Annotated in this window: 242 protein-coding genes, 1 tRNA gene and 1 pseudogene (2 of these 244 only partly in view); 198 read left to right on the top strand and 46 right to left on the bottom strand. The window is 36.5% G+C overall.

The features are described from left to right. The 21 genes from aspS to IGL37_RS08130 form a co-directional block, all read left to right on the top strand. Positions 1-817: the end of an aspartate--tRNA ligase gene (aspS, locus tag IGL37_RS08230; RefSeq protein ID WP_010717649.1), read on the top strand. It extends 953 nt beyond the left edge of the window; 817 of the gene's 1770 nt are visible here — the last part of the coding sequence; its start codon lies off the left edge, out of view; its stop codon occupies positions 815-817. Between the two features lie 149 nt (positions 818-966). After that, entirely contained in the window at positions 967-1803 is an 837-nt protein-coding gene (locus IGL37_RS08225; protein WP_025191152.1) for a bifunctional hydroxymethylpyrimidine kinase/phosphomethylpyrimidine kinase, read from the top strand. After that, on the top strand, positions 1787-2293 hold the full coding sequence (locus tag IGL37_RS08220) for an ECF transporter S component (RefSeq protein ID WP_002357086.1): 507 nt from the start codon (positions 1787-1789) through the stop codon (positions 2291-2293). Before IGL37_RS08225 ends, IGL37_RS08220 begins: the two co-directional genes overlap by 17 nt. Further along, complete coding sequence (locus tag IGL37_RS08215) at positions 2290-2859, top strand: TIGR01440 family protein (protein WP_002365825.1); 570 nt, start codon at positions 2290-2292, stop codon at positions 2857-2859. The genes IGL37_RS08220 and IGL37_RS08215 overlap by 4 nt, the downstream gene beginning before the upstream one ends. A gap of 142 nt (positions 2860-3001) precedes the next feature. Continuing rightward, positions 3002-3880 carry a YitT family protein gene (locus IGL37_RS08210; RefSeq protein WP_002357090.1) on the top strand — a complete coding sequence of 293 codons (879 nt, stop codon included), beginning with the start codon at positions 3002-3004 and terminating at the stop codon, positions 3878-3880. A 419-nt stretch (positions 3881-4299) separates the two neighbouring features. Continuing rightward, the gene (locus tag IGL37_RS08205) at positions 4300-5337 is read left to right on the top strand and encodes a sugar-binding transcriptional regulator (protein ID WP_023894450.1); all 1038 of its coding nucleotides are present in this window, start codon (positions 4300-4302) and stop codon (positions 5335-5337) included. Positions 5338-5376: 39 nt separating this feature from the next. Next, complete coding sequence (gap, locus tag IGL37_RS08200; protein WP_002357093.1) at positions 5377-6378, top strand: type I glyceraldehyde-3-phosphate dehydrogenase; 1002 nt, start codon at positions 5377-5379, stop codon at positions 6376-6378. A gap of 126 nt (positions 6379-6504) precedes the next feature. Further along, positions 6505-7698: a phosphoglycerate kinase gene (locus tag IGL37_RS08195; RefSeq protein WP_002357094.1), complete on the top strand. Its 1194-nt coding sequence runs from the start codon at positions 6505-6507 to the stop codon at positions 7696-7698. A 48-nt stretch (positions 7699-7746) separates the two neighbouring features. Next, on the top strand, positions 7747-8502 hold the full coding sequence (gene tpiA, locus IGL37_RS08190; protein ID WP_002360035.1) for a triose-phosphate isomerase: 756 nt from the start codon (positions 7747-7749) through the stop codon (positions 8500-8502). 131 nt (positions 8503-8633) lie between these two features. Further along, positions 8634-9932 carry a phosphopyruvate hydratase gene (eno, locus tag IGL37_RS08185; RefSeq protein ID WP_002357098.1) on the top strand — a complete coding sequence of 433 codons (1299 nt, stop codon included), beginning with the start codon at positions 8634-8636 and terminating at the stop codon, positions 9930-9932. Between the two features lie 353 nt (positions 9933-10285). Next, positions 10286-11110, top strand: a complete 825-nt coding sequence (locus IGL37_RS08180) for a toll/interleukin-1 receptor domain-containing protein (RefSeq protein WP_002357099.1) — start codon at positions 10286-10288, stop codon at positions 11108-11110. A 16-nt stretch (positions 11111-11126) separates the two neighbouring features. Next, positions 11127-12488 (top strand): deoxyguanosinetriphosphate triphosphohydrolase, encoded by a 1362-nt coding sequence (locus tag IGL37_RS08175; RefSeq protein WP_002381752.1) that lies wholly within the window; start codon positions 11127-11129, stop codon positions 12486-12488. Between the two features lie 211 nt (positions 12489-12699). Beyond that, positions 12700-12933, top strand: coding sequence for a hypothetical protein (locus tag IGL37_RS08170; protein WP_430598838.1), 234 nt, complete (start codon positions 12700-12702; stop codon positions 12931-12933). Positions 12934-13059: 126 nt separating this feature from the next. Then, positions 13060-15831 (top strand): sigma 54-interacting transcriptional regulator, encoded by a 2772-nt coding sequence (locus IGL37_RS08165; RefSeq protein WP_033917898.1) that lies wholly within the window; start codon positions 13060-13062, stop codon positions 15829-15831. 71 nt (positions 15832-15902) lie between these two features. Next, on the top strand, positions 15903-16322 hold the full coding sequence (locus IGL37_RS08160; RefSeq protein WP_002389037.1) for a PTS sugar transporter subunit IIA: 420 nt from the start codon (positions 15903-15905) through the stop codon (positions 16320-16322). Between the two features lie 11 nt (positions 16323-16333). Then, positions 16334-16804, top strand: coding sequence for a PTS sugar transporter subunit IIB (locus IGL37_RS08155; protein ID WP_002357106.1), 471 nt, complete (start codon positions 16334-16336; stop codon positions 16802-16804). A gap of 15 nt (positions 16805-16819) precedes the next feature. Next, entirely contained in the window at positions 16820-17611 is a 792-nt protein-coding gene (locus tag IGL37_RS08150) for a PTS mannose/fructose/sorbose/N-acetylgalactosamine transporter subunit IIC (protein ID WP_002357107.1), read from the top strand. Further along, positions 17592-18425: a PTS system mannose/fructose/sorbose family transporter subunit IID gene (locus IGL37_RS08145; RefSeq protein WP_002384383.1), complete on the top strand. Its 834-nt coding sequence runs from the start codon at positions 17592-17594 to the stop codon at positions 18423-18425. The genes IGL37_RS08150 and IGL37_RS08145 overlap by 20 nt, the downstream gene beginning before the upstream one ends. Before the next feature lie 10 nt (positions 18426-18435). Continuing rightward, a complete protein-coding gene (locus IGL37_RS08140) occupies positions 18436-19512 on the top strand; it encodes an SIS domain-containing protein (protein ID WP_002409763.1) in 1077 nt (358 codons plus the stop codon). Next, on the top strand, positions 19506-20510 hold the full coding sequence (locus tag IGL37_RS08135) for an SIS domain-containing protein (protein WP_033917899.1): 1005 nt from the start codon (positions 19506-19508) through the stop codon (positions 20508-20510). Before IGL37_RS08140 ends, IGL37_RS08135 begins: the two co-directional genes overlap by 7 nt. A gap of 73 nt (positions 20511-20583) precedes the next feature. Continuing rightward, positions 20584-20934, top strand: a complete 351-nt coding sequence (locus IGL37_RS08130; RefSeq protein ID WP_002360043.1) for a DUF2200 domain-containing protein — start codon at positions 20584-20586, stop codon at positions 20932-20934. 146 nt (positions 20935-21080) lie between these two features. Here the strand turns inward: IGL37_RS08130 and IGL37_RS08125 are convergent, their stop codons facing one another. Continuing rightward, positions 21081-21440 carry an iron chaperone gene (locus IGL37_RS08125; protein ID WP_002364154.1) on the bottom strand — a complete coding sequence of 120 codons (360 nt, stop codon included), beginning with the start codon at positions 21438-21440 and terminating at the stop codon, positions 21081-21083. A gap of 150 nt (positions 21441-21590) precedes the next feature. Further along, the gene (locus IGL37_RS08120) at positions 21591-21740 is read right to left on the bottom strand and encodes a hypothetical protein (RefSeq protein WP_002357118.1); all 150 of its coding nucleotides are present in this window, start codon (positions 21738-21740) and stop codon (positions 21591-21593) included. A 208-nt stretch (positions 21741-21948) separates the two neighbouring features. On the opposite strand from IGL37_RS08120, the gene IGL37_RS08115 reads away from it, so the two are divergent. Then, positions 21949-23784, top strand: a complete 1836-nt coding sequence (locus IGL37_RS08115; protein WP_002370980.1) for an LTA synthase family protein — start codon at positions 21949-21951, stop codon at positions 23782-23784. A gap of 36 nt (positions 23785-23820) precedes the next feature. Here the strand turns inward: IGL37_RS08115 and IGL37_RS08110 are convergent, their stop codons facing one another. The 3 genes from IGL37_RS08110 to yeiL form a co-directional block, all read right to left on the bottom strand. Further along, positions 23821-25002 (bottom strand): multidrug effflux MFS transporter, encoded by a 1182-nt coding sequence (locus tag IGL37_RS08110; protein WP_002365813.1) that lies wholly within the window; start codon positions 25000-25002, stop codon positions 23821-23823. 109 nt (positions 25003-25111) lie between these two features. Next, positions 25112-25507, bottom strand: coding sequence for a DUF3224 domain-containing protein (locus IGL37_RS08105; RefSeq protein WP_002362038.1), 396 nt, complete (start codon positions 25505-25507; stop codon positions 25112-25114). Positions 25508-25578: 71 nt separating this feature from the next. Continuing rightward, a complete protein-coding gene (gene yeiL / locus IGL37_RS08100; RefSeq protein WP_002357123.1) occupies positions 25579-26244 on the bottom strand; it encodes a transcriptional regulator YeiL in 666 nt (221 codons plus the stop codon). Between the two features lie 88 nt (positions 26245-26332). On the opposite strand from yeiL, the gene IGL37_RS08095 reads away from it, so the two are divergent. The 4 genes from IGL37_RS08095 to IGL37_RS08080 all read left to right on the top strand — a co-directional run bounded on the left by IGL37_RS08095 (position 26333) and on the right by IGL37_RS08080 (position 31122). Then, positions 26333-26983 (top strand): YczE/YyaS/YitT family protein, encoded by a 651-nt coding sequence (locus IGL37_RS08095; RefSeq protein ID WP_033917900.1) that lies wholly within the window; start codon positions 26333-26335, stop codon positions 26981-26983. 317 nt (positions 26984-27300) lie between these two features. After that, positions 27301-30006, top strand: coding sequence for a cation-translocating P-type ATPase (locus IGL37_RS08090; RefSeq protein WP_002377094.1), 2706 nt, complete (start codon positions 27301-27303; stop codon positions 30004-30006). Positions 30007-30075: 69 nt separating this feature from the next. Next, entirely contained in the window at positions 30076-30612 is a 537-nt protein-coding gene (locus IGL37_RS08085; protein WP_010819461.1) for a GNAT family N-acetyltransferase, read from the top strand. 69 nt (positions 30613-30681) lie between these two features. Beyond that, the gene (locus IGL37_RS08080; RefSeq protein ID WP_002385841.1) at positions 30682-31122 is read left to right on the top strand and encodes a hypothetical protein; all 441 of its coding nucleotides are present in this window, start codon (positions 30682-30684) and stop codon (positions 31120-31122) included. Between the two features lie 242 nt (positions 31123-31364). Here IGL37_RS08080 and IGL37_RS08075 read toward each other — a convergent pair whose 3' ends face one another. Beyond that, positions 31365-31526: a hypothetical protein gene (locus tag IGL37_RS08075; RefSeq protein WP_002357133.1), complete on the bottom strand. Its 162-nt coding sequence runs from the start codon at positions 31524-31526 to the stop codon at positions 31365-31367. Between the two features lie 33 nt (positions 31527-31559). Then, the gene (locus IGL37_RS08070) at positions 31560-31916 is read right to left on the bottom strand and encodes a hypothetical protein (protein ID WP_002357135.1); all 357 of its coding nucleotides are present in this window, start codon (positions 31914-31916) and stop codon (positions 31560-31562) included. 179 nt (positions 31917-32095) lie between these two features. Here IGL37_RS08070 and IGL37_RS08065 point away from each other — a divergent pair, with 179 nt between their 5' ends. The 7 genes and pseudogenes from IGL37_RS08065 to IGL37_RS08035 all read left to right on the top strand — a co-directional run bounded on the left by IGL37_RS08065 (position 32096) and on the right by IGL37_RS08035 (position 40779). After that, positions 32096-33430: an FAD-dependent oxidoreductase gene (locus IGL37_RS08065; protein ID WP_010819460.1), complete on the top strand. Its 1335-nt coding sequence runs from the start codon at positions 32096-32098 to the stop codon at positions 33428-33430. Then, positions 33420-34886: a helix-turn-helix domain-containing protein gene (locus IGL37_RS08060; RefSeq protein ID WP_002397428.1), complete on the top strand. Its 1467-nt coding sequence runs from the start codon at positions 33420-33422 to the stop codon at positions 34884-34886. The genes IGL37_RS08065 and IGL37_RS08060 overlap by 11 nt, the downstream gene beginning before the upstream one ends. Before the next feature lie 276 nt (positions 34887-35162). After that, the gene (gene glpK, locus IGL37_RS08055; RefSeq protein ID WP_002357138.1) at positions 35163-36668 is read left to right on the top strand and encodes a glycerol kinase GlpK; all 1506 of its coding nucleotides are present in this window, start codon (positions 35163-35165) and stop codon (positions 36666-36668) included. A gap of 20 nt (positions 36669-36688) precedes the next feature. After that, positions 36689-38518: a type 1 glycerol-3-phosphate oxidase gene (gene glpO, locus IGL37_RS08050; protein ID WP_033917901.1), complete on the top strand. Its 1830-nt coding sequence runs from the start codon at positions 36689-36691 to the stop codon at positions 38516-38518. Positions 38519-38525: 7 nt separating this feature from the next. Then, complete coding sequence (locus tag IGL37_RS08045) at positions 38526-39245, top strand: MIP/aquaporin family protein (protein WP_002357140.1); 720 nt, start codon at positions 38526-38528, stop codon at positions 39243-39245. A 286-nt stretch (positions 39246-39531) separates the two neighbouring features. Continuing rightward, complete coding sequence (locus tag IGL37_RS08040) at positions 39532-40059, top strand: 5-bromo-4-chloroindolyl phosphate hydrolysis family protein (RefSeq protein WP_281517357.1); 528 nt, start codon at positions 39532-39534, stop codon at positions 40057-40059. Further along, positions 40052-40779, top strand: a pseudogene (locus IGL37_RS08035) (hypothetical protein). The gene IGL37_RS08040 and the pseudogene IGL37_RS08035 overlap by 8 nt, the downstream one beginning before the upstream one ends. A gap of 302 nt (positions 40780-41081) precedes the next feature. Here the strand turns inward: IGL37_RS08035 and IGL37_RS08030 are convergent. Beyond that, positions 41082-42590, bottom strand: a complete 1509-nt coding sequence (locus IGL37_RS08030) for a helix-turn-helix domain-containing protein (RefSeq protein ID WP_002364143.1) — start codon at positions 42588-42590, stop codon at positions 41082-41084. A 118-nt stretch (positions 42591-42708) separates the two neighbouring features. Then, positions 42709-44622 carry a PfkB family carbohydrate kinase gene (locus tag IGL37_RS08025; RefSeq protein ID WP_010819456.1) on the bottom strand — a complete coding sequence of 638 codons (1914 nt, stop codon included), beginning with the start codon at positions 44620-44622 and terminating at the stop codon, positions 42709-42711. A gap of 146 nt (positions 44623-44768) precedes the next feature. Between IGL37_RS08025 and rihC the strand changes: the two genes are divergently transcribed. From rihC to IGL37_RS08010, 3 genes are read left to right on the top strand one after another with little or no spacing between them, the layout of a single operon-like run. Beyond that, entirely contained in the window at positions 44769-45722 is a 954-nt protein-coding gene (gene rihC / locus IGL37_RS08020) for a ribonucleoside hydrolase RihC (protein ID WP_002383111.1), read from the top strand. 16 nt (positions 45723-45738) lie between these two features. After that, positions 45739-47112, top strand: coding sequence for a C4-dicarboxylate transporter DcuC (gene dcuC / locus IGL37_RS08015; protein ID WP_002360057.1), 1374 nt, complete (start codon positions 45739-45741; stop codon positions 47110-47112). A gap of 11 nt (positions 47113-47123) precedes the next feature. Beyond that, complete coding sequence (locus IGL37_RS08010; RefSeq protein ID WP_002381769.1) at positions 47124-47612, top strand: GNAT family N-acetyltransferase; 489 nt, start codon at positions 47124-47126, stop codon at positions 47610-47612. 78 nt (positions 47613-47690) lie between these two features. On the opposite strand, the gene IGL37_RS08005 is transcribed toward IGL37_RS08010, so the two are convergent. Next, the gene (locus IGL37_RS08005; RefSeq protein WP_033917902.1) at positions 47691-48719 is read right to left on the bottom strand and encodes a lactonase family protein; all 1029 of its coding nucleotides are present in this window, start codon (positions 48717-48719) and stop codon (positions 47691-47693) included. Between the two features lie 191 nt (positions 48720-48910). Between IGL37_RS08005 and clpX the strand changes: the two genes are divergently transcribed. Beyond that, the gene (gene clpX / locus IGL37_RS08000) at positions 48911-50164 is read left to right on the top strand and encodes an ATP-dependent Clp protease ATP-binding subunit ClpX (RefSeq protein ID WP_002357154.1); all 1254 of its coding nucleotides are present in this window, start codon (positions 48911-48913) and stop codon (positions 50162-50164) included. Between the two features lie 97 nt (positions 50165-50261). Further along, positions 50262-50843 (top strand): ribosome biogenesis GTP-binding protein YihA/YsxC, encoded by a 582-nt coding sequence (gene yihA / locus IGL37_RS07995; protein WP_002357155.1) that lies wholly within the window; start codon positions 50262-50264, stop codon positions 50841-50843. A gap of 16 nt (positions 50844-50859) precedes the next feature. Here yihA and IGL37_RS07990 read toward each other — a convergent pair whose 3' ends face one another. Beyond that, complete coding sequence (locus tag IGL37_RS07990) at positions 50860-51012, bottom strand: SPJ_0845 family protein (RefSeq protein ID WP_002362024.1); 153 nt, start codon at positions 51010-51012, stop codon at positions 50860-50862. Positions 51013-51190: 178 nt separating this feature from the next. Here IGL37_RS07990 and yidD point away from each other — a divergent pair, with 178 nt between their 5' ends. Both yidD and IGL37_RS07980 read left to right on the top strand, forming a co-directional pair. Then, on the top strand, positions 51191-51493 hold the full coding sequence (yidD, locus tag IGL37_RS07985) for a membrane protein insertion efficiency factor YidD (RefSeq protein ID WP_002357157.1): 303 nt from the start codon (positions 51191-51193) through the stop codon (positions 51491-51493). Positions 51494-51495: 2 nt separating this feature from the next. Next, positions 51496-52377 carry an ROK family protein gene (locus tag IGL37_RS07980; protein ID WP_002360061.1) on the top strand — a complete coding sequence of 294 codons (882 nt, stop codon included), beginning with the start codon at positions 51496-51498 and terminating at the stop codon, positions 52375-52377. 40 nt (positions 52378-52417) lie between these two features. Here the strand turns inward: IGL37_RS07980 and IGL37_RS07975 are convergent, their stop codons facing one another. Next, a complete protein-coding gene (locus tag IGL37_RS07975) occupies positions 52418-53029 on the bottom strand; it encodes an FUSC family protein (RefSeq protein WP_002365791.1) in 612 nt (203 codons plus the stop codon). 102 nt (positions 53030-53131) lie between these two features. Between IGL37_RS07975 and IGL37_RS07970 the strand changes: the two genes are divergently transcribed. From IGL37_RS07970 to IGL37_RS07950, 5 genes are all read left to right on the top strand, one after another. Continuing rightward, complete coding sequence (locus IGL37_RS07970) at positions 53132-54091, top strand: aromatic acid exporter family protein (RefSeq protein ID WP_002360063.1); 960 nt, start codon at positions 53132-53134, stop codon at positions 54089-54091. Between the two features lie 117 nt (positions 54092-54208). Next, entirely contained in the window at positions 54209-55162 is a 954-nt protein-coding gene (locus IGL37_RS07965) for a hypothetical protein (protein WP_002371977.1), read from the top strand. A 154-nt stretch (positions 55163-55316) separates the two neighbouring features. Continuing rightward, positions 55317-56654, top strand: a complete 1338-nt coding sequence (gene murC / locus IGL37_RS07960) for a UDP-N-acetylmuramate--L-alanine ligase (protein ID WP_002357163.1) — start codon at positions 55317-55319, stop codon at positions 56652-56654. Positions 56655-56852: 198 nt separating this feature from the next. Beyond that, complete coding sequence (locus IGL37_RS07955; RefSeq protein ID WP_002357164.1) at positions 56853-57338, top strand: MaoC/PaaZ C-terminal domain-containing protein; 486 nt, start codon at positions 56853-56855, stop codon at positions 57336-57338. Further along, on the top strand, positions 57331-58017 hold the full coding sequence (locus IGL37_RS07950; protein WP_002360066.1) for a Bax inhibitor-1/YccA family protein: 687 nt from the start codon (positions 57331-57333) through the stop codon (positions 58015-58017). The genes IGL37_RS07955 and IGL37_RS07950 overlap by 8 nt, the downstream gene beginning before the upstream one ends. 45 nt (positions 58018-58062) lie before the next feature. Here IGL37_RS07950 and IGL37_RS07945 read toward each other — a convergent pair whose 3' ends face one another. From IGL37_RS07945 to IGL37_RS07935, 3 genes are all read right to left on the bottom strand, one after another. Further along, entirely contained in the window at positions 58063-59865 is a 1803-nt protein-coding gene (locus IGL37_RS07945) for a glycerophosphoryl diester phosphodiesterase membrane domain-containing protein (RefSeq protein ID WP_033917903.1), read from the bottom strand. A 100-nt stretch (positions 59866-59965) separates the two neighbouring features. Further along, positions 59966-60574 carry a TVP38/TMEM64 family protein gene (locus IGL37_RS07940; protein ID WP_002383106.1) on the bottom strand — a complete coding sequence of 203 codons (609 nt, stop codon included), beginning with the start codon at positions 60572-60574 and terminating at the stop codon, positions 59966-59968. A gap of 221 nt (positions 60575-60795) precedes the next feature. After that, entirely contained in the window at positions 60796-61170 is a 375-nt protein-coding gene (locus IGL37_RS07935) for a VOC family protein (protein WP_002381774.1), read from the bottom strand. Between the two features lie 196 nt (positions 61171-61366). Here IGL37_RS07935 and IGL37_RS07930 point away from each other — a divergent pair, with 196 nt between their 5' ends. The 13 genes from IGL37_RS07930 to IGL37_RS07870 all read left to right on the top strand — a co-directional run bounded on the left by IGL37_RS07930 (position 61367) and on the right by IGL37_RS07870 (position 72925). Further along, positions 61367-62728, top strand: coding sequence for an Nramp family divalent metal transporter (locus tag IGL37_RS07930; RefSeq protein ID WP_002360069.1), 1362 nt, complete (start codon positions 61367-61369; stop codon positions 62726-62728). 107 nt (positions 62729-62835) lie between these two features. Further along, entirely contained in the window at positions 62836-63360 is a 525-nt protein-coding gene (rimM, locus tag IGL37_RS07925) for a ribosome maturation factor RimM (RefSeq protein WP_002362017.1), read from the top strand. Then, complete coding sequence (gene trmD, locus IGL37_RS07920) at positions 63350-64090, top strand: tRNA (guanosine(37)-N1)-methyltransferase TrmD (protein WP_002381776.1); 741 nt, start codon at positions 63350-63352, stop codon at positions 64088-64090. The genes rimM and trmD overlap by 11 nt, the downstream gene beginning before the upstream one ends. A gap of 143 nt (positions 64091-64233) precedes the next feature. After that, complete coding sequence (gene rplS, locus IGL37_RS07915) at positions 64234-64581, top strand: 50S ribosomal protein L19 (protein ID WP_002357176.1); 348 nt, start codon at positions 64234-64236, stop codon at positions 64579-64581. Between the two features lie 837 nt (positions 64582-65418). Continuing rightward, positions 65419-65637, top strand: a complete 219-nt coding sequence (locus tag IGL37_RS07910; RefSeq protein ID WP_002371972.1) for a hypothetical protein — start codon at positions 65419-65421, stop codon at positions 65635-65637. A gap of 54 nt (positions 65638-65691) precedes the next feature. Continuing rightward, positions 65692-66384 (top strand): hypothetical protein, encoded by a 693-nt coding sequence (locus IGL37_RS07905; RefSeq protein ID WP_002391270.1) that lies wholly within the window; start codon positions 65692-65694, stop codon positions 66382-66384. A 650-nt stretch (positions 66385-67034) separates the two neighbouring features. Next, positions 67035-67673 (top strand): C47 family peptidase, encoded by a 639-nt coding sequence (locus IGL37_RS07900; protein ID WP_002371966.1) that lies wholly within the window; start codon positions 67035-67037, stop codon positions 67671-67673. A 17-nt stretch (positions 67674-67690) separates the two neighbouring features. After that, positions 67691-69187 (top strand): C47 family peptidase, encoded by a 1497-nt coding sequence (locus tag IGL37_RS07895; protein WP_002371964.1) that lies wholly within the window; start codon positions 67691-67693, stop codon positions 69185-69187. Positions 69188-69474: 287 nt separating this feature from the next. Further along, positions 69475-69657 carry a hypothetical protein gene (locus IGL37_RS07890; protein ID WP_002371963.1) on the top strand — a complete coding sequence of 61 codons (183 nt, stop codon included), beginning with the start codon at positions 69475-69477 and terminating at the stop codon, positions 69655-69657. A gap of 356 nt (positions 69658-70013) precedes the next feature. Further along, a complete protein-coding gene (locus IGL37_RS07885; RefSeq protein ID WP_002371962.1) occupies positions 70014-70211 on the top strand; it encodes a hypothetical protein in 198 nt (65 codons plus the stop codon). 250 nt (positions 70212-70461) lie between these two features. Further along, positions 70462-71493 (top strand): M23 family metallopeptidase, encoded by a 1032-nt coding sequence (locus tag IGL37_RS07880; protein WP_002391269.1) that lies wholly within the window; start codon positions 70462-70464, stop codon positions 71491-71493. A 171-nt stretch (positions 71494-71664) separates the two neighbouring features. After that, positions 71665-72195: a C39 family peptidase gene (locus IGL37_RS07875; RefSeq protein WP_002371960.1), complete on the top strand. Its 531-nt coding sequence runs from the start codon at positions 71665-71667 to the stop codon at positions 72193-72195. Positions 72196-72718: 523 nt separating this feature from the next. Then, on the top strand, positions 72719-72925 hold the full coding sequence (locus IGL37_RS07870) for a hypothetical protein (protein ID WP_002371958.1): 207 nt from the start codon (positions 72719-72721) through the stop codon (positions 72923-72925). Between the two features lie 419 nt (positions 72926-73344). Here the strand turns inward: IGL37_RS07870 and IGL37_RS07865 are convergent, their stop codons facing one another. Then, on the bottom strand, positions 73345-74286 hold the full coding sequence (locus IGL37_RS07865; RefSeq protein WP_010709519.1) for a hypothetical protein: 942 nt from the start codon (positions 74284-74286) through the stop codon (positions 73345-73347). Between the two features lie 482 nt (positions 74287-74768). Between IGL37_RS07865 and rpmF the strand changes: the two genes are divergently transcribed. From rpmF to IGL37_RS07850, 3 genes are read left to right on the top strand one after another with little or no spacing between them, the layout of a single operon-like run. Beyond that, complete coding sequence (gene rpmF, locus IGL37_RS07860; protein WP_002371955.1) at positions 74769-74942, top strand: 50S ribosomal protein L32; 174 nt, start codon at positions 74769-74771, stop codon at positions 74940-74942. Positions 74943-74963: 21 nt separating this feature from the next. Further along, a complete protein-coding gene (locus IGL37_RS07855; RefSeq protein WP_002394546.1) occupies positions 74964-75341 on the top strand; it encodes a hypothetical protein in 378 nt (125 codons plus the stop codon). Positions 75342-75398: 57 nt separating this feature from the next. Beyond that, complete coding sequence (locus IGL37_RS07850) at positions 75399-75803, top strand: NusG domain II-containing protein (RefSeq protein WP_002371952.1); 405 nt, start codon at positions 75399-75401, stop codon at positions 75801-75803. Positions 75804-76205: 402 nt separating this feature from the next. Here the strand turns inward: IGL37_RS07850 and IGL37_RS07845 are convergent, their stop codons facing one another. After that, entirely contained in the window at positions 76206-77111 is a 906-nt protein-coding gene (locus IGL37_RS07845; protein WP_002371950.1) for a polysaccharide deacetylase family protein, read from the bottom strand. A gap of 223 nt (positions 77112-77334) precedes the next feature. Between IGL37_RS07845 and yqeK the strand changes: the two genes are divergently transcribed. The 3 genes from yqeK (at position 77335) to IGL37_RS07830 (ending at position 80084) form a co-directional block, all read left to right on the top strand. Next, positions 77335-77913, top strand: a complete 579-nt coding sequence (yqeK, locus tag IGL37_RS07840) for a bis(5'-nucleosyl)-tetraphosphatase (symmetrical) YqeK (RefSeq protein WP_002385850.1) — start codon at positions 77335-77337, stop codon at positions 77911-77913. 90 nt (positions 77914-78003) lie between these two features. Continuing rightward, a complete protein-coding gene (locus tag IGL37_RS07835; protein ID WP_002371949.1) occupies positions 78004-78996 on the top strand; it encodes a DUF4767 domain-containing protein in 993 nt (330 codons plus the stop codon). Positions 78997-79331: 335 nt separating this feature from the next. Continuing rightward, positions 79332-80084: a DeoR/GlpR family DNA-binding transcription regulator gene (locus IGL37_RS07830; protein WP_002362011.1), complete on the top strand. Its 753-nt coding sequence runs from the start codon at positions 79332-79334 to the stop codon at positions 80082-80084. Positions 80085-80124: 40 nt separating this feature from the next. Here IGL37_RS07830 and IGL37_RS07825 read toward each other — a convergent pair whose 3' ends face one another. The 3 genes from IGL37_RS07825 to IGL37_RS07815 form a co-directional block, all read right to left on the bottom strand. After that, on the bottom strand, positions 80125-81528 hold the full coding sequence (locus IGL37_RS07825; protein WP_033917904.1) for a PTS galactitol transporter subunit IIC: 1404 nt from the start codon (positions 81526-81528) through the stop codon (positions 80125-80127). 94 nt (positions 81529-81622) lie between these two features. Further along, a complete protein-coding gene (locus IGL37_RS07820) occupies positions 81623-81925 on the bottom strand; it encodes a PTS fructose transporter subunit IIB (protein WP_002357185.1) in 303 nt (100 codons plus the stop codon). A 1-nt stretch (position 81926) separates the two neighbouring features. Beyond that, a complete protein-coding gene (locus IGL37_RS07815; RefSeq protein WP_002357187.1) occupies positions 81927-82421 on the bottom strand; it encodes a PTS sugar transporter subunit IIA in 495 nt (164 codons plus the stop codon). Between the two features lie 222 nt (positions 82422-82643). On the opposite strand from IGL37_RS07815, the gene lacA reads away from it, so the two are divergent. Both lacA and lacB read left to right on the top strand, forming a co-directional pair. Further along, a complete protein-coding gene (lacA, locus tag IGL37_RS07810) occupies positions 82644-83072 on the top strand; it encodes a galactose-6-phosphate isomerase subunit LacA (protein ID WP_002357188.1) in 429 nt (142 codons plus the stop codon). A gap of 25 nt (positions 83073-83097) precedes the next feature. Next, the gene (lacB, locus tag IGL37_RS07805; protein ID WP_002374591.1) at positions 83098-83613 is read left to right on the top strand and encodes a galactose-6-phosphate isomerase subunit LacB; all 516 of its coding nucleotides are present in this window, start codon (positions 83098-83100) and stop codon (positions 83611-83613) included. A gap of 245 nt (positions 83614-83858) precedes the next feature. Here the strand turns inward: lacB and IGL37_RS07800 are convergent, their stop codons facing one another. Then, on the bottom strand, positions 83859-84146 hold the full coding sequence (locus tag IGL37_RS07800) for a hypothetical protein (RefSeq protein WP_002362004.1): 288 nt from the start codon (positions 84144-84146) through the stop codon (positions 83859-83861). 579 nt (positions 84147-84725) lie between these two features. Between IGL37_RS07800 and IGL37_RS07795 the strand changes: the two genes are divergently transcribed. From IGL37_RS07795 to IGL37_RS07780, 4 genes are read left to right on the top strand one after another with little or no spacing between them, the layout of a single operon-like run. Continuing rightward, entirely contained in the window at positions 84726-85172 is a 447-nt protein-coding gene (locus IGL37_RS07795) for a PTS sugar transporter subunit IIA (RefSeq protein WP_002379545.1), read from the top strand. A 14-nt stretch (positions 85173-85186) separates the two neighbouring features. Then, positions 85187-85684 carry a PTS system mannose/fructose/N-acetylgalactosamine-transporter subunit IIB gene (locus IGL37_RS07790; protein WP_002357192.1) on the top strand — a complete coding sequence of 166 codons (498 nt, stop codon included), beginning with the start codon at positions 85187-85189 and terminating at the stop codon, positions 85682-85684. A 33-nt stretch (positions 85685-85717) separates the two neighbouring features. Beyond that, on the top strand, positions 85718-86569 hold the full coding sequence (locus IGL37_RS07785; protein ID WP_002357194.1) for a PTS mannose/fructose/sorbose/N-acetylgalactosamine transporter subunit IIC: 852 nt from the start codon (positions 85718-85720) through the stop codon (positions 86567-86569). Continuing rightward, positions 86544-87413, top strand: coding sequence for a PTS system mannose/fructose/sorbose family transporter subunit IID (locus IGL37_RS07780; protein ID WP_002394543.1), 870 nt, complete (start codon positions 86544-86546; stop codon positions 87411-87413). Before IGL37_RS07785 ends, IGL37_RS07780 begins: the two co-directional genes overlap by 26 nt. Positions 87414-87616: 203 nt before the next feature. Here the strand turns inward: IGL37_RS07780 and larD are convergent, their stop codons facing one another. The 4 genes from larD to larA are packed head-to-tail and all read right to left on the bottom strand — an operon-like array spanning position 87617 to position 91668. Then, positions 87617-88327 carry a D/L-lactic acid transporter LarD gene (gene larD / locus IGL37_RS07775; RefSeq protein WP_002357197.1) on the bottom strand — a complete coding sequence of 237 codons (711 nt, stop codon included), beginning with the start codon at positions 88325-88327 and terminating at the stop codon, positions 87617-87619. Positions 88328-88341: 14 nt separating this feature from the next. After that, positions 88342-89616 carry a nickel pincer cofactor biosynthesis protein LarC gene (gene larC, locus IGL37_RS07770; protein WP_002407516.1) on the bottom strand — a complete coding sequence of 425 codons (1275 nt, stop codon included), beginning with the start codon at positions 89614-89616 and terminating at the stop codon, positions 88342-88344. Further along, a complete protein-coding gene (gene larB, locus IGL37_RS07765) occupies positions 89613-90356 on the bottom strand; it encodes a nickel pincer cofactor biosynthesis protein LarB (protein ID WP_002379543.1) in 744 nt (247 codons plus the stop codon). The genes larC and larB overlap by 4 nt, the downstream gene beginning before the upstream one ends. A 37-nt stretch (positions 90357-90393) precedes the next feature. Next, entirely contained in the window at positions 90394-91668 is a 1275-nt protein-coding gene (gene larA, locus IGL37_RS07760) for a nickel-dependent lactate racemase (RefSeq protein ID WP_002361999.1), read from the bottom strand. Between the two features lie 159 nt (positions 91669-91827). Between larA and IGL37_RS07755 the strand changes: the two genes are divergently transcribed. From IGL37_RS07755 to larE, 5 genes are all read left to right on the top strand, one after another. After that, the gene (locus IGL37_RS07755; RefSeq protein WP_002361998.1) at positions 91828-92484 is read left to right on the top strand and encodes a Crp/Fnr family transcriptional regulator; all 657 of its coding nucleotides are present in this window, start codon (positions 91828-91830) and stop codon (positions 92482-92484) included. A gap of 18 nt (positions 92485-92502) precedes the next feature. Beyond that, positions 92503-93489 (top strand): cobalt transporter CbiM, encoded by a 987-nt coding sequence (gene cbiM / locus IGL37_RS07750; protein ID WP_002361997.1) that lies wholly within the window; start codon positions 92503-92505, stop codon positions 93487-93489. Then, the gene (locus IGL37_RS07745; protein ID WP_010819448.1) at positions 93489-94274 is read left to right on the top strand and encodes an energy-coupling factor transporter transmembrane component T family protein; all 786 of its coding nucleotides are present in this window, start codon (positions 93489-93491) and stop codon (positions 94272-94274) included. Before cbiM ends, IGL37_RS07745 begins: the two co-directional genes overlap by 1 nt. Before the next feature lies 1 nt (position 94275). Beyond that, positions 94276-94989: an ABC transporter ATP-binding protein gene (locus IGL37_RS07740; RefSeq protein WP_002357209.1), complete on the top strand. Its 714-nt coding sequence runs from the start codon at positions 94276-94278 to the stop codon at positions 94987-94989. Between the two features lie 105 nt (positions 94990-95094). Then, a complete protein-coding gene (gene larE, locus IGL37_RS07735; protein WP_002374609.1) occupies positions 95095-95931 on the top strand; it encodes an ATP-dependent sacrificial sulfur transferase LarE in 837 nt (278 codons plus the stop codon). A gap of 184 nt (positions 95932-96115) precedes the next feature. Here the strand turns inward: larE and IGL37_RS07730 are convergent, their stop codons facing one another. Continuing rightward, positions 96116-98038, bottom strand: coding sequence for an FUSC family protein (locus IGL37_RS07730; protein WP_033917907.1), 1923 nt, complete (start codon positions 98036-98038; stop codon positions 96116-96118). Between the two features lie 108 nt (positions 98039-98146). Continuing rightward, complete coding sequence (locus IGL37_RS07725) at positions 98147-99604, bottom strand: helix-turn-helix domain-containing protein (RefSeq protein WP_010773991.1); 1458 nt, start codon at positions 99602-99604, stop codon at positions 98147-98149. A 227-nt stretch (positions 99605-99831) separates the two neighbouring features. On the opposite strand from IGL37_RS07725, the gene IGL37_RS07720 reads away from it, so the two are divergent. The 13 genes from IGL37_RS07720 to sprE all read left to right on the top strand — a co-directional run bounded on the left by IGL37_RS07720 (position 99832) and on the right by sprE (position 120305). Beyond that, positions 99832-102492, top strand: a complete 2661-nt coding sequence (locus IGL37_RS07720) for a bacterial Ig-like domain-containing protein (protein ID WP_033917908.1) — start codon at positions 99832-99834, stop codon at positions 102490-102492. Further along, the gene (locus IGL37_RS07715) at positions 102468-102827 is read left to right on the top strand and encodes a hypothetical protein (RefSeq protein WP_002361990.1); all 360 of its coding nucleotides are present in this window, start codon (positions 102468-102470) and stop codon (positions 102825-102827) included. The genes IGL37_RS07720 and IGL37_RS07715 overlap by 25 nt, the downstream gene beginning before the upstream one ends. Then, positions 102820-103371: a hypothetical protein gene (locus tag IGL37_RS07710; RefSeq protein WP_002357217.1), complete on the top strand. Its 552-nt coding sequence runs from the start codon at positions 102820-102822 to the stop codon at positions 103369-103371. The genes IGL37_RS07715 and IGL37_RS07710 overlap by 8 nt, the downstream gene beginning before the upstream one ends. 98 nt (positions 103372-103469) lie before the next feature. Then, positions 103470-104450 carry a DUF916 and DUF3324 domain-containing protein gene (locus tag IGL37_RS07705; protein WP_002415521.1) on the top strand — a complete coding sequence of 327 codons (981 nt, stop codon included), beginning with the start codon at positions 103470-103472 and terminating at the stop codon, positions 104448-104450. A gap of 208 nt (positions 104451-104658) precedes the next feature. Beyond that, on the top strand, positions 104659-105675 hold the full coding sequence (adhP, locus tag IGL37_RS07700) for an alcohol dehydrogenase AdhP (protein ID WP_010707468.1): 1017 nt from the start codon (positions 104659-104661) through the stop codon (positions 105673-105675). Positions 105676-105722: 47 nt separating this feature from the next. Beyond that, positions 105723-106118, top strand: coding sequence for a hypothetical protein (locus IGL37_RS07695; protein ID WP_002410573.1), 396 nt, complete (start codon positions 105723-105725; stop codon positions 106116-106118). 503 nt (positions 106119-106621) lie between these two features. Further along, positions 106622-112249, top strand: a complete 5628-nt coding sequence (locus tag IGL37_RS07690) for a TIM-barrel domain-containing protein (protein ID WP_033917909.1) — start codon at positions 106622-106624, stop codon at positions 112247-112249. A gap of 81 nt (positions 112250-112330) precedes the next feature. Then, positions 112331-114328: an amidase domain-containing protein gene (locus tag IGL37_RS07685; protein WP_033917910.1), complete on the top strand. Its 1998-nt coding sequence runs from the start codon at positions 112331-112333 to the stop codon at positions 114326-114328. A 418-nt stretch (positions 114329-114746) separates the two neighbouring features. Continuing rightward, entirely contained in the window at positions 114747-115478 is a 732-nt protein-coding gene (gene fsrA / locus IGL37_RS07680; RefSeq protein ID WP_078126945.1) for a response regulator FsrA, read from the top strand. 88 nt (positions 115479-115566) lie between these two features. Next, positions 115567-116295, top strand: a complete 729-nt coding sequence (locus IGL37_RS07675) for an accessory gene regulator AgrB (RefSeq protein WP_002377181.1) — start codon at positions 115567-115569, stop codon at positions 116293-116295. Next, a complete protein-coding gene (gene fsrC / locus IGL37_RS07670; RefSeq protein WP_002392317.1) occupies positions 116292-117635 on the top strand; it encodes a sensor histidine kinase FsrC in 1344 nt (447 codons plus the stop codon). The genes IGL37_RS07675 and fsrC overlap by 4 nt, the downstream gene beginning before the upstream one ends. A gap of 234 nt (positions 117636-117869) precedes the next feature. After that, positions 117870-119402, top strand: coding sequence for a M4 family metallopeptidase coccolysin (gene gelE / locus IGL37_RS07665; protein WP_080296899.1), 1533 nt, complete (start codon positions 117870-117872; stop codon positions 119400-119402). Positions 119403-119450: 48 nt separating this feature from the next. Beyond that, positions 119451-120305 (top strand): serine proteinase SprE, encoded by an 855-nt coding sequence (sprE, locus tag IGL37_RS07660; RefSeq protein ID WP_080265888.1) that lies wholly within the window; start codon positions 119451-119453, stop codon positions 120303-120305. Between the two features lie 147 nt (positions 120306-120452). On the opposite strand, the gene IGL37_RS07655 is transcribed toward sprE, so the two are convergent. Next, complete coding sequence (locus tag IGL37_RS07655) at positions 120453-121283, bottom strand: MBL fold metallo-hydrolase (protein ID WP_033786297.1); 831 nt, start codon at positions 121281-121283, stop codon at positions 120453-120455. Positions 121284-121674: 391 nt separating this feature from the next. Here IGL37_RS07655 and IGL37_RS07650 point away from each other — a divergent pair, with 391 nt between their 5' ends. The 17 genes from IGL37_RS07650 to IGL37_RS07570 all read left to right on the top strand — a co-directional run bounded on the left by IGL37_RS07650 (position 121675) and on the right by IGL37_RS07570 (position 143658). After that, positions 121675-122529 (top strand): LysR family transcriptional regulator, encoded by an 855-nt coding sequence (locus IGL37_RS07650; RefSeq protein WP_002357233.1) that lies wholly within the window; start codon positions 121675-121677, stop codon positions 122527-122529. A gap of 381 nt (positions 122530-122910) precedes the next feature. After that, positions 122911-124299, top strand: a complete 1389-nt coding sequence (locus IGL37_RS07645) for an MFS transporter (RefSeq protein ID WP_010707478.1) — start codon at positions 122911-122913, stop codon at positions 124297-124299. 41 nt (positions 124300-124340) lie between these two features. After that, positions 124341-126401 (top strand): LTA synthase family protein, encoded by a 2061-nt coding sequence (locus IGL37_RS07640; protein ID WP_002361977.1) that lies wholly within the window; start codon positions 124341-124343, stop codon positions 126399-126401. A 500-nt stretch (positions 126402-126901) separates the two neighbouring features. Next, positions 126902-127747 (top strand): glycosyltransferase family 8 protein, encoded by an 846-nt coding sequence (locus IGL37_RS07635; protein ID WP_033786293.1) that lies wholly within the window; start codon positions 126902-126904, stop codon positions 127745-127747. After that, entirely contained in the window at positions 127737-128639 is a 903-nt protein-coding gene (locus tag IGL37_RS07630; protein WP_002414004.1) for a glycosyltransferase family 8 protein, read from the top strand. The genes IGL37_RS07635 and IGL37_RS07630 overlap by 11 nt, the downstream gene beginning before the upstream one ends. A 385-nt stretch (positions 128640-129024) precedes the next feature. Then, positions 129025-129756 carry a GntR family transcriptional regulator gene (locus IGL37_RS07625; protein ID WP_002360115.1) on the top strand — a complete coding sequence of 244 codons (732 nt, stop codon included), beginning with the start codon at positions 129025-129027 and terminating at the stop codon, positions 129754-129756. 11 nt (positions 129757-129767) lie between these two features. After that, the gene (agaS, locus tag IGL37_RS07620; protein ID WP_002357242.1) at positions 129768-130940 is read left to right on the top strand and encodes an SIS domain-containing protein; all 1173 of its coding nucleotides are present in this window, start codon (positions 129768-129770) and stop codon (positions 130938-130940) included. Between the two features lie 22 nt (positions 130941-130962). Then, positions 130963-131958, top strand: a complete 996-nt coding sequence (lacD, locus tag IGL37_RS07615) for a tagatose-bisphosphate aldolase (RefSeq protein ID WP_033917912.1) — start codon at positions 130963-130965, stop codon at positions 131956-131958. Positions 131959-131973: 15 nt separating this feature from the next. Next, a complete protein-coding gene (locus IGL37_RS07610; RefSeq protein WP_078126751.1) occupies positions 131974-132915 on the top strand; it encodes a hexose kinase in 942 nt (313 codons plus the stop codon). A gap of 32 nt (positions 132916-132947) precedes the next feature. Continuing rightward, positions 132948-134762: a glycoside hydrolase family 35 protein gene (locus tag IGL37_RS07605; protein ID WP_025188927.1), complete on the top strand. Its 1815-nt coding sequence runs from the start codon at positions 132948-132950 to the stop codon at positions 134760-134762. Beyond that, positions 134759-135238, top strand: coding sequence for a PTS system mannose/fructose/N-acetylgalactosamine-transporter subunit IIB (locus IGL37_RS07600; protein WP_002361968.1), 480 nt, complete (start codon positions 134759-134761; stop codon positions 135236-135238). The genes IGL37_RS07605 and IGL37_RS07600 overlap by 4 nt, the downstream gene beginning before the upstream one ends. A 13-nt stretch (positions 135239-135251) precedes the next feature. Then, complete coding sequence (locus tag IGL37_RS07595; RefSeq protein ID WP_002357253.1) at positions 135252-136151, top strand: PTS mannose/fructose/sorbose/N-acetylgalactosamine transporter subunit IIC; 900 nt, start codon at positions 135252-135254, stop codon at positions 136149-136151. Further along, the gene (locus IGL37_RS07590) at positions 136138-136947 is read left to right on the top strand and encodes a PTS system mannose/fructose/sorbose family transporter subunit IID (protein ID WP_002357254.1); all 810 of its coding nucleotides are present in this window, start codon (positions 136138-136140) and stop codon (positions 136945-136947) included. Before IGL37_RS07595 ends, IGL37_RS07590 begins: the two co-directional genes overlap by 14 nt. A gap of 19 nt (positions 136948-136966) precedes the next feature. After that, on the top strand, positions 136967-137374 hold the full coding sequence (locus IGL37_RS07585; RefSeq protein ID WP_002361967.1) for a PTS sugar transporter subunit IIA: 408 nt from the start codon (positions 136967-136969) through the stop codon (positions 137372-137374). Positions 137375-137523: 149 nt separating this feature from the next. Continuing rightward, complete coding sequence (locus IGL37_RS07580) at positions 137524-141498, top strand: endo-alpha-N-acetylgalactosaminidase family protein (RefSeq protein ID WP_029692963.1); 3975 nt, start codon at positions 137524-137526, stop codon at positions 141496-141498. 240 nt (positions 141499-141738) lie between these two features. After that, complete coding sequence (locus tag IGL37_RS07575) at positions 141739-142893, top strand: AI-2E family transporter (protein ID WP_002386882.1); 1155 nt, start codon at positions 141739-141741, stop codon at positions 142891-142893. 120 nt (positions 142894-143013) lie between these two features. Beyond that, positions 143014-143658: a DUF998 domain-containing protein gene (locus IGL37_RS07570; RefSeq protein WP_002377212.1), complete on the top strand. Its 645-nt coding sequence runs from the start codon at positions 143014-143016 to the stop codon at positions 143656-143658. Positions 143659-143704: 46 nt separating this feature from the next. On the opposite strand, the gene IGL37_RS07565 is transcribed toward IGL37_RS07570, so the two are convergent. Then, a complete protein-coding gene (locus IGL37_RS07565; protein ID WP_002382413.1) occupies positions 143705-144316 on the bottom strand; it encodes a lipoprotein in 612 nt (203 codons plus the stop codon). A 178-nt stretch (positions 144317-144494) separates the two neighbouring features. On the opposite strand from IGL37_RS07565, the gene IGL37_RS07560 reads away from it, so the two are divergent. From IGL37_RS07560 to IGL37_RS07545, 4 genes are all read left to right on the top strand, one after another. Further along, positions 144495-144947: a DUF2188 domain-containing protein gene (locus tag IGL37_RS07560; protein ID WP_010709492.1), complete on the top strand. Its 453-nt coding sequence runs from the start codon at positions 144495-144497 to the stop codon at positions 144945-144947. Between the two features lie 191 nt (positions 144948-145138). Next, positions 145139-146158 (top strand): branched-chain amino acid aminotransferase, encoded by a 1020-nt coding sequence (locus tag IGL37_RS07555; RefSeq protein WP_002366823.1) that lies wholly within the window; start codon positions 145139-145141, stop codon positions 146156-146158. Positions 146159-146293: 135 nt separating this feature from the next. Beyond that, the gene (locus IGL37_RS07550; protein ID WP_016626986.1) at positions 146294-146614 is read left to right on the top strand and encodes a cupin domain-containing protein; all 321 of its coding nucleotides are present in this window, start codon (positions 146294-146296) and stop codon (positions 146612-146614) included. A gap of 62 nt (positions 146615-146676) precedes the next feature. Continuing rightward, complete coding sequence (locus tag IGL37_RS07545) at positions 146677-148317, top strand: peptide ABC transporter substrate-binding protein (protein ID WP_033917913.1); 1641 nt, start codon at positions 146677-146679, stop codon at positions 148315-148317. A gap of 97 nt (positions 148318-148414) precedes the next feature. Here IGL37_RS07545 and IGL37_RS07540 read toward each other — a convergent pair whose 3' ends face one another. Then, on the bottom strand, positions 148415-149290 hold the full coding sequence (locus tag IGL37_RS07540; protein WP_010821668.1) for an NAD(P)H-hydrate dehydratase: 876 nt from the start codon (positions 149288-149290) through the stop codon (positions 148415-148417). A gap of 149 nt (positions 149291-149439) precedes the next feature. Here IGL37_RS07540 and IGL37_RS07535 point away from each other — a divergent pair, with 149 nt between their 5' ends. From IGL37_RS07535 to IGL37_RS07470, 14 genes are all read left to right on the top strand, one after another. Then, the gene (locus IGL37_RS07535; RefSeq protein WP_002357267.1) at positions 149440-150306 is read left to right on the top strand and encodes an SPFH domain-containing protein; all 867 of its coding nucleotides are present in this window, start codon (positions 149440-149442) and stop codon (positions 150304-150306) included. A gap of 172 nt (positions 150307-150478) precedes the next feature. Continuing rightward, positions 150479-150967: a 5-(carboxyamino)imidazole ribonucleotide mutase gene (purE, locus tag IGL37_RS07530; protein WP_033625012.1), complete on the top strand. Its 489-nt coding sequence runs from the start codon at positions 150479-150481 to the stop codon at positions 150965-150967. Beyond that, entirely contained in the window at positions 150960-152084 is a 1125-nt protein-coding gene (purK, locus tag IGL37_RS07525; protein ID WP_033917914.1) for a 5-(carboxyamino)imidazole ribonucleotide synthase, read from the top strand. Before purE ends, purK begins: the two co-directional genes overlap by 8 nt. A gap of 152 nt (positions 152085-152236) precedes the next feature. Beyond that, a complete protein-coding gene (gene purC / locus IGL37_RS07520) occupies positions 152237-152950 on the top strand; it encodes a phosphoribosylaminoimidazolesuccinocarboxamide synthase (RefSeq protein ID WP_002357270.1) in 714 nt (237 codons plus the stop codon). 13 nt (positions 152951-152963) lie between these two features. Beyond that, complete coding sequence (purS, locus tag IGL37_RS07515; protein ID WP_002357271.1) at positions 152964-153215, top strand: phosphoribosylformylglycinamidine synthase subunit PurS; 252 nt, start codon at positions 152964-152966, stop codon at positions 153213-153215. Continuing rightward, positions 153216-153890 (top strand): phosphoribosylformylglycinamidine synthase subunit PurQ, encoded by a 675-nt coding sequence (gene purQ / locus IGL37_RS07510; RefSeq protein ID WP_033917915.1) that lies wholly within the window; start codon positions 153216-153218, stop codon positions 153888-153890. It begins immediately after the preceding gene. Next, positions 153887-156106 carry a phosphoribosylformylglycinamidine synthase subunit PurL gene (gene purL, locus IGL37_RS07505; protein ID WP_033917916.1) on the top strand — a complete coding sequence of 740 codons (2220 nt, stop codon included), beginning with the start codon at positions 153887-153889 and terminating at the stop codon, positions 156104-156106. Before purQ ends, purL begins: the two co-directional genes overlap by 4 nt. Then, positions 156082-157521: an amidophosphoribosyltransferase gene (gene purF / locus IGL37_RS07500; protein ID WP_002393350.1), complete on the top strand. Its 1440-nt coding sequence runs from the start codon at positions 156082-156084 to the stop codon at positions 157519-157521. Before purL ends, purF begins: the two co-directional genes overlap by 25 nt. A gap of 1 nt (position 157522) precedes the next feature. Then, the gene (gene purM / locus IGL37_RS07495) at positions 157523-158554 is read left to right on the top strand and encodes a phosphoribosylformylglycinamidine cyclo-ligase (protein WP_002360140.1); all 1032 of its coding nucleotides are present in this window, start codon (positions 157523-157525) and stop codon (positions 158552-158554) included. Beyond that, complete coding sequence (purN, locus tag IGL37_RS07490) at positions 158551-159123, top strand: phosphoribosylglycinamide formyltransferase (RefSeq protein WP_002360141.1); 573 nt, start codon at positions 158551-158553, stop codon at positions 159121-159123. The genes purM and purN overlap by 4 nt, the downstream gene beginning before the upstream one ends. Continuing rightward, complete coding sequence (purH, locus tag IGL37_RS07485) at positions 159075-160661, top strand: bifunctional phosphoribosylaminoimidazolecarboxamide formyltransferase/IMP cyclohydrolase (protein WP_372476975.1); 1587 nt, start codon at positions 159075-159077, stop codon at positions 160659-160661. The genes purN and purH overlap by 49 nt, the downstream gene beginning before the upstream one ends. An 18-nt stretch (positions 160662-160679) precedes the next feature. Next, positions 160680-161927, top strand: a complete 1248-nt coding sequence (gene purD, locus IGL37_RS07480) for a phosphoribosylamine--glycine ligase (protein WP_033917918.1) — start codon at positions 160680-160682, stop codon at positions 161925-161927. A 127-nt stretch (positions 161928-162054) separates the two neighbouring features. Next, entirely contained in the window at positions 162055-162384 is a 330-nt protein-coding gene (locus IGL37_RS07475) for a DUF1648 domain-containing protein (RefSeq protein ID WP_002357280.1), read from the top strand. 20 nt (positions 162385-162404) lie between these two features. Next, the gene (locus IGL37_RS07470) at positions 162405-163139 is read left to right on the top strand and encodes a TIM44-like domain-containing protein (protein ID WP_002380369.1); all 735 of its coding nucleotides are present in this window, start codon (positions 162405-162407) and stop codon (positions 163137-163139) included. 39 nt (positions 163140-163178) lie between these two features. Here the strand turns inward: IGL37_RS07470 and IGL37_RS07465 are convergent, their stop codons facing one another. From IGL37_RS07465 to IGL37_RS07450, 4 genes are all read right to left on the bottom strand, one after another. Then, positions 163179-163700 (bottom strand): QueT transporter family protein, encoded by a 522-nt coding sequence (locus tag IGL37_RS07465; protein ID WP_002364076.1) that lies wholly within the window; start codon positions 163698-163700, stop codon positions 163179-163181. A gap of 145 nt (positions 163701-163845) precedes the next feature. Beyond that, complete coding sequence (locus tag IGL37_RS07460; RefSeq protein WP_002398350.1) at positions 163846-164631, bottom strand: 3-oxoacyl-ACP reductase; 786 nt, start codon at positions 164629-164631, stop codon at positions 163846-163848. Between the two features lie 62 nt (positions 164632-164693). Further along, entirely contained in the window at positions 164694-164927 is a 234-nt protein-coding gene (locus IGL37_RS07455; protein ID WP_002357284.1) for a DUF2829 domain-containing protein, read from the bottom strand. After that, positions 164917-165651, bottom strand: a complete 735-nt coding sequence (locus tag IGL37_RS07450) for a YigZ family protein (RefSeq protein WP_025191816.1) — start codon at positions 165649-165651, stop codon at positions 164917-164919. Before IGL37_RS07450 ends, IGL37_RS07455 begins: the two co-directional genes overlap by 11 nt. Before the next feature lie 69 nt (positions 165652-165720). Here IGL37_RS07450 and IGL37_RS07445 point away from each other — a divergent pair, with 69 nt between their 5' ends. Together IGL37_RS07445 and IGL37_RS07440 are read left to right on the top strand one after the other, a co-directional pair. After that, complete coding sequence (locus IGL37_RS07445; RefSeq protein ID WP_002357286.1) at positions 165721-166008, top strand: DUF7662 domain-containing protein; 288 nt, start codon at positions 165721-165723, stop codon at positions 166006-166008. 120 nt (positions 166009-166128) lie between these two features. Next, the gene (locus IGL37_RS07440) at positions 166129-166464 is read left to right on the top strand and encodes a PTS sugar transporter subunit IIB (RefSeq protein ID WP_002381823.1); all 336 of its coding nucleotides are present in this window, start codon (positions 166129-166131) and stop codon (positions 166462-166464) included. 324 nt (positions 166465-166788) lie between these two features. On the opposite strand, the gene IGL37_RS07435 is transcribed toward IGL37_RS07440, so the two are convergent. Beyond that, positions 166789-167505, bottom strand: a complete 717-nt coding sequence (locus IGL37_RS07435) for an AAA family ATPase (RefSeq protein ID WP_002357289.1) — start codon at positions 167503-167505, stop codon at positions 166789-166791. A gap of 271 nt (positions 167506-167776) precedes the next feature. Between IGL37_RS07435 and IGL37_RS07430 the strand changes: the two genes are divergently transcribed. The 16 genes from IGL37_RS07430 to IGL37_RS07355 all read left to right on the top strand — a co-directional run bounded on the left by IGL37_RS07430 (position 167777) and on the right by IGL37_RS07355 (position 183908). After that, complete coding sequence (locus IGL37_RS07430; protein WP_002388986.1) at positions 167777-169093, top strand: DEAD/DEAH box helicase; 1317 nt, start codon at positions 167777-167779, stop codon at positions 169091-169093. Beyond that, on the top strand, positions 169083-169769 hold the full coding sequence (locus IGL37_RS07425) for a ComF family protein (RefSeq protein ID WP_033917919.1): 687 nt from the start codon (positions 169083-169085) through the stop codon (positions 169767-169769). Before IGL37_RS07430 ends, IGL37_RS07425 begins: the two co-directional genes overlap by 11 nt. A 138-nt stretch (positions 169770-169907) precedes the next feature. Continuing rightward, the gene (gene hpf / locus IGL37_RS07420; RefSeq protein ID WP_002357293.1) at positions 169908-170459 is read left to right on the top strand and encodes a ribosome hibernation-promoting factor, HPF/YfiA family; all 552 of its coding nucleotides are present in this window, start codon (positions 169908-169910) and stop codon (positions 170457-170459) included. A 255-nt stretch (positions 170460-170714) separates the two neighbouring features. Next, the gene (gene secA, locus IGL37_RS07415; RefSeq protein ID WP_002381826.1) at positions 170715-173252 is read left to right on the top strand and encodes a preprotein translocase subunit SecA; all 2538 of its coding nucleotides are present in this window, start codon (positions 170715-170717) and stop codon (positions 173250-173252) included. Between the two features lie 76 nt (positions 173253-173328). After that, a protein-coding gene (gene prfB, locus IGL37_RS07410; RefSeq protein ID WP_111997025.1) for a peptide chain release factor 2 occupies positions 173329-174430 on the top strand; the annotation gives its coding sequence in 2 pieces (ribosomal slippage) (positions 173329-173400 and positions 173402-174430; 1101 coding nt in all). Between the two features lie 105 nt (positions 174431-174535). Beyond that, positions 174536-175222 (top strand): cell division ATP-binding protein FtsE, encoded by a 687-nt coding sequence (gene ftsE / locus IGL37_RS07405; protein WP_002361935.1) that lies wholly within the window; start codon positions 174536-174538, stop codon positions 175220-175222. Then, complete coding sequence (ftsX, locus tag IGL37_RS07400; RefSeq protein ID WP_002360154.1) at positions 175215-176099, top strand: permease-like cell division protein FtsX; 885 nt, start codon at positions 175215-175217, stop codon at positions 176097-176099. The genes ftsE and ftsX overlap by 8 nt, the downstream gene beginning before the upstream one ends. 175 nt (positions 176100-176274) lie before the next feature. Beyond that, on the top strand, positions 176275-177129 hold the full coding sequence (locus tag IGL37_RS07395) for a phosphate ABC transporter substrate-binding protein PstS (RefSeq protein ID WP_002357298.1): 855 nt from the start codon (positions 176275-176277) through the stop codon (positions 177127-177129). Between the two features lie 122 nt (positions 177130-177251). Further along, positions 177252-178172 (top strand): phosphate ABC transporter permease subunit PstC, encoded by a 921-nt coding sequence (gene pstC / locus IGL37_RS07390; protein WP_002357299.1) that lies wholly within the window; start codon positions 177252-177254, stop codon positions 178170-178172. Beyond that, positions 178172-179056: a phosphate ABC transporter permease PstA gene (gene pstA / locus IGL37_RS07385; RefSeq protein WP_002357300.1), complete on the top strand. Its 885-nt coding sequence runs from the start codon at positions 178172-178174 to the stop codon at positions 179054-179056. The genes pstC and pstA overlap by 1 nt, the downstream gene beginning before the upstream one ends. A gap of 16 nt (positions 179057-179072) precedes the next feature. Next, on the top strand, positions 179073-179882 hold the full coding sequence (gene pstB, locus IGL37_RS07380; protein ID WP_002357302.1) for a phosphate ABC transporter ATP-binding protein PstB: 810 nt from the start codon (positions 179073-179075) through the stop codon (positions 179880-179882). A 10-nt stretch (positions 179883-179892) separates the two neighbouring features. Beyond that, on the top strand, positions 179893-180651 hold the full coding sequence (gene pstB, locus IGL37_RS07375) for a phosphate ABC transporter ATP-binding protein PstB (protein ID WP_002357303.1): 759 nt from the start codon (positions 179893-179895) through the stop codon (positions 180649-180651). A gap of 14 nt (positions 180652-180665) precedes the next feature. Then, positions 180666-181343, top strand: a complete 678-nt coding sequence (gene phoU / locus IGL37_RS07370; RefSeq protein WP_002357304.1) for a phosphate signaling complex protein PhoU — start codon at positions 180666-180668, stop codon at positions 181341-181343. Between the two features lie 209 nt (positions 181344-181552). Next, positions 181553-183154 (top strand): daptomycin-sensing surface protein LiaX, encoded by a 1602-nt coding sequence (gene liaX, locus IGL37_RS07365; protein ID WP_002360155.1) that lies wholly within the window; start codon positions 181553-181555, stop codon positions 183152-183154. Positions 183155-183228: 74 nt separating this feature from the next. Continuing rightward, positions 183229-183552: a PspC domain-containing protein gene (locus IGL37_RS07360; protein ID WP_002357306.1), complete on the top strand. Its 324-nt coding sequence runs from the start codon at positions 183229-183231 to the stop codon at positions 183550-183552. After that, positions 183552-183908, top strand: coding sequence for a phage holin family protein (locus tag IGL37_RS07355; protein WP_002357307.1), 357 nt, complete (start codon positions 183552-183554; stop codon positions 183906-183908). Before IGL37_RS07360 ends, IGL37_RS07355 begins: the two co-directional genes overlap by 1 nt. Before the next feature lie 35 nt (positions 183909-183943). On the opposite strand, the gene IGL37_RS07350 is transcribed toward IGL37_RS07355, so the two are convergent. After that, positions 183944-184906 carry a GIY-YIG nuclease family protein gene (locus IGL37_RS07350; RefSeq protein WP_002365747.1) on the bottom strand — a complete coding sequence of 321 codons (963 nt, stop codon included), beginning with the start codon at positions 184904-184906 and terminating at the stop codon, positions 183944-183946. A 209-nt stretch (positions 184907-185115) separates the two neighbouring features. Between IGL37_RS07350 and hprK the strand changes: the two genes are divergently transcribed. The 6 genes from hprK to IGL37_RS07320 all read left to right on the top strand — a co-directional run bounded on the left by hprK (position 185116) and on the right by IGL37_RS07320 (position 190113). Continuing rightward, a complete protein-coding gene (gene hprK / locus IGL37_RS07345; RefSeq protein ID WP_002357309.1) occupies positions 185116-186051 on the top strand; it encodes an HPr(Ser) kinase/phosphatase in 936 nt (311 codons plus the stop codon). Between the two features lie 17 nt (positions 186052-186068). Next, entirely contained in the window at positions 186069-186902 is an 834-nt protein-coding gene (lgt, locus tag IGL37_RS07340; protein WP_002381830.1) for a prolipoprotein diacylglyceryl transferase, read from the top strand. 68 nt (positions 186903-186970) lie between these two features. After that, entirely contained in the window at positions 186971-187993 is a 1023-nt protein-coding gene (locus IGL37_RS07335; RefSeq protein ID WP_002357312.1) for an NAD(P)H-dependent glycerol-3-phosphate dehydrogenase, read from the top strand. 11 nt (positions 187994-188004) lie between these two features. After that, entirely contained in the window at positions 188005-188901 is an 897-nt protein-coding gene (gene galU, locus IGL37_RS07330) for a UTP--glucose-1-phosphate uridylyltransferase GalU (protein ID WP_002357314.1), read from the top strand. 177 nt (positions 188902-189078) lie between these two features. Further along, the gene (locus IGL37_RS07325; RefSeq protein WP_002357316.1) at positions 189079-189510 is read left to right on the top strand and encodes a DUF948 domain-containing protein; all 432 of its coding nucleotides are present in this window, start codon (positions 189079-189081) and stop codon (positions 189508-189510) included. A 15-nt stretch (positions 189511-189525) separates the two neighbouring features. Beyond that, entirely contained in the window at positions 189526-190113 is a 588-nt protein-coding gene (locus IGL37_RS07320; RefSeq protein WP_033917920.1) for a YtxH domain-containing protein, read from the top strand. A gap of 120 nt (positions 190114-190233) precedes the next feature. Here IGL37_RS07320 and IGL37_RS07315 read toward each other — a convergent pair whose 3' ends face one another. Further along, positions 190234-191337, bottom strand: coding sequence for an aminopeptidase P family protein (locus IGL37_RS07315; RefSeq protein WP_002379504.1), 1104 nt, complete (start codon positions 191335-191337; stop codon positions 190234-190236). Positions 191338-191551: 214 nt separating this feature from the next. On the opposite strand from IGL37_RS07315, the gene ccpA reads away from it, so the two are divergent. The 3 genes from ccpA (at position 191552) to IGL37_RS07300 (ending at position 194528) form a co-directional block, all read left to right on the top strand. Then, positions 191552-192553 (top strand): catabolite control protein A, encoded by a 1002-nt coding sequence (gene ccpA / locus IGL37_RS07310; protein ID WP_002357319.1) that lies wholly within the window; start codon positions 191552-191554, stop codon positions 192551-192553. Between the two features lie 189 nt (positions 192554-192742). Continuing rightward, entirely contained in the window at positions 192743-193435 is a 693-nt protein-coding gene (locus IGL37_RS07305) for an ATP-binding cassette domain-containing protein (protein WP_033917921.1), read from the top strand. Next, complete coding sequence (locus tag IGL37_RS07300; RefSeq protein WP_002420132.1) at positions 193428-194528, top strand: ABC transporter permease; 1101 nt, start codon at positions 193428-193430, stop codon at positions 194526-194528. The genes IGL37_RS07305 and IGL37_RS07300 overlap by 8 nt, the downstream gene beginning before the upstream one ends. A gap of 185 nt (positions 194529-194713) precedes the next feature. On the opposite strand, the gene IGL37_RS07295 is transcribed toward IGL37_RS07300, so the two are convergent. Beyond that, positions 194714-197122, bottom strand: a complete 2409-nt coding sequence (locus IGL37_RS07295) for a transglycosylase domain-containing protein (protein WP_033917922.1) — start codon at positions 197120-197122, stop codon at positions 194714-194716. Between the two features lie 184 nt (positions 197123-197306). On the opposite strand from IGL37_RS07295, the gene tyrS reads away from it, so the two are divergent. Next, complete coding sequence (tyrS, locus tag IGL37_RS07290) at positions 197307-198569, top strand: tyrosine--tRNA ligase (RefSeq protein WP_002357324.1); 1263 nt, start codon at positions 197307-197309, stop codon at positions 198567-198569. Between the two features lie 66 nt (positions 198570-198635). Here tyrS and IGL37_RS07285 read toward each other — a convergent pair whose 3' ends face one another. The 4 genes from IGL37_RS07285 to IGL37_RS07270 all read right to left on the bottom strand — a co-directional run bounded on the left by IGL37_RS07285 (position 198636) and on the right by IGL37_RS07270 (position 201463). Continuing rightward, positions 198636-199769 carry a tyrosine-type recombinase/integrase gene (locus IGL37_RS07285; RefSeq protein WP_002357325.1) on the bottom strand — a complete coding sequence of 378 codons (1134 nt, stop codon included), beginning with the start codon at positions 199767-199769 and terminating at the stop codon, positions 198636-198638. Positions 199770-199830: 61 nt separating this feature from the next. Further along, positions 199831-199998, bottom strand: coding sequence for a hypothetical protein (locus IGL37_RS07280; RefSeq protein WP_002357327.1), 168 nt, complete (start codon positions 199996-199998; stop codon positions 199831-199833). Between the two features lie 64 nt (positions 199999-200062). After that, a complete protein-coding gene (locus IGL37_RS07275) occupies positions 200063-200653 on the bottom strand; it encodes a DUF4352 domain-containing protein (protein WP_002357328.1) in 591 nt (196 codons plus the stop codon). Between the two features lie 81 nt (positions 200654-200734). Then, positions 200735-201463 (bottom strand): XRE family transcriptional regulator, encoded by a 729-nt coding sequence (locus IGL37_RS07270; protein WP_010773986.1) that lies wholly within the window; start codon positions 201461-201463, stop codon positions 200735-200737. 154 nt (positions 201464-201617) lie between these two features. Here IGL37_RS07270 and IGL37_RS07265 point away from each other — a divergent pair, with 154 nt between their 5' ends. The 3 genes from IGL37_RS07265 to IGL37_RS07255 are packed head-to-tail and all read left to right on the top strand — an operon-like array spanning position 201618 to position 202354. Further along, complete coding sequence (locus IGL37_RS07265) at positions 201618-201881, top strand: hypothetical protein (protein ID WP_010773985.1); 264 nt, start codon at positions 201618-201620, stop codon at positions 201879-201881. Next, the gene (locus IGL37_RS07260) at positions 201868-202164 is read left to right on the top strand and encodes a hypothetical protein (protein WP_002357332.1); all 297 of its coding nucleotides are present in this window, start codon (positions 201868-201870) and stop codon (positions 202162-202164) included. The genes IGL37_RS07265 and IGL37_RS07260 overlap by 14 nt, the downstream gene beginning before the upstream one ends. A 19-nt stretch (positions 202165-202183) precedes the next feature. Continuing rightward, complete coding sequence (locus IGL37_RS07255; protein WP_002357333.1) at positions 202184-202354, top strand: hypothetical protein; 171 nt, start codon at positions 202184-202186, stop codon at positions 202352-202354. Here IGL37_RS07255 and IGL37_RS07250 read toward each other — a convergent pair. Next, the gene (locus IGL37_RS07250) at positions 202348-202569 is read right to left on the bottom strand and encodes a hypothetical protein (RefSeq protein WP_229018025.1); all 222 of its coding nucleotides are present in this window, start codon (positions 202567-202569) and stop codon (positions 202348-202350) included. The two genes, IGL37_RS07255 and IGL37_RS07250, sit on opposite strands and share 7 nt — an antisense overlap. 67 nt (positions 202570-202636) lie before the next feature. Here IGL37_RS07250 and IGL37_RS07245 point away from each other — a divergent pair, with 67 nt between their 5' ends. From IGL37_RS07245 to IGL37_RS07225, 5 genes are all read left to right on the top strand, one after another. Next, entirely contained in the window at positions 202637-202852 is a 216-nt protein-coding gene (locus IGL37_RS07245) for a hypothetical protein (RefSeq protein WP_002357335.1), read from the top strand. Between the two features lie 268 nt (positions 202853-203120). After that, on the top strand, positions 203121-203831 hold the full coding sequence (locus IGL37_RS07240) for a Rha family transcriptional regulator (RefSeq protein ID WP_002357336.1): 711 nt from the start codon (positions 203121-203123) through the stop codon (positions 203829-203831). A gap of 10 nt (positions 203832-203841) precedes the next feature. Beyond that, positions 203842-204027 (top strand): hypothetical protein, encoded by a 186-nt coding sequence (locus tag IGL37_RS07235; protein WP_002357337.1) that lies wholly within the window; start codon positions 203842-203844, stop codon positions 204025-204027. A gap of 10 nt (positions 204028-204037) precedes the next feature. Further along, a complete protein-coding gene (locus IGL37_RS07230; RefSeq protein ID WP_002357338.1) occupies positions 204038-204244 on the top strand; it encodes a hypothetical protein in 207 nt (68 codons plus the stop codon). After that, positions 204222-204404, top strand: coding sequence for a hypothetical protein (locus IGL37_RS07225; protein ID WP_002357339.1), 183 nt, complete (start codon positions 204222-204224; stop codon positions 204402-204404). The genes IGL37_RS07230 and IGL37_RS07225 overlap by 23 nt, the downstream gene beginning before the upstream one ends. Here the strand turns inward: IGL37_RS07225 and IGL37_RS07220 are convergent. Beyond that, positions 204397-204681 (bottom strand): hypothetical protein, encoded by a 285-nt coding sequence (locus tag IGL37_RS07220; RefSeq protein ID WP_002357340.1) that lies wholly within the window; start codon positions 204679-204681, stop codon positions 204397-204399. The genes IGL37_RS07225 and IGL37_RS07220 overlap by 8 nt on opposite strands. Before the next feature lie 190 nt (positions 204682-204871). Between IGL37_RS07220 and IGL37_RS07215 the strand changes: the two genes are divergently transcribed. Genes IGL37_RS07215 through IGL37_RS07195 form a run of 5 tightly spaced genes read left to right on the top strand, consistent with a single transcriptional unit; the run spans position 204872 to position 207598 of the window. Beyond that, a complete protein-coding gene (locus tag IGL37_RS07215; RefSeq protein WP_002357341.1) occupies positions 204872-205027 on the top strand; it encodes a hypothetical protein in 156 nt (51 codons plus the stop codon). Between the two features lie 56 nt (positions 205028-205083). Beyond that, positions 205084-205320, top strand: a complete 237-nt coding sequence (locus IGL37_RS07210) for a hypothetical protein (RefSeq protein WP_002357343.1) — start codon at positions 205084-205086, stop codon at positions 205318-205320. Continuing rightward, a complete protein-coding gene (locus IGL37_RS07205) occupies positions 205321-205998 on the top strand; it encodes an ERF family protein (protein WP_002357344.1) in 678 nt (225 codons plus the stop codon). It begins immediately after the preceding gene. Then, positions 205983-206921, top strand: a complete 939-nt coding sequence (locus IGL37_RS07200) for a DUF1351 domain-containing protein (protein ID WP_025186128.1) — start codon at positions 205983-205985, stop codon at positions 206919-206921. The genes IGL37_RS07205 and IGL37_RS07200 overlap by 16 nt, the downstream gene beginning before the upstream one ends. After that, positions 206918-207598, top strand: a complete 681-nt coding sequence (locus tag IGL37_RS07195) for a putative HNHc nuclease (RefSeq protein WP_002357346.1) — start codon at positions 206918-206920, stop codon at positions 207596-207598. Before IGL37_RS07200 ends, IGL37_RS07195 begins: the two co-directional genes overlap by 4 nt. Positions 207599-207610: 12 nt before the next feature. Here the strand turns inward: IGL37_RS07195 and IGL37_RS07190 are convergent, their stop codons facing one another. Next, on the bottom strand, positions 207611-207802 hold the full coding sequence (locus IGL37_RS07190) for a hypothetical protein (protein WP_010773982.1): 192 nt from the start codon (positions 207800-207802) through the stop codon (positions 207611-207613). A 73-nt stretch (positions 207803-207875) separates the two neighbouring features. Here IGL37_RS07190 and IGL37_RS07185 point away from each other — a divergent pair, with 73 nt between their 5' ends. From IGL37_RS07185 to IGL37_RS07120, 14 genes are all read left to right on the top strand, one after another. After that, complete coding sequence (locus IGL37_RS07185; RefSeq protein WP_002357348.1) at positions 207876-208808, top strand: phage replisome organizer N-terminal domain-containing protein; 933 nt, start codon at positions 207876-207878, stop codon at positions 208806-208808. Then, the gene (locus IGL37_RS07180; RefSeq protein WP_010773981.1) at positions 208808-209107 is read left to right on the top strand and encodes a MazG-like family protein; all 300 of its coding nucleotides are present in this window, start codon (positions 208808-208810) and stop codon (positions 209105-209107) included. Before IGL37_RS07185 ends, IGL37_RS07180 begins: the two co-directional genes overlap by 1 nt. Positions 209108-209115: 8 nt before the next feature. Then, positions 209116-209547 (top strand): RusA family crossover junction endodeoxyribonuclease, encoded by a 432-nt coding sequence (locus IGL37_RS07175; RefSeq protein WP_002357351.1) that lies wholly within the window; start codon positions 209116-209118, stop codon positions 209545-209547. Further along, positions 209547-210302, top strand: coding sequence for a hypothetical protein (locus IGL37_RS07170; RefSeq protein WP_002357352.1), 756 nt, complete (start codon positions 209547-209549; stop codon positions 210300-210302). Before IGL37_RS07175 ends, IGL37_RS07170 begins: the two co-directional genes overlap by 1 nt. A 24-nt stretch (positions 210303-210326) precedes the next feature. Continuing rightward, entirely contained in the window at positions 210327-210554 is a 228-nt protein-coding gene (locus IGL37_RS07165; protein WP_002357353.1) for a hypothetical protein, read from the top strand. Between the two features lie 56 nt (positions 210555-210610). After that, the gene (locus IGL37_RS07160) at positions 210611-211666 is read left to right on the top strand and encodes a DNA cytosine methyltransferase (RefSeq protein ID WP_002357355.1); all 1056 of its coding nucleotides are present in this window, start codon (positions 210611-210613) and stop codon (positions 211664-211666) included. A gap of 5 nt (positions 211667-211671) precedes the next feature. Then, the gene (locus IGL37_RS07155; protein WP_010773979.1) at positions 211672-212073 is read left to right on the top strand and encodes a YopX family protein; all 402 of its coding nucleotides are present in this window, start codon (positions 211672-211674) and stop codon (positions 212071-212073) included. Further along, the gene (locus IGL37_RS07150; RefSeq protein WP_010773978.1) at positions 212070-212399 is read left to right on the top strand and encodes a hypothetical protein; all 330 of its coding nucleotides are present in this window, start codon (positions 212070-212072) and stop codon (positions 212397-212399) included. Before IGL37_RS07155 ends, IGL37_RS07150 begins: the two co-directional genes overlap by 4 nt. Further along, positions 212399-212623: a hypothetical protein gene (locus tag IGL37_RS07145; protein WP_010773977.1), complete on the top strand. Its 225-nt coding sequence runs from the start codon at positions 212399-212401 to the stop codon at positions 212621-212623. Before IGL37_RS07150 ends, IGL37_RS07145 begins: the two co-directional genes overlap by 1 nt. 22 nt (positions 212624-212645) lie before the next feature. After that, complete coding sequence (locus IGL37_RS07140; RefSeq protein ID WP_002357359.1) at positions 212646-212972, top strand: hypothetical protein; 327 nt, start codon at positions 212646-212648, stop codon at positions 212970-212972. Next, positions 212965-213483 carry a DUF1642 domain-containing protein gene (locus IGL37_RS07135; protein ID WP_002357360.1) on the top strand — a complete coding sequence of 173 codons (519 nt, stop codon included), beginning with the start codon at positions 212965-212967 and terminating at the stop codon, positions 213481-213483. Before IGL37_RS07140 ends, IGL37_RS07135 begins: the two co-directional genes overlap by 8 nt. 182 nt (positions 213484-213665) lie before the next feature. Next, positions 213666-213866: a hypothetical protein gene (locus IGL37_RS07130; protein ID WP_002414920.1), complete on the top strand. Its 201-nt coding sequence runs from the start codon at positions 213666-213668 to the stop codon at positions 213864-213866. 389 nt (positions 213867-214255) lie between these two features. After that, the gene (locus IGL37_RS07125; RefSeq protein WP_002357362.1) at positions 214256-214672 is read left to right on the top strand and encodes an ArpU family phage packaging/lysis transcriptional regulator; all 417 of its coding nucleotides are present in this window, start codon (positions 214256-214258) and stop codon (positions 214670-214672) included. 273 nt (positions 214673-214945) lie between these two features. Next, a complete protein-coding gene (locus IGL37_RS07120) occupies positions 214946-215209 on the top strand; it encodes a hypothetical protein (protein ID WP_002357363.1) in 264 nt (87 codons plus the stop codon). A gap of 35 nt (positions 215210-215244) precedes the next feature. On the opposite strand, the gene IGL37_RS07115 is transcribed toward IGL37_RS07120, so the two are convergent. Next, positions 215245-215382: a zinc ribbon-containing protein gene (locus tag IGL37_RS07115; protein WP_010773976.1), complete on the bottom strand. Its 138-nt coding sequence runs from the start codon at positions 215380-215382 to the stop codon at positions 215245-215247. A gap of 66 nt (positions 215383-215448) precedes the next feature. Between IGL37_RS07115 and IGL37_RS07110 the strand changes: the two genes are divergently transcribed. From IGL37_RS07110 to IGL37_RS07015, 20 genes are all read left to right on the top strand, one after another. Further along, positions 215449-215521: transfer RNA gene (locus tag IGL37_RS07110), tRNA-Asn, on the top strand. Positions 215522-216424: 903 nt separating this feature from the next. Next, on the top strand, positions 216425-216649 hold the full coding sequence (locus tag IGL37_RS07105) for a hypothetical protein (RefSeq protein WP_010830629.1): 225 nt from the start codon (positions 216425-216427) through the stop codon (positions 216647-216649). Between the two features lie 40 nt (positions 216650-216689). Further along, positions 216690-217454 carry a phage terminase small subunit gene (gene terS, locus IGL37_RS07100; RefSeq protein ID WP_002357366.1) on the top strand — a complete coding sequence of 255 codons (765 nt, stop codon included), beginning with the start codon at positions 216690-216692 and terminating at the stop codon, positions 217452-217454. Then, positions 217444-218733, top strand: a complete 1290-nt coding sequence (locus tag IGL37_RS07095; protein ID WP_002357367.1) for a PBSX family phage terminase large subunit — start codon at positions 217444-217446, stop codon at positions 218731-218733. Before terS ends, IGL37_RS07095 begins: the two co-directional genes overlap by 11 nt. 15 nt (positions 218734-218748) lie before the next feature. Next, positions 218749-220248, top strand: coding sequence for a phage portal protein (locus IGL37_RS07090; protein ID WP_002357369.1), 1500 nt, complete (start codon positions 218749-218751; stop codon positions 220246-220248). Further along, on the top strand, positions 220248-221405 hold the full coding sequence (locus tag IGL37_RS07085) for a phage minor capsid protein (RefSeq protein ID WP_002357370.1): 1158 nt from the start codon (positions 220248-220250) through the stop codon (positions 221403-221405). The genes IGL37_RS07090 and IGL37_RS07085 overlap by 1 nt, the downstream gene beginning before the upstream one ends. A gap of 18 nt (positions 221406-221423) precedes the next feature. Further along, positions 221424-221747 carry an ImmA/IrrE family metallo-endopeptidase gene (locus IGL37_RS07080; RefSeq protein ID WP_002357371.1) on the top strand — a complete coding sequence of 108 codons (324 nt, stop codon included), beginning with the start codon at positions 221424-221426 and terminating at the stop codon, positions 221745-221747. Between the two features lie 21 nt (positions 221748-221768). Next, complete coding sequence (locus IGL37_RS07075) at positions 221769-221957, top strand: hypothetical protein (RefSeq protein ID WP_002357372.1); 189 nt, start codon at positions 221769-221771, stop codon at positions 221955-221957. A 95-nt stretch (positions 221958-222052) separates the two neighbouring features. Beyond that, positions 222053-222607 carry a phage scaffolding protein gene (locus IGL37_RS07070; protein ID WP_002357373.1) on the top strand — a complete coding sequence of 185 codons (555 nt, stop codon included), beginning with the start codon at positions 222053-222055 and terminating at the stop codon, positions 222605-222607. 16 nt (positions 222608-222623) lie between these two features. Beyond that, positions 222624-223490, top strand: a complete 867-nt coding sequence (locus IGL37_RS07065) for a hypothetical protein (protein ID WP_002357374.1) — start codon at positions 222624-222626, stop codon at positions 223488-223490. A gap of 97 nt (positions 223491-223587) precedes the next feature. After that, positions 223588-223992: a hypothetical protein gene (locus IGL37_RS07060; RefSeq protein WP_002357375.1), complete on the top strand. Its 405-nt coding sequence runs from the start codon at positions 223588-223590 to the stop codon at positions 223990-223992. Beyond that, the gene (locus tag IGL37_RS07055; RefSeq protein ID WP_010773975.1) at positions 223986-224330 is read left to right on the top strand and encodes a putative minor capsid protein; all 345 of its coding nucleotides are present in this window, start codon (positions 223986-223988) and stop codon (positions 224328-224330) included. The genes IGL37_RS07060 and IGL37_RS07055 overlap by 7 nt, the downstream gene beginning before the upstream one ends. Continuing rightward, a complete protein-coding gene (locus IGL37_RS07050; RefSeq protein WP_002357378.1) occupies positions 224330-224656 on the top strand; it encodes a minor capsid protein in 327 nt (108 codons plus the stop codon). Before IGL37_RS07055 ends, IGL37_RS07050 begins: the two co-directional genes overlap by 1 nt. Beyond that, on the top strand, positions 224656-225054 hold the full coding sequence (locus IGL37_RS07045; protein WP_002357380.1) for a minor capsid protein: 399 nt from the start codon (positions 224656-224658) through the stop codon (positions 225052-225054). The genes IGL37_RS07050 and IGL37_RS07045 overlap by 1 nt, the downstream gene beginning before the upstream one ends. Then, positions 225054-225533 carry a phage tail tube protein gene (locus IGL37_RS07040; protein ID WP_010773974.1) on the top strand — a complete coding sequence of 160 codons (480 nt, stop codon included), beginning with the start codon at positions 225054-225056 and terminating at the stop codon, positions 225531-225533. The genes IGL37_RS07045 and IGL37_RS07040 overlap by 1 nt, the downstream gene beginning before the upstream one ends. A gap of 69 nt (positions 225534-225602) precedes the next feature. After that, entirely contained in the window at positions 225603-226055 is a 453-nt protein-coding gene (locus IGL37_RS07035; protein ID WP_002357383.1) for a hypothetical protein, read from the top strand. A gap of 54 nt (positions 226056-226109) precedes the next feature. Next, positions 226110-226517 (top strand): hypothetical protein, encoded by a 408-nt coding sequence (locus IGL37_RS07030; RefSeq protein ID WP_002357384.1) that lies wholly within the window; start codon positions 226110-226112, stop codon positions 226515-226517. 5 nt (positions 226518-226522) lie between these two features. After that, the gene (locus IGL37_RS07025) at positions 226523-227092 is read left to right on the top strand and encodes a Gp15 family bacteriophage protein (protein WP_002357385.1); all 570 of its coding nucleotides are present in this window, start codon (positions 226523-226525) and stop codon (positions 227090-227092) included. Continuing rightward, the gene (locus IGL37_RS07020; RefSeq protein ID WP_002381842.1) at positions 227085-230354 is read left to right on the top strand and encodes a tape measure protein; all 3270 of its coding nucleotides are present in this window, start codon (positions 227085-227087) and stop codon (positions 230352-230354) included. The genes IGL37_RS07025 and IGL37_RS07020 overlap by 8 nt, the downstream gene beginning before the upstream one ends. Then, positions 230354-230686: the 5' end (the start) of a distal tail protein Dit gene (locus tag IGL37_RS07015; RefSeq protein ID WP_002357387.1), read on the top strand. The gene runs 429 nt beyond the window's last position; the window shows 333 of its 762 coding nt (coding positions 1-333); its start codon is at positions 230354-230356; its stop codon lies off the right edge, out of view. Before IGL37_RS07020 ends, IGL37_RS07015 begins: the two co-directional genes overlap by 1 nt.

The raw sequence follows: 230686 nt of genomic DNA, 5'->3' as shown, positions 1-230686 counted from the left end.
AAATGGTGGACATGTGAAGGCTTTGAATGCAAAAGGCGCCGCAGATAAGTATTCTCGTAAAGATATGGATAACTTAGGTAAGTATGTGAGTCAATTTGGCGCAAAAGGCTTAGCTTGGTTAAAAGTTGAAGAAGATGGCTTAAAAGGACCGATTGCTAAATTCTTAACAGAAGTTAGTGATGAATTAATTGCTGCTACCAATGCAGAAGTCGGTGATATTTTAATGTTTGGTGCCGATAAACCTGAAATCGTAGCCGCTGCTTTAGGTGCGGTACGTACACGTTTAGGTAAAGAATTAGGTTTAATTGATGAATCGAAATTCAATTTCTTGTGGATTGTGGATTGGCCGTTGTTTGAATATGATGAAGAAGCTGGTCGCTATGTTTCTGCTCATCATCCATTTACACAACCAAAAGCAGAGGATGTGGACCGCTTAGCAACAGACCCAGCCTCTGTGTATGCTGAAGCTTACGATGTTGTCTTAAACGGCTACGAATTAGGCGGCGGCTCATTACGGATCCATACACGAGAATTACAAGAAAAAATGTTTGAAACGTTAGGTTTTACAAAAGAAGAAGCACAAGACCAATTTGGTTTCTTGCTAGACGCATTAGATTACGGCTTCCCGCCACATGGAGGGATTGCTTTAGGGCTAGACCGCTTAGCAATGCTATTGGCTGGGGAAGAAAATATTCGTGAAGTGATTGCCTTCCCTAAAAACGGGAAAGCAATTGACCCAATGAACAACGCACCAAGTTTAGTTTCTCCATTACAATTGTTTGAATTAAACATTGATGTAACAGCCATTGACGAATAAGTGTTAAATCCAAAGAAAGAGTGACTTCATTGACGGATGAGGTCACTCTTTCTTTGGGAAGGAAAAGGATAACAAAATAAAAAGTGGCTGAGCTAAAAATCTGCCAATTGGCTGTTTTTTCTTTTTAGAAAACTTTGTATGATAACTGAGTGTATAAAGGAGCGAAACAAATGACAAAAATAATTTTAACAATTGGCGGTTCCGATCCTTTTTCAGGTGGCGGGATTCAAACAGATTTAAAAACGTTTGAAAATCATCAAGTCTTTGGCTTATCAACTTTAACTTGCCTTGCTACAGCCCCCAAGAATCATTTTCAGATTCATGACCTGGAGACTTCTTTGGTGAAAGAGCAACTCGCTTCCATACCTGCCGGGAGTTTAGACGGCATCAAGATTGGCTTGATTCACAGTGAAGAAAGTATGCTACAAATTGCAACCTTTTTGAAAAAGTACGCTGGTCTGCCGGTGGTGTTGGATCCTGTCTTGGCTTTTAAAGAAACGACTTCAGTTTATGAAAAAAGATACATGCAGTTATTGATTGAAAAACTTTTTCCATTCGCAACGATTATAACGCCTAATTTAAAAGAAGCAGAATTACTCATTGGCAGAAAATTAACAACCGTCGAAGAAGTCCAACAAGCGGCGGAAGAGTTAAACTCTTTAGGAGCGGCAACGGTGGTGATTAAAGGTGGTAATCGTTGGCTTGGCCAAGAAGCACGTGACTTTTTTTATGATGGACAACAACATATTCAATTGGTCAAAGAAAAAGTAATGGCCCACACCATTGATGGCGCTGGTTGTTCCTTTGCCTCTGCAATTGGTGCGAATTTAGTTAAAGGATATCCGTTAATTGAAGCAGTTGATTTAGCAAAAACATACGTTCATGAAGCCATTGTTTCTGGGGTTCAGCTAAATGCAGCTTTTGGAAGTGTGTGGCATGAAGGATTACTAGCAGGAGGTGTGGCGGATAATGACAAGAAAAATTAGTCTATATGCAGTAATTACCGCTTTAACAGTGGCTGTGTCAATGGTCTTTATTATCCCCGTCCCAGCAACAAATGGCTTTGTTACATTGGCGGATGCAGGGATTTACATTGCTAGTTTACTTTTTGGTCCGATTGGTGGCTTGACAGTCGGAGCTTTAAGCGGTGGTTTAATTGATTTATTGTCAGGCTATCCACAATGGTTCGTTTTTTCGTTATTGATTCATGGCGGACAAGGGTGGTTAGCAGGGCACTTCTTTAATAAAAATAAAAAGATGCAAACGCTAGGATTACTTTTAGCCAGTCTCCTCATGATTAGCGGGTATGCTTTAGCGACTAGCTGGCTTTACGGCGTGGGTGCGGGGATTGCCTCTTTACCAGGGAATATTATTCAATCCTTATTTGGGGTGATTGTAGCATTGCCTCTTAGTCAAACATTAAAACGTGTGTTACCAAAAAATGGTCGTTTAGAAGAAAGAAGGATGAACAAATGACTATCGATGAAAAAATGTTAAAAGAACAGTTAGTGACAATTACAGAAGAAGTCATTACAGCAGGAAATTTACAAAAAGGGGACCTATTTGTTTTAGGTTGTACCACCAGCGAGGTGGTAGGTGGCGTCATTGGTAAAAATTCCAGTGCCGAAGTAGGACAATGGATTGTCTCAACCTTAATTGAACAATTAGATAAAAAAGGCATCTCTTTGGCTGTCCAAGGATGCGAACATATTAATCGTGCTTTAGCGATGGAACGTCGTGTGGCTGAAGAAAAAGGCTTTGAAATTGTCTCGGTAGTACCGCAATTACATGCTGGCGGTTCTTGTTCAGTGGCTGCCTTTGAAAAATTTGATGAACCTGTGGAAGTTGAACATATTGTTGCTCAAGCAGGGATTGACATTGGCGATACATCTATCGGTATGCATGTAAAACATGTGCAAGTTCCTCTTCGCTTGAGCATTCGAACGTTAGGTGCGGCCCATGTTACAGCATTATATTCTCGTCCTAAATATATTGGTGGACCAAGAGCCCATTATGAAACAACCCAAGAACGAAATCGTTAAGATTTCGTTCTTTTTTCATTTCTATAAACATTTGATGAATCTTCCGTAATTATTATAGGAATCTCTTTTTTTCTCTCGGTAAACCACGTATAATATGAAAAGAAATGTAATTTATTGAAAACCTGAAACGAGGCTATTATTTATGAAAAAAATTTATGACGGACTGCCAGTTCATGACTATACAACAAAATTTTCTGTGTCGATTGTCTATGCTATTCTTGCATCAATTGCCATGAACTTTTTCTATCAACCAGGAAATATTTATTCCAGTGGCTTAACAGGCTTGGCACAAATTTTAACAACCCTCTCAACAAAAATTGTGGGTTTTAATGTGCCTGTCTCCATTACATTGTATCTTTTAAATGTGCCGTTATTCTTTATTGCGTGGAAGAAAATAGGTAAGAAGTTTACAATTTTTACTTTCATTACCGTGACTTTAACTTCATTATTTATGCATATTGTTCCGCAAACGGTGATGACCCAAGATCCAATTATCTGTGCTATTTTTGGTGGGGCGATTTCTGGATCAGGAATTGGTTTTGTCTTAAAAAACGGGGTTTCTTCTGGGGGCTTAGATATTCTAAGCATTACCATTCGGAAAAAAACGGGGCGTTCCGTTGGCTCGATTTCAATTTATTTTAACGCACTAATTGTCTTCGTTGCAGGTTATTTATTTGGCTGGCAATACATGTTCTACAGTGCGTTATCAATTTTTGTAAGTGGGAAGGTCACAGATGCCGTTTATACTAAGCAAAAGAAAATGCAAGTTATGATTGTCACTAAAAACCCAGATCGAGTCGTGGATGAGATTCAAAAGAAAATGCGCCGTGGTATTACAATTATTCATGAAGCGGAAGGGGCATATCGCCACGACCGCCAAACTGTTTTGCTAACTATTGTGACACGCTTTGAGTTGCCAAGTTTAGAAGCAGCCATGAAAGAAAGTGATCCGAATGCCTTTGTCAGCATCTCAGATAATGTTAAAATTTTAGGACGTTTTTACGAAGAAGATTACAAATAAAAGGATATGAAGCAACGAGAGAATGGCTGTGTCTATTCTTTCGTTGCTTTTTTTGAAAAATAAGTAAAAAATGCTTTGTGAGAGGACCTGAAATTCCCATTTAAACAAGAAGTTAATTGAAAGACGTTCGTGAATTCCTTTGCTTTTGGTTTAATTAGATCTGATTATTCGGAAATAAGTCGCTATTGTTTCTCACAAACGAATGCTTTGTTTGGATTTGAAAGAAAACGATGAAAAAAGAATCATTTTTATTGAAAAGACCTAAAAAAACTGGTACACTAAGTGTGTAATTGATAAGTACTTTTAATACTGTTATGAATAAATAGTAGGAAAAACGAACATCAATTCTATTTTTTTAAAGTTCATAGGTCGTTTTCAGTCTTACTTGGACATATTTCGACCCACAAAAGGAGCGCATCATGTTAAAAGAATTTAAAATGATTGAAGCAGTTGCTCCAGATATGCTCGATGTATTACAAGAAAGATTCCAAATTCTTCGCAATATTTATTGGATGCAACCTATTGGACGTAGAAGTTTATCAGAAACGATGGGAATTACAGAGCGAGTCTTGCGTACAGAAACAGATGTTTTAAAGCAACTCAACCTGATTGAACCCTCAAAAAGCGGAATGACATTAACAGAACGCGGTTTGGAAGTCTACCAAGGCTTAGAATTAGTCATGAATCAATTGCTTGGCATGCACCAAATCGAAAAAGAAATGACACAGTACTTTGGCATTCAACGTTGTATCGTTGTTGCAGGAGATAGTGATATCCAAAAGAAAGTTCTTTCGGACTTTGGAGATGTCTTAACCAATACGCTGAATTTACTCTTACCAAATGGTGAGAATACAATTGCGGTTATGGGTGGGACAACAATGGCCATGGTGGCCGAAAATATGGGATCACTAGAAACTGAAAAACGTCATAATTTGTTTGTTCCAGCCAGAGGAGGGATTGGTGAAGCAGTTTCTGTCCAAGCCAATTCAATTAGTGCTGTAATGGCCAACAAAACGGGTGGTAACTACCGGGCGTTATATGTCCCAGAACAATTGAGTCGTGAAACGTATAATAGCTTATTACAAGAACCCTCGATTCAAGAAGTTCTTACGTTAATTAGTCATGCCAACTGTGTGGTGCACAGTATTGGTCGAGCGTTGCACATGGCGGCACGCCGAAAAATGTCTGATGACGAAATGGTTATGCTCAAACAAAAAAATGCCGTGGCAGAATCGTTTGGTTATTTCTTTGATGAAGAAGGAAAAGTGGTCTATAAAATCCCACGAATTGGCCTTCAATTAAAAAACTTACAAGAAATTTCCTATGTCGTCGCAATTGCGGGCGGCAAAACGAAAGCCAAAGCCATTCGCGCATATATGAAAAATGCACCAAAACAAACGTGGCTCATCACAGATGAAGCTGCTGCAAACGAGATTTTAAAAGGGGTAACCCTTTAAAATAAAAAATTTTTGATTTTCATAAGGAGGAAATCTTTAATGACAGTTAAAGTAGGTATTAATGGATTTGGACGTATCGGACGCTTAGCTTTCCGTCGTATCCAAGATGTAGAAGGAATCGAAGTAGTTGCAATCAACGACTTAACAGATGCTAAAATGTTAGCACACTTGTTAAAATATGACACAACTCAAGGCCGTTTCAACGGTACAGTTGAAGTTCACGAAGGTTCATTCAACGTTAACGGCAAAGAAATCAAAGTTTTAGCTAACCGTAACCCTGAAGAATTACCATGGGGCGAATTAGGTGTAGACATCGTTTTAGAATGTACTGGTTTCTTTACTTCTAAAGAAGCTGCTGAAAAACATTTAACTGCTGGTGCAAAACGTGTAGTTATTTCAGCTCCTGGTGGTAACGATGTACCAACAATCGTTTACAACACAAACCATGAAACATTAACTGGAGAAGAAACTGTAATTTCAGGCGCTTCTTGTACTACAAACTGCTTAGCTCCAATGGCTAAAGCTTTACATGACAACTTTGGTGTTGTTGAAGGTTTAATGACAACTATCCACGCTTACACAGGTGACCAAATGACATTAGACGGACCACATCCTAAAGGCGACTTCCGTCGTGCGCGCGCTGCTGCTGCAAACATCGTACCTAACTCAACTGGTGCTGCTAAAGCAATCGGCTTAGTAATCCCAGAATTGAACGGTAAATTAGATGGCGCTGCTCAACGTGTTCCTGTAGCTACTGGTTCATTAACTGAATTAGTTACTGTATTAGACAAAGAAGTTACTGTTGATGAAGTAAATGCAGTAATGGAAAAAGCTGCTAACGAATCTTATGGTTATAACACAGACGAAATCGTTTCTTCTGATATCGTAGGTATGACTTACGGTTCATTATTCGATGCAACTCAAACAAAAGTTATGACAGTTGGCGACAAACAATTAGTTAAAACTGTTGCTTGGTATGACAACGAAATGTCATACACTGCTCAATTAGTTCGTACTTTAGAATACTTCGCTAACTTATAAGATTCATTCTTATCATTAGTGAAATTTGAACAATTGTGAAATAATAAGCGGGGAAGCAACGCGCTTCTCCGCTTTCTTTTTTTAAAAAAGAAAAATCCTAAAATTGACAATACAGGAGGTCTACTCATGGCTAAAAAGACAATTAAAGATGTAGATTTAAAAGACAAAAAAGTCCTTGTCCGTGTTGACTTTAACGTTCCGTTAAAAGATGGCGTGATCACAAACGATAATCGTATCGTAGCGGCTTTACCAACAATCAAATACGTGATTGAAAATGGCGGAAAAGCAATTCTTTTCTCTCATTTAGGTCGTGTAAAAACAGAAGAAGACAAAGCTGGCAAATCATTAAAACCAGTGGCTGAACGTTTAAGCGAATTACTTGGTCAACCAGTTACTTTTGTTCCAGAAACACGTGGTAAAGAATTAGAAGACGCTGTTAACAATATGAAAGACGGCGACGTTTTAGTATTTGAAAACACTCGTTTTGAAGATGTTGACGGCAAAAAAGAAAGCGGCAATGACGCTGAATTGGGTAAATACTGGGCTTCTTTAGGCGATGTATTTGTCAATGATGCTTTTGGTACTGCACACCGTGCACATGCCTCAAACGTTGGAATTGCTTCAACTGGTATCCCAACAGTTGCTGGTTTCTTAATGGAAAAAGAAATTAAATTCATCGGCGAAGCTGTTGAAAATCCAAAACGTCCATTCGTAGCAATCTTGGGTGGCGCTAAAGTTTCTGACAAAATCGCTGTCATTGAAAACCTAATTGAAAAAGCCGATAAAATTTTAATCGGTGGCGGTATGGCTTACACATTCATGAAAGCACAAGGCTATAGTGTTGGTTTATCTTTACTTGAAGAAGATAAAGTGGACTTAGCGAAAAGCTTAATGGAAAAAGCTGGCGACAAATTAGTTTTACCGGTTGATACAGTTGTCTCTAAAGAGTTCAGCAATGACGCTCCTTTCCACACGGTTCCTTCAACTGAAATCCCAGATGATGAAGAAGGCTTGGATATTGGTGAAAAAACAATTGAATTATTTGCTAACGAATTACAAGGTGCGAAAACAGTTGTTTGGAATGGACCAATGGGCGTATTTGAAATGAGTAACTTTGCCAAAGGAACAATTGGTGTTTGTGAAGCGATTGCTAATTTAGAAGACGCAACAACAATCATCGGTGGCGGGGACTCTGCTGCTGCAGCAATTCAATTAGGCTACGAAAACAAATTCTCTCACATCTCAACAGGTGGCGGAGCAAGTTTAGAATTATTAGAAGGCAAAACTTTACCAGGTTTAGCTTCTATTAACGATAAATAATCAGTTTAAAAGACAATATTTTTAAAAAAAGAAAAGGATGTGCTTTTCATGCGCAAACCAATTATCGCTGGTAACTGGAAAATGAACAAAACTTTAAGCGAAGCACAAAGCTTTGCAGAAGCAGTAAAAAATGCTGTTCCATCAAACGACGTTGTTGACGCTGTGATTGGATCTCCAGCATTATTCTTAGCTCCTTTAGCTTGGAACCTAAAAGATTCTGAAGTGAAATTAGCTGCACAAAACTGCTACTGGGAAAACGCTGGTGCCTTCACTGGTGAAAACTCACCAGCTGCAATTGCAGATTTAGGTGTAGACTATGTGATTATCGGACACTCTGAACGTCGCGAATATTTCCACGAAACAGATGAAGATATCAATAAAAAAGCCAAAGCAATCTTTGCAAATGGTATGACACCAATCTTCTGTTGTGGTGAAACTTTAGAAACGTATGAAGCTGGTAAAACAGCGGAATGGATCGAAGGTCAAATCACTAACGGCTTAGTTGGTTTATCAAACGAACAAGTTGCTTCAATGGTTATCGCTTACGAACCAATCTGGGCAATCGGAACTGGTAAATCTGCAGATGCTAATATTGCAGATGAAATCTGTGGTGTTGTTCGTTCAACAGTTGAAAAATTATACGGCAAAGAAGTTTCTGAAGCTGTTCGTATTCAATACGGTGGTTCTGTTAAACCAGAAAACATCGCTGAATATATGGCAAAAGAAAACGTTGACGGTGCTTTAGTCGGCGGCGCAAGCTTAGAAGCAGATTCATTCCTAGCTTTATTAGATGCTGTAAAATAAGAAATCACTAACGGTAACGTTTTCTCAATGACTTTTGCAAAAAAATGTTTGCATAGTTTGCGAGAATTAACTACAATCATACATGAGGGAATCCCCTTAGTATAAATACAAACTCAAAGGAGAGACAAAACATGTCAATTATTACTGATATTTACGCACGCGAAGTCTTAGACTCACGCGGTAACCCAACAATCGAAGTAGAAGTTTACACTGAAAGCGGAGCTTTCGGCCGTGGAATGGTTCCTTCAGGAGCTTCAACTGGTGAATACGAAGCAGTTGAATTACGTGATGGCGACAAAGCTCGTTACTTAGGTAAAGGTGTTACTAAAGCTGTAGATAACGTAAACAACATCATTGCTGAAGCAATCATCGGTTACGATGTACGCGATCAAATGGCTATCGATAAAGCAATGATCGATTTAGATGGAACTCCTAACAAAGGTAAATTAGGTGCTAACGCTATTCTTGGTGTGTCTATCGCCGTAGCTCGTGCTGCTGCTGATTACCTAGAAGTGCCTTTATATCACTACTTAGGCGGATTCAATACAAAAGTATTACCAACTCCAATGATGAACATCATCAACGGTGGATCACATGCTGACAATAGTATTGACTTCCAAGAATTCATGATCATGCCTGTAGGTGCGCCTACATTCAAAGAAGCTTTACGTATGGGTGCAGAAGTATTCCACGCATTAGCTTCAATCTTAAAAGGTCGCGGCTTAGCTACTTCAGTAGGTGACGAAGGTGGTTTCGCTCCTAACTTAGGTTCAAACGAAGAAGGTTTCGAAGTAATCATCGAAGCTATCGAAAAAGCTGGCTATGTTCCTGGTAAAGACGTTGTTCTTGCTATGGATGCTGCTTCTTCAGAATTCTACGACAAAGAAAAAGGCGTTTACGTTTTAGCTGACTCAGGCGAAGGCGAAAAAACAACTGAAGAAATGATCGCGTTCTACGAAGAATTAGTTTCTAAATACCCAATCATTTCAATCGAAGACGGCTTAGACGAAAACGACTGGGACGGATTCAAAAAATTAACTGAAGTATTAGGCGACAAAGTTCAATTAGTTGGTGACGATTTATTCGTAACAAACACAACTAAATTAGCTGAAGGTATCGAAAAAGGTATCGCTAACTCAATCCTAATCAAAGTTAACCAAATCGGTACTTTAACTGAAACATTTGAAGCAATCGAAATGGCTAAAGAAGCTGGCTACACTGCAGTTGTATCTCACCGTTCTGGTGAAACAGAAGATTCAACAATCTCTGATATCGCTGTTGCAACAAACGCTGGCCAAATCAAAACTGGTTCATTAAGCCGTACTGACCGTATTGCTAAATACAACCAATTATTACGTATTGAAGATCAATTAGGCGATGTAGCTGAATACAAAGGCTTAAAATCTTTCTACAACTTAAAAAACAAATAATTCATTTAATGAATAACGCTTAAAGGGACAATTGGTTAATGAACCAATTCTCCTTATACTCGGACGTAAAAACACGCCTTTCTGCAAAGAAAGGCGTGTTTTTTTATATTTATAAAAATATTGAAAAAAATAGATTAGAAATAACTTCAACCGTACATCGCTCTATAATCACTTGTTTAAAAATAACAAAACATTAACAAAACAACATTATATAAAAAATTAATAAAACAAAATAATTGTTATTTTATAATTTTAGTATTGACTGGTTTCAGATAACGCTGTACGCTTAAAGAAATAGTATAGAATTTCACAAAAAAATGAAAACACAAATTTAACTTGGAGGATGTTGAGTATTGAGCAACGGGAAAAAGATTTTTATTAGTCATAGTTCAAAGGATCAAGAATATGTGGATGCGTTTATCCAATTATTGAAAAAGTTTGGGTTTCGAACACAGGATATTTTTTATAGTTCCACTATTGAAACAGGTGTACAGCCAGGAGAATTAATTTTTGACACGATTAAAAGGGAGCTAACCAATCAACCTGTCATGCTGTATTTTTTATCTGATCATTATTATCAGAGTATTCCATGTTTAAACGAAATGGGTGCTTCTTGGATGCTATCAGATAAACACTATCCAATTGCATTAAATAATTTTTCTATGAAAGATATGAAAGGTGTTATCAGTAGTGAGCGTTTGGCGATTGCGTTTAATGACAAGACAAGTACTAATGAAATCAACTGCTTATTAAAAAAGTTATCTCATGACACAGATGTACAAGCTGAGCCAGATTTTGAACTAAACGTTGAGAAAAATATTCAGCCATTCCAAAATAAACTGACACAACTGATTCGGCAAGCAAGTTATTTAAAACCTGATGAAAAGGGATATTTTGAAACGATTCTTAGCACTCATCGTCCTGTGTATGGCACAGCAAAAGGGGTGTATGACTGTTTTAAATTACCTAGCTTAATTGAGCCTAAAAGTTTAGGTTTAGACACGCTATCAGAGGATGAAAGCCATTGGCTATTCTTTTTTCTTACGTGGGGAACTTTTCAAGAAGGCGAAAAAGTGCGGTTTAAATTGAAAAAGGATAAGGCGTATAACAATCGGGAATTCAGTGATATTGGTAAATGTAAAAATATTTACGTCTCTTATTTAGAGAAGGTAGAGTAATTGGAGGAGGTAATAAATGAAAATGAATTGGCGTCAGTTGGTTGGTACATATCGCATTTCTGATAATGGCAAACAATATCAAAATGACTGGTTAAATAAGCAAGTTGATTTAGCCACAGAACTTCGTAAATCTTTTGATAGTGACTATCGTAGAGTAATTAAAAGTGATGCATTTAGACGCTTACAAGATAAAACACAAGTTTTTCCTTTAGAACGTAATGATTTTGTAAGAACACGTTTAACACATAGCTTAGAAGTGGCAATGCATAGCAGGGATATACTTAGATTAGTTATTTCACAGTTGAACGAACGAAACATTGAGGTTATGGAATTATCAGAATGCTATCGGTTGTTAGAAACAGCTGCATTAATCCATGATATCGGCAATCCCCCTTTTGGACATTTTGGGGAAGAAGCCATTCGTATTTGGTTTGAAAAAAATGGTCCTTTGTATGCTTGTTGGTCTGATTTTTCGGAGCAACAACAAAATGATTTTCTTAACTTTGAAGGAAACGCTCAAACCATCCGACTTTTAACAAAACTGCATCATGATAATGGGACTTCTAAAGCAGGAATGAAACTAACCGCCACGACATTAGACACAGTTATCAAATATACGGCATCTTCAGATCAATTAAATAAGCAACAGCTTTTGTCTAAAAAAGTTGGCTATTTTTACTCGGAAAAACAAGTGTTTAACGCCATTAAATTTGCGACAGGAACACAAAATAAGCGACACCCATTAGTCTTTTTGTTAGAAGCTTCAGATGATATCGCCTATACTTTTTCAGATATCGAAGATGCCTATAATTATGGTTTATACAGCTATCAAGATTTAAAGCAGTTTGTTGATGCGCAAACAGGAACAAAAAAATTTTTAATGTTAGAAAAAGATAAAACAGAAGAAGCTACCTTACAAGAATTTTTGAGAAAGACACAAAGAGCTGTTTGTCAAAGCGTAGCGAAAAATTTTGCTAATCATTATGACTTAATTATGAGTGGTATCTATCAAAATGAAATTATCATTGAAGATTGTGATGAAGTGAAATGCTTTCAGGCATTAAAAAACTTTTCTAGAGTCTATGTTTTTCAAACAAAAACAATTTTGGATCAAGAGGTATTGGGCTTCAATATCATCAATCGTTTACTAGATGAATTTGTTCCAGTCGTACTGAAATATGAAAAAGTTTCCATGAATAAGTATGAGGAGCGAATCTTTAATAATATTTCGGAAAGCGCGAAAGCGTTGTATAGAAGAGAAGCAAAGAACGCTACAGAAGCAGAAAAAGACTATTATCGTTTGAAAATGGCGGTGGACTTTGTATGTAATATGACGGATGGATATGCCAAAAAAGTTTATGATACATTATTCACTTAAAATTTGAGAAAAAGCTTCTCAGCGGTTGCCGCCGCTGAAGAAAACTAGTTCATTGCACAGGCTGATCGTTTCAGTAAAAATTTTAAAGATGCTAGTAATTTCACTGAAAATCGGGTACACTAAAATTAGCTAGTGTAACTAGCAAAAAAGGCAACTGGAATAGATAGGTTGTGCTGTCTATGAAGGGCTTTGTTTGTCAGGTGGTGCTGACATGCAAAGTGCCTTTTTTCTTTTTCTCAACATTTTAAGGACAAAAAACGATTGCAACATGTCACAATCGCTAACCTCGGAGAAAAAGGAATTTTTCTCCAATGGCCATTTCGATAACCTGTTGTGTGTTTCGAAACATTCAGAACGGTGGTGCGTTCTTTCAGTGCCTAATTATCCAATTCGTTTCTTGTTCCTCTATTTACAGTATACTGAATGGAAGCCTATTCTGCAATGATAGAATCAGGTTCCTGTGATTAAATAACATAAAAAATGGGCTCCTTATTATAAAGAAAAATAACAAAAGAAATTTTGAATATTGACGTTTTTTTTAGGTACGTTATGATAAACGAGAGGTGATTTTATGTTAAAAACGCAAATTGTTGATTATTTACGCAATCAAACAGCTTTTTTTGAACCATCTTTAGTCAGTGAAATTTTCACAGCAAGCAATATTGCAACGACATTTTCTATCAAACGAAATACAGCTAGTCACTATTTAAATCAGTTAAACGAAGAAGGGATTCTAGTTAAGATCAATACACGACCAGTTTACTTTTTTCATAAAGAAGCGTTTCAACAACAAAACTATCTTTTAAAAAGAACTGTTTATCAAAGTTTCCAAGAAATGATCGATGAACAGCCTGTTTTTGATCGCAAAAGTGATTTTTTTCAGTCGGTCATTGGTTATCGCGGTAGTTTAGCCCAGACCATCGAACAATTAAAAATGGCAGCGCTTTATCCTGGCGGTGGCTTGCCTGTCTTAATTACAGGTGAAAGTGGTACGGGTAAAAGTTTTTTAGCATCCTTATATTATCAGTTTTGTCTTTCAAAAGAACTACTTGACGATTCAGCACCTTTTGTGACAGTTAATTGTGCGCAATATGCCAACAATCCAGAGCTTTTAACTAGTCAATTATTTGGGCATCTTAAAGGCGCTTTTACAGGAGCAGATTCCGATAAAATTGGGGCCTTTCAAAGTGCAGAAGGGGGCGTTTTATTTTTAGATGAAGTTCATCGTTTGAGTCCTGAAGGGCAGGAAAAATTGTTTACATTTTTAGATCAGGGTATCATTTATCGGATGGGTGAAACCAATCGGCCCATTCCTGTTACGTGTCGGTTGTGCTTTGCCACAACTGAAGAAATTTCTAGCACCTTTTTAACGACATTTTTAAGACGAATTCCTATTCAAATTAAAATCCCAAGTCTTGCTGAACGCACTCAAGCGGAAAGAAAACAATTAATTATGCGAGCATTTTATGAGGAACAGCAAGCTATTCAAAAAGCAGTTACTATCACGCCACAAGTTATCCAACTTTTAGAAAATCACCATTATGTAGGCAATGTAGGTGAATTAAGAAATAATATAAAAATTATTACTGCACGCAGCTTTGCCGCCAATCTTGATAAACGTGTTATTCCAATCACTTTACACGATCTACCGAAAGAATTTCTGGATCAATCAATCAAACTAGCTCCTGATGAAAATGAATTGCCTATTCGTTTAGATGAGCAAACAAATCTGGTTAGTTTGTTAGAGGAAACAGAGCTTGCGCAAAGAAGAATTATCCAGAGTTATGAACGAATCCTTCGTCTTTATGTCTCTCACCATCATCATCTTTCCACTGCCAATAACGACATCTCGAAAGAAATTGAACGCTTATTCGATGATTTATTATTTGAAAAGAAGCGAGAGAAAAATCACGAAATGCTATTGTTTATTACGCAAAATATCCGTCAATTATTGGAAACGATTGAATCGTCTTATCAAATTCGGTTTAATGGCAGTTTAGTCTATGCATTAAGCACCTATCTGTTTCAACGAAGATGTATTGATTGGTTTCCAGAAAAAGAACCTACAACAGTCATTGACGAACTTTTAACAGAAGTTCAAACCAAATTAACAACTAGTTATGGCTACGCTGAACAACTGTTAACTTTAGTGAAACGTTCATTAGATATTGAACTATCCCAGATGGATCGAATTATTGTCACCATTTATCTTCACTCTTCGGGTTCAGTAAAGGAAAGTCACTATCCGAAAGCGGTGATTGTTGCCCACGGATATGCCACAGCAAGTAGTATTGCGAATGTTGCAAATCGGCTGTTAAATGTGCCAATTTTTCAATCGTTTGACATGCCGTTAGATGTTACTCCCAAAAAAATTTCCGAACACTTAATTCACTATATGGAACGTCAAGAAACGAGGAATGGTTTAGTAATTCTTTTTGATATGGGTTCATTGAAAGAAATTTATCAGTATTTTCCGGCAGAAGAAGAAGGTCCTTTTTTATTAATGAATAATGTGACAACAAGCTTGGCTCTATCTATAGGAGAAGCCATTAAAGACGAAGTTTCTTTTGAAGAATTGCCCCAAAAAGCGTTAACGGTTCATCCAAATGAATGGGAAATCATATTACCTGAAAATAAAACGGAACGTGTCATTTTAACAACGTGTAGTACCGGAATTGGCACAGCCGTTAAAATTAGAGATTTACTTGAAAAAAGTTTACCTGCGGAAGCACAATTAAAGATTATTCCTTGTGAGTATAATCAATTACGTAATGCAGAGTCGATCAAAGAAAGTTTTCCAGAATATGAGATTGTCGGCATCATCGGTACAAACAACCCGTCTTCAAATGACCTCCCGTATATCTCTTTAGAAGAGTTGATTGCAGGAAAAGGAATTACGACCCTTTTAGAATGGACAAAGAGAGAATTAACTAAAGATATGCTGTCCTATGTAAATCATGAGTTGATTCGTAACTTTTCATTAGACCGGGTCATTCAATCAGTGACGATTTTAGATACAGAAAAAATTATTCGACAAGTAGAAGTCTTTTTAATTCAATTAGAAGAGCGGTGGCAACAAACGATTCAAAATGATCGTAAATTGGCGGTATATGTCCATGTCAGTTGTTTAATTGAACGATTAATCCGGAATGAACCTATTGAAAATTATAATGGCGCCGAACAACTAAAGCAGTGTCAAAGAACGGTCTTGCAAGAGTTGAAAGAGGCGTTTAGTGTCATTGAAAAAGTTTATAGTGTCAATATACCTGAATCGGAGCTTTTTTATGTTTATGATGTGTTGTTTGGAAAAACGGAGTTTAACAACGCAGAAAGCGATTTTTAAAATAAAAAGGAGGGAGTGCCACTTTTTTGGCACTCTTTTTGCTATATAAAGAAGTAAGTGAGGTGAAGAAAATGGAACGTAAAATTATTCTGGCAACACATGGTAATTTCGCTGCAGGGATTCAGACATCATTAGCTTTAATTTGTGGTGAAACAAAGAATGTGGAATGTCTTTGCGCTTATATGGAACAACCTTATGATTTAGCCAAGACGGTCAAAGACATTTTAAAGAACAATCAACAAAATGAATTAATTGTGATTACAGACCTATTTGGCGGAAGCGTGAATAACGAATTCTTTAATTATGTGGGGAAACAAGCAATGCATTTAATTTCAGGATTAAATTTAGCAACGTTAATTGAAATATATACCCAAATAAATACTGTTGATTCATTAGTTGATTTAGTAAAACGTGCCGTTGAAAACGGACAAGAAAGTCTTTGTTATTGTAACGAGTTATCTAGTAAAGAAATTTTAGAAGAAGAATTTTAGGAGGAAATGAAATGATTAAATTGTTAAGAGTCGATCATCGCTTGTTACATGGTCAAGTGGCTTTTTCATGGACCCAAGGCTTAGGCGCCGATTGTATTTTAATCGCAAATGATGACGTACCTAAAAATGATATTCGAAAAACAACCATTAAGCTAGCTAAACCAGCAGGAGTAAAACTGGTCATTAAAACGATTGAAGATGCGATTGCCGCACTAAAAAGTGGTGTTACAGAAAAATACAAACTTTTTATTGTAGTTGAGAGTGTGGAAGATGCTTATCGATTGGCTACTGCTTATCCAGAAATAAAAGAAATTAACTTAGGAGGGATGAAAGTAAGGGAAAATACTCGAAACATTTCTAAAGCAATTAATATTACGCCGGATGAAGAAAAAATGGTTAAAGAATTGGTCGCAAATGGTTGTGAAGTTGAAATTCGACAAGTCCCAAATGACAAAAAAGTAGCAGCATTAAATGTCTTGTAGAAAGGAGAAATACAAATGATAGGACAAGCGATTCTTTTAGGTTGCATCGCTTTTATTGCGCAGTCGGAATATGCTTTAGGAACCTCGTTGCTTTCAAGACCAATTGTAACCGGTTTATTTGTCGGAATTGTATTAGGTGATGTCAAAACGGGCGTAATCATGGGTGCGACCTTAGAGTTAGCTTTCATCGGTTCTTTTTCAGTGGGCGCATCAATCCCACCTGATGTAGTGACTGGTGGGATTCTTGGTACAGCGTTTGCTATTACTGCTGGCGCAGGAACAGAAACAGCCTTAGTCTTAGGCTTGCCAATCGCAACGTTAACGTTGATTCTTAAAAATATTTATTTGGGTTTGCTCATCCCAATCATGAGTCAAAAAGCTGATCAGTATGCTGAAGAAGGAGCATATAAAGGGGTGGAGCGCATGCATTTACTTGCAGGCTTTGGCTTATCGTTCATGCTAGCGCTCATTGTAACTATTTCATTTGCCGTGGGCAGCAACACCATTAAAGGCTTACTTGATCTGATCCCTGAATTTATTCAACATGGGTTGTCTGTTGCAACGGGGATTATTCCAGCGCTAGGATTTGCGATGCTTGCACGCTTACTGATTAACAAACAAGTGGCGCCATATTTCTTTTTAGGCTTCGTCTTAATGGCCTACTTTAAGTTACCTGTAACAGGAGTAGCAATTTTGGGTGCCATTACAGCAGTAATTGTTGTGAATATCATGAATTATGCCAAAGGAAAGAATGAAACAATACAAACAACGAGTGGGGAGGTAATTGATGATGACGAAGACTTCTAAAACTAAGACAGAAAACTTAATTACAAAAAAAGAACTTAATCAAGTCTTTTGGCGTTCATTTCAAATGGAATTTTCATGGAATTATGAACGTCAGATGAATATGGCTTATGTCTATGCCATGATCCCTATTTTAAAGAAATTATATCCTCAAAAAGAAGAGATGGCGGCAGCTTTAAAACGGCATCTTGCTTTCTTTAATACTACGCCGCATATTGTGACGTTTATTTTAGGAATTAATGCTGCAATGGAAGAAGAAAATGTTCTGGACGAAAATTTTGAAGTTGGAACAATCGATAGTATTAAAACCTCGTTAATGGGACCTTTAGCTGGTTTAGGTGATTCCTTTTTCTGGGGAACCTTACGCTTGATTGCAACAGGTGTTGGAACTTCGTTAGCTTTACAAGGGAATGTGTTAGGGCCAATTCTATTTTTACTCATTTTTAACGTCCCCCATGTGATTGTTCGTTATTTACTGAATCGTTGGGGCTACAAATTAGGAACTGGTTTTCTCAAAAAGATTCAAGCAAATGGCATGATGGAAAGTCTCACATTAGGCGCTTCAATAATTGGCTTGATGGTGGTAGGTGCTATGACCGCCTCCATGATTGATTTAACTATCCCGATTACAATCAGCGGAAGTGGCAAAAATGCAGTCACGGTTCAAAGTATCTTTGACGATATCATGCCTAAATTATTACCGCTTGCATCTTTTGGTTTTGTTTTTTATTTATTGAAAAAAGAAGTAAAACCTTTAGCGATTTTAGGTGGCATGGCAATTGTCGGAATTCTTGGCTCATTAATTGGTCTATTTTAGGAGGCAAAATATGAAAACGATGCTGGATTATATAAATGAGGAGCAAGCAGCTCTAACTCAGATTCTTAACCAATTTCAATTAACTGATACAGACGTTTCAAAAGTCACGCACTGTCTAATTTTAGCAACTGGCTCGTCACATAACGCTTGTCAGGCGGCTAAAGTTTACCTTGAAGAAGTGGCGCCTATTTATGTGGAAATCCAAGAGCCGTTCAATTTTGCTCATTATGGCAAAGTGGATGATCGGTTTGATCTGGTCGTAGCGGTTTCGCAAAGTGGTAAAAGTACTTCAACAATTGATGCCATTGCAAAAATTAAAAACCAAACGTCTGTAAAAACAGTGGCCTTGACAAGTGATGTCACCAGCCCGATTACGGAGGTTGTGGATGAAGTCCTGGATTTAAAAATGGGGCTTGAAACAGTTGGTTTTGTCACAAAAGGCTATACGGCAACACTTTTAAATTTATTTCTATTTGGTTTGAAACTGGGCTATCAAAAGCATCAATTAACAAAAGTAGAGGTTGGAGAAGAATTAGCAAAACTTGCCAAAGCAATTCAGGAAATCGATTCGGTGATTTATAAAACCGAACAATTTTGGCAAAAAACGAAAAAAGAATTAATAGAGGGGACACGATTTATCGCAATTGGTTATGGGCCCAATATTGGTACGGCAAAAGAGTTTGAGACGAAGTTTACAGAAACAGTTCGCTTACCTTCACAAGGATTTGAAGTCGAAGCCTATATGCATGGGCCTTATCTTGAAGCGGATACTACACATCTTTTGTTTTTTATTGAAAATCAAAGTCCTATTCAAGCACGTAGCCAAGCCTTGAAAAACTATCTAGCCAATTATGTTGGTCAATGTTACACAATTACAACGCGTTCAACGAGAGCATCAAATACGTTAGAGTTAGCAAGTGATGTCGAAGAAAAAATTAGTCCTTTATTATTAGTTATTCCATTTCAATATTTGGCGTATCAAGTAGCTACAAGTAAAGGAATTGATTTATCTCAACGGATTTTTGATGATTTTGATTGTGTCCTAAAAAGTAAAATAGCAAAGAAAGAGGGAAATCAGCCATGTTAAAATTTAATGAAGAACAACAAATCAAAGACATACGAGGTGCCTTAGCCTTGCGTTCAGATGTTGAAAAAGTTGTTGATCAAGTTTGGACGAAAGGATTTGATGCGGTTTATTATTTAGGAATCGGCGGTACTTATGCTTCAGCCATGCAAGCAGTTACTTATGCGAATGGAAAAAGTAATTTACCAATCTATGTTCAACATGCTGCTGAGTATTACACAACAGGCAATAAACGTTTAACAGAAAAATCATTCGTCATCTTGTCTTCCGTTACTGGGACAACACAAGAAGTGGTGCAAGCCGTTCAAGAAATCAAAAAGGTCGGCGCAACGTTATTTGGTTTTATCGATGCAAAAGACAGTCTTTTAGCAGATTTATGTGATTATGTGGTGACTTATCCAGCTCCAGGAACTGAGCAAATCAAGTTCTTTATGGTAGCTGATCGTTTAATGCAAAAAAACAACGAATTTACAGATTACGAAAATTATTACCAAGAATTGGAAGAATATTTGCCTACAGGTTTAGCTGAAGCCGAAAAAAGTGCCGATGCGTTTGGCTTAGCTTTTGCGGAAAAACATCGTCATGATAGCATTCACTATTTTATTGGCGCAGGGAACCAATGGGGAGCGGTCTATTCTTATGCAATGTGCTATTGGGAAGAGCAAAGTTGGCTTCGCTCAAAATCAATTCATGCAGCAGAGTTCTTACATGGAACGCTAGAAATTGTAGATGAAACTACGCCAGTAACGTTGTTTATTGGAGAAGACGAGCAGCGACCGTTGGCAGAACGAGTAGCAAAATTATTGCCGAAAATCTGTGCCAATTATACAATTATTGATTCGAAAGCGTATGAACTTCCAGGAATTAGTGAAAAATATCGTGGCCGAGTTATTTCATTTCTCCTAATGCATGCGGTAACGCAACGCATTGATGCGCATATAGAAAAATTGAATTGTCACCCATTAGAGATTCGTCGTTATTATCGTCAATTTGATTACTAAGACAAAATAGCCTCTTTTTCCAGCAAGCCTGTGGTAGACTGAAGAGAGAATACTTCAGAAAGTAGGAAAACCAATGACAAAACCGAAAATCTATACAATGACCTTTGCCAGTGTTTACCCGCTATACATCCAAAAAGCAGAACGTAAAAATCGAACGCAAGCGGAGGTTGACGAAATTATTTACTGGTTAACTGGTTATGATGAAAAAGGCTTGCAACAACAATTGGCTCAAAAAGTAACGATGGAAACATTTTTTGAAGAAGCACCCAATTTTAATGAAAACGCCCAATTGATCAAAGGCGTAATTTGTGGCTATCGCGTGGAAGAAATTGAAGATCCTTTAATGCAAAAAATCCGTTACCTAGATAAGTTAATCGACGAGTTGGCCAAGGGAAAAGCGATGGAAAAAATTTTAAGAACATGAAGAGGTCGGGACAGAAGTGTTTAACTCCGAGAAATAAGAAGGAATTTCCGAAAATTGTTCTTTAATTTTTGGAGAATTTCGGCTTATTTCCGAAGGAGTTGCTTCTGTTCCCGCCGTTTATCAGTTTTTGAGCGTGGGACAAAAATTCAAAGTGATTTTTGTCCCACGCTCTTCATGTTCTCTTGTACACGGAATTTAACTATTTCCTGTATTAATGAAAGAGGTAACTCTTGCGTGTAGGGAAATTGAATGGCACCTTTCGAGGTTTTAAAAGGGCGTAATTCTTTGCTGAAACGTTGGATGGCTGATGGCGTAGGATAGAAACCTAAATGTTGCTTGGCCGCCGCAAAATGCACTAAATTGCCATTTAAGTAAAAGGTCGGCATTCCATAAGCGATTTTTTCAGTAGTCTCCTGAGGAACAACCGCTAAAATTGCTTGATAGATTTCTGTTAACTGTGTTTGATGTTGGGGTTGCTGGCGAATATAGTTTGCAATGATGGTCATATAAAAACACCTCCGTTTGTTTCAGTATACTATGTAAAAAATAAAAGGCGAAGAAGATACAAAAAAACCGTCTAGTATTTTTTCTTTACTAAACGGCTTTTAGCTTAAATAACTACCTAAAGGGTCTTGCATGGAAATGTTTGTCACTCCTTAGTTTAATTGTTTTAAGTGTGCAATTGCTTCTTCAATTGTGTGACCAGTTGCTGTTTTACTTTCATTTTTTGCATCAAAAACAATGAAAATATTTTTGTCTGTGTCTAATTGAATACGGTATTGAATGTTTTTTACTTTGTAAGTCATAGTTATTCTCCTTTCATAAAGTACTCTAAAAAGGCGACGATAACTGATAACGAAATTCCATTGTTACTATACCACTGGAAAATTATTTTTGCAACAAATAACATTTTTTCTTTACCATTCCTTAGACTTCTTTGCTAGCTACTTCTTTACATTCTTTTTCAAGAAGCATAAAATAAATACATTACTAGTTTTTGAATAGGAGATCGATGTGAAAAAGAGAGTTGAGAAATTTAGACGATGGCCCTACCGCTATCTTTTGTATGGAATCGGGTTCATCTTATTAATTATTTTTAGTAATTTATATTTGCAATGGTGTCAGAATAACTTGTCTGTTGATTTAGCCTTCAAGTTTGCTTTTTCGTGGCATACGGAAAAGTTTTTCTTAGGTTGTTTTGTGCTAAGCGTTTTTTTACTTTTTTTATGTAGTTTGGCAGGTTCATTAGGAGTTGGCGCTCTTTTATATAGTGTCATAATAGGTGTTTTAGGATTTGCGGACTATCAAAAGATGTTTTATCGTGTCGAACCTATTTATCCAGACGACTTAAAAATGATCACAGAAGTTAGTTTATTAAAAGAAATGGTTGGTTTATGGCCGTTTATTTTTGTGGTTGCGTTAGGTTGTGTAGCACTTTTTTTCTTAGGAAAAGCCTTTTATAAAAGTTTCTTTTTATCGAAGAAAAAACAAACGATTCGTGTGTTAAGTCTTGTTCTTTCGATTGGTCTATTTTCATATATTGGTGATTTTAACAATCCGCAAAATTTGTTACGTAAAGCCTATAATAAAACCGCGTTATGGATTCCTTACAGCCAAAAAATGAATTACTACAATACAGGATTTATTGGTGGTTTTCTATATAATTTAAAAGTAGAGGCTATGGACCAACCAAAGGGTTATTCAAAAGAAGCTATTTCAGAAATTACTCAGAAATATCAAAAGTTGGCCGAGGCAAAACCAGTGCCGAGCAATGAGCAACCAAATATTGTGTTTGTCATGAGTGAAAGTTTTTCAAATCCAGATCATCTGAAAGGCTTGTCCATTATTGGTAATCCTTTAGCTGATTATCAGCAAATCGCTGATAAAACTTACAGTGGCCAGATGCTTTCACAAAACTACGGGGGCGGAACTGCGAATATTGAATTTGAAGCCTTAACAAGTTTTTCGATGGAATTAATGAATGCCCAAATGACTACACCTTATACAATGATGATTCCTAAGATGACGGAATTGCCTTCCATTGTTTCATTACTTAAGGAACAAAAGTACCAAACAACGGCTATTCATCCGTACAATACATCTATGTATAAACGAAAAGATGTATATAAAATTTTAGGTTTTGATCAATTTATCAATGAAAAAACAATGAACTATACAGATAAACTAGAAAATAATCCTTACATTTCAGATCAAGCAGCGTATCAGGAAGTGACGACACTGCTTAAAGAAAAAGAGCAACCGCAATTCATTCATTTAGTTACTATGCAAACACATATGCCTTATGAAAATAAATACACAACGTCCAATTATTTTTCTCAAGGAAACGGCAATCAAGTCGCGCTCAATAATTACTTGCAAGATATTGCCTACAGTAGCGAAGCTTTGAAAAATTTCCTACAAGAAATCGAAAAAATGCCCAAACGCACATTAGTCGTTTTTTGGGGAGATCACTTACCAAGTATTTATGATGAAAACATTCAAGCATTGAATGAAGGGGCAGCCCTTCACCAGACAGAATTTCTAATGTATGATACGGCGAACCAGTTAACAGAAAAAAATCAGCATCAAGCAACTATTAGTCCATTTTATTTTGCTCCCTCACTGTTCCAACAAAGCGGCTTACCGCAATCGGGATTTTACGCTATGCTAAATGAGGTACAAGAACAATTGCCTGCTTTTGAAAAGGGGAATTACTATCTCGGTGGGGAATGGAAAAAAACAGTAGAAATGAATAAAAAGCAAGAACAACTATATGAGGAATACCGACTGATTCAATATGACATTGTTTCAGGGAAGCAATATAGTTTAGAAAATCAATTTTTTAGCTAAAAAAAACACACGAAATATTCGTGTGTTTTTTGATTTTTATTTTAAAGTTTTACGATAAACAATGACATAATAGCTGAAAGCTAACAGGCAAGCAAAACTTAAAAAGTAAAGCGGCAAGACCCAAATGGTACCATTGTGAAAGTAACTAATCAAATAGGTAAAGAAACTAACAAACAAGTAATAGACAAAACTAAAAATCCCACTGGCAGTACCAATCACAGATTCATAGCCTTTTAAGGCCATACTTAAGGCATTGGGCAAAGTAATATTAATCCCTAAGAAAAAGAGAAAAATAAACAAAATAAGACCAATGATTGTTTCAAATTGTGTCATTATTAATAAACAGCAAGCCGCAAAGATACTTAGCAGCAAACCAGCAAAGGCAATTTTTTCCGCTGACCAATATCCTAGCAACCAATTGATAAGAACCGCAGCAAGAATACTAGACACAGCTAAAACTAAACCAAGAAAGCCATATTGGACACTGCTAAAGCCAAAGTGATTGATGAAAATAAACGGGGCTTCTGCATAGTAGCTAAATAATAAACCATTAATGCCACCAATCAATAAGCCGTAGCACCAAACTTTCGAGTCGAAGGAAAGGCGTTTCGCCACGGACCAAAAAGGCGCTTTCGTTAAGGTATTTCCTAAGTGAAAGGTTTCTGGTAAACGATAAAAACTATAGAAAAGTAATAGAACAGCCATGACAATTAAGGTGCTAAAGACATGCTGATAGCCAAAATAGGTTTGAACAAGTCCGCCGACTAAGGGTCCGATGGCAGGAGATAGCGATAGGGCAGCGCTTGTTTGAGCAAAAATTTTCCCTCTTTGAAGATCGTTAAAGCTTTCCCGCATCATCGATTGGGTAATGACAGAACCAACGCTTGCACCAAATGCTTGAATTAAACGGAAAAATAACAGCCAAGGAAATGTTGGACTCAAAAAAAGGCCAATATTTCCAATTAAATAGCATAAAATTCCTAATAACATAGCTGGGCGACGTCCAATCGTATCGGATAAAATTCCCCAGAATAAAACGCCAACGGCAAAGGCAACAAAATAAATACTCATGGTTAATTGTGCCACGCTATCGTGAATGTTAAAAGCAGAACTAAGCGCTGGTAAAATGGGTGTGAAAATCGACTCGCTGATTTGTGGAAATCCCACAAGCAAAATAATAATTAGTAATGATGGGACGGTGTTTCGGGTGTTTTTCATGATTTTTCTCCTTAAAAGTTTAATCTAATCAAAAACACCCATTGTCTTTTACAACCGCCAAATTTAAAATAAGTAAAATAATGTCACCAACTTTCCTTGAAATTTTTTATTATACAAAGTCTAAATGAAGAAGCGCTTCTTCTTGACTAAATTCATAAGTGTAGCGACCGGATAAACCGGCAAGCTCACCTGATGCTTGAAATAGTTCACCTGGGCAGTCTAAAAGACCCTGTGTAAACGTCCCTTTTTCGCAAGCAGTAAAGGTGCCTTTTTTTCCTAAATAAGTTCCTTCGAAATGTAGGAAACCGACCACTTGAGCCACAGCTTCAAGCCCATCTGCCATTGAAGAGCCTTGATAAGTCATTAAGTATTCCACAGAAGCTGTCCCAGATAAGGCGCCTGACAATTGATAAGTAGCGCTCGCTTGATTCACTGGGAAATTTTCATTAAGATTGTCAATCGGTTGTTCTTGCCAACTAGATACAGTAAATGATGCTTGCTCCATTGCTGACCCTTCTTTCTTATTAATAAGAATAGGGTAGCGGGAAGCGCACTATTTGTCAACAATCCACCACTTTAACTCTTCATTTTTTGCACAAAAGAATGTAACGCTAAGCGGTTGATGTGATAAGCAGTTCCTTGTTTTTGAATAAAGCCGCGCTCTCGAAATTGTTTGAAAGTATAAATAAGATGGCGATAACTAACCCCTAAGTATTCGGCAATCTCAGTATGCTTTTCTTTATAAACATCTTCGTGATTAGCGGCAACCAATAGCAATTCCGCTAGCCGATAACTTAGTTCATAGGTCTGATTCGTTGTAAAGTGGTCCACCCGTTGGAGCATTTTTTTCCCTAGATAATGGCTGAGTTGCTGCATAAAAAGTACCTTGTTTTTTAAAACAGTTTCTGCGTAAGCTAAAGGTACAGCCAAACAACAGGTTTCACCTAAGGCGATAACGTCCTTGGTTATCGTTTCCGCTTGAACTAATGTTAAATCGCCAATTAAATCACCTGTCGTTAAAAACTGAACAATGGATTGGCGACCATTGCGTTCTGTTTTTAAAATTTTCGCTTTTCCTTTGATTAAATAAAAAAGATAATTTAATGGCTCTGCTTGATGATGAATGAATTCTTGATTTTCAAAATCGATAATAAAACTGTGTTTTAAATCAGTTTCATTAAAAAAAGGCGTATTTTTAGCTAATTCTTGTTTCGGTGATTGTTGGTAGGCTGTTTTAAGCATTTTTTCTCCTTATAATAGGAGATATCTCCTATTTGTTTCTTCTATTGTAGCACATAATAGACGTATCAAGAGTAGAGGAGTTTTTATAATGTGGAAGAAAAAAATTGTGCTATCGTTTCTTTTTTATTTAATTAGTGCATTGGGCATCAGTTTGACAATTCAAGCAGGCATTGGAGTTAGTAGTTTTAATGCATTTAATGTGACCTTTGCAACACTTACTCATTTAAAAGTCGGAACTGTTACCACAGCTATCAATTTCGCTTTTTTAGGCACGTGTTGGTTGTTAGATCAGCAGCGTAAAATTCAGGACTATTTGATTATTTTGGTGGCGTTAATTGGCTTTGGTTTTGTCATTAATTTTTTCTTATATCAATTATTTGGTTCGCTTGTTTTTCAAAATTATTTGGTTAAAATTGTTCTATTTATTTTAGGGACAATCATAGCAGGAATCGGGACAGGACAGGTAGTTGCGCTAGGTGTTTTGCAATTTCCCATTGAAAAATTTTGTACACTTATTTCTGGAAGAACGCGCTATAGTTTTCAGTTTTATCGTTATTTAGTTGATATTTTTTGTGTCAGTTTAGCACTAGGATTGTCCATTAGTTACCATTTGCCGATTTTTGTTCGTGAGGGAACCGTGATTAGTCTTTTCTTACTTTCTTGGGTTATTAGTTGGTCGCGAAAGCGGGGGCAACAACGTATTTTACGAATACAAATCAAGAAACTGGAATCCGAATGAAAGGATTTCAGTTTTTTTCAAATGAGCAGAACTTTTATTTGAAAAAAAGAGTGGAAAACGGTATACTAATTAAGTAATTATTCATAACATTGGTTCTCCAATCAATGTTAAATAGTTTTTTCATGAGGGAGTAACTGACAGTATTTATGCTGTGACAACATCACCAACTCCGAAAGCAATTTCTGGTGTTGTCTTAAACGGTGAGACTTATGTATGTTCGACGAAGTAGCATACACAAGTCTATTTTTTTTCATTTATTTTTGATGAAATGTAAAATAGTACTTGAAGGATGCTGCAAAAAATAGAGGAGGAAGAACATGTCAGAAGAAAAGAAAACACAATTGTCTGAAGCGTTTTACGCACAAGACGACACAGTTGTTTTGGAGAAAATGAACACAACAACTGATGGATTAAGTGCACAGGAGGCTCAAAAGCGTTTAGAAACGTACGGGGAAAATGTGCTAGATGAAGGGAAGAAAAAATCACTTGCCGTGAAATTCTTTGAGCAATTCAAAGATTTTATGATTATTGTTTTATTAGCGGCAGCGGTCATTTCAGCCGTCTTTTCCCATGATGTGGTAGACTCGATTATCATCTTAGTGGTTGTTATCTTGAACGCCATCTTTGGGGTCATCCAAGAAGCTAAAGCGGAACAAGCCATTGAAGCATTAAAAGAAATGTCTTCACCAAATGCGAATGTTCGCCGTGATGGACACGTCATTACTGTTAAAAGTGATGAATTAGTGCCAGGTGACATTGTTTTATTAGAAGCAGGGGATGTCGTTCCAGCCGATTTACGTTTATTGGAAGCGAATAGCTTAAAAATTGAAGAAGCAGCGTTAACCGGTGAATCTGTTCCAGTTGAAAAAGAAGTAACCATCTTAGAGGGAACCGATATTGGTATCGGTGACCGAATCAATATGGCTTATTCCAATAGTAATGTGACGTATGGACGTGGCCTTGGCGTTGTGGTTGGCACAGGAATGAATACAGAAGTCGGTAAAATTGCTGGCATGCTAGCAAGCGAACAAGAAACGGAAACGCCTTTAAAACAAAACTTAAACCAATTGGGTAAAATGTTAACAATTGCCATTTTAGTCATTGCAGCGGTGATGTTTGTGGTAGGAATGATGAATGGTCGTTCATGGATTGACATGTTATTAACGTCAATTTCGTTAGCTGTAGCGGCAATTCCAGAAGGATTACCAGCGATTGTCACAATTATTTTGGCTTTAGGGACTCAAAAAATGGCCAAGAAAAATGCGATTGTCCGTAAGTTACCAGCCGTTGAAACATTAGGAAGTACAGACATTATCTGTTCAGATAAAACAGGTACGTTAACCTTAAATCAAATGACCGTTGAAGCGTTGTATACAGATGGTCAAGTTTTATCTGCTTCCACAGAAATCCCTGCCGATAATATGGCTTTAAAAATCATGAACTTTACGAATGATACAAAAATCGCTCAAGATGGTTCATTAATTGGTGACCCAACAGAAACTGCCTTAGTACAATTTGGTTTAGATCATGCGTTTAACGTAACCGAAAAAGTAGCAGCTGAACCTCGTGTGGCAGAGATTCCTTTTGACTCTGATCGTAAATTAATGACTACTGTTCATGAATTAAAAACAGGTGGCTTCCTAGTTTCTGTCAAAGGTGCACCAGATGAATTATTGAAACGTTGTACGGAAATCTTATCAAATGGAGAAACAAGTCCATTAGATGAAACAAAACGTCAAGAAATTTTGAAAACAAACACCTCATTAGCGAAACAAGCCTTACGTGTTTTAGGAATGGCTTATAAATATGTTGAGACGATTCCAGCCGAAATGAGTTCTGAACTTGTGGAAAAAGATTTAACATTTGCTGGTTTAGTCGGTATGATTGACCCAGAAAGAAAAGAAGCTGCAGATGCTGTAAAAGTCGCGAAAGAAGCGGGTATTCGTCCAATTATGATTACGGGTGATCACCGTGATACAGCAGAAGCAATTGCGGCACGTTTAGGCATCATCAAAGAAGGCGACGACGATGCAGTCATTACAGGCGCTGAATTAAATGAATTGTCAGATGAAAAATTTGCACAAGTCGTGGGACACTACTCTGTCTATGCTCGTGTTTCACCAGAACACAAGGTTCGGATTGTTAAAGCGTGGCAACAAGAAGGAAAAGTGGTTGCGATGACTGGTGATGGCGTAAATGATGCCCCAGCCTTAAAAGCTGCTGACATCGGGATTGGTATGGGAATTACTGGAACAGAAGTATCAAAAGGTGCTTCAGATATGGTTCTTGCCGATGATAACTTTTCAACAATTATTGTGGCAGTAGAAGAAGGACGTAAAGTTTTCTCAAATATCCAAAAAACGATTCAATATTTACTTTCAGCTAACTTAGGGGAAGTATTAACCTTGTTTATTGCAACAATGCTCAATTGGGATACCTTGTTACCTGTTCACTTATTGTGGATTAACTTAGTAACGGATACTTTCCCAGCGATTGCGTTAGGTGTGGAACCAGCAGAACGTGATGTGATGAGCCATGAACCTCGTGGTAAAAAATCGAACTTCTTCTCTGGCGGCGTTTTAAGCAGTGTTGTTTACCAAGGGATTACGCAAGGGGCATTGACTTTGATTGTGTACAAAATGTCAATTATGTTCCCAGCACATACCGCAGCTAACACAAACTTATCGGCGCAAGCGTTGTATGATTTACAACACGGCGATGCTTTAACCATGGCCTTCGCTACTTTGGGATTAATTCAATTGTTCCATGCCTTTAATGTGAAGTCGATTTATCAATCAATTTTCAAAGTTGGCTTATTCCGCAACAAATCATTTAACTATGGGATTCTTGTTTCGTTCTTGCTATTAGCTGCAACGATTGTTATTCCAGGATTTAATGATTTATTCAGCGTCACACATTTAGATGCATATCAATGGGCAATTGTAGCAGGTACTTCTTTTGCTATCATCCCAATTGTGGAAATTGTGAAGTTCTTCCAACGTAAAGCAGGTAAAGGTGCTTAATAAATAAGAAAAGAAAATTGGCTGGTACTTAAACCAGTCAATTTTTCTTTATGTAAGGAGTGAAAGGGCTTGAAACGGAAAATTATTTTCGAAACACAACGACTTATTGTCAGAGAATGGCAGTCGGAAGATGAAGTGGAATTGAAAAAATTTTTGCAAGATGAAAATGTGATGTATGCTTATGAACACGCTTTTTCTGATGAAGAGGTCGCAAACTGGCTAAAGTGGAACTTACAGTCCTATCAAGAATACGGCTACGGCTTATGGGCGTTAGAGAAGAAACGAACAGGCGAAGTCATCGGCGAGTGTGGTCTCACCAATCAATTAGTAAAAGGTAAGAGCTATCCAGAAATTGGTTATCATTTATGTGTGAAAGAATGGCACAAAGGGTATGCGATTGAAGCTGCCGCAGCGACAAAACAGTACGCATTCGATGTATTAAATTTTCCAGAAGTTATTTCAACGATTCGTGATACGAACTTAGCCTCTATGAATGTCGCTATTCGAAACCAGATGCTTGTTAGGGATCGATACATTAAAACATACCATGGCAAAGCGATGCCTCACTATGTTTTCTCTGTTAAGAATCAAAAGAATAAAGACTGAAAAAGTGCCACTTGTCAGATGGAATAGAAAAAGTGTAAAATGGAGTGAAAGAGAAAAGGGAAAAGAGGGATGGTTATGAGACCAAATTTAGGATTTTACGTTCAAACAATTAATGATATCGTTAAAACAACAGAAGATATTGGCGAAGTCATGAATCCATATTACGAAGAAGTTCGTCAAGCGATTGATAAGAATAAAGTGAATGATTTAACAGCCGAACGAATTGCAGAAATTCAAGCAAAATTTAAAGAAGGTACTGAAAAATATGAATTAATGCTCAAAAAAGTCGGAACATTAAAACCAACGCCACAAGTACTTGGCATTCACAAAAAATTTCAACATGCTTATACAGAATATGTAGCAGGATGCAATGAAATGATTTTAGCAACAGATCCAGAAACAGGTATTGATGCAGATTTATTTAATGCTTCAGAGGAAAAGCAGGATCAAGCAACGGATGAATTAACCTTTGCCATTACGCGGATGAGCAACATTCTTTTGAAAAAATAAAAAACTAATAAAAATAACTAACGAATTTAATATTTTTTTCATGTCTTTTTTATGGACAAAAGAGAAAGTGTATTGTATTATTAATTCATACCAACAACAACCTTTTTATTTTTCATTTTACTCTTATTGAGTAAATACTCCTTTTCCATCGGCAAAACTGCCGGTGGTTTTTTTTGTTATTTTTTTTATTTAATAATAAAACAACCTTTGATTTTATTAAAATCAAAGGTTGTTTTAGCTCGTTAATTTTCAACATTTCGCACATAATCATCAAAGTATTGAATTAACTCTTTCTTGATTTGTTGATAATCTGCTTCAGAATAGTTCTTTTCTTCTAGCGTACCATTAAAAAATGGCAAATTTAGTTCTTCTTTTAAACGTTCAATCACTTCTTCTTGCTTCATAAGGACCCCTTCTCAACGAATTGTTCTCTTCTATTATAGAACATTGTAGTCATCCGTCAATTGTTCAAAGGCAATTTTCATTTCCTCTAGACGTTCATTCAATTGATTGGTTTCATCTTCTTCATTGAAAAAATGTTGTTTTAATTCAAAATAAAAATTTTCGAAGGCTTGGAAAAAAGGCTCAGACTTGTTGTTTTCAAGAGCAGGAACACTTGTGTAGAGAACACGAGCGCTATGGTAGTAAGTGAAAACCTCGTTAATATTTAATAAAATACGCGCTTCTTCTGGGCGTGGTCGACTTGTAACTAAGTCATGTAAAGATAAACTTTTTGTATGGGTTTCAGATAAATAAAATAAAAATAGTTCCAATTGCTCTTTTGTTGCAGACATGAAAACTCCTCCTCAAACAGTAGTAACATTTATTATAAATGAAAATGAAAGTGCTTGAAAAGCAATGCGCTCAGCAAAAATAATTATTTTAAGTGAAAACTATAGTTGTTGCTTTAGCATTCTTTTTAATCATGATAAACTGAGAGAAGTATAGTAGGTCCTGACAGAGGAGGAAACAAATGAAAATTGTGATTATTGGTGCATCATTCGCAGGTATTTCCGCAGCAATTGCTTCAAGGAAAAAATATCCCCAAGCAGAAATTTCTTTAATTGATAAACAAGCAACAGTGGGGTATTTATCTGGTGGCTTAAGTGCGTATTTTAATCATACCATCAATGAATTACACGAAGCACGTTACATAACGGAAGAGGAATTACGTCGTCAAAAGATTCAGTTGCTTTTAAATAGAGAAGTTGTGGCAATGGATGTTGAGAACCAATTGATTGCTTGGACACGAAAGGAAGAGCAACAGTGGTATTCTTATGATAAATTGATTTTAGCGACAGGCGCGAGCCAGTTTTCCACGCAAATTCGTGGTAGTCAAACAGAAAAACTACTCAAATATAAATTTTTATCAGGTGCTTTAGCGGCTGTTCCATTACTGGAAAATAGCCAGACAGTAGCCGTCATTGGTGCAGGACCCATTGGAATGGAAGCTATTGATTTTCTTGTGAAAATGAAGAAAACGGTCCATGTCTTTGAAAGCTTGGAAAATCTATTGCCTAAATATTTTGATAAAGAAATGGTTGCAGAAGTTCAAAAATCTTTGGAAAAACAAGCAGTAATTTTCCATTTTGAAGAAACGGTCCTAGGAATTGAAGAAACAGCAAATGGTATTGTTCTTGAAACAAGCGAGCAGGAAATTTCTTGTGACAGTGGGATTTTTGCTTTAAACTTACATCCTCAATTAGCCTATTTGGATAAAAAAATTCAACGGAATCTGGATCAGACAATCGCGGTGGATTCTTATTTACAAACTTCAGTGCCGAATGTTTTTGCCATCGGAGATTGCATTTCAGTTATGAATGAACCAGTCGCGGAAACTTTTTATGCTCCGTTAGTGAATAATGCGGTACGAACTGGCTTAGTAGTCGCCAACAATTTAGAAGAAAAAACACACCGATTCATTGGCTCTTTGCGAACAATGGGAACAAAAGTGGGGGACTATTACCTTGCTAGTACAGGTCTAACCGAAACGGAAGGTTTATTTTTTCCGCAAACACTTGCTTCCGTAATTGTTAGACAGCCAGCGCCGCCTCTACAACATGGGACAGAAATTTTAGGCAAATTAATCTATGATAAAGTGACACAACGGGTCCTTGGGGCACAGCTTTGTTCAAAAAACAATTGTTTAGAAAAAATAAATACGTTAGCATTAAGTATCCAAACAGGTCAGACACTGACAGACCTATTACAAAAAGATTATTTTTATCAACCTTCCTTAACCAATATTTATGATATTACAAATTTGATGGGTGCTTCGGCTTATTGGAGAGAGAACGATGAAAGTTGAGACGTTATTGGAAAAGAAAGCGATGCGACAATTATTAACGGTGCAACAAACCATATTAGCAGGCGGTACCTGCTCAGTCTCTGATTTAACAGCATTTTTAGCGGTCACAAAAGCCTCCTTTGAAAAAGACTTAGAGGATTTACATTATTTTTTGAAACCTTTTGGACAGGATTGTCAGCTTACTTATGATGGCCAACAGCTATCAATCACCTTATCGGATTTTTTTTCGTTGAATCATTTAATTGAAGCATTTGTAAAAGAGTCTCTTAAATTTCAACTTTTAGATTATTTATATCGTAATAAAGAGTTTTCTATTGTTCAATTAACGACTAAATTTATGATTAGTGAGTCTTCTTTATTTCGAAAGATTAAGGAACTCAATCAATTGTTAGCCGCCTTTGATTTGCAAATAAAAAATGGACAACTACAGGGAGAAGAATTGCAGATTCGTTACTTTTACTTTCAGTTGTATTGGTATATTACTCCCTATGAAATACACCAGAAAAAAACGATGTCGCCGTTAAATAAACGGATAATTGAAGGGATTGAGACTGGCTTAGGTTTTACTTTTAATGAACATAATGCGTTAAAAGTTAGCCTTTGGTTGAGTATTACGAAAAAGCGCCTAGCGGTCACTTCAAAAAAATATCAACAATTGAGAAAGAAAATGATTGATTTTAAAGAAGATCCGTTATTTAAGCAAGTTCGACAATTGTTTTTCCGTTTTTCTAGTCGCTATTCATTAGAATTAGACGAAGGAGAAAGCATGATTCATTTTGTTTTTCTAATCACAATGTCGGTCTTACCAGAATCAGCTTTTGATGAATATTCCTTAATTCGGGGACGTCGTTCCGCTGTTTCTTTAGCTGATACGTTTATCTTGGAAAATGTGGTCTTGTATTATCGGCCCCATAAATTTGAACCTACTCTTGAGAAAACCATGGCTTACTATTTTTCACAAATTCATGGAAAACTGTATTTTTTTAAAGGAGAATTGGAAGTTTTTGATCGGGCCCATATCTGGGAAAAAGAACAGCAATTATCTAGTCGGGAATTAGCTTCTTTTTCAACAACGTTATTAGAAAAAGCTTTAGCTTGTTTTGATGAAACGTATCAACCAGGAGATAGTTTGCATGAACTTTCTCTGGTCAAATATTTAAGCGTGTTGGCATTAATTGAATTTAAAATGATTGGTGAAATAAAAATTGGAATTCATTTAGCAATGGATGCTCTTTATCAAGCGGCGTTAACACAAGTATTAATGCTTAGTCTTAAAAATATGAATGGCACGCTGGTGGAGAGGTATCAGCCTGAACAAACATATGATTTAATTGTGACCAATTATCAGCAAACGAGCTATCAAGGAACACCGGAAGTCTATGTTTTGTCAGAATTAAGTTCGACCTATGATGTGCAACAATTAAAAAAGAAAATACGCACCTTGCGGGAGAAATAAACAAAAGGTTGGTGTGACGGAAATTGTCTGATCCTCGCACCAGCCTTTTTACAATTAAAAGTCGAAAATTAGGCTTTTTTAAACAAAAATGTTTCTTTTTATTGAAAAATTAGAGATAATAAAAGTATTATTGAAAGCGTTGTCTTTGTTGGTTTTAGTAGAAATCCTTTCAATTTTTTTTAAATAAAAAAAGTTTTTGACATGTTTAGTTATTCTTTTATTTGTAAGATAGGGACATAAAGAAAACGATTTCAAAAACGTTTAGGAGGAATTATCATGGCAGAAGAAAAATACATTATGGCGATTGATCAAGGAACGACTAGTTCTCGTGCAATTATTTTTGATAAAAAAGGAAACAAAATTGGTAGTTCACAAAAGGAATTTACTCAATATTTTCCTAATGCAGGCTGGGTGGAACATAATGCCAATGAAATTTGGAATTCTGTTCAATCCGTTATTGCAGGTTCTTTAATTGAGTCAGGAGTGAAACCTACAGATATTGCCGGAATTGGGATTACAAACCAACGGGAAACAACCGTTGTTTGGGACAAAGCAACTGGGTTACCCATTTATAACGCAATTGTTTGGCAATCACGCCAAACGACACCTATTGCTGATCAACTAAAAGAAGATGGCTACAGCGAAATGATTCATGAAAAAACTGGGCTAATCATTGATGCTTATTTCTCAGCAACGAAGGTTCGTTGGATCTTAGATCACGTAGAAGGTGCGCAAGAACGTGCAGAAAATGGAGAATTGATGTTTGGGACAATTGACACTTGGCTCGTTTGGAAATTAACGGGAGATACTCATGTCACTGATTATTCAAATGCAAGTCGGACGATGTTGTTTAATATCCATGATTTAGATTGGGATCAAGAAATTTTGGATCTTTTAAATATCCCACGAGTGATGTTACCGAAAGTCGTTTCGAACTCTGAAGTGTATGGACTAACAAAAAATTACCATTTTTACGGAAGTGAAGTTCCTATCGCTGGGATGGCTGGTGACCAACAAGCCGCTTTATTTGGTCAAATGGCCTTTGAACCTGGGATGGTTAAAAATACCTATGGAACAGGCTCATTTATTGTCATGAACACTGGCGAAGAACCTCAACTTTCTAAAAATAATCTGCTTACCACTATTGGCTATGGCATTAACGGCAAAGTATATTATGCCTTGGAAGGAAGTATCTTCGTGGCTGGTTCAGCGATTCAATGGTTACGAGATGGCTTAAAAATGTTGCAAACGGCTGCGGAATCTGAAGCAGTAGCCAAAGCGTCAACAGGACACAATGAAGTTTATGTGGTTCCGGCATTCACTGGTTTGGGCGCACCATATTGGGATTCACAAGCGCGTGGGGCTGTCTTTGGATTGACACGTGGTACCACGAGAGAAGATTTTGTCAAAGCGACACTTCAAGCAGTTGCGTATCAAGTTCGTGACATTATTGACACGATGAAAGAAGATACAGGCATAGACATTCCTGTCTTAAAAGTAGATGGTGGAGCAGCAAACAATGATTTCTTGATGCAATTCCAAGCAGATATTTTAAACACTGCTGTTCAAAGAGCCCATAACTTAGAAACAACGGCTTTAGGCGCAGCTTTCTTGGCGGGCTTAGCGGTTGGCTTCTGGAAAGACTTAGAAGAAATCAAAGCATTCCAAGAAGAAGGACAACAATTTGAACCAATTATGGCGGAAGAAGAACGAGAAGATTTATATGAAGGTTGGCAACAAGCAGTAGCAGCTACCCAACAATTCAAACGTAAAAATAAGTAAATGGAAAAGGGGAATTTTCTATGACTTTCTCAATAGAAACACGCCGACAATCAATCGACGCTTTAAAAACACAACACTTAGATGTCTTAATTATTGGTGGTGGCATTACTGGCGCAGGCGTTGCCCTGCAAGCCAGTGCCGCTAAAATGAAGACAGGGTTAATTGAAATGCAGGATTTCGCAGAGGGCACCTCTTCACGATCAACCAAATTAGTTCATGGTGGTATCCGCTATTTGAAAACGTTTGACGTGGAGGTGGTGGCAGATACAGTGAAAGAACGAGCCGTCGTTCAATCCATTGCGCCACACATCCCTAAAGCGGATCCCATGTTATTGCCGATTTATGATGAGCCAAATGCAACATTTAATCTATTTTCTGTCAAAATAGCAATGGATTTATATGATCAGTTAGCTGATGTAACAGGTACCAAGTACGCCAACTATCTGTTGACAAAAGACGAGGTTTTGGCACGTGAGCCACAACTAAAAAGTGAAGGTCTACAAGGTGGCGGTGTTTATTTAGATTACCGAAATAATGATGCTCGTTTAGTTATTGAAAATATTAAACAAGCAGTAGCTGACGGGGCACATGCTGTGAGTCGGGTTCAAGCGGTGGGCTTTTTATACAATGATGAAGGGAAAATTACTGGCATTCAAGCAAAGGACCTACTAACTGACGAACAGTTTGAGATTCACGCAGATGTTGTGATTAATACTACTGGTCCTTGGTCAGATAAATTAAGAGGCTTAGACAAAAATGATTCATTTACACCACAAATGCGTCCAACCAAAGGGGTTCATTTAGTTGTCGACAAAAGCCGTTTAAATGTTCCTCAACCAACGTATTTTGATACAGGTAAACAAGATGGCCGCATGGTCTTCGTTGTTCCAAGAGAAGAAAAAACATATTTTGGGACGACGGATACAGATTACCATGGAGACTTTCAAAATCCAACAGTAGAACAAAGTGATGTGGATTACCTATTGGAAGTAGTCAATAATCGTTATCCAGAGGTGCAATTAACAATTGATGATATCGAAGCCAGCTGGGCTGGCTTACGACCTTTAATTTCTGCTAACGGTGGCTCAGATTATAATGGGGGAAACAATGGCAAACTTTCAGATAAAAGTATTGATGAAGTCATTGATGTCGTTGACAGATACCAAAAAAATCAAACAGATAAACGAGAAATTGAAGAAGTCCTAAACCATCTGGAAGACAGTTTGGTGGAAAATAAAGTCAATCCTTCAGCTGTCTCTCGAGGCAGCTCATTGGAAAGATCAGCGGATGGCTTGCTCACTTTGGCTGGTGGGAAATTAACAGATTATCGTAAAATGGCAGAAGGTGCGATGAAAATGATTCAAACCATCTTAGCAGAAGAATACCAGAAAGAATTCACCTTAATTGATTCTAAAAACTATCCAGTTTCAGGCGGGAAATTGAACCCTGCAACGGTAGACGAAGAATTAGAAGCGTTGGCAAAACATGGCGTGTCTAAAGGGTTAAGTGAAAAGGATGCATTATACTTAGCTCATTTATATGGCTCCAACGTATCAACTGTTTTTGAAATGATTGATGATGCCAAAGTAATTCCTGGTTTAACCTTAACAGAAACTGTCTCTTTAAACTATGCGATGGAAGAAGAAATGGCTTTAACACCCGTCGACTTTTTATTGCGACGGACCAACCACTTATTATTTATGCGTGATCGTTTGGACCAAGTGAAAGCGGGAGTCATTGAAGAAATGGCACAGCATTATCAGTGGACAGCGGAAGAAAGAGCACGACACATTGAAACATTAGAAAAAGTAATTGAAGAATCAGATTTAAAAAATTTGAAAGTAGGGTGAAGAAAAAATGGGAACTTCGATGATGACACAATTATTCGGTGAATTTTTCGGAACGATGATTTTAGTTTTACTAGGGGATGGCGTCTGTGCCGCAGTTAACTTGAAGAAAAGCAAAGCCTTTGCTTCTGGTTGGGTCGTTATTGCTTTAGGTTGGGGCGCTGCTGTTACATTAGCTGTTTACATGTCTGGGTATATGAGTCCAGCGCATTTAAATCCTGCTGTAACAGTTGCGATGGCAATTACTGGAAACTTTGAATGGGGCATGGTTTTACCTTATATCGTAGCTCAAGTCCTAGGCGGTTTTATTGGTGGTTTAGTTGTCTGGTTAGCTTATTTACCCCATTGGAACATTACAGAAGACAAAGGTGCTATTTTAGGAACCTTCGCCACTGGTCCAGCTGTCCGTAACTATCCAGCCAATGTTTTAACAGAAATTATCGGCACATTTGTCTTGGTTTTTGGTTTACTAGCCTTTTCTCAAAACGACTTAGCGGCTGGCATTAACCCAATGCTTGTTGGGATTTTGGTCTTAGGACTAGGTCTATCATTAGGCGGACCTACAGGTTATGCAATTAACCCTGCACGTGATTTAGGACCTCGTTTAGCGCACCAAATTATTCCTGTGAAAACAAAAGGTGATTCTGATTGGGCTTATTCTTGGGTGCCAATTGTGGGACCTATCTTAGGTGCTTCATTAGCTGCAGTAATTTATTTATTCACTATTTAATAAAATGAAATGTAAATAGTTGTTTTAGACAATAAAAAACGCTTGTGAGAAGTAATCAATTCTTGCAAGTGTTTTTTGCTACATATTAAACAAAAAAAGATTCCCTTAGACATTTAGACAATTTGTCCAAATGCGGAACAGAACAATTTTCCTATATGATACAATAAAAGTGCACAAGTAATTGGGGGAGTAACATTTCATACTTATTTGTCAATTTTAAGCTGGACAGTGTGTTATTCAGTAATATATACTAATTTAAAAAGGAGTAAATGATTTGAATGGGATAATGGTTTTGTTAGTGGGGACTGGGTACATTGGTTGGGTTATTTATAGAAATGGTCGTACGTATTTCCGTTATAAAAGAAATCTAAAAAAATATCAAACGACGCACCATCTAACGGACAGTGACCTAGAGATGTACCAAAGAATTATGGACGAATTAAAAAAACAAATTATTTATTTAAACGAACTAACGAATAAGTCACGAAATTTAAAAAAAATTGAACAAGTAGAACTGGGTGTTGCTTCCGCTAAGGGCATCTTTAAACACTTAGTGAAGTATCCTGAAGCAATTACTCATTTTAGTGATTTTTTATATCATAAGGTACCAGAGATTTTACGAGCATCAGAACGGTTTTTAAGCATTAAAGAAGATAAATTGTCAACAGAAGAAATAACACTTGCAACCAATGGTATCTTAAGTACCATACGAGCGTTGTCGGAAAGTATCACAGATGATTATGAAAGATTAGTCTCCGAAGCATCTGAGGAAATTGCCTTATCAAAAAAATTAGTGGAGAGAAAAAATGGCTAAACAAAAGAATTTTTATGATACATATGATGCGCTTTTTCAAAAGCCAAAATGGTCGTTTTTTCCTGTCACAAGAACAGACACAGTAAAGCAACTTCCTAACCCCAATAAAAAAGTGGTAAAACCACAGACGAAAAAAAAGAAAAAACAAAAAAAGAACAAAAAAATTATTTGGATAGGCATTGCTGTAGCAATTGGCTTTATAGTATATATTGATCTTGCGGAGAAAGATGATTATTGGGATTACTCCGCTTCATCAGAAGATGTTTATCCTTTAAAAGAAGCTGGACTTACCACAAAAAGAACTTTTTAATTTTACCTTCTACAGAGGAGTATCCAGATACAAAATATCTAGGCAATATCAGTTTTTATGAAAAAAGAGACTATTATACATCGGCAGGTATGTACCTTTCTGGCAATCTTGTCAACAGTCTTTCTGATTATTTGGATACAAGTAAAGAGTTTATCAAAGCATACCCAATTGATAAAATTGCTGATGTACAAACCGGCTATATTTTAAAACGGAATCAAGGATATACAGACATCTCAAAATATTATCTCTTTAAAGATGGGACAGGATTTGAATTAGAAGTCTCTGTTGACCAATTGGAAAAGGTCAAAGATCCCAAAGACTATTCTTCTTTTGTAAAAACATACGCAAAAGAAGTCGCTTTTATAGAAAAAAGTTTTAAATTTGAGTCTACTGATGAGGAATCTCGATAGAGAAAATAGTTTTCAGCTTCAAGTAGCGCCTAGCAATACCTTTGTTGAAAAAATGTAAGAGCCTGAGACAAAAAACACTTTGGATTTTTGTCTCAGGCTTAAAAACTGATCGGCAGTGGAAGCGTAGCACTTTAAGGACTGAAGTACGCTACTAGATTGTCTTTGAAGGTAACATAGAAAAGAACAGCAATATACAAGCGACCTACAAACTATTTTCTGTCAGACTAAAACTGGCAGAAGTGGTTTGTAGGTCGCTTGTTTTCATTATGGCTGGTGAGACAGGTTGGCGCTTGATGTTTGTTTTAATATTGCAAATCAAAAATGGCGATACTTATTTTACTGAAAATTAGTTCCCAATCTTCTCGGGTTAATTCTTCTTCTAAAATGTAAATTCGGTCTATTTCTTTTGGTAAATCAAATAAGGGATAGTCAGTAATCACAATATCACAACTAGAAAAATCGGTTCGTTCAAAAATAATATCCTCACTAAATGCTTGCTTGATTTTCATCATAATAAAGCTAGCAATGTAAAAATCGCGAGAATATGCAACACCAATTTTAATTTTTTTGCGGGGACTATAGTGCTTATAAATTCGTAACAACAATTCACATGTCCAAATTGGGTTCTCCTGATCCTTAAATCTTAACTGATAAGGGGAATGCGCTGAAAAGTTTCGATAAAAAGCATAAATTTTTTTCTGTAAATCTTTTTGATAAGTACTATTTTTATTGACTAAAAAATCTAGAATTGCGGTATTTGGTTGCTGCGAAATAAATAATTGGTTATAGATAATATTTTTAAATAAAATAAGTAAGAAGTAATGACGATCAAATTCACGCATTTTTGGAATTTGAAAAACTTCGCAAAAATTGGTTAATAAAGAATCAACGTAGAAATATTCTGGGCAAGAAATTTCATTTAGAGCAACCAGTAAATCTTTGGCTCGTTTTGCTGAATCAAAATTATCAATGGCAATGGGTGCAATGATATCTACAACCCGCTGTTGATCTTCTGAAAAATTTGATTGGGAACAAAAAATAGTTTGTTTTGAGTCTGAGAAAAGCCTTAAATAAGGATGTTCTTCAAATTCTTTTTGGAGATCATCTTCACAAGTATATGGAAAGCGATATTTTGCGATGTGTAAAAGTAAATTTAATTTTAGTAGAGAAGCGTGTTCCAAGCGTTCAAGAATTTCTGGTTTAATATGTTGCGTCAGTATATCTTCAAAATAAGTAGAGGTATAACGTGGTAAGGCTAAGGTATTTAAAAAGATGGTCCAGTAGACATCAAGAAAAGCATATAGGACTTGAAATTCAGAACCTGTAATCACTTTACTCGCGGAGGGGGAAAAATGGACGGAAATTCCATACAAACCAAATAGTTTATTAATGTTATTTAACCGTTTGTAAATGTAAGATGAGCTAAAATTAGTTTCTTGACTCACTTTCCAGACAGAATTGTTTTCTTTTTTGATAATTGCTTGAAAAAGAATGAAGTCAGTAGAATGGACACAGTAATAATTAAATAATAAAAAATAGTGGGAAAGAAAATCATTGGAAGTCGTATGTAATGAAATTTTTCCGTGATGGATCTGAATCTCTAAGGTATTTTCAGGAAGGGTTGCTAAGTCTTCTTGAATTTCACGAAGATAAATTGATAAATTTTTAGTAGAAAGATCGAATTTTCGGGCAACACTAGATAAATCAAGGTTCGTTTGTTTTGCTAAGTATAAAAAGACAGCCAATTTTTTTTGTGTTTTCTTTGAAAGTAAAAATGTTTTTATGGCATCTTGTGTTTTGATGAGACTCACTCCTTAGTAATAACTTCTCTTTTATTATAATAGTTCGCCTAATAAATTGTAATAAAAAAGAACAATTCTCATTGGTTTATGAGAAAATAACAAGATATTCAGCAGGAAAACACCTGTGTCAGTCGACACAGGTGTTACGATGAGCAAAAAGAGCGGGTTCTTTTTTTATCAAATAATTTTCCAAAGTGACGTGATCAACTAAAGAATCAATCACCCCTTCTTTAGAAACTGAAAATCCTGCAGCCTGAATTGCTATTTGAATGGCTGCTTCAGTCGGATAACCTTTCGAAAGATAGGAGGCGAGCGCGCTGATAAAGCTGTCACTGGCACCAGTACTATCCACAGCTATATTTTCTGTTGCAGGGAAATAGTGGCACACTTGGGGTGTTTTTAATAACACGCCTTTTTTTCCTAAAGTAACAATGACATTTTTTACGCCCATTTCTAAGAAGTACGCCGCTTTCTCTTCTAATGTACCAGTATCTGGTTGAAGTTCCAATAATTCATCTTCATTGGGAATGAAAAAATCAACCTTTTCTAGTATATTCACTGGAATATGATGAATAGCAGCTGGTTTTAAAATAATCGGTACGCCTGAATGTTGGGCAATTTCACAAGCTTTCTCTACAGCAGACAAAGGAATTTCTGTTTGAATGAGACAAAAACTGGCATCCATAAATAGGTGTTTTTGCTGTGCGATTTTTTTAGGTGTAAGCGCTGTGTTTGCACCAGGTAAGATTGAAATCATGGAGTCGCCGCTTGTCTCAACATAAATATAAGCTTGACCAGTCTCAGTATCTTGAATACGTGTGATACCATCTGTCGTAACGTGGTATTTTTCTAATTCTTTATATAAGTAATTCGCATCTGTGTCTGAGCCTAAACAACCAATTAGGGTGGCTTGATGCCCCAGTTTGGTTAAGCCAACAGCTTGATTTAATCCTTTTCCACCGGGGAATTTAGCATAGCTAGACAAAAAATTTGTTTTGCCGTTATGTGGTAAATTTGTTGAATACAGATAATTATCAACGTTTAAACTACCCACTACAATCATTTTGCTATGTGGATTAACACTAGACATGCCTAATGTATTTTTGTGATCTAGCACCAATTTTTCAGCGTCATTAATCAAGGCTGTTTTTTCTTTGCGTTTGTTAAGCAATAATAAGGCTAACTGGCTACCAAACGTCTCTGTATCTAATAAGACGGAAGAAATATGATCAGGTAAAAATGAACGATCAATTTTTCGCTTAATTGCGAGTAAAGAGTAATTATCGGGGGTTCGCAAACCGCTCTGCTTTAAAAGCTGTTCCAAAAAAACAGCCTGGGTATAGTCATCAGTAAGGATACCCGTAATCCCATCTGTGATAAGCTGATTACTGAAATCAGCAGGGATAGTAGTTAAAATATTTTCTTTACTAAAGGGTAAATTGACATCAAACAAGGCTTTTTTATAGCCTGCAATAATTGCTTCTTTATATTTTGGGTTAGTGACGAAATAACTAATTTTTTTATGGTTATTCTGTAATAATTCTTGGGTTAAAACATAACTAGCTTCTTCATAAAGCCCCGCTAGAGAAGGTAATTCGTTAGTTGAGTGATTGACGAAATAGTAAGGAATCGTTAATTCTTCTATAAATTTCGCGTATTGTTTACTGTTTTCATTGATTGGGTCCCAAATAATGCCACTGGCTTGTTTTAAAGTTGGCGAGGTAATATTTTTCAGTTCTTGTTCTAAACTACCGTGACTATTTAAAATCAAGCAGTTATAGCCATTTTCTTGAGCTTTATCAATAAAGCTCGTAACCCAAGCCTCAAAAGTTTCATGGCTATTTAATAATAACACGAAGGTTTTTGTAGTACTATTTGTGACGAGATTTGCTGAGTAAGGTGTGTAGTTGTAATCTCGAACGATTTTTAAGACACGCTCACGGGTTTCTTTACTAATAGTTTGATCTTTATTATTTATAATTTTGGATACAGTTGAAGCGGAAACGCCAGCTAATTTTGCAATATCTTTAATATTCATCATTTTCGTCCTTTCACTGAACTCTTTTTTATAGTAAGCATTCTAAAAGCAGAAAGTCAAGAAAAAGCCTAATTATTTATTATTTAGAAATTCTGCTTGACTTTTAATGAAAGCGCTGTTAATCTCAAGTTAAGAAAACGTTTCCGGAAATGTTTTTCCTAAATGTGAATGGAGGAAGAAAAATGGATACAAAGAAAAGACCAATCATTATTGATACGGACCCAGGAATTGATGATGCTGTAGCTTTAGCGATTGCACTGAATCATCCTAACCTAGAAGTTCGCTTAATAACGACGGTTGCAGGGAATGTAGATGTAGAAAAAACAACAAATAATGCCTTGAAACTTGTCGATTTTTTTGGGAAAAAGGTTCCTGTAGCCAAGGGGTGTAATTGTCCGTTACTTATTCAATTGGAAGATTCTGCTGAGATTCATGGGGAGACTGGCATGGATGGCTTTGAGTTTCCGCAACCTATCTCTACGTGTTTAGATATTCATGCAGTGGAAGCTATGCGAAAAGAAATTCTGTCTAGTGATGTTCCTTTGACCATTGTTCCAATTGCTGCATTAACGAATATTGCTTTGTTACTGACCCTCTATCCAGAAGTCAAAGAAAATATTGCAGAAATCGTCATGATGGGTGGCTCATTAGCAAGGGGAAATACAAATACAAGTGCCGAATTTAATACGTATGTCGATCCACACGCTGCACAAATTGTTTTCCAATCAGGTGTCCCGCTAACAATGGTAGGATTAGATGTTACAAGTCAAGCTGTGTTAACGAATCATGAAGTAACAGCCATCAGAGCGCTTGGCAGAGTGGGGGAAATGTTTTATGGTCTTTTCCGTCATTATAGAGGCGGCAGTTTAACTACAGGTTTGAAAATGCATGATGTCTGTGCGATTGCCTATTTAACTTCACCAGAATTATTTGAGACAACTGAAACGTTCATTGAAGTTGCTTTGGAAGGTCCAGCTGCGGGAGCTACTGTTGCGGATTTAAAAATGAAGTATCATAAAAACACGAATGCCGTTGCCTGTATAGATGTAAACGTTGAAGCTTTTCAAAAATGGGTTGTCGAAAAAATGAAAGCGGTTAATTAACTGAAGGAGGATAAGTATGATTGAAAGTTTATTGGTATTGGTCGTTTTAGTTGTTGTAGCCTATTTGATTGTAAAAAATTATCATCCCGCACTCAGCTTAATTATTGGTGCGCTTGTTCTACTTGCATGTGCATGGATGCTAGGACATCCCATTTATCCTGCAGGGGAAGGAACCGGTTTTGGATTATTTGATATTTTCTTGAAGTTTAAAGATACAATTATTGCACAAGTGAGTTCAGCAGGAATTGTAATTATGATTCTTTTTGGTTATTCAGGCTATATGAATGCAATCGGGGCCAATCAGATGGCTGTCAACTTTTTGGTGAAACCATTAATGAAGATTAAACGTAAATCGTTATTTGTCCCTGTGGTCTTTTTAATTGGAAATTTAATGTCACTAGTAGTTCCTAGTGCATCAAGCTTAGCGATTATTTTAATGTCTATATTATATCCGATGCTAGCCAGCATGGGGATTTCATCATTAACTGCTGCAGGTGTGATTGCAATGACGGCAACTATCATGCCAACACCTTTAGGCGCGGATAACGTAATCGCCGCAAATACCCTTGGTTATGATGTGTTAAATTATGTTGTATGGAATGCCAAAATTTCGCTGCCATCGTTATTAATCATTGCGGTTGCACAGTACTTCTGGCAAAAATACTGCGATAAAAAAGAAGGTGAGGCTGCCTATGTCTCATTAAATGAAGAAGGCTTAAGCAAACAAAAAGAATTTGATGTTCCTAAATTTTATGCAATATTGCCAATATTACCGCTATTATTAATTGTTGGAGTAGGAATCGCAGGAATGTTTATTAAAGGAATAACGATGGATATTTTTGTTCTTACATTTATTTCTTTCTTCATTGCTGTATTGGTTGAGACGCTTCGCTTGAAATCTTTTAAAAAGGTTCAAGATACGGCTGTCGAGATGTTTAAAGGAATGGGGCAAGGGTTTAGTCAAGTTGTGATGCTTGTCGTAGGCGGTTCATTGTTCACGTCTGCGATTCAAACGTTAGGAATTATTGATAGTATTATGGCATCTGTCGAAGCATCAAGTTCAGCAGGAATTGTCACGACCTTAATTTTCAGCGGTGCAACGACCCTTTTTGGAATTTTAAGCGGTGGTGGACTGGCAATGTTTTATGCGGTTATCGAACTAATCCCTGGGATTGCCGAAAAAGCTGGGATTGATGGTATTTTAATTTCCTTGCCAATGCAGATGATTGCGAATTTAACTAGAACGATTTCTCCTGTAGCAGCAGTTGTCATGATTGTCGCATCAACAGTAGGAGTTAGTCCCATCAGAATTTTAAAACGGACGAGTGTACCGACCATCATTGGCATTATTAGTGTGATTGTCTTATCGATTCTATTGTTACCTTATTAAGAGAATAAACAATGAAAATTAGAGTGGCTGATGAGAAAGAGTTACCGATGATTCTTCAATTTTTAACAGAAGTAAAGGCATATATGGATGTTGTGGGCATTACACAGTGGACAAAGGACTATCCTTCTCAAGGAGATATCCAAGAAGACATTACAAAAAAACGATTATATTTGCTAGTGCACGAAGAAATGATTTTTTCAATGGCAACGTTATGTATGGAGCAGGAACAAGACTTTGTTTGGTTAAAGCGCTTTGCAACTTCGCCTAATTATATTGCCAAGGGTTATGGCAGTTTGTTGTTCCATGAATTGGAGAAACGAGCAGTCTGGGAAGGAAGACGTAAAATGTATGCTCAGACTAATCATACAAACCATAGAATGATTCGATTTTTCGAAAGTAAAGGGTTCACAAAAATTCATGAATCTTTACAAATGAATCGCTTAGACTTTGGCTCTTTTTATTTATACGTTAAAGAATTGGAGAACCAATCCATCGTTTAAAATAAGAAAACAGGAGTCAGATGCAAACATTAATTAGCATCTGACTCCTGTTATTTTCCAAGGAAATAGTCAACTTAATTATACAAATAAAACACAAACACATTCGGAAACAGCAACATCTTTTTGAATCATTTCTAATAAGCCTGTTTCTTGGTTCCGACGATAAAGTGTTAAGTTATCAGAGTCTTGATTAGCGACAACAACGAAATCTTCAGAAGGATCTAAATCAAAATCTCTCGGAATATCGCCTTCTGTTGAAATTAATTGAATTCGTTCAATCGCTTCGCCATTTTCTGAAACAGCATAGACAGCAATTGAGTTATGGCCACGGTTTGAAGCATAAAGGAAACGGCCATCAGAAGAAATACGAATCGCAGCGCCACCATTAAACGCATCATAATCAGCAGGTAAAGTAGAAACTTTTTGTAATTCAGTGAAAGAACCATCTGTTTCATCATATGAAAGAACTGAAACAGTGCTATCTAACTCACCAAATAAATAAGCCAATGATTTTGTTGGGTGGAACACTAAATGACGTGGACCAGTCCCTGGCTCAGTCACGAATTGAGCGATTTCAGAAAGCTTTCCATCTAAGCTAACATTATACGTATACACACGATCGGTTCCTAGATCACAGACGACTAAGCGTTGATCAGGCGTCAAATCTGTGTAATGAACATGGGCATTGTTTTGGTTTTCATGAGGACCAGTTGGCTCTGTATGAATCACTTTGTCAGCATCTTCCAAAGAACCATCTTCTAAGATACGATACACGTGAACGATACCTTGGTGATAATTTGCTGCATAGACAAGTTGTCGGTTTTCGTCAACAGCTACATAACATGGCGGCGCACCTTCCTCAGTTACTTTATTCAATAAGTTAAAATGGTCCATTTCTGGTTGATAAGCGGCAGTGCCACCTTCACCGTCAACACTAGTGACGCTAAAAAGTTCGCCCTTTTGACTCAGAGCAAGATAGGTAGGACTCGTTTCTTCTAACAAAAGTGTCGCTTCTGTTAAACGACCTTGTGTCGTATCTAATGCAATTTTATAAATGCCTTGGCTGGCTCTTCGAGTATAGGTACCTAGTAAAATTTGTTCTAACATCACAATTCCTCCAATTTGTTTCAACACAATCACTTTTTATGAAAGTGCTTTTATATAATGTAGTATACCATAAGAAGTCTAAGAACAATAAAACTTTCTATCTGAGATGTTCGCATTTTAAAGTGGTTTGTGCTATTATGATGAGAGACTGTGATGACAGTCATTTTTTGATTTTTAGAGGGGTGACGAACATGTACGACAATACGGATAATAACGGGACCGTTCGTTGTTCATTTTGTGGGAAAACACAAGAAGAAGTAAAAAAAATTGTTGCTGGTCCGGGTGTCTATATTTGTAATGAATGTATTGATCTATGTAAAGAGATTATTGATGAAGAATTTTATGATGAAGCAGTCCGAGAATTAACGGATGTGCCAAAACCCCAAGAAATTTTAAATGTTTTAAATGAATATGTTATTGGACAAGAACGTGCAAAACGCACACTTTCTGTTGCTGTTTACAATCACTATAAACGTGTGAATCAATCAGAAACAGCTGCAACTCAAGATGACGTTGAATTGCAAAAAAGTAACATTTGTTTAATTGGACCAACAGGTTCAGGTAAAACTTTCTTGGCTCAAACGTTAGCAAAAACATTAAATGTACCTTTTGCAATCGCTGATGCGACCAGTTTAACAGAAGCAGGTTATGTAGGGGAAGATGTTGAAAATATCCTTTTAAAATTACTACAATCTGCTGACTATAATGTTGAACGCGCGGAAAAGGGCATTATCTATATTGATGAGATTGATAAAATTGCCCGTAAGAGTGAAAATGTTTCGATTACTCGAGATGTTTCAGGTGAGGGTGTTCAACAAGCCTTACTAAAAATTCTTGAAGGAACAGTTGCAAGTGTACCACCACAAGGGGGCCGCAAACATCCACATCAAGAATTTATCCAAATTGACACAACGAATGTTCTCTTCATCGTTGGTGGAGCATTTGATGGGATTGAAACCATTGTTAAAAACCGCTTAGGCGAAAAAACTATTGGTTTTGGTAAAACTAATTCTGCTTTAAATGAAGAAGAAAGCATCATGCAACATATTATTCCAGAAGATTTATTGAAATTTGGTTTAATTCCAGAATTTATTGGACGCTTACCTGTAATGGCTGCGCTTGATAAATTAACGAATGATGATTTAGTTCGAATTTTAACAGAACCGAAGAATGCCTTGGTGAAACAATATCAAAAATTATTGTCTCTTGATGACACTAAATTAGAATTTGAACCAGAAGCATTAAAAGCCATCGCAGCCAAAGCCATTGAACGTAATACTGGCGCACGCGGACTTCGCTCAATCATTGAAGAAATTATGATGGACGTAATGTTTGATGTTCCTTCAGATGAAAGTATTGAAAAAGTTATCATTACTAAAATGGCCGCTGAAGGTACCGGTAAACCAACAATTATTTATAACAAAAAAGATAAAGAAGCTGTATAAGATTGAAGCTGAAAACAGCTCTTTCGGCGGATCTCCGAAAGAGCTGTTTTTGTTAAGCTTTTGAATGAAAGACTGAATAGAAGAACGGAGGAAAACAATGAACGTACATAATGCAGAAATCGTGATTAGTGCGGTATCCCCTAAACAATACCCTGAATCTCAATTACCAGAGATTGCTTTAGCTGGACGTTCGAACGTTGGGAAATCATCTTTTATTAATACCTTGATTAATCGTAAAAATTTAGCAAGAACTTCAGGCAAACCTGGTAAAACGCAAACGCTAAACTTTTATTTAATTGAGGATGCCTTACACTTTGTGGATGTTCCTGGCTATGGTTATGCCAAAGTTTCTAAAACAGAACGTGCGAAGTGGGGAAAAATGATTGAAACGTATATCACGCAACGTGAGCAATTACGTGCAGTCGTTTCTTTAATTGATTTACGTCATCCGCCGACCCAAGATGATATCCAAATGTATGAATTTTTGAAATACTATGATTTGCCAGTTATTATTGTGGCAACTAAGGCAGACAAAATTCCGCGAGGCAAATGGAACAAACACGAGAGTGTCATCAAAAAAGCCTTGAATTTTGATAAACAAGATGACTTTATTATTTTCTCTTCTGAAACAAAAGAAGGAAAAGAAGCAGCTTGGACAGCAATTGAAAAGTTTCTATAGAAAAAAACAAGCAAAATTACTCTTTTGCTTGTTTTTTTGCTTCTTCTTTTTTTGCTTCTTGTCGTTGTTTTGCCAGTTCTTCAAGAGGTACTTCTTTCTTTAATGGATCAACGGCGAAAGAATCGAAGAGTTTATCTAAGTCATTGGAACGTTCAAATTTTAATCCCATTTACTAAGCCTCCATTCCTTTTTTTTATAGTGTAGCACGTTTTTTTTCATTTGGATAGCAACAGAAATGTAAGAATTCGTCATAGGTGCACCTGGTGTAATTTCTCGTAACTAAGACTTGCCAAACATGAAAAAACAAGCTATTCTTTAGTAAGAATTAGTTAGAAAGAAGGCACTTTATGAAAAATCCGTTAATCGGCGGTGTTCGTTTTTATCAACGATTTATTTCTCCAGGATTGCCTGCACGTTGTCGCTATTACCCAACGTGTTCACAATATATGATTGATGCAATTCATACACATGGAAGTGTCAAAGGAACAACGATGGGGGTAGCACGGATTTTACGATGTCATCCTTTTGTTAAAGGCGGCATTGACTATGTTCCGTTGAAATTTCGCTTGACGAAAAATCCTGATGAGACCTATCATGGACCGTATACGTATCGAAGAAATAAGAAAACAGAAGTAGAAAAGGATGGATAAATATGGCAATTTTAGCATTTGATCTTGGCGGTTCTTCCGTGAAATACGGCGTTTGGACAGGCAAAGAATTAACAAATCAAGGGAGCTTTCCAACACCTGGCTCTTGGGAAGAAATGAAAGCGCATTTATATTCGGTTTATGCAGACAAAAGAAATGAGTCGATTAGTGGTGTTGCTTTTAGTTCACCTGGAGTAGTTGACGAAAAAAGTCAACAGATTTTAGGGATTTCCGCCATTCCATATATTCATCATTTTAACATTTATGAAGAATTAGAAGCGTTGTTTGGCTTACCAGTGACTATCGAAAATGATGCGAATTGTGCTGGTTTAGCTGAGATATATGAAGGCGCGGCGAAAGGGAAAAAAGAAGTGCTTTTTGTCGTTATTGGGACAGGAATTGGCGGAGCGATTTTTCGCAATGGTGAATTGTACAAAGGCGCTCATTTATATGGAGGCGAGTTTGGACTGAACTTTTTAAGTAATGGCCAAACATTCAGTGAAATTGGCACAGCTGTCAAAATGGCTCAGCGCTATTGTGAACGAATTGGAGTCGAAAAACAGGCGGTGACAGGAGAAGAAGTTTTTGAACTGGCACAACGAGGGGATGAGATTGCTCGCGAAGAAGTCAATAATTTTTATGATTATTTAACACAAGGATTATTCGGCTTACAGTTTTCTTATGATCCTGAAATGATTGTACTCGGAGGCGGTGTTTCTGCTAAAGAAGGCTTATTAGCAGAGATTAATCGCCGGATGCTAACGCATTTACAAACCTTTGAATTAAAAGATTTTGTTCCAGAAATCGTGACCTGCCATTATCAAAATGATGCCAACTTGATTGGCGCAGCCGCCAACTTTCAAGCAAAAACGAATTGGGAACTATAAAGAAACAGCCGATTGTTATTCTCTTCAATCGGCTGTTTCTTTATTTATTTGCCTTGTCGTCAGTGTTTTCTTCTGCAGCAATCCGCGCTTGAACTTGTTGGCGTAAAGCTTCTAGTTCTTTTTCTTTCTTTTCTAATTCAGCTAAATCTTCAGAAATTTCATGGGCTTCTTCTGCTGGCTTAGGTTGTAAAAAGACGTTTAAACCAATCGCTATAAAGGTCCCAATGAATGTATCCAACACACGTTCCATTGCATATTGAAAGGAATCGCTTTGCGGAATACTTAAAGAAATCATTAAAAGTGTCGCAGTTGCAGAAATGATTCCAGCATTGTTATTAATCCCATCAGAAACAACGATGACGATAATGACTAAAAGTGGTAGTAGCAGTAATTCTACTAAGTGTTGATTAGGAAAATAATCTTGTGCTAATACATAAAGCAAAGCTAAAAAGCCACCCAATGTGTTTCCAATAATGCGCGATTTTCCAAAAGACAAACTGGTATTTAAATCTTGTCTTAGCGAAAAAACAGCTGCTAAACAGGCAATCATAGGTGAGCCACGATGGAAAAATTGAAATAAAAGAATACACAGCATGACAGCAATTGCTGTTTTTAACGTTCGCATGCCTAAACGAAATCGACCCACTATCATAAATATTCGCTCCTAAATAACTTTTCTCTTTAATGATAACCGAAATAGAGGTAAAATTACTAGAGAAAAGTGAAGAATTATTATTTTTTAAGGGGAGTATGCATGAAAATTGGTTTACGAACAGTCAAGACAGCCATTAGCGCTGCATTAGCAATGATTATTGCGGAAAAACTGGGATTACTTTATGCCCCTTCGGCAGGGATTATTTCGGTTTTAAGTGTTACTAGCACGAAAAAAACATCTGTCATGACAGGAATTTATCGTTTGTTATCCTTAGCTTTGGCAACTATTTTAGCGTATATTTGTTTTACTTTTTTAGGTTTTACAGCGATTGCTTTTGGTATTTTTTTGTTATTATTTATTCCAGCAGCTGTGTATTTTCAATTATCTGATGGGATTGTTGTGAGTTCCGTTTTGGTAACTCATTATTTAGTCGAAAAAAATCTTTCTTGGGCGATTATTGGAAATGAATTTTTATTAATGAGTATTGGTGTGGGACTAGCGTTATTAGCTAATTCTTATATGCCTGATACAGAAAAACGTTTAAGAGAAGACCAAGAAGTCATTGAAACAATGTTTCGTAAAATTTTAAGGGAAATGGCGCTACATTTAAACAACGCTGCAGGAGAGCGAAATTTGGTCATGCATTGTGCAGATTTAAAAACCTTTATTCGCACAGGCGAGACGTGGGCCAAAAATCATGCCGAGAATCAATTGCTGTCTACCAATACGTACTATTTAGAGTACTTTGCGATGAGAAAAATGCAAAGTAATATTCTAAAAAACATGTTGGAATTATTAGAAGATATTACTGTTGATGCGCAACAAGTTCGCTATATTCAACAATTATTGGAATATACGGCAGAAACATTTGCAGAGAATAATGATGGACAAGAAATTATGAATCGAATTAAGACCGTTTATGAAACCTATCGCACAAAACCATTGCCGCAAACAAGAAGTGAATTTGAAAATCGGGCGCGACTCTTTCAGTTTTTACAATTGTTTCAGTCATTCATTCAAGTCAAAGCGGACTTTGCCAAATTACAACTAGATAAATAAACAAAAAAGAAACCTTTTTAAACGGAGGTTTCTTTTTTTGTTCTCTTAAAAATTCAGGCAAGTTCTTTAGTATTCATTGAGAATGTGTTAAACTAATGAGAAAGAAAAATAAAAGGAATGACCGCAATGGATAATGCTCAAGTGAAGAGAAAACATTTCCGTTTTCCAGCGTATGATGATGAACAGGGCGTAAAATTACCAACAGATAATGAACGTAACTTATTTCAAGATGATCTGATTGGTAAAGCAATGTCTGGTAGCAGAAGAACTGCAACATCTGCCGAAGATACTAGACAAAGCACACCATCCGTCCAACAACCAACAACGAATCAATCAACTACAAATAAACAAACACAACAATTAACGGCAGCACAACAAGAGCAATTAGCACGTCATCGTTCTAATTTGCCAGACTACACAAAACATGCTAGTAAAGCAACGAAAAATAAACAAGCAACGAAAAAAAATAATAGCCTTTTTGGGACGCCAAAAGGAAATGGCTGGACACAAACGTATAAAAAAAAAGAAGTCGTAGCGAAACCAAGTAGACCTGCCGCATCACCATTAGTGCAGAAAACGACACCTTCTTATTTTGTTCCTAAATATATCCCGGCTTCTGTGATTCCTGAGGAACAGGAACCTAGTTTTACTGAAGAAGAGTTGCTAAAAGCAATGAAAAAAGATCGGCGTTCATATGTCATTCTTGATGATGAACCAACGGCTTTTCAAGTGAAAGATACGGAAGAAGATCCAACGGTGCGGAAGTTTAATATTCCAACCTCAGAACCTGAGATTCCTTTAACTAGACGACAATATCAACAAATCAAACCAGACTTAGAACGTTTTGGCGAAGATGCGTTGGATTTACGTTCGCGTTCCCGTTTGAATGCCGCAAAGAAAAATGCTAAAAGTCAAACTGCTTATGGGAAAAAATTAGCTAAAGCGAATGCTCAAGTGGAGCCGGAAGCACCTGTGACAGAAGAGAAGAAAAAGGGCATCTTGGATAAATCATTAAGTGGGATGCTAGAAGATTCAAGTTCTGTATTAGAAAACAGTAAATATTTTAGTTAAGAGATGAAACTTACATGTGGATTTGAAACATGTAAGTTTTTTATTCTGTTTTAATAGTTGATTATTTTTTTGTTTTATACGATAATGAATCTCGTATGATTGAATTTTTTTTAAAAAAGGTATGTTTTATATAGTGACAGAGAAGAGGATTATAATGGGAAATCAAGAGAACAAATTATACCATTTTGTCGGAATTAAAGGTTCTGGCATGAGCTCATTAGCGTTGGTCTTACACCAAAAAGGCTACAACGTTCAAGGATCAGACGTAGAAGAGTATTTCTTTACACAACGGGATCTTGAAAAATCAGGTGTCCCTATTTTACCATTTAATGCAGATAATATTGATAAAGACATGATTGTTATTGCTGGAAATGCTTTTCCAGATACCCATGAGGAAATCGCCCGCGCCATCGAATTAGGCGCAGAAGTAATTCGTTACCACGATTTCATTGCTCGTTTTATCGAACCGTATACAAGCATTGCTGTAACAGGGTCACATGGGAAAACAAGTACGACTGGTTTGCTAGCACATGTATTAAGTGGTATCAATCCAACTAGTTATTTAATAGGGGATGGCACTGGCCACGGCGAACCAGATGCTGATTTCTTTGCATTTGAAGCGTGTGAATATCGCCGTCATTTCTTGGCTTATTCACCAGATTATGCGATTATGACGAATATCGATTTTGATCATCCAGATTACTACAAGAGCATTGAGGACGTTTTTTCAGCGTTCCAAACAATGGCTCATCAAGTCAAAAAAGGAATTTTTGCTTATGGTGATGATAAGTATCTTCGCCAGTTAGAATCAGAAGTGCCAGTTTATTATTATGGCGTCAGCGAAGAGGATGATATCCAAGCCCGAAATATTCAACGAACAACGGAAGGCTCATCTTTTGATGTTTATCACAAGGATGATTTTGTAGGTCATTTTGTCTTACCAGCATTTGGTCATCACAATATCATGAATGCGCTAGGTGTGATTGCTGTGGCTTATTTTGAAAAACTTGATATGCAAAAAGTCGCAGAAGAAATGCTAAGTTTTAAAGGTGTAAAACGTCGTTTTAGCGAGAAAAAAGTCAGTGACATGATTATTGTTGATGATTATGCGCACCATCCAGCTGAAATTAAAGCAACGATTGATGGCGCTCGTCAAAAATATCCTGACAAAGAAATTATTGCTGTCTTCCAGCCACATACATTTACACGAACAATTGCCTTAATGGATGAATTTGCTGAAGCACTGGATTTGGCAGATGAAGTATTCTTATGTAATATTTTTGGCTCTGCGCGTGAAACACAAGGCGAGGTACGCATTGAAGATTTAGGTGAAAAAATTCAAAAAGGTGGACAAGTAATTACCGAAGATAATGTGTCACCTTTACTAGATTTTGAAAATGCAGTGGTGGTCTTTATGGGCGCTGGCGACGTTCAGAAATTTGAACAAGCTTACGAAACATTACTAAGTAACACAACTAGAAACGTTTTATAAGAGAACATAAACAAAATCGGGACAGGGGTATCTGGCTTCAAAAAATAAGAAGCTGCTCCTGTTCCGTTGTTTGTTTTTAGAATGCTAGCATGGCAGATAAATTGGTTTTGTTTAAACATCCTTTAAGGACTACTTTTTAGCTTGCCTTTTAAGTACATTTTGGTACAATTATCTTATCAATAACGGAGGTGTACTAATTTGAATATCGGAAAACCGAGAAAATTAGGCAAAACCATCGAAGATATCGAAGAGGGAGATTCGTTGTCCTTGACAGAGTCAATTGAAGACAAGGACTTATTACTTTACTTGGGCTTGACCAATGATGCGAATCCTTTATATATCCAACATGATTATGCCCAAAAAACAGAATATGAAAAACCAATCGTACCATCAATTATGCTGATGGGAATTATCACTAGTGCGATTTCAAAACATTTACCAGGACCAGGTTCACATGTTGTGAATTTCTCTGTGAACTTTGTGGAACCCGTTTTTCATTACGAAACATTGACTTTCCAATTAGAAGTAATCAAAGTCGACAAAATGAAAGATGTGATTACCATTTCAGTTGAGGCTGTTAATGAGCAAGAAAATCGCGTGTTAGATGCAGTGGTGATGGTTCAACCACCCCAAGTGACGATTGATGAACTAACAGAGAAAGAAGGGACTTTAACTTATGAATAATCAAGAGTATATCCAAACTGGCACAGGTTTGAATAAATTTTATGCCAAAATTTACGGATTTTTAGCGTTAGGAATTGGTATTAGCGCAATCATGGCTTATGCAATGACAACTGTCTTTTTACCTGTTCTAGCTACTTTATTCAAATCAAGCTTAGCTTTTTGGATGATTTGGCTTGTTGAAATTGGCTTAGTTTTATATCTAGGCGCAAAAGCACAGAAGAATCCAACCATTGCGATTGCAGGATTTGTTGCGTATGCATTATTAAATGGTGTCACTTTATCCGTGACGTTATTAATGTATACTGGTGGAACAGTGGCCGGCGCATTTTTAAGTGCAGCAGCTACCTTTGGCGCGATGTCATTAGTAGGTGTCTTTACGAAGAAAGACCTATCAGCAGTTGGTCATGCCGCTTATAGTGCCTTAATCGGAATTATCATTGCGATGTTGCTAAATATGTTCCTTTTACACAGTAATGCTGTAGAATTCTTTATTTCCATTTTAATGGTCCTAATTTTCTCAGGGATTACTGCTTATGATAACCAACGTATACGCCAAGTCTATGCGCAAACAGGTGATCAAGCAGGTACTGGGATGGCCGTTTTCTTCGCATTACAATTATACCTTGACTTCATCAACTTATTCTTAGCTTTCTTAAGAATTTTTGGTAAAAACAACTAACATGAACGTAAAAGAGCCAATCTGCTCAGCAGATTGGCTCTTTTTTTAACCCATTCCAATAGCGAAATTCAACAGTTTATCGGAGTATGTTGGGTTTTCTAAATCGGTTTTCATTGTTTCGTTCAGTAGACTGAGCTGATCGGTAATGATGCCATCGACGCCATAAAAAATCATTCGTGTCATAACATCTTCATCATTTGCTGTCCAAGCATAAACCTTTTTCCCATCATGATGAGCGGCATTTACAAAGTTACGATTCATTGTACTGTATTCCATAGTAAAAAAGTCAACTGGCATTTTAGGCGGTCCCACAATGTTGAAAGGAATAACGTAGCCTACATAAAAGCGTGGTTCTTCTTTCTTTAAGGCCATCGCCGTATCATAGGTTAAGGTATGAAGGATATGGCCGTTTTCTAAAATATTTTCACGGTATTGTTTGACAAAGCGCTGTACTAAATCAGGGCTATCTTGAGGCGTGGTTTTGATTTCAATTAATAAACGTTGTTTTAATTGATTGGCTTTGGCTAAATAATCATCGAAAGAAACCATTTTAGCAGTTTGACCATTTTCTGTGACATTCATGTTCGTTAATTCTTTAAGTGTTAATTGATTCGGTCGTTTATTAACGCCCGTTAACGCCCGTAAATTAAAATCGTGCATGACAATAAATTGATGGTCTTTGGTTTCTTGAATATCCATTTCAACATAATCAGGTTTTGCTTTATTGGTCTCGATTAAAGAGTCTAAGGTGTTTTGAACGCCATTGCTACCATTGACACCACGATGGGAGATGGTAACCGGTTTTCGGTCAGGTGTATGACTTAGGTAATTCGTATTATAGGTGCCTACACCAATTCCGAAGATGATTGCAATCAAACAAAAAAGAACGACTCTGAAGGTGGTCCATTCTACCCGAACCTCTGATTTCGGGGTGAACCATTCTGGCATGTCAGGCAAAATCCCTTCATCTTCCATATCATCAACAATAATGTAAAAAATAGCAACACTAGACAACACCAAGTTTAAGAGCATCATAACCTGAAGGAGTGTCATAGCGATGACAGCGCTAGGTAAAGACCACTCAGGTTTAAACGTTTCGACTGCGGTTTGACCTAAAAATATCAAGAAATAGCCAGCCGTAAAAATCCCTAAAACAGTTCCACCAATGATAATAAATTGTCCTAAAATCTGGAAAAAGCGCCGCTTTGTAATTTGCCAACTACGTTTTAAAGACTCACGAAAACCAACATCACGTAAAATCAACTCTGGAAGGGCAAAAGCAAGTCGGATCGCTAAATATAAGATAATCAGCTCTAACAATACGAAACCAATAATAATAATGACGCGATTTGCAAAAATAAAATCTAAGATAAAGGCTGGAATCTTAACTCTTGTTAATAAATAAGAGCGGAAGGTTAACCCACTTAATGGTAAAATCAAAAAGAAATATGCTAGGAAAAACAGAAAGGTAATTCCTCGAACTTTTTTTATCTGAAGCAAGGTGCCGTGCAATAATTGCGTTAGAGTAATTGGTTGCTTTTTCTTAATAAAATAAACACTAAGCAATAAAAAGGTAAATTCAAAAAAGAGCGCCAGTAAAATTAACAGCCCAATTAGTAGAAAAGTCAAAAGGACATAGGGATGTTGCGTAGCAATTGCCCCTAAGTTATCGTAGGAAATATAATCAATCCCACCTTCTTTGAGTACCAATTTGGACAAACTTGTCAATAAAGGCAATAGAACGAATAACATAAATCCGTGCATCAAGAGCACATCGCGAAAATACGCCGTTGTCCCTTTAAGAAAATCTAGCGTATTCACAATACTATTTTTAAAATAACTAAACATCAAAAGTCCCCCAGTTTCTACCAAAATTCCATAATAAAAGGACTAAATCAAACTGACACAGGCAGAGTTTTGATTTAGTCCGTTCGCTTTTTTATTTATTTTACATTCCCAGTAAGCTAGTTAAAAATGTACCGCCATAAATTAACGCAAGACTATATAAATAGATAGAAGCAGGTTTTGCTAATAGAATAATCAGAGTAAATTTTTTCACAGACATTTTTGTTAAACCGGCCATTAAACAAAGCGCATCATCCGGTGCAATCGGGAAGAAAATTGCTAAAGCAAACAATCGTTCAAAACGTTTTTCATTGTCTAACCAACCGATATACTTGTTATATGTTTTATCACTGACAAGGCTCATAATGAATGGTTTCCCATAATTACGACCTAATAAGAAAATGATAATAGAGCCAAGTGCAATACCAACGTAATTATAGACGAAGCCCATTGTTGGCCCGAAAATCAAGACCCCTGCAGCACAGCTAACACCACCAGGAATAATCGGAATAACCACTTGAATAATCTGAATTAACATGAAAATAATCGGACCGAGAATGACAGATTGCCCTACTAGTCCTCTTAGTGCATTGATGTCCTTGAAGACACCTAATCGGATAAAATAGATGGTTGCAATTATGGTTGCAACAATGCCCAAAATGGAAATAATATTAACAATTTTTCTAGATAGGGTAACACTCACATTTCTCATCTCCTTTAGTTATACTCATCGTACTTTTAGTATATAACTTTTTATCAATAAAAAACATCGTTTGTTCTTTCTGCAAACGAACAAAGTTGTAAGATACACATCATTTGATAAGTTTATTATACAAAAAAAGAGACAGAAAAGACATCCTACTTAAGACCCATTCTGCACTGATCTTTCGAAAGAGAGTTAAAGAAACGGAAGTGGTGCATCTTTTAGTAATATTATAGAGGGGCAAAGAGTGAAATTAAATTTGCATCCACGTCTTTAATGATTGCGTATCGTTGGCCCCAAGGTGCATTCCAAGGTTCTTTAAAAACAATGTAACCAGCTTGGCTCATTTTTTTCACGGTGTTATCAACTTCTGCGGCCGTTTCACAAAGAAAAGCAAGTTCGATTTTATCGCCTTGCTGGCTAGGCGCAAACCCATAGACACCAGTAATCATTTGTAGTGAATTTAAAGAAATCCTGACGCCATTGTTTTGTAATTCTGTGTAATCAGGCGAAGCTTCTCCCAGCACGTTAAAACCTAGCGTTTGGTAAAAAGAGAGTGCTTGTGTCATATCGTTGACGATAATACCGACCATATCTAACTTCATCCTCATAACCTCCGATCTATGATAAAATAAGTGTAAGGGATTTTTTGGTAAAAACCAAACGATTTATAGCGAAAGTGCTTAAAAAATTAAAATGTAACAGTTTACAACGAAGAATAAGAAGACTATAATTATGTTAACTAGTTTTAGGTGTACCTAAAAGTGAAATGTGTGAACAAGATAGATTGAGGGATGTTGGATGAAAGAAAAGAAAACGGAAAAAATGCTTAATTATGCAAATGGACCTAGTTTAGAAGAGATAAATAATACCGTCGAGGTACCTAAAAACGCAAGCTTTTGGCGAACTTTGTTAGCCTATAGCGGACCTGGCGCTTTAGTGGCTGTTGGTTATATGGATCCAGGAAATTGGATTACGTCAATTGCTGGCGGAGCGGAATATAAGTACACGTTACTTAGTGTGATTTTGCTTTCTAGTTTAGTTGCCATGTTACTACAAAGTATGGCTGCGCGCTTAGGAATCGTGACAGGAATGGATTTAGCCCAAGCGACTAGAGAGCATACAAGTAAACGAACGGGCGTTGCCTTGTGGGTGGTGACGGAGTTAGCCATAATGGCAACAGATATCGCTGAGGTAATTGGTGGTGCCGTTGCTTTGCAATTATTATTTGGTTTTCCATTATTAATTGGTGTGTTGATAACAACGTTTGATGTTTTATTACTTTTGCTACTGACAAAGTTAGGCTTTCGCAAAATCGAAGCAATTGTTTCTTGTTTAATTGCAGTCATCTTTTTTGTTTTTGCTTATGAAGTGGCATTAGCAGATCCAAATGTTGGTGAAGTATTACGAGGTTTTATTCCAGACACAAAAATAGCGACAGATAAATCCATGTTATTTTTAGCCTTGGGGATCGTTGGAGCGACAGTCATGCCCCATAACTTATATTTGCATTCTTCCATTGCGCAAGCACGGAAATTTGATCGTAACGATGATGCTGAGAAAGCCAAAGCAATTCGTTTCACTACTTGGGATTCAAATATTCAATTAACTGTCGCTTTTGTCGTAAATTGTTTGTTGCTAATTTTAGGAGGAGCATTATTTTATGGAACCAACAGTGAATTAGGTAAATTCGTTGATTTATTTGATGCTCTGAAAAATCCAGATATTGTTGGTAATATTGCTAGCCCAGTGTTAAGTATTCTTTTTGCAATTGCTTTACTGGCTTCGGGTCAAAATTCAACGATTACAGGTACGCTGTCAGGACAAATTGTAATGGAAGGCTTTATCCATTTAAAAATGCCGTTGTGGGCAAGACGAGTGTTAACTCGTTTGTTAGCAATTGTGCCAGTCATTATCTGTGTCATTATTTATGGCGGTAGCGAAACGGCTGTTGAAGACTTGTTACTTTATACGCAAGTTTTCCTAAGTATTGCTTTGCCAGTGTCGATTATTCCTTTAACGATGTATACAAGTGATAAAAAATTAATGGGCCAATTTGCGAATCCAGCGTGGGTGAAATTTTTAGCTTGGATTATTGCTATTGCCTTGACGTTATTGAATTTATTTTTAATTTATGGCACATTAACTGGTTTAACGAATTAATAAAAACAAAGGCTGACTGGAAAAGTTGGCCTTTGTTTTTTCATAGAATTTGCGCGTAAGAAATGGTAGAATAGGAAAGATGAAATACAAGGAAGAGAGGCTTTCACGTGACAGATTATTTAAATGTAGGAAAAATTGTGAACACACAAGGAATCAAAGGGGAAGTTCGGGTCATTTCGAAAACGGATTTTCCAGAAGAACGTTATCAAAAAGGGGCAACGTTACTGCTATTTCAAGAGAAAAAAGCACCAATTGAATTGGTCGTGAAGTCCCACCGCAAGCATAAGAATTTTGACATTTTAAGCTTTGAAGGACATCCAAATATCAACGATGTTGAAAAATATCGTGACGGTATTTTAAAAGTTGAAAAAGACAATCTCGCTGAATTGGCAGAGGACGAATTTTATTATCACCAAATCATTGGTGCCACTGTTTATGATGAAACCGGTAGTGAACTGGGAAAAATTAAAGAAATTTTATCTCCTGGTGCGAATGATGTGTGGGTCGTCCAACGACCAAAGAAAAAAGATTTACTTTTACCGTATATTGAAGGCGTTGTTACAAAAGTCGATGTCGAAAATCAACGGATTGATGTGGACATTCCAGAAGGATTGATTGACGATGAGAATTGATGTATTAACTCTTTTTCCTAGAATGTTTGAAGGACCAATGGGGGAATCAATTATTGGGAAAGCTCGGGAAAAGCAGTTATTAGAATTGAATGTCTCTAATTTTCGCGATTTTTCAGATAACAAACACCAAACGGTCGATGATTATCCGTATGGCGGTGGCGCGGGGATGCTTTTAAAAGTACAACCGATCTATGATAACCTAAAGGCAATTGAAGAAGAGACAAACCAGCAACCAAAACGGGTCATCTTATTAGATCCAGCAGGAAAACCGTTTAATCAGAAAATGGCCGAGGAATTTTCACAAGAAGAACATTTAGTTTTTATTTGTGGACATTATGAAGGCTATGATGAGCGAATTCGCACGATGGTCACAGATGAAGTTTCATTGGGGGATTACGTTTTAACAGGGGGCGAATTAGGCGCAATGGTCATGATTGATGCGACAGTCCGTTTATTACCTGATGTCTTAGGTAACAATCTTTCTGCACAAACGGATTCACATTCCACTGGCCTATTAGAGCATCCACAATATACCAGACCTGCTATTTTCAATGATATGGAAGTCCCTGCCGTGCTAACGAATGGTAACCATAAATTAATTGCAGAATGGCAACTAAAAGAATCATTACGACGGACCTTTTTGCGTCGACCTGACATGTTGGAATCAGTAGAAATGACGCCTGAAATGTTGAAGTTATTAGAGGAAATTAAACAAGAAGAGCAAAAATAAGGGAACTTTCAAGAAAATTCTCTTTACAGCTTATTTTGTCTGTGGTAAACTAATTTGGTGAGTGCAATGCGCTCTAACTATTACAATATTCCGCTGTGGCAGAAGTGACCATAAGAATATTTGGGAATAAGGAGAAGGATAAAATGAATCCATTAATTCAAGAATTAACACAAGAACAATTACGTACGGATATTCCTGCGTTCCGCCCTGGTGACACTGTTCGCGTTCATGCGAAAGTAGTCGAAGGTACTCGTGAACGTATCCAGTTATTCGAAGGTGTTGTAATTAAACGCCGTGGTGCTGGAATCAGCGAAACTTACACAGTACGTAAAGTTTCAAATGGTGTTGGTGTGGAACGTACATTCCCATTACACACACCACGTGTTGCTCAAATTGAAGTGGTTCGCTACGGTAAAGTACGTCGTGCAAAACTTTACTACTTACGCGCATTACACGGAAAAGCAGCTCGTATCAAAGAAATCCGTCGTTAATCTTTACTATTCGACAAACGAACACCCTCTTGCTCAACAAGAGGGTGTTTTTGTGTGTAATTAAGTAGAAAATCAACATTGACTTTTTTTGAAGTCGCATAAGTGTGAAAAGTCCTTGTCTAACAAGGACTTTTTGCTTTTCTCAAGATCAAAATTTTGGACAATGATTCAAAAATTTCCTCAAATTGTCCTAGCTTTTCTCAATTTGATGATTAAGGTGGTCAAAAGAGTGTCAAATAGCAGAGAAAAATTGACGGCAGAAGTCATCCGAAAAATATCAAAATGTTGACCGAATTTTGCAGTTTTGAGCAAAGGCTTGCAAAAAAGAGCGGGCTTTTGAGAAAATACCAAAACAATTACCTTTTACGAAAAAGGGATTGTGTCACACTGTTCCAAATAGTTATTTAGAGGTACATTATGAAAAAGTAGATAGAAGGGGCATTCTGGAAAATATGAACGAGCTTTAATTACTTCTTAAAATTAGTCAATTTATCGAAGAAAATAGCATAAAAACATGTAGTCAATATCAAGAAAAATTAAACGAGTTTCCCAAAGAAGTTCCCAGTGTCTGGTTTATTATTCAAAGATATGGCTCTTGGAATAACTTATTAAGAAAAATTGATAGGAAAGAAAATCAACATTATCAATGGAATCACCATTCAGATGAAGAGCTTATTGACATCGCACGTTCATTTATCGAGAAAGAACAAATACGTTCACAAACTGCTTCATTAAAAGCGAAAGATTTAGTTTTGAAAAAGAATGGTTCCGTTTCACGTTTTTTTTGTTCGAATTCTTGACATAGAATCGAAAAAAATCAATTAAAGAAACTGTACCATGAAAGTAAAAAAGAAAGAATCAAAAAAAGCGAAAATGGAACTTGCGTTAGAAGAAGTCTTGTGTGGCTTTCCGAGAAAAACAGCTATTGATTCAATTATAAAGAATAAGATGATTCAAGAAGATACAAGTGAATGCAAAAAAAAGGAAAGTTCCCAGATTATTAACGATATAGGGAGAAATATAGTGTATTTAAGGAATTTGAGTGACGGTAAATAGTTGATGAATATATACTTTTTTAGTAGAAGAAAACTACTAATAGGAGGTATAATATTGAAAAAGAGAATATGTATTACTACTGGGGTTGCAATGTTATTAGGATTATCACCGATATTAACAACAGGGGCTACAGTATACGCAAATGAAGAGAGTAACTATGTACAAGTAAATTCTACAACAAAAGAGTTAGAGCAACGGATGGAGGCGCTAGCCAATCAATACAAAGGAGTTTCTCTATTTGAAACCGAATTCAATAAAGAAAATATGACTCCTGTTCAATTAGAATTATATAACAAAGTTTTAGATCTACAATATGATATTGCTTTACAAAATGGAAGTACAAATGGGATGTCTAGAGAGCAATATAAACAATATCTATCAAACGCTATGCAAGGTTTTATAATACAACCTAGAAATGCTGGACATGGTTTGATTTCTGTTGACGTCTTAGGAACAGTTTTAGATACTGCGCTTAATGTTGTATTAATTATCGGAGGTTTTGGGTCAGTGTCTGCAATGGTTAAAGCATTGGGTCAAGAAGGTGCAAAGAAATTTGTAAAGAAAGAAATGATTCCAGTAATTATTAAAGAAAGCGAGAAGCTAGGAATAAAAGGCGCGAAAAACTATTTACAAGATAAAGCAGTTGGATTAATTATTAGTGCGATTCTAAGTCCTGGAAAGCAGGCTGCAAAATTATTAGATTCTATTGACAAAATACCCAATAATGGCTACATTGAATTAACTTAATAGAGTTTACGAAAGGATTGAAAAAGATGTACCTTGTAATAGGGTTAATCCTAATAATCTTTATAGTCTCAGTTTTTATCGCTACTATAGGGATTTTGAATGAAAAAATAAAGAATAAATTCTACTTATTTGTTAAATTTTCGTTTAATATTTCTATTGCTTGTATTTTTTTAGGTGGTATATCTTTTCTTTATGCTTACTTTGTTTTTGACGAGTTTAAAAATTTTAAAATTATCTTGATATCCATATTTTTATTTGCAATCTCTTACAAAGGTTATATGGATAAAAAAAATATTTTCCATGAAGATGTATGATACTAGACTTAATTAGTAAGAAGGAGACATATTGATGGTTCAACTAATTTCTATTATTCTTGCGTTTTTGATTATATACACTTTATTTAAAACAAGAGAAACAAGTAGTTCTTCAAGAAAATTAAGAATGTTAGTGTACACTTTTTTGGGATAATTTTTCTATTAGGTTTAGTAAGTGTCGTACTAGGAACCTATGGGCTGCTGAATTCTTATAACATTAGTGGAAATTGGCGTATAAATATGTCCTCTATTTTAGTTGTGTTGGCTGGATTTTTACTAGTTGTACTTTCTTATGTTGGTATTTCAAAATTTAAAATGAATTGTTAGGTGAATTAAATGAAGAAAGTTATCTCTACCATTTTACTAGTAATCCTTTTTGTGGGATCAGGTTATGTGGTAAACGCTGCTCCTGAAATGAAGAGTTTGGCTAATTTCGAAACGAATGATCAACATTATGATTTACAAGGAATAGAGCATTCTTTTGCTAAAGTGTTGAACTTTAAAACAAATAGAAAAGATATTACAGCAAAAACGATACTAAAATTTGTATATCCAAAAAAGACAGACAAAGAATTTAATAATGCTTCTGTGTCTATTAAAGATTGCATTCGCTATGCCACTTCTATTGGGGTAAATATGGAATGGCTTGATGCAACGAAGAATGAACTTAATTTCAACCAAGTGAAGAGTGAGCTTGATAAAGATCATCCAGTATTACTATGTTATAAACCAAACAAAACCGATTGGATGGAACCTTATTTATTAGCTGTAGCGCATGGATACGTATACGTTGCTCCAGATGGTGAAAATATTAAAGAACCATTTATGAGTACAAGTATCTGGATGTCGAACTATATCTATCCTTCTAGCCTGACTACGTTGACGAATAAAAATAAGTTAACTGTTACGGATTTTTCAGTGAATAATACACCGCAAAAAGATTATACCTTTATAGGTATGATTATTCTTAAGTAAGAGAGGTTGAAAGGACCGTGAAAAAATACATTTTAGGGATAGGCTTGTTTTTAACAAGCCTTTTGTTTGGAATTAATGCTTCAGCAATGGATGGTGATAATACTCCACTGTTCATTCAAACAAAAGAAGTACCTTCAGAATTGAGGATGTATGCACAGCAAGATTGGCAATTTTATTTTGAGAACTTGTCTGTAGTGGAAAATACAGAACCTTTAAGTACAGATGATTTTTATTTGGGGCAGCCATTTACTTTAACTAATGAAACAGATACTCAAACAGCCTATTTTCCTATTATCGATAAAGAATCTGGGCTTATTCATGATTTATTAGAAGTTTCTTTAATGAACAATACGCCATCGCTAACGATTTCTAGTCAGTTTGTTGAGCTGTTAAATAGACTAACACCTACAGCAGAAGGTACCAGCTTTTCTTTGAACCTTGATAGCGAGAGCCACCAACTTCTGTCTGCAGAAGAACCAACTCGTGAACAAGCAGTTGATATTAAGCAATCGGTAGACAACTTTAATAGAAAGAAACGTTCTGTACCTGATGATACGGTTCCAGAGTATAATCGAAATATTATCCCTAATTGGATGATTACAGAAACGCAAGGATTAGAACCATGGTGTGCATTTTATACGTTATCTACAATGATTAATTCGATTGAAGGGAAAGCCATAACCAATGCAAAAACGCTCATCAAAAAAGCTTTTCGTACTGCCTCAGAAGCAGAATTAGTAGATGGGAAGTATATTACAAGTAAACCTTTTGCACATACCGTTCAAACTATGCAAAAGGAATATGGTTATACTTTGGATATAAAAAATAGTCGATTGACACCAGCGGAAGTTCAAACACAAATTGATAAAAAGGCTCCAGTGTATGTTCATTTAGACAACGTTACTCAGAATTATAATCCTGCAAAATCACATGGAGTTACTGTCATCGGTTATATTATAGCCAAAAATAATACGTTAGATTCTTATTACTACTTTTGGAATCCTTGGTGGCAAAAAGTGATGTTAACTAATCAAAAAGATATGAGTAACTGGAAATTAAATGATAATGTTTATTCATGGAAGTATTCTGGTATTAATTTTAGAAAAGAACCAATAAATTATGCAATGAAAGGTAAAATTGCTACTTTATTATCAAGAGCTACTTACTATCAAACTGGAGAAAAAATTCCTACTGATTTAAGAAATAAAGAGTACATTATCAAGGATGTAAAAAGCATTTCACAATCGAGTTCTAAGGTAGCTTATTATTTAGAGGGGATAAATAAGTGGGTATTAGAGCAGGATGTAAAAGAGTTTCCTACGCCACTGCTTAATAAAAAAGTAACTTTATTATCAAAAGCTAGTCAATATCAAACTGGAGAAGCAATTCCAACTAATGTAAGAAATAAACAATATACCGCTCTAAAAGTGAAACCTTTTAGACGCTCTAATTCAAAATTAGCCTATTTTCTTTCAGGAATTAACAAATGGGTATTAGAACAAGACATTCGGTAGTCATGCATGTCAGAAGTAATTCTCAATTTCAAAAGAGTGTGTTTTTAGATAATAAAAATCAGTAAGAAAAATTTTAGTAATGGTTCTCCCCTAAGTAACTGTCTCTATTATATATTTAATTCAGTTTAATGTTTAAAAGGAACTGGCGAAGAACAAAAGAAAACACAATTCTAAGAAGTTTGCGTTCTTTTAAGATGGGATAAACGTTAAATAGGGATTTTGATAGCAAACTATCTTTAATATCGCTATAATTGTAACCAACAAAAAAAGAAAGTAGGGACTTAAACATGGAAATTACTTTTTCTAAAAAATCAAAGTTCTTCTGTTTGGCAATGACGTTACTTATGGCATTGAGTATATTTGCTAGTGCTGGTGCAAGTGTTTATGCTGCTACGAATGAAAATTTAGAGAGACAGCCATTGAATACTGTTGAACAAGAAAAATTCTCTAGAGAATTTGAAAACGATTGAAATTCCATTTTTGATAATGCAGTAACCTATGATGATTTAGGTAACGTCGAATCTTTAAATTTCAATGTTTTATATGCTAAATATGGTCATGCGGCTGAGTTAACTAAACTTGAAAATCAAGTAAAAGAAGATATTCAACAAACGCGATTTAAACGTGCAGATGCCAAGCAATGTGCTATCACAGCCATCCAAGATACTTTAGGAGTTTCTGCTATACAAGGTCTACTTAGTGGTGGTATTGTAGGTCTTCTACAAAGAAAAGCAGCCGCAGAAGTAGCTAAGTTGGTAGCAAAGTATGCTTTTAAAGGTCTTTTGCCTACGGCAGCAGCAGCGTCACTAATTTGGAGTTTTGGAAGGTGTATGTGGTTTTAATGAAAAATAAAGATGTGGTTTTAGTGTTATATTCGTTCTTTGTAATATTACTAAGCTCTTGTATTTGGTTTTTAATTAAAGGAGAAGCCTTTCAAAAAGTACTATTAAATTCTTTTGCGATTTCTGTTGTAGGAACCATTATTTTTGTAATAGGACTTTATGTTAGTAAAATAAAAAAATAAATCACAATTAAGGTTCTGGTTGTTATTAATCTATCTCATGAAGCATTAGATGAATTAGTTCTAGAAGTACCTGTTGTACTAGTTAAAAATACTGTTAAATCAAATTTTTTGTTTAAAAGAATCATTAAGTTGGTGCCTAACTATAAAATCAGATCAATTGACTAAAATCCAATAACATTGGGGGATACTCTGTAAATCGTGTGTCGCAGTACGTTAGTCTTGTAATAAATATTAATTAGGAGGGGTTTCTATGAAAAATATTTTACTTTCTATTCTAGGGGTATTATCTATCGTTGTTTCTTTGGCGTTTTCTTCTTATTCTGTCAACGCAGCTTCTAATGAGTGGTCGTGGCCACTGGGCAAACCATATGCGGGAAGATATGAAGAAGGACAACAATTCGGGAACACTGCATTTAACCGAGGAGGTACTTATTTCCATGATGGGTTTGACTTTGGTTCTGCTATTTATGGAAATGGCAGTGTGTATGCTGTGCATGATGGTAAAATTTTATATGCTGGTTGGGATCCTGTAGGTGGAGGCTCATTAGGTGCATTTATTGTACTACAAGCGGGAAACACAAATGTGATTTATCAAGAATTTAGCCGAAATGTTGGAGATATTAAAGTTAGCACTGGACAAACTGTTAAAAAAGGACAGCTGATAGGAAAGTTTACTTCTAGTCATTTACATTTAGGAATGACAAAAAAAGAATGGCGTTCTGCTCATTCTTCTTGGAATAAAGATGATGGCACTTGGTTTAACCCAATTCCTATACTTCAAGGAGGATCTACGCCTACGCCTCCAAATCCAGGACCAAAAAATTTCACAACAAATGTTCGTTACGGATTGCGGGTCCTCGGAGGTTCATGGTTACCAGAAGTAACCAACTTTAACAATACCAATGATGGTTTCGCAGGTTACCCTAATCGTCAACATGATATGCTTTATATAAAGGTAGATAAAGGGCAAATGAAATATCGTGTTCACACGGCTCAAAGCGGATGGTTGCCTTGGGTAAGTAAAGGGGATAAGAGCGATACAGTAAATGGAGCGGCAGGTATGCCTGGACAAGCAATTGATGGTGTTCAGCTAAACTATATAACTCCTAAGGGAGAAAAATTATCACAGGCTTACTATCGTTCACAAACTACGAAACGATCAGGCTGGTTAAAAGTAAGTGCAGATAATGGTTCTATTCCTGGACTAGACAGTTATGCAGGAATCTTTGGAGAACCGTTGGATCGCTTGCAAATAGGTATTTCACAGTCAAATCCATTTTAAATTTAGAAAATGACAGTAGGATTATGCATTTAATAAATTTTAAAGAGGTGAACGAGTATAAATAGAAATACAGTTACTATACTAAAAAAATCGTTTATTCTACCTTTACTTGGCTTATTCTTTATAGTTGGTACCAATGCTTTTGCTTCTGAAGATTACAACTTACTTGGAGTGAAAAATTATGATCAGTATGCCTTAGGAGCGCCTAGTGGGTGTGAGGGGGCTTCACTATTACAAGGCTTACAGTATAAAGGAAAAATTCCTGATTGGGACTTAATCAAATTTTTAAAAACAATTCCTATCTCTCCTAATGGAAATCCTTATGATGGATTTGTAGGTAGTCCTTTTGTTGAAAACTCATGGACTTACTCTGCTATCTATCCTGTGCCTTTAGTAAAATGGGGAAAAGTATATGGAGATGTACAAGATATGTCAGGTCATTCTTTAGATGAATTACTAGAGGAAGTGAAAAATAATAATCCAATTGTTGCTTGGGTGACGATAAAATTTCAACCGGCACGATGGGGAATATGGGATTTTGGTAAAGCGGTAAATAATAATCATGCAGTGACATTAGATGGCTACGATTTAAAAAATGGAACGGTTCACGTATCTGATCCGATTTCCGGTAAATATTGGATCAATAAAAATACCTTTGAAAGTATATATAATGAGAGGAATTTTGCAGTTGTAATTCGTTAAGTCCTATTTTTCAGTACTATATGGGAATAAATGAAAGCACCTTTAAAATTAAAGTCATACGAGAGTGTACAGAAAAGTTTTCCTTTCTGTACACTCTGTTGTTGTATTTTCTTATATGAGTATATTTAGTGTTTATAAAACATAACAAAAAAACAAAGGAGGAAAGTAAAACAAAAAAATCTCTCCAGTTTTTAATATAGTGAAATTAGTTTAATGGTTAAAACAATTGAAGGCAAGTTATTAATACTTATAGGCTCTGCTTTAAACTATTATATTAGATGTCATTAAAACAATTAAGAGATTTAAAAAGACAAAAACAAAAGAACAAACAGCAAAAATATTTTTTTATTTTTAGGTATTATTTCTAAATTTATATAAAGCTTAGTCTCTATAAACAGTTACCTTAGATTAGTTTTTTAGTTCAATGCATTTTTATATTCATTTGTAGATAAAAGTTAGATTTCTATATAAATGTACTTTGTAAAATATATTTTCAAGCAAGAGAAATTGAGGAGGAACCAAAATGGATTATGTAATACTTATTGGCAGTATTATTGCAGCGATTGGCTTGATTCTTTTAATGATGACAACAAGATTTGTTTGGGGGTGGAATTGGGGTTATCCTTACCGTACCACGAATAAACCTTTAGCAATTATTGGCTGGCTATTAATAATTATCGGAGTAGTGATAGTTCTTGTTAAAGCTAAATTGAATGGACAATTAGTATAAGTATGAAAAAGAACAAAAAAGGCTAAACTTATACAATACTTCGGTTACAAATATTATAATAGTACGTACAAAATCGTCACCACCTATGTACTAACTCCTGCAGAAGTTGTAACAAAAAGATGCACTTGGAAATGAGGTAGAGGGTAGTTATTCGTATAAGTATTCTGCCGACTTTGTAAAGTAAAATGGAGAACATCAGAAAATAAATTGGGAAGTTTCAGGTAAAGTTCCACAACCATTTGAAGCTAAGTCTTACATAAAAGCAGAGATAAGTAATAAAAGAGTGAATTATACTGTTTAAGTTTCTCAAACTAACGTGCCAAATAAAGTAGATACTAAACAAGTAAAATATACTAAGAATAGAGGACAAATTCATCCGTCGATGAACTTGCCCTCTATTCTTAGTGACTTTAAAAGTGTTATTCCCAATCCATTTCACCGGTTACAACTTTAGCACTCATTTCAAGGTTTCCTTCTGGTAATTTTGGATAATAGTTTTTCATTTTAGTGATAATTTCACTGCTTACTTTGCTCTCTTTCTCAGCTGTAATAAATTTTTCAATATACTCTTTCGTAAATTTAATATTTTGGGGCATAAATTGGTTTCCAGCTTCAAAATGACCAGGAATAACTGTTCTTAGTGATAAGGATTCTAATTCACTTAAATCATTTATCCATTGTAATTGACTGTCAATAGATTTAGTGTCAGCCATAAATAAGTGGCTACCAGTAGAAACTAAAATACCGCCTACCAATAGTTGATCGTTTTTATTATAAAGTGTTTGTTTTTTTATATCATTACCAAAGATTTCAAACTCTACGTCTTCTAAATTAATTGATTCCTTTATTTCATTTGGAATAATAATTTTGTCTGGTGCGTTCTCCTTTAATGTATCTGCCCATACGGATAATTTTGATTTATAAGTGTCTTTAATCCGTGAAATCGTAGAAGCTGTGGCTACTACATTTGCTTTAGGAAAAGATTTTTTTATTTGATTTGTTCCAAAGTAATAATCAGGATCACTATATGAAATATAAATTGTTTCAATATCAATATTGTTTGACTTTACAAGTTGGACAATTTTATCTGCGTCCTTTTTTGAAAATTGCGTATCTACTAAAAGTCCCTTACCGTTTTTTTCGATAATTGTTGCAGTAGAGCCAAACACGGGATCAGGATTCATTATTAAATAAGTAGCATCGATACCTTGTATTTTTTTGTACATTATATTTTCCTCCTCATTAGAAGTCTTAGTGCTTATGCTACTGTTATTATCTTTTCTCATATTATAATTTGAGCAAGAAGATAATAACAAAGAAGTAAGTCCAATAGAGAATAAAAGCAATCCTATTTTTTTCATAAAAAAACTCTTTCTTTTTCCTGATATTAATGTAACTGATTAAGTTACATTTGAATTATATTTAATTTTACTGTTTTGGTCAAGCAAAAAAGGCATGAAATAAAAATTGTTATTAGTGAAGTACACACATCAGCATATATTGAATTTTTTGTTGTACAAATTTATTTAGTTAACAATTATCAAGAAAGCAAATGCTTACAGATTGAATCCATTAGCATTTGGTAAATATAAGTAAGTACTCAAGTTGGGAAGGTGATTTATTTATATATAAGAATATGTAAATAAAGATATTGACAAATTAAAAAAAGGTTGATAAGATATCGTTGTTAAAACGTAATCATTACGATTTGTATTTTTTATCTGTAATGCACAATTGCGTGTTACGGTTTATTAGTGTATCAATAGTATGTTTTAAATATTCAAATCTGATTACAAATTAGGAAAGTATTTTAGAAACGTTTATAATTTAGGAGGTAATAAATATGGCTGTACCAGCGAGAAGAACATCGAAATCAAAAAAAAGATTGCGTCGAACACATGGAAAATTAATAAAACCTGAAATTTCGTTTGATGAGAATCTTGGTGATTATCGTAAAAGTCATCATGTATCTTTAAAAGGCTATTATGGTGGAAAAAAAGTGATGGATAAAAAATAGGAGGTAATAGTATTGAAGAAAATGAATATTATTTATCCGCCACTTGTGGAACAGAGCTTTAAATTTTATCAAGATTATGAACAAGAAAGATATGATAAGTCTGAATTATACAGAATAATGGTTATGAAGAATATTATTAATGAAAATGGCACTCCAACAGAAGAGGCTCTTAAAAAAGGATTAGTTAAAGACTTTTATGAAGAATATGATTTATCTTTTGAAGAATTTTTAAAATTGTACCCATTTTTTAAAAATTATGACCCTGATTATTTCCGGAAAATAGATGGTTTTTGGGAAGTTCCTGTTTGTTTAAAAGAAGAATTAATATTATTACTGAATGACAAAGATTGTGACTATGATGTACGGATTCAAATTCAACAATTTCTTGAAGAAAGGTGAGTAAAGACAAGATGTTCAGAAACAAATGGAAAAACAGTTCACTAATTCTTAATAAAAATGTATAGAAAGGGTCTGATGAAAAAAGGAGACATAATAGTTATTATCTTTTTAATAGCTATCTCTTTTTCTCCATATTTTATTTTTTTTCATAATAAGCCATTTAACTCCAAAAGTTTTGACGACACTAAATATGCTGTGGTCAAGATAGATGGGAAAGAGATTGAGCGTATAAATTTAGATGATTCAAAAGAATTTATCAAAACATATTATCCATCAAAAGGGCAATATAATACTATAGAAGTTAAAAATGGGCACGTTCGTGTAAAAAAAGATAATAGTCCAGATCAAATTGCGGTGAAAACAGGATGGATATCAGAACCAGGGCAAACTAGTATCTGTATTCCTCACAGATTCATTTTAGAAATTGTTCAACAATATTCTAAGGATTATTATATTTACTAAAATCCTTTTTTAGCATGTATGCTAAAAAAGGATTTGTTGGATTTATTTTAAAAAAGTAATTAAAGAAGAAAATCAAGTGAGTAAAATTATTATTCAGAATTTATAAAGCGTATAGTGAAGAAGTTGTTATAGATATGAAACAGAAAATAACTCCTAATTTTCCTACTTACGTCCTTTGATAACTAAATAAAAATTTATCAGGCCTTTCCGTGAGGAGTATGTTTTAGTTACGCCAAGACAAAAAAATAACTTCGAATGAATATATTTCTAAAACAACTTAACTATCAACTAACGCCAAGATTCGTAAACGCATTAATGATGCTTCCATAAGGCTCGCCATTATAAGCAGAAAATCAACATTGACTAAGACCAGAAATACTTCCTTTAGTGCTCCAAGTTGCTCTAATATAACACGCCAAATTGATAACCATTTGCTTGATAAAACTCTATTAATTGTGGCAATGCTTGTTTTGTTAATTCCTTGTCTACTGAATCATGCATTAAGACTACTCTAATATTATAATCCGGATAAACCTCAAGTGAATGTTGATGGAAAGCGAGCATTTCTGCGACTGTAGTAGGCTGTCTGTCTAACGGCTCCGCATCTCCAACCATCGCATTCCAGTCAATCCAATGGATGCCAAGTTGTTTGAATAATTCATCAGATTTTTCTGTACCTCCCCATGACATATGACCTCCTGGGTATCGCCAGAGAGTTGTTTGAAATGTTTCGCCCAATATTTTTTTAAGAGAGTTCTCCATGTCCGCTATTTCCGCTTGTATTTCTTCAGTGTTGACAATCCCGTTTGGATATAACGTTGCATAATCATGAGTTGAACTATGAAAGCCTATTGAATGTCCTTCTGCAACTTCGCGTTTCACTATCTTTTGATTTTCGGAAGTTAGGGTATTTCCTACAAGAAAAAAAGTTGCGTGGACGTTATACTTTTTTAATGTATCTAGGACTTGTGGGGTTATTTGATTATTAACGCCATCATCAAAGGTTAAGAATACTAATTTTTCACCTTTGTAAGGTTCTTCTCCAGTTATATATTTTCTGATTTTGTCTGCTGAGTAAGCATATTTTTTTGATGAAATAGTCATGTGTGTTGATTCCTTTTCTAACTTGGTCGGGGAATCTTTTTTTGCAGTTGAATTTTTAGTCGATGTCTGCGTAGTATCATCATTTTTACTTGTTATCTTGGGTTGAGTTAATAGGAACGTTTGAATGAAAACAAGAACAATGAGGATTAACGCACTAAATAATACATACCCGTTTATTTTGAATTTTCTTTTTTTATGTCGCATACTTTCACTCCTCTTTGGTTAATGAAAAAGTCAAAAAATACACCTCCACGTTATACAAAATTGAACGTCCTATTAGTTATAGACGAATTTGAGGACCAAAAAGTTTCAATTTTTTCAATTTAGTTAGTTGTTTATTTAATAAAAAATAAAAGGTTGCTAGAGGATGAAAGGAGTATACTTTATTTATCTAGAAGAGTAATCGGAATGAGAAAGGGCTGTGGAAATGGATCATCAACAGGTGTTGAAAAATGAAATTAAACAATATTTAGTGAGTAAAAACTGTGAGAAGACGTATTATCATTGTATGGAAGTTGGAGAGTATGCCTATCAACTTGGTGAAAAATATTTAACTAGTCCAGAAAAAGTAAGTATTGCAGGATATTTACACGATATCTCTGCGATTTATCCAAATAATCAGAGAATTAGTGTCGCACAAAAATATGGGATTGAATTAAACGAAGCAGAAATGGCCTTTCCAATGATAATTCATCAAAAAATTTCTAAGTCTATTGCGAAAATGGATTTTGGTATTGAAGACAATGAAATTTTATCAGCTATTGAATGCCATACAACATTGAAGAAAAACTATTCGGACATAGATTTAGTTTTGTTTGTCGCTGATAAAATAAAGTGGGATCAAGAAGGTAAACCACCATACTTAGATGGTTTATTACAAGCTTTAAATTGTTCTTTAGAAAATGCCGCATATTTCTATATTGATTATATTTTGAAACACGATATTAAAGTTGTGCATCCTTGGTTATGGGATGCTTACAATCAACTTAATTTGATAATTAAATAACAAATAAACATAGCCGTTTTTAGTCGAGTTTTGCTGGTGAGAAAAGGGGAAAAGTAGTACAGTATTCTTGTCAGAAAGAAGGGATTCCCAATGAAAAAAATAATCTTGATAGGTCTTTTATTGAGTATTTTATCAGGATGTTCTTCCAACAAAAATGGTGACAGCACTGCAAGCAAGCCGACAGCAACATCAGAAATGAAAGCACCTGCTACCGTTAACAACAGCCAAGCAAGTCAAATAAGCACGGAGTCAAAATCTAGTACGACTCAAAGTAATTCTTCTGCTTCTACTAAAACTGAAAATCAGTTGTGGTCTGTGCAAAAAAAAGCACAGTTACAACAATTTATGGCTGATTGGGGGCAACGGATGAACCAAACGTATAAAGAATATACACCAGGAAATTCAATCAATTTTAATGGCGTCCAAGCGCCTGATGGTCTAGTAGGAAATGTTACTATGCAGCCAGCGATTGGTCAGCATCCTATTTATTTAGAATGGTCTGAAAATGGACAAGTGAAGGATGGATATGCGTTAGTTGCTGTTTACTCTGATGCAGAAACGCAACCAGAAATGCAAAAGCATTTGTATTTATTCACCATCGTTAACAATCATCCCTTAGTTTTAGTGACGATGCAAAATCAAGGAGATCCTTATGGCTATCTGTATTTTGGAGCAACAGATAATGCAGAGTTGAGGGCTGGCTTTGAAAAAATTGTAGGTGCCCCGTCAATTACTAAAGAACAAATCCCAAATATTTCAGTCAATCCGTGGTCTTCAAAAGAGGAAGCGATTGATTTTTACGAAGGAATGTATAAAAACACGGCAAACGAAATTTCAACTCAAATTGACTGGCATAACTATCAGCGGGCAAATTGGCGCGAGGTAGAAACAAAAGGCGACACGTTGACATTACATTTTGCCAACGTGGGCGGTGCTGGGGGCTCATACACACAATTCACGAAAGTTGGTACGAATACTGTTGTTGTATCATTTGATGGCAATGCTGCTTATCCCGATAACCCAAGTAGCGTTTTACTCGTGAAAAACAGTGATTATAAAGTTTTAAGGACTTTGAATCAGTAATAGGGGAAATACGTCGTTTACTTAAACATAGGCAAAGGCAGGTTACTTATAAAAAGGTAAGCAGCCTGCCTTTGCCTATGTGCTATTTTTTTGGATAGAGGTGCTCAGAGTAGGGGATGTTTTTCTGGGAAGTTTTTATGCTAGATCTCTATTTGACTAGGCTCAAATAGATCTGAATCAATCGTTGAAGTGATATCTGTTTATATAAAGATAGGCTAAATTGTCATTTTTTTACGAATCGTCGTTCATGTTAAAATAAATGGAGAAATGTTTTAGTATTCATAGTAAGTATTTTATCGTAGAATAAAAGATATACTAACAATGGAGCGATGAAAATGCTAAAAGAAGAAAGATTAAATGCGATAGTCTCTCTAGTAGATCAAAAAGGGGCAATCAAAGTTACTGAAATTATGGAACGATTAAATGTTTCGGATATGACTGTTCGTAGAGATTTGACAGAATTAGAAGCAGCGGGGCGTTTAAAACGAGTACATGGAGGAGCTAGCAGTTTAAATACATATCGTCCACATGAACTGTCTCATGATGATAAACAAATTATTAATAGTGTTGAAAAAAAAGAAATTGTCCAAAAAGCATTAAGTTTAATTCACGAAGAAGAAACTATCTTCCTAGGACCAGGAACAACTATTGAACTTTTGGCCGAGGCAATGGAATTTAAACATTTAAGAGTAGTAACAAACTGTTTGCCTGTGTTTGAAACGTTAAGTAAAAAAAAGAATGCGTTGACCATTTATTTGGTTGGTGGAGAAATGCGACTTTTAACTAAATCTTTTTTTGGTGAAATCGCTAATAAAGCATTAGAAGAAATGCATTTCCATAAAGCATTTTTTAGTTGCAATGCGTTAAAAGATAATAAAATTATGACAGCCACTATTGAAGAAGGACAAACACAAGCAATTGCATTAGATAACTCAATAGAAAAATATTTGTTAATGGATACTTCTAAAGTAGAGAAACAGGATTTTTATTCTTTTTATCAATTAGAAGAAGTGACAGCGGTAGTTACAAATAAAGATAAATTTGACACATCTAAAGTATTGGAAAAAGTTGTCAGGGTGATCTACTAAAAAGAAGAGGTGCAGATGCACCTCTTCTTTTTAGTTTCCCTTATTGAGCTTTTTGAGCATAAATAATATTTCGCTTCTTCATTTGTTTTGCATACCAAATGAAAATCAGTAGATAGGCGACTAGCGCCAGACATGCGTATAAAATAAATTCGATTTGACCTTGTGATGCATTGCCGACTAAGTATCCTAAGAATTTTTCCATTGGCCCTTCCATGGTAGTATGTGAAATTAAAGTATTATTATTTAGACCCGCTGGGAAAGCGCCAACTTTTTTTGCGGTTTCGGTAACGAACGGTGCAATTAGGGTACCAGACCATAAGAACAAAGGTAATTCGATTGCTCCAATGATAATCATTCGGATGAGTTTACCTCTTGTAACTACTAGTAGAGCAGGGGTTACACCCATTGCAATAATTCCGCCAAGTGGTAAAAGTTTATTGCCAGGTAGGACAATGGCTTCTAATAGCATAATTGGAGCCAATACGTTAGCTGCTGCCCAGATTTCAGCACGACCAGCTAAGAAAGGCCAATCTAAACCAATATTAAGTGTACGCCCTTTTAATTTATTCGAAGCAAAATCAGTGATACCTTGTGATAAAGGCTCAACTGCAGCGATAAACCAAGTTCCAATTAAAGAGAATAGTTCCAAACAGACTGCAGCCGTAAAGGATAGAGAAAAAATTTGCGTGGGTGTTTGGCCAGCTAAAAGACCCACAAAAATCCCTAAGTAAATCCCGATGGCAAATTTTGATCCCCAAAAGCCAATTTTACTATTCAATTTGGCAGCGTCAAAATCGTATTTGTCTAACCAAGGAAAAAGCTTATCAAAAATTTTATCAAAAACCATAATGATTGGGTTCATCATATAGTTCATATGCGTGGTAGTCATAGGATTGGTATCTGGGGCGTTAAGTAAATCGTTAAACGTTGGTTTCATTAAGTCAGAATTGATAATTTTTAAAACTCCTATGAAAATAACTAAGATTGTTGCAATTATTAAGTTTGCGCCACAAAAAATAGCAAATAAACCAACAATCGATAGATGCCAAATGTCGAAAATATCCACATCTAATGTGTTTGTTTTGTTTAGAATTAACATAATGACATTGACAATCACCATAATTAAAAGAAAGTAAAGGGTGTAAGGAGATCCCCAAGTGATGGTGGCTAAAGGTGCCCAACCAACATCGGTAATATTTAAAGAAATTCCTGTACGTTCTACGAAAGAGGCCATTGCATCTGAGAAAGCAGTAGTTAAAATTCCTATAATAGCACTGATACCAGTTAAAGCAATTCCTAGTTTAAGACCACCTTCTAATGCGCGAGTGGGTTTTACCTTAAAACAAAGGGCAATCAGTGTTAAAACAATAGTCATTAAAGGAGCAGCACCTAAATCAATTAAAGGTTTAAAAATTGTATTTGCTAGGTCAATAATCGTATTCATTTATTTTCTCCTTCATAAGCTAAGATAACAAAATTTTTATCTTAGTTTTGTTATTGTTGACAGTGAAGCGTAAGTAATTAGTCTGAAAAGGAAATCATTTGTTTAAAGAGTGAATGATACTTTCCATTTGTTGATAAACAGGTTCAGCCATTGCTGGAATTCGATAAAGAATTGCGCCTGCATCAACTACAGGAATCGTGATTGGGAAACCCAAATCTGTTTTGGCGATTTGGGCGAAAATATCATAGTGGGATAGCATCTCTTGATTGATATCTTTAATCATTACGGCATCGCAAGAAACTTGGTAGCCTCTTTTAGATAATTCTGTTTCTAATGCAGATTTGATTTGATGGCTAGAGTTTACCCCAGCCCCACATGCAGCTAAAATTTTAATCATGTTAAATCTCTCCTTTAAAATTTTTTTGTAAAAAACGATAAACTTCTTCTTTATCTTCACATTGAAAAAAAGCCAATAGTGATGAACGGTCTGTCGTGTTAATAAAATCCATGATAGTCGCTAAAAGACCCGTTTGTTCAATACCGTTTTCATTTAAAATCATGAAAAGAAAGGAAACAGAGAGCGTTTCATCTGGGATAATCATGTTATGAAATGATAAGGATTGTTTCAATTTAATCGGGATAATTCTTGTCGTCCGTACAAAGGTACTTTCGGTATGCGGAATGGCGATATTCGGTAGTGCAGGATCAATCGGTGTTAAACTTAAACCAGTCGGATAGTTATGTTCTCGTTCCAATAAATTAGTTAGAAAATCAGGTGTAACTAATTTCTTTTTTAACAAGTCTAAATAAACTTCTTCAAAAACTTCTTCTTGTGTTTTTTTGTTTGAAATATAGGTAGTATCTAATGAAAAAATCGATGTTTTAATAACCATAGAACCCCTCGTTTCTTTAATATATTATTATTTATTTACAAGTATAATATAAAACGCTTTCAAAAAGATGTCAACACAATATTAAACAATAATAAACAAAAAAGAAAATAAATGTTGAATAAAGTTCGATATTGTTTTATTATGTTTTCGAGAAGGGGATTTGAGTTTAAAGAAAGGGACAGAATTTTAATAGTAGATACACGAGGTAAGGAGGAAAACAAAATGCGTGTCATACTTGGTTCAGATTTAGATGGAATAAAATTAAAAGCAGAAATGAAACAATACTTATTGCAAGAAAAAGTTGAGGTAATCGATAAAAGTGAAAGTGCTTCGGAAGACTTTATAGAAGCAACGCTTGCTGTTGCTCATGAAGTTTTAAAGGATACTGAAAGTTTAGGAATCGTTTTTGATGGTTATGGGGCAGGTAGTTTTATGACTGCTGCTAAAATTAAAGGAATGATTGTCGCTGAGTTGTCAGATGAGCGTTCTGCATATATGGCGCGAGAACACAACAATGCTCGGATGATCACGGTGGGCGCAAAAATTGTTGGAACGGAACTAGCCAAAAACATAATAAAAGAATTCTTAACAGGTCATTATGCAGGCGGGCGTCATCAAATACGTGTAGATATGTTAAATAAAATGGCTTAACAAATAATAGAAAGGAAGTGTTTTTATGAAAATTGCCATTGGTTGTGATCATATTGTGACGGATACCAAAATAGCAGTTTCTGATTTTTTGAAAGCAAAGGGATATGAAATTTTAGATGTAGGCACGTATGATTTTACTCGAACTCACTATCCTATTTTCGGAAAAAAAGTGGGAGAAGCCGTAATGAGCAATCAGGCTGATTTGGGTATATGTATTTGCGGAACAGGCGTTGGAATTAACAATGCGGTTAACAAAGTGCCGGGTATCCGTTCTGCTTTAGTTCGCGATATGACTACAGCGTTGTATGCGAAAGAGGAATTGAACGCAAATGTTATTGGTTTCGGTGGGAAAATAACAGGAGAATTCTTGATCTGTGATATCGCTGCTGCCTTTATTGAAGCACACTATCATCCAACAGAAGACAACGAACAACTAATTGAAAAAATTAATCAAGTTGAAAAACAACATCCAGAACAACAAGATGCGCACTTTTTCGATGAATTTTTAGATAAATGGCAACGAGGAGTCTATCACGATTAGTACGTAATCAATGAGGGTTATTTGAGAAAGCGGTCTTAAATAATAATCATTGGTATTTGAGTTAAATTCCCCTTCATTAATTTTTATTGCTGTTTTAATGTGGCACTGTAAAGAGCATTATTAAGAAAAAGAAGTAACAAAGGAACAAATTGAAGGCTATACAGGTAACCATAAAAAGTACACGAGAAAAGAACTCGTGTACTTTTTATGGTTTCGCTGCTTGTTTTATTTTAGTAATTATTTTTCTATAAAAATAGTCCCAGAATTATTAAAATAATCCCGATAACTAAACTGCCGATGCCAGAAGCCGTACCATATTTTTTACCTAAATTTATATCAGTAGTATTTTTAGGAATCAAGTTTGAGAAAAAATAAAATTTTTTTACCAAGATTAGATATGCAACAAGTAAAAGTAATAATCCTAAGAGAAGATAACTAAGATTTTCAGCTAATAAATTTAGATGAGCTAATAACAATATCCCCAAAAAGAAGCCTACCAATCCATATTTCATCGTTTTTTCTTTTGCTGACATACAAATATCCCTACTTTACTTTTTAATTTATTAAGAGCATAAAACCATAGATTCGATATAAGTTCATTTTGTTGTATCCAAAAGAGCATGACCTGGAATGACCTATATAATTAGAAAATTGGAGTGATATATAGTTATTTTACCATAGCTTAAATGAGTTGATTAACTCCGAATAATGTACAACTATGTACACCTATTGTGGGTGGAATGTGTGTTGGGACTTTGCTAACCTAATAGTTGAAAAAATGAATCAATAAATTTAGAAAAGGGACTATTCAAAAGCAACTTTTTTGGGAATTGCTATATTATTTATTTTTTTAAGCGTAATCAACTAAATGTTTTTATGGATAAAGAAAGTCATTGTTCCTTGTCACCAAGCTACAACAGCCAAATTCATTAGAACTTTTTAGTGAATGACTTTAATTTTAGAAAGGTACTGTTGTTAAACATTCATGCTATCAAAGGAGTGTGAGGCGAACGAAGCAAATATTTTCATTTTATAAAAGTTGTATTATGGACTCTTAAAAAGAGGTGATTTAAAAAATTTTGAAGTGGAAATGTTAAGAAAGGAGAGAGGAAATGACTTATTTAGTTCTGGTCAGTCATGGCGATTTTGCTAGAGGGTTAAAAAATTCATTAGGGATGTTTGCTAGCGATGAGATAGAGACAGTCAGAGTGTTTGGCTTACAACCTGGTGAATCTACCGATAATTTTGGTAAGCGGTTTCTTTATGAAGTTGAAAAATTACCGCAGGAAACGAGGCTAATCGTTTTGGCTGATATTGTAGGCGGGAGTCCACTTGCTACTATTTGTAAAGTATTAGATAAGCAAAAAATGCTAGAAAATTCTCTGATTGTTGGAGGAGTAAATTTTCCAATGGCTTTAAATGCGCTTCTAATGAAAGAAACTAGTGAATTATCTGATTTGAAAAAAATGATAGTAGCAGATGCTTGTCATGGCATTAGAGAGTTAACTGTAACTGAAGACGATGTAACTGAAAACGATATAACTGAAGAGGATATCTAAAGGAGAAGATGAACATGTCAATTTCTTTTGTTCGAATCGATGATCGAATGATTCATGGCTTAATTACTTTACGTTGGACTAAAGAAATGCCTTGTGATGGCATTATAGCTGTGAATGACAAAGCAGCAAGTAACCCTATTTTAAAGGAAGCTTATAAAGCAGCTGCACAAGATAAAAAAACCTTTATTTGGACAATGGCGCATTTTTTTGATGTAAAGGATAAAGTATTAGCGTCTAAGTCAAAATACTTTTTGATTACAAAGAGCCCTTTGGATATGAAAAAAATTTTGGTGGATTGGCATTTTGTTCCAAGTGAAGTAAAAATGATTAATGTTGGACCGGGAAATGACCGCGAAGGGACAATTAAATTAGGGGATAACCAATCCTTTACAGCAGAAGAAGCAGCGGCTTTTGAAGAAATTGAAAAGGCTGGTTACAAAGTGGATTTTGCCTTGTTACCTGATCAACGAATTGGTTCTTGGGCGCATTTTAAAGCTAAATTTGGTTACTGATTCTAGAAGTTTTGAAAAGAGGAGAGTAGTATTATGACAATCAACTGGATACAAGCGGCTATTTTAGGCCTATTTGCTTGTCTGTGTTCAAATTCTTGTATGGCTGGACAAGCGGTGGGAAATTATACGATTGGGCGTCCTTTAGTCGGCGGATTAGTTTGTGGCATTATTTTAGGAGATTTAAAATTAGGAATCGCTTGTGGCGTAGCAATGCAATTAGTTTACATTGCTTTGGTCACACCTGGAGGCACAGTGTCTGCTGACGTGCGGGCAATTTCATATATCGGGATTCCTTTGGCGATGGTGGCGATTTCGACCAAAGGGTTAGATCCACTTGGCGGCTCTGCAGCCGACCTGGCTAAATCGGTCGGCACATTAGTTGGAACGATCGGAACGGTATTATTTTATTCTGTTGCCGCGTTAAATTTAGTTTGGCAATCGTTTGGTTGGAAAGATATAAAAAAAGGCAAGCTTGATCATTTATATGCCATTAATTTTGGTTGGCCGTGGATTTCTCATCTACTTTTTTCCTTTTTGCCAACCGTGATTTTAACCTATTTTGGGGCTACGGCTGTTACAGCAATGAGAGATGCATTACCTATGGATGGTCTTGCAATGAAAACGCTTTTTACTGTAGGTGGCATGCTTCCGTGTGTGGGAATTGCAATTTTGTTACGTCAAATTGTTAATAAGAACATTGATTTTGTACCTTTTTTTGTAGGGTTCACATTAGCTGCTTCATTAAAACTTAATTTAGTCTCAATAACGATTATTGCGCTTCTTTTTGCTGTAATTTTTTATAAAATTGCTTTGATTAAAAACAATACTAAACTGGTTGATTCAACAGGAAGTCTGACGAATGATGATGAAGAGGAGGACATATGAGATGGAAGAGTTGAAAGCAAATAAATTAGACCAAAAAACGTTAAAGCATTCTTTTCATTTATGGTTTTGGGGAGCGTTAACTTGTTTTTCACAACAGCATATGCAAACCTTCGGCTATCTTTCTTCAATGCTTCCTATTATCAAAAAACTTTATCCAAAACATGAAGACCAAGTGAAAGCCATTCAAGCATATACAGCTTTTTTTAACACAAATCCAATGCTTGGAACGGTCATTGTTGGTGTGACTGCTAGTATGGAAGAGGCTAGAGCAAGTAAGAATGAAATTGATGGAGAAACCATTAATGATATGAGGGCAGGATTAATGGGACCGATTGCAGGGATTGGCGATTCATTAGTTGATGGTACCTTGATTCCTATCTTGTTAGGAATTTCCTTAGGAATGTCCACGGGCGGTTCGCCAATTGGTGCCATATTTTATATTATTGTTTGGACGTTAATTTCCTATTTTGGCCAACGCTTTTTGTATTTTAGAGGCTATCATTTTGGTGATAAAGCAGTAAGTTTCTTAGTTGGGAAAGAAGGAGCTGCTGTTAGAGTTGCTATCGGAGTTATTGGTAGTATGGTTGTCGGTGGGGTCCTTGCATCTTGGGTAAATGTAACTACTTCTCTTAAATTAATAGGTGCTGACGGAAAAGTTTTCCTTAAACTGCAAGATAAAATTGACAGTATTTATCCAGGATTATTAACGATACTTGTTACCTTGTTTTGTTGGTGGTTAATGTCCAAAAAACATGTTTCCGCTATTTGGACGATGCTTATTTTAGTTGTTATTTCTCTCGTTGGCGTTTTATTAGGTGTTTTCAATCCAGGATTAACTTACTGAACAATCACCAAAAAGGACTCTAGCTGTTAGAGCAAACTGACTTTTGCATAAAACCGATAACGAAAAAGCTAATAAATTAAATTCTTACTCTCTAAGACACAGAAAAAATCTTGTGATTAAAATAAAAATATATAAAATAGAAGAAATTTAGAGACTAGCTTCTATTTTATATATTTTTTTGTTTTAGAAATTTAGTTGGTTTATTAGAATTTTAGGAAAAATTTTACGAAAAGTGTCGCAAAAATGGCTCCTAAAAACGGTGCAGTTCCGGGAACAATCAACCCATATTGCCAATCATTATTGGTTTTATTTTTGATTGGTAAAAGTTGATAGGCGATACGAGGACCTAAATCACGTGCTTGATTCATTGCGAATCCTGTAGTACCACCTAGCCCCATGCCGATTGCCCAAACAAGCAAGCCAACAGCAATGGGTAGTTGTGTTTCGTAGGAATGTGCAATCGCTAAAATAGATGTTAAAAAAATGAACGTTGCAAAAGTTTCAACAAAATAGTTTCTTGGTAAATTTCGTTGGTTCGGATTTGTAGAAAAAATATTACGAATGGCGATTGGATCGACACTATCGGCGGATAGCTTGAAATGATCAGCATACATAATATAAACAATGACGGCGCCACAAATGCCGCCTAACATTTCAGCGATGACATAGGGAATGAAGTAAGACCATGGAATCATTCCTAAAATAGCTTGAGCGAGGGCCATTGCTGGATTAATACAGACTCCGCCAAAGACGAACAGAACAACAGAGATTCCAAAAGCCCAAGTAGTGATTGCAAACATGTGACCAGAACCAGCGTATTTTGTTCGTTTTAGGACATCGTCGCAGTGAACACCTACCCCAAATACGATCATTAATGCAGTTCCCATAAATTCTGATAAGATATGATGAAACATAAGATAAAGCTCCTTTAATCAATAGTTTTGTTATTTAATGTTTGGACGAGGCGATAGACTTCCTCAATTGTAAAATTATATTGTTTAGCAATTCGTTCACAATCTTGGTATTCAATAGACTCTTTCAATAGGCCATGATAATGATTTTTTTTAATATGGACCTTACCAAAAGGTGTTTCCAAGATTTTGAAAGAACGGTCCATTACACTACGTTCCATTGTTTGAAAACGCATACCAATTGTAGAAGTATGTTTAAAGAGTAGTTCTGTAAAATATTCTTTTTCCTCTGTTGTTGTTAAAACCGTTAATAGAATGGCACTTCGGTTTTTTTTCATATGAATGGGCGTGAAAAAAACATCTAGAGCACCATGCTCCAATAATAGATCCATTACGTAACCTAACTGTTCAGGTGTTTGATTGTCTATATTTGTTTCAATTTTTAAAACTTGGTCATGGTGTTCTGTACTCTTTTTTTTACTATGTGTTTCAGTAAAGATTGATCCTCTGAGGGCATTGAACTTGCCTGTTTCCCGTTTGCCAAATCCGTAACCTATTTTTTCAATTAATCGTTGTTCTGGTGCGACAAATAGAGGACTAAGTTCTTTAAAAATAGCTAAGCCAGTCGGTGTGACAAGTTCAGTTTTTATCTCAAAGTCTTGTTGAATGATTAAATTCGTTTCTTTACGTAATTCCATCACCGCAGGAACTGGTATTGGCATGACTCCATGGGCAATTGTGATAGTGCCACTTCCATCTGTAATTGGCGTTGAATAGACTTGTTCAATCTCTAACTGTTCCCATAAGATAAAAAAGCCAACGATGTCAACAATTGAATCAATTGCTCCAACTTCATGAAAATGAATAGTGTCAATTGTTTGTTGATGAACAGCAGCTTCAGCTTTTGCAATGTCATAGAAAACATTTTTACTATGTTTTTTTACAAAATTGGACAAGTCGCTTTTTTCAATTAATGTATAAATATCTTTTAAATTTCTAGAATGGCTATGATGATGTGCATGTTCTTTCGTTTCATGATGTTCATTTTCGTGGTGAGGAGAGAGACTGTGTTTTATACCGTAATCCTTTTTTCCATGTTGTAGGAGAACATCGAAATCTGTTCCGTAAATACAACTTTTAGCAATTCGTTGGGCTTGAATGGTGAACCCATCGATGGGAAGTTTTTTTAATTCGATTAACAGTTTGTTTAAATCCCCGCCTAAGTCAAGCAACAATCCATTTAACATATCACCACTAAGACCAGAAAATGGTTCTAAAAATAAGCTTTTCATAGTGAAGACTCCTTTATTTGATTAATCATACTTGCATTATAAGCGGCACCAAACCCGTTATCTATGTTGACTACACTAACGCCAGAGGAACAACTATTTAGCATTCCTAAAAGAGCAGTCAGTCCTTGGAAATTGCTACCGTAGCCTATGCTAGTAGGGACGGCAATCACTGGCACGCTAACTAGTCCGCCTAGCACGGACACCAGTGCACCTTCCATGCCTGCAATCACAATAACCACCGAAGCCTGTTGAATCTCATCTAGGTGAGCGAACAAACGATGAATGCCAGAAACGCCTACATCATAGATACGTTTTATTTGATTCCCGAAAGTTTCTGCAGTGATTGCTGCTTCTTCAGCAACGGACATGTCTGACGTTCCAGCAGTAACTATCGCAATATAGTTTTTTGTTGTAGTCTCCATTTGGTTGATAACGAAACAACGTGCAAGTTCATAGTAGGTTCCATGAGGAAAGTTCGACTCTAAAGGTTGGGCTTTTTGTTGTGAAACGCGAGTAACTAAGATTGTATTGTTTTCTTTTCTTAAGCTATTGATAATTTTGATGAGTTGCTCAATTGTTTTCCCTTCCCCGTAAACGACTTCTGGATACCCAGTTCTTTCTTTACGCTGCGTATCAATTTTTGCAAAGTCTAATTCGCAAAAGCCATTTAATTTGTTTGTTGCTTCTTCTAAAGATAATTTTCCTTCTTTAAAAGCTCCTAAAATTTCTTTCGGTTGCATAATACAACGCTCCTTATTCCTGATTTCTCAAGGATCATTATTCTACAATGACAGACAAGCCATCTCGAATCACAGTCACTTTTGCATTTAGACCTTCTCTTTCAAATGCTCGCTCTAACGCTTCATCAAACGTTTTTGCTATTTCCATATGCATCGAAGTGATAAGCTCAGGATCAACAAGATCTGAAACAAAAATTATATGATGATGAACTAAAATTCGCGCTAAAATTTGCGAAGTCCATTGATCTGGCACGGTTTCTAATCGTGGTGTATGGATGGCTGCTTCTAAAAATTCGTTTGGATTTTTAACATTGGCAATATTTTCATAAAAACCTTCACCACCGTGACCATCACGACATCCAGCGACCATAATAATGACACCGCCGTCTTTATTGGTTGCTTCTGCAGCGGTCATCCCTTTAACTGCTTGATAAATGTTTTGATCAAGTGGAAATCCGCCATTCGTTGAAACCGCAATATCGCAAGGTATTTTTTTGACACGGGCAATTTCTTTTACAAAGTTACAACCAACTTTATGCGCTTCAACCATATCGCCTGCAAAGGAACCAATAATTTTTTTGTCACCATCTAAAACGACATTAACAATAAAAGCTAGATTCGCTTTAGCGGCAGCGTAGACCATGTCATTATGAATCGGATTATCCGTTAAATTTCCTGTCCGTGAGTTGGAGGAATCAATAAATTCTCCAGAATGGTTAGCCATGATGGTTTTATAAGAAGCAATTCCAGGTAAAACAGATTTACGTCCACCAGAAAATCCTGCAAAAAAGTGTGATTCAATAAACCCTTCGGCCAGCAGTAAATCTGCTTCTGCTGCAATGCGATTAATGATACAATCGCCCCCTGAAGGTAGTTGACCGATTTTGACCATTGAGGAATCATCAGTAGAGATATGCATAACGATTTCTTCATTCTCTACAATCGCTTTACCATATTTGCTAATCAGTTCTTCTCGTGTAGAAGGGCGATGAAAGCCTGTAGCAACTAAAATCCGGATTCTAGCTGTTTTGTTCACTGAACGAATTCTACGCAAAATAATTGGGGTGATAATATGTGAAGGAACGGGACGTGTGTGATCGGAACTAATGAGGACAATGTCTTTTTTACCCTTAGCTAATTCTTCTAATGGAAGGCTTCCAATAGGATTGTCCAGCGATTTTTCGACTGTTTCTTTCTCAGTATATGGATTTGAAAAATGTTCAGCTTTTGATTCGAGAAGCCCAATAAAATTTTTATCGGGAATTCTTGCAGTAATCATTTTCTTGTCATAAGGTAGGTTAATTTCTACCATAGCAATCATCTCCTAAGTAATATTTTACGAGACTAAGTATAATGAAATTTAGGAATCACACAGTCCTTATTGTGGGTAACATTTGCTAACAAAAGGTTGGTGAGAGTGTTTATAATAGTTAACGAATCAAACAGAAACTTAGTCAAAGGAGTGACAATTATGGAGTCAGATTATCTTACAGCTTTCTTAGATAGAAAGAAGACACCGATTATCAAAAAAAAACGCCATACTTATCTCGCTTATCATGGATTGGAGGAAGCGTACACCTATGTATTAAAGAAAGGGGTCGTTAAGACGAGTATTATTTTAAAGGATGGACGAGAATTTAATCTGTCGTATATTGTGTCTCCTGACATTATTTCATTGTTACGTGATGAAGTATCAAATTATACATCTGCTCCTTTTAATATCCGCATTGAGTCGGAAGAGGCTAGCTTTTATCGGATACCAAGGACTGTATTTTGGGAATATGTTAGAGAAGATGCTGTTCTTCAAGATTATGTACGGGATTACTACCGTGCAAAATTATCGGAGAGTATTAGTTCCTTACAGAATATGACAATGAATGGTAAGAAAGGGGCTGTTTGTACTTTTATTTACCAATTAATTGATTTGTTTGGTGTACAGACAGAGGAAGGAATATTAATTGATTTTCAAGTAACTAATGAGGATATTGCGGGGTTTTGCGGGATTTCAACGAGAAATAGCGTAAACCGAATTATCCATGATTTAAAAGAGGAAAAAGTCATCGATATCAAAAAACAAAAAATTGTGATTTACGATCAAAGTTATTTAGCTGATTATATTGATCGATAAGATAGGAGTCTGACGAACATGCATATTCCAGAAAATTATTTAAGCCCACAAACTTGCGCAGTGATGGGCGCGATTATGGTACCTGTCTGGTACCGCGCTGTAAAAAAAGTTGACGTTCAAATTAAATTAAAAAAAGATACAGGGACCATGTTAGGGATTTCCTCCTCCTTGTCATTTTTAATAATGATGTTTAATTTGCCAGTACCTGGTGGAACAACTGCGCACGCTGTTGGGGCTGTTCTCATCGCATTATTGATGGGACCTTGGGCCGCGACGCTGTCTGTTTCGGTGGCTTTACTATTACAGGCTTGTTTATTTGGTGATGGTGGTATATTAGCTTTTGGTGCAAACGCCTTTTCTATGGCGTTTGTGATGCCATTCGTGGGATATGGAGTTTATAAGCTAGTTACGCGTGTAAAAAAATTTGAAACAATGGGTCTTTTCTTAGCTGGGTATCTTGGTGTAAATGTTGCGGCATTTTCTACTTCTGTATTATTAGGTATCCAACCCTTATTATTCCATGAAGCGAATGGTACGCCACTTTATAACCCATATGGTCTTTCTATAACTATACCAGCAATGATGAGTGTCCATCTGTTAGTAATAGGAATTGTTGAAGGTCTCTTCACCGTGTGTGTCTATAATTTTGTAAAAAGTGTGTCAAAAGATGCAATTTTTATCGAAGAAAAGAAGAAAAGGACTCCGTTGTTGCGATTAAAGAGACTGTTATTGGTTATGGTAATTTTATGTCCATTAGGTTTGATTGATCATGCCACTGCTTGGGGTGAATGGGATTTATCTGAATTAGTCAAGAATTTAAAACAGAATCATTTGCCTGCGGTACAACCAAAAGGTATGGTGAATGGTTTTTCATTTCATGCACTTTTCAGTGATTACTTTATTCCAGGACTGCCATTAGCACTTGGGTATATTTTAAGTGGCGTAACAGCCATAATCGTTTTTTTACTCATTTTTCGTTTATTTAATGGAAGAAGGCAAAGTTGATGCCTGAATGGATGAAAGAATCTTCCACGTCCTTTGAACCTAATAAAAAAGAAACCTTTATGCTTAAAAATCGAAAAGGAATCCTTTTTTTATTAAATAAATTTCAGGTGAGTGGGAAACGCAATAAGACTATTCTCAGTGATATACACCCAGCAATTCAACTGATCAGTACTTTTTTACTAATTGTTTTAATCAGCACTACACAAAAAGTTCTTGTTTTGTGGCTCTTAGGCATCTACCTAGGCATGTTACTTTTAGTTGAAAAACCAACTATTCTACGAAACATTGTCAAAAAAGCTAGTATCCTCATTTTGATGCCGCTGATTATCTATTTACCGATCTTTTTTTTAGGTCAATTTAGTTTATTATTTATTGTTCATTTGTTTTTTTTAGCCATAGCGATTAGTCAATATATGGAAACAACCAACATGAATCAATTTATAGCAGCATTAAAAATCTTTCATTTTCCGAATATAATACTTTTACAATTAGATATTACGATTAAATATATCTTTTTCTTTGGAAATCTCTTAATCCAACTGCTTGCCGCTGTAGAAGCTAGAGCAGTTGGTGGAAATATCCAGTTGAGTACGGGTAGTAATTTAATCAGTCTTATCTCTTTAAAATCTTTTACGTATGGGAAAAAGTTGGACATGGTGATGGAAGCAAGAGGATATACTGGTCAATATTATCGAGTAAAGCAACCATTAAAAACGAAAGATTTTTTGGTTAGTATTGCCTATCTTTTATTTTTCGGGGGGTTGCTTTATTTAGGGAGGAACTAATATGTATCGAGTAAATCATTTGGTTTATCGCTATCAAACGAAGCCTGTTTTTTCGCCTTGTAATTTGGAAATAGCCAGAGGAGAATATCTGGTTTTGATGGGAGATAACGGCAGTGGCAAATCCACTTTTTTAAATTTGCTCGCAGGTTTTTTAAAACCTTCCGAGGGAACGATTTATTTTATGGAACAATCATTAACGGCCTGGAAAAAAGACCCTATTCATAAAAAGAAGTATTATGCTCATTTGGGTATATTATTTCAAGAGACGGACACACAATTATTTAATGCAACAGTTTATGACGAATTGGCATTTGGCCCTAGACAGCTCCAACTATCCGAGCATGAAACAGCAAAAAGAATTAATGATTGTTTGAATTTATTAAAAATTACCCATTTAAGCAATCAAGTGCCTTATCAATTATCGGGAGGAGAAAAGAAAAAAGTGGCTTTTGCTAGTCTGTTAGTAATGAATCCAGACGTGTATTTATTAGATGAGCCGTTTGCTGGGTTGACAAAAGAATCGGAAAAATTATTTAAAAAGATAATAAAAAATCTGCATCAACTTGGTAAAACAATTATCCTTTCCACCCATGACTATTTGAGTATTTACGAGGAAGCTGATTCCATTTTATTGTTTGATTCGGCTGTCACAAGGTACTCAAAGGAAGAGATAGAAGCCAATGCTAACTTGTTACAACATTTAAAACGGTATTAAGTGTACAAATATTGACAATAATTGATACTATGAATCGTGATTTTTTCTAATGTGGAGATGTCTATAATTAATTATGTAAAAGAAAATCAATAGGAGATGGTTTAAATGTCTGTCATGAAAACGAAAGAACAAAATTTAGTTCGCGAATTACAAAAAATGGATAAGTTGGCTGTTGCATATTCAGGTGGAATTGATAGCTCTTACTTGCTAAAAAAAGCTTTGGACACTTTAGGTGCTGAAAATGTACTTGCGGTTGTTGTAAATTCAGAATTATTTTCTGATGATGAGTTTGATAAAGCGGTCGATTTAGCTAATGGATTGGGAGCAAATGTGTTAGGCCTTGAAATGAGCGAATTAGCGGATGATAGAATTGTTGCAAATAACCCTAATAGCTGGTTCTACAGTAAAAAATTATTATATAAAACTATTCGTTCGGCTATTCAGAAAGAGGGATTTGATGTTCTGGCCGATGGGATGATTATGGATGATAATACTGACTTTCGTCCTGGATTAAGAGCAAGAGATCAAGAAGGGGTCATCAGTCCGCTACAACAAGCTAAATTATATAAAATTGAAATACGTCAACTTGCTAAAGACGCAGGTATTTCCAATTGGAGTAAAGTTGCCTCATGTAGCATTGCTTCAAGAATTCCTTATGGCATTAAGTTAACACGCTCAGCTATTGATCAAGTATTTGCTAGTGAAAAATATTTACGGGAAATAGGTTTTCCAATTGTCCGTGTCAGAGCACATCATGATTTAGCACGGATTGAAATTCCAGAAGACAAACTTTCTCTGTTATTAGAAAACAGAGAAAAAATTGCAGATTATCTTAAAAAACAAGGATTTAATTATGTAACTTTTGACTTAGAAGGATTTAAATCTGGTCGAATGAATGATATCCTCACAGAAACTGAAAAAAAAGTTTTTTGTGAATGTTAGACAGATAAGTTTATAAAATTGAGTCGGTGTAACGGAGTCAGGACAGGGGTATTCCGTTACAAAAACCAAGTTTTCTGCTCGATTAGGTCGGTTGTTTTCATTGATTACTCTGCCAGTAGTTTATTAACTTTTAAGCCTAGGAAAAATTCCCTTTGGATTTTTCCTAGGCTTTTTGTCTATTTAATCATTTGATATTTGCTAAAAAGAAATTAGCTGTAGAATTTTTTAAGATTACCAGTGATTGTTCAATTTGAGGAAAATAAATGGATTGTTTGGACTGGTTGATTAGTCGATTATTTTTGGGATTCGTGAGTGAAAGTATTTGCTGTGAATAGTTAAATAACTCAATGTTTAGTGTGTCCGGCCTAACTGGCGTTAATTTTTTTAAGTAGTGTTGTGTTTTCATAAGTTCTAAAAGAAGCTCTTCCATAGCAGTTTGCATTTCCAACAGTTGATCATTTAGTTGTTTTTGTTGCATTAAGCTTTCAGCAGAGGCATCGTTACTATAAATAGGAGATTCAAGAACAATTTCTTGAATAGAATAGTTTACTCTACGTTGTACTCGATAAGCTAGTACCCAAGCATCACTTGGTAACGTGGTCTCTTCATTGATTAACGCTAGCAAAATAGAGCTGATCGTTTTTGACCAACTATTGATATTTTTACGTAATACTTGACTATGCCATGTTGGGAAAATAAAAAACATGACAAAAGCAATCAGCGCACCAATAATTACATCAAAAACTCTTGTATAGCCTGCAGAACTACCACCTAATGTGAAAGTTAACCAAGTGGTCACACTTAGCATTAGAAATGCTTGACTTAATTTACGGACGGTTTCATACAATATAACTAGCAAACAAGACAATAGCATTGGCCATAAAGGATTTAGGTTTGTTAAGTTAGCAATTAATTGAGACAAAAAGATGCCTAAACAACCACCTAAAATAGAACCAATAGTTCTTGAAGTGATTTTACCGAGTGTACCATGATACCCTGGCATAACCATCAAACAACCAGAAATAACTACCCAGAATTCGTGATTAGCTAAAGGCAAAGGGTACATGTAATTAAGTATAAGCGAACAAAAATGACAAACTAAACCTGTTAAAGCTAAACGAATTGCGAATCTAGCAGAGCTGCCTTTGTAAGAATGAAGGATCTCTTTGGCTTCTGCAAGTCCTTCTTTTGTGGGTAAGAAAGATTTAAATGAGATTTTTTTAGAGGATTGTTTGTTTTGTATCAAAAGGATTGCTGATTTTATTTCGGTGTTTGCTGAAGCAAATTCTTGAAGAGGCAGGGTTAATTGTTCTCCTTTTAAAAAGAGTTGAATTGCTTTTAAAGCAGGAAGATTTTCAGCTGCATTGGTTGAATCTAACGAACCTGCAATTGCATCTGCTTGTGAAACCAAGGGATAAATCCATGGTGTTTTTTGATGATTGACCCAGGGCATTGTTTCAACAGATTCGCGTACTTTTATTCTGAAATGGACATAGCTTGCAGGTTTTCCTTGTGCTAATAAATATAATTGTTCATATAAATCGGCTACTAATTTTCGTGCTTCATTATTTTTCGGCTTAGAATAAAGACAATAGAACAAACAAAGGATGGACATACCTAAAATTATTGCACCCAGACCTTCAAAAGTTTGACCAATAGACAAATTGCCTTTTAATTGCGCACCAGCTAGTAAAGAAATGGTCCCAAAGAGACATCGAATATACAGACCAATACTAAAGTTTCTTACAATCCCTGAAAAATACAAACCAAGGACGAATAATAAAATAATGAATATACTTGACGACTGTAAAAGTATCCCCAGACTGGCACCAAGAAAAATCATTAAAATACCATCTATGGCACTTCTTTGTGGAGAGCTATGTCGTGGTAAGACACAAATTACAGTGCCCAAAAAGCTACCAACATTTACTAAAACAAAAGCGAAAGGAAAGACTATTGTTAGAACAGCACCAACAGCATTTGCAATAATGATACTAAGAACAAGGGCAAACCAGTTCTGTCTTGTATCAAAAGTTAGTATAGGGCGACTATACGCCCAAGACGATTCTAAGAAAACCTCAAAAAATTTTTTGATAGATAATTTCACAAAACATTCCTTCTTTAAAAATTTATTAGAAGCTAAAAAATTATTCCTCTGCTAGTATACACCTCTAAATTTTTTTTTCAAATTTGCTCTTTTTAAGAAAACTCACAATTATAAGCCAACATTAAGTTTAGCCATATATTTTTGTTGAATAAATTCTGTAAGCTCATGCCAACTTTCTTCATTTTCAATGGAATCTAAGTAGAAAATATCTTGATTAGAAGTAGCTTTTTCGAAAGAATCTGTGATGATGATATCCGCATTTGTGAAGTCTTCGGTAATAGAGATTGCGTTTGTATTATATAAGGAGGATAACCGTGTTTTAATAAAATAACTTGCATAAAAATCTTTGATAATTTGTAAATAGATTCTCACTTGTACTTTTTTTTCGGACACAGACAATGTGTAAAGCAGTTGACTGAGTAACTCTAAATGCGTTTCTTGGTGAACTAATTTTGCCACCGTTCGTTTTATTCGATTAAAGTATGCCACATCTGACGGAGTACAAATTTCTGGCTGCGGTAAATAAAGTGTTAAAAAAGTATAATAATTGCCCTCCGTTAAAAAGTACCAAGCATTAAAAATAGAAAGATAGTAAACGTATTGATAATCATGCTGATTTGTCAGTAAGTAGGCTACTTGCTTAAACAATTTTTTTGATAAGACACAATAAGGATGGTTAGATTCTATAAATAATTTTTCTATTTGTTTCGTTTGCTTTTCCGAAAAGATATAAGGGATAAAAATGCGAGATAAAAAATTAAAGTATAAAATTTCAGTTTTTCTTGTTTCGCATTGAATGTCAGCGAAGGAGTGTTCAAGAAAAAATAAAGTCACATGACTGTATTGATTGATCAGAATAAAAAAAGAATGCAGGTTTTTAGACTGCGGCATCTTTAAGAAGTTTTGTGCACTTGTTCTAGTTTTAAATATCGCATATAAAATATAAAACGCTCTTTTCTTCATTCGGACATTTTTATAGGATCGTTCAAGAAGTTCATCGGGTAGACTTTTTTTTATTTCTTCAAGACTTATTTTAGAAAAAGGCCAAGCCAATTCTTGAAAGGAATCTTGTAGGAAAATGAAAGAAAACACTCGAATCGATAATTCATTGCCAGTTAATTGATAAATACCCTTAATACTAACGATTACTATATCAAAAATTTTAAAAAAGTTATTCAGTTGTTTCGTGATTTTCACCAGATAATGTTCAGAAATATATAAAACTTTAATTAATTCGTTTTTATCAATGGAAGAATGTGTGACCAATTGTACGCAATAATTAAATTGTACATTGTTTTTTAAAAGATTAAGTTTTAACGTGTAGGCGTATTCGACCGCGCTTTTTCGGTACGCTGGATTTACACAAACAATGCCATTATTGTTAGAGACAATAAAATGTTGGATTTGATAAGTATCCTCGAATTCTTGATTTATTTTTATCAGATTTTCCTTGACCGTTCTTTTTGAAATTTTTAAATTGGAAGAAATTTCATTTAATGACGTATGAGCTCGCTTCACTATATAAAATAAAATTTCTAGCTCATTCGTTAGGTAGGATGGAAACATGTTATGGACCTCCAAAAGTAAAATTTAGGTTCATTGTAGTCTACTTTCTTTAAATTTTTGTATTGATATGTTAACACAAGCGCAATAAGAAGCGGCCATCACAATTAATGTACAGCCTTATACATTAATTGTGTGTGGCAAAGCAATTTCAATGTTGATAAGCTAGCAGTAGTTAGAATAATTATTATTTAGTTTCTAATTCCAAAAAAGGTCAAGGTGAGTAAGCAATGAAAAAAATCAACGAACAATTAAAAATGAAAATGCCAACCTACAAAAGAAAAAAAAGCATTGCTTATTTCTTTTACTCTTGTCTACTATTGGTATCGATTTCTTGTTTTTTGAGCGTGCATTTTCAAGAATGCGAGGCAGCTTCGCTCTATCAAGCGGGAGGGATAGCCATTGATTTGAGAACTGATTTACCTTATGGAATGGAGATAAGCCATGACGGTGGTAGTGGTCCTGATGGATCATTTGGAGGAAAATTACACGTAAAATTATACGGAACAGTGGACACTTCTCATACAGAAGCATTGAAGTTTCTTTCTTTTGGTACTGTAGGAATGCAATATGGACTGATGTTTCATTTGCCAGAAAATATAAGTGCAGATAATTTTAAAGCGGCTTATGACAAGGCTTTTGCGGATAATCCAGAAAATTTTTATTCAATTAGTGGACAAAAAAACACACAAATACCAATTGTTAACACAAAAGGAATGCGGACGTTTAACGGTTCTTCAGAAGATGGTTCACCGGGATGGGGTGATCCTGATCAAGATTATAGCGGAATTGATACTGAGCATCAGGTGATGTTTTGTGAACGGGGGGACACTATTAATTTTTCTTTTACTAAACTTTATGAAATTTGGCGACATGAACCTGACAAATCGGCCATAAAATTTGAACTTCATTTTGATTTAGATGTAGCTACTTTAATGAAGGATGGCGATTCAAAGGATTATTCCCTCAATAAAAATTTAACGAAACATCGCTTACCAGTATCAAATGTTTTGTCGGATGGCACTGAAAGTGATCAATTTTCGTTGTCGGCAGATTTTTTTGGTCGAACTTACGAATCAGATACAACGAATACGGTTAATCATAATTGGCTATTGTTTAGTTCGGATATGTGGTTACGTGCGACAAGTTTAGCGGCAGCAGCAAAGCAAGATCCAAATAATTTGAATCATCAAATTATCACTGGAATCACCGGGAAAGTGGCTACTTGGTCTTCTTATATCTCGCCATGGGACAGCGGTGATAAGGACAATCCATTATCCAATTACAATACCCAAGATGCCTCTAAATATCCTGAAATACCTGAAAGCGAAACGATGTTACCAGGGGATTTTTTATCACCAAAGTTTACGATGAACCAAAGACAAGACAATCCGCTTAATTGGACAGATGGGTATGTTGCTCAACGGTTTGCGCGCGTAGTTAATTTTCATACTCACACAGTTGATCATAAGGCCAATGTTAATGTCTCTTCACAACAACAAAACGGGTTAACAACCTATTTATTTAGTGGCAAAGATGGTTGTGGGCTGCCGTTAGTCAATCCGCCAGGAACGGATTCTTCAGAGCCCACAGATAAAACATATATGCGCGTCACAACAGATCCATACCAAGTGCCAAGTTTAGAAAAGGCAGCTTTTGTTAAAGGTCAAACAACATTTCACCCGCAACAAAAGATACCAGTAGAACTAACCGTTAAGGCTCCGACAACTAGAAAAGTTCAGATTGAAGAAAAAATTTCAGGTGCTGTCCAAACTGATTTTCATAAAATTGGGGAGCAAGATTTAAAAAATTTACCAGTCACAGATGATTGCGTTAGTTTTAACTGTTTAGCAGATGCTTTACCAACTTCAGGAGATTACACATTAACATTTAGAATTCTTGATGTTGATGATACATCTAAAAGCTACTCAAATGAGAAAAGTTTAGCTGTGCACATTGATCAAGCGCAAATTAAAGTTAAATCTCAAGATACGATTTATCAATATACTCAATGGCAACCAGAAAGTGAAGTGACTAGCTTACAAACACCAGATGGTAAAAAAGGTGATTTTCGAGACGTAAGTGTCACCATATATAAACTGGACGGAGAGCAAAAGGTCCCAGTAGATGCGGTGGATACAAAAGTGGTTGGTAAATATGAAATTGATTATAACTACCTAGGATTAGAGGCGCAGACTGCACTAGAAGTCATTCCCTCTTCAGCTCATATTGGTGCACATAACGGCAGCTTTTCTGTGGGGACGCCCTTCGATCCAAAACGTCTTTTTGATAGTGCAACAGATAATGATGGACAGTCCATTCCTTATAGTAAGATAACGATTCGCTATACGCCTAAGCAGGTAAACGATGAAGTAGCAGGCATCTATAGAATTACTTATGATATCTCTAAAATAGTAGGTTTTAGTAAAAGTGTTACTGTTGATTGGACCTACTATTACTCTAATCGTCTAGACTTTTATCACTTATCTGAACAACTAATGCCTTTTGAGAACGTAAAATTTAATGGCCAAGATCAAACACAGACATTAAAAAGTTGTGAGATGAACATTGAAGATACGGGGGATCCTAATCGGACAACTGGCTGGCAGCTTGAAGTAGCCTATAATTTAAATGATCAGAAAACACAAGCGTGGAAAGACGCAGGGCTTGATCTCACGCTAAATCCAAAGTCAGTCGATTATGTAACAACTGAGCAAAATATCATGGTTAACGATGAGCAACAATTAGTAGCTGGCGTAAGTAACCAATCTATCAAAAATAAAAAAGTTTTGACGAAATTACAATTATTGCCCACATTAACTATTTCAAAAGTCACACCTGCTGATAAATATGAAGCTCAGTTAATTTGGAACTTAGAAGCAACACCGTAAGGGAAGAGGGAATAACTGTGAAATGGTTTATCTATGATTTATTGTTTGTTGCCTTTATTCTCGGTTTGCCAATTCAAGCACAAGCTGAAGACAAGACAACTGACGCACAAGCTGGCACAAAAGTCATGGTAATAGTGAAAGAGAGTGAGGATATTGTTCCGCATCCCAATGAGCTTATACCGCAGACTAACGATATGCCAACTTCACGAGGACAACCTAATTTTTTACCAAAAACAAACGAGATTACGTCTCAAGAGACGATTTTAGGAATCGTGGTACTCGGAAGTACATTAATCGTTGGACTTTATAAAGAAAAGAGGAAAAATAATGAATAAAAAAATAATTGGTTTAACTGTCACTTTAGGAACGGGGATTTTTTTAATTGGACAACAAACTGTGAATGCGGCTGATAATACCAATACCACAGCGAATGTGTCGGTTTTAGGTGGCGGATTAACCATTACACCATTAGCACAAATTAACTTTGGGACGGTGACAAAAGACGGCCAAGATCATACGCAACCAGATCAAAGCAAGTCGCAACTTATCATTAATGATAATCGTGGGACAACGAATACAGGTTGGTATCTGACAGCGAATTTAGAAGATAAAGGAAAAGGTGTCACTGGCTTAGACGGAATGACACTTCATTTAGACACTAAAAAACCTGACGGATCTTCTGAAAAAGGTACCTTTACGGGCGTTGATTTAACCACAGATGCTTCAACCATTATTTCGCTAGATAAAAGTGATATCCGTTTATCAGACACTGTCACGACAGCCGATTTAAATGCAACGTTAAATATACCTAAAAGTATTGCTGCAAATACCTACTCTGGGACCATCGTCTGGAATGCCATCGATGGAGCACCCGCCTAAGAATTTAACATAAAACGATGTAAGAAAACGAGGCAGATAAATTGAAAAGAATTTTAAAGATACTTTTTATATTGACTATTCTCTGTTTAGGTGGAGCGATGCGTGCCTGGGCAGAGCCGTCTAATACCAATAGTTCAGCAACAATTGACAATGCGAATGCGTATACAGTCACACCCGTTTTCGGAGCAACTCAAAATAACAAAACCAGTAATTTTTTTGATATGACATTAACTCCGAAACAAAAAGATACATTCAAATTAACGATAACCAATACTACGCCGAACCCTCAAAAATTTAAAGTTCAGGTAAATACAGCAACAACAAATAGTAATGGGATAGTTGACTATACAAAAAGTAGCTTTGAAAAAGATCCATCGATGAGTTTGGTACTTAGTGATTTGATTAGTCCCAATAGGAAGGACATTAGTGTTCCTGGTAAACAATCACAAACGATTGATTTTCAAATAACGATGCCAGAAAAGTTATTCTCAGGAATTTTATTAGGTGGAGTGACGATTCGACCTGTAGAGATAGCTGGGGACCAAAGCAAGGGTGGGATTCAAAATGTTTATATGCATACGATTGCTATTCGGGTGAATGAAACAGCAGAGACCATACCTGCAAAATTGGAAAGTGGTTCTGTTAAAATTGGGCAAATTAACCGCCACAATACTGTTTCGATGGAAATTAAAAATCCACAGCGGAAGTTATTGTCAAAAGTCGAAGGAGATTTTTTTGTTAAAGAAAAAGGAACAAACAAAACGATCATTCACGAAAAGAAAAATAATCTGAGTTTTGCACCAAACACAAGGTTTGACCTGCCTATTTTACTGAAAGATTCGTTTAAACCTGGACACTATACCTATACCATTAAGTTGAAAAACCATGAGGGGAACTGGACGTTCTCAAAAGATTTCACGATAAACAAGAAGCAAGCTGATCAGTATAATAAGCGTTCTGTTGATCATAAAGCCAAAAACCTTCACTGGCTTAAGTACCTCATGGCCTTTTTAATTCTAGTTATTTTAGGTACCGTCTGCTATATCTTAGGAAAAAAGAAGGGGAAAATGAGGTTGTAAAACCTGCCTTTAAAATAGTTGACAATTATGCAGAAAAAATCATGCTAGTATGAATTATCTATGACATAAGGGAAGAATAGCTGTCTAGCAAGGATAAATTGTCAAATTAGTGTTAATTTACGCAAGTCATTGGTGTTCCTTATTTTGGAAAGTAGTATTATACTATTATTGTTCAATGATTCACAATAGAAACAAGGAGGAAAGAACCATGTATAAAGCAATTGTCGCAGCAAAAGGAAAAACAACAAAAATTGTTGAAAAAGAATCGCGTCCATTGAAAGATAATGAAGCGCGGTTGAAAATGGAAGTCTGTGGTGTCTGTCATACGGATTTACACGTTAAGAATGCAGATTTTGGCGATGTTAGCGGTTGTACCTTAGGTCACGAAGGAATTGGGATTGTGACGGAGGTTGGAAAAGACGTTACTAGTTTAAAAATTGGTGATCGTGCATCTGTTGCATGGTTTTATGAAGGCTGCGGGCATTGCGAATATTGTACTTCTGGTCGAGAAACGCTTTGTCGTTCAGTAAAAAATGCTGGATATACAGTTGATGGTGCCATGGCCGAAGAATGCATCGTCACAGACGGTTATGCGGTGAAAGTGCCAGAAAATTTAGCATCAGAGCCAGCTTCCTCTATTACTTGTGCAGGGGTAACAACTTACAAAGCGATAAAAGAATCTGGGATTCGTCCAGGTCAATGGCTAATGATTTCAGGATTAGGTGGGCTAGGTAATCTAGCTTTACAATATGCCAAGCATGTCTTTAATGCCAAAGTAGTAGCTGTTGATGTGAATGATGATCAGTTAGCTTTTGCGAAAGAAATGGGTGCTGATCTTTTAATTAATCCAGTTAAAGATCCTGATTTTGCTGCACAACTTCAAAAAGAAATTGGCGGTGTCCATGCAGCAGTAGTTACTGCGGTAGCTAAATCAGCATTTAATGGCGCAGTCGATGCAGTCCGTGCGGGAGGAACGGTTGTCGCCGTTGGATTGCCTGTTGAGACAATGGATTTATCTATTCCACGTCTTGTTCTTGATGGCATTCACGTAGTCGGATCGTTAGTTGGAACCCGTCAAGATTTAAGCGAAGCTTTCCAATTCGGTGCAGAAGGAAAAGTTGTTCCTGTTTGTCAAACACGCCAACCAGAAGAAATTAATGCTATTTTTGAAGAAATGGAACAAGGAAAAATTCGCGGGCGAATGGTCATTGATTTTCGCAGTTAATTTAGTTTTTTAGTGATTCGTTGATTTAATCTGAAAACCATGAAAGGATGGATAGAATGTTTGCGAATCTTACTCTCCGTGAGAGACGACTGCTTAAACAAGCACAAGTGGGAGCCACAATTAGCTTTATTCTTTTGTTTGTACCAATTCTGACAATCAGTCTTTTGCATACTAGTGACTTATTAGCAAAATGGCTAGGTATAGTTGGGGTAATTATGGTTTTACCATTGTTGTATTTTGCGTGGCAGATTTTAAAGATAGCCTATAAAGATCAAAAAGATAATCCAACGCCTCCTTTGTGGGTTCCGAAAGTTTATGGGATTGGGCTTTCGATCAATCCCTATCACCGGTTTGGAAAGTTAATTTTTATATTGCTAGCGGTACTGATAGTTGGCATCATCATTAGTTTGCTTTTCACACCAGCAAGTCAAATCAATCACTAAAAAACGAGTAATCAACACCCTCTTGCCGAGCAGGAGGGTGTTGATTATTTTTAAATAGACTAAATTTGAGTAACAGGTATTAGATTTTTGAAAAAGTCTTTCTTTTTCTGATGTAGATATTTTCGCAATAAAATCATCATTATAAGTGAATTAACAGGTTTATCAAGGGTTAATACTTGTTAATGGTGGCTACTATAATTAACCGTTGACAAACACAAAAAAACCATCATACGATAATTATGTTATTAAAAAAGTGAAAAATTGGTAGTCAACAAATGAAAACGCATTCATCGGGAAATTGTGATTCTGTACTAAAATTTTTATATAAGATGAAAATAGATTGTTTTCATTTAATAATTTATTGAAAGGATGTGTTTATGGAGGGGTTACTGAAACTGACTTTCTAACAGTCTCAGTAAACTAAGAAAATCGTTATGACTTTTCATCTGGATAAAACTTTGTTGGGTTTTGGATTTTGTGAGTAATTGTGTCGGAACTATTCTATGGGGAGCAATTTTAAGGAGGAAAAAATGAACAAAGAGTATCAGGGTAAAAAAATTTACGGTAAAAAGCACTGGTTGACATTTTTATTAGTGAGTTCGTCTGTATTGGCGTTCCATTCGTTTGTTACGATGGATTCTCAAGTGGTTGATGCGCAAGAGCAAACAGCAAAAGAAGACGTAGCTGATTCAGCAACGTCAGTCGGAGCAATTGTGTCGATTGAAAAAGCGGAGAAAAACTTTGTCATTACGTATGCTTCTGGAAAAAAAGCACAAATTAGTATTTTAAACGACCATCTTTTTCGCTATCATCTAGATCCAACTGGTAAATTTGAAGAATATCCAACGCCAAATGATCCAAAGCATGTTGCGAAAATTACGGCTAAAACAATGGCCGACTATGGTACACAAGCCTTTGAGCAAACGAACGTCACAGATTCAGGAAACCAATTTATTCTAGAAAATAATGGTTTAAAAATTATGTTCGGAAAAGAAAGCGCTTTAATGAAGGTTCTAGACAAGAAAAAGAATCAAGTTATTTTAGAAGAAACCGCTCCGCTATCCTTTAAAAATGATAAAGCTACACAAACGTTAAAACAAAGTAGTCAAGAAAATTATTTTGGCGGAGGAACTCAAAATGGTCGATTTACGCATAAAGGAACAGCTATCCAGATTGTCAATACGAACAATTGGGTAGATGGCGGAGTAGCATCGCCTAACCCATTTTATTGGTCAACTGCAGGGTATGGCGTTGTTCGAAATACATGGAAACCTGGCAACTATGATTTTGGCAGTCATGATCCACAAACAACCACAACAACGCACGAAGGAACAGATTTTGATGCTTTTTATTTCTTTAATGATTCCTCAGCAGGTATTTTAAAAGATTACTATGAATTAACCGGGAAACCAGCTTTGATGCCAGAATACGGGTTCTATGAAGCGCATTTAAACGCGTATAATCGGGACTATTGGGTGAAAGTAGCAGAAGGAACCGCGGGAGCAGTTAAGTTTGAAGATGGTAATTTTTACAAAGAATACCAACCAGGCGATCTAGGAAACTTAAATGGCACGCTAGAATCTTTAAATGGAGAAAAAGAGAATTATCAATTTTCTGCACGCGCAGTTATTGATCGATATAAGAAAAACGATATGCCGTTAGGGTGGTTCTTGCCAAATGACGGCTACGGTGCTGGCTATGGCCAAACAGATTCATTGGACGGCGATGTACAAAACTTAAAAGAATTTACAGAGTATGCTCAAGCCAATGGTGTTGAAGTGGGGCTGTGGACTCAATCTAATCTCCATCCAGCGGATCCTAAAAATCCTAAAAAAGGAGAACGGGATATTGCGAAAGAAGTTAGTGTCGCTGGTGTTAAAGCTCTCAAAACTGACGTGGCGTGGGTCGGGTATGGGTATTCCTTTGGCTTAAATGGTGTAGAAGATGCCGCGAATGTTTTTGTAAAAGAAACAGACGGCGCAGTTCGTCCGATGATTGTTTCATTAGATGGTTGGGCCGGAACCCAACGGCACGCTGGTATTTGGACAGGCGATCAAACGGGTGGTCAATGGGAATATATTCGCTTCCATATCCCAACATATATCGGGACTTCGTTGTCTGGACAACCAAATGTCGGTTCAGATATGGATGGAATTTTTGGTGGAAAAAATAAAGAGGTCAACATACGTGATTTCCAATGGAAAACTTTTACACCAGTGCAGCTAAATATGGACGGCTGGGGCTCCAATCCAAAAACGCCATTTGCTTTTGATCAAGAAGCCACAGATTTGAACCGAGCGTATCTAAAATTAAAATCAATGATGATGCCTTATAACTACAGTATTGCCAAGGAATCAGTTGATGGACTACCAATGGTACGGGCCATGGCTTTAGAATTTCCTAATGAAGGAACAGCATATACAAAAGATTCTCAATACCAATATATGTGGGGACCCAATTTACTCGTTGCCCCAATTTATAATGGCAATCAAGATGAGGCAGGAAATTCAATCCGTGATGGAATCTACTTACCAGATGAAAAACAAGTCTGGGTTGACTTATTTACAGGCGAAAAATATCAAGGTGGCCGTGTCTTAAATGGAGTAAAAACACCGCTGTGGAAGGTGCCCGTTTTCGTCAAAGATGGCAGTATTATCCCAATGACGAATCCAAACAACAATCCAAAGGAAATCCAACGAGATCAACGATCTTTCTTGATTTATCCAAATGGCACCACTTCTTTTAATATGTATGAAGATGACGGAATTTCAACTAGTTATGAAGCTGGGCAATCAGCTACGACTAAAATAAATAGTCAAGGCCCTAAATCAAACGAAAAAGGGGATCTGACCGTTACTATCGAACCGACAAAAGGAAGTTATAAAGACTTTGTTGATGAACGAAGCACCACGCTTGATTTGCTAGCTTCAGAAGCGCCCGAAAGCGTAACAGCAATGGTGGGGGGGACAGAAGTAACCTTGAAACAAGCAGCTAATAAAGAAGAATTTTTAGCTGGCACAAATCTATATTATTTTGATAAAGAATTCCAAGTGAATCAGTATCTTTCTGAAGCTTCAGGAGAAAAACTGAACCAATCAGCGTTATCAGTAAAACTAGCGAAACAATCTGTGACCGCCAAAGATGTTCAAATAACTGTCAAAGGTTTCATTAATAAAGGAACGGTTGACGGAGGAAATACAACGGTCGATGACCAGTTAACTATTCCGGCAAATGTCGCAATCAATGAAGAAAAAACAACGCCATCTTCTTTGACTCTTCAATGGGATCAAGTAACTGAGGCAACAAGTTATGAAGTAGAGCGTGACGGGACTGTTTTCGGAAATATTCAAACGAATACAGCAACATTTGATGGATTTTCCTTCCTAAGCGAACATACTTTTCGAGTTCGAGCTGTTGGAAAAAACGGGGTCTCTGAATGGAGTGAACCGATTAAAGGAAAAACACAAGATGATCCCTATAAAGAAACAATTAATCAAGTCAAAGCAACAAGTAATTTACCAGAACAACCAGGCGCAGAATTGAAGAAATTAACAGATAAAGATTTAAGTACAGGTTGGCATACGAACTGGTCAACCGGCATCGCTAATCCAAGTGATGGAAATTTCTTGACTTTAAAATTTGATCTTGGTGCGGAGTATCAAATGGATAAAATTGAATACTTGCCAAGAGACAATGCCGGCAACGGAAATATTTTGCAGCTCCAGTATCGGACGTCGAAAGATGGAGCTAATTGGACAGAGTTTTCAGAACCTATTAACTGGAAGCAAGATGCTTTGACAAAAACCATTGAAACGAAGGACCAAGCGTATCGTTTTGTTGAAATGAAGGTATTAAAATCGGTGGGTAATTTTGGCTCTGGTCGTGAGATGCTCTTTTACAAACAACCAGGATCAGAAGGAATCTTACATGGAGACATTACTAACGATGGAACGATTGATGAAAATGATGCAATGAGTTATCGAAACTATACAGGCTTAGAATCGGTGGACAGTGACTTTAATGGCTATGTTGAAAAAGGTGATTTAAATAAAAATGGGGTAATTGATGCTTATGATATCAGTTATGTTTTACGACAATTAGATGGTGGGATTGAGATACCTGATGTCGAAGAAATTGCGGGCGGTTTATCCCTTGCTGTGGTTAATGAAAATGGCAAGGATACCTATCTTCCTGGCGATACATTAACCTTTACACTTAAAGGTCAAGACTTAAAAAACATTAATGCGTTAAGCACAAAAATGTCCTTTGATTCTAGCAAATTTGAACTTGTCGGTCAGCCTGCAACCACGAATAATACAAAACAAATGGAAAATTATTCTAAATATCGGAAACATTCAAATGATGTGGAGAATCTATATTTAGTTCTTAGTAATCAAGGAAATAAACAATTGTTAAATGGTTCAATGGACTTAGTTACCTTTAAAGTTAAAGTAAAAGAAACAACTCGCGTAAAACGTGCGACAACTGTTGAGCAGCCATTACAATTTGATATGAGTCAAGGCTTATTAGTAGGCCAAGGATTCCAACAAGCCACACTTTCAGATTTTTCTGTAACAGTGAAGCCCACAGAGCTAGTAGATAAAGAGTTATTACAAGCGCTAATTACGCTAAATCAAGCACGTGTCGAAAAAGAATATACGCCTGAAACTTGGGCAATTTTTAAACCAGTCTTAGATGAGGCAGTAGCTGTTCTAGCCAATGAACAAGCCACACAGACAGACGTTTCTGCTGCTGTGGAAAACCTAGAAAAGGCTGCAAGTCAGTTGGAAAAAATGCCTGATGTAGCGAATAAAGCTGATTTAGAAAAAGCAATTCAAGAGGGGCTGGCGAAGAAACCAAGTGATGGGCAAGAATTCACCGAAGAAACTAAAAAAGTTCTCGAAGACTCATTAGCAGCAGCTCAAAAAGTATTTGCTCAAGAAAAAGTTACCCAAGAAGAAATAGACCAAGCGACTAAAACATTGCGTGAAGCAATTGCACAATTAAAAGAACAACCCGTCGCCGTTGATAAGGAAACCTTAAAAGAGCAAATCGCTCAAGCCCGAGGAAGAAAGCCGGAAGAAGGATACCAATTTACAAAAGAAACAGAAAAACAATTGCAAGAAGCAATTCAAGCGGCTGAAGCAATCGTAGCGAAAGAAACGGCGACAAAAGAAGAAGTCTCAGCGGCTCTAAACGCATTGGAAACTGCAATGGCTCAATTAAAAGAAGTACCCCTTGTAAATAAAGACCAATTACAAGAAGTTGTCAAACGAGCGCAGCAAGTCACTCCAAGTGAAGGGCACCAATTTACTGCCTCCTCGTTACAAGATTTACAAAAAGCGCTTTTAGCAGCTAAAAACACATTGGAAAACCCAGCAGCTAATCAAAAAATGATTGATGAAGCGGTTGCTGAATTAACTAGTGCCATCGATGGGTTACAAGAAGAAGCGTTAGTTACAGATAAAAAAGCCTTAGAGGCAATGATAGCCAAAGCAAAAGCAATCAAACCATCTGCCGGAAAAGAATTTACCAGCGAGTCTAAAGCGCGCTTAACTGAAGCAATTGACCAAGCGGAAGGGATTTTAGCTGATAAAAATGCTCGGCAAGAACAAATTGATACTGCTGAAAAAAATGTAAAAACTGCTTTGGATAGTTTAGAGGAACAAGTCCTTCAAGCGGATAAAACAAAGTTGAGAGAACTGCTTCAAAAAGCAGAAACCTTGAAACCTAAAGCAGGAAAACAATTTACAAAAGCATCGCAAGAAGCTTTAGCTGAAGCAATTAAACAAGCAAAAGCACTTGTTGAGGACCCAAATGCGACGCAAGAAGCTGTGGACAAATGTTTAAGTATTTTAGCACAAGCCATTGAAGCAATGGCAGAAGAGCCAATCAGTAGCAACTCTACAGGCAACAATGGAAATCATAGCACGGTTAGCGGGACTGGTGGTGTAACCAGCCCAGGAAAGGGCACAGCAACAGGTGGAACGACAACGAAAACCACCACTTCTGGTACTTTGCCAAAAGCAAATGAAGTTGTTTCGCCAATCTGGTCAATCAGTGGTTTTCTATTGATAGTAAGTATTGGTTTAGGAAAATTATTCTTCAAAAATAAAAAAGAGCAAAATTAGCGTATCATTAACTTACAAGGCGCATTTGTACAAAAACAGTGTGCAAATGCGCAAGTAAGTAATAGGAGAGGATTTTTACGAATGAAAAGAAAGAAAATCAAGAATCAACTACTTGTTTTAACAAGTATTCTCGTTCTTCTGAGTTTGGAAGTCGCTCCAGTTGTTACGTTGGCTGCAGAATTACCAAGTAGCTCGCTACAAACAGCTCTGTCCTCAGCAACGACAATTACTTCGGAAGAAAAAGTAATTGAAACAACCGAAACAACCGAAACAACTGTTGCTACATCGACAACGTCCACTAGTAGTTCGTCATCTGAATCAAGTAGTTCTACCGATACGACTACCGAATCAACGAGTCATTCAACGACAGAAACGACAACCACAAATACTAGTTCTGAAACAAAAAAAGAACCTACAGAGTCAACGGTATCATCAGAAATCACGCAGCCTGTTGAACAATCGCAACCAACACAAGTTCAACCACCACAAGTTCAACCACCACAAGTTCCTGTGACCAAGCAAGAACCCGAAGAACCTATTCAAGTTCCTGAAGCCACCAATAACGTTGTTGAAGAAAATCAGGCTGTATCGTTAAATCCGTCCCTCAAAGTAGATGAAATAGCTTCTTCAAATTTAAAAGGCTACGAACTTCCACTGTTGTCGTCTTTTGGCGAAAAGAAACGGGCAGTTGTGGTGGCTGAAGCATTAAGACACGTTGGGAAAACAAAAAAAGAATTTAATTTGACGGAGCAAGCATTGACCAGTAGTTTCCTTGCCCAAAAAGTTTACCAACAATTATTTAAAATAGACATTGGCAGTACGCCGCAAGAACAAATGACATTTGGTAAAGTTCGTTCTATAGAGGAGGCAGAACCTGGTGATCTGATTTTTTGGCAAACAGCTGAAGGAAAAACGCTTCAAAATGGTGTTTATCTTGGCCAAGGAAAATATTTAATTGCCGCAGCGGAAGCGGATTCTAAGGAGGAACCAGAAGTAATCGCTCAGTTAGAGAATATCTATACTGCCAAACAACAACCAGACTCAAAAGAGGAAAAACGCTTGGTAGTGACTAATCCTTTTAAGGAGTTCACATTAACGGAGTATGGCAAAGAAGTTTTAGCAACATATGGTGCGTCATTTGAAATGCAGAAGTCAGAACAAGCCACAGCGTTTATTAAAAAAATTGGTGAGACAGCCAGAGAACTTGGCGAAAAATACGATGTTTTTGCATCAGTGATGATAGCTCAGGCTATTTTAGAAAGTGGCTCTGGCGAAAGTCAACTAGCCAAAGAACCTTATTATAATCTCTTTGGCGTGAAAGGTTCGTTCCAAGGAAATAGTGTCAGCTTTTCAACAAAAGAGGCTGATCAGAGGGGCCAACTTTATACAATTTCCGCTGGGTTTCGCGATTACGGTGGCTATAATGACTCACTGCAAGATTATGTTCAATTACTCCGACAAGGGATTGACGGAAATCAAGATTTTTATAAACCAGCGTGGCGTTCGGAAGCCAAAAACTACCTTCAAGCAACGCGTTTTTTAACAGGTAAATATGCAACAGACAAGCAATACGATAATAAATTAAATTCGTTAATTGCGGTTTATAACTTAACGCAATTTGATTTACCAAAAACAGTGGACGGTTTGATTATCCAATCTAAAAATGAGCTGTCGGAAGCGGAACAGCAACAAATGCATTTTCCAGTCTATGATGGGATCAATTATAATCGGAGTGGTAGCTATCCCGTGGGCCAATGTACGTGGTATGTCTATAATCGTTTCAAACAGTTGGGCACTTCTGTGGATGAATTTATGGGAAATGGCAGTGACTGGGGAAGAAAAGGACGTGCATTAGGCTATCAAGTTAGTTCATTGCCTAAAGCTGGTCGTGCGATTAGTTTCCAACCAGGAGTTGCTGGCGCAGATAATCAATATGGACATGTTGCTTTTGTTGAAGCGGTCACTTCTGATGGAATCATTATTTCTGAAAGCAATGTCATCAATGATCAAACGATTTCGTATCGTGTCTTACCTAATGCAATTGCTTATAGTAGTGGCGTGACCTACATTGGCGCTTAAGCGACTCATTCAACAGGAAGAAGTGTGGATGTTTAAGTAAAAAGTTAGCACAATGATCCATGTGTGAACTAACAAATTAAAATAACCAGAATCGACCAATGAATTGATTTTGTCATGTATAAAATGACAAGAACAGTTTGGCGGTTGATTCTTTGTTTTTCATCAACGAAGAGACAATCGTCCTCATGATTCGTTAGAAAAAGATGAATAGTCCAAAGTACTCTTTCTTGATCCTTTGTTATTTTATGTTTTTGTTTGCAGGAAACTACTGAAATCGCTATACTAAATTTATGTGAATATACTAACAGACAATCAATTTTTTATCTCTTTTATTGGTGTATAAATTGATTGAACATTATAATCATTTGTCTTTTGTTGTGTAATTTTATATCTTCTTGAGAAAGGGATGAGTGAACAAATGGCTATTTATATATTAGAAGACCAAATTATTCAAGCAAAAGCGTTAGAAGCATTGTTAACAAATATCCTACATTCAAGAAATATTTATAATGAAACAATCCATTTATTTTCACGTTCAGATGAATTATTACAAGTGGCACACCAGGACGCCCAACTAAATATCTTTTTCCTAGATATTCAAATGAACAATCATATCCAGGCAGGATTTGAGGTTGCTAAAGAAATCAGAAAAACAGACAGTGAAAGTCTGATTGTATTTATTTCTACTCACACAGAATTAGTTTTAACTTCCTACAAATATATGGTTTCAGCTCTTCAATTTATTCAAAAGAACGTGGATTTTCTAGATTTCCAAAAAGAGGTCGAAACATGTGTCGATGCATATATTCAACAAAAAGAAAATATAAAGACAAAAAGTGAATATATTATCATTAACTTAAAAGCGTCTTCTATAAAAATGGATATTAATGATATTTATTTCTTTCAAACGGAATACGATCATCGTGTATCAATGGTTGGTAAAAATTTTAAAAGAGAATTTTATGGAACGTTATCAAAAATTGAACAACTGCATCCAGATTTGATTAGAGTCCATCAATCAATCATCATCAATAAAAAATATGCGTCAAAATTAAATTATAAAACGCATCTTTTAACTATGAGAGACGGAACGGAAGTACCAGTCTCAAGAAGATATTATACTCAGGTCAAGGCACTATTTCTTACTTAGGGAGGGATAATGACTAATTAAGGAATTATCTATCTATTAGTCGCTATATTCGTTATAATTTAGTGCAATACTTGAAGAGGAGGGCGATATGCTAATCGATTGGATTCTAAAAAATATTATGGATATGGATCAGGAAGATCAATCAGGAAAAACACAATGGACAAAGTATTATCTAACCGTTTATTTTTCTGGCTTATTTAATTTTCTGATGATTCTGATTTTATCAGTTTTATTTGGGACGTTAAGCGAAACCTTTATTGTATACGTCGTACTGATTTTTTTACGGCCTGTCGCAGGTGGCTGGCATGCAAAAACCAAATGGCTCTGTCGTCTAGAAAGCATTGTTATCTATGTTGCCATACCATTTGTATTGAAAAATTCTTCTGTGAGCTTACCGTTTATTTATAAAATTTTATTGATTTGCCTCTTAGTCGTATTATTTTATTGGTATGCGCCACAAGGAACAGCAATCGAACCTGTTCAGCCATCTGATTTAAACGTGCTCAAAAAGCAAAGCCTTATAAGGGTGTGTTTACTTATTTTATGTAGTCTGTTTGTCAAAGAAAAGATTGCTTCAGTAATACTCTACGGTCTCGTCATCCAAGGTCTGATGATACTCCCTGTAACAAAAAATTTAATTGAAGGAAGTGTTTTTATGAAATTTGGTAAAAAAATAATTAAAAATGTTATTGAAAAAAGAGTTGCAAAAGTCAGTGATGGTGTGGGAACTAAGCCTAGATTAAATCAAAATTCGCCCAATATATTTGGACAATGGATGGGACAAACTGAAAAACCTAAAAAGAATATTGAAAAATGATTTTGTCGTTATTAGCTACTAACGTTTTGCTTGTATCTAGCTTTATCGTTTTTGTCTTTTTACGAGTAACATTGATCAAGATTGAATGTAAAATACCGTTACTTTCATTGCTTATTGTCATTAATCTTTGTTCGTTTGCGGCATTAATGTTGGGCTACTCTTGGTTGATTTATGCGCTGACAGTCGTTATTTTTACAGGATTTTTACTCATTCACAAAAAGAGGTTCTCAATTTTTAAAGCGATATTTTTATCCGTTTTTACATTGCTTATGGTTTCGTTTATCAATTACACGGAGCAAACGATTTTAAGTGTTTTTTTTCAACAGATTTATCAAAATAAATTATTATGGATTGCCTCAAATGTTCTTCTGTTGCTTATAAATATCTGGATTGCTTTAAAAATTCCCAATAGTGTTTTTTTAAGATTAAATCGTGTGTTAGAAAATAGTCGAATTTTTTTTGGTTGTTTACTTTTATTGTTGATTCTGTTGTTACTTTTTGTGTTTTTGATTTCGCCAGAGATTTCACCTGACTTTATGCGAGGATTTGTCACGGTAAATAGTTCTAAATTGGAGTTATTAATAAGTGTAGGTTTATTTTTAATTCTGATTGGCTTAGTCATTGAAGCTTATTTGGAAGAACAACGTATCAACACTCAATTATTGAATAATTTAACGATTTATACTGAAAAAATAGAATCCATTAACGAAGAGCTAGCGATGTTTCGTCATGATTATAAAAATTTATTGTATAGTTTACAAATTGCTATTTCATACGAAGATATTCTGGAAATCAAAAGAATTTATGAAGAAACGATTGCACCAACCAAAAAAATTATTGATAATGAAGAATTTGAACTTATGAAGTTAAATCGTTTGAAAAATATGGAACTTAAGGCACTCATAAGTATGAAAATTAATACCGCAAAGCAAGCAAAACTAAAAGTGATTGTTGATGTGCCAGAAGTATTTATTCTCGATACATCAATCGACTTAGTGGTTGTGATTCGTTTGTTGGCTATTCTATTAGATAACGCGATTGAAAACAGTGCAAAATCAGAATTGAAAATGTTCGCTATCTCAATTTTCAATAAAAATGAAACACAAGAGTTTGTGATAACAAATAGTGTCCAAGCCGAATTTGATTTTAGGGTTATGAAGAAAACCAAATTTAGTTCTAAAAGTAACCCAGAAGAGCACGGTTGGGGATTGTTATATGTAAAAGAAATTGTTGATTTTTCAGATCAATTTGACTTGCAAACGTCCTTCAATGAAGGATCGGTTACTCAACATTTAATTATTGAAAAAAATCATAACAGTAAAAAAGTTGTTAACGAATGAATTTGTTAACAACTTTTTTGCTATGGTATTGAGTTATGAGGGGCAATACAGGGAAAAATGTCGGCTGATTAAGGAATTTAGATAGTGCCGGTTAGGTAGTTGTCTATAATGAAAATAGCAACAAATATTTACGCAGGGAAAGGGGCGGTCGTTTAACGGGAAAAATTAGGGAGGATAAAGCAATACTTTTGTTGGGAAAAGAAATAAAAGGAAACTGGGGAAGGAGTTAATTGTTTGATGAAGGGAAATAAAATTTTATACATTTTAGGTACAGGCATCTTTGTTGGAAGTTCATGTCTATTTTCTTCACTTTTTGTAGCCGCAGAAGAACAAGTTTATTCAGAAAGTGAAGTTTCAACAGTTTTATCGAAGTTGGAAAAGGAGGCAATTTCTGAGGCAGCTGCTGAACAATATACGGTTGTAGATCGAAAAGAAGACGCGTGGGGGATGAAGCATCTTAAGTTAGAAAAGCAAACGGAAGGCGTTACTGTTGATTCAGATAATGTGATTATTCATTTAGATAAAAATGGTGCAGTAACAAGTGTTACAGGAAATCCAGTTGATCAAGTAGTGAAAATTCAATCGGTTGATGCAATCGGTGAAGAAGGAGTTAAAAAAATTATTGCTTCTGATAATCCAGAAACTAAAGATATTGTCTTTTTAGCTATTGACAAACGTGTAAATAATGAAGGGCAATTATTTTATAAAGTCAGAGTAACTTCTTCACCAACTGGTGACCCCGTATCATTGGTTTATAAAGTGAACGCTACAGATGGAACAATTATGGAAAAACAAGATTTAACGGAACATGTCGGTAGTGAAGTAACGTTAAAAAACTCTTTTCAAGTAACGTTTAATGTACCAGTTGAAAAAAGCAATACGGGAATTGCTTTACACGGAACGGATAACACAGGGGTTTACCATGCAGTAGTTGATGGCAAAAATAATTATTCTATTATTCAAGCACCATCACTAGCAGCATTAAATCAGAATGCTGTTGACGCCTATACGCATGGAAAATTTGTAAAAACATATTATGAAGATCATTTCCAACGACACAGTATTGATGATCGAGGGATGCCCATCTTGTCAGTTGTTGATGAACAACATCCAGATGCTTATGACAATGCTTTTTGGGATGGAAAAGCAATGCGTTATGGTGAAACAAGTACACCAACAGGAAAAACGTATGCTTCCTCTTTAGATGTAGTTGGTCATGAAATGACACATGGTGTGACGGAACATACTGCCGGTTTAGAATATTTAGGACAATCAGGTGCCTTGAATGAATCTTATTCTGATTTGATGGGTTATATTATTTCGGGTGCATCTAATCCAGAAATTGGTGCGGATACTCAGAGTGTTGACCGAAAAACAGGTATTCGAAATTTACAAACGCCAAGTAAACACGGACAACCAGAAACCATGGCTCAATACGACGATCGAGCACGGTATAAAGGAACGCCTTATTATGATCAAGGCGGTGTTCATTATAATAGTGGAATTATTAATCGGATTGGTTACACCATTATCCAGAACTTAGGCATTGAAAAAGCACAGACTATTTTCTACAGCTCGTTAGTAAATTACTTAACACCTAAAGCACAATTCAGTGATGCTCGTGATGCGATGCTTGCTGCTGCAAAAGTTCAATATGGCGATGAAGCAGCTTCAGTGGTGTCAGCAGCCTTTAACTCTGCTGGAATCGGAGCTAAAGAGGATATTCAAGTAAACCAACCAAGTGAATCTGTTCTGGTCAATGAATGAAAAAAATTCCCCAATTAAATAAAAATGGATAAGGAGTGGCATAATCTTATGAAAAAGTTCTCCATACGAAAAATTAGTGCTGGTTTTTTGTTTCTGATTTTAGTAACTTTGATAGCCGGTTTTAGCTTGTCTGCAAATGCAGAAGAGTATATCGTTCCTGCCGAAAGTCATTCACGACAAAAAAGATCGTTACTGGACCCTGAAGACAGAAGACAAGAAGTGGCAGATACAACCGAAGCGCCTTTTGCGTCAATCGGAAGAATCATTTCCCCTGCCAGTAAACCAGGCTATATTTCTTTAGGAACAGGCTTTGTTGTTGGAACTAATACAATTGTCACCAATAATCATGTGGCTGAAAGTTTTAAGAATGCCAAAGTATTAAATCCGAATGCCAAAGATGATGCTTGGTTTTATCCAGGTCGAGATGGCAGTGCGACACCATTTGGTAAATTCAAAGTGATTGATGTAGCTTTTTCCCCGAATGCGGATATTGCGGTAGTGACTGTCAGCAAACAAAACGATCGTCCAGATGGCCCAGAGTTGGGAGAAATTTTAACGCCATTTGTTTTGAAAAAGTTTGAATCTTCAGATACCCATGTCACAATATCAGGCTATCCAGGTGAGAAAAACCACACGCAATGGTCTCATGAAAATGATTTGTTTACATCTAACTTTACAGACTTAGAAAATCCATTACTATTTTATGATATCGATACAACCGGTGGTCAATCTGGTTCACCAATCTATAATGATCAGTTTGAAGTAGTTGGTGTTCATTCCAATGGTGGCATTAAGCAAACAGGAAATCATGGTCAAAGACTAAATGAAGTGAATTATAACTTTATTGTTAATCGAGTGAATGAAGAAGAAAATAAACGTTTATCCGCTGTGCCAGCAGCGTAAAGAACCATAAAAATACTCGGAATTTCCAGAATCACGGGAAATCTCGAGTATTTTTGTTTTTTAAGATAGTGTAAGTTACGATAAAAGTACCTTGTAATTATCGGTTAAAAGCATATAATAGTGCTGAAAAGAAGGCAAATAATCCGATTAAGTTAGTATTTCTAAACCATCATAACTCGTAATGATTTCATGCTTTTGAGATAAAGCCCCCATCTCCGCATAAGACAAGCCGCCATTGTGAGAAAAATGGTTGGCAACGTAAATCGTTTTATCTGTGACGAGTTTTCTTTCTTTTAATTCTGCAATTAATTTTAAATTTTCTTCCCAATTCATATGACTATTGCCAGTTTCGTTTGTTTGACTAGTACAATCTAAAGAAACAATACTAAGAAGTAAGTGGCTCTTTTCAAGATATTCAAACATTTCTGACGTAAAGTAACCTGTATCATGGGTGGATAAAAAAGCATCTTTACCATCGTCTATAACGAAAATAAAACAATCTTCACTGAAATTTCCATGTTGTGCAGGAAGGGGATAAATCGTATAGTTCGCAATAGTAAAACATTTGTAGGGCTGAATAACCTGATACTGTAATCGGGTATCGTCTTGACGACCTTCTAAATCAAAGGCGCGCTGATAAAACGTCTTAACTGCTTCATTTCCGTAAACAGTTAAACGATTGGGAATATCTAATGCATAACCAGACATTCGATAAGCCAAATCCTCGCCGTAAAAATGATCGGAATGCCAATGAGAGATTAGTAAAGAGTCAAAGTCTGCAAAACACAAGTCATACTGCAACAAGTGTAAATAAGAATCCCCTGGAAAATCAATCAGCAGGACATCATCAATAATTAATTGAGTTTGTGTACGAATTTCTCGTCCTTTTTTCTCTCGAGCGTACTTACATAATTTACAATTACAAAAAATTCCTGGAATCCGTTCTGCTGCACCCGTACCTAAATAGTTGATTTTCATTGGGAGTACCTAACCTTTCTTTGACATTCTTCATACTTAGTAGATAACGCTGAACCTTAAAGTAAATGGGCATGGAAACTGAAACATTTGTTGTGTCCATCTTACCTTTTTTAGAAAAGAATTGAAATGGAATTTCTTAAGTAAATTTGCGTAAAATAGAAAAAGCTAGACGCCTTTTTTAATAAGCTGAATTTGTTGTGAATGTTCATGCTATTTCCGAGAAAAAGTTTTACCAAAGGCACTTTCATATTCATCTGCTATTAGTTATAGAAAAATAACAAGATGGACATAGCTTATTAGAGCAAAAATAACTACGCTATTGATAAAGAGTGAGGCGTGTTTTGAACAGGTTGCGTGGGCAATTGAATTTGAATAAAAGGGATGACAAAAGATGACTATTGAAAAATTAGAATATTTTTATACCATTGCAAAATATAATAGTATTTCCAAAGCAGCCTCTGAACTTCATGTTAGTAAATCAACCTTAAGTGCGTCATTAAAAGATTTGGAAAGTGAATTGGGCCATTTACTTTTTGACCGTAACGGGAATTCTTTGACGTTAAATTCCTATGGTGATAAAATCGTCCAATCTGTATATATCATTTTAAACGAGGCCAAGAAAATGAAACTTAATTTGCATGAAATGATTGAGAATCCAGTGATGCGTTTAGGTTTTGGAAATACGTCCTTGATGTATAAAGTGACAGAAAATGAGGATCAACTGAATCGTTTTTGGGAATGTTACCATGGTTCATCGTTTGAGTTATTGAATAAATTGGAGAATCATGAGTTGGATTTTGTGATTACTTCTGCAGATGTGAATAGTCCAGTTTTAAAGAAAGAACAATTAATTGAACTAAAAATGTATCTTTGTGTTTCAAGAGAAATTAAACAAGAAATTGAGGAAGAAGGCTTCACCTGTTTGACCAACTATCCATTTCTATTTTTGCCTCATCACTTAGATCATTTAGAAGCTACCAAGAGTGTGCTAGAAATGTTGCAATTAACAAGTCCGCTTGTTTGTTGCTACGATACGTTGATGCTTACTCGTCTCATTGAAAAAAGTAAAGGAGTTTATGCGGTGATCTCTCTTCGGAAAGAACAACTGCAGGAAATTGATTCTAAACTCTTCTTTTTACCGATTGAACGAAAACAAAAATTTTATTTATACCGAAATGTTTCCAGTTCGGTTTTTGTCCAACCTGGTCAAATCAAGGCAACTTTACAAAAGTTGCTAGAGACTTAGCCATTAAAATTACTTTGGAATAGTTACCAAAAATAGCTTTATTCGCTTAGATTTACTTCTGCTGCGGATAAGGCTATTTTTGTTGTTCATTGTTTAAAAGAGATGCTCAATTATGGGACTGTTCGATATTTCTGAACGGAATGTTCAATTATTTAATAACTTAAGAATCAATAAATCGTATCTATTACGGTTCAATTTAAAGGGGTTCTGGTGTATAGTTTGGCTATCTAAAGATTTACTTTTTTAAGTATAAAATAACTAAATGGCAAGGAATATAAAGAGCTGTTGATACGTGAGTACTTGCGATAACCGTGTCGTTAGAAGTTTAAGTGTCATTGTTGCTTTTCCTGTTTTATGTAGTTGCTAGAAAGGACTGTTTTTATGATCGATAGAAAAAAAGTTATTTTGTATACTTGTTGCATGAGTTTGTTTGTAGTGACCATGGATGTTACGGTTGTCAATGTGGCGTTACCATCCATTCAAAGTGATTTTCACACGAATCTGTCTACATTACAGTGGGTAACAGATGGGTACACTTTAATGGTAGCATCCTTATTATTGTTATCTGGGTCTACAGCAGACCGAATTGGCCGTAAACGAGTTCTTCAATTGGGCTTAGCCTGTTTTGGTTTAGCGTCTTTCCTATGTGGGATTTCGCAAACCCCAGGGCAATTGATCGCGTTTCGCATGTTGCAAGGGATTGGTGGTTCTATGTTAAATCCGGTAGCAATGTCTATTATTACACAGGTATTTACCGAAAAGTTAGAACGAGCGAAAGCAATTGGCTTGTGGGGCTCTGTTACAGGGATTTCCTTAGGAATGGGCCCGATTATTGGCGGACTGATTGTTTCTTATTTTAGCTGGCGGTATGTCTTTTTTGTAAATGTACCGATCATTGCTGCGGCAATCATCCTTACACAAAAGTTTGTACCTGAGTCAAAAGTAGAGAAGACGGTGAAAAATGATTTTGTTGGTCAAGCATTGATGATTCTTTTTCTATTTAGTTCTATCTATTCCATTATCGGACTACCTAGAAAAGGGCTTTTCGCGCCAGATATTTTAAGTACTGGGATAATCGGCTGCTTAGCCATTGTTATTTTCTTTATTTATGAATATAACATTGACAATCCGTTAATCAACCCGCGTTTCTTTTTATCTATTCCATTTACATCGGCTTCTTTTTTAGCTATTTTTGGCTTTATCATATATAACGGCTATTTATTTTTAAACACGCTATATTTGCAAGAGATGAGAGGCTTCAGCCCGTTGGAAGCTGGCTTATCAACCATTCCTTTGGCTTTTGTTAGTTTTCTTGTTGCCCCGAGAGCCGGCGAAATGGTAGGGAGAATAGGGACGAAACGTCCTATTATGCTTTGTGGTATTTCAATGTTGGCTGTTAGCTTTTTACAATTATTTGTAACTAAAACAACGCCTATGATTATTTTATTTGTTATTTATATCTTTTTAGGCATTGGGTTTGGGATGTTAAATTCGCCGATTACCATTACAGCGATTGAAGGAATGCCACTTTCTCAGTCAGGAACGGCAGCAGCCATTGCGGTGACATGTAAGCAAATTGGCAATTCTTTAGGGGTTGCGCTACCAAGTCTTTTAATTACAAAGCCTATTACTAGTTCGCTTACTCGAACACCTTTTACAAACGTATGGCTTTTATTTGGATGTTGCGCCATTGCGATTATCTTTTTAAGTTATTTATCCAATTCTCCGCTAGCGAAAAAGTCATTGCGCAGAGTTAGGTTTTATTTTTAACAAATCAAGATTTTTTTGAAGGGAAAGGAAGACAAACTTAGATGAAAAAAATAAATAACCGATTAGGACTCTTTTTATTTTTTGTTTTACTCTTTTGGGCAAAAACGATTCTGGCGTATTACCTAGATTTCTCATTGGGCGTTAAGGGCAGTCTCCAGCGAGAAATTTTATGGTTCAATCCAGTTGCTACTACGCTGTTATTATTTGGTTTTAGTTTGTATTTTAAAAAGCATAAAACATTTATGCTTAGCTTAACTCTTTTAAATGTTTTAAATACATTAATTTTATATTTGAATATTATTTTTTATCGTGAATTCACTGACTTTATTACCATCCAATCTGTTTTTGGCTTTTCAAAAGTTTCAGAAGGGATTTCTGGTGATTTACTTGCTTTAATGAGAGTCCACGATGTCTTTTATTGGCTAGATACTTTAGTGCTGCTCGTTTTGGTATTTTACTCTTTTAAACAGCGACGGAATCATCAAGTCTTTGTGACCAAACCTATCAACAGAAGATTGGCGATCTCAATTAGTTGTTTAAGTGTCTTGCTCTTTTCGGTTAACTTATTTTTAAGCGAAACCGATCGTCCTCAATTGCTTCAAAGAATTTTTGATCGTAATTATATTGTAAAATATCTTGGCTTGGATGCATTCACAGCCATCGATGGTGTCAAAACAGCCATGTCAAATGAGGTAAGAGCAGAAGCTAGTTCAAACGAATTACCTGAAATCATGAAATTTACCAAGCAAAACAATTTACCGCTTAATCCGCAGTATGCCGGGATTGCCAAAGGAAAAAATGTATTTGTGATTCATTTAGAAAGTTTTCAACAATTTTTGATTAATATGAAAGTCCAAGGCCAAGAGGTTACACCGTTTTTAAATCAGCTCTATCAAAACAAAGCGACAATCAGTTTTGATAATTTCTTTCATGAAGTAGGGCAAGGAAAAACGAGTGATGCGGAGAACATGTTAGAAACAGGAACATTCGGGCTCCCGCAAGGCTCTCTTTTTACACAATTAGGATCAGACAATACTTTCGAAGCGGCTCCCGCTGTTTTAGGACAAAAAGGCTATACAACCGCTGTTTTCCATGGGAATGTGGGGAGTTTTTGGAATCGGGACCATGTGTATAAAAACTTAGGTTATCAATACTTTTTTGATCGGTCATATTTTTCAAAAGATGACAAAATGCTAGGTTACGGTATTTTAGATAAACAATTGTTGCGTGAATCAGCTAGTGAGCTTGAGCATTTACAGCAGCCATTCTATGCGAAGTTTTTAACTGTGACCAATCATACCCCTTATTACACGGATGACCAAAACTTCCCGTTTCCTAAATTGAACACAGGCAATTCGATTGTGGATGATTATGTTCGAACAGCGCACTATTTGGATCAATCGCTAGAACAATTTTTCCATTACTTGCAAACAACAAGTTTATACAATCATTCTATTTTTGTTATTTATGGTGACCACTTCGGTATTTCAGATGCAAACAACAAGGACTTATGTAAAGCTTTCAACCGCGATCCAAAAACGTGGACAAACTATGACAATGCGCAATTGCAAAGAGTACCTTTGATGTTTTACATGCCAGGCTATACGCAAGGGAAAATCATGCACGAATATGGTGGGGAAATTGACGTTTTACCGACACTGTACCATCTTTTAGGTGTCGATGATAAAAATTATATCCATTTTGGCACGGACCTTTTATCTCCTCAATATAAACAAGTGGTTCCTTTTAGAAATGGCGATTTTGTAACGCCTCAATTTTCTTATCTAGGTGGGGAAATCTACAATAATCAAGGAAAAAAATTAGACCAAGTTCCAGCAGATTTAAAAGCAGAAGTCACGAAAGATAACGATTGGGTGAAAAAATCGTTAAGTTTATCTGACAAATTAAATCAGGAAAACCTTTTACGTTTTTATAAACCACAAGGATTCCAAGAAGTGCAACCAAAGGACTACAACTATGATGTGGCTTTTGAAAAAAACAAAGTCTTAGAAGTAGAAAAACAAAAAAATGCACAATCAACTAGCTTGTTTAGTCAAAATGGCAATCAAACGACAGTCCAAAATTATCCGACTACGCCATAGATCATTTAAGAAGGATAATTTTTGGAAGGGAAAGAGAATCATATATGAAGTGAAGGAGGTCAGAACAGAGCCGTTTATTTTCGAAGGAATTGGTTCTGTTCCCGCCATTTATCAGGTTTTGAGCCTGGAACAAAAATCCAAAGTGATTTTTGTCCCAGGCTTTTTCGCTCTTTTATTGAGTAAGAAGTCAGTTTAGAATTTATATTAAGTTTCGCTGTACATTTTAAAATTATCATCAACAGAAAATACAACAGGCGAATTTTTAGATAAAAAAATTAGTAAAACAAGTATTAAATAAATAGTATTTTTGAGGATAAAGTAAGAGAAATGTTGTTTTTTTAATAGTTGTTAACGGAAAACAAAATTATTTTATAGCCATAAAATATATTTTTATTATAATTATATTATAAAATAATGAGCATATGATTTGCAGATAAGTTTTTCAGGGCCTATTCTGAATAGGAACTTAGCTATAAAAATAAAAGAGGAGAGTGGTTTTGATGAGAAAAAATCAGAAGATTGTGCCAATTGTGACAGCTTCAGACGAAAATTATGCTCCTTATTTGAATGTAATGATGACAACTGTTTTAGAAAATTGTCATGCGGAGAGACCTGTTCATTTTTATGTGATTGATGATGGGCTGTCGCTATCTAGCAAAAAAGCACTCCGAGAAACGGTTAGTAGTAACTCACAAAATGCAACTGTTGAATTTCTAACAGCAGACAAAGAAGTCTATCAAAATTTTTTAGTGAGTGATCATATTACAACGACCGCATACTTACGCATTTCTTTACCGTCACTTTTACAAAAATATAGCTATAAAAAGGTTCTTTATTTAGATGCAGATACGCTGGTTTTAGATGATGTTGTCCAGTTGTATGATACGCCATTAGTGAACCAAACGATTGGCGCGGTTATTGATCCTGGGCAAGCATATGCCTTGAAACGTTTGGGCATCGATTCCTCCGATTATTATTTTAATTCAGGAGTTATGATTATTGATATTGACCGATGGAACGAGAAAGCAATCACCCAAAAAACAATTCAGTATCTAGAAGAAAATGGGGACCGCATAGTTTATCATGATCAAGATGCTTTAAACGCTGTTCTTTATGAAGATTGGCTAGCTCTAGAACCAAGATGGAATATGCAGACGTCTTTAGTTTTTAATCGTCATGAAGCGCCTAATGAAGCCTATCAAAAATTATATACAGCGGGAAATCAAGAGCCAGCGATTATTCATTTTACTGGACACGATAAACCTTGGAATACGTTAGAAAATCATCCTTATACAGCTCTTTATCTAAACAAGTTAAAGAAAGTAGGTGCAAGAAATGGAAAATAGAAAAGAATTAGCGATTGTCTCCTGTTGCAATACCAACTTTGTACCGCATCTTGCTGCTATGTTTGTTTCAATTTTAGAAAATAGTCCTTCAGCGGCAGCTGTTCATTTTTATGTGATTGATGACAATATCAATTTTGAAAGCAAGCAACTACTGTATTTTACGATTAAACATACCCAAATCAATGCAGAGTTAACATTTTTAAAAATCAACCCCCATTTTTTCAAAAATGTTGTAACCAGTGAACGAATTCCCAAAACAGCTTACTACAGGATTGCTATTCCAGAGCTGTTTAGAGGAAGCCAGATCGAACGGCTGTTGTATATGGATTGTGACATGATTGCCTTAGATGATGTCGCAAAATTATGGACAGTTGATTTAGGTGAAAATATCATCGCCGCTGTTGAAGATGCAGGGTTCCATCAACGTTTGGAAAAAATGGCGATTCCTGCAGAATCTATGTGTTATTTTAACTCAGGCTTGTTGCTAATCGATGTTAAAAAATGGTTGAATTTAGATGTAACCACTAAAGTCTTAAGATTTATTGAAGAAAATCCAGATAAATTACGTTTCCATGATCAAGATGCATTGAATGCGGTTTTACACGACTGTTGGACCCTGTTGCATCCTAAGTGGAACGCCCAAGGTTATATTCTGTCAAAAGCGAAAAAACATCCAACTATTTATGGAGAAAAACAATATGAAGAAACGAGAAGAGCACCATCCATTATCCACTTTACTGGCCATGTCAAACCTTGGACGAAAGAATTTCAGTGGTATACCAAGCGTTATTATGATCAATATGCGAATAGGACGGCCTTTCGTTGTGTCAACACATTCAATCAATATTTATCTTATACGAAAATTAGCAGAAGGATTGAATATGCTCAATAATGAATATTGTCATGGATTTCGTAAAATCAGTTACTTGTTAGTTGTTGCCAGAACCAAACAATAGAAACGAAGAAGTCGGGATAGAACTGTTTTTCAGATTTTGAGTATGAGACAAAAATCTAAAGTGATTTTTGTCTCATACTCTTTTTTGTCTATTTAAAATAAAGCCAACAACTGGTATCATATTTAAGGATGGTTTTTTATAAAAAAATGATTTCTTTAGGAAAAAAATATTACAATAAAGAAAAATAAAAAAATGTAAACGTTATCATTTCAAGGTTATAGCGGTATGAAGATATTTATTAATACTTTTTATTGACAAAATAAAAAAAACCACCGTACTATTGGTTTGTGGTTATAACCAGTTAGGGTAAAGGAGAAAGTTATGGAAAATGCCTTTAAAAACAAAGCTTTGTATCATCAACTTGTTGATTTGCTGCAGGAACGAATCGAAACATGCATGATTCCTCATGACAAGTTGCCCTCTGAACGTGAATTGACTGCACAATATGGAGTGAGTCGGACGACGGTCCGGTTAGCGCTACAAGAACTAGAAAATAGAGGTTCCATCTATCGTCGTCATGGCAAAGGAACATTTGTTTCAGATATAAAAAAAGAGGCCGCTGATTTAGCTGGCGCATATAGTTTTACAGAACAAATGAAAGGGCTGGGTCGAAAACCACATACCCGTATATTATCCTTCGAAAAATTGGAAGCGGATAAATTTATTTGTCAGCATTTGAATCTTTCGTTAGGAGAGGCAGTTTTTAAATTAAGTCGGTTGCGGATTGCTGATAACGAGCCATTAATGGTTGAAGACACATACTTGCCTGTGAAATTTTTCTTATCACTCACGGATCAATTACTACGTAGCAAACCATTATATGATCTATTTTCGGAAGATTTTAAGCAAACCGTTCGTTTAGCTGATGAAGAATTATACGCTAGCATTGCTTCAAAAGAAGATGCCAAATTATTGATGATTCCAGAAGGAGCGCCAGTCCTTCATTTAGCACGCCAGACATATAACATGAAAAATGAAATTATTGAATTTACGTTGAGTGTGGCGCGAGCAGATCAATTTCATTATCAGATACGCCATATTCGGAATAGTTAGGAGAGTTAAGTATGTTTACAGCAGAAAAAGAAGAACTAGAACAACTAGGAGCGGAAATCACGACACGTGAAATTCGTCAGCAACCTGAGCTTTGGCAAGAAACCGTGACACTTTATCATGAAAATCAAACAGCTTTGGAAAACTTTTTAAAAGAAGTCCAAGCTAAAGCGCAAGGAAAACGCACAAGAGTAATTTTTACAGGAGCAGGCACTTCGCAATATGTCGGTGATACTGTTGTACCTTATCTCCGAGCACACGGCGACACACAAGCCTTTTCATTCGAAAGTATTGGGACAACGGATATTGTAGCCAAACCAGAAGATTATCTGATTAAAGACGAACCAACATTGCTAGTTTCGTTTGCAAGAAGTGGAAATAGTCCTGAAAGTTTAGCGGCAGTTGAAGTAGCTAATCAAGTGGTTGAAACAATTCATCATTTAGCGATTACTTGTGCCGAAGAAGGACAACTGGCACAAATAAGCCAAAAAGAAGAAAACAGCTTTTTATTCTTAATGCCAACACGTTCCAATGATGGTGGTTTTGCGATGACTGGTAGCTTTTCTTGCATGACCTTGGGTACATTACTACTCTTTGATCAAACAGCCTTTGAGCAAAAACAAGATTATGTAACCGCTCTAATTAAATTAGGTGAAGAAGTGCTATCCCGTGAAGAAGAATTAAATGAAATTGTTAACCTTGATTTTGAACGAATTGTTTATGTTGGTTCTGGAAGTTTAGCTGGTTTGACAAGAGAAGCGCAATTGAAAATTTTAGAACTAACAGCCGGCAAAGTTGCCACAATTTTTGACTCTTCTATGGGCTTCCGTCATGGACCAAAATCATTTATTAATGAAAAAACAATAATGTTTGGTTTTGTTAATAATACACCATACACAAGAGATTATGACTTGGATATCTTAGAAGAAGTTCACGGTGACGAAATTGCGGCGGGTGTTTTTGCGATTGCTCAACCTGGCAAACGTAATTTCTCAGGTTCAACTATTGAATATTCCGCAGAAACTGCTCTATTACCTGATGGCTATTTAGCATTAGCAGATATCATGGTAGCTCAAACAGTCGCACTTTTAACATCTATTAAAGTTGGAAATAAACCGGATACCCCTTCACCGACAGGTACAGTGAATCGTGTGGTTAAAGGCGTAACGATTTATGACTATAAATAATACAACATTTGGAGGAGGAACTATGCTTACGTTAACAGCTGGAAAAAAAGCGGCAATGGATCGTTTGTCAACCCAAGAAGGAATCATTAGCGCATTAGCCATTGATCAACGAGGTGCCTTGAAAAAAATGATCAAAGCACTAGATGTAGAGCCAACCGATGCACAAATTGAAACGTTTAAAGAATTAGTCTCGAAAGAATTGACACCTTATGCGTCTGCCATTTTATTGGATCCAGAATATGGATTGCCTGCTGCAAAAGCACGCGATACCGAGGCTGGATTGTTACTCGCTTATGAAAAAACGGGCTATGATGCAACAACTCCGGGACGATTGCCTGATTTACTAGCAGATTGGTCTGTTTTACGCTTGAAAGAAGAAGGCGCAGATGCGATTAAATTTTTACTATACTATGATGTGGATGAGGATCCAGAAATCAATCATCAAAAACATGTATTCATTGAACGCTTAGGAAGTGAATGTGCAGAAGAAGACCTACCATTTTACTTAGAATTAGTTTCTTACGATGCACAAACAGCAGATGCGACTTCTTTAGAATATGCAAAAGTTAAACCGCATAAAGTGAATGAAATGATGAAAGAATTTTCTAAACCCCAATATAAAGTAGATGTATTGAAAGTGGAAGTTCCAGTTAATATGAATTTTGTAGAAGGTTTTGCGCCGGCTGAAACAGCGTATACAAAAGAGGAAGCGGCGAATTATTTCTTAGAACAAAGTCAAGCCACTGATTTACCATTTATCTTTTTAAGTGCCGGTGTCTCAACAGAGCTATTCCAAGAAACACTACGTTTCGCTAAAGGAGCTGGTTCAACATTTAATGGTGTTTTATGTGGCCGTGCTACGTGGAAAAATGGCGTGAAACCTTTCGTTGAAGCAGGAGAAACTGCGGCTTGTGATTGGTTAAAAACAGAAGGCCGAGAAAACATTGAAAGTTTAAATGAAGTCATCGCGGCAACCGCCAGCTCTTGGCATGCAAAAGTTCAAGTAAACGAAGGGTAATTGGGAGGCATAGCTGTGATAGTAACAGTAACAATGAATCCGTCAATTGATATCTCCTACCTATTAGATCATCTAAAGCTTGATACCGTTAATCGGACCAGTCAGGTGACCAAAACCCCTGGTGGCAAAGGACTAAATGTCACTCGCGTTATTCATGATTTAGGTGGAGATGTTATCGCTACCGGCGTTCTTGGTGGTTTTCATGGGGCGTTTATTGCAAACGAGTTAAAGAAAGCAAACATCCCCCAAGCATTTACGTCAATCAAAGAAGAAACACGTGATTCGATTGCGATTTTGCACGAAGGGAATCAAACTGAAATTTTAGAAGCTGGACCGACTGTTTCCCCAGAAGAAATCAGTAACTTCCTTGAAAATTTCGATCAATTAATTAAGCAAGCAGAAATTGTCACAATTTCTGGCAGTTTAGCGAAAGGATTACCATCAAATTTTTATCAAGAATTAGTTCAAAAAGCTCACGCACAAGAGGTTAAAGTACTACTAGATACTTCTGGTGATAGTTTAAGGCAAGTTCTTCAAGGATCATGGAAACCGTATTTAATTAAACCTAATTTAGAGGAACTAGAAGGATTGCTAGAGCAAGATTTTTCAGAAAATCCATTAACAGCTGTACAAACAGCTTTAACAAAACCAATGTTTGCGGGAATTGAATGGATTGTCATATCTTTAGGAAAAGATGGTGCAATTGCCAAACATCACGATCAATTCTATCGTGTAAAAATTCCAACGATTCAAGCTAAAAATCCTGTTGGTTCAGGAGATGCAACCATTGCTGGTCTTGCCTATGGACTAGCCAAGGATGCCCCAGCTGCCGAACTGCTAAAATGGGGCATGGCGGCTGGAATGGCTAATGCCCAAGAAAGAATGACTGGGCATGTAGACGTAGAGAACGTGAAGAAACATCTTATGAACATCCAAGTAGTTGAAATTGCTAAATAAAGAGCTTTCTTTATTTAGCAATTATCCAGTAATTGAAAGCGTTTACTAGAAAGGGTGGCAATGTGGACAGATTTGAAATTAAAGAGGAGTTTCTTTTAAATGGTCAACCATTTAAAATTTTATCAGGCGCCATTCATTATTTTCGTGTAGATCCCTCAGATTGGTATCATTCACTTTATAACTTGAAAGCTTTAGGCTTTAATACAGTTGAGACATATGTACCATGGAATTTACATGAACCGCAAAAAGGAACATTTCATTTTGAGGGAATATTAGATTTGGAGCGCTTTTTAAAATTAGCACAAGAACTTGGACTATATGCGATTGTGCGGCCGTCTCCTTATATTTGTGCAGAATGGGAGTTTGGCGGTTTTCCAGCCTGGCTATTAAATGAACCAGGACGGATGCGTTCGAATAATCCAACCTATCTGAAGCATGTTGCGGAATATTATGATGTTTTAATGGAAAAAATTGTTCCGCATCAACTTGCTAACGGTGGCAATATTTTAATGATTCAAATCGAAAACGAATATGGTTCATTTGGCGAAGAAAAAGCGTATTTACGGGCGATTCGCGATTTGATGATTGCACGCGGCGTGACAGCACCATTTTTTACTTCTGACGGGCCATGGCGCGCAACATTGCGGGCAGGCAGCATGATTGAAGATGATATTTTAGTAACCGGAAATTTTGGCTCAAAAGCCAAAGAAAATTTCGGTATGATGCAAGCCTTTTTTGAAGAACATGGTAAAAAATGGCCGCTAATGTGTATGGAATTTTGGGATGGCTGGTTTAATCGTTGGAAAGAGCCAATTATTAAACGAGATCCGCAAGAATTGGCTGAATCAGTTAGAGAAGCATTAGCATTAGGCAGTATCAACTTATATATGTTTCATGGCGGCACCAATTTTGGGTTTATGAATGGCTGCTCCGCACGAGGAACCATTGATTTACCACAAATCACTTCCTATGATTATGATGCGCCTCTTGATGAACAAGGGAACCCAACCGAAAAGTATTTTGCGTTACAAAAAATGCTTCACGAAGAGTACCCTGCGTTACCACAAGCTGAACCATTAGTAAAAGATTCTTTTGCGCAAACAGCAATTCCTTTAACCAACAAAGTGAGTTTGTTTGCGACTTTAGAAACGATTAGTCAGCCAGTGGTCAGCGTTTATCCGCAAACCATGGAACAATTAGGACAAAATACCGGCTATCTTCTTTACCGAACAAGCATTGAAAAAGATGCTGCAGAAGAAAAGCTAAGAGTGATTGACGGTCGTGATCGTCTGCAATTATTTGTCAATCAGGTACATCAAGCAACGCAATATCAAACGGAAATTGGCGAAGATATTTACGTTACACTGCCGCAAGAGAATAATCAAATCGATATTTTAATGGAAAATATGGGTCGTGTCAATTACGGGCATAAACTATTTGCAGATACTCAGAAAAAAGGGATTCGAACGGGTGTCATGGCAGATTTACATTTTATGACGCAATGGCAACAATATTGTTTACCTATGACAAGCTGTGAACAGGTAGACTATTCAAGAGAATGGCAGCCTGATCAACCAAGCTTTTACCAGTATCATGTGGAGTTAGCAGAAGTGAAAGATACATTTATTGATGTTTCTAAATTCGGCAAAGGAATTGTTTTTGTTAACCAAACCAATCTTGGTCGTTTCTGGAATGTTGGTCCGACGCTTTCCTTATATATTCCCAAAGGATTATTAAAAGAAGGGCAAAATGAGATCGTCATTTTTGAAACGGAAGGAACGTACCAACCAGAAATTCAGTTAGTAAAAGAACCACTATATAAAGAAATGAAAGAGGGATTACAATGAGTATTATTGGCGTAAGAATTGATGGACGTTTGATTCATGGACAAGTGGCAAATTTATGGGCGACAAAATTGAATATTTCCAGAATTATGGTCGTTGATGATGAGGTTGCAGGGAATGCCATTGAAAAAAGTGGCTTGAAATTAGCAACACCAGCTGGCGTGAAACTAAGCGTGTTACCAGTTGAAAAAGCTGCTCAAAATATTTTAGCAGGAAAATACGACTCACAACGTTTACTAATTGTGGTACGGAAACCAGATCGTTTATTAAAACTAGTAGAACTTGGGGTGCCGATTAAAGAAATCAATGTTGGGAACATGTCACAAACAAACGAAACACGGTCGATTACTAAGTCAATCAATGTGGTCGATCAAGATATTGAGGTTTTTAAAGAGTTAAATGCTAAAGGCGTCCATCTGATTGCTCAAATGGTGCCAAGTGACAAAGCGGAAGACTTTATGAGTTTGATAACAAAATAGGAGGGAACAAAAAATGAATATCTTATGGTGGCAGATCTTATTATTAACATTATACGCAGGATACCAAATTTTAGATGAATTACAAATTTATTCTTCATTAAGTGCGCCAGTGTTTGCAGGTCTTTTTGCAGGATTAGTGATGGGGGATATTAAAGCAGGACTTATTATTGGTGGAAGTATGCAATTAACTGTATTAGGAGTTGGGACTTTCGGGGGTGCCTCCAAAATTGATGCTAACTCAGGCACGATTCTTGCCACAGCATTTTCTGTGTCTTTAGGAATGAACCCTGAACAAGCAATCGCTGCTATTGCAGTACCAGTTGCTAGTTTAATGATTCAATTAGACATTTTGGCTCGTTTTGCGAATACCTACTTTGCACATCGGATTGATAAAATGGTCGAAGATATGAACTACAAAGGAATTGAACGTAACTTCTTAATGGGTGCCTTACCTTGGTCTCTTTCTCGAATGATTCCAGTCTTCTTAGCACTTGCTTTTGGTGGTGGTTTAGTACAAAAAGTTGTATCTGTCCTAAATGGCGATTTGAAATGGTTAGGTGATGGCTTGTCTGTTGCTGGGGCGGTCTTACCAGCGGTCGGTTTTGCAATTTTACTACGTTACTTACCAGTGAAAAAACATTTCCCTTATTTAATTCTTGGTTTCACTGTAACTGCTTTACTAGGAACAATCTTTACAAACATGCAACTTTTAGGAACATCTGTTGCGAGCGTTGTGAAAGACTTCAGTGGTGTATTTAACGCACTACCAATGTTAGCAGTCGCTTTAATTGGTTTCGCTTTAGCCGCAATTAGCTACAAAAATGGTCAAATGATTCCGAGTGGGCCAGCAGCCAAAAAAGAACATGCAGCGAATGATTCAGACGAAGGAGAGATTGAAGATGACGAAATCTAATTATAAATTGACGAAAGAAGATTTTAAACAAATTAATCGCAGAAGCTTGTTTACTTTCCAATTAGGTTGGAACTACGAAAGAATGCAAGGATCAGGTTACTTGTATACGATTTTGCCACAATTGCGTAAAATTTATGGGGATGATACGCCTGAATTAAAAGAAGTAATGAAAACACACACGCAATTTTTCAATACTTCAAACTTCTTTAATACAATTATTACAGGGATCGATTTGGCCATTGAAGAAAAAGAAGGCATTGCTGGAAAACAAACAGTTTCAGGTTTGAAAACTGGTTTAATGGGACCGTTTGCAGCAATTGGGGATTCAATTTTCGCAGCTTTAATTCCAACTATTTTTGGGGCGCTAGCTGCCAACATGGCGATTAATGGCAACCCAACTGGTATCTTTATCTGGATTGTTGCTCAAATTGCCGTGATGGTCTTCCGTTGGAAACAATTGGAATTTGCGTATCGCGAAGGAATTTCTTTGGTAACAACTATGCAACACCGCTTAACTGCCTTAACAGACGCTGCAACTTTACTAGGGGTCTTCATGGTTGGCGCTTTAGTGGCAACAATGGTTAATGTCAAACTATCATGGGCACCAAGTATTGGGGATGTAACACTTAACATGCAAAATAACTTGGATATGATTTTACCACGTCTACTTCCTGCAGGAATTGTCGGTGGCGTTTATTGGATGCTAGGTAAAAAGAATATGACGTCTACTAAAGCCATTTTTATCGTATTAATTGTCTGTGTCGCATTGTCTGCGTTAGGTGTTATTTCAAAATAAGTAAGACAGGAGAAAATCGATGAGTGAACATTTAGTTTTAGTAAGTCATGGCCGTTTTTGCGAGGAATTGAAAAAAAGTGCGGAGATGATTATGGGACCGCAAGAAACAATTTCCACTGTTGCTTTATTACCAGAAGAAGGTGAAGCTGACTTTTTAGAAAAATTTGAAGCGATTACGGAATCGTTAGAAGATTTTGTTGTCTTTGCTGATCTATTAGGGGGGACACCTTGTAATATTTTATCGAAAAAAATTATGCAAGGTGCTTCGTTTGACTTATATACTGGGATGAATTTACCGATGGTTATCAGCTATGTAAATGCAAGTTTATTAGCAATCGAAGGTGACTATGTTAAGGAATCAGCAGAAAGTATTGTGAAAGTCAACGAATTGCTGCTAAATGTTGCAGTAGATGACGAGGATGAATAATTCTGACTTGTTGTCGTAAGTAATTAAAGTTTTTAAGAGAATGATTTAGAGATGGACGTTCCAAAAATAAAAGAATTTATTTTTGGAACGCCCCTTTAATTGTTAATAATGAAAGCGTGTTCAAAAATGTTAGGGGGCTGATTTATCAGATGAAACATGGAAAAATAAAACGATTTAGTACATTGACACTATTGGCAAGCGCAACGATTTTAGTACCATTAAGTACGTCTGCAGAAGAAACAACAAACAGCAGCACTGAAACAAGCTCATCAATGGTGGAACCTACCGCAACAGAAGAAAAATTGTGGCAATCTGATTTTCCAGGAGGGAAAATTGGTGAGTGGCAAGATGTGATTGGTAAAACAAATCGAGAATTAGCAGGAGAGTCATTGGCGATTTCACGAGATGCAGCAGCAGGTAATAATGCCGTATCTTTAAATTTAGATTCCCCTAAATTAGCTGATGGTGAAGTAGAAACAAGGTTTAAATACACTGCTGGAAGCGGTCGGACGGGTGTGATTATTCGTGGTAATACCAAAGATAGCTGGGTTTTTGTAGGCTATAACGCGAATGGCAAATGGTTAGTTGAAAGCCCTAATTCGTGGAATGATTCAATTTCTGGGCCAACGTTAAATGAAGATACGAATTATTTGTTGAAAGTACGTTATGTTGGTGAAAAAATTACTATCTGGCTTAACACCACGTTGATTTACGAAGGAGAACCTGTTTTGGCCAATGGAGACAAAATTCCAACAGAAGCCGGACATGTGGGTGTCCGTTTGTGGTACGACAAAAAAATTGTCAATTATGACTATTTTAAAAATGGCCCCGTAGATAGCATTCCAGAAATTGTGCCAGAAGTGACCCAAATTGCGCCAGTCAAAGTTTTTACAAAAATTGGTGTCGCACCAAAATTACCGAAACAAGTAAAAGTGACCTATAATACTGGTAAAGAAGCCAATGAAGCAGTCCGTTGGGATGAAATCGATCCTGCTGCATACAAAGAACCAGGAACTTTTGAAGTCGACGGTACTTTGGAAAATACAAACATCAAAGCAAAAGCCAGCATTGTTGTTGCTAAAGACAATGAAGCTGAAAAAGGCGACAAAATCTCTTCCGCAGATTTAACAGCCGTGGTTGATCCACAATTTCCACGAATTATTCGCTACGAAGACCCTCAGAGTAATCAAGTGATTTTTAATGGCCAACACGAGAAAATTGACCAAGTAATGATTGATGGCAAAGCATATAAAGCAACTGCTGAAAAACAAAAGAGTGAAGCAAATCAAGCCGTTTATAACGTAGCTGTCCCAGAAATTGGTCTGCGTTTCACAACAACATTGACTGTTTCCGAAGGCCAAGAATTAGCTATGAAACTCTCAGATATTCGTGAAGAAGGAACCAAAATACACACAATTTCAATTCCAAATCAAGGCTTGATTTCTGTCAATAGTACAGATGAAGGGGCGACTTTTGCTGGCGTTGTGATGAATACTGGGACAAATGCAAATAACGGAAATAAAAATGGTGATACTATCCAAGATTTAACTACAACAAGCCAAGAAGAAACGAAAAAATATATGTATGGTTTCTTAAATACGGCGAATTATGCTGCAAGTTTTTGGACGAACGCCTATGGAGACGGCTCTGTCGATGGTAGTGACAACAATCGAATCCATAAACAAACAAAAGAAGCGGCGACTGGTTTTGTAACAACCTTGTCAAGTGGGGCATGGACCTATCGACCATTTGATGCACCGGAAGATTACACAACTGGAGAAACACCAGAAGTGAAAGTTAAATTCTCAAAAGATAGCAACGACGACAATCGGGTGGATTGGCAAGATGCGGCAATTGGGTTCCGTTCAATTATGAATAACCCAATGGGCGCGGAAAAAGTCCCTGAATTAGTCAACCAACGGATTCCTTTTAACTTTGCTAGTCAGGCGACAAATCCATTCTTAGTGACGTTAGACGAATCAAAACGTATTTACAATTTAACAGATGGATTAGGACAAATGAATTTACTAAAAGGGTATCAAAATGAAGGACATGATTCTGCGCATCCAGATTACGGTGCTATTGGTCAGCGACCTGGTGGGGAACAAGCGTTGAATCAATTAATTGATGAAGGACATAAATTAAATGCCGTTTTCGGTGTGCATATTAATGACACCGAGTCTTACCCAGAAGCAAAAGGATTTAATGAGGAATTAGTTGATCCAACGAAGCGTGGCTGGGATTGGTTAGATCCGTCTTATTTTATTAAACAAAGATCCGATGCATTGAGTGGTCGTCGCTATGAGCGCTTTAAAGAATTAAAACAAAAAGCACCGAATCTAGATTATATTTATGTTGATGTTTGGGGCAATCAAGGCGAATCAGGTTGGGCAAGTCGTCAACTAAGTAAAGAAATTAATTCACTCGGTTGGTTTACAACCAATGAATTTCCGAATGCTTTAGAGTATGACTCGGTTTGGAACCATTGGTCTGCAGAAAAAGATTACGGCGGTACAACAACGAAAGGCTTTAACAGTACAATCGTTCGTTTTATTCGGAATCATCAAAAAGACACTTGGATTATTTCCGACAACCCTTTGTTAGGTGGAGCTGAATTTGAAGCCTATGAAGGTTGGGTGGGTAAAACCAATTTTAATACCTATCGCCAAAAAACTTTTGCCATTAATGTCCCAACTAAGTTCTTACAACATTACCAAATTACAAACTGGGAAACTACAACAGCAGCAGATGGTCAAATCTATGGCACAATTAAATTAGCGAACGGTGCTGAAAAAGTGACCGTTACTCAAGCAGATGCTAATTCGCCAAGAAGCATTACGTTAAATGAGACAGAAGTTCTAAAAGGTGATGCGTATCTACTGCCTTGGAATGTCAATGGTCAAGACAAACTATATCACTGGAATCCAAAAGGCGGTACCAGCACTTGGTCATTGGATAAGAAAATGCAAGGAAAAACGAATTTACATTTATATGAATTAACAGATCAAGGGCGTATTGACAAAGGCGCAATTGCCACTACAAATAACCAAGTGACCATCCAAGCCGAGGCTAATACACCGTATGTCATTGCTGAACCTGACAGTATTGAACCGATGACATTTGGAACAGGAACACCATTTAAAGATCCTGGATTTAATGAAGCCAATACCTTAAAAAATAACTGGAAAGTTTTCCGAGGTGATGGAGAGGTTAAAAAAGATGCTAACGGTGATTATGTCTTTAGTTCAGAAAAAGAAAGAACCGAAATCAAACAAGACATCAATCTTCCTAAACCAGGAAAATATAGTTTGTATTTAAACACAGAAACACATGATCGCAAAGCCACAGTAACTGTTAAAATTGGTGGTAAAAAATATACGCGGACAGTGAATAATTCGGTTGCCCAAAACTACATTCAGGCAGATATTAACCATACAAGCAGGAAAAATCCGCAGTATATGCAAAATATGCGAATTGATTTTGAAATCCCAGATAATGCCAAAAAAGGCTCGGTGACATTAGCGGTTGATAAAGGCAATTCCGTTACAAAATTTGATGATTTACGAATTGTTGAGCGTCAAACGGATATCATGAACCCAGACAAACAAACAGTTATTAAGCAAGATTTTGAAGACACACAAGCAGTTGGGTTATATCCGTTTGTTAAAGGCTCAGCTGGTGGTGTAGAAGATCCACGGATTCATTTATCAGAAAGAAATGAACCTTACACACAATATGGTTGGAATGGAAACCTTGTTTCAGATGTATTAGAAGGCAACTGGTCCTTGAAAGCCCATAAACAAGGAGCAGGATTGATGCTTCAAACAATTCCGCAAAATATTAAATTTGAACCGAACAAGAAATATACGGTCCAATTTGATTATCAAACTGATGGTGAAAATGTCTTTACTGCTGGGACCATTAATGGGGAGTTGAAAAATAACAATGACTTTAAGCCAGTCGGTGAGTTGACTTCGACAGCAGCAGATGGTCAAACCAAGCATTATGAAGCAGAAATAATTGGGGATGCTTCAGGAAACACTACGTTTGGTATTTTTACAACAGGTGCCGATAAAGATTTCATTATGGATAACTTTACGGTCACAGTGGAATCGAAAAAATAAATTTAGTCTATCTAAGCAACTTGGTCTACAAGTTAAACGTACTTGTAGCCCAAGTTGCTTCTTTTATGAAAAGAAGAAAGGCCTAGTGCCTCATTTTTATACTGCAGAATAAACCGACACATTTTTTAAAGTGTCAGGCTTCTTTGTGTATTTCATCAAGAACGAATGGACAAACTTGCCTTTTGCCACAAATCGTTTACAATTACAATGATAGGCATAATTTATTTAGAGGTGAAGTGATTGAAGAAATACAATGTTGATTGGAATTACTGGGTTGTCCGCTTTTTATTTGTAATGGCGCTGATTGTTGGCTATTTATTAATCACGAATTATCAGCACTTTGTCCATAGCGTTTCGGGTTTGTTAGGCATCTTATCCCCATTCATTACTGGGTTCGTGATTGCTTATTTATTGAGTGGAAGTCAAAAAAAAATCGAGGGATTACTAGAAAGAGTACCTTTACCAGTCGTTAAAAAAGCGAAACACGGCTTGAGTGTACTCCTTTTGTACCTGATTATTTTGTTTATTTTTGTTTTGACATTAAACTATATCGTTCCGCTACTCATTAGTAATTTAGTAGATTTAGCAAACTCTTTACCCACTTTTTATGATCACATGGTTCAGTTTGTGATGAGTTTAGAAGATAAAGGGATTTTAAAAACAGCCGCGATTGAAAAATATTTAAATAGTGTCCTTAAAGATTTGTCGCCGGAACGTTTTTTAAATCAATGGACACAAGCGTTATTTTCATTAGGAACGTTGACTAAAAATGTTTCCTCATTCTTTTTAAATGCATTTTTAACGTTGATTATCTCAATATATGCGCTGGTATTTAAGCAATCTATTTTGACATTTGTTGAAAAGGCTGCCCACAAATTGCTGTCTGAAAAAGTGTACAAGCAAACACAAACCTGGTTAAATACAACGAATAAAATTTTCTATAAATTTATCAGTTGCCAATTTCTTGATGCCTGTATAATTGGCGTTTCATCAACGATTTTGTTAAGTATTTTGAATGTGAAATTTGCTGTGACTTTGGGGATTTTATTAGGTATTTGTAATATGATTCCTTATTTTGGTTCGATTTTTGCGTCAATTGTTGCTGGTGTGATTACGCTTTTCACAGGTGGTGTTACTCAAGCCATTACGGTGTTACTAGTTTTATTAATTTTACAACAAATTGACGGCAATATTATTGGTCCTCGAATTATGGGAGATGCCCTAAATGTCAATCCGATTTTAATTATTGTTTCAATCACGATTGGGGGAGCGTACTTCGGCGTCTTAGGGATGTTTTTAGCAGTTCCTGTTGCTGCAATCATTAAAATTATTGTCTCGGAGTGGCTAAATGAATCAAAAGAAAATGATAAGATTGTAGATTCTATTGAATCCTAAAGTAAAACTTTTCGTCTCGCGTTGACGAAAAGTTTTTTAGTGAGAAAGAAAGTTTCATTATTTGGAATTTTTGATATGCTATACTTGAAGTAAATAGAAAATCAAAATTGAGGTGAATAGATGCAGTTTTTAAAAAAATATGGCGGCTATTTTTTAGTTTTAGGGGTCTTACTTGATTTTTTTACACCTTATTATGTCGGATTCAAAGATCAAGGTTACAATCAATTGACAGAAGTAATTAGCTTATTAGGTGATGTGAATAGTCCAGTTAGGGAAAACTTTAATCGGTTAACTATCATTGCGGGAATGTTGATGTTAGCAAGTTTACCTAGGATATATGCTATTTTTTCCAGAAAAACGAAAAAAGGGGCTTGGTTAGTAGTGGCAATGATTGGCGCTTATGGTTTATTTGATTGTATTTTCAGTGGGCTCTTCAGCGTAGACACTTCAAGCGCTGGCACAGTTGCTGCCGCGCTTCATAACGGAGGATCAGCAGTCGGTTATACAGGCTTTTTGTTGTTATCAGGCGTCTTAACCATTATCTACAGTAAATACGGTTCGCAAAAAAATAAAAAACTTTTTGGCTTTTTGTTTATTTTATGTATGCTTGCAGCCGGCTTATATGGCTTAGCAAGGATTCCACAGCTACAACAGGTAAAACCATTTAATTATTTAGGCTTATGGCAAAGAGTGAGTTCATTTTGTAATTATCTACCAATGCTGGCACTGTGTTTACAAACTAAAACCAATGACAAATTTGATTGAACATTTGTCATTGGTTTTTTACTAGTTAAAATTGTCTGGTAATAACTTAATTATTGGCTACGGTGACTTCACCAGTAACAGTGGCACCATCTTTTTCTAAGTCAGCAGAATCTTTGTATTCTTGTTTATCAAAAGTAATATTGCCATTAACTTTGGTACCATTTAAAGTAAAGCCATTTGCTTTCACCTCAATATCACCTTTGACAGTCCCGTGAACGATGTTGAAATTTTCAGAAGAAACGATTAGCTTAGGAACCGTGATTTCATATTCAGCAGTTACTTTTTTATTATCATCTTGGGAATAAAGTGCTAATTTACGATAGACATCGTTGGAATCTTTCCCCTTATCATGGAAAGTACCAGCAACTGTTACCTCTTTATCAAAAGTGACATTGTCAGTAGCTGCGACAATCCAATTTCCTTTATCACTTAACGCCATTTCGAGCTCTTCAGGCTTGGCACTAATTGAAGCACCAGAGACTACTTCTGTACTTGAATTAGCTGTTTCTTTGCTACTAGAACTACTATCTGTTTTTTTATCAGATGAACAAGCACTAAGCAACACAAGAGCAGCAGTTGCCGTCAAAACAGTGGTGAGTACTTTAGACATTTTCATGAAAATCCCTCCAAAAAATTTATTTATTTCTTCCTTTATCATAACTGATTCAAAGGGAAATGAGTAATCATACACTCAAAGATTGAGAAGTTTGGCCGACGGGAAATTAGGTTTATTCTCTCAAGAATGTTCAGGAAATATTCAAAGTAATCATTTCTTTTTCAAATGTTCCTTTTCTGTAGTAAGCTAGTAATAGACAGAATTTAAGGAGGAGATTTTGATGCCTTGGAATATGAATGATTATCCTACATCAATGAAAAATTTAGCACCTTTGATTCGGAAAAAAGCGATAGATATTGGCAATGCGTTGCTTGCGGATGGCTACCCTGATGATCGCGCCATTCCAATTGCGATTAGTCAAGCGGAGAAATGGTATCAAGAGGCAAGTGCAGCAGACAAAAAGGCCTTCGAACAAGAAGCAAATCCTACGAAACAAGATTCGCATAAACAGGATAAACATGCGGGAAAATTATTAACGGCGGCTGTCAACGTTAAATATAAAGACGGCCAATGGTTGGTGATTTCAGACAGCGCTGAAAAAGCAAGTAATACATTTACCCACAAACAAGAGGCGGTTGAACGAGCTCAAGAAATTGCTCGGAATAAGCAAACAAAGCTGAAAATCTATAAGCAAGATGGTACGTTACAAGAAACCAAAGAATATACTGAATAATTTTTCGAAACCTTGATATTCCGTTGCAATTCAAGAAACGGTTATCAAGGTTTTTTTTGCGAGGGAGAAATGGACAAGTAAGAAAAAATAACAAAAGTTAAGAATGAGAATAAGACTTGCTTTTCTAGTTTTTGGTGGGTACAATTACACTAATTAAGATAAAAAATCAAAATAATTGAGGTGCTACGACAATGGAAAAAGCCAATCTTGATTGGAATAATTTAGGATTTTCTTACATTAAAACGCCCTTTCGTTATATTAGTTATTGGCGAGATGGCAAGTGGGAAGAAGGCACGCTAACAGATAACAATCAGTTAACGATTAGTGAAGGTTCGCCTGCTCTACATTATGGCCAACAATGTTTTGAAGGATTAAAAGCGTATCAATGTGCAGATGGTTCTGTCAATTTGTTTCGTCCAGATGAAAATGCCAAACGGCTACAAAAAAGTTGTGCGCGTCTACTGATGCCACAAGTACCAGTAGAAACCTTTGTTTCTGCATGCCAAGAAGTGGTGAAAGCCAACCTTGCTTATTTACCGCCATATGGAACGGGCGGTACGTTGTATCTTCGCCCTTATATGATTGGTGTCGGCGATAATATTGGCGTAGCACCTGCCAAAGAATACATTTTTTCTATTTTTTGCGTGCCGGTTGGTTCCTATTTTAAAAATGGTTTAGCACCAACGAACTTTATTGTTTCTGACTATGATCGAGCGGCGGGTCGAGGAACTGGGGCCGCTAAAGTGGGGGGCAATTATGCAGCTAGTCTTTTACCAGGTGCAGAAGCACATGAGAAAGAATTTAGTGATTGCATTTATTTAGATCCGTATACGCATACGAAAATTGAAGAAGTTGGTGCAGCCAATTTCTTTGGCATAACCAAAGATGGTACTTTTATTACGCCGAAATCAGCGTCTATTTTGCCAAGTATTACTAAATATTCATTATTGACGCTAGCAAAAGAACGTTTAGGGATGACGGCGCTTGAAGGAGACGTTTACATTGATCGATTAGCGGACTTCTCCGAAGCGGGTGCTTGTGGCACAGCGGCGATTATTTCTCCTATTGGTGGGATTCAAAACGGCACAGATTTTCATGTATTTTATAGTGAAACGGAAGTTGGACCAGTGACTAAGCAACTATATGATGAACTGGTTGGCATACAGTTTGGTGACAAAGAAGCGCCAGAAGGTTGGATTGTAAAAGTTTAAAGAGACAAAAAAGAGAGAATTCATGCTCTCTTTTTTTTTGTGTAGAATATTCAGAATTTTCTATAAAAAGATTGACTTTGATTCTATTTAAAGGAATAATGGAAGATACAAGATTTAAAAAAGGAGGGAAAGCTATTGCTTATTAAATCAGCAGAATCAGAAGAAATGACGATTTTTTTTGATAAAGAAAACCAACCAAATGCACAAGTTCAAATGGGCGTTATTACATTACAACCTGGTGAAAAACGGCCTTTAGCTGGATATGCTCGCCATGAACAGGATGAATATTCTTATGTGATTTCTGGCGAAGCACATACGATTTTAGAAGATGGTCAAGACTTAGTTGGAAAAGCTGGACAAGCCCAATTAATTGAAGCTGGTGAGGGGCACATTAATTATAATGATGGGTTGGAGCCAGCGGTCGTTGTCTGGATGCTTGTGGAAAGGACAAAATAAAAGGGGAGCTGTCTTTCTGTAAGTAAGAGCATAAAAAAATGAAGAGTTATAGGAGAAAGAAGATGAAAAAGTATTTAAAAATCATAATGGTTTGTATTTTATTGGTAGGATTTTTAGCTGGGTGTACCAATAAAAATGAAAATAAAAAGAAACAGAAAAATACCAAAGAAGCCGTTCAACTGATGTCACCTTCAGAATTAACAACGCTCAACACCTCTGTATTATTGGATTTTCCAGATGCTATTGTCCAAACAGCAGCGTTTGAAGGGTTATATAGTTTAGATGAACAAGACCAATTGGTACCAGCCGTAGCAAAAGCATTGCCGACGATTTCAGAAGATGGAAAAACCTACACGATTTCTTTGAGAAAAGAAGCGGTTTGGAGTAACGATGATCCTGTCACGGCACATGATTTTGAATATGCTTGGAAAAAAATGATTGATCCTAAAAACGGCTTTGTCTATAGTTTCCTCATCGTTGAAACAATTCAAAATGGTGCAGAAATCTCAGCTGGGAAATTAGCACCCAATGAACTAGGTGTCACAGCTGTGGATGATTATACATTAAAGGTGACGCTCAAAGAGCCAAAACCGTACTTTACGTCCTTGTTAGCTTTTCCGACATTTTTCCCGCAAAATCAAAAAGTAGTCGAACAATTTGGTGCGGACTATGGAACTGCTAGTGATAAAGTCGTCTATAATGGTCCGTTCGTGGTAAAAGATTGGCAGCAAACAAAGATGGACTGGCAACTAGCAAAAAATAATCGCTATTGGGATCACCAGAACGTGCGCTCAGACATTATCAATTATACGGTTATCAAAGAAACATCTACCGCATTGAATCTTTTTGAAGATGGACAATTAGATGTGGCTACACTAAGTGGTGAATTGGCGCAACAGAATAAAAATAATACGTTGTATCATTCGTACCCAACAGCGACAATGAACTATTTGCGCTTAAATCAAAAACGGAAAGGGCAAGCAACGCCGCTTGCAAACGAAAACCTGCGTAAAGCGTTGGCTTTAGGCATAGATAAAGAAAATCTAGTCAATAATATTATTGCAGATGGTTCTAAAGCGCTACATGGTGCGATTACGGAAGGCTTTGTGGCGAATCCCACAACGGGCCTCGATTTTCGTCAAGAAGCAGGTAATTTAATGGTTTATAACAAAGAAAAAGCGCAAAGTTATTGGAAAAAAGCACAAGCAGAATTAGGAGAAAAGGTTAACGTTGAATTGATGGTAACAGATGATGGTTCTTACAAAAAAATTGGTGAAAGTTTGCAAGGCTCGCTACAAGAACTGTTTCCTGGTTTGACAATAGAGCTAACCGCATTGCCGACCGAAGCTGCATTGAACTTTGGGCGAGAAAGTGATTATGATTTATTCTTAATTTACTGGACACCAGACTATCAAGATCCTATTTCTACCCTGATGACTTTATACAAGGGCAATGATCGCAATTATCAGAACCCTGTCTATGACAAATTATTAGATGAAGCAGCCACAACCTATGCCTTAGAGCCAGAAAAAAGATGGGCGACACTGATTGCAGCTGAAAAAGAAGTGATTGAAACGACTGCTGGCATGATTCCACTTAGCCAAAATGAACAAACAGTCCTGCAAAATGATAAAGTCAAAGGCTTGAATTTTCATACCTTTGGCGCTCCATTAACGTTAAAAAATGTTTATAAGGAAAAATAAAAAGAGAGCCTGGGCTGAAAATCGCTTTTGATTTTCGGCCCAGGCTTAAATCCTGCTTTTTAACCCAAAATTTGTCACCATTTAGCCTTTTCGGGTTTTATCTCGAACGCTTCTGTTCTAATAGTTCAGAATCAGGTGCAGTGTGGGGCTGGGCATATTTTTTCATATATGTCGGCAAGGCTTGACTAATCTTCGTTGGTAAAACAACATAGTCAGTTTTGGCCAAATCATCTCCAATGAGACTGTGTAAGTAGACGGCGCCAGCAATGGTTTCAATTGTCGGCTTAAACTGAGCTAAAAAACCAGCAATGATGCCAGCCAAGGTATCCCCAGTTCCGCCAGTAGCCATCCCAGGGTTGCCGCCTGTATTTTGAAAAGGTTCTCCTGCGTGGAAAATTGTGGTGTGATGACTTTTTAAAACAATCGTACTGCCTAATTTTGCTTGTTGGCGCTGGTTATTTGCCAGTGTTTGTTGCTCGATAGGTAAGTGACTCAAACGTTGCCATTCCATTTGATGAGGTGTGAAAACAACTTTTTCAGGATAGGTAAGGGAAAAATTACCTTGGCTAAACAGGGTAATTGCTGAGCCATCGATAATTAACCATTGTTGTTTTTGATGTTGGGCGAGTACCATCTTTAATATTTGTTGTGCAGTAGCATCTAAGCCTAAACCTGGACCAATTAAAATAACCTCCGCTTGCTCTACGACGTCCGTCAGAAGGGCTGTTTCTTCAAAGCCCACGACCATCGCTTCTGGGCATCTTGCATGTAAAGGCCCGTGATTTTTAACATCAGTAATCACAGTGGTGAGACCAGCGCCACTATTGATACACGCTTCGGTACTCATGATGATGGCTCCGCCGTATTGACGGTTTCCTCCGATTAATACGACACGCCCAAAATTGCTTTTATAAGAGTCGGAGGGGCGTTGAGTGATGACTTCCTCTAAAATGTCCTTGCTTAAATAGCGCATTCTATCACTCCTTTTCTTGGGATTTCTTTGTTCTCAGTATACTACAAGAGCCCCGAAAAAATCAGTTTATTTAATGTTAAAAGTTACTCTATTGAAGGCAATGAGGTGTATAATAAGGACCAGATAAATGAGTTAGGAGAGTGAAACAGATGGAAGAGAAAAAAACATTTTATATGAGTGGCTACGTAGGAATTGCGAGCTTATTAGTTATTTTAATTGCGGGAATTGGTTTATTTATTTATGGAGCAAGTCATACCAATGGAGTTCTTGTTGTTTTAGGTATTATTTTGTTAGTTGGGGCTATTTTATTTTTAAGTTCCTTAACCATTGTTAGTCCCAATCAGGCGAAAGCTATTTTATTTTTTGGTCGCTACTTAGGTACGATTAAAGAAAATGGGTTGTTTATTACCATTCCATTTACGCAAAAAATGAACATTTCTTTGAAAGTGCGAAATTTCAATAGTTCTCTATTAAAAGTCAATGACTCTGACGGGAATCCAATCGAAATCTCTGCGGTCATTGTTTTTCGGGTAGTCGATACAGCTAAGGCGTTATTTAATGTCGATTATTATCAAGACTTTGTGGAAATTCAAAGCGAAACGGCAATCCGGCATGTAGCAACACAATATCCTTATGACACTTTTTCAGATAATGATGTAACTCTGCGAGGAAATACCGAACAAATTTCCGAGGAGTTAACCAAAGAATTGCAAGAACGCTTAGCAGTGGCTGGTGTAGAGGTTATCGAAACACGGTTGAATCATTTAGCTTATGCAACTGAAATTGCTAGCTCCATGTTGCAAAGACAGCAAGCAAAAGCAATCTTAGCGGCTCGACAAACAATTGTTGAAGGTGCGGTAAGCATGACACAAATGGCCTTAGAACAGATTGAAGAAGGGCAAGAAATTAATTTTACCGATGAACGAAAAGTACAACTTATTAATAATTTACTAGTCTCAATCATTACTGATAAGGGCACACAACCAGTTATTAATACAGGCGACGTTTCTTCTTAAAGAGGAAGCAACGCTAAAAATAGCAAAAAAGAGTCATCTTTCCGATGACTCTTTTTTTGATAAACACGAACATTATATAATTTTAATCTATAATATTTCGGTTTTTCTTTGACATCTCTTTTTCTCATTGTTAGAATAACAGTGAAAAAAGGCGGAAGGAGTTATTACATTCATGAAACCATTAGTCGCTGTGATTATGGGAAGTACCTCAGACTGGGCAACGATGAAAGCTGCTTGTCTTGTGTTGGAAGAGTTGGAAATTCCTTATGAAAAACGAGTGATATCAGCACATAGGACCCCTGATTTGATGTTTCGTTTTGCAGAGGAATCACGAACAAAAGGATTGAAGGTTATTATCGCTGGCGCTGGTGGAGCGGCCCATTTACCAGGGATGGTAGCTGCAAAGACAACCTTACCTGTCATTGGTGTTCCAGTTAAAACACGAACATTAAACGGTATTGATTCACTGTTGTCTATTGTGCAGATGCCAGGGGGAGTTCCTGTAGCAACAACTGCGATTGGCTCAGCAGGTGCTACCAATGCTGGGTTATTAGCTGCAGAAATACTAAGTATTGATGATTTACAGTTAGCAGAAAGAATCCAAGCAAGACGACAATCATTGGAAAAAGCGGTTATGGAAAGTGGGGAACAACTTGAATAAACCTTTAAAAGTCGGAGCAACTATTGGCATTATAGGTGGGGGACAGTTAGGGCGAATGCTAGTCATGAGTGGTAAAAAAATGGGTTTCCAAATGATTGTGTTGGACCCAACGCTCAATAGTCCAGCTGGTCAAGTAGCTGACCGTCAAATTGTGGCAGCCTTTGATCAGACACCTGCTTTAACTGAACTAGCAGAGTTATGCGATGTGATCACCTATGAATTTGAAAATATTGAAGTGGCCTCCCTAGAAAAGGCCATTCCACTAGAAAAGTTGCCACAAGGAACAGAATTGTTAAAAATTACTCAAAATCGATTGCTTGAAAAAACGTTTCTTCAATCGATTGGCTGTAAGATTGCCCCTTTTGCGGAAGTAAAAAGTCAGAAAGAGCTGCCACAAGCAACAGAAAAGATTGGTTTTCCATGTGTCTTAAAAACTATTCAAGGTGGATACGATGGAAAAGGACAAGTCGTCTTAAAATGCGAAGAGGATTTCTCCCAAGCGACTGAATTATTAGCTAACGCCACTTGTGAATTAGAAAAGTGGGTGCCTTTCACTAAAGAACTTTCAATCATCGTTGCAGGGAATAAGCATGGTTACCAAAGCTTTCCTGTATCTGAAAACATTCATCGAAAGAATATCTTGCATGAATCAATTGTGCCCGCTCGAATTTCTGAGAATGTGCAACAAAAAGCAGCGGAATTGGCGCAACACATTGCTGAGGAATTAAATTTATCTGGGGTTTTAGCTATCGAACTGTTTTTAACGGATTCAGAAGAGTTGTACGTCAATGAATTAGCGCCACGGCCTCATAACTCAGGTCATTACTCTATTGAAGCTTGCTCATTTAGTCAATTTGATGCGCATATTCGAGGGATTAGCAATTGGGGCATTGGGTTACCCCAGTTACTTCAACCAGTGGTTATGGTGAATCTCTTAGGTGAACACTTAGAAAAAAGCTACCAGTTATGCACGTCAAAACCCACTTGGCAAGTCCATTACTATGGAAAAGCCGAATCAAAAGTTGGCAGAAAAATGGGCCACGTCACCATTACAACACCTTGTTTATCAGAAACGTTAAAGGAAATTGAGACTGTTGGTATTTGGAATGTAACTTAATAAATGCTTGCTCCAAGCAAGTTTTTTATTTTTACATTCGATAAACACGAACGATTATTGTTTTTTTTGTAACTAATGTAAGTCTTTGTCTGATGTAAATCGGCTGGCTTAGAAAGAATAGGGTTCATGAAGCTAACGAGAAGAGGGAAAGAATGGAAAAGAAAGCACTTGTGTATACAGGAAAAGCGAAGAAGTTGTATCAAACAGAAAATGCAGCGGTTCTTTTTGTGGAATATCTTGATCAAGCAACAGCTTTAAACGGTCAAAAAAAAGACAAAGTTCTTGGGAAAGGCGCTTTAAATAATCAAATCACTAGTCTAATTTTTGAACATTTACAGCAACAGAAGATTCCCAATCATTTTATCAAAAAAGTATCTGAACACGAACAATTAATTCAGGCCGTAGAAATGATTCCTTTGGAAGTTGTCGTACGTAATTATGCGGCAGGAAGTTTTTCAAAACGTTTAGCGATTGAAGAGGGCACTAAATTAGTGACGCCCATTATTGAATTTTATTACAAAGAAGATCGTCTGGATGATCCTTTTATTAACGAAGACCATATTCAATTTCTAAAAGTAGCCACTCCTGCTGAAATTGTGGAGATTAAAGCATTGGCTTTACAAATTAATCAGGCGCTTAGTCAACTCTTTCAACGCCTCAATATTTGTTTGATCGATTTTAAAATCGAGATTGGTCGGACGAAGGCCAATCAATTGTTACTGGCAGATGAAATTTCTCCAGACACCTGTCGTCTATGGGATTTAAACACAAACGAACATCTGGATAAAGATGTTTATCGCCGTGAATTAGGAGAAATAGTTCCTGTATATGAAGAAGTTTTACAACGTTTACTAACAGCTAATTGAGGAGGAAGCGCGTATGTATTTTGTCAAAGTCTATGTTACGTATAAAGAATCAATTTTGGATCCCCAAGGTGAAGCGGTTAAGGAAGCAGTCCATCGGCTTGGTTTTACAGAAGTAGCCGAAATCCGTGTCGGTAAGTATTTTGAAATGCACGTCCAGCAGACAGAAGCAATTGAAGAGAAAATTGAACAAATTTGTGATCAACTATTAGCCAATGTAAATATGGAATCCTATCGTTTTGAAATTTTATCTTTGGAGGAAATTTAAATGAAATTGGCAGTGATTGTTTTTCCAGGATCCAATTGTGATGCAGACTTATTCTGGGCTGTCAAAGAGGTGATGGGCGTCGATGCAGAATTTGTCCGACACGATGCCACTTCTTTAGCAAAATTTGATGGCGTATTGTTGCCTGGTGGTTTTTCTTATGGCGATTACTTACGTTGTGGTGCAATTGCTCGGTTTTCGCCAATTATCAATGAGGTGATTCGCTTTGCTACAGAAGGCAAAATGGTTTTTGGTACTTGTAATGGCTTTCAAATTTTAACAGAAATTGGCTTACTTCCTGGCACGTTGCTAAGAAATGATTCGCTTCGTTTTATTTGTAAAAGTGTCCCATTGAAAGTGAATACGCACACAAAGTTTACAAGCGAGTATCCTGAAAATGTTTCGATACATTTACCAGTAGCGCATGGCGAAGGGAATTACTATTGTGATGAAAAAACGTTGAAAGAGCTGAAAGAAAAGAACCAAATTGTTTTTACGTATCAAGAAAAGGTGAACGGGAGTCTTGCGAATATTGCTGGTATTTGTAATGAACAGGGCAATGTTCTAGGAATGATGCCTCATCCGGAACGAGCGATGGAAGAATTGTTAGGTTCAACAGATGGACGCAGCTTTTTTGCTTCAATCATTAAAAACTTTGGAAAGGAATTAAGCCAATGATGAATGAACCAACACCAAAAGAAATCAAGGAGACACGGTTGTATGCAGAATGGGGACTAACAGATGAAGAATATCATCAGATTGAGACCATTTTGCAAAGAGAACCTAATTATACAGAAACTGGCTTATTCTCCGTGATGTGGAGTGAACATTGCTCTTACAAAAATTCCAAGCCCGTTTTAAAAAAGTTTCCGACGGAAGGGCCACAAGTGCTTCAAGGCCCTGGTGAAGGAGCTGGGATTGTCGATATTGGTGACGGATTAGCTGTTGTTTTTAAAGCAGAGAGCCATAATCATCCTTCTGCAGTGGAACCTTACGAAGGAGCAGCTACAGGCGTTGGTGGAATTATTCGCGATATTTTCAGTATGGGGGCGCGGCCGATTGCTTTACTGGATTCGTTAAGATTTGGCGAACTGACGGATGCACGAACACGTTATTTGTTTCAAGAAGTTGTGGCGGGGATTAGCGGTTATGGAAATTGTATTGGTATTCCAACCGTTGGCGGCGAAATTGCTTTTGAGCCATGTTATCAAGGAAACCCACTTGTCAATGCTATGTGTGTGGGATTGATTCGTCATGATGAGATTCAAAAAGGCCAAGCAAAAGGCGTCGGAAATAGCATTCTTTACGTAGGTGCGAAAACAGGACGTGATGGAATTCATGGTGCGACCTTTGCTTCAGAAGAATTTAGTGAAGGTGAAGAACAGCAACGATCTGCGGTACAAGTAGGTGATCCGTTTATGGAAAAATTATTATTGGAAGCTTGTCTTGATTTAATCAAAAATCATCAAGATATTTTAATCGGCATCCAAGATATGGGGGCGGCTGGCTTGGTTTCTTCAAGTGCTGAAATGGCATCAAAAGCAGGTTCAGGCTTGATTCTAGAGCTGGATAAAGTTCCGCAGAGAGAGACGCTGATGAGCCCCTATGAAATGCTCTTGTCTGAGTCCCAAGAACGGATGTTAATCTGTGTGGAAAAAGGAGCAGAACAGCAAGTTTGTGAATTGTTTCAAACGTATGACTTAGAAGCGGTAGCGATTGGATCCGTAACAGATGATGGACAGTATCGTGTCTTTCACGGTGGCAAAATAGTCGCAGATGTACCAGTAGATGCTTTGGCAGAAGAAGCCCCTGTCTACCAGAAAGCCTATCAAGAACCAGAGCGGATGCGTGCTTTTAAAAAATTAGCGCCCTTCATTCCAGAAATTACGAATAGCACGGAATTATTAAAACGCCTATTGCAACAGCCAACGATTGCATCAAAAAAATCAGTTTACGAAACCTATGATAGTCAAGTACAAACGAATACAGTGGTGCAACCAGGAAGTGATGCAGCTGTTTTAAGAGTGCGGGGCACCAATAAAGCCTTAGCGATGACGACAGATTGTAATAGCCGTTATTTGTATTTAAATCCTGAAATAGGTGGGCAAATTGCGGTTGCAGAAGCAGCCCGTAATATTGTAGCAAGTGGAGCACAACCTTTGGCTATCACTGATTGTTTGAATTATGGTTCCCCTGATAAACCAGAAAGTTTTTGGGAATTATGGACGTCAGCGGATGGAATCGCCGCAGCCTGCCGTCAGCTAGGAACACCCGTGATTTCAGGGAACGTCTCTCTTTACAATGAAACAGATGGTCAAGCCATTTATCCAACGCCAATGATCGGCATGGTGGGCGTGATTGAAGATGTTTCACAAATTACCACACAAGCGTTAAAACAAGTGGATGACTTAATTTATCTCATCGGTGAAACCCACGCAGATTTTAACGGCTCAGAAATTCAAAAAATGCAACTGGGTCGAATTGAAGGGCAATTACGCTCATTTGATTTAAAAGAGGAAAAAGCAAACCAAGAATTAGTTTTAAAAGCAATTCAAGCAGGCCTAGTTGCTAGCGCGCATGATTGCGCTGAAGGTGGCGTTGCCGTTGCTTTAGCCGAGTCGGCTTTTGCTAACGAACTGGGGTTACAGGTGACACTGCCATTAACAAAAGAATATCTATTTGCGGAGACGCAATCCCGTTTTATTCTTTCAGTTAGTCCCCAGCATCAAGAAGCATTTGAAACACTTATCGGAAGAAAAGCTCAACATATTGGGAAAGTGACTGAAACTGGTTTGATCATTCATGCGTTAGATGATGTGATCGATTGTTCAACAAAAGAAGCCAAAGCCTTATGGGAGGATGCGATTCCATGTCTTATGAAGCAAAAAGCTTAAATGAAGAGTGTGGTATTTTTGGTATTTGGGGTCATCCTGATGCGGCACAAGTGACCTATTTTGGTTTACACAGCTTACAGCATCGAGGCCAAGAAGGCGCGGGAATTGTGGCGAACAATTCTGGGAAATTAGATGGCCACCGTGATTTAGGTTTATTAGCAGAAGTATTCCAAAAGCAAGAACAACTGAATGCGTTAGAAGGAACGGCGGCTATTGGTCATGTACGCTATGCAACCGCTGGTACGAGTAGCGTGGATAATATTCAGCCATTTTTATTTAAATTTTATGATAGTCAAATTGGGTTAGCACACAATGGCAATTTGACAAATGCCAAGCGTTTACGAAAACAACTAGAAAGAGAAGGAGCTATTTTTCATTCCAATTCAGACACTGAAATTTTAATGCACTTGATTCGAAAAAGCACTGCTGTCTCGTTTCTCGATAAACTAAAAGAGAGCTTGAATTTGGTTAAGGGGGGCTTTGCTTATCTTTTATTAACAGAAACGATGATGATTGCTGCACTGGATCCCAACGGCTTTCGCCCTCTCTCCATCGGACAAATGAACAATGGGGCGTACGTTGTGGCATCCGAAACGTGTGCATTAGAAACAGTTGGGGCTCGCTTTATTCAAGATGTGGCGCCTGGTGAAGTAGTCATCATTTCTGATGAAGGCTTGAAAATAGAGGTTTTCACTACGGAAGTCCAACCGGCAATTTGTGCAATGGAATATATTTATTTTGCACGACCAGATTCAAATATTGCTGGAGTTAATGTGCATACAGCTCGTAAAAGAATGGGGAAGAACTTGGCGATCGAAAGTCCAGTCGCAGCTGATATGGTAGTTGGGGTACCGAACTCGTCATTGTCTGCAGCTAGCGGCTATGCAGAAGAAGCACAGATACCTTACGAACTAGGTTTAGTAAAAAATCAATATGTCGCTCGAACATTCATCCAGCCGACACAAGAATTAAGAGAACAAGGTGTCCGTATGAAACTATCGGCAGTTCGTGGCGTGGTCAAAGGAAAAAAAGTCGTTTTAGTAGATGATTCGATTGTTCGCGGAACCACTATTCGGCGCATTATCCATTTATTAAAAGAAGCAGAAGCGCAAGAAGTTCATGTCAGAATTGCTTCACCACCATTAAAATATCCGTGTTTTTATGGCATTGATATACAGACGCGGGACGAACTAATTGCGGCAAACTATTCAATTGAAGAAATCAAAGAGCAGATTGGCGCAGATTCGCTGGCTTTTTTGAGTGAAGCAGGGCTGATTGATGGGATTCAATTAAATTACGATGCTCCTTATTCTGGGCTGTGTATGGCTTACTTTAATGGAGACTATCCAACGCCTTTGTATGATTATGAAGAACAATATCAAGCATCCTTGAAAAAAGAAACTAGGAGGAATTGACATGGAAAATGCCTATTCAAAAGCTGGCGTAAATGTTGAGGCAGGATACGAAGTAGTGGAACGAATTCAAAAGCATAGCCAAAAGACACAACGGACGGGAACGTTGGGCATGCTTGGTGGTTTTGGTGGTTGTTTTGATTTAAGTAGTTACAAGCTTAAAGAACCAGTTTTGGTATCAGGAACGGATGGCGTAGGCACAAAGTTACTCTTGGCAATTGAAGAACAGAAACACGAGACAATCGGAATTGATTGTGTAGCAATGTGTGTCAATGATGTCGTCGCACAAGGCGCCGAACCGTTATATTTTTTAGATTATTTAGCGTTAGGGACCGTTAACCCAGCTAAAGTTGAAGCAATTGTTGCGGGTGTTGCGGCTGGCTGTTGTGAGGCGAATGCAGCCTTAATTGGGGGCGAAACAGCTGAAATGCCTGATATGTATGAAGCAGATGCTTATGACGTGGCTGGTTTTGCCGTGGGTATTGCTGAGAAAAGTCAACTCTTGACTCCAAGTAACGTAAAAGAAGGCGATTTCTTGATTGGTCTTCCTTCAAGTGGTCTTCATTCTAATGGTTACTCTTTAGTAAGAAATGTTTTTTTTAAGAAACATTCGTTTAAAACAACGGACAAGCTTCCAGAATTGGCACCCAAAACGTTAGGGGAAGAATTATTAACACCAACAAAAATTTACGTCAAGGAATTATTGCCATTGTTAAAAGCAGGACTCGTGCATGGGGCTGCGCATATTACTGGCGGCGGGTTTTTAGAAAATCTACCAAGAATGTTTTCTTCCGCATTAGCTGCAGAGATTCAATTAAATAGTTGGCCAGTGCTACCAATTTTTAAATTGATTCAAAAATACGGTGAAATTCCACCTGAAGAAATGTATGAAATTTTCAATATGGGCTTAGGGATGATTTTAGCGGTGAGTCCAGAGCATGTTGAAAAAGTTCAGGAGCTTTTGCCAGAAGCTTTTGAAATTGGTCGTTTGGTACCTAGGAAAACGAAAGCCGTTATTTTTAAGGAAGCCTTATGAAGATAGCTGTTTTTGCATCTGGCAATGGTAGCAATTTTGAGGCGATTGCTGCAGCTTTTTCCCAGAAAAAAATTGCAGGGCAGTTGAGCTTAGTCTTTTGTGACCAGCCTGAAGCCTATGTATTGACCCGTGCCCAAAAACGCAAGATTCCCGTTGTTTGCTTTTCACCATCTGATTTTCCATCTCGTGGGCAGTATGAAGAACAAGTATTGAAACATTTAAAAGAGCATCAGATCGATTTAATCGTGTTAGCTGGTTATTTGAGAATTATCGGCAAGACTTTACTGGAGGCTTATCCAAAGAGAATCGTCAATATTCATCCTTCTCTGTTACCTAGTTTTCCAGGTCTTCACGGAATTGAAGAGGCATTTCATTATGGAGTGAAAATAACAGGAATCACTATCCATTATGTTGACTCTGGGGTTGATACAGGACCGATTATTTTTCAAACAACAACCAAGATTGATACTGAAGATACATTGGACACATTAGCAGAGAAAATTCATGCTCTTGAGCACGAATGGTACCCAAAAATAATTTCACAAATTGTAAAGGAGACAATGAAATGACCAAAAGAGCATTGATTAGCGTTTCAGACAAAACAGGAGTGACAACATTTGCAGCAGGCTTAGTTGCAAATGGTTTTGAAATTATCTCCACTGGGGGTACAAGGAGTGTCTTAGAAGAAGCGGGGGTACCGACACTTGCTATTGACGACATCACTGGCTTTCCAGAAATGTTAGATGGCCGTGTCAAAACGTTACATCCGAATATCCATGGCGGACTTTTGGCAAAAAGGGGAAACCAAGCGCATCAAAAAGCACTGACTGAACAAGGCATTCAATTTATTGACCTTGTAGTAGTGAATCTTTATCCATTTAAAGAAACAATTTTAAAACCAGCGATCTCTGAAGCAGAAGCGATTGAAATGATTGATATTGGCGGTCCTAGCATGTTACGTTCAGCGGCAAAAAATTATCAAGACGTAACAGCAGTGGTTGATCCTAGTGATTATGAACAGGTATTAAGTGAAATTAGCAGCACTGGAACTAGCCAGTTAGCCACTAGAAAAAGATTAGCAGCAAAAGTCTTTCGTCATACCGCTGCTTATGACGCGCTTATCGCTGACTATTTAACGACGCAAGTGGGTGAAACTGAGCCAGAGAAACAAACGCTTACTTATGAACGTAAGCAAACATTGCGCTATGGTGAAAATAGCCATCAACAAGCCACCTTTTATCAATCCGTTGTACCTGTATCATTATCCATTGCTTCCGCTCGACAACTTCATGGCAAAGAACTTTCATATAATAATATTCGAGATGCTGATGCAGCGCTCCGGATTGCTAGCGAGTTTACAGAACCAACGGTCGTCGCTGTTAAACATATGAACCCATGTGGAATTGGAACAGGAAAAACGATTTTGGCAGCCTATCGTCAGGCATTTGAAGCAGATCCAGTTTCAATTTTTGGTGGCATTGTTGTTTTGAATCGTCCAGTGGACCAAGCGACTGCGGCTGAAATGCATCAAATCTTTTTAGAGATAATTATTGCGCCTAGTTTTGAAGAAGAAGCTCTGGCACTGTTATCTCAGAAAAAGAATCTTCGTTTGTTAACGTTAGATTTTCATGCTCAAGAAAAAAAAGCGGTGGAATTAGTTTCTGTTATGGGCGGGTTATTAATTCAAGAACAAGATACAGTTGTTGAAAATGACCAAGCATGGCAAGTTGTTACAGAGCGCAAACCCACACCAGCTGAAAGAGACGCATTGAACTTTGCTTGGAAAGCAGTCAAGCATGTAAAATCAAACGCTATTGTTTTAGCCAATGAAAGCCAAACGGTGGGGATTGGCGCTGGTCAAATGAATCGAATTGGGTCAGTAAAAATTGCAGTTGATCAAGCCCAAGCAGCTGGAAAATTACAAGGGGCCGTCTTAGCAAGTGATGCCTTTTTCCCCATGGCAGATAGCGTGGAATATGCTGCACAACATGGCATTCAAGCAATTATTCAGCCAGGCGGGAGCATTAAAGACCAAGCATCAATCGATCTAGCGAATCATTATGGTATTGCGATGATTTTTACTGGGACTCGTCATTTCAAACATTAATTTTTAAAGGAGAAACCGATGAATATATTAGTGATTGGGCGTGGTGGTCGTGAACATGCAATCGCCAAAAAATTACAGCGAGAAGACAAAGTCAAGACTGTTTATTGTGCACCAGGTAATCCTGGTATGAGTGGTGATAATATTCGGACTGTACCTATCGGTGAAGAGCAGCAAACGGAACTAATTCAATTTGCGAAGGATAATCAGATTGATTGGACATTCGTCGGACCAGAAACGCCATTAATTGAAGGGATTGTAGATGCCTTTCAAGCAGCGGGATTACTGATTTTTGGCCCGACAAAAGCAGCTGCAATAATTGAAGGTTCAAAAAGTTTTGCGAAAGATTTTATGCAAAAATACCAGATTCCAACGGCGGAATATCGGGTCTTTCGACGTTTGGCACCTGCCTTAGAATATATTGAACAGCAAGGAGTACCAATTGTTATTAAGGCGGATGGTTTGGCAGCTGGAAAAGGAGTAGTAGTTGCCGAAACAAAAGCAGCCGCAAAACGGGCGCTAGTTGCGATGATGGAGGATCAACAATTTGGAGTAAGCGGTCAAACGGTTGTAATCGAAGAATTTTTGCAAGGAGAAGAATTTTCCTTAATGGCTTTTGTTTCTAATGAGAAGGTATATCCGATGGTGATTGCTCAAGATCATAAGCGGATTTTCGATGGGGATGCTGGTCCGAATACAGGGGGGATGGGTGCTTACACACCAGTGCCTCAGATCCCAGAAGAAGCGGTTCAGCAAGCCATTAGCCAAGTCCTGAAACCGACTGCTAAAGGAATGGTGGCTGAAAAACGTCCGTTTCAAGGGATTTTATATGCTGGTTTAATCCAAACAGCAACTGGCCCCAAGGTTATTGAATTTAATGCTCGATTTGGGGATCCAGAAACACAAGTTGTGTTGGCACGTTTAGAGAGTCCCCTTTCAGAAATAATTTCTTCATTGCTGGTGAAAGAGCAACCAACGATTGCATGGAATGAGTTAGCGAGTGTTGGTGTTGTTGTAGCAGCAGAAGGCTATCCTAATCAATACAAGACAAATCTACCATTGCCAGAAATGTCTGGTGAAACCATCTATTATGCAGGGGTAACTCGTTCAGAACAGGCTCTGGTTTCGGCTGGCGGACGAATCTTTTTAGCAGAAGCAACTGCTTCGACTCTTGAAGAAGCCCGCAAAAAAGTTTATCAAACATTGGATAATTACTCATTTCCTGGAATGTACTATCGAAAAGATATAGGTGTGAAAGGCTTGATTTAAGGTTTTTAAAAACAGAGGCAAGGACATTTAATCGAATGTTTCCTTGTCTTTTTTTTATTGCAAATTCAGATAGGGAGGCATAAACTGAAAGTATATCTATCATTAAATAGAGGAGAAAACTAAGATAATGAGAAACAAGCAGATTGAAAAAGTTAGTCAACGGTTGTTTATTGTTACAAGTGTCTTGGCAGTCAGTTTACTGTTATTAAGTGTGGTGGTTTATCCTGATTTACCAGCTCATGTGCCCATTCATGTGAATTTTTTGGGCGAGGGTAATTCGTTTGGCCCAAGATCTAGTATATTTATGTGGCCAGCGGTCCTGTTTGGCTTGAGTATTTATCAACGAAGTTATCAATCAGTACAACCATATGGCAGATGGCTGAAGGTATTATTAATCATTGTTAATCTTGGCGCTTTGTTTAGTATTCTGCGTCTATTTATTCATTTGTTGGTTTGAAGGGGTCGAAAGGTGAGAGAATGAGAAAGTTAATTTTGGTTTTTGTGGGCTGTGCCATGGCCTTTTGTTTATGGCCTAATCAAGCGGCGGCTGTAGCTGGTGGCTATGGCGGCGGACGTGTAGAAAGTCCTAGCGGAGGTAATCCCTCGAATGGTTTTTCGCCAAGCGGTGATGGATCAAGAAGTTATGTTCATCATAACGAGACCGGGACCAGCAACACAACGCCACTGGAAGGCTTAATTTCAACAGTGTTTTTTGTTCTTTTTGGGGGCGCGATGATTTGGCAAAGACGCCGTAGAAATCAACCAGTCGATGAAGGTGCTTTTCAAGAAATGTGGGCAGCATTACCTGGAACATCAAAAGAAAAAAAGGCACTCTTAAAAGAAATACAACAAACGTTTTTAGAAATACAACAAGCGTGGGATCAAGAAAATTTGTCTGTAGTCAAAGATAACTATACAGAAAAACTTTATCAAAAACATCTTGCAGTATTACAAGCAAATCAACAAGCGGGCATCAGAAATCATGTAAAAAAAGTGAAAGTAGCGCCAGCTTCGAATTATCATCCTATTAGTGAAACCAGTTTTTCACTGATGCTTCATTTTTCTTGTATTGACTACGAGGAAGATACTCAAAGCGGTCGTGTTTTATCGGGATACAAGCATCAAAAACAATATTTTTCACAACTTTGGTATTTTGATTACAATCCATCTCTTGGAAAATGGCAAGCAGACTTCATTCAACCTAAAGGATAGTGCTAAAAAGCGCTTGGGGTTTAAACCCCAAGCGCTTTTTTATTCTTCGATGCGTTTTACAAGCTGTATTTTTTTATTTAATACGTAAATCAGAATACCGCCGACGGTCATTGAAAGAAGTTCACCAAGTCCAACGGTCAACCATGTGTACCAAAAAGGTAACTGATAAAAGAACGTTAAGGGTCCGGCGACAGTGAACATGGACAAAGCAAAAAGAATGGCCGTCAGCATTAGTTTAATCAATAAATTTTGCTGATTTTTTGTCGCAAAATAGGCAATCCATAAGACTGCGCACGTTCCAGCGCTACCGATGACTATATCGATGATACCAAGAGGCGAAGCGGCGTTGGCAATCGCAACCCCTAACGTAATGGACCAGATATATCGCTTGTTAAAAACGCCTAAATAATTAAATAATTCGGCAAGACGAAGCTGTATCGGACCAAAACTAAGCGGAGCGAGAAGTACAGTGACAACGACATACAAAGCGGTAACCAGCGCCATTTTAGCCAAAGCCGTAGCTGACCACGTACTGGTTTGTGGATTTGATGAATGATTCATTTAAGATTCTCCTTTATAAAACAACGACGTGTTTTAGTGATAACCATAACCAAAGGAAGGGCAGCAAAGCCAACTGAAGTGTTATGGTGTGAGTTGCCTCACTGTGTTACATGTTACTGAAGAACAGACACTCTGTAAAGTCTTTTTATTTCATGGTCCAACCACCATCAATGGTCATAACTGTGCCATGGATATAATCAGCGTCATCACTAGCTAGAAATAATGAAAGTTTTGCTACCTCTTGTGGCTGTGCCCAACGGCCCGCGGGTGTTTCACGTGCTACCCAAGTAGCCATTTCACCTTCTCCTGCAAAATCAGCTGCGTTCATGGGTGTTTGGATGGCACCTGGCGCAATCGCATTTGCTCGAATGCCTAATTTGGCATAATCGTAGGAAAGTTGTTTTGTATACCCGATGATTGCGTGTTTAGAGGCAGTGTACGCTGCGCCGCCGCCCCCAGCTACTAAGCCAGCGATAGATGCCATGTTAACGATTACTCCTTTTTTTTGTTGGAGGAAATAAGGTAATAGAGCATTGGTCACTAAAAAGACACTTTTTAAATTGGTTGCTAAAATTTGATCCCATAAAGCTTCCGAAGTTTCTAGAGAAGGACGATAATCATCTAAAATACCTGCCGTATTTAATAAAATATCAATTTGGCCGTTGTCTTTCACAATTTGTTTCATCGTGGCTTGCACAAATGAGGGAGAAGACACATCACCGACAAAATAAGTAAATGGCTTAGTAGAATCTAGGTTAACCAGTGCGGCTGTCTGCTTTAACCCCGTTTCGTCTAGGTCGATGCCAATAACTTCAGCACCTTGCTCAGCAAAGGCAATTGCTTGTGCTTGGCCAATCCCTGAAGCTGCACCGGTTACAAGCACCCGTTTTGTTTCAAATTCTTTTGGCATAAGAAAAACTCCTTTAAACATTTAAAAATTAAGGTCTGGAAGAACGAGCAATCGCCGTAATCTGCCAGACCTTATGTGTGTAGTTATGCTTCAACAATCACCCAATCTTCTGCTAAGACATCACAAGGTGTTGGTGAAAACATGCTGTAGCCTTCATCAGAAGTTTTGATTAAAAAATACGGGGTAACTTGTAAAAATTCACCTTCGGAGGTGCCAATTTCATCACGTAATTCAATAAAAAGTTCAAAACCGCTCCAGCCTTTACGTACGGCTTTTTTTCCTGCTTTAATCTGTGGCAATACTTCTTCAAATGTCATTTGCTTGTGCTCCTTTTTCGTTAAATGGTAGTTCGTGATAGCTTGTTGCGCCTTTTTCAATTGTCAACTGGCCGTTAAGTAGATCCGTCATTTCAGCTATAAATGTTTCTGTTGCTTGTTCATCTACTAAACAAATTAACTGAATAGACTCTGTGTAAATAGTTTCTTTAAGCGTGTAGGGACTATGTTCCAAAAAGGCTTGGACTTTTCCTAATAAAGGATAGGCGATCGTAATCAATAGTTCTTGTTGTAATTTGCCAATGACTAAACCAATTTCATCTAAAGTGTGGGAAAGAGCATGACTATATGCTCGGATTAAACCACCAGTGCCTAATTTTATTCCGCCAAAATAACGAGTGACAACAGCCACTACGTTGATTAACTCTTTTTTCTTTAAGACTTCCAGCATTGGAACACCAGCAGTGCCACTAGGTTCGCCGTCATCGCTGCTCCGCTGAATGTCATTTTTTTCGCCGATCACAAAAGCACTACAATTATGATTGGCTTTCCAATGTTCTTTTTTTATTGCGGCGATAAAGGCTTTTGCTTCTTCTTCTGATGTTACGCGCTTTACAGAACAGATAAACCGCGATTTCTTGATTTCAATCTCGCTGAAACCATCTTGTTTGACTGTAATATAGCTTTCTAACATATGGGTATCCTTTTCTCTCGTAATAAAGTCAGTATAAAAAAGAATCAACTGAATAGCAACTTTTTCTCTCATCTTTTTTGTGAGATTTTTGGAAAAAAACGTTATAATAAGGTATGATAGAGAAAAGGGAGGCGCTGGAAAATGGTACATACACGACAGAAAAAATATGATACAATTACTCATTATTTGAAAACGAATGGCGGTTCCCAAGTTACTTTGACCTTTACTCAGTTTGATGAATTGTTATTCCCTCATTCTGGTTTACCAAAAACTGCTAAGACAGATGTCGATTGGTGGGCAAACGATTATAAGCATCCAGAAAAGGGCGCTTATGGTTGGTTGAATGCGAGTTATCAAGTAGTTCAAGTGAATTTGGAAAAAGAATATGTGGTATTTAATAAATTACTGAAATCAGCATGGTACGTTTAAACCAAGATTGTATCCGCTTTAAAAAACAAGAATGATTGACAAAAATTAACTTTACACTATAATATTTTTAATAGATAATGTTGAAAATTGAAAAAGGCAATGGTAAAAGGGGCTGTTAAAATGTCAAAAAAAACAATTATGTTAGTTTGCTCCGCAGGAATGAGTACTAGTTTACTTGTTACAAAAATGCAAAAAGCAGCATTTAATCAAGGCTTAGATGCCCATATATTTGCGGCTTCTGCATCGGAAGCAGAAACAAATTTAGAAAATAATCCAGTCGATGTGTTATTGTTAGGTCCACAAGTTCGTTATATGAAGAGTGATTTTGAAAAGCGTCTATCACCAAAAGGTATCCCAACAGATGTCATTAGCATGTCTGATTACGGCTTAATGAACGGGGAAAAAGTGTTGGAACAAGCCTTGGATTTGTTAGCACAAGCAGATAAAAAAGAGTAAAAACAAGTTGTTTTTTCGAGAATCTTCGAAAAAGCAACTTGTCTTTTTTTATGACTTTAGTTAATTGGAATTGAGCTGAAGCAGTCATTCTGGTTTATCAGTTCCATAAATTATAGAGCCGAAATTAGTCCTGTGAGCTAGAGAAAGACAACTGTCTTTAATTTTTTACTTTAATCTAGATACTAAAAAAACATACTTAACAATCTATTTTCTGAATAATGAACGCCTTTTTCCGTAGTCTGAAAGTAGTAATTCAAAGAATGATTAACAATATTATTATATACGAGTCATTATAGTATGGCATAAGCAATTCGAATAACAGACTTATTCAGCAAATAAATGAGAGAGAATTCTGTTTTTGTTGTTTAAAAATAATGAGGTTATTTCATAAGGCATACTTTCTTCATACGTGATTTCTAAAGGACTATCTTTATCAAAAGAAATAATTTGTGAGTCAGGCATTGCAAGTAATATAGGTGAATGAGAGACAATAATAAACTGAGACCCCTCATCAATTAGTTTTTTTATAGATATCATTAAGGCTAGTTGGCGTTGAGGTGAGAGAGCCGCTTCAGGTTCATCTAACAGGTACAGACCATTTCCTCTAAACCGATGGTTCACCAGATTCAAAAAACTTTCGCCGTGTGATTGATGATGTAGGGATTTATCGCCATATTCAGAAAAATCTAAGTCTATATTTTCTGCATATGTAGCAACATTGTAGAAACTTTCAGCTCTTAAAAAGAAGCCATCCTTAGCACGCTTTACACTTTTTCCAACAGTTAAATAATTATGTAAATCCAAGTGAGTATCGTTTGTAGAGAAATTAAAATTAATACTACCGCCTTCAGGATTAAATCCCCAATTGACTGCGATTGCTTCTAATAAAGTGGATTTTCCAGTTCCATTTTCACCTGAAAAAAAAGTAATAGGTTTTTTAAAATTTAGTGAATTAAATTTATTCAGCCCTTCAATTTTTGAAAAAACAGAATCTTCTTCAAAAGCTTTGAGTTCTAGTCTTTTTAAAAAAATATTTTCCATGATAAAGCTTGCTCCTCTCTAGTCTTTTCAAATTAAAGCTTGAATTACTAGATATACTTTAACATTAATTTTTCTTTAAAGGTAGATAAATTTGTTATAAAAAATCTGCATATAGGTAAGTCGAAAGTGGAAGATTCGTGTAAACAATAAAGCGTATCAAGAGTTTGTTTAGTAGGTAACGACTAGATAAGAATAGAAAGATAACGGTGGGAGATTTCCTTTTTCGCAAAAAAGCTAGAGAAATGCGTATTTTATAAATGAGGTGGTTAACATGGAAGATTTGCATGGACGTAAAATAATTATTGAAGAAACAGAACGTTCAATACAGACAAAACTGGTTTATTTACCAACAATGTTAGAGCGTTCACCCCTAACAATTCAATGTCAGCGGTGCGGGGAAGTCGTATCCAAAAAAGAAAACAGACTGGCGACAAATGTATACTACTGTCATGCATGCATTCAATTAGGCCGTGTGACTTCTTGTCAAAAATTTTGTCATTTACCAGAAAGGCCCAATAGCCCAAGAACTGTCTTTTTTGAGTGGTCTGGACAATTAACAAAGGGACAGCAAGCGATCTCGGTTGAACTTTGTGAGACGGTAAAAATAAGGGAGAATCGCTTAGTGTGGGCAGTTACAGGTGCAGGCAAAACAGAAATGTTATTTGCTGTTTTGCACCAAACCTTACAAGAAGGGGGGCGGATTGCGCTGGCTTCGCCGCGTGTCGATGTTTGCTTAGAACTGTTTCCCAGAATCCAAGCGGTTTTTCCTCATGAAGCAATTGCTTTACTTCATGGAAACAGTCAAGAACCGTATCGTTATACGAAACTAGTGATTTGCACCACCCATCAATTATTGAAATTCCATCAAGCATTTGATTTACTTATCGTTGATGAAGTCGACTCTTTTCCTTTTGTTAATAACGAGCATCTTTATTATGGAGTGCGTAACGCACGAAAAAAAAGAAGTAGCTTGGTGTACTTAACAGCAACGCCTACGAAAGAATTGCGGAAGCTTTTACAGCAAAAGAAGTTAGCAGCCAGTATTTTGCCAGCAAGATATCACCGTAGGCCATTACCTGTGCCACGCCGATTTTGGGTTCAGTCGTGGCAACGTATTTCTAGCAAAAATATTAAAATCATTGCACATCATTTGAAACGTTTATTGGTGCGTAATTCAGTTTTACTATTTTGCCCAAGCATTTCATTAATTCACCAATTGCATGCATTAATAGCTGAGCGATTTTCCGACAAAGAAGTTGTCGCCGTTTATGGTAGTGATGAGCTTCGCCTGGAAAAAGTTCAAGCAATGCGTCAGCAGAAAACGGATATTTTGATCACTACAACCATTTTAGAACGTGGTGTGACTTTTGATGCAGTCTCAGTTATTGTTTATGGTGCCAATCATCGAGTCTTCACTTCTTCAACACTTGTCCAAATTGCGGGCCGAGTCGATCGAAGACAAGAATTCAATTACGGCGAAGTTTTATTTTTACATGATGGGGAAACAAGAGACATGAAAGAGGCAATTCGGCAAATAAAGCAAATGAATCGCTTGGCTAGCAAACGAGGGATGTTAGATGGATTGTAAAAATTGCGCAAGCCCCATTCGTTTGGAGATAACATTAAAAATGCTCTTACGTTTTAAAAAATGGGCGAGGCCTTCACTTTGCCAGCACTGCCAAGCAAAGTTCCAGAAACTGCCAATGACAGGCACTTGTTTTGGTTGTAGTCGCGTCAGCCAAGAGCATTATTGTTTTGATTGTCAAAGGTGGCAGCTGCTTTATCCAGAGTATTCTTTTCATAATGCAGCGTTGTTTCATTATGATGAAGGAATGCAAGAGTGGATGGAACGCTATAAATTTCAAGGAGACTATCGCTTAAGAATGTGTTTTAACGAGGAAATCAACTTTTACTTTCAGCAACAATCTGCGGACTATATTATTCCGGTGCCCTTATCCGAAAAGCGAATGCAAGAACGAGGCTTCAACCAAGTAATTGGCTTACTAGAAGCGGCTGATGTTCCGTACAGCCCTTTTTTAATTAGAAAAGAGGAAAATGTTCCGCAATCTAAGAAAACTAGAAAGGAAAGGATGCAGTTGCAACAACCATTTGCCATCCAAAAAGAAAACCAAAAAAAATTAAAAAATTGTTCTATTATTTTGGTGGATGACATCTATACCACTGGACGAACTCTTTTCCACGCAGCTGCTGTTATCAATGACTGTTATCCTAAAAGTTTGAATACGTTTACTCTCGCGCGGTAAAAAGAAAAGAATTCATAAATTTGATGACTATTTTGTTGGCAAAACCCAGATTATTCGATATAATGAAATTAAGAAGAAGGGAATTAAAGAGTGGTCCTTTAATCTTTTCTTTACTGGTAGATGAAAGGGGTAATTGTTATGTTTAGATATAATGTACGTGGAGAAAATATCGAGGTAACCGAAGCGATTCGAGACTATGTTGAGAAAAAAGTCGGTAAATTAGAAAGATATTTCAGCGATTCACCTGAAGCAACGGTTCACGTGAATTTGAAAGTGTACACTGAAAAAACAGCCAAAGTCGAGGTTACTATTCCTCTTCCTTATCTAGTTTTACGAGCTGAAGAAACGTCACCTGATTTATACGCAAGTATTGATTTGGTTGTCGATAAATTAGAACGACAAATTCGTAAATTTAAAACAAAAATCAACAGAAAATCTCGTGAAACAGGACGTAACAATACAAAAGCCGCTGTCTTCTTAGTTGGTGAAGAAACAGAAGAAACACCTTCAGAATTAGACATCGTTCGTACAAAACGTCTATCATTAAAACCGATGGACAGTGAAGAAGCTGTTTTACAAATGAACATGTTAGGACACAACTTCTTCATTTTTGAAGATGCTGAAACAAATGGAACAAGCATTGTTTACCGTCGTAAAGATGGCAAATATGGCTTGATTGAAACAGACTAAAGCTTAAAATAAGAGCTGAAATGCCTTCGTGCATTTCAGCTCTTTAAACATCTTTAAAGCACGGAGTAAAGAAAAAATAAAGAAATACATAAAATAACTTTAAAAGTTCCTCTTTTAAAGGAAAATGTCTGTAAAATAGAGAGAAATGGTTTTCTTTCTCGTCAAGTAATGATAAAATAAAACGGATAGATTGTGCTTCTTGTACAAAAAGGATACAAAAATAAAAAGAGGTAATTGAAAGGAACACAGATACCAATGGCAAATTTTTTGAAAAAAATGATTGAAAACGATAAAAAAGAATTAAGACGATTAGAAAAAATCGCCGATAAAATTGATGCACATGCAAGTGCAATGGAACAACTAAGCGATGAACAATTACGTGAAAAAACAGATGAATTTAAAGCCCGTTATCAAAAAGGGGAAACCTTAGACGAACTATTACCAGAAGCGTTTGCGGTTGTCCGTGAAGCTGCTAAACGAGTACTAGGTTTATTCCCATACCGTGTCCAATTAATGGGTGGGATTGTGCTTCATGACGGGAACATCCCTGAAATGAGAACAGGTGAAGGGAAAACCTTGACTGCCACAATGCCTGTATACTTGAATGCACTATCTGGCGAAGGAGTACACGTTGTTACAGTTAATGAATACTTAGCAACCCGTGACTCTAACGAAATGGGAGAATTATATAATTTCTTAGGCTTAAGCGTTGGCTTAAACATTAACTCTAAATCTTCTGATGAAAAACGTGAAGCGTATAACTGTGATATCACTTATAGTACAAATAACGAATTAGGATTTGACTATTTGCGTGATAACATGGTTGTTTATCGCAGCCAAATGGTTCAACGTCCATTAAACTATGCAATTGTCGATGAAGTGGATTCAATCTTAATTGATGAAGCAAGAACCCCATTAATTATTTCTGGACAAGCTGAAAAATCGACAGCACTCTATACGCGTGCCGATAATTTTGTCAAACGCTTAAAAGAAGACGAAGATTACAAAATTGATATTCAGTCTAAAACAATTGGTTTAACAGAAGCAGGTATTGAAAAAGCTGAACAAACTTTCGGATTGGATAACCTTTACGATATTGAAAATACAGCATTAACGCACCATTTAGATCAAGCGTTACGGGCAAACTATATCATGTTATTAGACATTGATTACGTGGTTCAAGACAATAAAGTCTTAATTGTTGACCAATTTACTGGTCGTATCATGGATGGTCGTCGTTATTCTGATGGCTTGCATCAAGCGATTGAAGCAAAAGAAGGCGTCGAAATTGAAGATGAAACAAAAACAATGGCGACGATTACGTTCCAAAACTACTTCCGGATGTACAAAAAACTAGCCGGGATGACTGGTACTGCTAAAACAGAAGAAGAAGAATTCCGTGAAATTTACAATATTCAAGTCATTCAAATTCCAACCAATCGTCCAATTATCCGTGACGATCGTCCAGATTTACTTTATCCAACCTTAGAAAGTAAATTTAATGCAGTGGTGGAAGATATTAAAGAACGTTACCACAAAGGACAACCAGTGTTGGTGGGGACTGTTGCGGTAGAAACGTCAGAATTACTTTCTGATAAATTAAACGCAGCTAAAATTCCTCATGAAGTATTAAATGCGAAAAATCACTTTAAAGAAGCCGAAATCATTATGAATGCCGGTCAAAAAGGCGCAGTTACAATTGCAACAAATATGGCTGGTCGTGGAACGGATATTAAACTTGGTTTAGGTGTACTTGAACTAGGTGGTCTAGCGGTTATCGGGACAGAACGTCATGAGTCACGTCGTATTGATAATCAGTTGCGTGGACGTGCAGGACGTCAAGGGGATCCAGGGGTTTCACAATTTTATTTATCTTTAGAAGATGACTTAATGAAACGCTTTGGTTCAGAACGAATTAAAACATTCTTAGAACGAATGAATGTGCAAGAAGAAGATGCAGTTATTCAAAGTAAAATGTTTACTCGCCAAGTAGAGTCTGCTCAAAAACGTGTGGAAGGAAATAACTATGACACACGTAAAAATGTCTTACAATACGATGACGTGATGCGCGAGCAACGTGAAGTTATTTATGCGCAACGACAAGAAGTAATTATGGAAGAAAATGACTTGTCTGATGTATTGATGGGCATGGTAAAACGGACGATTGGCCGAGTGGTGGATAGCCATACACAATTAGAAAAAGAAGAATGGAATTTAGATGGGATTGTCGATTTTGCAGCCTCAACACTTGTCCATGAAGATACGATTTCTAAAAAAGATTTAGAAAATAAATCAGCTGAAGAAATCAAAGACTACTTAGTGGCACGTGCGCAAGAAGTATTTGAAGAAAAATCTCAACAATTGAATGGCCAAGAACAATTGCTAGAATTTGAAAAAGTAGTCATCTTGCGTGTTGTCGATACTAAATGGACAGATCACATTGATGCAATGGATCAATTACGCCAATCTGTCGGCTTACGTGCGTACGGTCAAAACAACCCATTAGTAGAATATCAAACAGAAGGTTATTCTATGTATAACAATATGGTGGGTTCAATCGAATATGAAGTAACACGTTTATTCATGAAATCGGAAATTCGCCAAAATGTCCAACGTGAGCAAGTAGCTCAAGGACAAGCGGAACATCCAGAAACAGAACAAGATGCAGCTGCACAAAGCAACACAAGTGCGAAGCGTCAACCTGTGCGTGTAGATAAAAAAGTGGGCCGTAATGATTTATGCCCATGCGGAAGTGGCAAAAAATTCAAAAATTGTCATGGAAGAAACGCTTAATTAAAGAAAAAACGCAGGGTGGGGCAATTTGTCCCGCCTTTGCTCTTTTTACAATAAAGAGAAAGAAGGAATCATTTTGGAAAACCCAGAAATTCGTACATTATTAGACGAAATGACACAAAAAATTACTAGCTTCAGGAGGTCTCTTTGACTTAGACCAGTTAGAAGAAGACATTGCCGAGGCGGAAAATCGGATGGGAGAACCTGGTTTTTGGGACAACACAGAAACGGCTCAAAAGCTAATTAACGAAACCAATAGTTTGAAAGAAAAATATCAACAATTTCATCAGCTCTCTGAGGAACTTGACGAATTAACGGTGATGTTTGAATTACAACAAGAAGAATATGATGCAGAGATTCAAGAAGAATTGGAAGAAAGAATTCATCTCTTGCAAGAACGTTTAACAACGTATGAGCTATCCTTACTACTAAATGAGCCATATGATCATAATAACGCCCTAATTGAATTACACCCTGGTGCCGGTGGTACTGAATCACAAGATTGGGGAAGTATGCTTTTACGAATGTACACACGTTGGGCAGAAAGTCACGGTTTCCAAGTTGAAACGTTGGATTACCAAGCTGGAGATGAAGCAGGGATTAAAAGTGTCACCTTATTAATCAAAGGTTACAATGCTTATGGTTACCTAAAATCTGAAAAAGGTGTCCATCGTCTTGTGCGGATTTCGCCCTTTGATTCCGCCAAACGCCGTCATACTTCGTTTTGTTCAGTTGATGTAATGCCTGAATTAGACGATACAATAGAGATTGCGATCAATCCAGATGACTTAAAAATTGATACCTATCGAGCAAGTGGTGCTGGTGGTCAGCATATTAATAAAACAGAATCGGCTGTTCGAATTACACATATTCCAACAGGCACCGTTGTCGCAAGCCAAGCACAACGTTCTCAATTAAAAAACCGTGAGCAAGCAATGAGTATGTTAAAAGCCAAATTATATCAATTGGAAATGGAAAAGAAAGCTCAAGAAGCAGCAAGTTTACGTGGTGAACAAATGGAAATTGGTTGGGGCTCACAAATCCGTTCTTACGTGTTCCATCCGTATTCAATGGTCAAAGACCATCGGACAAATTACGAAACCGGCAATGTACAAGCTGTGATGGATGGAGACCTTGATGGTTTCATTGATGCCTACTTAAAACAGCGCTTAAGTTAAGCTCTTCATTAAATTGAAATAAAAATGTAACTTAATGCAAGAAGTTTGCAATATTGACATGTTATAATGAGTAGGATTGAAGAAAAAAGAGATGGAGAGAACGCCATGATTGAAATGAAAGATGTAATGAAGAAATATTCGAATGGTACAACAGCGATTCGAAATATTTCAGTAGAGATTGACCAAGGCGAGTTCGTCTATGTGGTTGGTCCCTCAGGTGCAGGGAAATCAACCTTTATTAGATTAATGTATCGTGAAGAAAAAGCAACAAAAGGTAATTTGACAGTTGCAGGTCATGATTTAATGAAAATAAAAAATAAAGAAGTTCCTTATTTACGTCGTGAAATCGGCATCGTTTTCCAAGACTATAAACTATTACCAAAGAAAACTGTGTATGAGAACGTGGCCTATGCGATGCAAGTTATCGGACGGCGTCCTCGCGAAATCAAAAAACGCGTGATGGAAGTTTTAGATTTAGTCGGTCTAAAACATAAGGTACGTGTTTTTCCAAGCGAACTTTCTGGTGGGGAACAGCAACGGGTATCCATTGCACGAGCAATCGTAAATACACCGAAAGTTTTAATTGCCGATGAACCAACTGGGAACTTAGATCCAGAGAATTCATGGGAAATCATGAAATTGTTGGACCGGATTAACGCACAAGGAACAACAGTCGTGATGGCAACGCATAATAGTACAATTGTAAATACGATTCGTCACCGTGTTATTGCCATTGAAAATGGTCGCATTATCCGTGACCAAGTGGAAGGAGAATACGGCTACGATGATTAGAACATTCTTTTCTCATTTATTTGAAAGTATCAAAAGTTTAAAACGGAACGGTTGGATGACTGTTGCCTCAGCAAGTGCGGTTACAATTACATTAGTTTTAGTTGGTATTTTTATGGGCGTTATTTTTAATGCAACGAAACTTGCTGATGATGTCGAAAAAAACGTGACAGTGTCAGTTTTTGTCGATATTGGTACAAAACAAAATGAAATGAAAACATTAGAAAAACAACTTAAAGGATTAGACAATGTTGAAGATATTTCTTATTCAAACAAAGATCAACAATTGAAAAAAATCCAAGAACAAATGGGGGATGCCTGGAATCTTTTCGAAGGCGACAGTAACCCATTATACGACGTGTATTATGTCCGTGCAAAAACACCAGAAGACACGAAAGATATTGCGAAACAAGCAGCTAAATTCCCAAGTGTTTTTAAAGCCGATTACGGTGGTGTAAACTCAGACAAAATCTTTAAAATCGCTCAAACCGTTCGAACTTGGGGCTTAGCAGCTGCTGCATTACTTTTATTCGTTGCAGTGTTCTTAATTTCCAACACCATTCGGATTACGATTTTATCTCGTCAAAAAGAAATCCAAATTATGCGTCTTGTAGGAGCGAAAAACAGTTTCATTCGTTGGCCGTTCTTCTTAGAAGGTGCTTGGATTGGGTTGATTGGCGCAATCGTGCCAGTCATCATTATGACGTTAGGCTACCATCAAGTTTATAACATGTTTAACCCGCAGTTATTGCGTTCGAATTATTCATTAATTCGTCCAGAAGATTTTATCTGGAAAGTTAATCTATTAATGATTGCAACAGGAATGATTATTGGATCACTAGGTTCAGTTATTTCAATGCGTCGTTTCTTGAAAATTTAAACGAAAAAAAGCTCTCCATTTTGGAGAGCTTTTTTTGTTTTAGTTTTAAAATACTTGTTATTTAATTTAAGAGTTTTCTCAGTTGTACCAACAAATTGATAACTTATAATTTTCAAGTCCTACATATAATGGTAAAATAGAATAGATTGAAATTAATTGGAGGAATAATGAATCGATGAAAAAAAGATTGCTATTATTTATTGGTTTGGCAAGTATACTTACTTTGACAGGATGTGCAAAATGGATTGATCGTGGTGAATCCATCACAGCGGTAGGCTCATCAGCTTTACAACCATTAGTAGAGACAGCGAGTGAGGAATATCAAAGTCAAAATCCGGGAAGATTTATTAATGTCCAAGGGGGCGGAAGCGGAACAGGTCTGAGTCAAGTCCAATCTGGTGCGGTAGACATTGGTAATTCTGATTTATTTGCAGAAGAGAAAAAGGGCATCAAAGCGGAAGACTTAATTGATCATAAAGTTGCTGTTGTTGGGATTACACCAATCGTTAACAAAAATGTCGGTGTCAAAGATATCTCAATGGAAAATTTAAAGAAAATCTTTTTAGGTGAAGTAACAAACTGGAAAGAACTTGGCGGGAAAGATCAAAAAATTGTTATTTTGAACAGAGCGGCCGGTAGTGGTACGCGTGCGACTTTTGAAAAGTGGGTCTTGGGAGATAAAACAGCCATTCGTGCGCAAGAACAAGATTCCAGCGGCATGGTTCGTTCCATTGTTTCTGATACACCAGGAGCGATTAGTTATACCGCATTTTCATATGTTACTGATGAAGTAGCTACGTTAAGTATTGATGGTGTTCAGCCAACAGATGAAAATGTAATGAACAATAAATGGATTATTTGGTCTTATGAACACATGTACACTCGTAAAAATCCAAGTGATTTAACCAAAGAGTTTTTAGACTTTATGTTGTCAGATGATATCCAAGAACGTGTGATTGGTCAATTAGGGTATATTCCTGTTTCAAAAATGGAAATTGAACGGGATTGGCAAGGAAATGTCATTAAATAATTCTCTTAACACAAAATTTACAAACTTAACATAAAATTTACATGTTATTAAAAACAAATTGATGTAAAAAAGGTACACTATTTTTATCTGTAAAAGTTGGATTGTTTGAGGAGGAAATATTCTTGGAAGATGTACAGAAAAAATTATTAACAAAATCGAAAAGAGCCAAGATGGAGCAACGAGGGAAATTTATTAGTTTCCTATGTATTGCCTTAATTGTAGCAGTGGTTGTTTCAATTTTCTATTTTGTTGCAAGTAAAGGACTTGCTACATTCTTTAAAGATAAGATTAACGTGTTTGATTTCTTATTTGGAACAAACTGGAACCCAAGTGATATCGGTGCAGACGGTAAACCCATGGTTGGGGCTTTACCGATGATTGCGGGTTCCTTTATTGTAACGTTTTTGTCAGCGATTGTTGCGACACCATTTGCGATTGGAGCGGCTGTTTTTATGACAGAAATTTCACCTAAAAAAGGAGCAAAATTTTTACAACCAGTTATTGAATTACTTGTAGGGATTCCCTCTGTTGTTTATGGATTTATTGGTTTATCTGTCATTGTTCCTTTTGTCCGTTCAATCTTTGGCGGAACTGGCTTCGGTATTTTAGCTGGTACGTTTGTGCTATTTGTCATGATTTTACCAACGGTTACTACGATGACCGTAGATGCATTAAAAGCTGTGCCTCGACATTATCGTGAAGCGTCGTTGGCGCTTGGTGCTACGCGTTGGCAAACGATTTATAAAGTTGTCTTGCGGGCAGCTGTGCCTGGTATTTTAACTGCGGTTGTCTTTGGTATGGCTCGTGCGTTTGGTGAAGCCTTAGCAATCCAAATGGTAATCGGAAATGCAGCTGTGATGCCAACTAGTTTGACAACACCAGCTTCGACACTAACAAGTATTTTGACAATGGGGATTGGGAATACAATTATGGGAACAGTTGAAAACAACGTTCTTTGGTCTTTAGCCTTGATTCTATTGTTGATGTCTTTACTATTCAACATTGTTATCCGAATTATCGGTAAGAGAGGAGCCTTAAAATAATGAATGCAAAAAAAGCAGATAAAATCGCAACAGGTATCTTATATGCCGTATCTGGCGTCATTGTTTTAATTTTGGCGGCCTTACTGATTTACATTTTAGCTAGAGGAATTCCACATATTTCGTGGGAATTTTTAACACAACCATCCAGAGCTTATCAAGTTGGTGGTGGGATTGGTATTCAGCTTTTTAACTCACTATATTTACTATTGATTACAATGATTATTAGTATTCCAATTTCATTGGGTGCTGGAATTTACTTATCGGAATATGCGAAAAAGAATTGGTTAACTGATTTAATTCGTACCTCAATTGAAATTTTAAGTTCATTGCCTTCCGTTGTTGTCGGGCTGTTCGGCTTCTTGATTTTCGTTGTACAAATCGGATATGGCTTTTCAATCTTATCAGGTGCGTTAGCATTAACATTTTTTAACTTACCATTATTGACTAGAAATGTTGAGGAATCTTTGAAAGCCATTCATTATACACAGCGTGAAGCGGGGTTAGCCTTAGGTCTTTCACGTTGGGAAACAGTTAAAAAAGTTATTTTGCCAGAAGCGTTACCAGGAATTTTGACAGGTGTTATTTTGAGTTCTGGTCGGATTTTCGGTGAAGCCGCTGCGTTAATTTATACAGCAGGACAAAGCGCACCTGCCTTAGATTTCAGTAATTGGAATCCGTTGAGCGTTTCAAGTCCGATTAGTATTTTCCGTCAAGCGGAAACGTTGGCTGTGCATATTTGGAAAATTAATACCGAAGGAACGATGCCAGATGGCGCTGCGGTCTCAGCAGGTGCCTCCGCTGTGTTAATTTTAGTAGTTTTACTTTTCAATTTCGGCGCTCGTTTTATCGGCAACCGTCTTTATAAGAGAATGACATCAGCTTAATGTTAGGGGAATTAGCATGAAAGAATACAATTTAAATGATACCCATTTACTTCAACTAGATAGCCAAAAAGACCCGATTGCGTTACACACGGAAGACTTACATGTCTTTTACGGGGACAATGAGGCTATCAAAGGTGTTGATTTACAATTTGAAAAGAACAAAATAACCGCCTTAATTGGACCTTCTGGTTGCGGTAAATCCACGTATTTACGTTCGCTAAATCGTATGAACGATGGCATTGCCAATTCACGTGTTACTGGAAAAATCATGTATAAAGATGTCGATGTCAATACGAAAGAAGTTGACGTCTACGAAATGAGAAAACGCATTGGCATGGTTTTTCAGCGGCCCAATCCATTTAGTAAATCTATCTATGAAAATATCACATTCGCATTGAAACAGCATGGTGAAAAGGATAAGAAAAAATTAGATGAAATCGTTGAAACAAGTTTGAAGCAAGCCGCACTTTGGGATCAAGTGAAAGATAACTTAAACAAAAGCGCCTTAGCTCTGTCTGGTGGGCAACAACAACGTTTGTGTATCGCTCGGGCAATTGCGATGAAACCAGATATTTTATTGTTAGATGAACCGGCAAGCGCGTTAGATCCGATTTCAACAGGAACGGTTGAAGAAACGTTAGTGAATTTAAAAGATGATTACACGATCATCATTGTGACACATAACATGCAACAAGCGGCGCGGATTAGTGACTATACAGCTTTCTTCTATATGGGTAAAGTCATTGAATACGACCATACAAGAAAAATCTTTACACGACCAAAAATTCAAGCAACGGAAGACTACGTTTCAGGACATTTTGGTTAGGAGGAGCAAGATGGGCAAAGAAATTATTTCATCAAAAGATTTACATTTATATTACGGGAAAAAAGAAGCATTGAAAGGCATTGATTTAACTTTTAATCAAGGAGAATTAACTGCCATGATTGGTCCTTCTGGTTGCGGGAAGTCAACGTATTTACGTTGCTTGAATCGTATGAATGATTTAATCCCAGACGTAACTATTACTGGAAGTGTCGTCTATAAAGGAAAAGATATTTATGGACCGAAAACAGATAACGTTGAATTACGTAAAGAAATTGGCATGGTTTTCCAACAACCTAATCCATTTCCGTTTTCAGTTTATGAAAATGTGATTTATGGCTTGCGCCTAAAAGGAGTCAAAGACAAGCAAGTCTTAGATGAAGCAGTTGAAACCAGTTTGAAAGCAGCTGCCGTTTGGGAGGATGTCAAAGATAAACTTCACAAAAGTGCACTTTCACTTTCTGGTGGACAACAACAGCGGGTTTGTATCGCTCGTGTTTTAGCTGTGGAACCAGATATTATTTTATTAGATGAACCAACTAGCGCCTTGGACCCAGTTTCTAGTGGTAAAATTGAAAACATGCTGTTAACATTAAAAGAGAAATATACCATGATTATGGTGACACATAATATGTCGCAAGCATCACGGATCTCTGATAAAACGGCCTTCTTTTTACAAGGTGATTTAATTGAATTTAATGACACGAAAAAAGTATTTTTAAATCCAAAAGAAAAACAAACAGAAGATTACATTTCTGGTAAATTTGGTTAAAAGGGGGAAAAAGAATGTTACGGACACAATTTGAAGAAGAACTATTAAATCTGCACAATCAATTTTATGAAATGGGTATGATGGTTAGTAGTGCCGTCCATAAATCCGTGAAGGCATATATTAATCATGATAAAAAATTGGCTCAAGAAGTGATTGATCGCGATATTGAAATTAATGATATGGAAGTCAAACTTGAGAAAAAGAGTTTTGAAATGATTGCGTTACAACAACCAGTGACAACAGACTTACGTATGATTATTACTGTTATGAAAGCTAGTTCGGATTTAGAAAGAATGGCGGACCATGCCGTTTCAATTGCTAAATCAACGATTCGCTTAAAAGGAGAAACACGTATTCCTGAAATCGAAAAAGAAATTTCAGATATGTCTGATTATGTGAAAAAAATGGTGGATAATGTTTTAATCGCCTATGTTAAAACGGATCAAAAAGATGCACGAATGATTGCACAAATGGATGATCGTACTAATGAATATTTCGATAGTATTTACAAACATGCCGTAGAAGCAATGAAAGCTAATCCAGAAACGGTCATTAGCGGAACTGATTATCTACATGTGGCACAATACTTGGAAAGAATTGGCGACTATGTCACAAATATTTGTGAGTGGATTGTTTACTTGGCAACTGGTAAAATTACCGAATTGAATAGTAATCGTGACGAACAATTTTAAGAAAAACAAATAAAAAAAACTAGGAGACGGCCTTTTTTAGACCAATTCCTAGTTTTTTTAGCGTAAAATGAACTGATTTTATAAAACTAGTCCTTACTAATGAGAAGAAATCGTTCTTAAGTCCTATGACAAATGATCAAAAACAAGGCATAATAATGCATGTAAGGAAAACACTATTGAGTGAAAAATTTGCTAAGGAGGCAATATCCATGAAAGAAAGAGAACGCGTATTAGAATTAGTGAAAAAAGGTATTCTAACGTCAGAAGAAGCGTTAATTTTATTAGAAAATATGGCAACTGAAAAAGATGAAAAACAAATCGAAAAAGCTGCTGAAAAAGTTGATACACAAAATATTGGAACAACAAATAAAGAAGATCAAGTCGCAGATTTAATGGATGCATTAGAAAAAGGCGAATCAGAAGGACCTACTGTTGATTCGTTTGAAGAAAATACACAGGACAGTGCAGAAAAAGATCGTGAAAACTTAGAAAGAATTCTTGATGAGTTAGCAACAAAAGCCAATCGCGCTTCGGCTGAATTGGACGAAGTCAACGCAGAAATTGCCGGCATCAAAGAAGAAATTAAAGAAGTCGCAGAAGAAATTGGAACATTAGATACAAAAGAAGAATTAGATGCATTAACAGAAGATGAACAAGTTCAACGAAAAGACTTGCACGTTTTACTTGCACAATTAGAAGAAAAATTAGCGACTCAAAGTACTGAAAAAACAGCACTGGAAGAAGAACTAAAAAACATTCGCAAAGAACAATGGAAAGGTCAATGGAATGATACAAAAGAAAAAGTTTCTTCTCAATTCTCTGAAGAGTGGAAAGATCAAGCCACAGACACCTTTAACCAAGTCGGCGGCAAAGTTGCCGAAGTTGGCGGTCAAGTGGGAGAATTCTTGAAAAAAACATTTAATTCTTTCAGTGATACCATGAATGATAATGTGGAATGGAAAGACATTAAAATGAAAGTTCCTGGTGTGGCAACAACTAAGTTTGAACATGAGTTTAACTATCCAAATCCACAAGCAAGTTTAATTGATGTCAAGGTAGCAAATGGTACCGTGGTTTTCAAAACTTGGGATCAAGAAGATGTGAAAGTCGAAGCAAAAATCAAATTATATGGTAAAATGGCAGGAGATTCACCAATGGAAGCTTTCTTAGAACGAAGTGACATTGATGTGGATGATGAAACAATTTCTTTCCAAGTGCCAAACAAACGAGTGAAAGCAGATTTAACGTTCTATTTACCAAAACGCACTTACGATCATGTATCTGTTAAATTATTAAACGGAAATGTCTTAGTAGAAGAGTTAACAGCGAAAGATGTTTACACAAAATCAACGAATGGGACGATTACGTTTAAAAAAATTGATGCAACTATGTTAGAAATTGAAGGCGTGAATGGTGAAATTAAAGTCCTAGAAGGAACGATTTTAGATAACATTATTGAAACAGTCAATGGTGATGTGTCTATTTCCGCGGCACCAGAAAGTCTAAGTGTTTCTCTGATTAATGGAGATATCCGCATTACAGCTAAAGAAAAAACGCTTCGCCGTGTTGAAGCAAGCTCTGCAAATGGGAATATCAAATTGGCCTTGCCAAATGACTTAGGTGTTGAAGGGCAAGTGAAAACTAATTTAGGTAGTATTAACAGCCGTTTAACAGATATTGAAGTTGTTCGTGAAAAGAAAGATCGCGGCAATCAACAATTACATTTTAGACGTGTACTGGAAGAATCAATGGCTCAAATTAATGCTTCTACAACAACGGGAAGTATTTTCCTAAAAGATACGGATAAATAATTAATAATTTTAAGCTAGATGGGCTGACGAATCAGCCTTTCTAGTGTAAAATTTAGTAGACGAGGTGAAAACATATGAAAAGAAAACTAACAAAATCTCCGAATAACGTGGTTTTAACAGGAAGCTTAGCTGGGATTGCTGATTGGCTAGGAATTGACCCAACAATTATTCGTGTCGTTTATGTCTTGCTCAGCTTTTTCTCAGCAGGATTTCCAGGCATTCTCTTATACATTGCCTTAGCAGTCTTGATCCCTTCTGGAAGAACAGGAAGCGATCGCGGCTACGGCCATCAAAATCCTTATAATAGAAATGTTCGCAATGAAAATCCTTATGCTGCCAATAAAAAGCAACGTAAAGAAGCGGAAAAAATTGATGATGACGAATGGAGTGACTTTTAATGACATATTTTCAGCGATTGGTTGTTAATACACTGACATTCATTTCTTTATCAGTTGTTTTTCCTGGCATGATTCATGTGAGAGGCATAATGCCTGCAATTATTGCCGCCTTTGTTCTCTCAATCCTAAATATGTTGGTGAAACCAGTCTTAACAATCTTGTCGCTCCCATTTACTTTATTAACGTTTGGTCTATTTAGCTTTGTTGTCAATGCAGCGATTTTACAAATGACCTCGTTTTTTGTGGGGGAAATGAACTTTGGCTTCTCAAGTTTTTGGGCAGCGGTGCTAATGGCTGTAATTATGTCAATTGTCAATACGATCGTTACGGATCACAATTTATCGAAATATGAATAAAAAAAGCCTGAAGAGCGCAGCATAAAATGCGTTCTTCAGGCTTTTTCGATGGTTAAATTTTCTAGGTGACATTCTGGATGGCGGCTGATATAGCCATATAAAATGTTTAAAAAATCAACTTGTTGCTTCGAGTAATGCTCAATTGTTTTCGGTGGTTTTTTGGGCATGATTTTTTTTGCTAGTTCAAGCGGTGAATATTTTTGAAACGTTTGTTTAGTTACAACACGTGTTGCTACCACCAAGCCTTGGTAAATTAAATAGTATTTGATTTTTTTCTGACAAGGTAACCACATCAGTTGCCAATCTCGTTGGTTAGCTTGACTAATTCGTTGATTTTGGTTTGCAAAGCGCGTCAGAAAGAGCCAATCTTCCTTGAGTTTTGCCGCTTTTTCGAAGGCTTGTTTTTCAGCAGCCTCTTGCATTTGTTGAGCAATTCGTTTGATTGGTTCTCGTCCTTGATTATGGAAAAAGTCGAACAATTCTTGTTGAAATAGTTCGGTCGGAATGGCACTCTCTTTTTGAAAGGTTTGATGCCAATAGTTGGTTGGGACGAGATCGTAGATACTATCCAAAATTATTTTTAAACGGTTTAATTTTCGGCGAATCGAATAAGGACCAAAACAGTTCTCTTTAGTGGGAATATTTAAGAGTTTAATCTCTAATTGCCGCTCATTAACGGCTACCGATACATAAGAATATTGTTCATAAGCATTCATTTGGCGATTGTAGCGCGGCCGATACTGTTGAATCAGTTGACATTCTAGGAGGAGTGCATCCAATTCTGTGTCAGTATGGAGAACATCGAAGTCTATAATTTGTTTGACTAAACGCATCGTCTTTCGAGAATGTTGATTACTATTAATAAAATAGCTCGACACGCGATTTTTTAATTTTTTGGCTTTACCCACATAAATAATTGTGTCGGTTGCGTCTTTCATTAAATAAACACCAGGCGTTAACGGTAATTGATGGGCTTTTTCCTTTAAATATTCTTTCATAAGTTTCCTCTTTTCTTAAAAGGATCGGCTTCAAGTATACAAAGTTTTCTGAAATAGTCAAGTGACAGAAATAGCATAGATAATTTCAAAGAAAAATAGTTTCATTTTTTTGAAATATGATAATTCTAGGAATTATCTAGTGAATAGCTAGAAACTTGTATTTTTAAATGATAAAATATAACAAGTAGCAGAAAGGACTGACATTCGATATGACAGAAGTGGTAAAGATTTATCAACTGGTAGAAAATCTTTCTTTAGAAGTAGTATACGGAGATGAAGAAAGCTTAAATAGAACAATTAAAACTGGTGAAATTTCCCGGCCAGGCTTAGAATTAACTGGGTATTTTAATTATTATTCCCATGATCGTTTACAATTATTTGGGAGCAAAGAAATTACCTTTGCGGAACGAATGATGCCTGAAGAGCGTTTATTAGTGATGCGCCGTTTATGTGCGAAAGATACTCCAGCCTTTATAGTATCCAGAGGACTAGAAATCCCCGAAGAATTGATTACAGCAGCAAAAGAAAATGGGGTTTCTGTATTACGTTCACCGATTTCAACTTCCCGTTTACTAGGGGAACTATCCAGTTATTTAGATGGCCGTTTAGCTGTTCGGACAAGTGTCCATGGGGTTTTAGTTGATGTTTATGGACTTGGTGTTTTGATTCAAGGAGATAGCGGTATTGGTAAAAGTGAAACAGCTTTAGAGCTTATTAAACGTGGACATCGGCTAATCGCAGACGATCGTGTCGATGTTTATCAGCAAGATGAATTAACCGTGGTTGGAGAGCCGCCAAAAATTTTGCAGCATTTAATTGAAATTCGTGGTATTGGAATTATTGACGTCATGAACCTGTTTGGAGCTAGTGCGGTCCGTGGCTTTATGCAAGTTCAACTGGTCGTTTATTTAGAGGCATGGGAAAAAGACAAGAAATATGATCGTCTTGGTAGTGATGATGCAATGGTTGAAATAGCTAACGTTGATGTCCCTCAGATTCGTATTCCTGTTAAGACCGGCCGAAATGTGGCCATTATCATTGAAGTAGCAGCAATGAACTTCCGCGCGAAAACAATGGGCTATGATGCAACAAAAACGTTCGAAGAGCGCTTAACCCGTTTGATTGAAGAAAATTCAGGAGAATAGAAGGAGAAGATGTGATGATGTTAGCTCAAGTAAATTCAATTGCATTTCGCCTTTTCGGTATTCCCGTCTATTGGTATGCAATTATTATTGTTTCAGGGATTGCTTTAGCTGTTTGGCTAAGTAGTCGTGAAGCCGTTCGTGTTGGTTTAAAAGAAGATGATGTCTTTGACTTTATGCTCTGGGGATTACCTGCAGCAATTGTTGGCGCGCGCTTGTATTACGTCGCTTTTCAATGGCAAGATTATGTAGATAATCCGATTGAAATTTTCTTTACTCGAAATGGTGGCTTAGCGATTTATGGTGGTCTTATTGGTGGGGGACTGGCGCTGTTTTTCTTTACGCGTCATCGTTTCATTTCTACATGGACTTTTTTAGATATTGCCGCACCAAGTGTGATTTTAGCGCAAGCAATTGGTCGCTGGGGCAACTTTATGAATCATGAAGCCTATGGGCCAGCGACCACCAGACAATTTTTAGAAAATCTCCATTTACCAACGTTTATCATTGATAACATGAATATCAACGGAACGTATCATCAACCAACATTTTTATATGAATCTGTCTGGAATGTTTTAGGCTTTATCGTTTTAGTGTTATTACGCAAAAAGCCACACTTTTTAAAAGAAGGCGAAGTCTTTTTAGGTTATATAATATGGTATTCTTTCGGCCGTTTCTTCATCGAAGGCTTACGGATGGACAGTTTGTATGCGTTTAGTAACATTCGTGTCTCACAATTGTTGTCTTTAGTGATGTTCGTGGCAGCAATTGTTATTGTGATCGTTCGTAGAAGAAATCCCAATTTGAAATTTTACAATCGGGAGAAACAAAAGAAAAAAATAACAACTTCTTAATCCAACTTGATCGAAGAATATGGTAAACTAAAGAAGTAACGTTGTTTAGCGAAAGGAGAGTTTCACCGATGAAACAAAAAGTCGCTGTTTTAGGTCCAGGTTCCTGGGGGACAGCTTTAGCTCAAGTATTAGCCGAAAATGGACACGAGGTCTGTATTTGGGGAAATAAACCAGAGCAAATCGATGAAATAAATACAAAACACACCAACAAACATTATTTACCAGAATTAATCTTACCTACTTCAATTCAGGCAACCACTGATTTAGCCACTGCTTTAGTAGATGTGGATGCGGTACTGTTTGTGGTACCAACTAAAGCCATTCGTTCAGTAGCACAAGAAGTGGCCCAACATTTAAAAACAAAACCAATTATTATTCATGCAAGTAAAGGGCTCGAGCAAGGTACACATAAGCGGATTTCAGAAGTGATAGCAGAAGAGATTCCAGCAGAAAAACGGCAAGGGATTGTGGTTTTATCTGGTCCAAGCCATGCAGAAGAAGTCGCTGTTCATGACATCACAACCATTACAGCAGCAAGCGAAAATTTAGCAGACGCTGTGTATGTGCAAGAGTTGTTTATGAATGATTACTTTAGAATTTATACGAACGATGATGTGATTGGTGTAGAAACAGGGGCGGCCTTAAAAAATATTATTGCTTTGGGCGCCGGAGCGATTCATGGCTTAGGCTTTGGTGATAATGCCAAAGCGGCAATTATGACTCGTGGTTTAGCAGAAATTAGTCGTTTAGGGGTTGCGATGGGAGCAAACCCATTAACATTTATTGGTTTAAGTGGTGTTGGGGATTTAATTGTTACTTGTACAAGTGTCCATTCTCGAAATTGGCGTGCGGGTAATTTATTAGGAAAAGGCCATAAGTTAGATGAAGTCTTAGAAAACATGGGTATGATTGTGGAAGGTGTTTCAACAACTAAAGCAGCCTATGAATTGGCACAACAACTAGAAGTTGAAATGCCAATCACAGAAACAATCTACAATGTCTTATACAATGACGAAGATGTGCAACAAGCAGCAAAAGAAATCATGTTGCGCGATGGCAAAACCGAAAACGAATTTACACTTGATTTTTAGGAGGAAAAAAGATGAAAGTTAAAAAGGCAGTTATTCCAGCAGCTGGGTTAGGAACACGTTTCTTGCCGGCTACCAAAGCGATGGCAAAAGAAATGTTACCGATTGTTGATAAACCAACGATTCAATTTATTGTAGAAGAAGCACTAGCTTCAGGAATCGAAGATATTTTAATTGTGACAGGCAAAGCCAAACGTCCGATTGAAGATCATTTCGATTCAAATGTTGAACTAGAAAATAATTTAAAAGAAAAAAATAAAACCGATTTATTGAAATTAGTCGAAGAAACAACGGATGTTAATTTACATTTTATTCGTCAATCCCATCCGAAAGGCTTAGGACACGCTGTTTTACAAGCGAAAGCATTTGTTGGCAATGAACCTTTTGTCGTGATGTTAGGCGACGATTTAATGGAAGATAAAGTGCCATTAACGAAACAATTAATGGATGATTACGAACAAACACATGCTTCGACAATTGCGGTAATGAAAGTACCCCATGAAGATACTTCAAAATATGGTATTATCAATCCAGAAAAAGAAATCGAAAAAGGACTATACAATGTCGAGAACTTTGTTGAAAAACCAAAACCTGAGGAAGCACCAAGTGATTTAGCGATTATCGGCCGTTATTTATTAACCCCTGAAATTTTTGATGTACTTGAAAATCAAAAACCAGGCGCTGGTAACGAAATTCAGTTAACAGATGCGATTGACACTTTAAATAAAACACAACGCGTTTTTGCTCGTGAGTTTAAAGGAGAACGTTACGACGTTGGCGATAAATTTGGGTTTATGAAAACAAGCATTGAATATGGTTTGACTCATCCAGAAGTAAAAGATAATTTACGAGAATACATTATTAATTTAGGTGCTCAATTAGCGAAAAAAGAGCAACCAAAAGAAAAATAAATAAAAATAAGCGTAAAATTTCAATTCGTTAGAAGGAAATTTTACGCTTATTTTCTTAAAGAAAAGGGCATGAGAATTTTATAAAATAAATTGTCATTCTTAGCTTTATGAGTTGTGAAAAATATAAGTTGGTGTTATCCTAAGATTATAAATAAAATTTCAGAGGGGAGTAATGATATGTCAGGTGGGGAAATTGCTGCCTTAATTGCAGCGGTAGCATTTGTTGTTTTAGTCATCTTTTTAGTACTTGTGTTATATAAAGTTTCTCAAGTTGTTTCAAAAATTGAAGATACAATTGATGAAACAAATACAACAATCAAAGTCGTGACTAGCGATGTGAATGTATTGAGTCGCCAAGTGGAAGGCTTGCTTGTTAAAAGCAATGAACTATTGACAGATGTGAATCAAAAAGTGGCAACGATTGATCCGTTGTTTACGGCCGTTGCTGATTTAAGCGAAAGTGTCTCTGAATTGAACACCTCAAGTAAACATTTGATTACGAAGGTAGGAACCGTAGGGAAAGGCACAGCGAAAGCTGGTTTAGTGAGTAAAGTAGGCGGTTCTGCTTTTAGAGCAATGCGTTCAAAAAATAAAAAAACAAATAACTAATTGGAGGAGATTTTTATGGCTAAAAAAGGCGGATTTTTCTTAGGAGCAGTAATTGGTGGAACAGCAGCAGCCGTTGCCGCATTATTACTTGCACCAAAATCAGGTAAAGAATTACGTGATGATTTATCAAATCAAACAGATGATTTAAAAAACAAAGCGCAAGATTACACAGATTATGCTGTTCAAAAAGGAACAGAATTAACAGAAATCGCAAAACAAAAAGCCGGCGTTTTATCAGATCAAGCCTCTGATTTGGCAGGTTCTGTCAAAGAAAAAACAAAAGATTCATTGTATAAAGCACAAGGTGTTTCTGGCGACATGCTTGATAACTTTAAAAAACAAACAGGTGATTTATCTGATCAATTTAAAAAAGCAGCTGACGATGCTCAAGATCACGCAGAAGATTTAGGTGAAATTGCCGAAGATGCAGCAGAAGATATCTATATTGACGTTAAAGATTCTGCGGCAGCGGCCAAAGAAACTGTTTCTGCTGGTGTCGATGAAGCAAAAGAAACCACCAAAGATGTTCCTGAAAAAGCTGCAGAAGCAAAAGAAGATGTTAAAGATGCAGCGAAAGACGTAAAAAAAGAATTTAAAGGGTAACAAGCGTTTAGCTTATGAAAGTTAGCAACGGATCGTGTTGCTTTTGTTCAGCGGCTTACCTTAAAATTTAGAAATGAGGCCATCAGTCCGGTTGACTGATGGCCTCATTTTATTTTTATGCTATTCAATAATTTGCAATTCTTTGGTTGTCTTAGTGAATGGTTCGGATCCTGTTTTCGTTACGTGTAAACAATCTTCAATACGAACGCCTACTTTTCCAGGAATGTAAATACCGGGCTCAATAGAGAAACACATACCTTCTTCAATGACTAAATCATTGCCATGAACCAGCGATGGGTATTCATGGACAGTGGTTCCAATGCCATGGCCTAAGCGATGGTTAAAGTATTCACCATAACCAGCTTTTGTAATTACACCTCGGGCAATATCATCTAATTCGCCTGCTGTAACACCAGGTTTCACCGCTTCAGTTGCTGCTAATTGTGCTTCTAAAACAATTCCATAAATTTCTTTTTGGAAATCAGAAGGTTCCAAGTAGCTGACTGTTCGTGTGGCATCACTACAATAGCCATTATGAACGACACCTAAATCAAATAACACTAAGTCATGGGGCTCAATTTTTGTTTCGCCAGGTACCCCGTGAGGACTAGCTCCGTTTTTTCCTGTTAAGACTAACGTATCAAAACTCATTGAGCGAATACCTTGACGTTTTAATTGATACTCGATTTCTGCAACAATTTCTTGTTCCGCAACGCCTGCTTGAATTGCTTTGAAGCCAATCTCAAAAGCGACATCAGCCCAACTACCAGCTTCTAGTAAACGTTGAATTTCAGGTTCTGTTTTAATTAATTGAAGTTTTTCAATTAAAGGCGTAACATCATGCGAAAAATCGCTAGCTGGGAAATAGGTTTTCAATTGATCGAAACGAGCTAAAGAAAGAGCTTGTTTTTCTAAAGCAAAGCGTGGTGTGCCTTGTGTTCGTTTATTTAATAAAGCCGCAATTTTTTCCCAAGGATTTTCGCTATCTAAATAACCATAAACGGGATAAGTCCAACTACTCTTTTCGGCATCTTCGACTTCCAATGCAGGTGTAAATAAAAATGATTGGTCGTCCGCAGCGATAAACAAAGCTAACACGCGTTCATGAGGTTCGCTTTCGTAACCGGAAAAGTAAGCGATATGACCAGGATCACTAATATAAGTGAAGTCAATCTTTTCTTGGTGCATCCAATTTTTTAAATCGGCAATTTTTTCTTGATTCATAAAACATCCTTCTTTCTTTTATTCTGAAGTGAATCACAGTACTATCATAACATGAAATGACAAAAAGTTCCTTTTGAAATGGAAAGTAAATTTTCATGAAAAAACGATAAAACGGTTGCAAAAATAGAAGAATTTTGATATTCTAGGCTAGGAAAGAAATGTAAACAGTGTTTTCAGAAAATGAGAACAAATTCATATTTATAGGAGAAGAAACATGGAAAAACAAACAATTACAATTTATGATGTTGCTAGAGAGGCAAATGTATCTATGGCTACTGTTTCTCGTGTTGTCAATGGTAATCCCAATGTAAAACCAGCAACGCGTAAAAAAGTCTTAGAAGTGATTGATCGCTTAGATTACCGTCCTAACGCAGTCGCACGTGGTTTAGCAAGTAAAAAAACGACAACAGTGGGTGTCATTATTCCAGATGTTAGTAATGCATTTTTTGCTTCATTAGCACGTGGCATTGACGACGTGGCTACAATGTATAAATACAATATCATTTTAGCTAATTCAGATGGAGACGATCAAAAAGAAGTTACTGTATTAAACAATTTACTTGCCAAGCAAGTAGATGGGATTATCTTTATGGGTCATCGCATTACAGATGATATTCGTGGTGAATTTTCACGTTCAAAAACACCTGTTGTCTTAGCAGGTTCAATTGATCCAGATGAACAAGTCGGTAGCGTTAATATTGATTACACAGAAGCAACAAAAGATGCAACAGCGACTTTAGCGAAAAATGGGAACAAAAAAATTGCTTTTGTTAGTGGTGCATTAATCGATCCAATTAATGGTCAAAACCGAATGAAAGGCTACAAAGAAGCTTTAGCGGAAAATGGCTTGTCTTATAATGAAGGCTTAGTTTTTGAATCTGAATATAAATTTAAAGCAGGGATTAATTTGGCTGAGCGTGTCCGTAATAGTGGGGCAACTGCTGCCTTTGTTACAGATGATGAGCTAGCGATTGGTTTATTAGATGGGATGCTAGATGCTGGTGTGAAAGTTCCAGAAGAATTTGAAATCATTACAAGCAATAACTCATTGCTTACAGAAGTCTCTCGTCCACGTCTATCAAGTATTACACAACCTTTATATGATATCGGTGCCGTGTCAATGCGCTTATTAACAAAACTAATGAACAAAGAAGAAATTGAAGAAAAAACAGTTGTTTTACCTTATGGAATTGATCAAAAAGGTTCAACAAAATAAGAGAAAATTCTACTAGAAATGCAAAAAAGTACAAGAAGAAATCATTTTCATGATTTCTTCTTGTACTTTTTTGCATTCTGCTATTAATACACAGTAAGACTGAAAATTAAAATAAGATTAAGTTGATTAGAAAATCGGTCGGTAAAGCATTGCTTATGGTATCTTTAGATTAAAAAAAGAGGTGTTTCTATGAAGGTAAAAGAATTAACTGTCGAGTATGGTAATAGAACAATTATAAAAAATTTATCTATGCAAGCTGAATTTGGTGAAATAATTGGCTTAGTTGCTCCTAATGGAACTGGAAAAACCACGTTCTTTAATGCTATATCTGGTTTAATCCCTAGAAAAAATGGAAATATTAGTTTAAATAAGATTGATTACAATAGTAGAAGTGCAACGTATTTAAAAGAACTATTTTTTCTTGAAAGTAGTAAAAATTTATATGATTATTTGACGCCGAAAGAACATCTTGAATATATTAAAGCCGCTTGGAAAAGTAATAGCGATATAGAGCATATTTTTGAACAATTAAAGATGAAAGAATATCAAAATAGAATAATAAAAAAATTATCTCTCGGAATGAAACAACATGTATTATTAGCGATGTACCTAGCAAGTGATGCAACAATACTTTTGTTAGACGAACCTTTTAATGGCTTGGATCCTACTAGTGTTAGTTTATTCATAATGTGCTTAAAAGAAATAGTTTCCAAAGATAAAATAGTTATTTTATCTTCTCATGATTTGTATAATGTTGAACACACATGTACACGTATTTTATTTATGAAAAATAAAAAGCTGGTTGAGAATGATCAACGTAACCTTTCTTTACGTGAACAATATGATAACTTATATTTAAGAGGAGAAGAAAGAAATGCTTAAGATAGAAACGATAAAAATATTGAAAGAGAAGAGTCTGTGGTTTGTGTTTGTAGCCTTTATTTTAATGTTAATTTATCCGCTGCTAGCTCAACCCCAACAACTTTCTTTTAAAGAAATGCAATATGAAAACCGAATCAAAAATAACGAACAAGCGAAAGAAAAAATGAAAAATGAACCTGCAGCAAAAGAAACTTTAAATGAGATAGAAGATGAAAGTGAGCAATTAAGGAAAGCAATTAATGCCATCAAAATTGGTGATGAATGGGCTTTATTAGAAGCTGAGAAAAAATTGGAAGAAAGTAATTTAAACGCAATGTTAAAAGGAACGTTGTACAGTATACCAATTATTGAGCAACAAAAAAGAGTCAAAGAATTGCAATATTTATCTGAAAACAGGATCAAACAAGTGGATTCTTCTGAAGTTGCTAAAATGCCTGCTTTGAATTACCTAGGTTTTCTTTTATCGATGGATTTTCCATATACATTATTATTAATTATCCCTAGTTTAATGATTATAGCGCTCGCAACTTTAGAAAAAAGAAAAAATACTGTTTCTTTATGGAATGGCCTTCCCTTAAAACTATGGAAAAAATATTCTATTAAAATAAGTAGTATTTTGTTTACAGTCGGATTGGTTTCTTATCTGTCAATCTTTCTTTCTGTAATCAGTGCATTTTTCAAAAATGGTCTGGGAAACCCTGATTATCCAGTCGCGATTATTGAAAAGGGACAAAGTGTTACAATCATTTCTCTTTCTAACTATTTGTCGAGAAGCCTAATTATGTTTGGTATGCTGTTATTAGCATTGACAGTATTCAGTTTCTTGCTTTCACTATTTACTGGAAATTTGATTGTTCATAGCTTGCTAATTGTTGGTGTGGTATTATCTTCAGGATTTAGCATGCTTTCCAATAAATTTTTCTTTACATCTTATATGAATTTTCCCAAAATTATTAATGGAGGAAATGGGTATGAGCCGATGGATGAGATAGGTCTCACATTTGATTTTTCTTTAAAGATGATAGTTGTCTATGTATTAATAAGTTTAATAGTATCTGCTATTGTTTTGAGAAACAGAAAGGGATTATTTTAGTTAAAATAGGTTGATTGCTGCATATTATTTCATTAAATGTAGGAGCTATTTTTGAATAGCTCGAGCTAGTATCGATGGTAAAGAATAAGAGAAACAATAAAAGTAGAGACGTAATTCATCAATTGATGGATTACGTCTCTACTTTTTTACATAATTTTGGTTACAAGCTTAACTTACCAAATTCTTTAGTTGTTCTTTTTATTATCGTTGTTTTTATTGTTGTTGTTGTTATTATTTGTAGTGGCACGTGGAGCAAGATTTCCCCAGTAAGAAGCGTAATTGCTGTCTGTTCCACCGATCCCAAATTTATAGGTACTTTGTGGTGCACCATCTTTGGCATAGTATGAAGTCGTTGTTTTGCCAGGTGTGTTGAACTTGGCACCATTATAGGTAATTGAGCCAGGTTTTTCACCAGTAAATTCAGAAACTTTTGATTTAATAACACTTGGGTCTAATTCAAATTTTTGACCAATGCCAAACAATTCTGGATTCGCATAGTACAGCGCGTTAGCTAAGTTCGCCATATAATTCCCGTTATTGTCGCCGCTGGTCGTCGTCATTGGCGCTGGTAGATCATGTCCTGACCAAGAACTTAGTGTCACAGTCGGGGTAGAGACAATTAGCCATGAATCTTTATAGTCATTAGTTGTCCCAGTTTTTCCGACCCAATCAGCACTGGCTAAATGAGGATTCAAGCCAGCTAATGTTGGTTTGAATTTTGTCGTATTCGCAGAATCCACTACTGAGCGCAACAAGTCATTCATAATAGAAGCGGTCGCCGGTGAATAAACTTGCGTTCCTTCATCTTTGTGTTCGTAGACCACATGTCCACTATTGTCTGTGATTTTTTCAATCATGTAGGCTTTTTGATATTTACCTTTGTTAGCAAGCGCTTGGAAGCCGTTTGTTTGTGTTACAACATTTGTTTCTACTGAACCCAATGGCGCAGATTCGTAAGCCCAAGCATCTGAAGCTGGATAGTTCATTTTACTTAAGTAGTGATTGTAAGAGAAATTATCATCACCCATTTTTTTCCTTAGCTCATTATTAACATGAACGACAGGGATATTGAAAGACCAATTCAAGGCATTTCGAACAGTCACGAATTGATTTAAATCCACATTTGTGGAATTAACAAATTCTGTACCATCAGCATAAGTCGTTGGGTAGTTGGCCAGACGACTTTCAGAACCAATGAGTCCTTGATCAATCGCAGGGCCATAGACAGAAATTGGTTTAATCGTAGAACCAACTTGACGATCGGCATTAAAGGCATGGTTGTTTTGATTAATATCGAAGTTTCTGCCGCCGATAAAACCGAGGATACGACCAGTAGCGTTATCCATTAAAATATTGCCAGTTTCAATCATTGTATTCCCATTGACATCTGCAGTTCCATCATCAAGCAAATAACCATAATTTGCGACAGCGGTTTGCATCGTGTTATAAATGTTCTGATCAATGGTCGATTGGATTGTATAGCCTTGCGACTGGATTTCGCGACGTGCTTGTTCTTCATATTGATCTAAACCAACTTGATCTAAATCATCACGATTAACTTTAGCTTTTTTCATATCTAAATCCATGACAATCTCAACTGCTTTATCTAACACCGTGTAGTATAGATAGCCTTCTGTATTGACATTGGCCTGTTCAGTTGGTAAAAAGTCTTTTTTCAAGTCGTAAGCTTTGGCTTCTTCATATTCCTTTTGTGAAATAGCTTTTTCTCGGTACATACTGAAAAGAACAAAATCTTTTCTCTTCATTCCTAAAGACAAATCGTCTTTCAAGGCACCAGTGTTAGTATAGGGCGTGTAAACAATGGGACTTTGGGGAAGTCCTGCGATAAAGGCCGCTTGAGGAAGATTCAAGTCCTTGGCACTTTTACCAAAGAGTCCTTTGGCTGCTTCTTCCACGCCTGCAATATTTTCACCTTTGTTATTACGACCAAAAGGGGAGACATTTAGATAAGTTGTCACGATTTCGTCCTTAGAAAAGTATTTTTCAATGCGTAAAGCTAATAAAATTTCGTTGGCTTTCCGTTTAAAGGTCGTTTCATCAGTTAAAATCTGTTGCTTGACCAATTGCTGAGTCAGTGTTGAACCACCAGAAGAACCGCCGATACCTGTCGCATCAGAAATTAACGCTCGAACTAGCGCTTTTGGTACCACCCCATGATGTTCTTCAAAATATTCATCTTCTGTTGAAATAATGGCTTTTTTTAGCAATGGAGACATTTGATCGCCATTAATTCGTGTCCGAATTAAATCTGATTTGATGTTAGCAATCGGAGTACCATCTGCGTAAGTCATTTTTGACACTTCGGTAATATCACTGATTTCTTTTTGCAATTCTTCCTTCGTTGGGGGCTGTGTATCTTCAACTAGAAAAGCAAAATAGCCCATTCCGATACCTAAGCCAAGAGAGCCACCTAAGACAATCAGAATAACCCCAAAAACCACTAATGACTGAAAAACGCGAATAATGACATTTAAAATAAGTAAAAAGACATTGCCGCCAGAAGAGGTCTTTGGTTTTTGCTTATTGTTACTTGAATTATTTTTCAAAAGCTTCACCTCAATAAAATGATACATTCTGTGTTATTATAGCAAAAAAAAGCTTCTATGAATAGTTTCTACACCAATTGCCATTTTTTGTTGAAAAAACTTAAGAGAAAATAGGTAAATCTCATTTTTTGACTTTTCAAGTGTGACAGAATCGGTTACTATGAATAGGGGAATTTGATCTATTATTATGTTTTACTATAGGAGGAAAATCATGAATTCAGCTTTTTTTGAAGAATTAAAAGCCCGTGGGTTGGTCTACCAAGTCACAGATGAAGAAGCCTTACAAAAACAATTAAATGAAGAATCTGTTAAATTATATATCGGCTTTGATCCAACGGCAGACAGTTTACACATCGGGCATCTACTGCCGATTCTTATGTTACGTCGTTTCCAACAAAATGGTCATGTGCCCATTGCTTTAGTTGGTGGCGGAACAGGCATGATTGGTGATCCATCATTCAAAGATGCAGAACGTAGTTTAAACACACTTGATACAGTGAAAGCTTGGTCTGAAAGTATTAAGGGCCAGTTGTCACGTTTTATCGATTTTGAAGATGAAAAAAATCCAGCGATTCTAGCAAATAACTATGATTGGCTTGGAGAGCTTTCGTTAATTGATTTCTTACGTGATGTTGGAAAAAACTTTACAATTAACTATATGATGAGTAAAGAAAGCGTGAAACGCCGAATCGAAACAGGAATTTCTTATACTGAATTTGCGTATCAATTATTACAAGCGTATGATTTCTTGAAATTGTACGAAACAGAAGGCTGTTTATTGCAATTAGGCGGCAGTGATCAATGGGGGAACATTACTTCAGGGATTGAATTATTACGCCGAGAACAAGAAGTTCAAGGATTCGGCTTAACCATGCCTTTAATTACAAAAGCAGATGGTACCAAATTTGGTAAAACAGAAGGAAACGCAGTTTGGCTAGATGCGGAAAAAACTTCGCCATATGAATTTTATCAATTCTGGATTAACACAGATGATCGTGATGTCGTGAAATTCTTGAAATACTTTACTTTCTTAACATTGGATGAAATTGCAACAATTGAAGAAGAATTTACAGCGAACCCAGGTCAACGTGCTGCGCAAAAAGCGTTAGCCAAAGAAGTGACTACTTTAGTCCACGGTGAAGCAGCCTATCATCAAGCGGTTAAAATTTCAGAAGCTTTATTCAGCGGAGATATCCAAAGCTTAACAGCAGAAGAAATTAAACAAGGCTTTAAAGATGTACCAACGTATGAGGTGCAACCAGAGGATCAATTAAGTTTAGTTGACTTATTAGTTACCTCAAAAATAGAACCATCCAAACGTCAAGCCCGTGAAGATGTTCAAAATGGAGCGATTTACGTCAATGGAGAACGTAGACAAGATTTAGCAGCTGAATTGACAGAAACTGATAAAATCGAAGGACAATTTACTGTGATTCGTCGCGGGAAGAAAAAATATTTCTTGTTAAAATACTAATAAGAAGTACGACTGTTGGTATACATGTTTTTTTGAAATATTGAATACCAAATTGAATACCAAATTTTAAAAATTAGCATAATTTGACAACTTATCAATTGCTTTTCTTTCAGAAGACTTGGTTACATGAGTGTAAATATCCATCGTGGTATTAACGTTAGTGTGGCCAAGTCTTTTCTGCACATCTTTAATTGTAGCTCCCGATTCGAATAACAAAGAAGCATGAGTATGTCTAAATGAGTGAGGGGATAGAGATGTTTTCATTTCCGATGACAAAAGAAAATTAATGTGTTCTGGATAATGTAAAGTGTTATTCTTTCTATGAAAAATAAGCTGTTTATCATTACTTTTAGTTTTAAAACCATATTTTAACAATTCTTGCTTTTGATGTTTTTTCCAGACAATTAATTCAGATACAGTTGTATCATCAAGGCCTATGGTTCTATTAGAAGCTTTTGTCTTAGGAGTCGATATAATGTATTCCTTGCCTATTCTTGTAAGTGTTTTATTTACGGTTAATTGTTTGTATGAAATGTTAATATCTTCCCATGTTAAGGCGTATAATTCTCCTTTTCTGATTCCTGTAAATGCTAAGACACGGAATATTAAATAGTCTTGAAAGTTTAGTGTTTCTTTCGCTTCCGCAAGAAAATCTTTTAGTTCGGATAGTTCTAAAAACTGTTTCTTTTTTGTTTCATTTGTTTTATCTTTTTTTGGCATTACAACATATTGCATGGGGTTAATATCTATAATATCCTGAGCAACAGCATAGTGTAACATTTTTTGGGTTATTGATTTTAGTAGATGAAATGCTGAATATTCTTTACTCCATTTATTGACCGCTTTTTGACACATTAGTTTTGTTAATTTATTAATTTTAATGTTGCCAAACTCTGGCAAGATGTGAAGCCTAAACATACGCTCTGTATGGCCTGCTGTGATAGGTTTAACTGTATTTACATATTGGGCATACCAAAGCTCGTATACGTCTTTAAACGTGCTGTAATTCTGTTTTACGAAACCTTTGGAATCCACTTCAAGTTCTAGCCTAGATAATGCCAACTTTGCTTCTTTCTGTGTTCTAAAACCACGACGTGTGGTGCGTCTGCTTTTACCCGTTACTGGATCAACACCTAAATACGCGTTGAACATATAGGCTGTTGATCCATCTTTTTTTGTATATTTTTTTATTGAAGCCATATCTAGCAACTCCTTTATTCAAATTTCATTGTGGAAATATTATCTAAAAATATTTCTAATCTTACTCTCCAATATCTTTTAGTTGTAAAAATAATTTGGCATAGTCGAATTTTAGCTCTTGATACTCTTCTTCAGTGAATCTATAACTTGGACCAGTACGAAGGTTTAAGTGTATATAGTCAATGTTCAATTCTTCGCATAATCGTTTTTCTACTTCATATTTATTCATATTGATCCTCCTTGGGGAATGTATGTTCTTGTGTGGCTGAAAAGAAAAGCCCGAAGGCTAATCTTTATACTGTTGCTTTGAATTTTGCAGCTTTTTCAAATGATACAATAGGGCTAAATTGAATTTCTATTTCTCCAGGTTGATTTAACCCGAAGTGGGCAATACAGTCCATTTCTTTTCCAGAAGCTACCGATCCCATCGTGTTGTCATTCGGATACGTTTCGGCTTTTTTGTTATCAGAGCCGTATACTTCAATATCCATACCCACTGGAATATCTTTATCGCCGTTGTTTTTAACAATATATGAAACTTTAACAACCTGTGCAGGTTGTTTTTCAGTAAATTCATTACGTTCTTCTGTAAGTTCCACTCCCGTTAGGGTATATTCTGCATTTCCTACTTTGACTGTATCGCCGATATTATAAAATTTATTTTCCTCTTTTTTATCTTTTGATTTTGAATTTTTGCTTGTTGATGATTGATTAACTTTTTCTCCACCGTTAGAAGAATCTTTTTTGTCATTACCACCAAGCGATCCTCCAATAATTATTAAAACAATAACAGCCAATACCCAAAACCAAATTTTTTTATAAAAAGGTTTTTTCTCTTTCATAGTATAAGTTTTACCGTCTTCGCCTATCACTTTTTTTGCCATTTTTTCTCCTCTTTCTGATATAATTTTTTTATACTCATAGCTCTCTATAAGAGAAATGCCCGTGTTAGCGCACGGGACTTTTTATATAATTACACGTCCGATTACATATAGATCATCTAATTCGTCAGCGTAAAAATCAGGATATAATCGATTTCCATCTTCATCTAATTCGGTATTTAGAGACACCAAACGTAGCCTAGTTCCTTCTAGGTACATTTTTTTAATAAATGCTTCGCCATTTATTTCAATTGCCCCAATCTGTCCATTATAGATATCCATAGTTTCTTTTACAAAAACAATTTCACCATCTTGAAAAGTAGGGTACATACTGTCTCCACAAACTTGGAATGCTAAATCATACTGCGAAGGAGCTGAGCCTACTTCAACAATTTCTATACAACCTTTGTCATTAAATGCACCTCCACCAGCTGATAATCTGCCTGAAAGTTCTATAGTAGTTGTATTTGTTGGCATGAAAGCAATAACTTTATTATTAGATGTATTTCTTTTTTGCTCTTCTAATTGATGCTCGGCATACCTACATACTTTCTGCTTTCTTGTAGTATCTAACTTATTATAGATAGCTTCTATCGAAGAAAAATCATTCGAAGTGTTCCAGCCCATCAATTCTTCGGGAGTTGTTTTTAGAATTTTAGCAATAGTTATCAATCTCTCTGTAGGTAGTTTTTCGATATCGCCTTTTTCATATCTAAAAATTGTTGAACGTGATACACCAAGTTCATTAGCGATTTTATCAGCGCTAATATTCAATTCTTTTCTTCTTAATTTCATGCGTTCGCCTACATTCATTTTATCACCTCCAATAATTATTATATATTGCATGTTGCATAATTGCAACAAAAATAATTGCATAAATGCAACTTTTTTGTTGACTGATAACATTCAAGGTGGTATATTACAAATATCAAGTCGCATAAATGCGATTTTAGAGAGAGGTGTTATAATGATTAATGTTGCTAAATTAAAAGGCCTAATTGTTGAAAGAGGAACGACCCAACAAGCTGTAGCTGATTCTATTGGTATAGACAGAAGTACTTTCTACAGAAAAATGAAAAAAGGTGGAGATTTTTCTATAGAAGAGGCAAAAGGCATTAAAGAACAGATTCCGTTATCAGATGCAGAAGCGATAGAAATTTTTTTTGGTAAAGAAGTCGCATTTACGCTACAAAGAAAAGGTTTAGGGGTGGGAACTGATGACCACGTTTGAAGAAGCGCTAAAACCATTGTTTGATCAGTGGTTAGAGGAAGCATTGCCAGAAATAGGGTGTAGGTTTAGACAGGAGATTGAATTGGAGCTAGATGCTAAAAACCAACAAACATTATTCAATCAAACGGAAATGGCGAAACGGCAAGGTGTTTCTGTAGAAACATTTAGAAAATGGCGGAAAGCTGGCTTGCAAGCAGAACCTAATCCTACTGGTAAATTGTTATTTGATTTAAATAAAGTTAATAACTGGCGAAAAGATAATGCTGCTAAGAAAGAACTTTAACTAGATAAGGAGGCAGAACATGAATAAAAATAATGTAAAGCAAGACTTAACCACTCAAGAAATTGCAAAATTGATTATGGAAATCAAACTTGGAATTTTACAACAATTAGAAAAAGCGCTTGACCAGGCTATAAAAGAGAAAAACTCCACAATGGTTGCAGCCATTGCAGAGATTTTGAAAAGTTATTGATTTTCATTTGTTAAATTTTCAGGCAATTCGTTATTTGTAATAGTCTTGAAAAAGTCTAGATAGGCTTGAGCAACTTCTTTAGTTGTAACAGGATTACCTTTCACAGAAGTTCGGCCAATTTCATTTGATATTTCAGAATTATGTGCTAACCATGCGACTACAAGGTCAACAGCTAATTCGTTTTTTCTTTTATTAGTCTGTTCCAATATTTTCACCACCTTATGAATTATTTCAGCAGACCATTTGCTGATAAGAAAATTATACCAGAAAGGAAATAAACAAATGAGTGAATTAAAACCATACTATGCAGAAATGTCTAAAGAAGAGTTAATCAAAATAATTGAGCATCAACATCAGGAACTTCTAATTATTGATGCGATAAAAAATGAATACAAAAAGCATTTAGAGCAAGTGATTGTTTATCATTCAGTAGAAAATTATCGTGATACAGTCCGAAAAAATAGAGAAGTAGCTGTAACTACTCCTCAAAAAAACTAACCGTGATGACAAGGTTTACAACAATAATAACAACCATCGAACTTAAACCCTCTGCCAGCGTTGGCTTCTTCAAGCGACTGAATAGCTGCATGGCAAGAAGAATATTCGCCCACTACCAATTGTCGTTCTGTAGATGGTAGGTATTTACATGTTGAAACATGCACTTCGTGTAACCCCTTATCGTCTGCTTGTTTGTTACAAATATAAGTAAACATAATATTTTTCACCTCGCTTTCAAAATAATTATACCAGAAAGGAAGTAAACCAAATGACAAATTTAGTAATTATGAAAAACCAGCAAGCAGTAACAAGTAGTTTACAAGTTGCAGAAACTTTCGGAAAAGAACACAAAGTTGTTCTAAAAGCCATTGATGAATTAAAAGAGGGGGTGGCACAAAATTATGCCGACCTATTTTACGAAGATACCTACATTCATCCACAAAACAAACAATCTTATCGCCAAGTTATTATGAATCGCGACGGCTTCACTTTGTTAGCAATGGGGTTCACTGGTCAAAAAGCTTTGCAATTTAAATTGAAATATATTGAAGCTTTTAATCAAATGGAAAAAGAAATTCAACAGCCTAAACTTCCAACCTCGCAAAGACAATTGGCGATGCTTGCTTTATCAGCAAATGAAGAAACAAATGAGCGTGTAGATGTAATTGAAAAAGAAGTAGCCGACTTAAAAGACAATCAAAAAATCGGTGCAGATGATTATGGCTACTTATCACGTCGAGTTCATCAACGAGTAGCAGAAGTTGCAAGAGGATTTGGAAAAATCACAAAGGAACAGCGTGGCAAGCTTTACAAAGATATTAATTCAGGTATTAAGCAAATCACAGGTGTGGGTACCCGATCACAATTAAGAGAAAAACATTATCCAATGGTAATTGAGTATATCAATGACTGGGAGCCGTCTACAGCCACAAAAACAGTTGTAAGACAAATGAGTTTTGACTTAAATGACATAGCGTAGGGAGAATGTTATGGCTTATACAACTGAACAAGAAAGCTGGATACTCAACCAAATCAAAAAAGAGCGTAAACAGCTACAAGATGATAGAGCAGCGCTTAGACAATCAGAACAACTGACCGAAGGAAAAGCATATCAAATTGAAAAAGAACTCGAATTTTTAAGATATTTAGAAATTCAAAATAGAATCCATGTGTAGGAGGTTAATCATGAAAGCAATACGTGAAGCACGATTGATAGGGATGTTTTTATTGATGATAGCGCTAGGTACATTGTTGAAAAGTCACTTTTCAATGTCAGTGTTAGCAACATTAAGCGTTCCATTCTTTATCCATTGGTTCTTCAATTGGGATGAAGCGAAGTATCAATATTTTGAAAAAAAGGGGTTAAGAAATGACAAGAAAAGACAAAGATGAACTATTGAGAGAACAGAAAAAAACAAACGAATTGCTCCAAACTATAGTTAGTAATCAAGGGGATTTAGATCAAAAAAGAGAAGTAGCAAGAACTACTCCTCAAGATAGCGATGGAAATATTTATAGCGTAGATGAAATTTGTATCCCAAACCTTAATTAAAAATATTGTTATTAATGTATCCCCATTGTTTTTCTGTCAACCAGCCTTGTTTGTTATTGACTATTTCAACAATAAAAAATTTATCACCTTTGTCAATATAAGGCTTTAATTTGTCAATCATTTGGTTGGGTGTCAAATCAGATTTAATTAGATACGATGATTTCCAATAACAACACCAAGCACCTGTTGAAAGTTCTTCTTTGATAGTTGTTATAACCTCGTCGTATCTTTGGCCCGGACTATTCAAATCATAAGTTATCATATAAGGTTTGCGCATCTGTAGGTACCTCCTTCTTAATTATTTCAGCAGACCACTTGCTGATAAATAATATTATACCAGAGAAAGGAATAAAAAGAATGACCAGAATAGAAAAACTAGAGCAAACGAAAAAACTTGCTGATTTATGGTACCAGCAACAAAAAAATCAAATATACATTATTCAACAAAAAGAGAGAAGGAAATTTAGATGTTTAAAGCAGTAGGAAAAGATAGTTTGAAAATTTACGTGGTTGAGGATACGAAAGCCCTGGTATTTCAAAAGCTTAAAGAAAAATATCCAGGCACTGCGATAAATAAGGCAGTATTTCCAGAAGCGTTATTTATCCAAGAAACAAAAAAGTGACTTCCGCCGGCAAGCAAAAAGTCACAAACAAAATTAATTGATAGGAGAATTATAGCATGAGAGTGGAAGTGGATTCAATGCAAAGAATTGTCTTAATTGATAATCATTCACCTTATGGATCACTGATTTTTGAAAAGGATGCTATTAATAATCATGTTGCTGTTTACCAAGATAGCGAAGATGAAGAAGTTAGAACAGTATTCGAGAGTTTAGATGAAAGTGCTTATTTTAATCAACTTGAATTAATCAAAGGACTTCAAAAAGTTATTTCATTACTGAAAGAAGGGGAATAAATGAACGAGAACAGTGAAAATTTAAAAGAATTGTTTGATGGGATGTATAAGCTAAAAAGCAAATTAATTCAACCAAGATTTGACGCAGAAGTGGCCTACTCAACGAAAAAAGGTCCAATGAATTTCCAATATGCAACTCTAAAAGTGATTGAAGAAGCAATTAGAAAAGCTGCACAAGAATCCGAAAGCGGAATTGATTTTCAACAAAATGTCGTCAATGAGAATAATGCGTTAAAAGTCACAACAATTATTACTCATGTTAGCGGTCAATATATAGTTCATGGACCTTTTGAATTTCCAAACAGCGGGACAAATCCTCAAGGATTAGGAAGTTTAACGACATATGCAAGACGTTACTCGCTTTCGGCAGCGTTTGGAATTGCAGCAGATAAAGACGACGATGGCCAAACGGCAGCTGAAAAGAACAATGATACATCGAAAGTTAATTTGATTAGCGGTAAACAGTTAGCCACGTTAAACGATCATATCAGACAACTTTCTGAGTTATCGAATTCTGAACTTGACTATGTGCGGAATGAACTAAGTAAAGAATTGAATGTTGATGTCAATGAAAACATGCCGTCTAGTATGTTCAATAAAGCTGTTGAAGTTCTGAAACAATGGATACAACAATTCCAGCCACAACCAGAAGAAAACATTACATGGGGGCAAAGCTAATGACAAACGAATTAACAACAGAATTGCAGTTTAATGTTGATTTTAAAGCTAGTAAAATCACTATCCAAAATGAAGCACAGTTGTCTGAGATGGTTGAGAGCGCAGTTAAGCACTATTCAACAATGATTTTCACAGATGAAAACATTCCTGAAGCTAAAAAAGCAAGAGCAGACTTAAATAAAGTTGTAACGTTGCTAGATGATCAACGTAAAGAAGTTAAAAATCAATATGATAAGCCGTTAAAAGATTTTGAGGAAAAAATAAAAAAATATACTGAAAAAATAAGTGAAGTTAGTTCAGAAATTAACGAAAGCATCAAATCATACGAAGAAGCAGAGAAGCAGAAACGAAGCAAAAAGCTTCAAAAAGTGATTGCTGAAATGTCTGAAAACTACAATGTATCCATTGACGAAATTGAAATTCCTAGTTCGTGGACTAATAAAACAGCTTTCACAGTTAAAGGTGAACCAAATAAGAAAACTATTGAGGAAATAGCGGCATCGATGGTAGCAGTTGCATCTGAAAAAGAACGTATAAAAAACGATAAGCTCATTGTTGAAAATTATGCTAAGGCAGTTGGCCTTGACTCGTTTTCTTGGGTCGCATTAATTGATAAAGGGTCTACTGCACCAGAGCTGATGAAAGAAATTGATTCCGCCGTTGCTTTAAAAAAAGAACAAGAAGAACGTGAAAGAGCAAAAAAAGAACACGACGAAGCCATTGCTGCTTTGAAAACTGAAACAATCAACAATAAAACAGTTGACACTGAAACAGGCGAAATCATCACAGAAGAAGTACCAAAAACCAGCAGAAAACAACAAGAGAAAACAGTTACGTTAAGACTAACAGCAGAACATCAAAAGTTAGTTGCTCTAAACAATTTTATTATTAATAACGGGATTCAAGTGGAAGTGATTGAATGAACCTAAACAATGTTTATTCTGCTGTTATTAAGAGTTTGAAAGACAACTCAATAACAGCAGTAATAAACGAAGCAATAAATATTGAACGATTAAAAACCATGTATTTTGATTATACAGGGCCAAGAGAAGTTGAAATAAGATTTATTGATCCGAGAAAATTTAGTGTTGCCCAACGTCGATTTATCTTTGCAATGCTAGAGGACATATTCTCTTTCACAGGGCAAGAAACAGAAGTGTTAAAGGAAATGTTCTATCTCAGATTTGAAGCGTTACAGGGCTATGAAATTAGCCTCAGAAACGACTCAACAAACACAATGGACGATGCAACCATTTTAGCGAACATTATTTTGAATTTCATTTTTGAAAATAATATTCCTTTCAAAAAAGGGTACGACATTTTACCAGCAAATCAAGAATATTACTTTTACAAATGTATCACTAACCGAGTTTGTTGCATTTGTGGCAAAACTGGTGCAGATATTGACCATTTCGATAAAGCGCTAGGTCGACGCAAAAGAAAAAGCGTTGACCATACAGAATACACTTACGCTGGTTTATGTCGATGCCATCACACAGAAAAACACAACATTGGTATTACAGCATTTAAGAAAAAATATCATGTTAAAGGGATTAAATTAAATCAAGAGACAATAAAGAAATTGAATATCAGCGGTTAAAGAAAGAGTGGGTTAATCCCACTCCACCAATTCATCATCGCCTTTTAAAACGACTTTATTCTCACCAAATTCAATAGTTTCAATTTCTGAATAAGTTGGCGCTTCTTCATCGGAAGTTGAATCTAATTTAGTTTTGATTCGCAATTTAACAGTTGCATTTTCATCCATTTTTTCTAAATGTTTTATTAACTCTTTAACTAACATAATAAAGTGCACCTCATTTAATTTTTACTTTAAATATACAGAATTCTAGACTAAAAGGAAAGGGGAACGTACGTTGTCAGATAAACAGAAAAAGCGTTATTACTGGCTTAAATTGAAAGAAAACTTTTTTGAAGAAGACACAATCGAATGGTTAGAAGAACAACCCAACGGAAAAGAGTACTGCTTAATATATCTAAAATTATGTTTGAAATCTTTAAAAACTGATGGGGTGTTAGTAAGGAACGTTGGCAGCATGTTAATCCCTTACGATGCCGAGACACTCGCTAGGGTCACAAATTCCACCGTCGACACTGTAAAAGTTGCGATGGATTTATTTAAGAAAATAGGACTAATACAGTTGCTCGATACTGGTGAAATATATATCAATCAACTTAATGAACTAGTTGGATCTGAGACAGAAGCAGCCAAACAAAAACGCTTGCAAAGGTCAAAGGTGGACAATGTCCCTAAATTGTCCTCTGAATGTCCTGAAAATGTCGCCCAGAGTATAGAGTTAGAGTATAGAGATAAGAGTATAGAGAAAGATAATAAAGAAGAGCCAAAGAAATCTCCTTGTAAATATTCTGACGAACATTTACGTCTTGCTCAAAAATTACAAAATAATTTAATCAATGATTTTCCGAGTGAAATGAAAAGAGTGAACATTGAAAAGTGGGCTGACACGTTTAGGCTAATCGAAGAACGAGATCAACAAACTATTGCAGCAATTGACTATGTTCTTGATTGGTTACCGACAAATTCATTCTGGTTTGGAAACATTAGAAGTGCTTCTAAGCTAAGAGCGCAGTTTGAAAAACTAAAATTTGAAATCAAGAATGAAAAAGAACGGGGCCAACAACGAACGACTTACCAACGTCAAAATGTTAGAACTGAAAGTTTACCAGAATGGGCAAAAGAATCAAATAACCAGCAAGAAGAAAAGTTATCGCCAGAAGAGCAAGCGGAACTTGATAGACAAATAAAAGAATTCATGGAGGGAAAATGATGAACGAATTAGTTAAATTAGTAGAAGAATGGGCGAAAGAAAAGCATTTAGATAAAGCAGAGCCAGAAAAGCAAATGTTAAAAGTGATTGAGGAAGTCGGAGAAGTTGGCGCTGCATTGGCAAGAAATAATGAAAATGATTTAAGAGATGGTATAGGTGATGTGGTTGTGACGTTAATTATTCTCGCTATGCAAAATAACATGGACTTATACGAATGCTTAAATCAAGCATATAGCGAAATCAAAAATCGCCAAGGGGAAATGGTAAACGGAGTATTCGTCAAAGAAGCCGATTTGTAAGGTTCGAGGTGGAAGAGATGCGAATTATTCTACCGATTGAACCTAAGCCACAAAGTCGCCCAAGATTCGCAAGGCGTGGAAATTATGTTCAAACATACGAAGATAGCGCTATGAAAGAATACAAAAATCAAGTGAAGAATTATCTTCGTAAATCAAGAGCAAAGTTGATTGAAAAAGGGCCAATTTCCGCTCATGTGACGTTTTACATCCATACGCCTAAATCTGCCTTAAGTAATAAACAGAAACGCTTAGAAGTGGAATTAGAGCGGAAATATTGCGATAAAAAGCCTGATTTGGACAACTATTTTAAAGCAGTCACAGATGCTGCTGAAGGCATTTTGTACAAAAATGACGGTCAAATAGCTGTGATGGTTTGCCAAAAGCTCTATAGCTTAAACCCACGAACAGAAATTGAAATCATGAGATTGGAGGGGGAATAATGGCAAACAATATACTCAAAGCAAAAAAACAAGCCATTCGACATAAAATTCTTTCTCTGACAGGCGACGACGATACTTGGATGAACAATCCAGAAATCGTGAGAGAGGTCCAGCGGTTGTCTACGTTATTAAATTCTGATCGCATAGGTGATAAGCGACCGTTGCCAAGGCTAGATCCTGATAAGCTGACGAAAGAAGAATACCAACGCTTGTTGGATTTGGGCTATCAAGTAAAAGACATTAAGAAAGCCCTAGGGCTAGGCACAACAACCTTTCAAAATTGGCGAATGGCGAATGAAATAGAAAATAAAATTAAGAGAAAACAAAATAACAAAGTAGAGGAGACAAAACACATGAAATTTAACATCAATACAGCAAGTTTATTATTACCAGGAACATTTGGAGCAGAAGGAAAAGAGTGTATTACGATTTCAAAAAGCGGGTTGGCTTTGAGCGGTCCAGTTGTGAGACGACTCAACAAACCTGAATGGGTTCAATTGTATTTAGACGAATCAAGATTAGCATTGTTTGTCATTCCCTGTAAAGCAACGGACGAAGGCGCTAGAAGTTGTGTAAATCCGAAGTCAAAAAAGAAAGCAGGGTATCGTAAAAGCTGGTCAGGTAGCATTCTAGAGAAGGTAGCAAAAGCCAGCAAGATGGATATTGAAAATCATCGTTATCATGTTGAACCAGAAAGCGTTGAAGGATACTCAACTGCTCTTGGTTTTGATTTAACGAAAGCCGTAAAAAATTAATTCTAAATTGTTGAGGGTGAAAAAATGAAATTAACTAGTGTGACATTTAAGCCGTCGGCTGAACGTTTTCCGCCACTTGTGGCAATAGATTTAGACCAATTAACACCAGATGAATACGTGACACTTAGAAATTTAGGTTATGACACGCAACTTTCCAAAATTACAAAAAGGACCTTTGAAGAGTTGGAAGATCATTTAGAAGTCAAAGGAAATGTTGCAAAGAAAAATGGGTTTTATGTATTAATCAAATAATCAGAAGGGAGTGGAGTTTGTGGCCACAGTAAAGAATTCTTTACTCCTTTGAAATTATGAAATTTTTAGACTTATTTGCAGGTATTGGCGGTTTCCGTTTAGGTATGGAATCAGCCGGTCATGAATGCATAGGTTTTTGTGAAATAGATAAGTTCGCACGAACTAGTTATAAAGCAATACATGACACAACAGGAGAGGTGGAAATGCATGACATCACAACAATATCAGATGAATTTATTCGAGGAATCGGAAGTGTTGACGTTATCTGTGGAGGATTTCCGTGCCAAGCTTTCTCGATTGCAGGAAAACGAAAAGGTTTTGAAGATACTAGAGGAACTCTCTTCTTTGAAATTGCAAGGTTCGCATCTATTCTCAGACCACGCTATTTATTCCTTGAGAACGTCAAAGGATTGCTTAACCACGAAGGAGGGGCTACGTTCGAGACAATCCTCAGAGCCTTGGATGAACTCGGGTATGATGTGGAATGGCAAGTGCTTAACTCTAAAGACTACGTTCCACAGAACAGAGAGCGAGTATTCATTATCGGACATCTTAGAGGAGAACGTACCAGAAAAGTTTTTCCTTTCAAAAAAAACGACAGAGCGTTTACTAAATTACAAGGACAACAAATTTACGCCAATACACTCACAACAAGAATCGAAGCTCAAGGAACAGGAACGTATGTTGTTGAACGTGAACAACATGAAGAAAAAATAGCAATACCTGTACTAACACTAACACCAGATAGACTTGAAAAACGACAAAATGGAAGACGGTTTAAAGATGATGGTGAAGAAATGTTTACGTTAACTGCACAAGTTAAACATGGAGTAGCTATTATTCAGAAATCTCGTGGTTATAACGATGGAGGTATATATAAAGTTGCCCCAACTGTAACATCTAATAGTTGGCATGAAAATAACTTTTTAAAAGATAGTATTAGAATCCGCAAACTAACACCTCGTGAGTGTTGGCGACTTCAAGGGTTTCCTGACTGGGCGTTTGATAAAGCAAAAGAAGTAAACAGCGATAGTCAATTATATAAGCAAGCTGGAAATAGTGTAACAGTGCCAGTTATTGCTGATATTGCCAGTAGATTTGAAAGCGAGTGAAGAAGATGATTCCAAAGTTTAGAGCATATTCAGTAGAAGAAAACATAATGTATTATCCAGATGACGATAAAAATGTAGAATGGACTATTGATGATGATACAGGATTTATAGCGCCTCTTATTAATCTAGAAAATGGCATGTGGGGAATGATTGATAAATATGTTCTTATGCAATCAACAGGCTTGAAAGACAAGAACGGCGTTGAAATTTTTGAGGGTGATGTATTATATTACATTCCTTTCGAATCGCATATAAATGATAGCATCGTTGTATTTGAAAAAGGTTCATTCTGCAAAAAAATGTTAAGAAATGGAAAATTAACATCTGTTAGATTCATTGACAGCGAAGAATATGAAGTTATCGGAAATGTCTACGAGAACCCAGAACTATTGGAGGTCGCAGAATGAGTAAAAAAGCCGTTTGGTTATCAGATATTGAATTCATTGAGATGCATAGTAGCGATTGGGAAAGATTGGAAAGTGAAGCATTTGAGGCAGATGAAAGTGTACAGGCGCAGCTCAACGAAAGTCAGCAGATTGTGCTGGATTGGTTGAAAAATGACATGCTAGACGATTCCGATTTTTACAACACAATATATAATTCTAGGTTCTTACATGTTAATGGAGAGCCGCACCGAAAAGAAAATATAGCATTCATGAAATTGAAAAACAAAGAGTTGGCACAAGTTATCCAAGCATTTAGCCAGTGGGCCTTGGAACAGGAGGAAGAGTGATGTTTATTGAACTTACAGCGATGGATGGGAATGTTGAGTTTGTAAATGTCAACCACATCAAGTGTATTTGTAACTCTAATATGCCAGGGGTAGGATCAATTATCGAATGGACGCATGCTCCAGCTTGGAATAATAATCCTACGGACTATAACTCCTATTACAAAGAAACTCCGAAAGAAGTATTTAATAAAATATATTATGCGAGTCATGAAGAAGGACGTTAGCTATTAGATTGGAGGAAGCGGAATGAAACTATATCGATATGAAAGTTCAAATACTGGACATTGGACAGAAAGCTTAATTGATGCAATTAAAGAATACGAAGGAGAAAAAGACTATCTAATGTCAAATGATCCAGATGAAGATGAAACAGTAAAAATAGTCTCAATTGAGATACCAGATGAATTGATAGATGAACTAGAAGATGAATCCAAAGTGTTGAAAGAGGCCATATTAATGCATGATCCAGATCGTTTAGAAGAAAACCCAAGAGAAGATGGCTATGACTTTGATTATTATGCTGCTTGGTCCGATGATATAGCGAAACGCAAGGAGGGAAACAGCGATGAATAAACAAGAATTGATTGAAGAGTTAGAATGCTTAGAAGTTCCTACAGATAGCCTTGATTATTTGAAAGGTGCTAACTATGCTGTCGAAAAAGCAATTAGCTTAGCAAAACAACTAGACGAACCGAAAAAAGTCGTTGTTCCGAAGTTCGTGGCAGAATGGATTGAGTTATGCAAAGGATTAGAGTGCACTCTGTATTGCTCAGCAACAAGTAAGCTTAGAGATACGATGCATATAGAAAAAGCTAAAGAAGTATCAGACTGGCTTGATACTTTTGAAAATCATGAGTTGTTTGCTCACGCATGGCTTGACGGCTACGAAGTCGAGAAGGGACCTTTATATCACGTTTTATTACCAGACAAAGGGGCGACTAACACAGGATATACTTTTTTAAATTTAGCGGGAGCAATTGATTTTACGACATGTAAGGAAAAGGTGGATATGTTAACAGAACAAGAAATCAAAGCAGTTGATGAGCGCTATTGGCCGTTTGCTGTGAAGGTGGATGGTGAATAAATGAAACGCAACTGGAAAAGAGTAATAAATAAAGTTAGTGGCATTGCAATAATGATTCTTGTAGCCAAAGCAACCGTGAGCTATTTCGTGTATGGCAATGACATAACAAGCAGTGACCTTGTTTATTTCCTTTCATGCTCGTTTATTTTGGGATTAGGGCTATATTTAGGGGGTTCCAGCGTATGAGTTATCCAGAAGTTTTTATCTTAGGAAGGCAAGTTGATGGAGTGTATGTTGAGTACTTACATGGAGCAGAGAAAGCCGATTTATTTTTCGATTATACGATAGCTCGTGATGAAAGAAATCATATGAATAAAACCAATACAAAAGATGGCGAATGGAGAATTTTAAAATACGGGAGGCCAATTACATTGGAGTTTTAACTTATTGCAACTTTTTTACAATAACTAGCCGATTTTTTGCAAACAAAAAGCCAGCCGACCAATGGCTGACTAATGTGGTAGTTAGCACTTTTCCCAAGTAAAGTGCTAATAGTGCCAACAAATAAGGTTGACATTGTGTCTCTGGTGGAGACAGGAACTATCGATAACTGTTTTCCGCCAGTTATCATAGAAAAGGAGAAATTTATTTCAGAAATAAAATCCCCAAGAAAGTTAATATGATTATATCATGAGTAAATGTATTTGAAAATACTATCTCATAGTACGTATTGTAAAAAGTTTATTTAGTAGAAAATAAAAAAAGCCAGATTGCTCCGGCTGTGAGAAATATTTTCGACATAGTTATTATACCACAAAAGGAGCGATTCCACTTGATTCAATTGCTAAAAGAAGTAGATTTTCGACAAACAAAAGCGAATGCCAGAAATGTGTTGAAGAATTTTAGACGTTTAGAGCGAATAGCTGGTCGCTCTTTGATAGATTTAAAATCACCAATTATTACAGATATGCCTAAAAGCCAAAGTCATGGGAACAAAGCAGAAGATGCGCTAGTACAATTAGCAGATGCAGAAGCAGAAAGAGACGCAATTTTATCTGGGCTTATGGCATTAAGCCTAACTAGCAGACAAATTTTGCACTATAGTTTCTGTGTGCAGGACCATTACTCTAATTACAAGATTGCTAGAGAAGTCGGCTATTCCGAAAGAAGTATTCAAAGAATGAAATCAGAAGCTTTGATTGAATTCGCAGAAGCTTACCGCAATGGAAAAATAATTGCCTATAAATAAAATTTTGGCGGTTTTTTGGCGGAAAGTTGGCGGTTTTTATACGAATTTGAGTGCTAATATAGTAACATCGAAAGTCAAAGAAATGGACACATTACACAACACTTTCTGGTTTAGTCACCGTTTGATTTGACTTTCGATGGTCACTTGCAGACATACGTTCTCAATAAAATGAAGTGAGGTGAATAACCTCCTCTTTTTTCTACAAGTTTGCAAGGGATATATTTGGCGATTGCTAGCATATGCAAAAAAAGACAGACAGAAAGGAAGATTTATATGTTATTGCAAATTGATAAGTTTAATAAAAAAGAATTAGAAGGTAAAGAAGCAGCGAAACTTTTAGTGGACTATATCGGAGGGGTTTCAGGGACTTCTTGTGATAGTAATGCAGTTAAAGTTTTTAACATGAGTAACCCGATTATCATTACATTTGGTAAGGAGCAAACAACTGCAATTAACCTGCCATATTACGAAGATTTTAAAATTGTTGCAGTATGGCTCTTAAATGATGAAGGTAAAACACTTCGTAAATTAATATAAAATAAGCAGTCCGTTAAAAGACTGCTTATAAATAATTATTTTCTATACTTTGTATTATCACATCTAGGACATGGCGGCAGTGTATCTGTTTTGTCATCTAATACAACTTGCTGACCGCAATTAGTACAAGTATAGGTGCCTTTGCCTGGCTTTTCACCTGTAGAATAAGTCATGTTATCACCTCCTTACTTGAAGTATACACCTTAGAATATAATTAACAATAGGAAGTGACATTTTGATGGAATATAGCTCAGTTGGTAGAGCATACGACTGTTAATCGTAGGATCATGAGTTCGAGTCTCGTTATTCCAGTAAGTAGCTATGCTACTTAAATAAAAAAATCGTCAATAAGTCAAATGTAACTACCTTTACGATCAGATGACGGTTAAGATTTTCCTTCCTATCTAAGGCTGCACTTTCACCGTGCAGTCTTTTTTTATACGTAAAAAAACCACTAGACTATGGAATCTAGTGGATAGGTAGCAGACTATATTACAAAAAGATGGGTTTTCTAGGTGTAAATAACTGTTTCAGCATTTAAGGAGTTGCTACCCAAAAGCATTATAGCAAATTAATAGTGATAGACATTATCCAATTTATGTAAGAAATGACATATTTAGTACATAAAATTAATTAAGAATGTCTCTTTTAGTATGTAAAAAACCGCTAATATCGGAAAATTAGCGGATAGGCAGTTATAGTAAGACTTGTTGATAGAATTTTAAATCGCAAAATCTAAATTCATCAAGAAGGAATTCCTGCCTGTAAAAATTCTAACAAATATTAAAAAAATTGTAAAACATTTATGTGTTTGTTTTTTTACATTAATTGCAATCGAGCTTCAGATGATGAGTTAGTAACTATGTTTACTGAACAACAAAAAAACCACCAGTGAAATTAATCATGGGTGGTTAGGTAGCTAGTACGATATGAGGAATTTCATGTGCAAGAAATTTTCTAAGGTATGTCGCTACCCGTAAATAAATTATAGCAAATCATTCATTAATTGTCTTGTCTGATGCATATAAAAACCGCTAGTGGTGACATACTAGCGGTTAGGTAGCAAATTATGTGTCTTTTCATTGAATTATGAATTACATAAGGTGTTGATTAAAAATAAAAGGAGTTGCTACCTAATAAAATTATAACAAATAAGAATGAAGAATAAAAGAGATTGCCTTGATGGCTTCTTTTTTTGTTTGGAGGGAATGAAGGATGGATAATTATTGGTACATATCTCTGAACCACCATTATCCGAAACCCATGAAAAACCAACATAAACGGGTAGTAATGTCGGTGCAGATTAAGAAAGACTATTCCATCATTGAGATGACACGAGAAGCTACACCACAAGAAATTGACTATTGCAAGTTGCTATATTGCGGTCATGGGTGTTGGAATGACAAGCATGTACAAGAGAATATAAGTAAATACAGATGAATTACAAAACGAACACAGATGGCGAGGTGGTGTAAAATGTATGTCTAGAGCTAGAAATCCAAATAGAGAAAAGGCAAAACATCTTTGGTTAGAATCTGAAGGAACAAAGAAATTAAAAGATATCGCAATTGAATTAGGTGTTACAGATTCCACTATTAGAAAATGGAAATCTCAAGATAAGTGGGACACTACAATGAAACGGAGCGCTCCGATTGAAACGGAACGTTACGATACGCTTAAAGGCAATAAAAATGCCCAAGGGAATAAAGGCGGTTCGCCCCCTAAGGGGAATAAGAACGCAGTTAAACACGGAATTTTTGCTAAGTGGATGCCGGAAGAGACAATAGAAATAATGGAGACCGTTTCCCAATCAGAACCGGCAGATATTCTTTGGAATAACATTATGATTCAATATACAGCCATTATCCGATCACAACAGATTATGTACGTCAATGATGTCGGAGATATCTCAAAAGAGGAGTCGGGTTGGTCATCTGGCGAAAGTGGAAGCAGTTCTACTATGCAAGTTCAATACGCGTGGGATAAACAAGCGAACTTTTTAGCCGCCCAATCTCGAGCAATGGGAACACTATCAAATTTAATTAAACAATTTGTAGCTATCGCAGACGAAGCCGATGAACGAAGAGCAAAATTAAGCTTGATAACTGCGAAGATGGAAAAAACACAAGCAGAAGCGAAAATACTTACGAATCAGGCCGATAAGTTAACTGCTGGAGGCAAAGCGAACGAATTGTTAGAAGCTTTGCTCAACGTTAAATCACGAGGTGTGAACAATGACAATTAATTTTAGTGATAAGCAAGCAGCGAATATTAATTTCAACACAAGCAAAGTGACCTTTGAATTAAACGAAGGTACTCCTCGTAGCGGAAAAACCACCAGTGATATATTTAAAATGGCAGACTTCTATTTACGCTCACCAGACCAGAACCATCTTGTGACTGCTTATAATCAAGAACAAGCTTTCCGAATGTTTATGGACGGTGACGGTTTAGGCTTAATGCATATCTTTGATGGTGTTTCAGATATTCGACATGATGAGCATGGGGACCATTTGCTTTTATATGCACCTAACGGAGAAAAAAAGATTTATTACAAAGGCGGCGGCAAAATCAATTCGGTTGGTGCTATTACGGGTATGTCGTTAGGCTCAGTTACTTTCTTAGAATTTAACTTGCTGCATAAAGATTTCATTAATGAGTGCTTTAGACGTACTTTTGCTGCAGAATGGCGCTATCATTTAGGCGAACAGAATCCGCCAGCACCGAATCACCCTAATTTAGAATTGTTAGAACGTTTTGAGAAATCAGGACGTTTTTTATTTCGTCATTGGACACCAGATGATAATCCAATCTTAAGTGAATCAAGAAAGCAGCAGTTATACGATGAGTTATCAAGTAGCGAATATCTTTTAGAACGTGACTGGTATGGTCATAGAGTGCTACCACAAGGTGTTATTTACTCGATGTTCGGTAAGAACAACAAGGCAACCGAAATAAAAGGAAACATCATTGAAACGTTTTTTACTGCTGATGGTGGCCAAGCTGATGCAACTACCTGTGCATTTTGGGTTGTCACCTTCTATGCTGGGAAATTTTATCTGTATCGTTTAGCAAACTACTATCATAGCGGAACGGATACGGGAGAAACAAAAGCGATGTCAATTTATGCAAAAGAGATTAAACAGTTTGTTGAGTGGTGTTATACAAAATGGAACCATTTGCCACACTGGAATTATTTCTTTGTCGATCCTGCCTGTAAAACGTTACGTTCTGAGCTTGACTTAATAGGGATTATTACAGATAAAGCTGATAACAATAGCTCCGATAAAGTTTCAAGTAATGGTTTAAAGATAGAGGTTGGAATAGAACGACTACAAAACACCATGATAAGTGGCCAATTTATAGTTTTAGAATGTGGAGAAGAATTTGACCACTATAATTTTGAAAAAGAAATCTCTATGTATGTGAGAAATGATAATGGATTGCCCGTAGATAAATATAATCATGCACTTGATGAAGCAAGGTATGGTAATAATTACTTTTATAAAACCTATATCGCCTAGAAAAGAGGTGTTTACATGTTTGACAAATTAAAAGCGATGTTCAGGATTGGAGGTGCAAAAATAGGTATGGTAGAAACACTTAATAGAATTACAGATCATCCAAAAATCGGAGTAAATACTGCTGAAATCGATAGAATAATAGACAACAAACGCATATATAAAAATAAGTTTCCTGATGTGAGCTACGTTAATAGTGATGGTATGCGTATGCACAGGGCTTTTCATTCATTAAATGTATCAAAAGTAGTTTCTCGCAAATTAGCTAAGCTAGTCTTTAATGACGGGTGTGCGATAAGCATTGATAATGATGAAGCGGACCAGTTTTTACAATCAGTTTTTAACGATAATAAGTTTCGTAAGAACTTTGGTGAAGAGCTGGAAGCAGGATATGCAATAGGAGGGCTTGTCCTACGTCCCTATGTAGATACAAAGACAAACAAAATAAAAATATCCTTTTGCCGAGCTGATACTTTTTACCCTTTACAGTCCAACACTAATGATATATCTGAAGCAGCTATTGCTACGATTACACAACAGAATGAAGGTAAGAAAAATGTTTATTACACACTTTTAGAATTTCATGAGTGGGAAAATAGCACTTACTATATCAGAAACGAATTGTATCGTTCAGAAGAACAATCTCAAACAGGTGTTAGGGTACCATTACCGACATTAGACAAGTACAAGGAACTAAAAGAGGAGACTGCTTTAGTCGGATTTACTCGACCATTATTTGTCTATATAAAACTAGCTGGAAAAAACAACATAGATATCGATAGTCCATTGAGTTTAGGTATTATTGACAACGCGAAGCGCCAATTGATTGATATTAACGAAAAATACGATGAATTTATGAATGAAGTTGAAGAAGCGAGAAGAAAAATATTAGCTTCAGATCATTTCTTCAAAGTTAGATATGATGAAAAAGGGAATCCTATAAAACGATTTGACAGTAAGACATCTGTATATCAACGGTTGAAATCAGACGATCCTTTTATTAGTGAATTTGTTCCTACGTTACGGTCACAGGAATTTATTGAGACAATCAATTTTATTTTACGAATTGTTGAATTACAAACCGGTTTTTCAAGTGGAACATTTAGCTTTGATGGACAATCAGTCAAAACAGCTACGGAAATCATCAGCGAAAATTCTGAGACTTTTTCTACCCGTTCAGATAATGTCTTAATTGTGGAAGAAGCATTAAAAGAATTAATTACAACTATATTCGAATTGGCCGCAGCATTTAATCTATTCAAATATTCAAAAGAACTAGGCATTAATATAGATTTTGATGACGGTGTTTTTCAATCTCAAGATGCCAAAGCTGATTATTACTCTAAATTAGTTACAGCTGGTCTTTCATCAAAACTAAGCGCTATTCAGAAATTAACGGGTGTGACTGAAAAAGAGGCCAAAAAAATAGTTTACGAGATTAGAGCAGAAACGTTAGAAATGGACTACCCAGAACAAGAAAGAATATCGGCGGAAAATGAACTAGGAGATGAGGAATAATGATTACACCTCATCAATTAGATTTATGGTCCTCTAATATGTCACACCTCTACCAATCGTTAGAGGGCGAATTAATACGAATCATCGCTAAGCGTTTAAAAAACGGTAACGAGAATATTTTAGATTGGCAAAGAGAAAAGCTTCAAGAGTTACATTTGTTTAACAAAGAAACCGCAAAAGTCATTTCTCAAGTAACAGGAATTGCTGAATCTGAAATAGAGCGAATGTTTGAAAGTACCGGGCAAAAAATTGTAAAAGATATTGATAAAGAATTACCTTATGATCCAAAGCCTATGCCAACAGATTTAGACAATATTATGAAAGCCTATCACGACCAAGTGTGGTCTGATATTAACAACTATGTAAATCAAACGTTGTTATCCACTAACTTCGGTTATGGAACAGCCACCAGCCAAATGTACAATGAAATCATTAATAAGACAGTCGCTACATTTAACAGCGGGTTATTTACATTTGACGAAGCGTTAGAACGTACTATACAAAGTTGGGCACAGAAAGGGATTAAGTCAACATTTGTAGATAAAGGCGGTCATACGTGGAGCTTGGAACGTTACGTTCGAACCGTTTTAAAGTCTACATTAGGTAACACCTATGATAAGTTACGAAAAGACCGTATGAGCGAGTATGACGTTCACACGGTACTGGTCACTAGCCATATGGGGGCTAGAAAAGCTTGTTCTAAGATTCAAGGACACGTTGCCGATTTACGTGAATCTGTTTCAAGTAATGAAAAGTATAAGAGTATTTACGACCCTTATTGGGGCGCAGAATATGGAACTGCTGGCGGGCATAGAGGGATTAACTGCAATCATTTACACATTCCTTTTATCCCTGGTATCAATACAAATAATCAACCTAAAATTGATGCAAAGGAAAATGAAAAAGTTGCTGAATTGACGAAACGTCAACGGCAATTAGAGCGCCAAGTAGTCAAATTTAAAAAGAATCAAATGGTTTCCGAAGCATTAGATCATACTGACAATGCCAAGCAATGGAAACAGAAAGTAAGAGCAAACCAAGCGAAACTACGAGAACTAGTAGATTCTAATGAGTATTTAGGCAGAAATTATGCCCGTGAAAAAGTTTACACCCCAGTTAATACGTTGCTAAAAGATTTTCGTTACGACGATTTTTAGAGAATGGAGAGAAATACAATGAAAATACCAACTAAAATAAAAGTAGGAGCCATAAACTATCAAGTTGAGTTAGTTTCATATCTTCCAACTGAAGACGGAGGCCAAAAGTGGGGCGAATGCGACTATCAAACGTCTGTGATTAAAATATGGGATAAATTGTCTGTTGAGAAACAAGAACAAACATTTATCCATGAATTAACGCATGCTATAGCTCATGAGGCTGGTATAGACAATCAAGACGAAGATATCGTGAATCGATTTGCTTTAGTTGCTTATATGGTTATTCGTGATTTTCCGTTAATTGAAACAGTAACAGACGAAGTGGGATTTTATGATTTATAAAATAAAAAAAGAGGTGTTTCTATGCTAATAAAATTTATCGCCATTGTGATTGGATTGCCAGTCATTGGTTTATCACTAGCAATCACTATCGCTTTTATTAGATATGGGTTTCGCGTGAATATGGAGACAAAGGAAGATCCTTACGATCGATTGGATGCCGATTACGAAGAATATTTAAAAAGAGAAGAAAACAGGTCTAACTATCGTTAGGCTTTTTATTTTATACCTAGACCTGCTCGGAAGTCTCAAAAAGACGGCTCACAGTGGGAGTTGCCACTCAAAAAACACTTAGGAGGAACAGATTTATGAAAAAAGAGGATTTAATCGCATTAGGCATTGAGGAAGAAACAGCGAAGTCTATCATGGCTTTACATGGTAAGACGGTCACGCAACTAAATGCGCAAGTTGCTACTGCAGAGAGTGAACGTGACAGCGCTAAGCAAGAACTAGAAGCTAACCAAGAAGAATTGACGGCCTTAAAAGAATCAGCACAAGGAAACGATGATTTAACGCAAAAATTAGCTGATTTACAAACAAAGTTTGATGAAGCGAAAAATAATTCTGAAAAACAGTTAGCTGAACAACAAAAAGATTTCGCAATTAAATTAGCATTAAAAGAAGCGAATGCGCTTGATGAAGAAATCTTACTTGGTCAACTAGATAAAGACACTATTAAAGTTGTCGACGGTAATTTACAAGGTTTTGAAGAACAATTAAAGGGACTACAAGAAAATAAAGCCTTTTTGTTTCAAACTGATAAAGACCAAGCTTCAAAGCCGCAAATCGTTAACCCTGGAAATCCTAAAAATGATAAAGGAAACACAGACGTGTTTGCAGCAGCAGTTGAAAAATATATTTAAGAAGGAGAAATAAATTATGTCAATCAAATATTACACTAAACAATATGCAGGTATTTTGCCAGAACTGTTTGCTAAAAAAGCAGTATTTTTACGTGCTTTCGGAGGTACTTTACAGACAAAAGACGGAGTCTCTCAAAACGATACATTTCTAGATTTGAAAGTTACAGATACGGACGTTGTTATTCAAGCATATTCGACAGATGAAAATGTAGGATTTGGAACAGGGACAGGCAGCTCAAGCCGTTTTGGTAAACGTAAAGAAGTTAAATCAGTCAATAAACAAGTTAAATATGAAGCGCCACTTTCAATTCATGAAGGTGTCGATCAGTTTACTGTAAATGATATTCCTGATCAAGTTGTAGCAGAGCGCTTAGCTTTGCATGCTGTTGCCTGGGCGCAACATGTGGATAACTTGTTAGGCAAAGCATTATCTGACAATGCAAGTGAAGAACTAACCACTACATTAGATGAAGCTGGTATTACAAAACTATTTTCTAATGCTCATAAGAAATTTGTTAATAACAATGTTTCTCAAAACGTTGCATGGGTTGCCTATGTTAATTCAGACGTTTACGACTTATTAATTGATTCAAAACTTGCAACAACTTCTAAAAATTCATCCGCTAATGTTGATGAACAAACTTTATACAAATTTAAAGGGTTTGTTTTAGAAGAGTTACCAGATGAAAAATTTCAACCAAATGAGGTAGCAATTTTTTCAGCTGATAACGTAGGTGTAGCTGGCGTAGGTATTCAAGTAGCACGTGCTATGGATTCAGAAGATTTCGCAGGCACAGCGTTACAAGCGGCAGGTAAGTATGGCAAATATATCCCTGAAAAAAATGCTAAAGCGATTATTAAAGGTGTTGCCCCAAAAGTGTAGCCCCGAAAGTTGGTAAACTAACGCCGACAACAAGCGGGGTTGTTATTGAAATGGAAGAAGGAGCTTAGTCTCCTTCTTTTTTTAGGAGGAATCTAAGATGTCCTATATTGATTTTGAAGAGTTTAAAGAGCTTACAGGCGCCGCAGATGAATATAAAGATAACTTTGACAAATATTTAGTAAAAGCCACCGCAGCGATTGATAACGTAACGAATTACTTTTATCAGTTCAATGATATAATGAAAGATTCTAGGCAATTTAGAGTGAAACAGTTTAAACTCGCTCTGTGTGCGCAAATAATGTATTTTGTCGATGTTGGTGCGGATACGTATGAAAGTATCAACAATGCCCCTCAAAGCTTTTCAGCAGGCCGTACGAGTATTTCTAATGCCAGTCGCTACAATCCTTCTGGAAATAACGAAAGTAAGTCGTTAACTGCCGAAGACGTTTATTTGTATCTGGAAGGTACAGGTTTGTTATATCGAGGTGTTTCGTCATGCTAATGCCAAAGCCACCCAAAAAATTCTTAGTTGATTCCTTTGAGTATAAAGAGTACTTAGGGGAGGGCGATTGGAACAAGCCAGTATACAAGGAACCAATTCTTATTGAATATTGCCGAATTGACAGAGGAAGCCAATATACTTTTTCATCAAGTGGCAAACAGTTGCTTTATAACGGATTAATTTTCTGTTATCACGGATTGACTACGCCTTTTCCTGAATTCAAAGAACAATCATTGATTATTTACGATGGGAAAGAACACGTAATCACTAAAATTGATACTGTCATAGAAGCCTATCAAGCAGCCACCGTTTACTCTTATGAGATTGAGGTAGTCTAATGGGGGTTAAGGTAAATTTAAGCGGTGTAAGAACCAAAGTAAGCTCTGATGCAATGAGACGAGGTAGATATGCATTAGGTAATCAAGCGATGGCAGATATGAACCAATTTGTACCACGAAAGAATAATATTTTAAGGCAAAGCGTTCATTTATCAAGCAATGGTGAAAAGATTATTTACGACACGAAATACGCGAAACGTCAATTTTATTTGAACGGGAAAAAATATACCACACCAGGTACTGGGCCAAGATGGGATTTAAAAGCAAAAGGCGCTTATCTAAATGCGTGGAAACGGGCTTTTCTGAAAGGAGCAGGTATTAAGTAATGGATTTTCTTGATTGTTTAAATGAAAAGATAAATCAGATTCCTAATTTGCCGTTAAATATTCGGAAAGGATACCTTTCAGCGCTAGAAAGCTTAGTGATTTACCCATTACCGGGCGGTAAGGTAGAAACCGAATATTATGACGGAATCAAAGACGAGTTGTTAAACTATGAAATTGCCATGAAATCAAAAGACGGTGCTAAGATAGAGCGGACATTATGGCTACTATCGGATGTTTTAGAAAACATTGAAGAACTACCAAGTAAAGATAGCTCTTTTGAGTATAACAATTTAACAATAACGAACAGACCTTTCATCAATGAAGCAGATGAACAAGGTTGGTTCGTTTTTTTATTAGATTTTCAAGCAAAATTAACCACATTCAAGGGGGAAAAATAATGTTATTAAAAATGGATATCCAAATGTTTGCACGTGAAAAAAATGCGAAACGTGAACACTATATCGCTGAATATACACCAGGGAAAGAAACAGCTCCTACAGAAGATACGGAATGGTTACGACTAGCTAAATATATCTCTACCATTGGTGACGATTCAGACGAAGAAACAGACGACACAGGTTTTTATGACGGTGATGGTACACCTGAAACAACGGTGGTATCAGTATCTGGTACGTATACACCAGAAGGCATGTACGATGCAGAAGACCCAGCACAACAATTAATTGCAAGTAAAAAATACAAATTAGGTGACGGCCGTAAAATCTGGCATAAAGTCGTACAAACCAATGGTGATGTTTATATTGGACGTGCAACAGTTACAGGCATTAAGGCAGGTTCTGGCGATGCGACAGCATACGAAGAATTCGGCTGCTCAATTAAATTTGACACGTTGCCAGAAATCAGCCCAAAAGCGTAGCCCCAGTAGTCGACAAAATAACGCCGACTACAACTGGGGTCATCATAGATATGAAAGAAGGAATCTAACATGGCGAGAGAATATATCGTTTATAAAGGTGAGGAAGTCGTTGTTCCGGCTAGTCCAAGCCCTTTAGAAATTATAGGCATTGAGCCCAATACGGATGTTCCAGCAGGAACGTACCAAGTAGGGTTTGTAGACGGTGGAGAGAAAGTAGATGTACCGGCATTTAAGACGTTACCGATTGCTGTAACTGGCTTAGAGTTTTCTCCTAAAACATCAACAGCAGATGCGGGTACTGCAGGTAGCCGACAAATCACAGCAACTGTCTTGCCTGAAAATGCAACCAACAAAAAAGCAACCTATGAGATTACGCCTGAAACAGAAGGTCTTGCTGTCTCTGAAACAGGAAATATTACTTGGACAGAAGCGGTACCGGCTGGTGTTTATACCACAACAGGAACAACAGAGGATGGTAAAAAAACAGCTCAACACACCTTAACATTGAATAATCAATCATAAATACGAAAATAAAGGGCAGCTATTTGGCTGTCCTTTTCTTATGGAGGTAATTAAATGAAAGCATTAGAAATTAACGTAAAACGCACAGGTTTCCCAGTCATTTTAGCAGGACATGAATTTTTCTTTGATAGTTCACCAGAACATTTAATCGAGGTACAAAAAAACTATGAAGCGTTTGAAAAAGAAGTAGATTCGATTGAAGGACCCAATGAAGACGATGCAGATAGCTTGGACTTAGAGCCGTACAAAGAGTTGTTAGCAAAAGGGTATGACGTCATGTTAGGCGAAGGGACATTCGATACGTTGTATGCGGATATTCCAGACATCAACGCATGGCTAAACGCTTTCTTTGATTTATACAACGGGATTGCCGATCAATTGGACGAATTCAAAGAGGAACAAACTAAAAATTCCCAACGCTTAAAACAGAAGTACTTGAAAAAAGTTAGTAAGAAAGGGTGAGCGCAATGCGGTTAAACGATCCGCTGCCCTCTTTTTTTGAGTTTGAAGAGAAAGAGTATCCTCTAAATCTTGCTTTTGATCGTGTGTTGGATGTTTTCGACGTGCTGTCTGATGACGGGATGAATCTTCCAGACAAGGTAGAGACTTGTATAAAGATTTTAGTTGGTGATGTAGGACTAGATATTGTATCTCAATTTGAGATGTTCAGAGAACTATACGATACCTATCTCGTCTTTGGTAAAAAATCAGAAGTGGTAACCGATGAATTAGGAAATGTTATGCCGATGAAACCAGTCAGTAAAGATATGGACATTGTATTAGATGCAAAATACATTTATGCCTCTTTTCGACAAATAGGTATCAATTTATTTGAGGAACAGGGCCGTTTGTCTTGGGAAGAATTTCAAGTATTGCTAGAATCGTTGCCAGATGACACACCTATTCAAAAAATTAAAAGTATCCGTAACTGGAAACCGCAAAAAGGAGAAAGTACTGAACACAAGGAACAAATGAGAGAACTTCAAAGGCGTTATGCATTACCAAATTACGTAAGGGAGGAGGAAGAAGATGGCTGATGGAAGTGTAGTAATTGATGTCGACGTGAATGGGAAGGACGTCACAGGGCTAAATAATCAATTAGACCAATTGGAAGGCAAGTCCGCCAAAGCAAGTCGAGGCATTGGAGACATGGTCAAAGCGATGGGGCTCGTTAAGTTGGGCAGTGCAGCATTTGATGTTTTAAAAGGCTCAATTGAAGGAGCAGTTACACGTTTTGACAAGTTGAACCAGTTTCCTAAAGTTTTAACAGCTATGGGAGCTAGTACAGATGATGCTACCCGTGCAACGAATAAGTTGAAAGAAGGAATTGATGGGCTACCAACGAAATTGCAAGATGTGAGTGACACTACGCAACAAATGTATAGTGTTTTTAAAGATGCCGATTTAGCGGCTGACAGTACACTTGCTTTAAACAATGCTTTACTTGCTAGTGGTTCTAGTGGCGAAAAAGCACAACGTGGGACAGAGCAATACATGAAAATCTTACGTACGGGGAAAGTTGAACTTGATTCCTATACGACTTTACAAGAAACCATGGGTTTTGGCTTAGATAAGTTAGCAGAAAAATTTGGCTTTACAGGCAAATCTGCGCAACAAGATTTGTACAAAGCCTTACAAAGTGGTCAGGTTACCGTTGAACAGTTCAACCAAGGGTTAATTGATATTCAAGATGGCTTAGGCGGAACAAAAGAAGTCGCTCGAAAAACTACAGAAGGGATAGCTACCTCTTTTTCAAACTTAAAAAACTCTATAACCAATGGAATGGCAAATGTGTTAACTAAATTTGATGAGATCGTAACGAAAGTTTCTGGAAAAAGTATTGCAGCTAATCTGAATAGCTTAAAAGGCATTGTAAATAATACATTTTCAGCGATTACAAAATCCATGGACGGCTTAATTCCTGTTATTGATTCAATAAAAAAAGCTTTTGCTGATAATCAATCAATAATAAAAATCTTTTCTGATACATTCGATCAAGCTTTTAAAATAATAGGATTTATTGTATATGACGTAATAAATATTCTTCAACGATTTTGGGGAGAGATATCGAAAAGTAGTGAAAGTTCAAGTTTAATTGATATCTTATCAAATGTGTTTACTACCTTGAAAGATGTTGTGTTAGATGTATTAGAAAATATTCAATACTTTTTTGATATTCTAGGTTCTGTTGATGTTCCTGAAAAATTAGGAGCTGCATTTAATAATTTAAAAGATATTTTGTTCGATTCTGTTGAAGCAGTTTCCAATTTCTTTGGTAGTTTTAATCTAGGAGAAACAAGTACTTCTATTACTGAGACTTTGATAGATACTGTTCTATTGCTAGTAGATACTTTTTTTAAAGTAACCGAAAAAGCTAAAGATTTTATCAAATGGATTGATAGCGGATCGACTGCATCAGATGTTTTTAAAGGGGTAATAGTGGCATTAGGTGTCGCTATATCTGGCGTTGTTCTGTATTACAAAGCCTGGCAAACATATATCAATCTAGTAGTTAAAGCTCAGAAAGCTTGGAACTTAATTACTAAAATTGGAACAGGAATACAAACGGCGTTTAATGCGGTTATGTCTGTTAATCCAATTTTTTTAATAGTAGGAGCCATTGCAGCATTAGTTGCTGGATTAGTTTATTGGATAACCAAAACTAAGTCTGGTCAAAAAGCATGGAAAGCCTTCACAGACTGGCTTGTAAAGGCTTGGGAAGGTATGGTCGATTTCTTCAAAGGAGTTTGGGAAGGAATAACAGATATTTTTGATTCTGCAGTTAAAACGGTTAAAGAGCTCTGGAAGGGTACTCTGGATTTTTTCAAAAAGCTAGGGGAAGATATAACGTCTATCTTTAAATCTAGTATAGAAACAGTGAAAGATTTATGGAGCGGTGTAACAGAATTTTTCCAAAGTTTATTAGATGGAATTGTTTCGGCATTTAATACGTCTGTTGAATTTTTGAAAGGTATTTGGCAGTCTGCAGTTGATATATTTAACGCTATTTGGGAAACGATAGGGCCAACAGTGATGATTATTGTTGATGGCATTGTAGAACTCTGGAATAATTTCACAGAAACAATTACTGGTATATGGGAAGGAATTAAAACGACTGCGGAAGGCGTTTGGGAATTGATTAAATCTGTAATTATGGGCCCTATACTACTTTTGATTGATTTGATAACTGGTGATTGGGAACAATTAAAGGAAGACTTATCAATGATATGGGAAAGTATTAAAGAAGCCGGTAGTATGATCTGGGACGGCATACAACAGATAATTGGTTCATATGTTGAAGGCGTAGTCAATTTTGTAAAAACAGTTTGGGAAACTGGAAAAAACTTCTTAAGTGATATATGGGAAGGGATTAGCAATATAGCTTCTATTGTATGGGATGCAATTACCAGTACAATTTCAAATTTGGCACAAAGTGCGCTTGATGGTGCTAAAAACGCATGGAGTGGAGCGAAACAGTGGGCATCCGATACTTGGGAAAGTGTTAAGCAAACTTCTGCCGAAACATGGGACGGAATAAAAACGACAGTATCAGAATCTGCAAAGAACGCTCTAGAATGGGCTAAAAGCGCATGGAGTGGAGCGAAACAGTGGGCATTCGATACTTGGGAAGGTGTAAAACAAGCCACTGCAGAAAAATGGGAAAATACTAAATCAACAGTAGCCAATCTTGCAGATGCTACATTAAGAGGAATGGAAAGTGCTTGGAGTACAGCAAAAAGCATTGCATCAGATATATGGGAAGGTGTAAAAGAAACTGTAAAAGCTGCTATGGATTTTGATCTATTTGCGGCTGGTCGAGCAATTATGGAAAGTTTCACTGATGGGCTTAAACATGCATGGGAAGCGACGAAAGAGTTTGTCAGTGGTATTGGTGATTGGATACGAGAACATAAAGGGCCTATTAGTTACGATAGAAAACTTTTAATTCCAGCTGGTAAAGCGATTATGGGTGGTTTAAATGAAAGTTTACAAGCGAGTTTTAAATCTGTCCAAAAAACAATTAAGCCTATGGCTAATCAAATTGCGGATACACTTTCATTTGACAATGCTTTTTCAAATTTTAACTTTACTAGCCCCGAATTAGCATTAAACACTAATATGATGGGCGCTGCTAATTTAGGTAGCCAAATTGTAAACAATAGCAACCATGCAAAAACTTATAGTCCTACAATCAATATAAACATTGAACATGCAGATCTTTCTAATGAAAAATCAATTGAAGAAACTTCTCAACAATTGGCAACACTCACAGAACGACAAACAAGGGGGCGGTTATAATGGATTTAACGAATTATCCATATTTTCAATTTAGAGGAAAAAAATCGAATGAATTCTCTATGCGAATAAGAAACGAAATGATGTTTACTATTCCAGAGGCCGCTCTGCAGTTTACAGAAATTGACGGAAGAAATTCCGATGTCATATACGATAAAGGAAAATATAACGACATTGAGAAAGTCTTTCCGGTAAGACTTTATAAACAACCAGATACAACCATTGCTGCGCAGTTAAGGGATATAGCTGCGTGGCTTTATTTATCGAAAGATTATGCCCCACTTATTTTTAGTGAATACAGCGAGTACTATTATAAAGCGCTAGGCTACAGCAAA

Source organism: Enterococcus sp. AZ119, from assembly GCF_050546175.1.
GTDB classification, from domain to species: domain Bacteria; phylum Bacillota; class Bacilli; order Lactobacillales; family Enterococcaceae; genus Enterococcus; species Enterococcus faecalis.
Note: the sequence above shows the minus strand (reverse complement) of the source record. Positions and strands in the feature narration are given on the sequence as shown.

Excerpts from the sequence above, each read along its gene's own strand:
- IGL37_RS07900 (WP_002371966.1), top strand. The coding sequence starts at position 67,035 with ATGAAGAAAGTTATCTCTACCATTTTACTAGTAATCCTTTTTGTGGGA.
- IGL37_RS07435 (WP_002357289.1), bottom strand. The coding sequence starts at position 167,505 with ATGGAAAATATTTTTTTAAAAAGACTAGAACTCAAAGCTTTTGAAGAA.
- IGL37_RS08140 (WP_002409763.1), top strand. The coding sequence starts at position 18,436 with ATGAAAACGATGCTGGATTATATAAATGAGGAGCAAGCAGCTCTAACT.
- rpmF (WP_002371955.1), top strand. The coding sequence starts at position 74,769 with ATGGCTGTACCAGCGAGAAGAACATCGAAATCAAAAAAAAGATTGCGT.
- IGL37_RS07965 (WP_002371977.1), top strand. The coding sequence starts at position 54,209 with ATGACCGCAATGGATAATGCTCAAGTGAAGAGAAAACATTTCCGTTTT.
- IGL37_RS08165 (WP_033917898.1), top strand. The coding sequence starts at position 13,060 with ATGTTAAAAACGCAAATTGTTGATTATTTACGCAATCAAACAGCTTTT.
- IGL37_RS07240 (WP_002357336.1), top strand. The coding sequence starts at position 203,121 with ATGACAAATTTAGTAATTATGAAAAACCAGCAAGCAGTAACAAGTAGT.
- IGL37_RS07350 (WP_002365747.1), bottom strand. The coding sequence starts at position 184,906 with ATGAAAGAATATTTAAAGGAAAAAGCCCATCAATTACCGTTAACGCCT.
- IGL37_RS07430 (WP_002388986.1), top strand. The coding sequence starts at position 167,777 with ATGGAAGATTTGCATGGACGTAAAATAATTATTGAAGAAACAGAACGT.
- IGL37_RS07260 (WP_002357332.1), top strand. The coding sequence starts at position 201,868 with ATGACCACGTTTGAAGAAGCGCTAAAACCATTGTTTGATCAGTGGTTA.
- IGL37_RS07445 (WP_002357286.1), top strand. The coding sequence starts at position 165,721 with ATGGTACATACACGACAGAAAAAATATGATACAATTACTCATTATTTG.
- IGL37_RS07980 (WP_002360061.1), top strand. The coding sequence starts at position 51,496 with ATGGCAATTTTAGCATTTGATCTTGGCGGTTCTTCCGTGAAATACGGC.
- IGL37_RS07705 (WP_002415521.1), top strand. The coding sequence starts at position 103,470 with ATGCGTGCCTGGGCAGAGCCGTCTAATACCAATAGTTCAGCAACAATT.
- IGL37_RS07830 (WP_002362011.1), top strand. The coding sequence starts at position 79,332 with ATGCTAAAAGAAGAAAGATTAAATGCGATAGTCTCTCTAGTAGATCAA.
- IGL37_RS07850 (WP_002371952.1), top strand. The coding sequence starts at position 75,399 with ATGTATAGAAAGGGTCTGATGAAAAAAGGAGACATAATAGTTATTATC.
- IGL37_RS07945 (WP_033917903.1), bottom strand. The coding sequence starts at position 59,865 with ATGTTTAGTTATTTTAAAAATAGTATTGTGAATACGCTAGATTTTCTT.
- IGL37_RS07790 (WP_002357192.1), top strand. The coding sequence starts at position 85,187 with ATGTCAATTTCTTTTGTTCGAATCGATGATCGAATGATTCATGGCTTA.
- IGL37_RS07145 (WP_010773977.1), top strand. The coding sequence starts at position 212,399 with ATGTTTATTGAACTTACAGCGATGGATGGGAATGTTGAGTTTGTAAAT.
- IGL37_RS07675 (WP_002377181.1), top strand. The coding sequence starts at position 115,567 with ATGCTAATCGATTGGATTCTAAAAAATATTATGGATATGGATCAGGAA.
- IGL37_RS07025 (WP_002357385.1), top strand. The coding sequence starts at position 226,523 with ATGCGGTTAAACGATCCGCTGCCCTCTTTTTTTGAGTTTGAAGAGAAA.
- IGL37_RS07580 (WP_029692963.1), top strand. The coding sequence starts at position 137,524 with ATGAAACATGGAAAAATAAAACGATTTAGTACATTGACACTATTGGCA.
- IGL37_RS07180 (WP_010773981.1), top strand. The coding sequence starts at position 208,808 with ATGAACGAATTAGTTAAATTAGTAGAAGAATGGGCGAAAGAAAAGCAT.
- IGL37_RS08010 (WP_002381769.1), top strand. The coding sequence starts at position 47,124 with ATGAAAATTAGAGTGGCTGATGAGAAAGAGTTACCGATGATTCTTCAA.
- purD (WP_033917918.1), top strand. The coding sequence starts at position 160,680 with ATGAATATATTAGTGATTGGGCGTGGTGGTCGTGAACATGCAATCGCC.
- IGL37_RS07190 (WP_010773982.1), bottom strand. The coding sequence starts at position 207,802 with ATGTTAGTTAAAGAGTTAATAAAACATTTAGAAAAAATGGATGAAAAT.
- IGL37_RS07130 (WP_002414920.1), top strand. The coding sequence starts at position 213,666 with ATGAGTTATCCAGAAGTTTTTATCTTAGGAAGGCAAGTTGATGGAGTG.
- IGL37_RS07170 (WP_002357352.1), top strand. The coding sequence starts at position 209,547 with ATGGCAAACAATATACTCAAAGCAAAAAAACAAGCCATTCGACATAAA.
- IGL37_RS07720 (WP_033917908.1), top strand. The coding sequence starts at position 99,832 with ATGAAAAAAATCAACGAACAATTAAAAATGAAAATGCCAACCTACAAA.
- IGL37_RS07230 (WP_002357338.1), top strand. The coding sequence starts at position 204,038 with ATGAAAGCAATACGTGAAGCACGATTGATAGGGATGTTTTTATTGATG.
- IGL37_RS07930 (WP_002360069.1), top strand. The coding sequence starts at position 61,367 with ATGAAAGAAAAGAAAACGGAAAAAATGCTTAATTATGCAAATGGACCT.
- IGL37_RS07215 (WP_002357341.1), top strand. The coding sequence starts at position 204,872 with ATGTTTAAAGCAGTAGGAAAAGATAGTTTGAAAATTTACGTGGTTGAG.
- IGL37_RS07135 (WP_002357360.1), top strand. The coding sequence starts at position 212,965 with ATGAATAAACAAGAATTGATTGAAGAGTTAGAATGCTTAGAAGTTCCT.
- hprK (WP_002357309.1), top strand. The coding sequence starts at position 185,116 with ATGACAGAAGTGGTAAAGATTTATCAACTGGTAGAAAATCTTTCTTTA.
- IGL37_RS07535 (WP_002357267.1), top strand. The coding sequence starts at position 149,440 with ATGGAAGAGAAAAAAACATTTTATATGAGTGGCTACGTAGGAATTGCG.
- IGL37_RS07645 (WP_010707478.1), top strand. The coding sequence starts at position 122,911 with ATGATCGATAGAAAAAAAGTTATTTTGTATACTTGTTGCATGAGTTTG.
- IGL37_RS07870 (WP_002371958.1), top strand. The coding sequence starts at position 72,719 with ATGGATTATGTAATACTTATTGGCAGTATTATTGCAGCGATTGGCTTG.
- IGL37_RS08080 (WP_002385841.1), top strand. The coding sequence starts at position 30,682 with ATGGTTATGAGACCAAATTTAGGATTTTACGTTCAAACAATTAATGAT.
- IGL37_RS07115 (WP_010773976.1), bottom strand. The coding sequence starts at position 215,382 with ATGACTTATTCTACAGGTGAAAAGCCAGGCAAAGGCACCTATACTTGT.
- IGL37_RS07975 (WP_002365791.1), bottom strand. The coding sequence starts at position 53,029 with ATGATAGTGGGTCGATTTCGTTTAGGCATGCGAACGTTAAAAACAGCA.
- rihC (WP_002383111.1), top strand. The coding sequence starts at position 44,769 with ATGTTTTTCCTAAATGTGAATGGAGGAAGAAAAATGGATACAAAGAAA.
- liaX (WP_002360155.1), top strand. The coding sequence starts at position 181,553 with ATGAAAGAAAGAGAACGCGTATTAGAATTAGTGAAAAAAGGTATTCTA.
- purC (WP_002357270.1), top strand. The coding sequence starts at position 152,237 with ATGGAAAAGAAAGCACTTGTGTATACAGGAAAAGCGAAGAAGTTGTAT.
- agaS (WP_002357242.1), top strand. The coding sequence starts at position 129,768 with ATGTTTACAGCAGAAAAAGAAGAACTAGAACAACTAGGAGCGGAAATC.
- IGL37_RS08215 (WP_002365825.1), top strand. The coding sequence starts at position 2,290 with ATGACTATCGATGAAAAAATGTTAAAAGAACAGTTAGTGACAATTACA.
- IGL37_RS07265 (WP_010773985.1), top strand. The coding sequence starts at position 201,618 with ATGATTAATGTTGCTAAATTAAAAGGCCTAATTGTTGAAAGAGGAACG.
- yidD (WP_002357157.1), top strand. The coding sequence starts at position 51,191 with ATGAAAAATCCGTTAATCGGCGGTGTTCGTTTTTATCAACGATTTATT.
- IGL37_RS07640 (WP_002361977.1), top strand. The coding sequence starts at position 124,341 with ATGAAAAAAATAAATAACCGATTAGGACTCTTTTTATTTTTTGTTTTA.
- IGL37_RS07295 (WP_033917922.1), bottom strand. The coding sequence starts at position 197,122 with ATGTATCATTTTATTGAGGTGAAGCTTTTGAAAAATAATTCAAGTAAC.
- IGL37_RS07470 (WP_002380369.1), top strand. The coding sequence starts at position 162,405 with ATGAGAAAGTTAATTTTGGTTTTTGTGGGCTGTGCCATGGCCTTTTGT.
- cbiM (WP_002361997.1), top strand. The coding sequence starts at position 92,503 with ATGCATATTCCAGAAAATTATTTAAGCCCACAAACTTGCGCAGTGATG.
- IGL37_RS08120 (WP_002357118.1), bottom strand. The coding sequence starts at position 21,740 with ATGACTTACAAAGTAAAAAACATTCAATACCGTATTCAATTAGACACA.
- IGL37_RS07030 (WP_002357384.1), top strand. The coding sequence starts at position 226,110 with ATGAAAGCATTAGAAATTAACGTAAAACGCACAGGTTTCCCAGTCATT.
- purN (WP_002360141.1), top strand. The coding sequence starts at position 158,551 with ATGAAGATAGCTGTTTTTGCATCTGGCAATGGTAGCAATTTTGAGGCG.
- IGL37_RS07835 (WP_002371949.1), top strand. The coding sequence starts at position 78,004 with ATGAAAAAAATAATCTTGATAGGTCTTTTATTGAGTATTTTATCAGGA.
- IGL37_RS08145 (WP_002384383.1), top strand. The coding sequence starts at position 17,592 with ATGATGACGAAGACTTCTAAAACTAAGACAGAAAACTTAATTACAAAA.
- IGL37_RS07460 (WP_002398350.1), bottom strand. The coding sequence starts at position 164,631 with ATGTTTAAAGGAGTTTTTCTTATGCCAAAAGAATTTGAAACAAAACGG.
- IGL37_RS08060 (WP_002397428.1), top strand. The coding sequence starts at position 33,420 with ATGAAAGTTGAGACGTTATTGGAAAAGAAAGCGATGCGACAATTATTA.
- IGL37_RS08045 (WP_002357140.1), top strand. The coding sequence starts at position 38,526 with ATGGGAACTTCGATGATGACACAATTATTCGGTGAATTTTTCGGAACG.
- IGL37_RS07160 (WP_002357355.1), top strand. The coding sequence starts at position 210,611 with ATGAAATTTTTAGACTTATTTGCAGGTATTGGCGGTTTCCGTTTAGGT.
- IGL37_RS07820 (WP_002357185.1), bottom strand. The coding sequence starts at position 81,925 with ATGATTAAAATTTTAGCTGCATGTGGGGCTGGGGTAAACTCTAGCCAT.
- IGL37_RS07055 (WP_010773975.1), top strand. The coding sequence starts at position 223,986 with ATGCTAATGCCAAAGCCACCCAAAAAATTCTTAGTTGATTCCTTTGAG.
- IGL37_RS08130 (WP_002360043.1), top strand. The coding sequence starts at position 20,584 with ATGACAAAACCGAAAATCTATACAATGACCTTTGCCAGTGTTTACCCG.
- IGL37_RS07150 (WP_010773978.1), top strand. The coding sequence starts at position 212,070 with ATGAGTAAAAAAGCCGTTTGGTTATCAGATATTGAATTCATTGAGATG.
- IGL37_RS07315 (WP_002379504.1), bottom strand. The coding sequence starts at position 191,337 with ATGAATCAAGAAAAAATTGCCGATTTAAAAAATTGGATGCACCAAGAA.
- ftsE (WP_002361935.1), top strand. The coding sequence starts at position 174,536 with ATGATTGAAATGAAAGATGTAATGAAGAAATATTCGAATGGTACAACA.
- IGL37_RS07235 (WP_002357337.1), top strand. The coding sequence starts at position 203,842 with ATGGCTTATACAACTGAACAAGAAAGCTGGATACTCAACCAAATCAAA.
- IGL37_RS07910 (WP_002371972.1), top strand. The coding sequence starts at position 65,419 with ATGAAAGTAAAAAAGAAAGAATCAAAAAAAGCGAAAATGGAACTTGCG.
- IGL37_RS08170 (WP_430598838.1), top strand. The coding sequence starts at position 12,700 with ATGCAAAGTGCCTTTTTTCTTTTTCTCAACATTTTAAGGACAAAAAAC.
- larD (WP_002357197.1), bottom strand. The coding sequence starts at position 88,327 with ATGTTTCATCATATCTTATCAGAATTTATGGGAACTGCATTAATGATC.
- fsrA (WP_078126945.1), top strand. The coding sequence starts at position 114,747 with ATGGCTATTTATATATTAGAAGACCAAATTATTCAAGCAAAAGCGTTA.
- IGL37_RS07625 (WP_002360115.1), top strand. The coding sequence starts at position 129,025 with ATGGAAAATGCCTTTAAAAACAAAGCTTTGTATCATCAACTTGTTGAT.
- IGL37_RS07655 (WP_033786297.1), bottom strand. The coding sequence starts at position 121,283 with ATGAAAATCAACTATTTAGGTACGGGTGCAGCAGAACGGATTCCAGGA.
- fsrC (WP_002392317.1), top strand. The coding sequence starts at position 116,292 with ATGATTTTGTCGTTATTAGCTACTAACGTTTTGCTTGTATCTAGCTTT.
- IGL37_RS08070 (WP_002357135.1), bottom strand. The coding sequence starts at position 31,916 with ATGTCTGCAACAAAAGAGCAATTGGAACTATTTTTATTTTATTTATCT.
- IGL37_RS07650 (WP_002357233.1), top strand. The coding sequence starts at position 121,675 with ATGACTATTGAAAAATTAGAATATTTTTATACCATTGCAAAATATAAT.
- IGL37_RS07080 (WP_002357371.1), top strand. The coding sequence starts at position 221,424 with ATGAAAATACCAACTAAAATAAAAGTAGGAGCCATAAACTATCAAGTT.
- IGL37_RS07555 (WP_002366823.1), top strand. The coding sequence starts at position 145,139 with ATGGAAAAAGCCAATCTTGATTGGAATAATTTAGGATTTTCTTACATT.
- IGL37_RS07565 (WP_002382413.1), bottom strand. The coding sequence starts at position 144,316 with ATGATAAAGGAAGAAATAAATAAATTTTTTGGAGGGATTTTCATGAAA.
- IGL37_RS07425 (WP_033917919.1), top strand. The coding sequence starts at position 169,083 with ATGGATTGTAAAAATTGCGCAAGCCCCATTCGTTTGGAGATAACATTA.
- lacD (WP_033917912.1), top strand. The coding sequence starts at position 130,963 with ATGCTTACGTTAACAGCTGGAAAAAAAGCGGCAATGGATCGTTTGTCA.
- IGL37_RS07880 (WP_002391269.1), top strand. The coding sequence starts at position 70,462 with ATGAAAAATATTTTACTTTCTATTCTAGGGGTATTATCTATCGTTGTT.
- IGL37_RS08210 (WP_002357090.1), top strand. The coding sequence starts at position 3,002 with ATGAAAAAAATTTATGACGGACTGCCAGTTCATGACTATACAACAAAA.
- IGL37_RS07140 (WP_002357359.1), top strand. The coding sequence starts at position 212,646 with ATGAAACTATATCGATATGAAAGTTCAAATACTGGACATTGGACAGAA.
- IGL37_RS07780 (WP_002394543.1), top strand. The coding sequence starts at position 86,544 with ATGATGATGAAGAGGAGGACATATGAGATGGAAGAGTTGAAAGCAAAT.
- pstB (WP_002357302.1), top strand. The coding sequence starts at position 179,073 with ATGAAAGAATACAATTTAAATGATACCCATTTACTTCAACTAGATAGC.
- IGL37_RS07795 (WP_002379545.1), top strand. The coding sequence starts at position 84,726 with ATGACTTATTTAGTTCTGGTCAGTCATGGCGATTTTGCTAGAGGGTTA.
- IGL37_RS08065 (WP_010819460.1), top strand. The coding sequence starts at position 32,096 with ATGAAAATTGTGATTATTGGTGCATCATTCGCAGGTATTTCCGCAGCA.
- IGL37_RS07755 (WP_002361998.1), top strand. The coding sequence starts at position 91,828 with ATGGAGTCAGATTATCTTACAGCTTTCTTAGATAGAAAGAAGACACCG.
- adhP (WP_010707468.1), top strand. The coding sequence starts at position 104,659 with ATGTATAAAGCAATTGTCGCAGCAAAAGGAAAAACAACAAAAATTGTT.
- eno (WP_002357098.1), top strand. The coding sequence starts at position 8,634 with ATGTCAATTATTACTGATATTTACGCACGCGAAGTCTTAGACTCACGC.
- IGL37_RS07075 (WP_002357372.1), top strand. The coding sequence starts at position 221,769 with ATGCTAATAAAATTTATCGCCATTGTGATTGGATTGCCAGTCATTGGT.
- IGL37_RS07035 (WP_002357383.1), top strand. The coding sequence starts at position 225,603 with ATGGCGAGAGAATATATCGTTTATAAAGGTGAGGAAGTCGTTGTTCCG.
- IGL37_RS07165 (WP_002357353.1), top strand. The coding sequence starts at position 210,327 with ATGAAATTAACTAGTGTGACATTTAAGCCGTCGGCTGAACGTTTTCCG.
- sprE (WP_080265888.1), top strand. The coding sequence starts at position 119,451 with ATGAAAAAGTTCTCCATACGAAAAATTAGTGCTGGTTTTTTGTTTCTG.
- purL (WP_033917916.1), top strand. The coding sequence starts at position 153,887 with ATGATGAATGAACCAACACCAAAAGAAATCAAGGAGACACGGTTGTAT.
- IGL37_RS07320 (WP_033917920.1), top strand. The coding sequence starts at position 189,526 with ATGGCTAAAAAAGGCGGATTTTTCTTAGGAGCAGTAATTGGTGGAACA.
- IGL37_RS07285 (WP_002357325.1), bottom strand. The coding sequence starts at position 199,769 with ATGGCTTCAATAAAAAAATATACAAAAAAAGATGGATCAACAGCCTAT.
- IGL37_RS07695 (WP_002410573.1), top strand. The coding sequence starts at position 105,723 with ATGGATAGAATGTTTGCGAATCTTACTCTCCGTGAGAGACGACTGCTT.
- IGL37_RS07970 (WP_002360063.1), top strand. The coding sequence starts at position 53,132 with ATGAAAATTGGTTTACGAACAGTCAAGACAGCCATTAGCGCTGCATTA.
- IGL37_RS08005 (WP_033917902.1), bottom strand. The coding sequence starts at position 48,719 with ATGTTAGAACAAATTTTACTAGGTACCTATACTCGAAGAGCCAGCCAA.
- IGL37_RS08155 (WP_002357106.1), top strand. The coding sequence starts at position 16,334 with ATGATTAAATTGTTAAGAGTCGATCATCGCTTGTTACATGGTCAAGTG.
- IGL37_RS08220 (WP_002357086.1), top strand. The coding sequence starts at position 1,787 with ATGACAAGAAAAATTAGTCTATATGCAGTAATTACCGCTTTAACAGTG.
- IGL37_RS07395 (WP_002357298.1), top strand. The coding sequence starts at position 176,275 with ATGAAAAAAAGATTGCTATTATTTATTGGTTTGGCAAGTATACTTACT.
- IGL37_RS07205 (WP_002357344.1), top strand. The coding sequence starts at position 205,321 with ATGAACGAGAACAGTGAAAATTTAAAAGAATTGTTTGATGGGATGTAT.
- rplS (WP_002357176.1), top strand. The coding sequence starts at position 64,234 with ATGAATCCATTAATTCAAGAATTAACACAAGAACAATTACGTACGGAT.
- yqeK (WP_002385850.1), top strand. The coding sequence starts at position 77,335 with ATGGATCATCAACAGGTGTTGAAAAATGAAATTAAACAATATTTAGTG.
- purM (WP_002360140.1), top strand. The coding sequence starts at position 157,523 with ATGGAAAATGCCTATTCAAAAGCTGGCGTAAATGTTGAGGCAGGATAC.
- IGL37_RS07570 (WP_002377212.1), top strand. The coding sequence starts at position 143,014 with ATGCAGTTTTTAAAAAAATATGGCGGCTATTTTTTAGTTTTAGGGGTC.
- IGL37_RS08095 (WP_033917900.1), top strand. The coding sequence starts at position 26,333 with ATGTGGAAGAAAAAAATTGTGCTATCGTTTCTTTTTTATTTAATTAGT.
- purH (WP_372476975.1), top strand. The coding sequence starts at position 159,075 with ATGGTACCCAAAAATAATTTCACAAATTGTAAAGGAGACAATGAAATG.
- ftsX (WP_002360154.1), top strand. The coding sequence starts at position 175,215 with ATGATTAGAACATTCTTTTCTCATTTATTTGAAAGTATCAAAAGTTTA.
- IGL37_RS07710 (WP_002357217.1), top strand. The coding sequence starts at position 102,820 with ATGAATAAAAAAATAATTGGTTTAACTGTCACTTTAGGAACGGGGATT.
- IGL37_RS07095 (WP_002357367.1), top strand. The coding sequence starts at position 217,444 with ATGACAATTAATTTTAGTGATAAGCAAGCAGCGAATATTAATTTCAAC.
- hpf (WP_002357293.1), top strand. The coding sequence starts at position 169,908 with ATGTTTAGATATAATGTACGTGGAGAAAATATCGAGGTAACCGAAGCG.
- terS (WP_002357366.1), top strand. The coding sequence starts at position 216,690 with ATGTCTAGAGCTAGAAATCCAAATAGAGAAAAGGCAAAACATCTTTGG.
- IGL37_RS08125 (WP_002364154.1), bottom strand. The coding sequence starts at position 21,440 with ATGACCATCATTGCAAACTATATTCGCCAGCAACCCCAACATCAAACA.
- IGL37_RS07815 (WP_002357187.1), bottom strand. The coding sequence starts at position 82,421 with ATGGTTATTAAAACATCGATTTTTTCATTAGATACTACCTATATTTCA.
- purE (WP_033625012.1), top strand. The coding sequence starts at position 150,479 with ATGAAACCATTAGTCGCTGTGATTATGGGAAGTACCTCAGACTGGGCA.
- IGL37_RS07855 (WP_002394546.1), top strand. The coding sequence starts at position 74,964 with ATGAATATTATTTATCCGCCACTTGTGGAACAGAGCTTTAAATTTTAT.
- lacA (WP_002357188.1), top strand. The coding sequence starts at position 82,644 with ATGCGTGTCATACTTGGTTCAGATTTAGATGGAATAAAATTAAAAGCA.
- IGL37_RS07440 (WP_002381823.1), top strand. The coding sequence starts at position 166,129 with ATGTCAAAAAAAACAATTATGTTAGTTTGCTCCGCAGGAATGAGTACT.
- IGL37_RS07270 (WP_010773986.1), bottom strand. The coding sequence starts at position 201,463 with ATGAATGTAGGCGAACGCATGAAATTAAGAAGAAAAGAATTGAATATT.
- larC (WP_002407516.1), bottom strand. The coding sequence starts at position 89,616 with ATGAAAAGCTTATTTTTAGAACCATTTTCTGGTCTTAGTGGTGATATG.
- IGL37_RS07800 (WP_002362004.1), bottom strand. The coding sequence starts at position 84,146 with ATGTCAGCAAAAGAAAAAACGATGAAATATGGATTGGTAGGCTTCTTT.
- IGL37_RS07020 (WP_002381842.1), top strand. The coding sequence starts at position 227,085 with ATGGCTGATGGAAGTGTAGTAATTGATGTCGACGTGAATGGGAAGGAC.
- IGL37_RS07725 (WP_010773991.1), bottom strand. The coding sequence starts at position 99,604 with ATGTTTCCATCCTACCTAACGAATGAGCTAGAAATTTTATTTTATATA.
- yeiL (WP_002357123.1), bottom strand. The coding sequence starts at position 26,244 with ATGCTTAAAACAGCCTACCAACAATCACCGAAACAAGAATTAGCTAAA.
- IGL37_RS07050 (WP_002357378.1), top strand. The coding sequence starts at position 224,330 with ATGGGGGTTAAGGTAAATTTAAGCGGTGTAAGAACCAAAGTAAGCTCT.
- trmD (WP_002381776.1), top strand. The coding sequence starts at position 63,350 with ATGAGAATTGATGTATTAACTCTTTTTCCTAGAATGTTTGAAGGACCA.
- IGL37_RS08075 (WP_002357133.1), bottom strand. The coding sequence starts at position 31,526 with ATGAAGCAAGAAGAAGTGATTGAACGTTTAAAAGAAGAACTAAATTTG.
- tpiA (WP_002360035.1), top strand. The coding sequence starts at position 7,747 with ATGCGCAAACCAATTATCGCTGGTAACTGGAAAATGAACAAAACTTTA.
- IGL37_RS07935 (WP_002381774.1), bottom strand. The coding sequence starts at position 61,170 with ATGAAGTTAGATATGGTCGGTATTATCGTCAACGATATGACACAAGCA.
- glpK (WP_002357138.1), top strand. The coding sequence starts at position 35,163 with ATGGCAGAAGAAAAATACATTATGGCGATTGATCAAGGAACGACTAGT.
- purQ (WP_033917915.1), top strand. The coding sequence starts at position 153,216 with ATGAAATTGGCAGTGATTGTTTTTCCAGGATCCAATTGTGATGCAGAC.
- larB (WP_002379543.1), bottom strand. The coding sequence starts at position 90,356 with ATGCAACCGAAAGAAATTTTAGGAGCTTTTAAAGAAGGAAAATTATCT.
- IGL37_RS08135 (WP_033917899.1), top strand. The coding sequence starts at position 19,506 with ATGTTAAAATTTAATGAAGAACAACAAATCAAAGACATACGAGGTGCC.
- tyrS (WP_002357324.1), top strand. The coding sequence starts at position 197,307 with ATGAATTCAGCTTTTTTTGAAGAATTAAAAGCCCGTGGGTTGGTCTAC.
- IGL37_RS07195 (WP_002357346.1), top strand. The coding sequence starts at position 206,918 with ATGAACCTAAACAATGTTTATTCTGCTGTTATTAAGAGTTTGAAAGAC.
- IGL37_RS08205 (WP_023894450.1), top strand. The coding sequence starts at position 4,300 with ATGTTAAAAGAATTTAAAATGATTGAAGCAGTTGCTCCAGATATGCTC.
- ccpA (WP_002357319.1), top strand. The coding sequence starts at position 191,552 with ATGGAAAAACAAACAATTACAATTTATGATGTTGCTAGAGAGGCAAAT.
- IGL37_RS08195 (WP_002357094.1), top strand. The coding sequence starts at position 6,505 with ATGGCTAAAAAGACAATTAAAGATGTAGATTTAAAAGACAAAAAAGTC.
- IGL37_RS07245 (WP_002357335.1), top strand. The coding sequence starts at position 202,637 with ATGAGTGAATTAAAACCATACTATGCAGAAATGTCTAAAGAAGAGTTA.
- IGL37_RS07600 (WP_002361968.1), top strand. The coding sequence starts at position 134,759 with ATGAGTATTATTGGCGTAAGAATTGATGGACGTTTGATTCATGGACAA.
- IGL37_RS07335 (WP_002357312.1), top strand. The coding sequence starts at position 186,971 with ATGAAACAAAAAGTCGCTGTTTTAGGTCCAGGTTCCTGGGGGACAGCT.
- IGL37_RS07450 (WP_025191816.1), bottom strand. The coding sequence starts at position 165,651 with ATGAGAGAAAAAGTTGCTATTCAGTTGATTCTTTTTTATACTGACTTT.
- glpO (WP_033917901.1), top strand. The coding sequence starts at position 36,689 with ATGACTTTCTCAATAGAAACACGCCGACAATCAATCGACGCTTTAAAA.
- IGL37_RS07065 (WP_002357374.1), top strand. The coding sequence starts at position 222,624 with ATGTCAATCAAATATTACACTAAACAATATGCAGGTATTTTGCCAGAA.
- IGL37_RS07200 (WP_025186128.1), top strand. The coding sequence starts at position 205,983 with ATGGGGGCAAAGCTAATGACAAACGAATTAACAACAGAATTGCAGTTT.
- IGL37_RS07325 (WP_002357316.1), top strand. The coding sequence starts at position 189,079 with ATGTCAGGTGGGGAAATTGCTGCCTTAATTGCAGCGGTAGCATTTGTT.
- IGL37_RS07540 (WP_010821668.1), bottom strand. The coding sequence starts at position 149,290 with ATGCGCTATTTAAGCAAGGACATTTTAGAGGAAGTCATCACTCAACGC.
- lgt (WP_002381830.1), top strand. The coding sequence starts at position 186,069 with ATGTTAGCTCAAGTAAATTCAATTGCATTTCGCCTTTTCGGTATTCCC.
- lacB (WP_002374591.1), top strand. The coding sequence starts at position 83,098 with ATGAAAATTGCCATTGGTTGTGATCATATTGTGACGGATACCAAAATA.
- gap (WP_002357093.1), top strand. The coding sequence starts at position 5,377 with ATGACAGTTAAAGTAGGTATTAATGGATTTGGACGTATCGGACGCTTA.
- IGL37_RS07465 (WP_002364076.1), bottom strand. The coding sequence starts at position 163,700 with ATGAATCATTCATCAAATCCACAAACCAGTACGTGGTCAGCTACGGCT.
- IGL37_RS07120 (WP_002357363.1), top strand. The coding sequence starts at position 214,946 with ATGTTATTGCAAATTGATAAGTTTAATAAAAAAGAATTAGAAGGTAAA.
- galU (WP_002357314.1), top strand. The coding sequence starts at position 188,005 with ATGAAAGTTAAAAAGGCAGTTATTCCAGCAGCTGGGTTAGGAACACGT.
- yihA (WP_002357155.1), top strand. The coding sequence starts at position 50,262 with ATGAACGTACATAATGCAGAAATCGTGATTAGTGCGGTATCCCCTAAA.
- IGL37_RS07360 (WP_002357306.1), top strand. The coding sequence starts at position 183,229 with ATGAAAAGAAAACTAACAAAATCTCCGAATAACGTGGTTTTAACAGGA.
- IGL37_RS07940 (WP_002383106.1), bottom strand. The coding sequence starts at position 60,574 with ATGAGAAATGTGAGTGTTACCCTATCTAGAAAAATTGTTAATATTATT.
- IGL37_RS08175 (WP_002381752.1), top strand. The coding sequence starts at position 11,127 with ATGAAAATGAATTGGCGTCAGTTGGTTGGTACATATCGCATTTCTGAT.
- IGL37_RS07865 (WP_010709519.1), bottom strand. The coding sequence starts at position 74,286 with ATGAAAAAAATAGGATTGCTTTTATTCTCTATTGGACTTACTTCTTTG.
- IGL37_RS07155 (WP_010773979.1), top strand. The coding sequence starts at position 211,672 with ATGATTCCAAAGTTTAGAGCATATTCAGTAGAAGAAAACATAATGTAT.
- IGL37_RS07560 (WP_010709492.1), top strand. The coding sequence starts at position 144,495 with ATGCCTTGGAATATGAATGATTATCCTACATCAATGAAAAATTTAGCA.
- IGL37_RS07740 (WP_002357209.1), top strand. The coding sequence starts at position 94,276 with ATGTATCGAGTAAATCATTTGGTTTATCGCTATCAAACGAAGCCTGTT.
- pstA (WP_002357300.1), top strand. The coding sequence starts at position 178,172 with ATGAATGCAAAAAAAGCAGATAAAATCGCAACAGGTATCTTATATGCC.
- IGL37_RS07255 (WP_002357333.1), top strand. The coding sequence starts at position 202,184 with ATGAATAAAAATAATGTAAAGCAAGACTTAACCACTCAAGAAATTGCA.
- phoU (WP_002357304.1), top strand. The coding sequence starts at position 180,666 with ATGTTACGGACACAATTTGAAGAAGAACTATTAAATCTGCACAATCAA.
- IGL37_RS07950 (WP_002360066.1), top strand. The coding sequence starts at position 57,331 with ATGAATAATCAAGAGTATATCCAAACTGGCACAGGTTTGAATAAATTT.
- IGL37_RS08110 (WP_002365813.1), bottom strand. The coding sequence starts at position 25,002 with ATGAAAAACACCCGAAACACCGTCCCATCATTACTAATTATTATTTTG.
- IGL37_RS07090 (WP_002357369.1), top strand. The coding sequence starts at position 218,749 with ATGTTTGACAAATTAAAAGCGATGTTCAGGATTGGAGGTGCAAAAATA.
- IGL37_RS07305 (WP_033917921.1), top strand. The coding sequence starts at position 192,743 with ATGAAGGTAAAAGAATTAACTGTCGAGTATGGTAATAGAACAATTATA.
- IGL37_RS07745 (WP_010819448.1), top strand. The coding sequence starts at position 93,489 with ATGCCTGAATGGATGAAAGAATCTTCCACGTCCTTTGAACCTAATAAA.
- pstB (WP_002357303.1), top strand. The coding sequence starts at position 179,893 with ATGGGCAAAGAAATTATTTCATCAAAAGATTTACATTTATATTACGGG.
- IGL37_RS07845 (WP_002371950.1), bottom strand. The coding sequence starts at position 77,111 with ATGCGACATAAAAAAAGAAAATTCAAAATAAACGGGTATGTATTATTT.
- secA (WP_002381826.1), top strand. The coding sequence starts at position 170,715 with ATGGCAAATTTTTTGAAAAAAATGATTGAAAACGATAAAAAAGAATTA.
- IGL37_RS07280 (WP_002357327.1), bottom strand. The coding sequence starts at position 199,998 with ATGAATAAATATGAAGTAGAAAAACGATTATGCGAAGAATTGAACATT.
- IGL37_RS08040 (WP_281517357.1), top strand. The coding sequence starts at position 39,532 with ATGGTTTTGTTAGTGGGGACTGGGTACATTGGTTGGGTTATTTATAGA.
- purF (WP_002393350.1), top strand. The coding sequence starts at position 156,082 with ATGTCTTATGAAGCAAAAAGCTTAAATGAAGAGTGTGGTATTTTTGGT.
- IGL37_RS07685 (WP_033917910.1), top strand. The coding sequence starts at position 112,331 with ATGAAAAGAAAGAAAATCAAGAATCAACTACTTGTTTTAACAAGTATT.
- IGL37_RS07045 (WP_002357380.1), top strand. The coding sequence starts at position 224,656 with ATGGATTTTCTTGATTGTTTAAATGAAAAGATAAATCAGATTCCTAAT.
- larE (WP_002374609.1), top strand. The coding sequence starts at position 95,095 with ATGTCTGTCATGAAAACGAAAGAACAAAATTTAGTTCGCGAATTACAA.
- IGL37_RS07595 (WP_002357253.1), top strand. The coding sequence starts at position 135,252 with ATGAATATCTTATGGTGGCAGATCTTATTATTAACATTATACGCAGGA.
- IGL37_RS08090 (WP_002377094.1), top strand. The coding sequence starts at position 27,301 with ATGTCAGAAGAAAAGAAAACACAATTGTCTGAAGCGTTTTACGCACAA.
- dcuC (WP_002360057.1), top strand. The coding sequence starts at position 45,739 with ATGATTGAAAGTTTATTGGTATTGGTCGTTTTAGTTGTTGTAGCCTAT.
- IGL37_RS07990 (WP_002362024.1), bottom strand. The coding sequence starts at position 51,012 with ATGGGATTAAAATTTGAACGTTCCAATGACTTAGATAAACTCTTCGAT.
- IGL37_RS07455 (WP_002357284.1), bottom strand. The coding sequence starts at position 164,927 with ATGACATTTGAAGAAGTATTGCCACAGATTAAAGCAGGAAAAAAAGCC.
- IGL37_RS07085 (WP_002357370.1), top strand. The coding sequence starts at position 220,248 with ATGATTACACCTCATCAATTAGATTTATGGTCCTCTAATATGTCACAC.
- IGL37_RS07040 (WP_010773974.1), top strand. The coding sequence starts at position 225,054 with ATGTTATTAAAAATGGATATCCAAATGTTTGCACGTGAAAAAAATGCG.
- IGL37_RS07590 (WP_002357254.1), top strand. The coding sequence starts at position 136,138 with ATGACGAAATCTAATTATAAATTGACGAAAGAAGATTTTAAACAAATT.
- IGL37_RS08025 (WP_010819456.1), bottom strand. The coding sequence starts at position 44,622 with ATGATGAATATTAAAGATATTGCAAAATTAGCTGGCGTTTCCGCTTCA.
- purS (WP_002357271.1), top strand. The coding sequence starts at position 152,964 with ATGTATTTTGTCAAAGTCTATGTTACGTATAAAGAATCAATTTTGGAT.
- IGL37_RS07355 (WP_002357307.1), top strand. The coding sequence starts at position 183,552 with ATGACATATTTTCAGCGATTGGTTGTTAATACACTGACATTCATTTCT.
- IGL37_RS07275 (WP_002357328.1), bottom strand. The coding sequence starts at position 200,653 with ATGGCAAAAAAAGTGATAGGCGAAGACGGTAAAACTTATACTATGAAA.
- IGL37_RS07890 (WP_002371963.1), top strand. The coding sequence starts at position 69,475 with ATGGAAATTACTTTTTCTAAAAAATCAAAGTTCTTCTGTTTGGCAATG.
- IGL37_RS07630 (WP_002414004.1), top strand. The coding sequence starts at position 127,737 with ATGGAAAATAGAAAAGAATTAGCGATTGTCTCCTGTTGCAATACCAAC.
- IGL37_RS07220 (WP_002357340.1), bottom strand. The coding sequence starts at position 204,681 with ATGCGCAAACCTTATATGATAACTTATGATTTGAATAGTCCGGGCCAA.
- IGL37_RS08105 (WP_002362038.1), bottom strand. The coding sequence starts at position 25,507 with ATGGAGCAAGCATCATTTACTGTATCTAGTTGGCAAGAACAACCGATT.
- IGL37_RS07690 (WP_033917909.1), top strand. The coding sequence starts at position 106,622 with ATGGGGAGCAATTTTAAGGAGGAAAAAATGAACAAAGAGTATCAGGGT.
- IGL37_RS07785 (WP_002357194.1), top strand. The coding sequence starts at position 85,718 with ATGACAATCAACTGGATACAAGCGGCTATTTTAGGCCTATTTGCTTGT.
- IGL37_RS07475 (WP_002357280.1), top strand. The coding sequence starts at position 162,055 with ATGAGAAACAAGCAGATTGAAAAAGTTAGTCAACGGTTGTTTATTGTT.
- IGL37_RS07585 (WP_002361967.1), top strand. The coding sequence starts at position 136,967 with ATGAGTGAACATTTAGTTTTAGTAAGTCATGGCCGTTTTTGCGAGGAA.
- IGL37_RS07225 (WP_002357339.1), top strand. The coding sequence starts at position 204,222 with ATGACAAGAAAAGACAAAGATGAACTATTGAGAGAACAGAAAAAAACA.
- IGL37_RS07635 (WP_033786293.1), top strand. The coding sequence starts at position 126,902 with ATGAGAAAAAATCAGAAGATTGTGCCAATTGTGACAGCTTCAGACGAA.
- IGL37_RS07825 (WP_033917904.1), bottom strand. The coding sequence starts at position 81,528 with ATGAATACGATTATTGACCTAGCAAATACAATTTTTAAACCTTTAATT.
- IGL37_RS07545 (WP_033917913.1), top strand. The coding sequence starts at position 146,677 with ATGAAAAAGTATTTAAAAATCATAATGGTTTGTATTTTATTGGTAGGA.
- murC (WP_002357163.1), top strand. The coding sequence starts at position 55,317 with ATGGGAAATCAAGAGAACAAATTATACCATTTTGTCGGAATTAAAGGT.
- IGL37_RS07210 (WP_002357343.1), top strand. The coding sequence starts at position 205,084 with ATGAGAGTGGAAGTGGATTCAATGCAAAGAATTGTCTTAATTGATAAT.
- IGL37_RS08160 (WP_002389037.1), top strand. The coding sequence starts at position 15,903 with ATGGAACGTAAAATTATTCTGGCAACACATGGTAATTTCGCTGCAGGG.
- clpX (WP_002357154.1), top strand. The coding sequence starts at position 48,911 with ATGTACGACAATACGGATAATAACGGGACCGTTCGTTGTTCATTTTGT.
- IGL37_RS07105 (WP_010830629.1), top strand. The coding sequence starts at position 216,425 with ATGGATAATTATTGGTACATATCTCTGAACCACCATTATCCGAAACCC.
- IGL37_RS07070 (WP_002357373.1), top strand. The coding sequence starts at position 222,053 with ATGAAAAAAGAGGATTTAATCGCATTAGGCATTGAGGAAGAAACAGCG.
- IGL37_RS07300 (WP_002420132.1), top strand. The coding sequence starts at position 193,428 with ATGCTTAAGATAGAAACGATAAAAATATTGAAAGAGAAGAGTCTGTGG.
- IGL37_RS08150 (WP_002357107.1), top strand. The coding sequence starts at position 16,820 with ATGATAGGACAAGCGATTCTTTTAGGTTGCATCGCTTTTATTGCGCAG.
- larA (WP_002361999.1), bottom strand. The coding sequence starts at position 91,668 with ATGGTAGAAATTAACCTACCTTATGACAAGAAAATGATTACTGCAAGA.
- IGL37_RS07060 (WP_002357375.1), top strand. The coding sequence starts at position 223,588 with ATGTCCTATATTGATTTTGAAGAGTTTAAAGAGCTTACAGGCGCCGCA.